Origin of the sequence: Pseudomonas sp. VE 267-6A, from assembly GCF_024126555.1 — a bacterium.
Classification (GTDB): Bacteria; Pseudomonadota; Gammaproteobacteria; order Pseudomonadales; family Pseudomonadaceae; genus Aquipseudomonas; species Aquipseudomonas palmensis.
In genome coordinates this window covers 115,344-329,351 of the sequence record NZ_JAMYBY010000004.1, presented here as the reverse complement: position 1 = coordinate 329,351, position 214,008 = coordinate 115,344, and the positions used below count along the sequence as shown (strand labels likewise).

The 214,008-nt window shown below is 65.0% G+C and carries 196 protein-coding genes, 3 tRNA genes, 1 rRNA gene and 1 pseudogene (1 of these 201 cut by a window edge); 101 read left to right on the top strand and 100 right to left on the bottom strand.

Going from position 1 to position 214,008, the window contains the following annotated elements; translation table 11 throughout:
- The first annotated feature begins 36 nt into the window (after positions 1 to 36).
- Positions 37 to 152: ribosomal RNA gene (gene rrf, locus NJH59_RS06585) — 5S ribosomal RNA — on the top strand.
- 140 nt (positions 153 to 292) lie between these two features.
- Here rrf and NJH59_RS06580 read toward each other — a convergent pair.
- The 5 genes from NJH59_RS06580 to NJH59_RS06560 all read right to left on the bottom strand — a co-directional run bounded on the left by NJH59_RS06580 (position 293) and on the right by NJH59_RS06560 (position 6,395).
- On the bottom strand, positions 293 to 1,471 hold the full coding sequence (locus tag NJH59_RS06580) for a PepSY domain-containing protein (protein ID WP_253086551.1): 1,179 nt from the start codon (positions 1,469 to 1,471) through the stop codon (positions 293 to 295).
- A gap of 86 nt (positions 1,472 to 1,557) precedes the next feature.
- Positions 1,558 to 4,062 carry a TonB-dependent siderophore receptor gene (locus NJH59_RS06575; protein ID WP_253086550.1) on the bottom strand — a complete coding sequence of 835 codons (2,505 nt, stop codon included), beginning with the start codon at positions 4,060 to 4,062 and terminating at the stop codon, positions 1,558 to 1,560.
- 92 nt (positions 4,063 to 4,154) lie between these two features.
- Positions 4,155 to 5,123: a FecR domain-containing protein gene (locus NJH59_RS06570; protein WP_043861333.1), complete on the bottom strand. Its 969-nt coding sequence runs from the start codon at positions 5,121 to 5,123 to the stop codon at positions 4,155 to 4,157.
- The gene (locus NJH59_RS06565; protein ID WP_054915945.1) at positions 5,113 to 5,610 is read right to left on the bottom strand and encodes a sigma-70 family RNA polymerase sigma factor; all 498 of its coding nucleotides are present in this window, start codon (positions 5,608 to 5,610) and stop codon (positions 5,113 to 5,115) included. The genes NJH59_RS06570 and NJH59_RS06565 overlap by 11 nt, the downstream gene beginning before the upstream one ends.
- Before the next feature lie 95 nt (positions 5,611 to 5,705).
- Complete coding sequence (locus NJH59_RS06560) at positions 5,706 to 6,395, bottom strand: GntR family transcriptional regulator (protein WP_043861332.1); 690 nt, start codon at positions 6,393 to 6,395, stop codon at positions 5,706 to 5,708.
- Between the two features lie 211 nt (positions 6,396 to 6,606).
- Between NJH59_RS06560 and lapG the strand changes: the two genes are divergently transcribed.
- Together lapG and lapD are read left to right on the top strand one after the other, a co-directional pair.
- A complete protein-coding gene (gene lapG / locus NJH59_RS06555) occupies positions 6,607 to 7,299 on the top strand; it encodes a cysteine protease LapG (RefSeq protein WP_043861331.1) in 693 nt (230 codons plus the stop codon).
- A gap of 9 nt (positions 7,300 to 7,308) precedes the next feature.
- Positions 7,309 to 9,246 (top strand): cyclic di-GMP receptor LapD, encoded by a 1,938-nt coding sequence (lapD, locus tag NJH59_RS06550; protein ID WP_253086549.1) that lies wholly within the window; start codon positions 7,309 to 7,311, stop codon positions 9,244 to 9,246.
- Between the two features lie 32 nt (positions 9,247 to 9,278).
- Here lapD and NJH59_RS06545 read toward each other — a convergent pair whose 3' ends face one another.
- Positions 9,279 to 9,590, bottom strand: a complete 312-nt coding sequence (locus tag NJH59_RS06545) for a hypothetical protein (RefSeq protein WP_043861329.1) — start codon at positions 9,588 to 9,590, stop codon at positions 9,279 to 9,281.
- Between the two features lie 168 nt (positions 9,591 to 9,758).
- Here NJH59_RS06545 and NJH59_RS06540 point away from each other — a divergent pair, with 168 nt between their 5' ends.
- From NJH59_RS06540 to NJH59_RS06485, 12 genes are all read left to right on the top strand, one after another.
- The gene (locus tag NJH59_RS06540; protein ID WP_253086548.1) at positions 9,759 to 10,658 is read left to right on the top strand and encodes a TauD/TfdA family dioxygenase; all 900 of its coding nucleotides are present in this window, start codon (positions 9,759 to 9,761) and stop codon (positions 10,656 to 10,658) included.
- Between the two features lie 20 nt (positions 10,659 to 10,678).
- Positions 10,679 to 11,698: an ABC transporter substrate-binding protein gene (locus tag NJH59_RS06535; protein WP_253086547.1), complete on the top strand. Its 1,020-nt coding sequence runs from the start codon at positions 10,679 to 10,681 to the stop codon at positions 11,696 to 11,698.
- A 4-nt stretch (positions 11,699 to 11,702) separates the two neighbouring features.
- Positions 11,703 to 12,566: an ABC transporter ATP-binding protein gene (locus tag NJH59_RS06530; RefSeq protein ID WP_043861326.1), complete on the top strand. Its 864-nt coding sequence runs from the start codon at positions 11,703 to 11,705 to the stop codon at positions 12,564 to 12,566.
- 15 nt (positions 12,567 to 12,581) lie between these two features.
- A complete protein-coding gene (locus NJH59_RS06525) occupies positions 12,582 to 13,451 on the top strand; it encodes an ABC transporter permease (protein WP_054915880.1) in 870 nt (289 codons plus the stop codon).
- Between the two features lie 90 nt (positions 13,452 to 13,541).
- Complete coding sequence (locus NJH59_RS06520; RefSeq protein WP_043861324.1) at positions 13,542 to 14,354, top strand: tetratricopeptide repeat protein; 813 nt, start codon at positions 13,542 to 13,544, stop codon at positions 14,352 to 14,354.
- Between the two features lie 97 nt (positions 14,355 to 14,451).
- On the top strand, positions 14,452 to 14,904 hold the full coding sequence (locus NJH59_RS06515; RefSeq protein WP_043861339.1) for a MarR family transcriptional regulator: 453 nt from the start codon (positions 14,452 to 14,454) through the stop codon (positions 14,902 to 14,904).
- The gene (locus NJH59_RS06510; RefSeq protein ID WP_088513901.1) at positions 14,901 to 16,991 is read left to right on the top strand and encodes an FUSC family protein; all 2,091 of its coding nucleotides are present in this window, start codon (positions 14,901 to 14,903) and stop codon (positions 16,989 to 16,991) included. The genes NJH59_RS06515 and NJH59_RS06510 overlap by 4 nt, the downstream gene beginning before the upstream one ends.
- Positions 16,988 to 17,200 carry a DUF1656 domain-containing protein gene (locus NJH59_RS06505; RefSeq protein WP_043861322.1) on the top strand — a complete coding sequence of 71 codons (213 nt, stop codon included), beginning with the start codon at positions 16,988 to 16,990 and terminating at the stop codon, positions 17,198 to 17,200. The genes NJH59_RS06510 and NJH59_RS06505 overlap by 4 nt, the downstream gene beginning before the upstream one ends.
- Entirely contained in the window at positions 17,197 to 18,072 is an 876-nt protein-coding gene (locus tag NJH59_RS06500) for an HlyD family secretion protein (protein ID WP_253086546.1), read from the top strand. Before NJH59_RS06505 ends, NJH59_RS06500 begins: the two co-directional genes overlap by 4 nt.
- Entirely contained in the window at positions 18,069 to 19,469 is a 1,401-nt protein-coding gene (locus NJH59_RS06495; RefSeq protein ID WP_043861320.1) for an efflux transporter outer membrane subunit, read from the top strand. The genes NJH59_RS06500 and NJH59_RS06495 overlap by 4 nt, the downstream gene beginning before the upstream one ends.
- A 278-nt stretch (positions 19,470 to 19,747) precedes the next feature.
- Complete coding sequence (locus tag NJH59_RS06490; protein ID WP_043861319.1) at positions 19,748 to 19,990, top strand: DUF2789 domain-containing protein; 243 nt, start codon at positions 19,748 to 19,750, stop codon at positions 19,988 to 19,990.
- Positions 19,991 to 20,059: 69 nt separating this feature from the next.
- The gene (locus NJH59_RS06485) at positions 20,060 to 20,698 is read left to right on the top strand and encodes a hypothetical protein (RefSeq protein WP_054915884.1); all 639 of its coding nucleotides are present in this window, start codon (positions 20,060 to 20,062) and stop codon (positions 20,696 to 20,698) included.
- 3 nt (positions 20,699 to 20,701) lie between these two features.
- On the opposite strand, the gene NJH59_RS06480 is transcribed toward NJH59_RS06485, so the two are convergent.
- Positions 20,702 to 21,142 carry a CBS domain-containing protein gene (locus NJH59_RS06480; RefSeq protein ID WP_043861317.1) on the bottom strand — a complete coding sequence of 147 codons (441 nt, stop codon included), beginning with the start codon at positions 21,140 to 21,142 and terminating at the stop codon, positions 20,702 to 20,704.
- A gap of 104 nt (positions 21,143 to 21,246) precedes the next feature.
- Positions 21,247 to 21,873, bottom strand: a complete 627-nt coding sequence (locus NJH59_RS06475) for a LysE family translocator (RefSeq protein ID WP_213606680.1) — start codon at positions 21,871 to 21,873, stop codon at positions 21,247 to 21,249.
- A 124-nt stretch (positions 21,874 to 21,997) separates the two neighbouring features.
- On the opposite strand from NJH59_RS06475, the gene NJH59_RS06470 reads away from it, so the two are divergent.
- The 8 genes from NJH59_RS06470 (at position 21,998) to NJH59_RS06435 (ending at position 39,534) form a co-directional block, all read left to right on the top strand.
- Positions 21,998 to 23,416 (top strand): PLP-dependent aminotransferase family protein, encoded by a 1,419-nt coding sequence (locus NJH59_RS06470; RefSeq protein WP_253086545.1) that lies wholly within the window; start codon positions 21,998 to 22,000, stop codon positions 23,414 to 23,416.
- Positions 23,417 to 23,474: 58 nt separating this feature from the next.
- Positions 23,475 to 25,472, top strand: coding sequence for a TonB-dependent receptor (locus NJH59_RS06465; protein ID WP_054915886.1), 1,998 nt, complete (start codon positions 23,475 to 23,477; stop codon positions 25,470 to 25,472).
- Positions 25,473 to 25,840: 368 nt separating this feature from the next.
- Positions 25,841 to 27,613: a ShlB/FhaC/HecB family hemolysin secretion/activation protein gene (locus tag NJH59_RS06460; protein ID WP_054915887.1), complete on the top strand. Its 1,773-nt coding sequence runs from the start codon at positions 25,841 to 25,843 to the stop codon at positions 27,611 to 27,613.
- Positions 27,614 to 27,621: 8 nt separating this feature from the next.
- Positions 27,622 to 28,140 carry a toxin-activating lysine-acyltransferase gene (locus NJH59_RS06455; RefSeq protein WP_054915888.1) on the top strand — a complete coding sequence of 173 codons (519 nt, stop codon included), beginning with the start codon at positions 27,622 to 27,624 and terminating at the stop codon, positions 28,138 to 28,140.
- A 40-nt stretch (positions 28,141 to 28,180) separates the two neighbouring features.
- Positions 28,181 to 37,261 carry a hemagglutinin repeat-containing protein gene (locus tag NJH59_RS06450; RefSeq protein WP_253086544.1) on the top strand — a complete coding sequence of 3,027 codons (9,081 nt, stop codon included), beginning with the start codon at positions 28,181 to 28,183 and terminating at the stop codon, positions 37,259 to 37,261.
- On the top strand, positions 37,261 to 37,875 hold the full coding sequence (locus NJH59_RS06445; RefSeq protein ID WP_253086543.1) for a GAD-like domain-containing protein: 615 nt from the start codon (positions 37,261 to 37,263) through the stop codon (positions 37,873 to 37,875). The genes NJH59_RS06450 and NJH59_RS06445 overlap by 1 nt, the downstream gene beginning before the upstream one ends.
- 4 nt (positions 37,876 to 37,879) lie before the next feature.
- Entirely contained in the window at positions 37,880 to 38,497 is a 618-nt protein-coding gene (locus NJH59_RS06440) for a hypothetical protein (RefSeq protein ID WP_043861309.1), read from the top strand.
- 131 nt (positions 38,498 to 38,628) lie between these two features.
- Positions 38,629 to 39,534 carry a hypothetical protein gene (locus NJH59_RS06435; protein ID WP_043861308.1) on the top strand — a complete coding sequence of 302 codons (906 nt, stop codon included), beginning with the start codon at positions 38,629 to 38,631 and terminating at the stop codon, positions 39,532 to 39,534.
- 69 nt (positions 39,535 to 39,603) lie between these two features.
- Here the strand turns inward: NJH59_RS06435 and NJH59_RS06430 are convergent.
- A tRNA-Arg gene (locus NJH59_RS06430) sits at positions 39,604 to 39,680 on the bottom strand.
- Between the two features lie 262 nt (positions 39,681 to 39,942).
- Here NJH59_RS06430 and gabD point away from each other — a divergent pair.
- From gabD to NJH59_RS06415, 3 genes are all read left to right on the top strand, one after another.
- Complete coding sequence (gene gabD, locus NJH59_RS06425) at positions 39,943 to 41,385, top strand: NADP-dependent succinate-semialdehyde dehydrogenase (RefSeq protein WP_043861307.1); 1,443 nt, start codon at positions 39,943 to 39,945, stop codon at positions 41,383 to 41,385.
- A 182-nt stretch (positions 41,386 to 41,567) separates the two neighbouring features.
- Positions 41,568 to 42,848, top strand: coding sequence for a 4-aminobutyrate--2-oxoglutarate transaminase (gabT, locus tag NJH59_RS06420; protein WP_043861306.1), 1,281 nt, complete (start codon positions 41,568 to 41,570; stop codon positions 42,846 to 42,848).
- Between the two features lie 136 nt (positions 42,849 to 42,984).
- Positions 42,985 to 44,187 (top strand): response regulator, encoded by a 1,203-nt coding sequence (locus NJH59_RS06415; RefSeq protein ID WP_253086542.1) that lies wholly within the window; start codon positions 42,985 to 42,987, stop codon positions 44,185 to 44,187.
- A gap of 97 nt (positions 44,188 to 44,284) precedes the next feature.
- On the opposite strand, the gene NJH59_RS06410 is transcribed toward NJH59_RS06415, so the two are convergent.
- Positions 44,285 to 45,274: a sensor domain-containing diguanylate cyclase gene (locus tag NJH59_RS06410; RefSeq protein ID WP_058541701.1), complete on the bottom strand. Its 990-nt coding sequence runs from the start codon at positions 45,272 to 45,274 to the stop codon at positions 44,285 to 44,287.
- 150 nt (positions 45,275 to 45,424) lie between these two features.
- Positions 45,425 to 46,609, bottom strand: a complete 1,185-nt coding sequence (desA, locus tag NJH59_RS06405; protein ID WP_253086541.1) for a delta-9 fatty acid desaturase DesA — start codon at positions 46,607 to 46,609, stop codon at positions 45,425 to 45,427.
- A gap of 150 nt (positions 46,610 to 46,759) precedes the next feature.
- Between desA and dibA the strand changes: the two genes are divergently transcribed.
- The 6 genes from dibA (at position 46,760) to NJH59_RS06375 (ending at position 52,914) form a co-directional block, all read left to right on the top strand.
- Positions 46,760 to 48,655: a phosphodiesterase DibA gene (gene dibA / locus NJH59_RS06400; RefSeq protein WP_043861302.1), complete on the top strand. Its 1,896-nt coding sequence runs from the start codon at positions 46,760 to 46,762 to the stop codon at positions 48,653 to 48,655.
- Positions 48,656 to 48,891: 236 nt separating this feature from the next.
- A complete protein-coding gene (oscA, locus tag NJH59_RS06395; protein WP_007941032.1) occupies positions 48,892 to 49,074 on the top strand; it encodes a sulfur starvation response protein OscA in 183 nt (60 codons plus the stop codon).
- Positions 49,075 to 49,120: 46 nt separating this feature from the next.
- Entirely contained in the window at positions 49,121 to 50,128 is a 1,008-nt protein-coding gene (locus NJH59_RS06390; RefSeq protein ID WP_043861301.1) for a sulfate ABC transporter substrate-binding protein, read from the top strand.
- Between the two features lie 87 nt (positions 50,129 to 50,215).
- Positions 50,216 to 51,034, top strand: coding sequence for a sulfate ABC transporter permease subunit CysT (cysT, locus tag NJH59_RS06385; protein ID WP_043859898.1), 819 nt, complete (start codon positions 50,216 to 50,218; stop codon positions 51,032 to 51,034).
- 14 nt (positions 51,035 to 51,048) lie between these two features.
- Positions 51,049 to 51,921, top strand: coding sequence for a sulfate ABC transporter permease subunit CysW (gene cysW, locus NJH59_RS06380; RefSeq protein WP_043859899.1), 873 nt, complete (start codon positions 51,049 to 51,051; stop codon positions 51,919 to 51,921).
- Between the two features lie 3 nt (positions 51,922 to 51,924).
- Positions 51,925 to 52,914 (top strand): sulfate/molybdate ABC transporter ATP-binding protein, encoded by a 990-nt coding sequence (locus tag NJH59_RS06375; protein ID WP_043859900.1) that lies wholly within the window; start codon positions 51,925 to 51,927, stop codon positions 52,912 to 52,914.
- A gap of 119 nt (positions 52,915 to 53,033) precedes the next feature.
- On the opposite strand, the gene NJH59_RS06370 is transcribed toward NJH59_RS06375, so the two are convergent.
- Positions 53,034 to 54,632, bottom strand: a complete 1,599-nt coding sequence (locus NJH59_RS06370) for an alkaline phosphatase family protein (protein WP_253086540.1) — start codon at positions 54,630 to 54,632, stop codon at positions 53,034 to 53,036.
- 100 nt (positions 54,633 to 54,732) lie between these two features.
- The gene (locus NJH59_RS06365; protein ID WP_253086539.1) at positions 54,733 to 55,677 is read right to left on the bottom strand and encodes a LysR family transcriptional regulator; all 945 of its coding nucleotides are present in this window, start codon (positions 55,675 to 55,677) and stop codon (positions 54,733 to 54,735) included.
- Positions 55,678 to 55,821: 144 nt separating this feature from the next.
- Here NJH59_RS06365 and NJH59_RS06360 point away from each other — a divergent pair, with 144 nt between their 5' ends.
- The 12 genes from NJH59_RS06360 (at position 55,822) to NJH59_RS06305 (ending at position 67,391) form a co-directional block, all read left to right on the top strand.
- The gene (locus NJH59_RS06360; RefSeq protein ID WP_253086538.1) at positions 55,822 to 58,161 is read left to right on the top strand and encodes a TonB-dependent receptor; all 2,340 of its coding nucleotides are present in this window, start codon (positions 55,822 to 55,824) and stop codon (positions 58,159 to 58,161) included.
- A 252-nt stretch (positions 58,162 to 58,413) separates the two neighbouring features.
- Complete coding sequence (locus tag NJH59_RS06355; protein ID WP_253086537.1) at positions 58,414 to 59,220, top strand: energy transducer TonB; 807 nt, start codon at positions 58,414 to 58,416, stop codon at positions 59,218 to 59,220.
- 29 nt (positions 59,221 to 59,249) lie between these two features.
- Positions 59,250 to 59,972, top strand: coding sequence for a MotA/TolQ/ExbB proton channel family protein (locus NJH59_RS06350; protein ID WP_043859905.1), 723 nt, complete (start codon positions 59,250 to 59,252; stop codon positions 59,970 to 59,972).
- Position 59,973: 1 nt separating this feature from the next.
- A complete protein-coding gene (locus tag NJH59_RS06345) occupies positions 59,974 to 60,375 on the top strand; it encodes a biopolymer transporter ExbD (RefSeq protein ID WP_043859906.1) in 402 nt (133 codons plus the stop codon).
- 226 nt (positions 60,376 to 60,601) lie between these two features.
- Positions 60,602 to 61,183, top strand: coding sequence for an alpha/beta hydrolase (locus NJH59_RS06340; protein WP_043859907.1), 582 nt, complete (start codon positions 60,602 to 60,604; stop codon positions 61,181 to 61,183).
- A gap of 66 nt (positions 61,184 to 61,249) precedes the next feature.
- Positions 61,250 to 62,191, top strand: coding sequence for a sigma 54-interacting transcriptional regulator (locus NJH59_RS06335; RefSeq protein ID WP_043859908.1), 942 nt, complete (start codon positions 61,250 to 61,252; stop codon positions 62,189 to 62,191).
- A gap of 163 nt (positions 62,192 to 62,354) precedes the next feature.
- The gene (locus NJH59_RS06330; protein WP_054915895.1) at positions 62,355 to 62,993 is read left to right on the top strand and encodes a hypothetical protein; all 639 of its coding nucleotides are present in this window, start codon (positions 62,355 to 62,357) and stop codon (positions 62,991 to 62,993) included.
- Between the two features lie 211 nt (positions 62,994 to 63,204).
- On the top strand, positions 63,205 to 63,990 hold the full coding sequence (locus tag NJH59_RS06325; RefSeq protein ID WP_043859910.1) for a MetQ/NlpA family ABC transporter substrate-binding protein: 786 nt from the start codon (positions 63,205 to 63,207) through the stop codon (positions 63,988 to 63,990).
- A 450-nt stretch (positions 63,991 to 64,440) separates the two neighbouring features.
- Positions 64,441 to 65,106, top strand: a complete 666-nt coding sequence (locus NJH59_RS06320; RefSeq protein WP_043859911.1) for an amino acid ABC transporter permease — start codon at positions 64,441 to 64,443, stop codon at positions 65,104 to 65,106.
- Positions 65,087 to 65,746, top strand: coding sequence for an amino acid ABC transporter permease (locus tag NJH59_RS06315; protein WP_043859912.1), 660 nt, complete (start codon positions 65,087 to 65,089; stop codon positions 65,744 to 65,746). The genes NJH59_RS06320 and NJH59_RS06315 overlap by 20 nt, the downstream gene beginning before the upstream one ends.
- Entirely contained in the window at positions 65,743 to 66,516 is a 774-nt protein-coding gene (locus tag NJH59_RS06310; protein WP_088514090.1) for an amino acid ABC transporter ATP-binding protein, read from the top strand. Before NJH59_RS06315 ends, NJH59_RS06310 begins: the two co-directional genes overlap by 4 nt.
- A complete protein-coding gene (locus NJH59_RS06305; protein WP_054915897.1) occupies positions 66,513 to 67,391 on the top strand; it encodes a transporter substrate-binding domain-containing protein in 879 nt (292 codons plus the stop codon). Before NJH59_RS06310 ends, NJH59_RS06305 begins: the two co-directional genes overlap by 4 nt.
- A gap of 127 nt (positions 67,392 to 67,518) precedes the next feature.
- Here NJH59_RS06305 and NJH59_RS06300 read toward each other — a convergent pair.
- Positions 67,519 to 67,641 (bottom strand): annotated as a pseudogene (locus NJH59_RS06300) (AAA family ATPase); the annotation flags it as partial.
- Positions 67,642 to 67,745: 104 nt separating this feature from the next.
- On the opposite strand from NJH59_RS06300, the gene NJH59_RS06295 reads away from it, so the two are divergent.
- The 3 genes from NJH59_RS06295 to NJH59_RS06285 are packed head-to-tail and all read left to right on the top strand — an operon-like array spanning position 67,746 to position 72,942.
- Complete coding sequence (locus tag NJH59_RS06295) at positions 67,746 to 68,834, top strand: efflux RND transporter periplasmic adaptor subunit (RefSeq protein ID WP_043861586.1); 1,089 nt, start codon at positions 67,746 to 67,748, stop codon at positions 68,832 to 68,834.
- The gene (locus tag NJH59_RS06290) at positions 68,831 to 69,898 is read left to right on the top strand and encodes an efflux RND transporter periplasmic adaptor subunit (RefSeq protein WP_043861587.1); all 1,068 of its coding nucleotides are present in this window, start codon (positions 68,831 to 68,833) and stop codon (positions 69,896 to 69,898) included. Before NJH59_RS06295 ends, NJH59_RS06290 begins: the two co-directional genes overlap by 4 nt.
- On the top strand, positions 69,895 to 72,942 hold the full coding sequence (locus tag NJH59_RS06285) for an efflux RND transporter permease subunit (protein WP_043861588.1): 3,048 nt from the start codon (positions 69,895 to 69,897) through the stop codon (positions 72,940 to 72,942). Before NJH59_RS06290 ends, NJH59_RS06285 begins: the two co-directional genes overlap by 4 nt.
- 66 nt (positions 72,943 to 73,008) lie before the next feature.
- Here the strand turns inward: NJH59_RS06285 and NJH59_RS06280 are convergent, their stop codons facing one another.
- The 8 genes from NJH59_RS06280 to NJH59_RS06245 form a co-directional block, all read right to left on the bottom strand.
- A complete protein-coding gene (locus tag NJH59_RS06280) occupies positions 73,009 to 73,464 on the bottom strand; it encodes a transposase (RefSeq protein WP_058541694.1) in 456 nt (151 codons plus the stop codon).
- A 651-nt stretch (positions 73,465 to 74,115) separates the two neighbouring features.
- On the bottom strand, positions 74,116 to 74,760 hold the full coding sequence (locus NJH59_RS06275) for a methionine ABC transporter permease (protein ID WP_054915900.1): 645 nt from the start codon (positions 74,758 to 74,760) through the stop codon (positions 74,116 to 74,118).
- Positions 74,750 to 75,871, bottom strand: a complete 1,122-nt coding sequence (locus tag NJH59_RS06270) for a methionine ABC transporter ATP-binding protein (protein ID WP_253086536.1) — start codon at positions 75,869 to 75,871, stop codon at positions 74,750 to 74,752. The genes NJH59_RS06275 and NJH59_RS06270 overlap by 11 nt, the downstream gene beginning before the upstream one ends.
- Position 75,872: 1 nt before the next feature.
- Positions 75,873 to 76,679, bottom strand: coding sequence for a MetQ/NlpA family ABC transporter substrate-binding protein (locus NJH59_RS06265; RefSeq protein WP_054915901.1), 807 nt, complete (start codon positions 76,677 to 76,679; stop codon positions 75,873 to 75,875).
- Positions 76,672 to 78,054, bottom strand: coding sequence for an LLM class flavin-dependent oxidoreductase (locus tag NJH59_RS06260; RefSeq protein ID WP_253086535.1), 1,383 nt, complete (start codon positions 78,052 to 78,054; stop codon positions 76,672 to 76,674). Before NJH59_RS06260 ends, NJH59_RS06265 begins: the two co-directional genes overlap by 8 nt.
- On the bottom strand, positions 78,054 to 79,259 hold the full coding sequence (locus NJH59_RS06255; protein ID WP_253086534.1) for an SfnB family sulfur acquisition oxidoreductase: 1,206 nt from the start codon (positions 79,257 to 79,259) through the stop codon (positions 78,054 to 78,056). Before NJH59_RS06255 ends, NJH59_RS06260 begins: the two co-directional genes overlap by 1 nt.
- Positions 79,260 to 79,280: 21 nt before the next feature.
- A complete protein-coding gene (locus NJH59_RS06250) occupies positions 79,281 to 80,522 on the bottom strand; it encodes an SfnB family sulfur acquisition oxidoreductase (RefSeq protein ID WP_054915904.1) in 1,242 nt (413 codons plus the stop codon).
- Between the two features lie 183 nt (positions 80,523 to 80,705).
- Positions 80,706 to 81,431 carry a hypothetical protein gene (locus tag NJH59_RS06245; RefSeq protein ID WP_210014764.1) on the bottom strand — a complete coding sequence of 242 codons (726 nt, stop codon included), beginning with the start codon at positions 81,429 to 81,431 and terminating at the stop codon, positions 80,706 to 80,708.
- A 283-nt stretch (positions 81,432 to 81,714) separates the two neighbouring features.
- On the opposite strand from NJH59_RS06245, the gene NJH59_RS06240 reads away from it, so the two are divergent.
- From NJH59_RS06240 to NJH59_RS06230, 3 genes are read left to right on the top strand one after another with little or no spacing between them, the layout of a single operon-like run.
- On the top strand, positions 81,715 to 82,440 hold the full coding sequence (locus tag NJH59_RS06240; protein ID WP_253086533.1) for a transcriptional regulator: 726 nt from the start codon (positions 81,715 to 81,717) through the stop codon (positions 82,438 to 82,440).
- Positions 82,437 to 83,141 (top strand): hypothetical protein, encoded by a 705-nt coding sequence (locus tag NJH59_RS06235; protein WP_213606698.1) that lies wholly within the window; start codon positions 82,437 to 82,439, stop codon positions 83,139 to 83,141. The genes NJH59_RS06240 and NJH59_RS06235 overlap by 4 nt, the downstream gene beginning before the upstream one ends.
- On the top strand, positions 83,138 to 83,818 hold the full coding sequence (locus tag NJH59_RS06230; protein WP_213606701.1) for a protein phosphatase 2C domain-containing protein: 681 nt from the start codon (positions 83,138 to 83,140) through the stop codon (positions 83,816 to 83,818). The genes NJH59_RS06235 and NJH59_RS06230 overlap by 4 nt, the downstream gene beginning before the upstream one ends.
- A 23-nt stretch (positions 83,819 to 83,841) precedes the next feature.
- Here NJH59_RS06230 and tcyN read toward each other — a convergent pair whose 3' ends face one another.
- Genes tcyN through NJH59_RS06210 form a run of 4 tightly spaced genes read right to left on the bottom strand, consistent with a single transcriptional unit; the run spans position 83,842 to position 87,098 of the window.
- Positions 83,842 to 84,600 (bottom strand): L-cystine ABC transporter ATP-binding protein TcyN, encoded by a 759-nt coding sequence (tcyN, locus tag NJH59_RS06225; RefSeq protein WP_253086532.1) that lies wholly within the window; start codon positions 84,598 to 84,600, stop codon positions 83,842 to 83,844.
- A 3-nt stretch (positions 84,601 to 84,603) separates the two neighbouring features.
- Positions 84,604 to 85,272, bottom strand: coding sequence for a cystine ABC transporter permease (gene tcyL, locus NJH59_RS06220; RefSeq protein WP_088514101.1), 669 nt, complete (start codon positions 85,270 to 85,272; stop codon positions 84,604 to 84,606).
- On the bottom strand, positions 85,269 to 86,063 hold the full coding sequence (gene tcyJ, locus NJH59_RS06215) for a cystine ABC transporter substrate-binding protein (RefSeq protein WP_058541690.1): 795 nt from the start codon (positions 86,061 to 86,063) through the stop codon (positions 85,269 to 85,271). The genes tcyL and tcyJ overlap by 4 nt, the downstream gene beginning before the upstream one ends.
- A gap of 21 nt (positions 86,064 to 86,084) precedes the next feature.
- On the bottom strand, positions 86,085 to 87,098 hold the full coding sequence (locus NJH59_RS06210; protein ID WP_088514102.1) for a D-cysteine desulfhydrase: 1,014 nt from the start codon (positions 87,096 to 87,098) through the stop codon (positions 86,085 to 86,087).
- Between the two features lie 193 nt (positions 87,099 to 87,291).
- Here NJH59_RS06210 and epsC point away from each other — a divergent pair, with 193 nt between their 5' ends.
- Together epsC and betT are read left to right on the top strand one after the other, a co-directional pair.
- Entirely contained in the window at positions 87,292 to 88,224 is a 933-nt protein-coding gene (epsC, locus tag NJH59_RS06205; protein ID WP_043861603.1) for a serine O-acetyltransferase EpsC, read from the top strand.
- 274 nt (positions 88,225 to 88,498) lie between these two features.
- Positions 88,499 to 90,496, top strand: a complete 1,998-nt coding sequence (gene betT / locus NJH59_RS06200) for a choline transporter BetT (protein WP_263010538.1) — start codon at positions 88,499 to 88,501, stop codon at positions 90,494 to 90,496.
- A 150-nt stretch (positions 90,497 to 90,646) separates the two neighbouring features.
- Here the strand turns inward: betT and tauD are convergent, their stop codons facing one another.
- From tauD to tauA, 4 genes are read right to left on the bottom strand one after another with little or no spacing between them, the layout of a single operon-like run.
- Complete coding sequence (gene tauD / locus NJH59_RS06195; RefSeq protein ID WP_253086531.1) at positions 90,647 to 91,480, bottom strand: taurine dioxygenase; 834 nt, start codon at positions 91,478 to 91,480, stop codon at positions 90,647 to 90,649.
- 21 nt (positions 91,481 to 91,501) lie between these two features.
- Positions 91,502 to 92,341, bottom strand: coding sequence for a taurine ABC transporter permease TauC (gene tauC, locus NJH59_RS06190; RefSeq protein ID WP_043861606.1), 840 nt, complete (start codon positions 92,339 to 92,341; stop codon positions 91,502 to 91,504).
- Positions 92,338 to 93,132: a taurine ABC transporter ATP-binding subunit gene (gene tauB / locus NJH59_RS06185; RefSeq protein WP_043861607.1), complete on the bottom strand. Its 795-nt coding sequence runs from the start codon at positions 93,130 to 93,132 to the stop codon at positions 92,338 to 92,340. The genes tauC and tauB overlap by 4 nt, the downstream gene beginning before the upstream one ends.
- 15 nt (positions 93,133 to 93,147) lie before the next feature.
- Positions 93,148 to 94,125, bottom strand: coding sequence for a taurine ABC transporter substrate-binding protein (gene tauA, locus NJH59_RS06180; RefSeq protein ID WP_043861608.1), 978 nt, complete (start codon positions 94,123 to 94,125; stop codon positions 93,148 to 93,150).
- Between the two features lie 490 nt (positions 94,126 to 94,615).
- Between tauA and NJH59_RS06175 the strand changes: the two genes are divergently transcribed.
- The 8 genes from NJH59_RS06175 (at position 94,616) to NJH59_RS06140 (ending at position 101,733) form a co-directional block, all read left to right on the top strand.
- On the top strand, positions 94,616 to 95,938 hold the full coding sequence (locus NJH59_RS06175) for an OprD family porin (RefSeq protein WP_043861609.1): 1,323 nt from the start codon (positions 94,616 to 94,618) through the stop codon (positions 95,936 to 95,938).
- Between the two features lie 158 nt (positions 95,939 to 96,096).
- Positions 96,097 to 96,735, top strand: coding sequence for a peroxiredoxin (locus NJH59_RS06170; protein ID WP_054915909.1), 639 nt, complete (start codon positions 96,097 to 96,099; stop codon positions 96,733 to 96,735).
- Between the two features lie 277 nt (positions 96,736 to 97,012).
- Positions 97,013 to 97,606, top strand: a complete 594-nt coding sequence (gene ssuE / locus NJH59_RS06165) for an NADPH-dependent FMN reductase (RefSeq protein ID WP_043861611.1) — start codon at positions 97,013 to 97,015, stop codon at positions 97,604 to 97,606.
- 96 nt (positions 97,607 to 97,702) lie between these two features.
- Positions 97,703 to 98,668, top strand: a complete 966-nt coding sequence (locus tag NJH59_RS06160) for a sulfonate ABC transporter substrate-binding protein (RefSeq protein ID WP_054915910.1) — start codon at positions 97,703 to 97,705, stop codon at positions 98,666 to 98,668.
- A gap of 58 nt (positions 98,669 to 98,726) precedes the next feature.
- Positions 98,727 to 99,875, top strand: coding sequence for an FMNH2-dependent alkanesulfonate monooxygenase (gene ssuD, locus NJH59_RS06155; protein ID WP_253086530.1), 1,149 nt, complete (start codon positions 98,727 to 98,729; stop codon positions 99,873 to 99,875).
- A gap of 10 nt (positions 99,876 to 99,885) precedes the next feature.
- Positions 99,886 to 100,680, top strand: coding sequence for an aliphatic sulfonate ABC transporter permease SsuC (gene ssuC, locus NJH59_RS06150; protein WP_043861614.1), 795 nt, complete (start codon positions 99,886 to 99,888; stop codon positions 100,678 to 100,680).
- Complete coding sequence (gene ssuB, locus NJH59_RS06145) at positions 100,677 to 101,489, top strand: aliphatic sulfonates ABC transporter ATP-binding protein (protein ID WP_043861615.1); 813 nt, start codon at positions 100,677 to 100,679, stop codon at positions 101,487 to 101,489. Before ssuC ends, ssuB begins: the two co-directional genes overlap by 4 nt.
- 28 nt (positions 101,490 to 101,517) lie before the next feature.
- Positions 101,518 to 101,733, top strand: coding sequence for a molybdopterin-binding protein (locus NJH59_RS06140; RefSeq protein ID WP_043861616.1), 216 nt, complete (start codon positions 101,518 to 101,520; stop codon positions 101,731 to 101,733).
- Between the two features lie 78 nt (positions 101,734 to 101,811).
- Here the strand turns inward: NJH59_RS06140 and NJH59_RS06135 are convergent, their stop codons facing one another.
- The 4 genes from NJH59_RS06135 to NJH59_RS06120 all read right to left on the bottom strand — a co-directional run bounded on the left by NJH59_RS06135 (position 101,812) and on the right by NJH59_RS06120 (position 106,878).
- Positions 101,812 to 102,438, bottom strand: coding sequence for a TetR/AcrR family transcriptional regulator (locus tag NJH59_RS06135; protein ID WP_043861617.1), 627 nt, complete (start codon positions 102,436 to 102,438; stop codon positions 101,812 to 101,814).
- 1 nt (position 102,439) lies between these two features.
- On the bottom strand, positions 102,440 to 104,026 hold the full coding sequence (gene gshA / locus NJH59_RS06130) for a glutamate--cysteine ligase (RefSeq protein WP_043861618.1): 1,587 nt from the start codon (positions 104,024 to 104,026) through the stop codon (positions 102,440 to 102,442).
- 153 nt (positions 104,027 to 104,179) lie between these two features.
- Entirely contained in the window at positions 104,180 to 104,566 is a 387-nt protein-coding gene (locus tag NJH59_RS06125; protein ID WP_253086529.1) for a PaaI family thioesterase, read from the bottom strand.
- Complete coding sequence (locus NJH59_RS06120; RefSeq protein WP_253086528.1) at positions 104,563 to 106,878, bottom strand: Tex family protein; 2,316 nt, start codon at positions 106,876 to 106,878, stop codon at positions 104,563 to 104,565. The genes NJH59_RS06125 and NJH59_RS06120 overlap by 4 nt, the downstream gene beginning before the upstream one ends.
- A gap of 242 nt (positions 106,879 to 107,120) precedes the next feature.
- Between NJH59_RS06120 and ompR the strand changes: the two genes are divergently transcribed.
- Positions 107,121 to 107,861: a two-component system response regulator OmpR gene (ompR, locus tag NJH59_RS06115; RefSeq protein ID WP_043861620.1), complete on the top strand. Its 741-nt coding sequence runs from the start codon at positions 107,121 to 107,123 to the stop codon at positions 107,859 to 107,861.
- A 124-nt stretch (positions 107,862 to 107,985) separates the two neighbouring features.
- On the top strand, positions 107,986 to 109,299 hold the full coding sequence (locus tag NJH59_RS06110) for an ATP-binding protein (RefSeq protein WP_043861621.1): 1,314 nt from the start codon (positions 107,986 to 107,988) through the stop codon (positions 109,297 to 109,299).
- 12 nt (positions 109,300 to 109,311) lie between these two features.
- Here the strand turns inward: NJH59_RS06110 and rimK are convergent, their stop codons facing one another.
- Positions 109,312 to 110,217: a 30S ribosomal protein S6--L-glutamate ligase gene (rimK, locus tag NJH59_RS06105; protein ID WP_043861622.1), complete on the bottom strand. Its 906-nt coding sequence runs from the start codon at positions 110,215 to 110,217 to the stop codon at positions 109,312 to 109,314.
- Complete coding sequence (locus NJH59_RS06100) at positions 110,214 to 110,696, bottom strand: ATP-dependent zinc protease (RefSeq protein ID WP_054915912.1); 483 nt, start codon at positions 110,694 to 110,696, stop codon at positions 110,214 to 110,216. The genes rimK and NJH59_RS06100 overlap by 4 nt, the downstream gene beginning before the upstream one ends.
- 109 nt (positions 110,697 to 110,805) lie before the next feature.
- Here NJH59_RS06100 and NJH59_RS06095 point away from each other — a divergent pair, with 109 nt between their 5' ends.
- Positions 110,806 to 111,207, top strand: a complete 402-nt coding sequence (locus NJH59_RS06095) for a S4 domain-containing protein (protein ID WP_043861624.1) — start codon at positions 110,806 to 110,808, stop codon at positions 111,205 to 111,207.
- Here NJH59_RS06095 and NJH59_RS06090 read toward each other — a convergent pair.
- Positions 111,204 to 112,007: a phosphatase PAP2 family protein gene (locus tag NJH59_RS06090; protein ID WP_253086527.1), complete on the bottom strand. Its 804-nt coding sequence runs from the start codon at positions 112,005 to 112,007 to the stop codon at positions 111,204 to 111,206. The two genes, NJH59_RS06095 and NJH59_RS06090, sit on opposite strands and share 4 nt — an antisense overlap.
- 105 nt (positions 112,008 to 112,112) lie before the next feature.
- On the opposite strand from NJH59_RS06090, the gene hslO reads away from it, so the two are divergent.
- Both hslO and NJH59_RS06080 read left to right on the top strand, forming a co-directional pair.
- Positions 112,113 to 113,015, top strand: coding sequence for an Hsp33 family molecular chaperone HslO (gene hslO / locus NJH59_RS06085; protein ID WP_043861626.1), 903 nt, complete (start codon positions 112,113 to 112,115; stop codon positions 113,013 to 113,015).
- Positions 113,016 to 113,194: 179 nt separating this feature from the next.
- A complete protein-coding gene (locus NJH59_RS06080; protein ID WP_043861627.1) occupies positions 113,195 to 114,736 on the top strand; it encodes a phosphoenolpyruvate carboxykinase in 1,542 nt (513 codons plus the stop codon).
- Positions 114,737 to 114,799: 63 nt separating this feature from the next.
- Here the strand turns inward: NJH59_RS06080 and NJH59_RS06075 are convergent, their stop codons facing one another.
- Together NJH59_RS06075 and NJH59_RS06070 are read right to left on the bottom strand one after the other, a co-directional pair.
- Positions 114,800 to 115,087, bottom strand: coding sequence for a helix-turn-helix domain-containing protein (locus NJH59_RS06075; protein WP_058541716.1), 288 nt, complete (start codon positions 115,085 to 115,087; stop codon positions 114,800 to 114,802).
- Entirely contained in the window at positions 115,087 to 115,407 is a 321-nt protein-coding gene (locus tag NJH59_RS06070) for a hypothetical protein (RefSeq protein ID WP_253086526.1), read from the bottom strand. Before NJH59_RS06070 ends, NJH59_RS06075 begins: the two co-directional genes overlap by 1 nt.
- A gap of 179 nt (positions 115,408 to 115,586) precedes the next feature.
- Here NJH59_RS06070 and NJH59_RS06065 point away from each other — a divergent pair, with 179 nt between their 5' ends.
- Complete coding sequence (locus NJH59_RS06065; RefSeq protein ID WP_043861629.1) at positions 115,587 to 116,015, top strand: thioesterase family protein; 429 nt, start codon at positions 115,587 to 115,589, stop codon at positions 116,013 to 116,015.
- 12 nt (positions 116,016 to 116,027) lie between these two features.
- Here the strand turns inward: NJH59_RS06065 and NJH59_RS06060 are convergent, their stop codons facing one another.
- The 13 genes from NJH59_RS06060 to NJH59_RS06000 form a co-directional block, all read right to left on the bottom strand.
- Positions 116,028 to 116,684, bottom strand: coding sequence for a response regulator transcription factor (locus NJH59_RS06060; RefSeq protein ID WP_043861630.1), 657 nt, complete (start codon positions 116,682 to 116,684; stop codon positions 116,028 to 116,030).
- A 39-nt stretch (positions 116,685 to 116,723) separates the two neighbouring features.
- Entirely contained in the window at positions 116,724 to 117,791 is a 1,068-nt protein-coding gene (locus NJH59_RS06055; RefSeq protein WP_253086525.1) for a chemotaxis response regulator protein-glutamate methylesterase, read from the bottom strand.
- Positions 117,788 to 118,600, bottom strand: coding sequence for a protein-glutamate O-methyltransferase CheR (locus NJH59_RS06050; RefSeq protein ID WP_043861632.1), 813 nt, complete (start codon positions 118,598 to 118,600; stop codon positions 117,788 to 117,790). The genes NJH59_RS06055 and NJH59_RS06050 overlap by 4 nt, the downstream gene beginning before the upstream one ends.
- The gene (locus NJH59_RS06045) at positions 118,601 to 119,113 is read right to left on the bottom strand and encodes a chemotaxis protein CheW (protein WP_253086524.1); all 513 of its coding nucleotides are present in this window, start codon (positions 119,111 to 119,113) and stop codon (positions 118,601 to 118,603) included.
- A gap of 13 nt (positions 119,114 to 119,126) precedes the next feature.
- A complete protein-coding gene (locus NJH59_RS06040) occupies positions 119,127 to 120,749 on the bottom strand; it encodes a methyl-accepting chemotaxis protein (protein ID WP_043861634.1) in 1,623 nt (540 codons plus the stop codon).
- A gap of 2 nt (positions 120,750 to 120,751) precedes the next feature.
- The gene (locus NJH59_RS06035) at positions 120,752 to 122,770 is read right to left on the bottom strand and encodes a chemotaxis protein CheA (protein WP_043861635.1); all 2,019 of its coding nucleotides are present in this window, start codon (positions 122,768 to 122,770) and stop codon (positions 120,752 to 120,754) included.
- A 2-nt stretch (positions 122,771 to 122,772) separates the two neighbouring features.
- On the bottom strand, positions 122,773 to 123,099 hold the full coding sequence (locus NJH59_RS06030; protein ID WP_253086523.1) for a lipid asymmetry maintenance protein MlaB: 327 nt from the start codon (positions 123,097 to 123,099) through the stop codon (positions 122,773 to 122,775).
- Between the two features lie 5 nt (positions 123,100 to 123,104).
- Positions 123,105 to 123,470, bottom strand: coding sequence for a response regulator (locus tag NJH59_RS06025; protein WP_043861637.1), 366 nt, complete (start codon positions 123,468 to 123,470; stop codon positions 123,105 to 123,107).
- A 17-nt stretch (positions 123,471 to 123,487) separates the two neighbouring features.
- Positions 123,488 to 124,558 (bottom strand): methyl-accepting chemotaxis protein, encoded by a 1,071-nt coding sequence (locus NJH59_RS06020; protein ID WP_238596463.1) that lies wholly within the window; start codon positions 124,556 to 124,558, stop codon positions 123,488 to 123,490.
- Positions 124,559 to 124,889: 331 nt separating this feature from the next.
- Positions 124,890 to 125,369 carry a glycine zipper domain-containing protein gene (locus NJH59_RS06015; RefSeq protein WP_043861639.1) on the bottom strand — a complete coding sequence of 160 codons (480 nt, stop codon included), beginning with the start codon at positions 125,367 to 125,369 and terminating at the stop codon, positions 124,890 to 124,892.
- Between the two features lie 304 nt (positions 125,370 to 125,673).
- Complete coding sequence (locus NJH59_RS06010; RefSeq protein WP_253086522.1) at positions 125,674 to 128,010, bottom strand: FdhF/YdeP family oxidoreductase; 2,337 nt, start codon at positions 128,008 to 128,010, stop codon at positions 125,674 to 125,676.
- Positions 128,007 to 128,843 carry a formate dehydrogenase accessory sulfurtransferase FdhD gene (gene fdhD, locus NJH59_RS06005; RefSeq protein WP_043861641.1) on the bottom strand — a complete coding sequence of 279 codons (837 nt, stop codon included), beginning with the start codon at positions 128,841 to 128,843 and terminating at the stop codon, positions 128,007 to 128,009. The genes NJH59_RS06010 and fdhD overlap by 4 nt, the downstream gene beginning before the upstream one ends.
- 94 nt (positions 128,844 to 128,937) lie before the next feature.
- The gene (locus tag NJH59_RS06000) at positions 128,938 to 129,825 is read right to left on the bottom strand and encodes a LysR family transcriptional regulator (RefSeq protein WP_054915921.1); all 888 of its coding nucleotides are present in this window, start codon (positions 129,823 to 129,825) and stop codon (positions 128,938 to 128,940) included.
- Positions 129,826 to 129,909: 84 nt separating this feature from the next.
- Here NJH59_RS06000 and lysM point away from each other — a divergent pair, with 84 nt between their 5' ends.
- Positions 129,910 to 130,350, top strand: a complete 441-nt coding sequence (gene lysM / locus NJH59_RS05995; RefSeq protein ID WP_058541679.1) for a peptidoglycan-binding protein LysM — start codon at positions 129,910 to 129,912, stop codon at positions 130,348 to 130,350.
- A 74-nt stretch (positions 130,351 to 130,424) separates the two neighbouring features.
- On the opposite strand, the gene yrfG is transcribed toward lysM, so the two are convergent.
- The gene (gene yrfG / locus NJH59_RS05990) at positions 130,425 to 131,087 is read right to left on the bottom strand and encodes a GMP/IMP nucleotidase (protein ID WP_043861644.1); all 663 of its coding nucleotides are present in this window, start codon (positions 131,085 to 131,087) and stop codon (positions 130,425 to 130,427) included.
- A gap of 73 nt (positions 131,088 to 131,160) precedes the next feature.
- On the opposite strand from yrfG, the gene nudE reads away from it, so the two are divergent.
- Complete coding sequence (nudE, locus tag NJH59_RS05985) at positions 131,161 to 131,727, top strand: ADP compounds hydrolase NudE (RefSeq protein WP_043861645.1); 567 nt, start codon at positions 131,161 to 131,163, stop codon at positions 131,725 to 131,727.
- Positions 131,724 to 132,551 (top strand): 3'(2'),5'-bisphosphate nucleotidase CysQ, encoded by an 828-nt coding sequence (gene cysQ, locus NJH59_RS05980; RefSeq protein ID WP_253086521.1) that lies wholly within the window; start codon positions 131,724 to 131,726, stop codon positions 132,549 to 132,551. The genes nudE and cysQ overlap by 4 nt, the downstream gene beginning before the upstream one ends.
- Here the strand turns inward: cysQ and NJH59_RS05975 are convergent.
- The 11 genes from NJH59_RS05975 to NJH59_RS05925 form a co-directional block, all read right to left on the bottom strand.
- Positions 132,540 to 132,992, bottom strand: coding sequence for a YiiD C-terminal domain-containing protein (locus NJH59_RS05975; RefSeq protein WP_043861647.1), 453 nt, complete (start codon positions 132,990 to 132,992; stop codon positions 132,540 to 132,542). The two genes, cysQ and NJH59_RS05975, sit on opposite strands and share 12 nt — an antisense overlap.
- Complete coding sequence (locus tag NJH59_RS05970) at positions 132,992 to 134,404, bottom strand: sigma-54 dependent transcriptional regulator (RefSeq protein WP_043861648.1); 1,413 nt, start codon at positions 134,402 to 134,404, stop codon at positions 132,992 to 132,994. The genes NJH59_RS05975 and NJH59_RS05970 overlap by 1 nt, the downstream gene beginning before the upstream one ends.
- Positions 134,401 to 136,215, bottom strand: coding sequence for an ATP-binding protein (locus tag NJH59_RS05965; RefSeq protein WP_081315192.1), 1,815 nt, complete (start codon positions 136,213 to 136,215; stop codon positions 134,401 to 134,403). Before NJH59_RS05965 ends, NJH59_RS05970 begins: the two co-directional genes overlap by 4 nt.
- A 144-nt stretch (positions 136,216 to 136,359) precedes the next feature.
- Positions 136,360 to 137,220 carry a dTDP-4-dehydrorhamnose reductase gene (gene rfbD / locus NJH59_RS05960; protein ID WP_054915923.1) on the bottom strand — a complete coding sequence of 287 codons (861 nt, stop codon included), beginning with the start codon at positions 137,218 to 137,220 and terminating at the stop codon, positions 136,360 to 136,362.
- A complete protein-coding gene (gene rfbC, locus NJH59_RS05955; RefSeq protein WP_253086520.1) occupies positions 137,217 to 137,762 on the bottom strand; it encodes a dTDP-4-dehydrorhamnose 3,5-epimerase in 546 nt (181 codons plus the stop codon). Before rfbC ends, rfbD begins: the two co-directional genes overlap by 4 nt.
- Entirely contained in the window at positions 137,753 to 138,634 is an 882-nt protein-coding gene (rfbA, locus tag NJH59_RS05950) for a glucose-1-phosphate thymidylyltransferase RfbA (protein WP_054915924.1), read from the bottom strand. Before rfbA ends, rfbC begins: the two co-directional genes overlap by 10 nt.
- Positions 138,631 to 139,713 (bottom strand): dTDP-glucose 4,6-dehydratase, encoded by a 1,083-nt coding sequence (rfbB, locus tag NJH59_RS05945; protein ID WP_253086519.1) that lies wholly within the window; start codon positions 139,711 to 139,713, stop codon positions 138,631 to 138,633. Before rfbB ends, rfbA begins: the two co-directional genes overlap by 4 nt.
- A 124-nt stretch (positions 139,714 to 139,837) precedes the next feature.
- Positions 139,838 to 140,515, bottom strand: coding sequence for a metallophosphoesterase family protein (locus NJH59_RS05940; protein WP_043861653.1), 678 nt, complete (start codon positions 140,513 to 140,515; stop codon positions 139,838 to 139,840).
- A complete protein-coding gene (locus NJH59_RS05935; protein WP_054915926.1) occupies positions 140,496 to 141,473 on the bottom strand; it encodes an ATP-grasp domain-containing protein in 978 nt (325 codons plus the stop codon). Before NJH59_RS05935 ends, NJH59_RS05940 begins: the two co-directional genes overlap by 20 nt.
- A complete protein-coding gene (locus tag NJH59_RS05930; protein WP_253086518.1) occupies positions 141,470 to 142,354 on the bottom strand; it encodes an NAD(P)-dependent oxidoreductase in 885 nt (294 codons plus the stop codon). The genes NJH59_RS05935 and NJH59_RS05930 overlap by 4 nt, the downstream gene beginning before the upstream one ends.
- A complete protein-coding gene (locus NJH59_RS05925; protein WP_253086517.1) occupies positions 142,351 to 143,040 on the bottom strand; it encodes a WbqC family protein in 690 nt (229 codons plus the stop codon). The genes NJH59_RS05930 and NJH59_RS05925 overlap by 4 nt, the downstream gene beginning before the upstream one ends.
- 134 nt (positions 143,041 to 143,174) lie before the next feature.
- On the opposite strand from NJH59_RS05925, the gene NJH59_RS05920 reads away from it, so the two are divergent.
- From NJH59_RS05920 to NJH59_RS05905, 4 genes are all read left to right on the top strand, one after another.
- The gene (locus tag NJH59_RS05920; protein WP_253086516.1) at positions 143,175 to 146,060 is read left to right on the top strand and encodes an aminotransferase; all 2,886 of its coding nucleotides are present in this window, start codon (positions 143,175 to 143,177) and stop codon (positions 146,058 to 146,060) included.
- Between the two features lie 198 nt (positions 146,061 to 146,258).
- Positions 146,259 to 147,137 carry an N-carbamoylputrescine amidase gene (aguB, locus tag NJH59_RS05915; protein ID WP_043861659.1) on the top strand — a complete coding sequence of 293 codons (879 nt, stop codon included), beginning with the start codon at positions 146,259 to 146,261 and terminating at the stop codon, positions 147,135 to 147,137.
- A gap of 2 nt (positions 147,138 to 147,139) precedes the next feature.
- Positions 147,140 to 148,246: an agmatine deiminase gene (gene aguA / locus NJH59_RS05910; protein WP_054915931.1), complete on the top strand. Its 1,107-nt coding sequence runs from the start codon at positions 147,140 to 147,142 to the stop codon at positions 148,244 to 148,246.
- A 184-nt stretch (positions 148,247 to 148,430) separates the two neighbouring features.
- Positions 148,431 to 148,631, top strand: a complete 201-nt coding sequence (locus NJH59_RS05905; RefSeq protein ID WP_253086515.1) for a hypothetical protein — start codon at positions 148,431 to 148,433, stop codon at positions 148,629 to 148,631.
- Positions 148,632 to 148,773: 142 nt separating this feature from the next.
- On the opposite strand, the gene NJH59_RS05900 is transcribed toward NJH59_RS05905, so the two are convergent.
- On the bottom strand, positions 148,774 to 150,864 hold the full coding sequence (locus NJH59_RS05900) for a TonB-dependent siderophore receptor (RefSeq protein ID WP_253086514.1): 2,091 nt from the start codon (positions 150,862 to 150,864) through the stop codon (positions 148,774 to 148,776).
- Between the two features lie 395 nt (positions 150,865 to 151,259).
- Between NJH59_RS05900 and NJH59_RS05895 the strand changes: the two genes are divergently transcribed.
- The gene (locus NJH59_RS05895; protein WP_043861662.1) at positions 151,260 to 152,549 is read left to right on the top strand and encodes an OprD family porin; all 1,290 of its coding nucleotides are present in this window, start codon (positions 151,260 to 151,262) and stop codon (positions 152,547 to 152,549) included.
- A gap of 27 nt (positions 152,550 to 152,576) precedes the next feature.
- On the opposite strand, the gene NJH59_RS05890 is transcribed toward NJH59_RS05895, so the two are convergent.
- On the bottom strand, positions 152,577 to 154,244 hold the full coding sequence (locus NJH59_RS05890) for an FMN-binding glutamate synthase family protein (protein WP_043861663.1): 1,668 nt from the start codon (positions 154,242 to 154,244) through the stop codon (positions 152,577 to 152,579).
- A 114-nt stretch (positions 154,245 to 154,358) separates the two neighbouring features.
- Entirely contained in the window at positions 154,359 to 155,249 is an 891-nt protein-coding gene (locus NJH59_RS05885; protein ID WP_088514127.1) for a LysR family transcriptional regulator, read from the bottom strand.
- A 97-nt stretch (positions 155,250 to 155,346) separates the two neighbouring features.
- On the opposite strand from NJH59_RS05885, the gene NJH59_RS05880 reads away from it, so the two are divergent.
- Both NJH59_RS05880 and NJH59_RS05875 read left to right on the top strand, forming a co-directional pair.
- Positions 155,347 to 156,519 carry an MFS transporter gene (locus NJH59_RS05880; RefSeq protein WP_253086513.1) on the top strand — a complete coding sequence of 391 codons (1,173 nt, stop codon included), beginning with the start codon at positions 155,347 to 155,349 and terminating at the stop codon, positions 156,517 to 156,519.
- A 127-nt stretch (positions 156,520 to 156,646) separates the two neighbouring features.
- Positions 156,647 to 157,825: an MFS transporter gene (locus NJH59_RS05875; protein WP_043861666.1), complete on the top strand. Its 1,179-nt coding sequence runs from the start codon at positions 156,647 to 156,649 to the stop codon at positions 157,823 to 157,825.
- Here the strand turns inward: NJH59_RS05875 and NJH59_RS05870 are convergent.
- Positions 157,819 to 158,973: a lysozyme inhibitor LprI family protein gene (locus tag NJH59_RS05870; RefSeq protein WP_253086512.1), complete on the bottom strand. Its 1,155-nt coding sequence runs from the start codon at positions 158,971 to 158,973 to the stop codon at positions 157,819 to 157,821. The genes NJH59_RS05875 and NJH59_RS05870 overlap by 7 nt on opposite strands.
- Positions 158,974 to 158,983: 10 nt before the next feature.
- Positions 158,984 to 160,147, bottom strand: a complete 1,164-nt coding sequence (locus NJH59_RS05865; RefSeq protein ID WP_043861668.1) for a lysozyme inhibitor LprI family protein — start codon at positions 160,145 to 160,147, stop codon at positions 158,984 to 158,986.
- A gap of 148 nt (positions 160,148 to 160,295) precedes the next feature.
- On the opposite strand from NJH59_RS05865, the gene NJH59_RS05860 reads away from it, so the two are divergent.
- Complete coding sequence (locus tag NJH59_RS05860) at positions 160,296 to 160,703, top strand: hypothetical protein (protein ID WP_253086511.1); 408 nt, start codon at positions 160,296 to 160,298, stop codon at positions 160,701 to 160,703.
- A gap of 57 nt (positions 160,704 to 160,760) precedes the next feature.
- On the opposite strand, the gene NJH59_RS05855 is transcribed toward NJH59_RS05860, so the two are convergent.
- The 3 genes from NJH59_RS05855 to NJH59_RS05845 all read right to left on the bottom strand — a co-directional run bounded on the left by NJH59_RS05855 (position 160,761) and on the right by NJH59_RS05845 (position 164,001).
- Entirely contained in the window at positions 160,761 to 162,140 is a 1,380-nt protein-coding gene (locus NJH59_RS05855; RefSeq protein ID WP_100632945.1) for an NAD(P)-binding domain-containing protein, read from the bottom strand.
- 378 nt (positions 162,141 to 162,518) lie between these two features.
- Positions 162,519 to 163,337, bottom strand: a complete 819-nt coding sequence (locus NJH59_RS05850; RefSeq protein ID WP_054915940.1) for an AraC family transcriptional regulator — start codon at positions 163,335 to 163,337, stop codon at positions 162,519 to 162,521.
- 46 nt (positions 163,338 to 163,383) lie between these two features.
- Positions 163,384 to 164,001 (bottom strand): LysE family transporter, encoded by a 618-nt coding sequence (locus NJH59_RS05845; protein WP_043859804.1) that lies wholly within the window; start codon positions 163,999 to 164,001, stop codon positions 163,384 to 163,386.
- A gap of 450 nt (positions 164,002 to 164,451) precedes the next feature.
- On the opposite strand from NJH59_RS05845, the gene NJH59_RS05840 reads away from it, so the two are divergent.
- Both NJH59_RS05840 and NJH59_RS05835 read left to right on the top strand, forming a co-directional pair.
- Positions 164,452 to 164,748, top strand: coding sequence for a DUF3077 domain-containing protein (locus NJH59_RS05840; RefSeq protein ID WP_253086510.1), 297 nt, complete (start codon positions 164,452 to 164,454; stop codon positions 164,746 to 164,748).
- A 74-nt stretch (positions 164,749 to 164,822) separates the two neighbouring features.
- On the top strand, positions 164,823 to 165,170 hold the full coding sequence (locus NJH59_RS05835) for a hypothetical protein (protein ID WP_253086509.1): 348 nt from the start codon (positions 164,823 to 164,825) through the stop codon (positions 165,168 to 165,170).
- Between the two features lie 143 nt (positions 165,171 to 165,313).
- On the opposite strand, the gene NJH59_RS05830 is transcribed toward NJH59_RS05835, so the two are convergent.
- Positions 165,314 to 165,811: an SMI1/KNR4 family protein gene (locus NJH59_RS05830; RefSeq protein ID WP_043859806.1), complete on the bottom strand. Its 498-nt coding sequence runs from the start codon at positions 165,809 to 165,811 to the stop codon at positions 165,314 to 165,316.
- 181 nt (positions 165,812 to 165,992) lie between these two features.
- Between NJH59_RS05830 and NJH59_RS05825 the strand changes: the two genes are divergently transcribed.
- Positions 165,993 to 166,820, top strand: coding sequence for a DUF2314 domain-containing protein (locus NJH59_RS05825; protein ID WP_196932873.1), 828 nt, complete (start codon positions 165,993 to 165,995; stop codon positions 166,818 to 166,820).
- A 201-nt stretch (positions 166,821 to 167,021) separates the two neighbouring features.
- Here the strand turns inward: NJH59_RS05825 and NJH59_RS05820 are convergent, their stop codons facing one another.
- Positions 167,022 to 167,300, bottom strand: a complete 279-nt coding sequence (locus tag NJH59_RS05820; RefSeq protein ID WP_253086508.1) for a DUF3077 domain-containing protein — start codon at positions 167,298 to 167,300, stop codon at positions 167,022 to 167,024.
- A 415-nt stretch (positions 167,301 to 167,715) separates the two neighbouring features.
- On the opposite strand from NJH59_RS05820, the gene NJH59_RS05815 reads away from it, so the two are divergent.
- Complete coding sequence (locus NJH59_RS05815; protein WP_253086507.1) at positions 167,716 to 169,080, top strand: Fic family protein; 1,365 nt, start codon at positions 167,716 to 167,718, stop codon at positions 169,078 to 169,080.
- Between the two features lie 89 nt (positions 169,081 to 169,169).
- On the opposite strand, the gene NJH59_RS05810 is transcribed toward NJH59_RS05815, so the two are convergent.
- Positions 169,170 to 169,916: a hypothetical protein gene (locus tag NJH59_RS05810; protein WP_253086506.1), complete on the bottom strand. Its 747-nt coding sequence runs from the start codon at positions 169,914 to 169,916 to the stop codon at positions 169,170 to 169,172.
- Between NJH59_RS05810 and NJH59_RS05805 the strand changes: the two genes are divergently transcribed.
- Positions 169,878 to 170,060, top strand: a complete 183-nt coding sequence (locus NJH59_RS05805) for a type II toxin-antitoxin system HicA family toxin (protein ID WP_213606734.1) — start codon at positions 169,878 to 169,880, stop codon at positions 170,058 to 170,060. The two genes, NJH59_RS05810 and NJH59_RS05805, sit on opposite strands and share 39 nt — an antisense overlap.
- Positions 170,061 to 170,089: 29 nt before the next feature.
- Entirely contained in the window at positions 170,090 to 170,515 is a 426-nt protein-coding gene (locus tag NJH59_RS05800; RefSeq protein WP_253086505.1) for a type II toxin-antitoxin system HicB family antitoxin, read from the top strand.
- 105 nt (positions 170,516 to 170,620) lie between these two features.
- Here NJH59_RS05800 and NJH59_RS05795 read toward each other — a convergent pair.
- From NJH59_RS05795 to NJH59_RS05775, 5 genes are all read right to left on the bottom strand, one after another.
- A tRNA-Thr gene (locus NJH59_RS05795) sits at positions 170,621 to 170,696 on the bottom strand.
- 95 nt (positions 170,697 to 170,791) lie between these two features.
- On the bottom strand, positions 170,792 to 171,055 hold the full coding sequence (locus tag NJH59_RS05790) for a hypothetical protein (protein ID WP_054915796.1): 264 nt from the start codon (positions 171,053 to 171,055) through the stop codon (positions 170,792 to 170,794).
- Positions 171,056 to 171,093: 38 nt separating this feature from the next.
- Positions 171,094 to 171,474: a hypothetical protein gene (locus tag NJH59_RS05785; protein WP_058541659.1), complete on the bottom strand. Its 381-nt coding sequence runs from the start codon at positions 171,472 to 171,474 to the stop codon at positions 171,094 to 171,096.
- 17 nt (positions 171,475 to 171,491) lie between these two features.
- Positions 171,492 to 171,698: a helix-turn-helix transcriptional regulator gene (locus tag NJH59_RS05780; protein WP_043862225.1), complete on the bottom strand. Its 207-nt coding sequence runs from the start codon at positions 171,696 to 171,698 to the stop codon at positions 171,492 to 171,494.
- A gap of 9 nt (positions 171,699 to 171,707) precedes the next feature.
- Positions 171,708 to 172,286: a hypothetical protein gene (locus NJH59_RS05775; RefSeq protein ID WP_043862224.1), complete on the bottom strand. Its 579-nt coding sequence runs from the start codon at positions 172,284 to 172,286 to the stop codon at positions 171,708 to 171,710.
- Between the two features lie 514 nt (positions 172,287 to 172,800).
- Here NJH59_RS05775 and NJH59_RS05770 point away from each other — a divergent pair.
- Together NJH59_RS05770 and mdtI are read left to right on the top strand one after the other, a co-directional pair.
- Positions 172,801 to 173,160: an SMR family transporter gene (locus tag NJH59_RS05770; protein WP_253086504.1), complete on the top strand. Its 360-nt coding sequence runs from the start codon at positions 172,801 to 172,803 to the stop codon at positions 173,158 to 173,160.
- The gene (gene mdtI, locus NJH59_RS05765) at positions 173,154 to 173,483 is read left to right on the top strand and encodes a multidrug/spermidine efflux SMR transporter subunit MdtI (RefSeq protein WP_253086503.1); all 330 of its coding nucleotides are present in this window, start codon (positions 173,154 to 173,156) and stop codon (positions 173,481 to 173,483) included. The genes NJH59_RS05770 and mdtI overlap by 7 nt, the downstream gene beginning before the upstream one ends.
- A 227-nt stretch (positions 173,484 to 173,710) precedes the next feature.
- On the opposite strand, the gene NJH59_RS05760 is transcribed toward mdtI, so the two are convergent.
- The 11 genes from NJH59_RS05760 to NJH59_RS05710 form a co-directional block, all read right to left on the bottom strand.
- Entirely contained in the window at positions 173,711 to 174,919 is a 1,209-nt protein-coding gene (locus NJH59_RS05760) for a methyltransferase (protein WP_253086502.1), read from the bottom strand.
- Positions 174,900 to 175,589, bottom strand: coding sequence for an ABC transporter permease (locus tag NJH59_RS05755; protein ID WP_253086501.1), 690 nt, complete (start codon positions 175,587 to 175,589; stop codon positions 174,900 to 174,902). The genes NJH59_RS05760 and NJH59_RS05755 overlap by 20 nt, the downstream gene beginning before the upstream one ends.
- Entirely contained in the window at positions 175,586 to 176,281 is a 696-nt protein-coding gene (locus NJH59_RS05750) for an ABC transporter permease (protein ID WP_054915792.1), read from the bottom strand. The genes NJH59_RS05755 and NJH59_RS05750 overlap by 4 nt, the downstream gene beginning before the upstream one ends.
- Positions 176,282 to 176,336: 55 nt before the next feature.
- Positions 176,337 to 177,098: an ABC transporter substrate-binding protein gene (locus tag NJH59_RS05745; protein ID WP_253086500.1), complete on the bottom strand. Its 762-nt coding sequence runs from the start codon at positions 177,096 to 177,098 to the stop codon at positions 176,337 to 176,339.
- Between the two features lie 13 nt (positions 177,099 to 177,111).
- Entirely contained in the window at positions 177,112 to 177,885 is a 774-nt protein-coding gene (locus NJH59_RS05740; RefSeq protein ID WP_088514664.1) for an ABC transporter ATP-binding protein, read from the bottom strand.
- A gap of 313 nt (positions 177,886 to 178,198) precedes the next feature.
- Positions 178,199 to 178,633 (bottom strand): hypothetical protein, encoded by a 435-nt coding sequence (locus NJH59_RS05735; protein ID WP_043862216.1) that lies wholly within the window; start codon positions 178,631 to 178,633, stop codon positions 178,199 to 178,201.
- A 99-nt stretch (positions 178,634 to 178,732) separates the two neighbouring features.
- Positions 178,733 to 179,143, bottom strand: coding sequence for a hypothetical protein (locus NJH59_RS05730; protein ID WP_054915790.1), 411 nt, complete (start codon positions 179,141 to 179,143; stop codon positions 178,733 to 178,735).
- A gap of 116 nt (positions 179,144 to 179,259) precedes the next feature.
- Positions 179,260 to 179,335, bottom strand: a tRNA-Phe gene (locus NJH59_RS05725).
- A gap of 91 nt (positions 179,336 to 179,426) precedes the next feature.
- Complete coding sequence (locus NJH59_RS05720) at positions 179,427 to 179,699, bottom strand: oxidative damage protection protein (RefSeq protein ID WP_043862214.1); 273 nt, start codon at positions 179,697 to 179,699, stop codon at positions 179,427 to 179,429.
- Complete coding sequence (mutY, locus tag NJH59_RS05715; RefSeq protein WP_236177261.1) at positions 179,696 to 180,763, bottom strand: A/G-specific adenine glycosylase; 1,068 nt, start codon at positions 180,761 to 180,763, stop codon at positions 179,696 to 179,698. Before mutY ends, NJH59_RS05720 begins: the two co-directional genes overlap by 4 nt.
- Positions 180,760 to 182,994: an AsmA family protein gene (locus NJH59_RS05710; protein ID WP_253086499.1), complete on the bottom strand. Its 2,235-nt coding sequence runs from the start codon at positions 182,992 to 182,994 to the stop codon at positions 180,760 to 180,762. The genes mutY and NJH59_RS05710 overlap by 4 nt, the downstream gene beginning before the upstream one ends.
- A gap of 326 nt (positions 182,995 to 183,320) precedes the next feature.
- Here NJH59_RS05710 and NJH59_RS05705 point away from each other — a divergent pair, with 326 nt between their 5' ends.
- The 8 genes from NJH59_RS05705 (at position 183,321) to NJH59_RS05670 (ending at position 193,817) form a co-directional block, all read left to right on the top strand.
- Positions 183,321 to 184,979, top strand: coding sequence for an OFA family MFS transporter (locus tag NJH59_RS05705; protein ID WP_253086498.1), 1,659 nt, complete (start codon positions 183,321 to 183,323; stop codon positions 184,977 to 184,979).
- A gap of 185 nt (positions 184,980 to 185,164) precedes the next feature.
- A complete protein-coding gene (gene hisB / locus NJH59_RS05700) occupies positions 185,165 to 185,758 on the top strand; it encodes an imidazoleglycerol-phosphate dehydratase HisB (protein ID WP_043862210.1) in 594 nt (197 codons plus the stop codon).
- Positions 185,758 to 186,396, top strand: a complete 639-nt coding sequence (hisH, locus tag NJH59_RS05695) for an imidazole glycerol phosphate synthase subunit HisH (protein WP_043862209.1) — start codon at positions 185,758 to 185,760, stop codon at positions 186,394 to 186,396. The genes hisB and hisH overlap by 1 nt, the downstream gene beginning before the upstream one ends.
- Entirely contained in the window at positions 186,396 to 186,656 is a 261-nt protein-coding gene (locus NJH59_RS05690) for a DUF2164 domain-containing protein (protein ID WP_043862208.1), read from the top strand. Before hisH ends, NJH59_RS05690 begins: the two co-directional genes overlap by 1 nt.
- 41 nt (positions 186,657 to 186,697) lie before the next feature.
- A complete protein-coding gene (gene hisA, locus NJH59_RS05685; protein WP_043862207.1) occupies positions 186,698 to 187,435 on the top strand; it encodes a 1-(5-phosphoribosyl)-5-[(5-phosphoribosylamino)methylideneamino]imidazole-4-carboxamide isomerase in 738 nt (245 codons plus the stop codon).
- A gap of 10 nt (positions 187,436 to 187,445) precedes the next feature.
- Positions 187,446 to 188,216 carry an imidazole glycerol phosphate synthase subunit HisF gene (gene hisF, locus NJH59_RS05680; RefSeq protein ID WP_043862206.1) on the top strand — a complete coding sequence of 257 codons (771 nt, stop codon included), beginning with the start codon at positions 187,446 to 187,448 and terminating at the stop codon, positions 188,214 to 188,216.
- Positions 188,217 to 188,340: 124 nt separating this feature from the next.
- Positions 188,341 to 189,081 (top strand): ABC transporter substrate-binding protein, encoded by a 741-nt coding sequence (locus tag NJH59_RS05675; protein WP_253086497.1) that lies wholly within the window; start codon positions 188,341 to 188,343, stop codon positions 189,079 to 189,081.
- 95 nt (positions 189,082 to 189,176) lie between these two features.
- A complete protein-coding gene (locus NJH59_RS05670; protein WP_253086496.1) occupies positions 189,177 to 193,817 on the top strand; it encodes a hypothetical protein in 4,641 nt (1,546 codons plus the stop codon).
- A gap of 5 nt (positions 193,818 to 193,822) precedes the next feature.
- Here NJH59_RS05670 and NJH59_RS05665 read toward each other — a convergent pair whose 3' ends face one another.
- The 4 genes from NJH59_RS05665 to gpmI form a co-directional block, all read right to left on the bottom strand.
- On the bottom strand, positions 193,823 to 194,596 hold the full coding sequence (locus NJH59_RS05665) for a divergent polysaccharide deacetylase family protein (RefSeq protein ID WP_123753324.1): 774 nt from the start codon (positions 194,594 to 194,596) through the stop codon (positions 193,823 to 193,825).
- Positions 194,596 to 195,915, bottom strand: coding sequence for a S41 family peptidase (locus NJH59_RS05660; protein WP_043862202.1), 1,320 nt, complete (start codon positions 195,913 to 195,915; stop codon positions 194,596 to 194,598). The genes NJH59_RS05665 and NJH59_RS05660 overlap by 1 nt, the downstream gene beginning before the upstream one ends.
- Before the next feature lie 89 nt (positions 195,916 to 196,004).
- Positions 196,005 to 197,291, bottom strand: a complete 1,287-nt coding sequence (locus NJH59_RS05655; protein ID WP_043862201.1) for a murein hydrolase activator EnvC — start codon at positions 197,289 to 197,291, stop codon at positions 196,005 to 196,007.
- 177 nt (positions 197,292 to 197,468) lie between these two features.
- Positions 197,469 to 199,004, bottom strand: coding sequence for a 2,3-bisphosphoglycerate-independent phosphoglycerate mutase (gene gpmI / locus NJH59_RS05650; protein WP_043862200.1), 1,536 nt, complete (start codon positions 199,002 to 199,004; stop codon positions 197,469 to 197,471).
- Between the two features lie 214 nt (positions 199,005 to 199,218).
- Between gpmI and NJH59_RS05645 the strand changes: the two genes are divergently transcribed.
- The 3 genes from NJH59_RS05645 to secB are packed head-to-tail and all read left to right on the top strand — an operon-like array spanning position 199,219 to position 200,414.
- Positions 199,219 to 199,635, top strand: coding sequence for a rhodanese-like domain-containing protein (locus NJH59_RS05645; protein ID WP_043862199.1), 417 nt, complete (start codon positions 199,219 to 199,221; stop codon positions 199,633 to 199,635).
- Between the two features lies 1 nt (position 199,636).
- Positions 199,637 to 199,891 carry a glutaredoxin 3 gene (gene grxC, locus NJH59_RS05640; RefSeq protein ID WP_043862198.1) on the top strand — a complete coding sequence of 85 codons (255 nt, stop codon included), beginning with the start codon at positions 199,637 to 199,639 and terminating at the stop codon, positions 199,889 to 199,891.
- Between the two features lie 34 nt (positions 199,892 to 199,925).
- Positions 199,926 to 200,414 (top strand): protein-export chaperone SecB, encoded by a 489-nt coding sequence (gene secB / locus NJH59_RS05635; RefSeq protein ID WP_043862197.1) that lies wholly within the window; start codon positions 199,926 to 199,928, stop codon positions 200,412 to 200,414.
- Positions 200,415 to 200,463: 49 nt separating this feature from the next.
- Here the strand turns inward: secB and NJH59_RS05630 are convergent, their stop codons facing one another.
- Positions 200,464 to 200,919 (bottom strand): tRNA (cytidine(34)-2'-O)-methyltransferase, encoded by a 456-nt coding sequence (locus NJH59_RS05630; RefSeq protein WP_043862196.1) that lies wholly within the window; start codon positions 200,917 to 200,919, stop codon positions 200,464 to 200,466.
- On the opposite strand from NJH59_RS05630, the gene NJH59_RS05625 reads away from it, so the two are divergent.
- Positions 200,918 to 201,355, top strand: coding sequence for a hypothetical protein (locus tag NJH59_RS05625; RefSeq protein WP_058541653.1), 438 nt, complete (start codon positions 200,918 to 200,920; stop codon positions 201,353 to 201,355). The genes NJH59_RS05630 and NJH59_RS05625 overlap by 2 nt on opposite strands.
- Positions 201,356 to 201,626: 271 nt before the next feature.
- Here NJH59_RS05625 and ntrC read toward each other — a convergent pair whose 3' ends face one another.
- The 3 genes from ntrC to glnA form a co-directional block, all read right to left on the bottom strand.
- The gene (ntrC, locus tag NJH59_RS05620) at positions 201,627 to 203,063 is read right to left on the bottom strand and encodes a nitrogen regulation protein NR(I) (RefSeq protein ID WP_043862194.1); all 1,437 of its coding nucleotides are present in this window, start codon (positions 203,061 to 203,063) and stop codon (positions 201,627 to 201,629) included.
- A complete protein-coding gene (glnL, locus tag NJH59_RS05615; protein WP_043862193.1) occupies positions 203,060 to 204,145 on the bottom strand; it encodes a nitrogen regulation protein NR(II) in 1,086 nt (361 codons plus the stop codon). The genes ntrC and glnL overlap by 4 nt, the downstream gene beginning before the upstream one ends.
- A 384-nt stretch (positions 204,146 to 204,529) precedes the next feature.
- Positions 204,530 to 205,936 carry a glutamate--ammonia ligase gene (gene glnA, locus NJH59_RS05610; protein ID WP_043862192.1) on the bottom strand — a complete coding sequence of 469 codons (1,407 nt, stop codon included), beginning with the start codon at positions 205,934 to 205,936 and terminating at the stop codon, positions 204,530 to 204,532.
- Positions 205,937 to 206,267: 331 nt separating this feature from the next.
- On the opposite strand from glnA, the gene thiI reads away from it, so the two are divergent.
- Both thiI and typA read left to right on the top strand, forming a co-directional pair.
- Positions 206,268 to 207,722, top strand: a complete 1,455-nt coding sequence (gene thiI, locus NJH59_RS05605; RefSeq protein ID WP_043862191.1) for a tRNA uracil 4-sulfurtransferase ThiI — start codon at positions 206,268 to 206,270, stop codon at positions 207,720 to 207,722.
- Between the two features lie 128 nt (positions 207,723 to 207,850).
- A complete protein-coding gene (typA, locus tag NJH59_RS05600; protein WP_043862190.1) occupies positions 207,851 to 209,671 on the top strand; it encodes a translational GTPase TypA in 1,821 nt (606 codons plus the stop codon).
- A 157-nt stretch (positions 209,672 to 209,828) separates the two neighbouring features.
- On the opposite strand, the gene NJH59_RS05595 is transcribed toward typA, so the two are convergent.
- Complete coding sequence (locus NJH59_RS05595; RefSeq protein WP_043862189.1) at positions 209,829 to 210,233, bottom strand: YkgJ family cysteine cluster protein; 405 nt, start codon at positions 210,231 to 210,233, stop codon at positions 209,829 to 209,831.
- A gap of 200 nt (positions 210,234 to 210,433) precedes the next feature.
- On the opposite strand from NJH59_RS05595, the gene NJH59_RS05590 reads away from it, so the two are divergent.
- Together NJH59_RS05590 and NJH59_RS05585 are read left to right on the top strand one after the other, a co-directional pair.
- On the top strand, positions 210,434 to 212,884 hold the full coding sequence (locus NJH59_RS05590; protein WP_058541651.1) for a glycogen/starch/alpha-glucan phosphorylase: 2,451 nt from the start codon (positions 210,434 to 210,436) through the stop codon (positions 212,882 to 212,884).
- Positions 212,885 to 213,025: 141 nt separating this feature from the next.
- On the top strand, positions 213,026 to 214,008 hold the 5' portion of the coding sequence (locus NJH59_RS05585; RefSeq protein ID WP_043862187.1) for a class 1 fructose-bisphosphatase. The gene runs 28 nt beyond the window's last position; 983 of the gene's 1,011 nt are visible here — the first part of the coding sequence; the start codon lies at positions 213,026 to 213,028; its stop codon lies beyond the right edge, outside the window.

Sequence of the window (214,008 nt, the reverse complement as noted above, 5' to 3'; positions counted from 1 at the left end):
GGAGTGTCTGAACAAGACCTTCTGGCAACAGAATTTCTTGACGACCATAGAGCATTGGAACCACCTGATCCCATCCCGAACTCAGCAGTGAAACGATGCATCGCCGATGGTAGTGTGGGGTTTCCCCATGTGAGAGTAGGTCATCGTCAAGATTCAATTCCAGAACCCCTGTCTGCGCTGCAGACAGGGGTTTTGTCTTTTCAGGGGCTAGGGTAGCGGGTTGTTCCTGCCACCCTCTACACCGGCCAGGCCGGCCCCTGCACACAATGGGCTGCAGGAGCCGACCTTCAGTCTATGCACTGCGCCGAGCCCGGCCACTGCGCCGCGCCAGCAACTTGCACCACCAGATATACACCCCTGTCACCGACAGCACCGCAATCACTACCCCCAGCACCGCGATCATCACCTGGCCTGTAGTGCCGAGGATCCTGCCGCCATGTATGGGTAGTTGCAGCCGGTAGAAGCGTTCCCCGAGGGTGCCCTGGCCAGCGATCTCCTGCCCCAGCAGGCGCCCGTCGGTGCCATGGAAGAACAACCACGACTTGCCCTGGGCATCGGTGTCGTGCTGTCCGAAACCGGCGCCATAGAAGTTGTATTCGAAGCTGTAGTACAACTCGCCGATCGGCGCCGTCAGCCCCAGCCGCTGGCCCTCCTGCTGCGCCAGCTGATGGGCTTGATGCCATGTCAGCTGGGTCTGCCCCAGTTCTTCTCTGGGCAGCCTGCCACGGGCCTCATAGACGCTTGGTTCCACCGGCGAGAACAGCGACACCGCCGGCTTGAACACCTGGCTGGGCAGGTTCATCGCCACACTGCTGACGGCCACCGGCAACAGCAGCAGCCACAGCCACAAGCCCCCAGCCCTGTGGATATCCATGTTCAGTCGATACGCATGCCCGCCCTTGATCTTCCAGGCCGTGCTCCATTTGCGCCAGAACGGACGACCACGGGGCAGGGTCAGCAGCAGGGCGATGAAGCAGTCGAGCACCCACAGGATCGCCACCACGCCCATCAGCCACAGCCCCCAGTTGCCCGGCAGGGTCAGGTTGTAGTGCAGCTCGAGGACGAACGGCATGAAGTTCTCCCGCGAGAAACAGCACTCGCCCCAGTAGCGCTGACCCAGCGTCTGGCCGCTGACCGGGTCGAGGTAGAACACCGTGTTTTTCTGGGCATACGGCTTGTCGGTGGCCGGGTCGTTGCGCGGCACCATCGCCAGCAACGCCGAATGGCCGGGCTCGTCGGGGTATTCCATGTACCACACCTGCAGGTGCGGGTGTTCGGCCTGCACCTTGTCCACCAGGTTGCCGGGGTCCTGGCGGGGGCCTTGTGCCGGGGCTTCATAGAACGAAGGGTTCAGCCATTCGTCGATCTCGTGGTTGAACGCCAGCACGCTCCCGGTGAGCCCTGCCAGGGCAAGGAACAGCGCGGTGGCCAGGCCGATATAGCGGTGCAGCAATACGTAGAGGTGGCGCATATAAAAGGATTCCAGATCAGGTCGCCAGATGCGACAAAGCCAGCGCCTGGAATCAGGCACTGGCTTTGCGGCTCACGGGGGTGTGGTCAGAACTGATAGCTGACCGTGGCGCTGACATTGCGCTCTTCACCCATGTAGCAGTAGTTCAGGCTCGCGCACGAGGCGATGTAGCTCTCGTTGGTGAGGTTGTTGGCATTGAGCCGCACATCCACGCCCTTGAGCCCGACCTTGCCCAGGTCGTAGCCCACCGACGCATCAAACAGGGTGTACGACGGTACCTTCATGGTGTTTTCCGCATCCACCCAGCTGTAGCCCACGTAACGCACGCCACCGCCTACGCGCACACCGTCCAGCACCCCCTGGCGGAAGTTGTAGTCCGCCCACAGCGAGGCCATGTGCTTTGGCGCCTGGGTTGGCGAGTTGCCCTTGTTGTCGAGTGTGCTGCCAGCCAGGGTGCTCGGCATCGTCTTGCTGTACTCGATGTCGGTGAAGGTGTAGCTGCCCAGCACCTTGAGGTTCTCGCTCAACTGCATGTGCGCTTCCAGCTCCAGACCCTGGGAGCGTACCTGCCCGACCGGGTAGTAGAAGTCGTCCTGCGGCTGTTTGGTGGCCAGGTTCTCCTGCTCGATGCGGAACACCGAGGCGGTGAACAGGTTGTCGGTGCCCGGCGGCTGGTACTTGATACCGGCCTCCCACTGGGTGCCTTCGGTCGGTGCCAGCGGGTTGCCGGCGGCATCGGCGTAGGAGTTGGGGTTGAACGACTCCGAATAGCTCAGGTAAAGCGCAATACCGTTGTCGAACAGGTACAGCACGCCCGCGCGGCCGGTGAGCTTGGTGCGGTCATCGCTGATCTTGGTGCCCAGTGGGCGGGTAGGCTCGGCGATACGATTCTCATCGGAGGTCTTCACCCAGTCCTGCCGCAGCCCCAGCGAGAAGCGCCACTTGTCCAGCTCGATCAGGTCCTGGGCGTAGATGCCGGTCTGCTGCAGGCGCCGGGTGTAGCTGGTCGGTGCGTAATAGGTGATCTGCGAATTGCCGTACTGCGGGTTGAACGCATCGATCGACGCCAGGCCGCCGCTGCTCCAGTCCACCACGGTCTTGCGTCGCTGGTAGTCCAGGCCCACCAGCGTGGTGTGCTTGGCCGCGCCGGTGAAGTACTCGGCCTGCAGCATGTTGTCGATGATGTAGGAGTGCAGTTTCTCGTCGGCACCGGTGTAGTAGCGGTTCAGCTTGTTGCTGGTGGGCGACTCGTAGCCCCAGGCGTACACCTGGTCCATCTTCACCGTCGAGTCCAGGTAGCGGAAGTTCTGGCGTGCGGTGAACACGTCGTTGAAGCGATGCTCGAACTGGTAGCCGAACGACTGCTGATTGCGCTCGTAGCTGTCGATGCCCGGCTCGCCCTCGAAGAAGTGCTCCGAGATACGCTGGCCGTTGCGTTTGTGCAGCGCGCCATCGGCGGGCACGCCGGCGTGGTAGCCGCCTTCCGGATCGTTCTGCAGGTAGGCCTGCAAGGTCAGCGAGGTGTCCTCGGTGAAGTCGATGCTCAGGGTCGGCGCCAGCGCATAGCGCTTTTCTTCGTTGTGATCGAACTGGGTGTCGGACTGATGCGTCAGGCCGGTCAGGCGATAGGCGATACGCTTGTCGTCGTCCAGCGGGCCGCTGAAGTCGAAGCCCACCCCACGCTGGCCCTGGGTGCCGACGGTAGCCTGCACCTGGCGGAAGGTCTCGTACAGTGGCTTTTTGGTGGTCAGTGCCACCAGGCCACCTGGCGAACTGCGGCCATACAGCACCGACGACGGACCTTTGAGAATATCCACGCGCTCGAGGAAGTACGGGTCGATCTGCATGGTGCTGAAGGTGCCGCTGTCACCCATCGACTTCAGGCCGTCGATGTAGATGTTGTCCACCGAGCCATCGTTGAAGCCGCGCATGGCCACATAGTCATAGCGGTGGGTCGCGCCATACGGGTTGGTCAGCACGCCCGGGGTGTAGCGCATGGTCTGCGAGACCGTCTGCGCGCCCTGGTCGTCCATCTGCTGGCGGGTTACCACAGACACCGACTGCGAGGTCTCCAGCAGCGCGGTACTGGTCTTGGTCGCGATCTGGCTGTGGGTGGCGTTGTAGCCCTCCATGCTGCCCAGCGCGTTGCCCAGGGCAAAGCCACGCACGTCGGTGGTAGGCAATGCCAGTGCGGTGTCCTGCGGGGCCGCATGCAGCACATAACTGGTGCCATCCTGGCTCACCGCCTCCAGCCCCGTGCCATTGAGCAACTGGCGCAGCGCCTGGTCGGTGGCGTAGCTGCCCTGCAGGCCGGGCGATTGCGCGCCCTGGGTCATCTGCGGGGTGCTCGACAGCGTGATGCCGGCCTGGCGTGCGAACTGGTTCAGCACCTCGTCCAGCGAGCCGGCGGGGATGTTGTACTGCTGGCTGGCGCTGCCCGCAGGTTCGGCCATCGCTACCATCGGCACGCTGGCCAGGCCCAGCGCGGTACCGAACAGTGCGGCGCGCACCGCCTTGCCCAGGCGTGAATCTAAGAGAGGTTGAAACTCATTACTGTCAGTGAGCCGCGGCTGGGCCAGGGTATCGCGCATGAAGAGCATCCGTAGGGTCGGTAAGGGCAGAAGGGAGTCGCTTACTGTCCTAGCCGGACGTGCCGATAAAACCCGCCAAAAAAATCAGCGCATCACGCCTGGCGTTCCAGGCGTACCCACCAGCGCGTGCGATAGCTGACATGCACCGGCAGGGTCTGCGGCAGCAGGTGCAGCAGCTTGTCGGTGTCTTCCAGGCGGAACACCCCGGACAGGCGCAGGTTGGCGATATCGTCGGAGCAGCTCAGGTAGCCGTGGCGGTAGCGCGCCACCTCGTCGATGAAGTCCCCCAGGCGCATGTTGCGCGTGACGATCAGGCCATCGGCCCAGGCACCGGGGTCCATGTTCTGCTGCGCCACGGGTGTGGCGCCCTGGGCATTCACCAGAAAGGCTTCGCCAGCAGCCACCCATTGCAGCCCGGCGGGGCCGGGGTGATGGATCGCCACCTTGCCCTGGCTGACCGTGACGCGGGTGCAGTCGCGCTCCTGGCGCACCACGAAGCGCCCATCGAAGCCTTCGAGCAGCGCATCGCGGCTCTGCACCAGCAACGGCCGCCCAGCCGGTCCGAGCGGGTGTTCGGCGCAGGTCAGCATCAACTCCCCGTGCTTGAGGCGCACCAGGCGCTGGCGGCTGTCAAAGGCCAGGTCTGCCGCGGTATGGGTATTGAGATTGAGCAGGCTGCCATCGGGCAGGCGGACGCTGCGCCGCTCGCCGGTGGCCGTGGCGAAATCCGAGGTCCACGGGTCGAGCAGGCCAACGTCCTTGCTGACCCAGGCCGCTGAGCCAAGCATCACCACGCCGCCCAGCAGCTTCAGGGCCTGGCGCCGGTGCAGCCGCTGCTGGCTGTTCTCCAGGGTCTGCAGGGCGACGACACCGGCGCCCGGCACCGCACGCAGGTTCATTTCCTGCTGCAGGCTGTGCACCCGTTGCCAGGCCAGTTCGTGCTCGTGGCTGGCGCTGCGCCACTGCTCGCACTGGGCCTGCAACTGCGGGCTGGCGCCGTTCTCGCGCACCCGCAGCATCCAGTGAATGGCCTGCTTGACCACGCGTGGGCTAGGGTTCATAGCGCAGCAGGTAGCAGTGATAGAGGGCGTCGGCCACATACCGCTCCACCGAGCGCAGCGAGATACCCATCTGCTCGGCGATCTGCTTGTGGCTCAACCCTTCGCACTGGGCCAGCAGGAACGCGGTGCGCACCTTGGGCCTGAGGCCGTCGAGCAGGCACGCAATGCGTTCCAGTAGCTCCAGCAGCAGCTCGCGGGTTTCCGCTGATGGCACCTCGGCCTCGGGCAGCTGCGCCAGGGCTTCGAGGTAGGCACGCTGCAGCTCTTCGCGGCGCCAGTGATCGATCACCAGCCCCCGTGCGATGGTACGCAGGAATGCGCGTGGTGCATTCAGCTCCAGTTGTTCGCGCCGCTGCAGCAGGCGCACGAAGGTGTCCTGGGCCAGGTCCGCGGCATCGGCCGCATTGCCCAGGCGGCAGCGCAGCCAGGTGTTCAGCCAGCTGTGGTGTTGCTGATAGAGCCTGTGCACAGAGTCGTGGGAGGACATGAAGGCGCGCTGCAACCAAGGTCATAAATGATAATTAGTCTCATTGTTATGGGGCCTTGCGCAATTTGCAACCACTGACCGACCCGGCGGCGCGTTCAGCCCTGCGGCTGGCTGGCCAGGTACTGCCTGATGGCCTGCATGCCCTTGTCCAGGTGCTGGGTCAGAAGCTGTACAGCTTCGTCCACCTGGCCGGCCTGGGCTGCGTCCACCAGCGCGATGTGATCGTCCTGGGTCAGCTTGCCCAGCCCCATCGACGACAGATGAAACCGCAGGAAGCGCGCCTCTTCGCTCAACTCGTTGTCGATCAGGCGCAGCAACTTCTGATTGGGCGCCTTGCGGTACAGGGCCATGTGCAACAGGCGGTTGAGCTGGCCCATTTCGGCGTGCCGGGTCTCGTTCTGCAGTTGCTCGATGTAGCCCCGGGCCAGGGCGATGTCCTCGGCGTCCAGCAGCGGGATCGACTGGCGCAGCGCCTCGCTCTCCAGGATCACCCGTAGCCCGTAGGAGTCCATCGCATCTTCGCTGATCAGCGGGGCCACCACCGCGCCCTTGTGCGCAACCACCTGCAGCAGCGACTGCGCCTCCAGCTGACGCAGGGCCTCGCGCACCGGCATGCGGCTGACCCCGAACAGCGTCGCCAGCTCCTGTTGGCGCAACGCCATGCCGGGTGCCAGGCGTCCGTCGAGGATGGCGCTGCGCAGGCGCTCTTCGATCACGCTGCGCGCCAGGTGAGCAGGCACCTGCTCGTCACCCAGAATGCTCAGGAGTTTGATTTTTTCGGCCACGCTGACTGCCCTGCTAGCAAAGATTGGATCCAATGACCCTAGTGATGACGGTTGCGCCTGTCAAATTCAGGCCGGCGCGGGCCTGCGGGCGTTCGCGGCGGCTATCCTGAATGAAGTCGCAGCGCTTTGGAAGCTTGCCGCCGTGCGCCATTGTCTTTTGCCCGCCCAGCCTGCACCATCGCGATTCCACGATCTGCATGGACCGCCGGCCTTGGCGATACGTTGGGCTTTGCCTCTGACCCCGCGCCGGGCTGGCCTGGCGCTGTTGCTCGGCTGCGTATTGCTGGGCAACCTGCGCGCGGACTGGGACTTTTCCCAGATCAGCCGCAAGGCCCAGGCCCTGTACGGCCCCCTTGGTGCCGGCCAGCAGCGTATCGATGCCTGGCAGCAGTTGCTTGCCACCCAGCGCCAGGGCAGCGAAGCCGAGCGCCTGCAGGTGGTCAACCAGTTCTTCAATCGCCAGTTGCGCTACGTCGAAGACCCCGAACTGTGGCAGCAGGCCGACTACTGGTCCACCCCGATCCAGTCACTGATCAAGGGCGCCGGCGACTGCGAAGACTACGCCATCGCCAAGTATTTCAGCCTGCGCCGCCTGGGTATCCCCAGCGAGAAACTGCGCATTACCTACGTCAAGGCGCTGCGCCAGAATCGCGCGCACATGGTCCTGACCTACTATTCCACTCCAGAGGCGATGCCGCTGGTGCTCGACAGCCTGATCGACACCATCGAGCCGGCCAGCCAGCGCACCGACCTGCTGCCGGTGTATGCCTTCAATGGCGAGGGCCTGTGGCTGACCGGGGCGGGTGGCAATCGCAAGGTCGGCGACAGCAAGCGCCTGTCGCGCTGGCAGGATCTGTTGAAGAAGATGCAGGCCGAGGGGTTTCCCACCGAGCCGGCTTACTGAGGATTGCGGATGTCACTGTTCAAGCAATTGTTGCTCGCCATCTGCCTGTTTCTGGTGGTCGCCTTCAGCGGCAGCTTCATGGTCGGCCTGGAAAGCTCGCGCAGCCAGTACGTCAATCAGCTGCGCGCGCATGCGCAGGACGCCGCCACCGCGCTGGCGCTGTCGCTCACGCCGAACATCGACGACCCGGCAATGGTCGAGCTGATGGTCAGCTCCATCTTCGACAGCGGCTACTACGCCAGCATCCGCGTGATCGACCTGGGCCCCAATGCCCTGCTGGTGGAGCGTCACGCCGAGCCGGACAGCAGCGGTGTGCCGGCCTGGTTCATCCGCCTGATCAACCTGGAGCCGGCCGGCGGCGATGCCATCGTCAGCCGCGGCTGGCAGCAGGCGGCGCGGGTCGAGGTGGTCAGCCACCCGATGTTCGCCCTGGCCAAGCTGTGGCGCAGCGCGCTCGGCAGCCTGGCCTGGCTGCTGGCCTGCGGGGTGGTCAGTGCACTGCTGGGGGCGCTGCTGCTGCGCCGTCAGCTGCGACCGCTGGACTACCTGGTGGCGCAGTCCCAGGCCATTGCGCGTCGCGAGTTCCTCAGTGCGCCGCGCCTGCCGCGCACCCCGGAGCTGCGCCGGGTGGTGCAGGCCATGAACCAGATGGTCGAGAAACTCAAGGCGCTGTTTCTCGAGGAGGCCCAGCGCAGTGAAGCCCTGCGCGCCGAGGCCTGGCAGGACAGCCTGACCGGCCTGGGCAACCGGCGCTTCTTCGAGATGCAGCTGTCTGCCCGGCTCAGCGCCCAGGACGAAAGCCCTGGCTACCTGATGCTGGTGCACGTGCAGGACCTGGCCGGGCTCAACCTGCGCCTGGGCGGCCAGCGCACCGATGCCCTGCTGCAGGCTCTTGCGCAGCAGGTGCAGCGGGTGTGCGCGCACTATCCCAAAACCCTCGACCTGATCGCCCGTAGCCGTGGCGGCGAGTTCGCCGTGCTGGCACCGGGGCTGGTGCATGACGAGGCCGTGCACCTGGCCCAGGAACTGGAGCAGACCCTGCACAGCCTGTACGACACCGGTGCTTCCGACCGTAACCCGGTGGCCTGGATCGGCCTGGCCCCCTACAGCCCGGGCGACGCCCCGCAGGCCCTGCTCGAGCGCTGCGACGAAGCCCTGGCCCAGGCGCAGAGCCAGCAGCTGCCGACATGGGTCTGCCTGCCCGCGCACGCCCCGGCGCTGCTGGACCACGACTGGCATGCCCTGCTGCAACACGCCCTCGACCAGCGCCGCTTCGAGCTGTTCTTCCAGCCGGTGGTGGCGACGCACGAGCTGGGCCGCGTATTGCAGTACAAGGTGCTGTCGCGCCTGCCCGACGGGCATGGGCAAACCCTCCCCGCCGGGCGCTTCCTGCCCTGGCTCGAGCGTTTCGGCTGGTCGATCCGGCATGACCTGCTGATGCTCGAACAGGTGCTGGCCCACCTGCAGCGCCATGACCAGGCGCTGGCGCTGAACCTGTCGGCGGCCACCCTGGCCGACCCCCAGGCGTTGCAGGCGGTGTACGGGCTGCTGGGGCGTCATGCGGCGCTGGGCCCGCGCCTGACCCTGGAGATCGGCGAAGAGCAGTTGCCCGACCAGGCCGCGCTCGAGCAGCTGGCACGGCAACTGGGCGCGCTGGGCTTCAAGCTGAGCCTGCAGCACTTTGGCGGGCGCTTCAGCATGATCGGCAACCTGGCGCACCTGGGCCTGGCGTACCTCAAGGTCGACGGCAGCTTCATCCGCGCCATCGATCAGGAGCCGCACAAGCGCCTGTTCATCGAGGCGATCCAGCGCGCAGCGCACAGCATCGACCTGCCATTGATTGCCGAGCGGGTGGAAACCGAAGGCGAACTGGAGGTGCTGCGCGACATGGGGATTTTCGGGGTGCAGGGGCGCTTGATCGGCGAGCCCCGGCCCTGGGCGCCGTAGTGGCTTCTTCGCCGGCCAGGCCGGCGAAGCTGCTAGATCAACGGCCGCTCCTCATCGATCAGCTTGTTCAACCCCCCCATGGTCTGGCGCGCGCTCGAACGGCTGAGCAGCTTGGCCTGTGCGCTCGCCGGCAGGTCGGTGATGCTGATCACGCCCTTGCTGGTCAGTACCTCGATCAAGTCCTCCAGCACCCGGATCATGTCCAGGTCGCTCTGCTGCAGTTTCTTGGCAAACCAGGCCTGAGCCTCCGGCGAATCGTTGGGCAGCGCTTCGTTCTCCTCGGCAAAGGGCGTCGACTCCAACCGCACGATCTGCCCACGGGTGTCGCGTTGCACATAGAACATGGCTTTTCCCCCTGATGACATCTGCTTGATGGCCTCAGCAGCATAGGCCACGCGAGGCGGACAACCCTCTCTATGCTTATTCTCTAAAGGTATTTAAATTATTTTTCTTATGCATTTATATTTATTTCCACGCGCAGTTACCGACCCGACACGTGGGAGTGAAAAGATATGTCAGCGGCCCCTGGCGCCTTGTCGTACACCGACAGCGCCCAACCCCAAGCCTTCGAGATTCGTCCGTTTGCCGGTGCCGTGGGCGCCGAGATCATCGGCCTGGACCTGAGCCGTCCGGTCAACGCTGGCGATTTTGCGCGCATCCACCGCGCGCACCTGGACCACCATGTGGTGGTGTTCCGCGACCAGCGCATCACCCCCCAGCAGCAGATCGACTTCAGCCGCCGTTTCGGCGTGTTGCAGATCCACGTGCTCAAGCAGTTCCTGCTCGGCGGCCACCCCGAGATCCTGATCGTCTCCAACATCATCGAGAACGGCCAGAACATCGGCCTGGGCGATGCCGGCAAGTTCTGGCACTCGGACCTCTCCTACAAGGAACTGCCCAGCCTGGGGTCGATGCTGCATGCCCAGGAGCTGCCCAGCGAGGGCGGCGATACCCTGTTCGCCGACATGCACAAGGCCTGGGACCAGTTGCCCGCCCACCTGCGCGCCGCCGTCGAAGGCCGCAGCGCCGCGCACTCCTACACCGCGCGCTACAGCGAAACCAAATTCGAAGGCAACTGGCGCCCCACGCTCACCGCCGAGCAACTGGCCCAGGTGCAGGAAGTGATCCACCCGGTGGTGCGTACCCACCCGGAAAACCGGCGCAAGGCGCTGTTCGTCAGCGAGGGCTTCACCACCCGCATCGTCGGCCTGCCCGAGGACGAAAGCCGCCAGATCCTGGCCGAGCTGTACGCCCACAGCGTGCTCGAACACAACATCTACCGCCACCAGTGGCAACCCCACGACCTGGTGTTCTGGGACAACCGCTCGCTGATCCACCTGGCCGCCGGCTGCCCCGCGCACCTGCGTCGCAAGCTGTACCGCACCACCATCCAGGGCGACGCCCCGTTCTGACCCGTCTTCAGGAGTACCGCATGCGCAACTCAATCAGCCGCCTGGCGGCCAGCATCGGCCTGGGCGTCAGCCTGCTCGCCGGCAGCCTCGTCGCCCCCGCCACGGCCCAGGCCGAAGGTGAAATCCGCATCGCCGAACAGTTCGGCATCGTCTACCTGCTGCTCAACGTGGTGCGCGACCAGCACCTGATCGAGAAGCACGGCAAGGCCCAGGGCATCGACATCAAGGTCGACTGGACCCAGCTCTCGGGCGGCGCCGCGATCAACGACGCGCTGCTGTCCGGCTCGGTGGACATCGCCGGTGCCGGCGTCGGCCCGTTGCTGACCATCTGGGATCGCACCTACGGCCGCCAGAACGTCAAGGCCGTGGCCTCGCTGGGCAACTTCCCGTACTACCTGGTCAGCAGCAACCCCAACGTCAAGACCATCGCCGACTTCACCGAAAAGGACCGCATCGCCCTGCCGGCGGTTGGCGTCTCGGTGCAGTCGCGCTTCCTGCAGTACGCCGCCGCCCAGCAGTGGGGCGACAAGGACTACGCGCGCCTGGACAAGTACACCCTGGCGGTCCCGCACCCCGACGCCACCGCCGCGCTGCTGGCCGGCGGCACCGAGCTCAATGCGCACTTCTCCAACCCGCCGTTCCAGGACCAGGCGCTGGTCAACAAGAGCGTGCACGTGGTGCTCGACACCTACGACCTGCTCGGTCCCAACTCGCCCACCGTGCTGTTCGCCACCGAAAAATTCCGCAACGACAACCCCAAAACCTACCAGGCCTTCGTCGACGCCCTGGCCGAGGCGGCCGACTTCGCCCAGCACGACAAGGGCGCGGCGGCCGATACCTACATTCGCGTGACCAAGGCCAAGATCGACCGCGAGGCGCTGCTCAAGATCATTGACAACCCGCAATACGAATTCAGCGTCACGCCGAAGAACACCTACAAGCTGGCCGACTTCATGTACCGCATCGGCGCGATCAAGCACAAACCCGAATCGTGGAAGGACTACTTCTTCCAGGACGCCAAGCCACTGCAGGGGAGCTGAGCGCATGACCGCCCGCTTGCCAGGCCACACGGCCAGCAACCTGAGCCCCGTGAGCGCACCGGCGCTGCTGCAGGTGGACAACCTCAGCCTCGAATACCGCACCGCCCAGCGCGTGGTGCGGGCCACCCACCAGGTCAGCTTCGAAGTGGACAAGGCCGACCGTTTCGTCCTGCTCGGCCCCTCAGGTTGCGGCAAGTCGACCTTGCTCAAGGCCGTTGCCGGCTTCATCGAGCCCCGTGAGGGCGCGATCCGCCTGCAGGGCCAGCCGGTGCACGGGCCGGGCCCGGACCGCATCGTGGTGTTCCAGGAGTTCGACCAGCTGCCGCCGTGGAAAACCGTCAGGCAGAACGTGATGTTCCCGCTGCTGGCCTCCGGCACGCTCAAGCGCGCCGAGGCCGAACAGCGCGCCCTGCACTACCTGGACAAGGTCGGCCTGGCGGCATTTGCCGATGCATACCCGCACACCCTCTCCGGCGGCATGAAGGCGCGCGTGGCCATCGCCCGGGCGCTGGCCATGCAGCCCAAGATCCTGCTCATGGACGAACCCTTTGCCGCCCTCGACGCGTTGACCCGGCGCAAGATGCAGGAAGAACTGCTGCTGTTGTGGGAGGAGGTGCGCTTCACCCTGCTGTTCGTCACCCACTCCATCGAGGAGGCGCTGGTGGTGGGCAACCGCATCCTGCTGCTGTCGCCGCACCCGGGGCGCGTGCGCGCCGAGATCCACAGCCACCAGTACGACCTGCACAGCCTGGGCGCTGCTGACTTCCAGGCCAGCGCGCGGCGCATCCATCGTCTGCTGTTCGACGATGATGCCGCCGCCGAGCAGGACGCCGCCCTGGATTTCACCGACATCCGCATCGCCTACTGACCGGGAGCCCCACCGATGACCACCTCTGCACCGGCTCCGCGTCAGGAGTACGAAGTCACCCTTGAACCCCTGCTCAGCGTACCGCTGGAACGCGAGCTGCCCCTGGGCCAGCGCCTGTGGCAACAGGGCTGGCTGCGCAAGAGCCTGATCCTGATCCTGCTGGCGCTGGCCTGGGAAGCCGTGGCGCGCTATCAGGGCAACGACCTGTTGCTGCCCAGCTTCCTGCAAACCGCCGCGGCGCTGTACGACGGCCTGCTCAGCGGCGAACTGCCGGCCAAGGTGGGGGTGTCGCTGGTGGTGCTGCTCAAGGGCTACCTGCTGGGCATCGTGCTGGCCTTCGGGCTCACCAGCCTGGCCGTGTCGACCCAGATCGGCCGCGACCTGCTCAGCAGCCTGACCTCGATGTTCAACCCGCTGCCGGCCATTGCCCTGCTGCCGCTGGCGCTGCTGTGGTTCGGCCTGGGCGACAACAGCCTGATCTTCGTGCTGGTGCACTCGGTGCTGTGGGCGCTGGCGCTCAACACCTATGCCGGCTTCATGGGTGTGTCCGAAACCTTGCGCATGGCCGGGCGCAACTACGGGCTGCGCGGCTTGCGTCTGGTGGTGCACATCCTGATTCCGGCGGCGCTGCCGTCGATCCTGTCGGGGCTCAAGATCGGCTGGGCGTTCGCCTGGCGCACCCTGATTGCCGCCGAACTGGTGTTCGGTGCCACCAGCGGCAAGGGCGGGCTGGGCTGGTACATCTTCCAGAACCGCAACGAGCTGTACACCGACAAGGTGTTCGCCGGCCTGGCCGTGGTGATCCTCATCGGCCTGCTGGTCGAGAGCCTGGTGTTCAATACCCTCGAGCGCGTCACAGTACGGCGCTGGGGCATGCAGCGCTGAGCGCATCGGGGCGACAAAAGTGCGTGTCCTTGTCTAGGCTTGCCTCACAGGGTGGCATGGGCCACCCACCGGTCAGTCAGGGATGAACCGTTGTCTGCTGCCAGCACCATCTACCCACTGCTCGCGCGGCTGTTGCCCAGGGCGATCGCCCCCGATCCGGGCGGGCAGACCCAGCGCCACACGGCCGGCATCGGCATGCCGGCCCAGCGTGCGGTGCTCGGCAGGGGCTTCTGCCTGGTCAACCGCCTGGACGAAGCCGTCGACCTGCAGGCGGTGTATGCCGACCTGCGCCAGCAGGCGCTGGATGGCAGCGTGGTGGCGCTCAACGACCTCGGCTGGGTATGGCTCAACGGCAAGTACTGGCGTGCCGAACCGGCCCTGGCCGGGCGCCTGCTGCGCATGGCGGCGCTGCAGGGCAGTGCGGTGGCCTGGTACAACCTGGGCCAGCAGCACTATTTCGGCAAGGGCGTGACCATCGCCTACGCCAGCGCCGCCGAGTGCTACCGGCAGGCCTTCGAGCGCGGCCTGGACGAAGCCGCCGCGGCGCTGGGCGACCTCTACGAAGAAGAGATCTGCGATACCCACCTGCAAACCTGGCAGGTCGATCCGCAGCGCGCCTACGACTGGTTCATGCAGGGCGCCCAGCGCGGCGATGGGCGCTGCCGGTTCGAGATCGGCTACCGCCTCCTGCATGGCCAGCAGGTGCGGGCCGATGCCAGGCTCGCCGTGTACTGGCTGGAGCTGGCGGCCGCAGCGGGGGTGATGCCGGCGGCCGAGGAACTGGCCATGCATTTCAGCGTGGCCGGCAACCCCATGCGCTACCTGTTCTGGCGCGACCGGGCGATCAGCCTGGGCAGCCCGCGGGCGCTGACCCTGAAACACGAAGACCAGTACCGGCGCTGACCTCGGCCGACGGATGCCGCATTGCCGCTATTGACGCCCGGGGCGTTGATCGAAGAACATTGATAGTTAGCAAACTATGAATCTCGACACCTTGCCCATGAATCTTGATGCACTGCAACTGAACATCAGCAGCGGCATGGTCGCGGCCAGCCGTCACTGGCGGCGCATCTGCCAGGCCACGCTGGTCGGCTACGGCATCTCCGAAGCCTGCGCGGTACCACTGCTGATGATCGTGCGCCTGGGCGATGGCGTGCACCAGGTGGCGGTAGCCCAGGCCGCAGGGCTTGAAAGCCCGTCGCTGGTGCGCCTGCTCGACCAGCTGTGCAGCGCCGGTTTCGTATGCCGCAGCGAAGCCCCCGGTGACCGCCGCGCCAAGGCCCTGAGCCTGACCCCGCGCGGGCGCGAGCTGGCCGAGGCGATCGAGGCCGAGCTGGTGCGCCTGCGCCGCCAGGTGCTGCACGACATCCCGCCCGCCGACCTCGAAGCGGCGCTGCGTGTGGTGCGCGCCTTCGAAGACGCCGCGCAGCGCTCGCCGGGCGTGCCTTCATGAAGGACTTCTTCAGCTCCATGCCGCCGGCGCGGGACTGGTTCTACGGCGTGCGCACCTTCGCCGCGTCGATGATCGCCCTGTACATCGCCCTGCTCATGCAACTGCCGCGCCCCTACTGGGCGATGGCCACGGTCTACATCGTCTCCAGCCCGTTCGTCGGGCCCACCAGCTCCAAGGCCCTGTACCGAGCCCTGGGTACACTGCTGGGCGCGGCGGGGGCGGTGTTCCTGGTGCCGCTGCTGGTACAGACCCCGGTGCTGCTCACCTGCGCCATCGCCCTGTGGACCGGCACCCTGCTGTTTCTCTCGCTGCACCTGCGCACCGCCAACAGCTACGCGCTGATGCTGGCCGGCTACACCCTGCCGATGATCGCTCTGCCGGTGGTGGACAACCCGCTGGCGGTATTCGACATCGCCTCCTCGCGGGCCCAGGAAATCTGCCTGGGCATCGTCTGCGCGGCGGTGGTCGGGGCGATCTTCTGGCCGCGCCGGCTCACCCCGGTGGTGGTCGGCGCCACCGGCAACTGGTTCGCCGAGGCGATCCGCTACTGCGACACCTTTCTTGCCCGCCAGGCCACGCCCGAAACCGTGGGCGGGCTGCGCGCCTCGATGGTCACCACCTTCAACTCGCTGGAGATGATGATCGGCCAGCTGTCCCACGAGGGCGCGCGGCCGCAGACGGTCAAGAATGCCCGCGAGCTGCGCGGGCGCATGATCCACCTGTTCCCGGTGATCGACGCCCTCGACGACGCGCTGCTGGCCCTCGAAGGCCGCGCCCCGGCACAGGCGGCGCAACTGCAAGGCTTGCTGGAGCAGGCCCGCAGCTGGTTGCAGGCCAGCGCCGAAGACGCCTCGGTGGCGCGCTGGACGGCCCTGCGCGAGCAGCTCGAACGCCTGCAACCGAGTGTCGCCGCCCTCGACGAGCGCCCCGGCCTGCTGCTGTCCAATGCCCTCTACCGGCTGGGCGAATGGATCGACCTGTGGCAGGACTGCTGCAGCCTGCAGCACGCCATCCGCGACGAAGACCTGTCGCCCTGGCGCGCGGTGTACCGGCACTGGCGCCTGGGCCGCCTGACGCCGTTCTTCGACCGTGGGCTGATGCTCTACTCGGTGTTCTCCACCTTCACCGCGATCCTCGCCGCCACCGCGCTGTGGATACTGCTCGGCTGGCCCGACGGCGCCAGCGCCGTGATCCTCGCGGCGGTGGCGTGCAGTTTCTTCGCGGCCATGGACGATCCCGCGCCGCAGATCTACCGGTTCTTCTTCTGGACCACCCTGTCGGTGGTGTTTGCCAGCCTCTACCTGTTCCTGGTGCTGCCCAACCTGCATGACTTCCCGATGCTGGTACTGGCGTTCGCCGTGCCGTTCATCTGCGTCGGCACCCTCACCGTGCAGCCGCGCTTCTACCTGGGCACCTTGCTCACCATCGTCAACACCGCCTCGTTCATCAGCATCCAGGGCGCCTACGACGCGGACTTCCTGACCTTTGCCAACGCCAACCTGGCCGGCCCGGTGGGGCTGCTGTTCGCCTTCATCTGGACCCTGGTGGTGCGCCCGTTCGGCGTGGAGCTGGCGGCCAAGCGCCTGACCCGCTTCAGCTGGCACGACATCGTCGGCATGACCCGCCCGGCCAGCCTGGCCGAACACCGGCGCCTCGGCGTGCAGATGCTCGACCGCCTGATGCAGCACCTGCCGCGCCTGACCCAGACCGGCCAGGACACCAACAGCGCGCTGCGCGACCTGCGCGTGGGGCTCAACCTGCTCGACCTGCTGGCCTACATGCCACGGGCCACGCCGCCGGCACAGGCGGCGCTGGCGCAGGTGATCGCTGAGGTGGGTGCGCACTTTCAGGCGTGCCTCAAGGCCCGCCGCCGCCTGCATGCGCCGGCCGACCTGCTGCGCAGCATGGAGCGTGCGCGGCATGCCCTGAACCTTGAGGCCATGGCCGACTGCGGGGAAACCCGCGTGCACCTGCTGCATGCCCTGAGCGGCCTGCGCCTGGCGCTGCTGCCGGGGGTGGAGGTGGTGCTGGAACCGTCCGACGATCAACCGCAACTGCCCTACGGCATCGATGGAGCCCCCCTGTGATCGGTGAACTGGATATCAGCGGGGTATTTCTGCCCACGCTGCTGGTGATGATGGTGTTCACCTATGTGCTGTTCCTGGGGGTGCACGCGGTACTCACGCGCCTGCACTTCTACCGCCTGGTCTGGCACCGGGCGCTGTTCAACGTTGCTCTCTACGCCGTGCTGCTGGGCACGGTCGACCACTTTTGCCGAAGCCTGATGCTGCCATGAAAAAACCCTTACTGACCCTGGGCCGCGTGGTCCTGACCCTGCTGGTGGTAACGCTGGCAACCGTGCTGGTGTGGCAGATGGTGCTGTACTACATGTTCGCCCCCTGGACCCGCGACGGCCACATCCGCGCCGACGTGATCCAGATCGCCCCCGATGTGTCCGGGCTGATCCAGCAGGTGTCGGTACGCGACAACCAGGTGGTCAAGCGCGGCGACGTGCTGTTCAGCATCGACCAGGACCGCTTCCACCTGGCCCTGCGCCAGGCCCAGGCGACCCTGGCCGAACGCCGTGAAACCCTGGCCCAGGCGCAGCGCGAGGCGCGCCGCAACCGTGGCCTGGGCAACTTGGTGGCGCAGGAGCAGCTCGAAGAAAGCCAGTCGCGCCAGGCCCGCGCGCAATCGGCCCTGGCCGAGGCGCAGGTGGCGGTGGACGCGGCGCAGCTGAACCTCGACCGTTCGGTGGTACGCAGCCCGGTCGACGGCTACCTCAACGACCGCGCCCCGCGCGCCCACGAGTTCGTCAGCGCCGGGCGCCCGGTGCTGTCGGTGGTCGACAGCAATTCCTACCACGTCGATGGCTACTTCGAAGAGACCAAGCTGGGCGGCATCCATATCGGCCAGGCCGTGGATATCCGCGTGATGGGCGACGACGCGCGCCTGCGCGGTCGCGTGCAGAGCATCGCCGCAGGCATTGAGGACCGTGACCGCAGCAGTGGCGCCAACCTGCTGCCCAACGTCAACCCGGCCTTCAGCTGGGTGCGCCTGGCGCAGCGCATTCCGGTGCGCATCGCATTCGACGAGGTGCCGGAAAACTTTCGCATGATCGCCGGGCGCACTGCCACGGTGTCGATCATCGAGGATGCCGCCCGATGAAACGCTTTGCGCTGCTGGGCGCAGGGTTGCTGCTGTCGGCCTGCCAGATGGTCGGGCCCGACTACAGCGTGCCCAAGGAGGCGGCGGTCAATCGCGGCGACCTGCAGGGCGCGCTGCGCAGCGACGCCGACAGCGTGGTCTCGGCACCGGTGCCCGCCAACTGGTGGCACCTCTACCAGGACCCGCGTCTCGACGCGCTGGTCAACCAGGCGCTGGCCGCCAACACCGAACTGCGCGTGGCCGCGGCGAACATCGCGCGGGCGCGGGCACAGGTCGAGGAGGCCGAGGCCCAGGGCGGGTTCAATGGCGGGGTCAAGCTGGGTGCGCAGCGCCTGCAGGAGTCCGGCGAAGCCTTTCTGCAACCCGACAAGGTGCCGGTGGCCAACATCGGCGAGGCGATCCTCAGCGCCTCGTACCAGTTCGACCTGTGGGGCACGCTCAAGCGCGGCGTCGAGGCCGCCCAGGCCCACGCCGACGCCACCCAGGCTGCCGCCGACACCGCCCGCATCACCCTGGTGGCGGATGTGGTGCGGGCCTACACCCAGGTGTGCGCGGCCAACGAGGAATACCACATCGCACGGGCCTCGCTGGACCTGCAGGAGCAGAGCGTGACCCTCACCCAGCGCCTGCGCGATGCCGGGCGCGGTGACGAAACCCAGGTGACGCGCACCGAGACCCAGTTCAAGTCGCTGCGCGCCGAACTGCCGCGTTACCAGGCCATGCGCGAGGCGGGCCTGTACACCTTGTCGATGCTGCTGGCCAAGCCGGTCGAGCAACTGCCGGCGGGTACCGCGCACTGCGCCGAACTGCCGCACATCGCGCAACGTGTGCCGGTGGGCGATGGCGCCGCGCTGCTCAAGCGCCGCCCCGACATCCGCCAGGCCGAACGCAGCCTGGCGGCGGCCACCGCCGGCATCGGCGTGGCCACCGGGCAGCTGTACCCGGACATCAGCATCGGCGCGCAGGTGGGCACCATCGGCATCCTCGAGAACCTGGGCAAGCCGGCGACCAACCGCTGGGGCTTTGGTCCGCTGCTGACCTGGACCGTGCCCACCAATGGTTCGCGGGCACGCATTCGCCAGGCCGAGGCCTCGACCCAGGCGGCGCTGGCGCATTTCGACGGGGTGGTGCTCAACGCCATCCGCGAGACCCAGACCAGCCTGGCGCAGTACAGCGCGCTGCTTGACCGGCGCGACGCGCTGGCCGAGGCCGAGCGCTCGGCGCAACTGGCGGCCGACCAGACCCACCGGTTCTTCAAGGCCGGGCGTGAATCGTTCCTGGCCGACCTGCAGGCCACGCGCACCTACACCGACATGCGTGCGCAGCTGGCGGCGGCCAATACCCAGGTCGCGATGGGGCAGATCGGCTTGTTCCTGGCGCTGGGCGGCGGCTGGTAGCAACCGCTATCTTGCAAGGCCATTCTGGCCCGCTCCCACATGGGCAGCGGTGATCCTTGTGGGAGCGGGCCTGCCCCGCGAATGGGCCGCAAAGCGGCCCCCACCCACCCTCGAGCGACGCCATCGGCATCGGAACGTCTGCCTGTACCGCAACTGCAGCGACTAAACTCCAGCGGTCGGGACCGGCGGTGAAATTAAACGCCAACCCGACTGACCTCGAACGACCTGTGCGCTGTCTACCCCATTCAACCCGGCCTGACGCCCAGAAGGAGTGACCCATGGAAGCACCTACCCACAGCTTTAGCGCCCTGTTCAAGCAGCTTGGCCTGCCCGATGATCCCAAAGGCATCGACCAGTTCATCACCAGCCACTCGCCGCTCAAGGGCGACATCAAGCTGGTGGATGCGCCGTTCTGGACGCCGGCACAGCGCGAATTCCTCAAGGAGGCGATTCTGGAGGATGCCGACTGGGCCGTTCAGTTCGACCAGCTCAACGAGGCGCTGCGCAATCCCCGCAAATAAGCGCTGAGCGGCACCTGTACCTGCAGTTGGCGTTGCTATGCTCAGAAAAACAATAAGGGGATGGCGCCAATGAAAGATCCCTACGCACCCGGCTTCTGGGCGGCCGTGACCGCCCTGGGCCTGCTGAGCACCGGCTACTTCTACGGCGTTCGCCAGCTCTACCAGCTGGTGGAGGCCATGCACTTCATGTACGCGGCCGCCGCCGTGATTGCGGCGCTGGCCCTCACGGCCCTGGCCTGGAGCAGCTGGCAGCAGCTCAAGGTGCGCAAGCGCCAGCTAGAGCAGGGCCGCACCCTGGTGGCCATCTGGAACACCAAGGTTGCCCTGCGCCGGGTCGAAACCGTATTCGACCGCTACTTCTGGGGCAGCTACTGGCAGCCGGGGCGCACTTTTCAGGAAGTGATGGGCGAGCTTGAAGGCACCCCGCTCGAACAGAGCCTCGAAGCCCTCAAGCGCCAGTGCCAGCAGCTCGACCAGCAGACCCGCGGGCGCCACCGCTACTGGCTGAACAACGCCCGCGAACTTTCCAGCGTGGCCACGGCCATGGCCCGCGAACGCTACCAGCTCGACCTGTGCGACTCGCAGCAGAGTGCCGGGCGCGGCAGCGCCGTGCTCAACCGCGACCTCGAAGTGCTGGTGTACACCTGGTCGGCGCGCCTGCGCAGCTTCGACCACCAGCTCGACGAGCTGGAGGGCGAATACCGCTGAGGTTCATTCGCCGCGGATGTACTGCTCCAGTTGCAGGATCAGGTTGGCCTGTTCGGCAATCGCCGCCTTGACCAGGTCGCCAATCGACAGCAGACCGATCAGCTGGCCGTTCTCCACCACCGGCAGATGGCGCAGATGGCTGTTGGTCATCAGGTTCATGCACACCTCCACGCTCTGGTGCGGGTCTACCGTGACCACCGGTGCGCTCATGATGTCGCGTACCGGCGTGCCCACCGACGAACGTCCCTTGAGCACCATCTTGCGGGCGTAGTCACGCTCGCTGATGATCCCGACCACCTGGCCGTCATCGACCACCGGCAAGGCGCCGACGTTCTTCTCGCCCATCACCATCAGCGCCTCGAGCACCGTCTGGTGCGACCTGATGGTGTGTACCGCATGGTGTTTTTCTTCTTTGGTATTGAGCAGCTCTTTCACGGTTTTCATGTGCAGCCTCGGCGGTGGATAAGCGGCGATGCCTATCCCCTAAGAATCGTGCACGGATGCCCACTCGGCAAGGTTGAAAACGCCATGGGGCCGATTGAAAAACGTCATGCTCCGTCGAAACCGCGCATCAGCATCAACGCCACGCCTGTCAGCAGCACCGCCGTGGCCCGTTGCAGCAGGCGCCGACGCGCCGGTTGCTGCAGCACATGACGGATGCGCTGGCCGAAGTAGCAGTACAGGCAGCCGCTGGCAAACTGCAGCAGCAGGAAGGTCAGGCCGAGCACGGCGATGTCGCGGGTGTGGCTGGCAAACTGCGGGAACACCGCGCTGAACATCAGGATGCTCTTGGGGTTGGACAGCCCGGTCAGCAGGCCCCTGGCGAACAGCGCCCGGAAACCCTCCAGCGCCGGCCCGCCGCTATCGCCCAGCGCCAGCCCGGTACTGGTCCACTGCCGCCAGGCCAGGTACAGCACATACGCGACCCCCAGGGCCTGGATCAGCTGGCGCACCAGCGGGTAGCCCTGGATCAGCGCCGAAAAGCCCAGTGCAAACACCAGAATCGACAGCAGGTAGGCCACGCTGGCGCCCAGTTGCGCCGGCAGCGACTGGCGCAGGCCGGCCTTGAGGCCCAGGCTCAGCAACAGCAGGGTCATCGGCCCTGGGCTGAAGGTCATGCTGGCGCAGAACACCACGAAGTAACCGAAAGAGGAGGGCGTCAGGCCGAGGTTCATGGGGCAGTGCTCACAGTGCAAAGGCCGCAGTCTAGAGTGCAGGCCACGCTGCGGGCAGGCCAAGCAGCGGGCAATCGCGCCCTACTTTACTGGTAGGATTACCGGTAAACCTGTGGAGACCTGCATGCTGCCCGTCATCGAATTCTGCCCTGGAACACCCAAGGTCCAGCAGATCGCCGAAGCCTGGGCGCGTGCCATCGAGGCCGGCGAGCTGCCGGCGGGCAGTCGCCTGCCGCCGGTGCGCGAACTGACCGCGCAACTGGGCGTGAGCAAGTTCACCGTGATCGAAGCGCTGGACCGCCTGCGTGCCCGCAACCTGATCACCTCCAGCCAGGGCCGCGGGCACTTTGTCGCCAGCCGTCACGCGCCGAGGGTGCCGGGGGGCGACACCGACTGGCTGCCGCAGGACCTGGCCAGCGTGCTGCGCCGCTCGCTGCTGGCCGATGACAACAGCCTGCGCCCCGGCAGCGGGCACCTGCCGCCCGACTGGCTGGAGCCCGGCAACCTGCGCCAGGCATTGCGCACCGTGGCCCGCTCCACGCGCCTGCGCATTGGCGGCTACGGCACGCCGGCCGGTTACCTGGCGCTGCGCCAGACCCTGCAGACGCGCCTGCTCAGCCAGGGCATCGCCGCGCCGCTGGAGCAGATCGTCACCACCAGCAACACCGTGCAGGCGCTGGACATGCTGCTGCGGGTGATGCTGCGCCCGGGCGATTGCGTGGTGCTCGACAGCCCGTGCTATTTCAACTTCCACGCCAACCTGGCCCTGCACGGCGCGCGCATCGTCACCGTGCAGCGCACCGCCGAGGGTCTCGACCTGGCGCGTTTCGAACAGCTGCTGGCGCAGCACCGGCCCAGGCTGTACCTGACCACAAGCGTGCTGCACAACCCCACCGGGCACTCGTTCACTGCGGGCCAGGCGTTCGCGCTGTTGCAGCTGGCGCGCCAGTACGACTGCCATGTCATCGAGGATGACCTCTACGCCGACCTGCACCCGCAGGCGCCGGCCCGCCTGGCGGCGCTGGCGGGCCTGGAGCAGGTGACGTACCTGTCCGGGTTCTCCAAGACCCTCAGCGCCAACGCCCGGGTCAGCTATGTGGTGGCCGCGCCGCAACTGGCCGCCAGCCTCACCCACATGAAGCTGATGAGCGGCGGCATCACCTCCGAACTGCTGGAGCAGGTGGTCGACCAGCTGCTCACCGATGGCAGTTACGACAAGCACCGCAAGCGCCTGCAACTGCGCCTGCAGGAGGCGGCCGGGCGCGTCGAGCAGCGCCTGCGGGCGCTGGGCTGCGAGCCGCTGCAGGGGTATGCCGGCGGCCTGTTCATCTGGGTGCGGCTGCCCCCCGGTTGCGACGCCCAGGCCCTGGCCCGTGCAGGCCTGGCGCGGGATGTGCTGCTGGGGCCGGGCAGCCTGTTCGGCCCCGAGCCCGGCCTGTTGCAGTGCATGCGCTTCAACGTCGCCTGCAGCGACGACCCGCAGCTATGGTCGGAGCTGGCGGTACTATTGGACAGTTTTGCCGACCCGGCATCTGCGTTATAACGAACCCCCAAAAACGTCGGCACAGTGTGTAGCCGGCGGCCACCTTCAAGGAGTCACCATGTTGCCAAGGCGGCCCACCGTCCTCACCTTCCTGTTGCTTGGCGCGGGCTCCGCGAGCGCCGACAGTGTCGACCTGGCGCCGCTGGAAGTCACCTCCACCCGCGTGACCTCCGAATGGTTGCAGACCCCGGCCGCCGTCAGCTCGGTGAGCGTCGCCGACAAGCCCGGCGAACAGATGCTGACCCTCGACAGCCTGCTGATGGCGGTGCCCGGTGCGGTGCCGCAAAGCCGCTACAACATGGCCCAGGGCATGCGCCTGTCGATTCGCGGCTTTGGTGCCCGCTCCAGCTTCGGCATGCGCGGCATCCGCGTACTGGTCGACGGCGTGCCGTTGACCATGCCCGATGGCCAGACCGAGATGGACGGTGTCGACTTGAGCCTGGTGGAAAACATCGAAGTGATCCGCGGCTCGGCTTCCACCCTGTACGGCAACGGTGCCGGCGGCGTACTGGCGATCACCACCCGCGAGCCCTCGCTGGAGCCGCGCACCCTCGTGGACGTGGGTGGTGGTGCCGACGGCTATCGCCGCGTGCGTGCCGAAACCAGTGGCACCTCCGGCAACCTTGGCGGGTTGCTGGCGCTCAACGTCACCAACATGGACGGCTACCGCGATCACGCCGCCTCCGAAGCGCGCAACCTCACCGGCAAGCTGCGCTGGCAGGCCGATGCCGGCGTGCTGGGGGTAACCTTCCAGGCCCTCGACAACCGCTCCGAAGACCCTGGCGCCCTGACCCTCGCGCAGGTGCGCGACAAGCGCAGCCAGGCGCGCCCGCAGAGCCTGCTGTTCGACTCCGACGAACAGATGAACCAGCAACGCCTGGCGGTCAACTGGACCAGCCAGCTGAGCGACACCGACAGCTACCAGCTGCGTACCTGGCTGGGCCGGCGTGACTTCGGCAACCGCCTGCCGCTGCGCGCGGGCGGGCAGACCACCTACGAACGCCTGTTTGCCGGTGTCGGCGGGCAGTACACGCACCTGGCCAACTGGTTCGGCCTGGGTCATCAGCTCACCACCGGCATCGACATCGAGCAGCAGCGCGACGACCGCGAGCGGCACAACAACGAAGTCGGTGGTCACACCGGCAACCTCACCCTGCGCCAACGCGAAAAGGCCGGTGGCTATGGGCTGTACGTGCAGGACAGCATCGACCTCACCGAGCGTCTGCAACTGACCCTGGGCGGACGCTATGACGCCACGCGCCAGTCGGTCGACGACCGCTTCCCGAGCGACGGCGACGCCTCCGATGCGCAGCGTTTCGAAGACTTCAACTACAGTGCCGGCCTGAGCTACCGCCTTACCGAGCACACCATGGCGTATGCACGGGTGGCCACCTCGTTCGAGACCCCCACCCTCAACGAACTGAGCAACCCGACCGCAGGCGGCTTCAACACCGGGCTGCAACCGGCGCGGGCGCTGACCCGCGAGCTGGGTGTGAAGGGCGAGTGGGACGACCTGCGCCTGGAGGCGGTGGTGTACAGCATCCTGCTCAAGGACGAACTGGTGGCGCAGAGCACCGACCGCGGCAACACCTACAGCAACGCCGGCAAATCGCGGCGTGACGGCTTCGAGTTGAGTGGCGAATACCGGCCTGTGGATAACTGGCGCCTGTCGATGGCCTACAGCTACAACGACTACCACTACACCCGTTTCGAGGGCTATGACGACAACCGTCTGCCGGGCATTCCCCGGCAGACCTTGTTCACCGAGGTGGGCTACGAGTCGGATGCGTTCTATGCACGGGTCAACATGAACGCCTATGGCCCGCAGTATGCGGACAACGCCAATGAGGCGCGGGTGGCGGGCAATGCCTTGTTCAACCTGCGCGTGGGCACGGTACTCAAGCTTCATGGCCAGGAGCTGGAACCGTACGTGGGTGTGGATAACCTGACTGACCGGCGTTACTACGACAACCTGCGCATCAACGACACAGGCGCCCGTTACTACGAGCCGGGCCCAGGTCGGACCTTGTACGCGGGCATCCGCGCGAGCTTCTGAAGGCCTGACGCCGAGCGAACAAGGTTGGCAACGCCGATCCTGCAGGCCATGGCGCGTTGCAATCGATGCAGGAGCCGGCCTTGCCGGCGAAGCGCCGCGCGGGCGGCGCTCGATCTGATCGATCGCCACAGAAGCAGCGGCTGGCACCTTGTGAGGTCGCATCTGTTGCCATCCCCTGCAAAACCTTGAACCCCATCACGTTTCCCACACCCCGTTGCAACTTTCTCGCGATATCCCCGTCGCCGCGGTGCGGAAGAGGTTGTAGGACAAATCACCGTCCCTCCCAGCAGGCTTGAACATTCAGCCGCGCACAACGCTCCGCCCCCCGATAACACTCCCCCTAGAATTCCGGCCCACAAGGATGTGCCATGCTGCCGATCGCCCATTGCCGGGCGTTGACGACACGTGTTGCCCACTGCTTCGTCAGCACCTCGCGCCCCACTCCCGCTGCCGCACTGCTGCTGGCCCTCGCTGCCTGGGCCGCCGGTGCCGGCACCGCCGCACACGCCGCCGACCCGAATGCCGAGCTGCTGCGCCAGCGCGACCGCGAGCGGGTGCAGCGCGAGCAGCTCGAAGCACGCCCCGACGTGCGCCTCGAAGCACCGCTGGCCGATGAAGGCGACGGCCGCCTGCCCGCCAACGAAACCCCGTGCTTCCCTATCCGCCAACTGCGCCTGGTGGGCGATGCGGCCGAGCGCTTCCAGTGGGCGCTGCGCGCCGCCAACCCCAAGGATGACCCGGCCACCGGGCGCTGCCTGGGCAGCGCGGGCATCAACCTGACCATGAAGCGCATCCAGAACGCGATCATCGAAAAAGGCTACGTCACCACCCGCGTGCTGGCCCAGGCCCAGGACCTCAACAGCGGCGAACTGACCCTGACCCTGATTCCCGGGCGTATCCGCGACATCCGCTTCGCCGAAGGCACCAGCTCGCGCGCCAATGCCTGGAACGCGCTGCCGGCGCACTCGGGCGACCTGCTCAACCTGCGCGACATCGAACAGGCCCTGGAGAACTTCAAGCGCGTACCCACCGCCGAAGCCGACATCCAGATCGCCCCGGCCCAGGCCCGCGACGCCGGCCCCGGCGAGAGCGACATCGTGATCGCCTGGCGCCAGGCCTTCCCGGCGCGGCTCAGCCTGTCTGTGGATAACTCCGGCAGCAAGACCACCGGCAAGTACCAGGGCAACCTGGCGCTGTCGCTGGACAACATCCTCTCGCTCAACGACCTGTTCTACGCCAGCGCCACCCACGACCTGGGCGGCGGCGAGTCGGGCAATCGCGGCTCCAAGGGCAACACGCTGCACTACTCGCTGCCGTTCGGCTACTGGCTGCTGGGCTTCACCACCAGCGAGTACGACTACCACCAGCAGGTGGCCGGCGAGAACGAGACCTACCAGTACCGCGGCGAAACCCGCAACAACGAGCTGCGCCTGTCGCGCCTGCTGTACCGCGATGCGGTACGCAAGACCACGGCCTGGGGCAGCCTGTGGACGCGTACCTCGGAAAACTTCATCGACGACACTGAAATCCAGCTGCAGCGCCGGCGCATGGCCGGCTGGGAAGCCGGCCTGAGCCACCGCGAATTCATCGGCGCCTCCACCCTCGACCTGAGCGCGGGCTACCGCCGCGGCACCGGTGCCCACGGCGCATTGCAGGCGCCAGAAGAACTCACCGGCGAAGGCACCTCGCGCTCCAAGATCATCAGTGCCGATGCCCAGCTGCAGGTGCCCTTCATCGCCTACAACCAGCGTATGCGCTACATCGGTGGCTGGCGCGCGCAGTGGAACCGCTCGGCGCTGGTGCCGCAGGACCGCTTCTCCATCGGCGGGCGCTACACCGTGCGCGGCTTCGACGGCGAGAACATCCTCTCGGCCGAACGCGGCTGGACCCTGCGTAACGAGATCGGCCTGGCCCTGGGCGATACCGGCCAGGAGCTGTACACCGGCGTCGACTACGGCGAAGTCAGCGGCCACTCCAGCGAGTACCTGGTGGGCAAGCGCCTGGCCGGTGCCGTGGTAGGGGTGCGCGGCGGCTACAAGGCGCTGTCGTATGACTGGTCCTGGGGTACGCCGCTGAAGAAGCCCGACGGTTTCGAAACGGCCAACATCACCAGTGCCTTCACTGTCTCTTTGTCGTTCTGAGGCCCGCCATGCGTATCGATCGCTTCGACATCATCGCCCCCGGGCTCTTCGACGAGCCCTGGAACGAGGCCACCGTGCTGGGCTCGGCCACCTGGCTGTGGATGCACTCCACAGCTCACCGCGACGCACCGCTGCACAGCCTGGCCACCCTGTTGCTGCCGGCGCTCAAGCACCGCCAGTTCGTGCTCGGCAGCGAGGCCGGCAAGCCGGTGTTCTACCTGTCCTGGCTCAACCTCGACGGCGCCGCCGAGCAGCGCTACATCCAGCGCTCGCCTGTCGAGATGGCCGATGCCGACTGGAACAGCGGCGAACGCCTGTGGATAAACGACTTCGTCGCCCCGTTCGGGCATGCGGCAACGCTGGCGCGCCTGGTGCAGCGCCAGCTGTTCCCCAACCGCTGCATGCGCGCCCTCGACCACCAGGGCGAAGTGCGCGGCCTGCGGGTCAAGACGCACCTGGGGATCGGCGTGATTCCCGAACAGGCCAAGGCCTGGTTTGCCGCTCACCCGCTGGAACTCACAGCGTAACCCTGACTTCTGGCGGTCTGGCACCGCAAATGGAATTGCAATGAACAAGCATCTCTACCGTATCGTTTTCAACAAGGCTCGCGGGCTGCTGATGGTGGTTGCCGAGAACGTCGCCAGCCAGGGCAAGGCGCCGGGCACCACCACCGGGCCCGTGGCCGGCTCGGCCGGCACACTGGCCGAACTGGGCCGCCTGCGTTTCGCAATGATGCTCGCCCTCGGCCTGGTGGCGCTGGACGCTGCACCTTCCTGGGCCGCCGGGGTGGTTGCCGATGGACGTGCGCCAGCAGCCCAGCGCCCGAACGTGGGCCAGAGTGCCAACGGCACGCCGCAGGTGAACATCACCGCCCCCAGCGCCGCTGGCGTGTCGCGCAATACCTACAGCCAGTTCGACGTGGACAAGCGCGGGGTCATCCTCAACAACGGCGTCAAGGCCAGCCAGACCCAGCTGGGTGGCTGGATCCAGGGCAACGGCAACCTGAGCAAGGGCAGTGCGCGGGTGATCCTCAACGAGGTCAACGCCAGCAACCCCAGCCAGTTGCGCGGCTATGTGGAAGTGGCCGGTCAACGCGCCCAGGTGGTGATCGCCAACCCGGCCGGCGTCACCTGCGACGGCTGCGGCTTCATCAACGCCAACCGCGCCACCCTGACCACCGGCCAGGCGCAGCTTGAGAACGGCCGCATCACCGGCTACCAGGTCAAGGGCGGTACCCTCAGCATCCAGGGCAAGGGCCTGGACAGCGCCGACGCCGACTACACCGACCTGATCGCGCAGAGCGTGCAGGTCAACGCCGGCATCTGGGCCAAGGACCTGAAAGTCACCGCCGGGCGCAACCAGGTCAACGCCGACAACACCCGCGCAACCCGGCTGGCAGGCAGCGACGAGGAGGCCCCCGCAGTCGCCATCGACGTGGCCAAGCTCGGCGGCATGTACGCCGGCAAGATCATGCTGGTGGGCACCGAGGGCGGTGTGGGCGTGCGCAACGCCGGCACGATCGGTGCCGGCGCCGGCGAGGTGGTGATCAGCGCCGACGGCAAGCTGCTCAACAGCGGCACCCTCAGCAGTGCCGGCGCCACCCGCGTCGCCGCCAAGGGCGGAGTCGACAACAGCGGCACGGTCTATGCCAAGGGCGACCTGCAACTGAGCAGCGCCGGCGACCTGAGCAACAGCGGCACCCTGGCCAGCCAGGCCAATGTCGAACTCAAGGCGACCGGCGCGCAGTCGACCATCACCAGCAGCAAGGGCTCGGCACTGGCTGCCGGGCTGGACGAGAGCGGCAAGCTGGGCAAGGCCGGCAACCTGACCCTCACCGCGCAGCGCGTGCAGGCCCACGGCGAACACCTGGCCGGCGGCGATCTGCAGGTCAGTGCAGGCGACGTCGACCTGAGCGCCAGCCGTAACGTGGCCGGCAACATCACCCTCACCGGCGGCGACATCAACCTCGCCAACGCCAGCGTCGATGCCAGCAAGACCCTCAGTGCCACCGCCCGCCAGACCCTGCGCAGCGACGCCGCCAAGGTGGTGGCGGGCAACCTGCAAGTACGCGCCGGCGAGCTGTCGAACGTGGGCGGCGAGCTGACCCAGAGCGGCAAGGGCAGCACCTCGATCAAGGTCGACGGCACCCTCGACAACCGCAGTGGCCGCATCGCCAGCAACGCGACCCATGCCACGCTCAGCGCCGCCACCGTGGTCAACACCCACGGCCGCGTCGAGCATGCCGGCGCCGGCACCCTGCAGTTGTCTGCCACGACGCTCGACAGCGCGCAGGGCACGCTGGTCAGCACCGGCACCCTGCAGGTCAAGGCCGGCCAGGTACAGCTCGACGCCGGCGTGGCTCAGGGCAAGGACGTATCGATCGAGGCCGACACCCTGTCCAACCGCGGCGGCAAGGTCCTGGCCACCCAGGGCGGCAGCCTTGCGGTCACCACCCAGGGCCTGCTCGACAACACCGGCGGCACCCTTGCGGCCAGCGGAAACGGCGTGTTCAACGCCGGCACGCTGGACAACCGCAGCGGCACCGTGAGCGCCGGCGGCACACTGTTTGCGGGCGCTGGCGAGCTGTTCAACACCGCCGGCACCTTCGCCGCGATCCGCCAGATGACGCTGAATGCGGCGCACCTGAACAACAGTGGCGGTACGGTCGGCTCGGTACAGGGCGCCCTGCTGCTGACTGCCCGCGACAGCCAGCTGGGCAACGTGGGCGGGCGCCTGGAAGCGGCGGGCGACATCGTGGTGAACGCTCAGGGTATCGACAACAGTGGCGGCGTGATCAGCGGCCTGGCACTCAACCTGAACAGCAATGGCCAACTGCTGCAGAACGCCCAGGGCACCCTGGATGCGCGCAGCACCCTGGATCTGCGCAGCGGGCGCCTGGAAAACGCCGGCGGGCTGATCCAGTCCCAGGGCAGGCTGTACATCGATACCGGCGAACAGGCACTGGTCAACCTCGACGATGGCAGCGGCAAGGGCATCATCAGCCAGGGTGCGCTGGAGATTCACAGCGCGCATCTGAGCAACGCCGGCGGTTACATTTCGGCCAAGGGCGCGATGCAACTGCTGGCCACCGACGTGACCAACGCCGGCGGGCGCATCGTCGGCGCCGACAGTGTGCAGGTGCAGGGCCTGCGGCTGAACAACCAGGCCGGGCAGATCCAGGCGCTGGGCGCCATCGACGTGGCCTCGGCCGAACGTGTGGACAACCAGGGCGGCCTGATCCGCTCCGCCGGTTTGCTGCATGTGTCGACCAGCACCCTCGCCAACAACGCCACCCAGGCCGACAACCAGGGCCTGCAAGGGCACGCCCTGCGCCTTGAGTCCGACGTGCTGGGCAACCAGGCCGGTGTGATTCGCGCCGACACCACGCTGGACATCGGCGTCAGCCAACTGCTGGACAACGCGGGCGGGCTGATCAGCTCCAGCCAGCACCTGAACATTACCGACCGTGACCCCGCTGCGCGCCGCCAGAGCATCAGCAACCTCGACGGGCGCCTGCTGGCCGGCCAGTCGCTGAGCCTGAACGCCGCCTACTACAGTGGCAACGGTCAGGCCGTGAGCCTGGGCGACCTGACCCTGCGCCTGCTCGCAGGCCTTGAACTCAGTGGCCTGCTGCAGGCCAACGGCACCCTCGACGTGCAGACCGGCGGTGCGCTGAACAACAGCGGCAAGCTGCTGGCCGGCCGCTCCATGCTGCTCGACGCCAGTACCCTGGACAACCGCGCCGAGGGTGAAATCAGTGCCGACCAGGTGCGCATCACTGCCCACCAGAGCCTGACCAACCGTGGCCTGATCGACGGCCAGAAGGTACGCCTGCAAACCGGCGTGCTGTACAACCTGGGCACCGGTCGCATCTACGGCGACCAGCTGGGCATCGCTGCCGGCACCCTGGTCAACGCCAACGAGGGCGACCGCTCCGGTGCCATCGCCGCCCGTGCGCGCCTGGACATCGGCGCCACGCAGATCGACAACAGCGAAGCGGCGCTGATCTTCAGTGCCGGCGACATGGCCATCGGCGCCACGCTGGATGACGCCGACCACGCCAGCGGCCGCGCCGCGCTGCTGACCAACGCCAGTGCCACCATCGAGTCGCTGGGGCACATGGCGCTGGACGTGCAGACCCTGCGCAACCTCAACAACCACTTCAGCACCCGCGACGTGGAAATCAGCCGCCAGAGCTTCCAGGAATTCCAGCTGGCCGGCTCGCCCAACCGCTACCAGGCCGACCAGGTCACGTTCCGCCACAACGAAGTGCAGTACCTGATCACCCCCGAGGGCCAGAAGGACAACTGGAACCGCTACGACGTGACCCGCGTGGTGCGCGAAACCCAGATCGCCACCTCGGCGCCGGGGCAGATCCTGGCCGGCGGCAACCTGGTCATCAACGCCGGCGAAGTGCTCAACGACAAGAGCCGCATCATCGCCGGCGGCCTGCTGCAGGGCGCCATCGGCAGCCTGGTGAACACCGAGTTCAAGGGCCAGCAGGTCACCACCGACAGCGGCACGGTGACCAACTTCTACCGTATCCAGCGCAAGGGCCGCGACCGCCAGGGCGCCCGCGTGGCCGGTTATGTGCCCGCGCCGCTGATCCAGGAAATCTCGCTGCAGCCCACCGTATGGCAGGAGCTGGCCGCCGTCACCGGCAGCGGCACCCAGCTCGGCGGCCATGCCAGCCAGCTGAGCGACCAGCAGGCCGCCGGCGCCGGCGCGGTGGACAGTGCCGCCGCCAATGCCTACCAGGTGGCGCCGATCATCGAGGTGGCGGCGCAGGCCGGGCTCGATGCCGAAGGCGTCGGCGAGCAGATCCGCACCGGCGGCCCGGTGCTGACCCTGCCGAGCAACAGCCTGTTCGACAGCAACCCGCAGGCGGTGCGCAATTATCTGGTGGAGACCGACCCGCGCTTTGCCGGCTACCGCAACTGGCTGTCGTCCGACTACATGCTGCAACAGTTGCACCTGGACCCGGGGCAGACCCTGCAACGCCTGGGCGACGGCTTCTACGAACAGAAGCTGATTCGCGAACAGGTCGCCCAGCTCACTGGCCGGCGCTTCATCGACGGCTATGCCAACGACGAGGAACAGTACCGCGCGCTGCTCGACAACGCGGTTACCGTGGCCAACACCTGGCAACTGGTGCCGGGTGTGGCGCTGAGCGCCGAGCAGATGGCCCAGCTGACCAGCGACATCGTGTGGCTGGTGGAAAAACAGGTGACCGTGGCCGGCGGCGAAACCCGCAGGGTGCTGGTGCCGCAGGTGTACGTGCGGGTGCAGCAGGGCGACCTCAACGGCGCGGGTGCGTTGATGGCCGGCCAGCAGCTCAAGCTCGACGTGAACGATACCCTGAGCAACAGCGGCAGCCTCGGCGGGCGCAGCATCCTGGCGCTGACCGCGCAGAATGTGGAGAACCTCGGCGGGCGTATCCAGGCCGACAAGGTGTCGGTGCAGGCACGCGAGAACCTCGACAACCTCGGTGGCCTGATCGGCGCCGTGGACAGCCTGGCGATCAGCGCCGGCAACGACCTCAACGTCATCTCCAGCACCCATGACAGCAGCAGCGAGCAGGGCACGCGCAGCAACCTGTCGCGGGTGGCCGGGCTGTTCGTCAGCGGCGCCGGCGGCACGCTCACGGCCTCGGCCGGCAACGACATCAACCTGGCCGGCGCCCAGGTGGTCAACGCCGGTGCCAACGGCAGCACGCAACTGGTGGCCGGCAACAACCTGAACCTGACCACCGTCACCGAGTCGCACCAGCAGTCGATCACCTGGAACAGCAGCAACTGGCGCAAGGACGCCAGCCGCACCGAGGTGGGCAGCAATGTGCAGGGCACCGGCGACGTCAGCCTCAAGGCCGGTCAGGACATCAACCTGCGCGCCAGCCAGGCCAGCAGCGAGCAGGGCATGGTGATGGCCGACGCCGGCCGCGACGTGAACCTGATGGCCGGGCAGAACTATCAGTTCGCCGACGAGGCGCACAAGGTCACCGGCGGCAACGGCATGTTCTCCAAGACCACCAGAACCACCCGTGACACGCTCAGCGAAACCACCGCCCAGGGCTCGACCCTCAGCGGCGAGCACACCTACGTGCAGGGCGGGCGCGACGTCAACCTGCAGGGCGCCAACGTGGTGTCCAGCCAGCAGACCATCCTGGTGGCAGGCAACGACGTCAACATCGCGGCGGCCAGCGACAGCCGCAGCGAGCGCCACGACAAGACCGAGAAGACCAGCGGCCTGTTCAACGGTGGTGGCATCGCCGTGACCGTCGGCACCCAGGAGCAGCGGGTCAAGGACATGACCACCAGCACCACCGCGGTGGCCAGCACCGTCGGCTCCACCGAAGGCGACGTGCTGATCGAGGCCGGCAAAAGCTATCGCCAGGTCGGCAGCCAGGTCATGGCGCCCAAGGGCGACGTGGATATCCGTGCCGAGAAGATCGCCATCGTCGAGGCGCGCAACACCAGCGAGCGTGAGCGTCAGACCCTGTTCAAGCAGACCGGCGTGTCGCTGACCCTGACCAACCCGGTGATCAGCGCCATCCAGACCACCCAGCAGATGAAGCAGGCCTCGGACAAGACCGAAGACGGGCGCATGAAGGCGCTGGCCGCGGCCACTGCGGCACTGGCAGCCAACAACGCGGCCACCGCGGTGGCCACCGATCCGGGTTCGGCGGGCGGGATCAACCTGAGCCTGTCGCTGGGCACCAAGAAGAACCAGAGCACCACCGAGCAGCACAGCGATACCGCTGCCGGCTCGACCATCGTCGCCGGCAACGACGTGCGCCTGATCGCCACCGGCGCCGACGAGGACAGCACCCTCACCGTGCGCGGCAGCCAGATCAAGGCAGGCAACAATGCCAGCCTGCTGGCCGACGGCGACATCAACCTGCTGGCCGCCACCAACACCAGCACCCAGCAGACCGACAGCACCGGCAGCAGTGCCAGCGTCGGTATCGGCCTGTCGCTGGGCGGCACACGCAACGGCTTCACCCTCGACCTCGGGGTGTCGGGCAATCGCGGCGAAGCCGATGGCGAGGACCTCACCCATACCAACACCCATATCGATGCCGGCAACCAGCTGGTCATGGTTTCGGGCGGCGACACCAACCTCAAGGGCGCGGTGGTCAGCGGCAAGCAGGTGGTGATGGACGTGGGCGGCAACCTCAACATCGAGAGCCTGCAGGACACCAGCACCTACACCGTGGACGAGAAGAGCCTGGGCGTGGGTATCAGCCTGTGCATTCCGCCGTTCTGCTATGGCATGAGCTCGGTCAGTGGTGCCAGCGGCAGCTTCGGCGCCACCGACATCGACTCCAGGTACGCCAGCGTCACCGAGCAGTCGGGGATCAAGGCCGGCGACGGCGGCTTCGATATCTACGTGGCCGGCAACACCGACCTGGTGGGCGCAGTGATCGCCAGCAGCGACAAGGCCGTGCAGGACGGCAGCAACCGCCTGGTCACCGCCAGCCTGACCAGCCGCGACATCAAGAACGAGGCCGAGTACAAGGGCAGCAGCCTGAGCCTAGGCGGCGGTTACCGCGAGGTCGGCAAGGACCAGCAGGGCAACGCCACCAGCGGCGCCACGCAAACCCCTGGCACCGACCTTGCCAAAAACGAGAACGACATCGGTGTGAGCATGCCGATCGCCATCAGTGCCAGCGATAGCGCCAGCAGCGTGACCCGCAGCGGTATCAGTGGTGGCAGTATCGTCATCACCGATGCGGCCGAGCAGCACAAACGCACCGGCAAGAGCGTGGACGAGGCCATAGCCAGCCTCAACCGCGACGTGTCCAGCGACCGCGATGGCAGCAATGCGCTGAAGCCGATCTTCAACGAGGAGCAGATTCGCGCCGGGTTCGAGATCGTCGGCGCGTTCGCCAACGAGGCGGGCACCCTGCTCAACAACAAGGCCAAGGAAGTCGACGCCAAGCGTAACCAGGCCAAGGAGGCCGAAGCCAAGGCCGCCAACCCGGAACTGGGCGACGGCGAGCGTACTGCCTTGCTGCTGGCGGCCAGCGACCTGCGCCATCAGGCCGACGGCATTGCCGAAAACTGGGGCGCCGGCGGCACCTACCGGCAGATCACCACCGCGCTGGTGGGCGCGGCCAGCGGCAACATCAGCGCCGGCAACACGGCGTTCATGCAGGGCCTGGTGGTCAACTACGTGCAGCAGCAGGGCGCGGGCTATATCGGCGAGCTGGTGGCCAACGGCAGCCTTATCGAGGGCTCGCCGGTACACGCGGCGCTGCACGGCATCCTCGCCTGCGCGGGCGCGGCGGCCAGCAGCCAGAGTTGTGGCAGCGGTGCGGCCGGGGCGGCGGCATCGAGCGTGCTCACCGGGTTGTTCTCCGAAGCCAGCCCCAACGAGTCCGAGGCGCAGCGTGAAGCCAAGCGCAACCTGATCACCAGCCTGGTCACCGGGCTGGCCGCCAGCACCGGCCTGGATGCCGCCACCGCCAACACCGCCGCTGGCGCCGCCACCGACAACAACTGGCTGGCCACCCAGCAACTGGTGCAGGCCAAGAAGGAGCTCAAGGAAGCCGAGGGCCTGGCGGACGAGCTCAAGGTCATTGCCAAGTGGGGCTTCATCAGCAAGAAGCAGGACCTGCTGACCCAGGTTGGCGTGGGGCGTGGCCTGGTCGAGGCCGGCATCAACGATATCGAGGGGCTGGCGCAGTTCATCGCGCACCCTATCGATGGCCTCAAGGGCATCAAGGAACTGATTTCCAACCAGGAGGCGCGCGACAAGCTGGGCGCCGATGTGGTGGATGAACTCAACGCCAAGATCGACCGCGTGACCCTGGCGCTGGAGGTGGGCGGTGACGAGCACGCCATGCAACTGGGGCGTGACCTGGGCGAGATCGTGTGGCAGGCCGGCAGCATTGCCACCGGCGTGGGCGGCGCGGCCAAGGCCGGCGTGACGCTGGCCAAGACCGGCATCAAGATGGGCCGGGCGGGGCTGGAAAAAATGGCCGCCAAGGCCGAAGTGCTGGTCAAGGAAGCGCCGGTGGCCAAGGTCGAGCTGCCCCCTGCCGGCAAGCCGGCGGCGGGTGCGGGCACCGTGGCCACCGTCGAGCGCCTGGACGAACTGCCCGTGAAGCAGTTCAACCCCTATGACAACCCGCGCTACAAGGAGATGACGCCCACCGAGCAGCAGGCGTACCTCAAGGAATACAACAAGCAGTTGCAGGCCCAGCAGGACGCCATCAACAACATGACCGCCGACGAGTTCAAGTTCGCCCGCGAGGCGTTCGACAGCACCGGGCGCAACCCCGACGCGGTGGCGCTGCAACGCAAGTTCGGCCGCGAATTCGAGCGCAGCGTGGCCGAGAACATCCAGAAGGGCCTGGTCAACAACGGTGTCGACCCCAAGGTCGCGGCGCAGATGGCCAAGGCACGGGCCAAGGAAATCAAGTCGAACCTGGCCGCACTGCACGAGCCCGACATGGTGGCTGGCGGGTGGGTAAAACCCGACCCTGTTAGAATGGGCAATTCGAACGTCAACTCGTCGATCGGCGCCAGCTGGTCGAGCCGGCTGCCGCTGCTGGACGAGACCGTGCGCAAGGCGGTGGAGGCGGGCAACGGCAGTGCCAAATTGAACATCAGGTTAGAGCTAGCCAGGGGAGCCAGTCAGTGATGAAGGACGCATTTCTCGAGATGTTTATCGAGGCCATGGGCGAACCTGCCCATCAGCGGCCCGTGCCGGCCGAAAGCATCGCGCAGTACCGTGGCCGCCTGCCGGACAAACTGCTGGAGTACTGGCAGGAGCAGGGGTGGGGCAGCTATGCCGACGGCCTGTTCTGGCTGGTCAACCCGCACGACTACCAGCACCTGCTGGACATGTGGCTGCAAGGCACCGAGTTCGAGAAGCTGGACACCTACCATGTGATCGGCCGCACGGCCTTTGGCGACCTCTATGCATGGGGCCAGACCTATGGCCGCAAGCTGATCGTGCTGTGTGCGTACAACCGCGTGTACGCCATGAGCAGCGAAAAGAACGTGCCCTGCAGCAACCCGGACCTGGAGCTGCAGTCGTTCCTGTCGATGGTCGAGCGCGAGGACTTCGACATGGAGGACGCCGATGGCGAGTTCCTGTTCGAGCGTGCGCTGCAGGCCCTGGGCCCGCTGGGCGAGCAGGAGCTGTACGGCTTCGAGCCCGCGCTGGTGATGGGCGGCAAGGCGGTGCTGGGCAACCTGCGCAAGCTGCAGCTGGATGTGCACCTGACTATTCTTCGCCAGTTCGGTCGCTGAGCGCATGACCCTGCTCGATGACTGGATAGCGTGCCGCGAAGGTCGCGTCGTGCTCGACAGCTCGCACTTTCTCGGCTTGTTCAAGGAGCATGGCAGCGACGCGGAGCTGGCGCAGATCTTTGCCGGCTTTGCCCAGGCCGATGCCTTGCAGGCGCGGGCGCAGCAGGTGTTGGCGGCAGGTTCGCTGGACAGCAGCCTGTACCTGTTGCCGCAGCGCGGCTGCGATGAAGGCCGGCTCAAGGCCGCGGCGCTGGCCTGGTGGAACGAACAGGCACGGTACTGCCTGTCCACCCAGGGGCCGTGGCCGGAGCAGGCCCACTGGCAGCCTGTGGTCGAGGTGGTAAGCCGCGAGGTGGCGTTGAAGGCGTTGCAGAGCGATGCGCCGAATGCCTGGGTGTTCGAGCATTTCGCCGACACGGTCATCGAGGACGTGCGTGACAGCCAACTGCCGATGTACGCGCTGCTCGAAGCGTTGTACGGGATTGCCGCTGACTATTACCTGGCGTGGTACATCGCGGCGCCGCTGCTGGCGCTGGAGGTGGATTTTGCGCGTTATTTCGAGCTGTGGCGGCTGGGGGGCATGAGCGTGGTGCTGCAGGACCGGCTGCTGGTGGCCGGTTGACAGGTATCAGCAGAGCCGGCATCGACGGCGAACAGGCCCGCACCGCCTGCCAAAACCTCCGGCACTGCCTGTAGACTCTCCAGCGCCCCGCACCTGTGCGGTTGATCGATCAAGCGTTGAGAGGATAGAGAATGAGTCTCTGGGATGACCTGAAAAAGAAAGCCGTCGACGCCAACCCCGAACTTGCCGCCAAGGCGGCCCAGGCGCTGACCAAGGCCAGGGAACTGGCCGTGGAGGCCGGCCAGAAGGCCGCGCCGGTGCTCAAGGAGGCCAGCGAAAAGGCCGCTGCCTACGCCCAGGAGAAAACCCCGATCCTCAAGGCCCAGGCGCTCAAGGCCATCGACGACGCCAAGGTGCGCCGCGCCGAGCTCAAGGAGCGCGCCAGGCACGACAAGGCCGCGCGCGAGGAAATGGTGCGCACCATGTATGACATCAGCCTGTCGCCCGACGACCCCAACTTCATCGACGAGCCGTTCAACCACTACGATCGCCAGTTGCATTTCTTCGTGGTCACCGGCGAGATTCTCGACACCCAGAAGCGCAACCAGACCCACCTCAGCGCCAGCCACTCGCACCATTCCGGCGGCGGCTACATGATCGACGGCTACGGCTCCATCGGCGGCAGTTCGTCGTCGATGCACGTGAGCAGCCACAACATCCAGGAGCATGAGTTCTGGGTGAAGCTGCGCGATGGCAGGGAAGCGTGTTTCCAGTTCGCCGACAGCGCCGTGCGCATCCGCACCGGGCAGACAGTGAGCATGCTGTTCGCGCGCCCTGCCGACACCCAGACCGGGCAGATGGTGGCGCTGTACAACCACAGCTCGCAGGAAAACCATGTGATCGCCGGGCCGGCCGCGATCAACCAGATATTCAACCTGTATACCGTCGAGCCCGGGCTGTTCAACGGCAATGAAGTGACCACCCGGCGCAACCGCCTGCTGCAGGAGCTGGATCGGCGGCTGGGGCAGTTGGCCAGGTATTCGGCATTGCATGGCAACAGCCAGGGGCAGCTGATAGAGGGCGAGCGCACGGTCTGAGCCCGGCCTGCCCCTTTTGCGCGCCCATGAAAAAAGGCCCGGGTTTTCACCTGGGCCTTTTGTCGTAGATGGCGCACTCGGCGGGATTCGAACCCACGACCCCTGCCTTCGGAGGGCAGTACTCTATCCAGCTGAGCTACGAGTGCAACGCGGGCGCCATGATACCCATCTGCACCCTTGCCGTCCATCGCCAGTAATGTTGTGTTCGATTCCGAACACTCGCTGGTGCAAAAGTGACGTTGATCTGAAATTTCAGGGTCTGCTAGGCTTTTTGTTCTTTTTTTCGAACACCCTATTGTCCTTTGTTCCCGTTGATCCTAGGATTCGTTTGAGATTTCAAACGCTCTCCTTTTTCTACAAATCAATAATTCGCCCTGTGTTCGCACGGTGCAGTTAAGGAAGCCCGACATGCAGCTCAAAGACGCCCAGTTGTTCCGCCAGCAAGCCTTCGTCAACGGAGAGTGGCTGGACGCGGACAACGGTCAGACGATCCAGGTGACCAACCCGGCCACCGGTGAAGTGCTCGGCACCGTGCCTAAAATGGGCGCCGCCGAAACCCGTCGCGCCATCGAGGCCGCCGACAAGGCCCTGCCGGCCTGGCGCGCACTGACCGCCAAGGAGCGTGCTGGCAAGCTGCGCCGCTGGTTCGAACTGATGATCGAGCACCAGGACGACCTGGCCCGCCTGATGACCTCCGAGCAGGGCAAGCCATTGGCCGAAGCCAAGGGCGAAATCGCCTATGCCGCCTCGTTCATCGAGTGGTTCGCCGAAGAAGCCAAGCGTGTCTATGGCGACACCATCCCGGGCCACCAGCCCGACAAGCGCCTGATCGTGATCAAGCAGCCGATCGGCGTTACCGCGGCCATCACCCCGTGGAACTTCCCGGCTGCGATGATCACCCGCAAGGCCGGCCCGGCCCTGGCCGCTGGCTGCACCATGGTGCTCAAGCCCGCTTCGCAGACCCCGTACTCGGCCCTGGCCCTGGTCGAGCTGGCCACCCGTGCCGGCATCCCGGCTGGCGTGCTGAGCGTGGTCACCGGCAGCGCCGGCGACATCGGCAGCGAACTGACCGGCAACCCGATCGTGCGCAAGCTGTCCTTCACCGGCTCGACCGAAATCGGTCGCCAGCTGATGGCCGAATGCGCCAAGGACATCAAGAAGGTTTCCCTGGAGCTGGGCGGCAACGCTCCGTTCATCGTGTTCGACGACGCCGACCTGGACAAGGCCGTCGAGGGCGCGATCATCTCCAAGTACCGCAACAACGGCCAGACCTGCGTCTGCGCCAACCGTATCTACGTGCAGGACGGCGTCTACGACGTGTTCGCCGAGAAGCTCAAGGCGGCAGTCGCCAAGCTCAAGATCGGCAACGGCCTGGAAGACGGCACCACCACCGGCCCGCTGATCGACGGCAAGGCCGTGGCCAAGGTGCAGGAGCACATCGCTGACGCGGTGAGCAAGGGCGCCAAGGTACTGAGCGGCGGCAAGCTGATCGAAGGCAACTTCTTCGAGCCGACCATCCTCGTCGACGTGCCGAAAAGCGCTGCCGTGGCCAAGGAAGAAACCTTCGGCCCACTGGCTCCGCTGTTCCGCTTCAAGGACGAGGCCGAAGTCATCGCCATGTCCAACGACACCGAATTCGGCCTGGCCTCGTACTTCTATGCCCGTGACATGAGCCGTGTGTTCCGTGTCGCCGAAGCCCTGGAATACGGCATGGTCGGCATCAACACCGGCCTGATCTCCAACGAGGTCGCGCCGTTCGGTGGTATCAAGGCCTCGGGCCTGGGCCGCGAAGGCTCCAAGTACGGCATCGAGGACTACCTCGAAATCAAATACCTGTGCATCAGCGTCTGATCGCAGCGTAAGGCTTTACCTCTGCCAGCGGGGCGCGAGAGCGCCGTCCCGCTGGCCTTTTTTACACCGTGACATCCGGCCGCCTGGGCCCCTGCAGCAGTCGATCAACGCATGCTGCTGCAGTCGAATACCGGCCGCCCCGATCGAATCGCGCCACCTGCGTGTGGCGAAATGAGGACATTATGAGCAAGACCAACGAATCCCTGATGCAACGCCGTGTAGCCGCCGTCCCACGTGGCGTCGGCCAGATCCACCCGATCTTCGCCGAGTCGGCCAGGAACGCCACCGTGACTGACGTCGAAGGCCGCGAGTTCATCGACTTCGCCGGCGGTATCGCGGTACTCAACACCGGTCACGTGCATCCGAAAATCATCGCTGCCGTTGAAGCTCAACTGCACAAGCTGACCCACACCTGCTTCCAGGTACTGGCCTACGAGCCGTATGTCGAAGTGTGCGAAAAGATCAACGCGCTGATCCCGGGTGATTTCGCCAAGAAAACCCTGCTGGTCACCACCGGTTCCGAAGCCGTTGAAAACGCCATCAAGATCGCCCGTGCCGCCACCGGCCGTGCCGGCGTGATCGCCTTCACCGGCGCCTACCACGGTCGCACCATGATGACCCTGGGCCTGACCGGCAAGGTCGTACCGTACTCGGCCGGCATGGGCCTGATGCCAGGCGGCATCTTCCGCGCCATCTACCCGAACGAACTGCACGGTGTGAGCATCGACGACTCGATCGCTTCGATCGAACGCATCTTCAAGAACGACGCCGAAGCCAAGGATATCGCTGCGATCATCCTGGAGCCGGTCCAGGGCGAAGGCGGTTTCTACGTCGCGCCTAAAGAGTTCATGAAGCGTCTGCGCGCCCTGTGCGACCAGCACGGCATCCTGCTGATCGCCGACGAAGTACAGACCGGCGCTGGCCGTACCGGTACCTTCTTCGCCATGGAACAGATGGGCGTCGCGCCTGACCTGACCACCTTCGCCAAATCCATCGCTGGCGGCTTCCCGCTGGCCGGTGTGTGCGGCAAGGCCGAGTACATGGACGCCATCGCTCCAGGCGGCCTGGGCGGCACCTACGCCGGTAGCCCGATCGCCTGCGCCGCGGCCCTGGCCGTGATGGAAGTGTTCGAAGAAGAAAAACTGCTGGACCGCAGCAAGGCAGTCGGCGAGCGTCTGGTCACTGGCCTGCGCAAGATCCAGGACAAGCACCCGATCATCGGTGACGTGCGTGCCCTGGGCTCGATGATCGCGGTCGAGGTGTTCGACAAGGCCGGTTCCCACACCCCTAACCCGACTGCCGTTGCAGCCGTCGTGGCCAAGGCGCGTGACAAGGGCCTGATCCTGCTGTCGTGCGGTACCTACGGCAACGTGCTGCGCATCCTGGTTCCGCTGACCTCGCCTGACGAGCAGCTGGACAAGGGCCTGGCCATCATCGAAGAGTGCTTCGCCGAACTGGCGTAAGTGTGACGCGATAGGAAAAAACCCGCCTCGGCGGGTTTTTTTTCGCCCAAAGCCCGACAAGGGCGCTAAGGTTTGCACAGGAGCTACCTTGGAAGACGCCCTGGATGGCGTGCATCGAGATGTCAGGAGAAGCCCGATGACCGTTTCAAACCCACCCACCGCACCCTGTGTGCTGATTGCCGAAGGCGACCCGTGGGTGCGTGACATGCTCAAGGACATGCTGCTCAGCGTGCGCTGCGATGCCCGCCTGCACGTCTGTGCCAATGGCCACGAGGCGCTGTCCGCGCTGGCCAGCCAACCCGATCTGATCATCGCCGCCCGCGAGCTGCCCGGCATCGACGGCCTGGACCTGCTGCGCAGCGTGCGCGCCAAGCGCCGCAGCTTGCCGTTCATCCTGATCAGCAGCCGCAGCGATGTGGCCAGCGTGCGCGAGGCGCTGCCGCTGGCGCCCACGGCGTACCTGAGCAAGCCGCTCAATGCCGACCTGCTGCGCCAGCGCCTGGAGGAGCAACTGCTTGGTGCCGGCGAGGCGGTGGCCTGCCCGGTGCCGGCATTGCGCCCGGGCATCACCTTGTCGCGGTTTCTCGAAGACCACCGCAGCACCGCCGATGGCGGGCCGTTGCTGGCTGATGTGAAGCAGGCGATCAAGCACGCGCTCAACCCCGAGGGGCTCAACCTCAAGGCACTGGAAGAAGAGATCCGCAACGACCCGCAGATCACCGCGGTGCTGATCGCTGCGGCCAACAGCGCGGCGCTGCATCGTGACGGTGCGGTGCAGACCCTGCTGCAGGCGTTGAACAAGCTGGGCACCACACAGAGCATGAACCTGATCATGGGCCTGGCACTCAAGCGCAGCGCCAGGCTCAGCGACCCGTTGCTGTCACGCCATGCCGAGCATTTCTGGAGCCTGTCGCTGCACACGGCCGAGTATGCCGCCAGCCTGGCGCGGTCGATGGAGCTGGACCAGGAGCGTTGCTACTGTGCCGGCTTGCTGCATTGCCTGGGCGACCTGGCGTTGCTGCGCTGCCTGCAGGAGTGGAGCCTGGCCGGGGGCGAGCTGGACGAGGACGCGGTGCAGTTGTCGTTGAACGAGTATGGCGCTGCGTACGGCTCGGCGCTGCGTACCCGCTGGCGCTTGCCGCTGGAGCTGCGCGAACTGATTGCCTCGGTGTATCAGTTGGGGGGCGGGGTGTACTCGCGGGAGAACCTGATCTTGAACCTGGCCGGGCAGCTGGCGCGGCTGCCGGCCGAGCAGGGCCTGGAGCAGTTGGCCGAGAGCAAGACGGCGCGCCTGCTCAAGGTGGGGTTGGCGCAGCTGGAGCTGCTGCGCAAGGCCTGAGACCGCAATCGCGGGCCAAGCCCGCTCCCACAGGGCCCTGGTAAACCTGTGGGAGCGGGCTTGGCCCGCGATGGGGCCGGCTCAGGCGCCGGACGTTTCAGCCCCTGACAATCTGGTTCTTGCCCTGCCGCTTGGCCTGATACATCGCCGCATCCGCCCGTGCGAACAGGCTGTCGAGCACTTCATCCTCCTCATCGATGCCGGTCAGCCCCTGGCTCACCGTCACCCCGAACACCTGTTCGTCCTGGCTGAAGCTAAGGCGCTGGATCTCGCGCTGCAGACGCTGCGCCACCTGCAGCGCCAGCTCCGGCGTGCACCCGGGAAACACCGCCGCGAACTCTTCGCCGCCAATGCGCCCGAACAGGTCGCCACGGCGCAGCACCGCCTTGCCGCTGTCGGCGATGCGTTGCAGCACCTGATCACCCGTCTGGTGCCCGTAGGTGTCGTTGACCTGCTTGAAGTCATCGATGTCCAGCAGCAGGAACGCCATCGGCGCCTGCTCCTGGCGTGCCTTTTCGAAGGTGTGGTGCGCGCATTCGAAAAAGTGCCGGCGGTTGCTGCTCTGGGTCAGCACGTCGGTGGTAGCCAGGCGCTGCAACTCGCCTTCGAGCTGCTTCTTTTCGGTGATGTCCTCGGCCATGCCGACCACGATCACGCCCTGTGCGCTGTCGGCCTGCTGGTTGATGAAGCACTTGTCGCTGAGCCAGCGCACCTGCCCGTCGGCGGCGATGATGCGGTACTCGCGGTCTTCCACCGCGCCCTTGACCAGCACCTCGGCCAGGCTGCGTTCGGCGTACTCCAGGTCGTCGGGGTAGATGCTGTCGCGCCACTCGTTGTGATCGGCCAGCAGCAGACCGGCCGAGCGCCCGAAAATCCGCTCGTAGGCCGGGCTCACGTACAGCACGCGCCGGGTTTCCCAATCCATGGCCCAGAGCACCGCGTTGACACTGTCCAGCAGCGAGCTGAACAGCTGCTCGCGCTCGCTCAGGCGCGCGACTTCACCCTGGGCATGCAGCAGGGCCAGCAAGGTGTGCGCGGGATGCGACGGTGGGCTGAACGACGGGGACGGCGGGTTCTTGTTGACCATGTGCACGAAGCGTCTCGAAAAGCGGAATCGAAAGGCGAAGGGCGTGCGGCCTGACACGGCCCGCCACGCGGGCGATATGCCAGTCAGAGTGAAATTCGAAGGGAGAGTTCCTCAGGCACGCCCCAGGACGGGGCGCGCCGATCAACGGCGTCAGGCCAGGGCAGGGCGCAGCGAATAGGTCTTGAGCTGTGCGGCGAAGTCGCGCAGCGACTGGATACCGCTGGCCTCGGCCTCGTGTACCCAGTCCTTCATCGCGGCCAGCATGTCGTGGCCGTTGGCACTGGTGCGTGCCCAGATCTGCTGCAGGGCCAGGCGCTTCTCGTAGATGGTCTTGAGTGCCTGGCTGTGCGCCAGCATCGACTCGATGCGCTGGTGGTGGCGGTCTTCGAGCAGGCTCGGCTCACGCGAAAGCAGGCGCTTGGCGCGGCGGAACTGGTGGCGCACCGAGTCGTCCACGCGCATCAGCTCCTGTTTGACCAGCGGCGCGATCACCAGCTTGCGGTACTGCGCCATGATCTGGAAGCGGTTGTTGAGGATCGCCATGGCGGTGTCCATGTCGAGCTGGCCCTTGCCCTCGACGCGGTGCGCGATGGGTGCCACGCGCTGCACCTTGGCCAGGCGCAGCCAGGTGAACAGCTTGATCCACGCCCAGCCCATGTCGAACTCCCAGCGCCTGACCGAAAGCTTGGCCGAGTTGGGGTAGGTGTGGTGGTTGTTGTGCAGCTCTTCGCCGCCGATGATGATGCCCCACGGCACCAGGTTGGTGGCGGCATCGCGGCATTCGAAGTTGCGGTAGCCCACCGCGTGGCCCAGGCCGTTGACCACGCCGGCGGCCCAGAACGGAATCCACATCATCTGCACTGCCCAGATGGTGATGCCGATGGTGCCGAACAGCAGCACGTCGATCAGCGCCATCAGCGCGATGCCGCCCAGCTTGTAGCGCGAGTACAGGTTGCGTTCGATCCAGTCCTCGGGGCAGTTCTTGCCGTAGATGCGCAGGGTCTCGGGGTTCCGCGCCTCTTCGCGGTACAGCTCGGCACCCTTGCGCAGCACCGTGGACAGGCCCTTGATGACCGGGCTGTGCGGGTCGTCGACGGTTTCGCACTTGGCGTGGTGCTTGCGGTGGATGGCGGTCCATTCGCGGGTATTCTGCGCCGTGGTCAGCCACAGCCAGAAGCGGAAGAAGTGCTTGAGCCCGGCATTGAGCTCCAGGGAGCGGTGCGCGGAATAGCGGTGCAGATAAACCGTGACCGCGACGATCGTCACGTGGGTCATCAGCAGGGTGACGGCCAGCAGTTGCCAGGCTGACAGGTCGAGAAAACCGTTGTACCACATAGGCGGGTGGGCCCTCGTAAAGCGAAAGAAACAGCGCAAAGTATTATCCCTACCCTACTAAATAAAACCAGTCGGCGTTTTAGATAGGAGGTCACGGGATATTTCTACCCCTATAATGGCCATCATTTTGCCCTGGGTTCCAGCGACTCTATGTCTGTATCCGTTCGAGACGCCCTGCGTATGTCCGCGCTGTATCTGGTGCTGTCGGTCATGTGGTTGGTGCTGTCTGATCAAATACTGAGCAATCTTTTCGATGATCCCGCCCAGCTGGCACGCTGGGAGCTGATCAACGCCTACGCGTGGATGGGCTGCAGCGCTGCGCTGATCTTCGTGTCGCGCTGGCGCCTGCTCAATTTCATCGGCGTGGGCGCGCGCCTGCGCCGCGAGGACCGCGAGCGCCTGCGCATGGCCGCAGCGGTGTTCGACAGCACCCTCGAAGGGGTGCTGGTGAGCGACCGCGACGGCCTGATCGTGCACGTCAACCGGGCGTTCATGCAGATCACCGGCTACCAGAAGGACGAGGTGCTGGGCCAGCGCCCGAGCAAGTTCAAGTCGGGCCGCCACGACACCGCGTTCTACCAGCAGATATTCGCCACCCTGGCCGAGAAGGGCGAATGGAGCGGCGAAATCTGGAACCGGCGCAAGAATGGCGAGATCTACCCGCAGTGGCAGACCATCTGCGCCATTCACGACGACAGCGGCCAGCTGACCCACTACGTGGCGGTGTTCAGCGACATCAGCGCGATCAAGCACACCGAGCGCGAGCTGGCGCACCTGGTGCACCACGACCCGCTCACCGACCTGCCCAACCGCCTGCTGTTCAACGACCGGGTCAAGCAGACCCTGGCTGCGGCCCAGGCCAACAAGCGCGGCTGTGCCTTGTTGCTGCTGGACCTGGACCACTTCCAGAGCATCAACGACAGCCTCGGCCACAACACCGGCGACCAGTTGCTCAAGGCCGTGAGCGAACGCCTGCTGGCCCAACTGGGCACCGGCATGACCCTGGCGCGGCTGGGCGGCGACGAGTTTGCCGTGCTGTCCGAGAACTGCGCCCAGGTCGGCCAGGCCGCTGCCCTGGCGCAAGGCATCATCGATTGCCTCAAGGAGCCGTTCGAGCTCGACCACCATCGCCTGTTCACCAGCGTCAGCATCGGCATCAGCCTGTTCCCCAGCGATGCGCTGAGCGCCGAGCAATTGCTGCGCAACGCCGACTCGGCGCTGTTCAAGGCCAAGGGCAATGGCCGCTCGGGGTACGCCCTGTACACCGAGGAGCTGACCGCCCATGCCCAGCAGCGGGTCGAGACGGCCGGCGAGCTGCGCCGGGCCTTGGAGCAGCAGGAACTGCGGGTGTACTACCAGCCGGTGCACGACCTGCTGACCGGCGCCATGATCGGCGTCGAGGCACTGGTGCGCTGGCAGCACCCCGAGCGCGGGCTGGTGCCGCCGGGCGAGTTCATTCCGATTGCCGAACGCACCGGGCTGATTGCCGAGATCGACACCTGGGTGATGCGCCAGGCCTGCCAGCAGATGGTGCAGTGGCAGGCCGAGGGCAAGGCCCTGAGGTTTGTCGCGGTCAACGTGTCCAGCCGCCTGTTCGGCAAGCGCAGCCTGTACCAGCTGGTGGCCCAGGTGCTGCACGACACCGGGCTGGACCCGGCGCGGCTGGAGGTCGAGGTGACCGAAAGCGCGGTGATGGAAGACCCCGAGGTGGCGCTGGAGCAGTTGCACCGCCTGCGCGAGCTGGGCCTGCAACTGGCCATCGACGATTTCGGTACCGGTTACTCCTCGCTGCTGCGGCTCAAGCGCCTGCCGGTGCAGAAGCTCAAGATCGACCAGGGCTTCGTGGCGGGCCTGCCCCATGACGATGATGACGTCGCCATCGTGCGGGTGATCATCGCCCTGGCGCGCAGCATGGGCATGCAGATCCAGGCCGAGGGCATCGAAGAGGCCGAGCAGGCGCGCTTCCTGCTGGAGCAGCAGTGCGACATGGGCCAGGGATACTGGTACGGTCGACCGGTGCCTGCGCAGCAACTGCGCTGGTCCTGAGGGCCCTTTCGCGGGGCAAGCCCGCTCCCACAGGGGCCGGTGGAGAACCTTGTGGGAGCGGGCTTGACCCGCGATGGGCTGCAAAGCAGCCCGCCTCTACACTTTTTAGTTATATAAAAATTCTTAAATAGTATTTTTAAGAATATTCCACCCTCTCTAAGATTGCCCTCAAGCCAGGCGCAGTCGTCCCCTTCAGATGCAGCTGCACGGCACCCCTTATTTCCAGGAGCACGAGCATGAGCGCATCTCTGCGTAGCGTTGACGGACAGGACGAAGCCACCATTCTGCGCGAGATCCAGAGCGCATTGCGCGACCTGCGTTTCGGCGCGGTGGAAATCACCGTGCACAACGCCCAGGTCGTGCAGATCGAACGCAAGGAAAAATTCCGCCTGCAGAATCCAGGCAACAAGCCCAGCTGATTCAGCCCTCTAATTAGAAAAAAATACGCCAATCGGGAGCTTCACCATGTCCATCCGCCGTTATGCCCTGGCCGCACTGGCCAGTGCCGTGTTTGCCGGTTCCGCCATCGCCAAGGACTACGAGCTGTTGAACGTGTCCTATGACCCCACCCGCGAGCTGTATCAGCAGTACAACGCCGAATTCATCAAGCACTGGCAGCAGGCGCACCCGGACGACAAGGTCAAGATCCAGCAGTCCCACGGTGGCTCGGGCAAGCAGGGCCGTGCGGTGATCGACGGCCTGCGCGCCGACGTGGTGACCCTGGCCCTGGCCGGCGACATCGACGAAATCGCCAAGCTCGGCAAGACCCTGCCGGAGAACTGGCAGACCCGCCTGCCCGACGCCAGCACCCCGTACACCTCGACCATCGTGTTCCTGGTGCGCAAGGGCAACCCCAAGGGCATCAAGGACTGGGGCGACCTGATTAAGAAGGACGTGTCGGTGATCACGCCCAACCCGAAAACCTCCGGTGGCGCGCGCTGGAACTTCCTCGCCGCCTGGGCCTACGGCCTGAAGGCCGGCGGCAGCGAAGCCAAGGCCCAGGAATACGTGCAGGAGCTGTTCAAGCACGTGCCGGTACTGGACACCGGCGCCCGCGGCTCGACCATCACCTTCGTCAACAACGGTCAGGGCGACGTGCTGCTGGCCTGGGAAAACGAAGCCTTCCTGGCCCTGAAGGAAGACGGTGGCGCCGACAAGTTCGACATCGTCGTGCCGTCGCTGTCGATCCTGGCCGAGCCGCCGGTGGCGGTGGTGGACAAGAACGCCGAGAAAAAGGGCAATACCGCGATCGCCACCGAATACCTCAAGTACCTGTACAGCCCGGCTGGCCAGAAGATCGCCGCCGAGAACTTCTACCGCCCGCGTGACGAGAAGGTCGCTGCCGAATACGCCAAGCAGTTCCCTAAACTCGAACTGGTGACTATCGACAAAGACTTCGGTGGCTGGAAAACTGCGCAGCCCAAGTTCTTCAACGATGGTGGTGTGTTCGACCAGATCTACACGGCGCAGTGATGCGTGGCCGTTAGGATAATCGCCATTCAGTAGCCAGCATGGGCCCGGGATTCGTCTCGGGCTTCGTGCGTTAAACCAGGGACTTCTATGTCGCGTCGTATCTCCCCCGTCATACCCGGCTTCGGGCTGACGCTGGGCTACACCTTGGTGTACCTCAGCCTGATAGTGCTCATACCGCTGGCGGCCATGTTCATCCATGCCGCCCAGCTCACCTGGGACCAGTTCTGGACCATCGTCACCGCACCCCGGGTGCTGGCCGCGCTCAAGCTCAGCTTCAGCACCGCGTTCTATGCGGCGCTGATCAACGGCGTGATCGGCACGCTGCTGGCCTGGGTGCTGGTGCGCTACACCTTCCCAGGGCGCAAGGTCATCGATGCGATGATCGACCTGCCGTTCGCCCTGCCCACCGCGGTGGCTGGCATCGCCCTGACCGCGCTGTATGCGCCGTCCGGTCTGGTGGGCCAGTTCGCCACCGACCTGGGCTTCAAGATCGCCTACACGCCGCTGGGCATCACCCTGGCGCTGACCTTCGTGACCCTGCCGTTCGTGGTGCGCACGGTGCAGCCGGTGCTGGCCGACATCCCGCGCGAGGTCGAAGAGGCCGCCGCGTGCCTGGGGGCCAAGCCGCTGCAGGTGTTCCGCTACGTGCTGGCGCCGGCGCTGCTGCCGGCCTGGCTGACCGGCTTCGCGCTGGCCTTCGCACGGGGTGTGGGCGAGTACGGTTCGGTGATCTTCATCGCCGGCAACATGCCGATGAAGACCGAGATCCTGCCGTTGCTGATCATGGTCAAGCTCGACCAGTACGACTACACCGGCGCCACTGCCATCGGCGTGATGATGCTGGTGGTTTCCTTCATCCTGCTGCTGCTGATCAACCTGTTGCAGCGGCGCATCGAAACCCCGTGAAGGAGGCCTGACCCATGTCTGCATCATCTGTTGGTGTGGCCGCTTCGGCCAACGCTGCCCGCCGTGGCAGCGCGATTTCACGGCGCGTGCTGATCGGCCTCGGCTGGCTGATCTTCGCGCTGTTTCTGCTGCTGCCGCTGTTCATCGTGGTGTCCCAGGGCCTGAAGATGGGCCTGGGCACCTTCTTCGAGGCGATCTTCGAGCCCGACGCGCTGTCGGCGCTCAAGCTCACCCTGATCGCGGTGGCCATCTCGGTGCCGCTGAACCTGGTGTTCGGGGTCAGCGCGGCGTGGTGCGTGAGCAAGTACAGCTTCCCCGGCAAGAGCATCCTGGTGACCCTGATCGACCTGCCGTTCTCGGTGTCGCCGGTGATCGCCGGTCTTGTCTACGTGCTGATGTTCGGTGCCCAGGGCTTCTTCGGCCCGTGGCTGCAGGACCATGACATCCAGATCGTGTTCGCCCTGCCCGGCATCGTGCTGGCGACCATCTTCGTCACCGTGCCGTTCGTGGCGCGCGAGCTGATCCCGCTGATGCAGGAGCAGGGCACCCAGGAAGAGGAGGCTGCACGCCTGCTCGGGGCCAACGGCTGGCAGATGTTCTGGCATGTCACCGTACCCAACATCAAATGGGGCCTGATCTATGGCGTGGTGCTGTGCACGGCGCGCGCGATGGGCGAGTTCGGTGCGGTGTCGGTGGTGTCCGGGCATATTCGCGGGGTGACCAACACCTTGCCGCTGCATGTCGAGATCCTCTACAACGAATACAACCATGTCGCGGCCTTCAGCGTGGCCAGCCTGCTGCTGATCCTGGCGCTCTTCATCCTGCTGCTCAAGCAGTGGAGCGAGTCCCGCATTAACCGCCTGCGCCACAGCGCCGCGGAGGAATAATTCATGTCGATCGAAGTTCGTAACGTCAGCAAGCGCTTCAACGCTTTCCAGGCCCTGGACAGCATCAACCTGGATATCCACAGCGGCGAGCTGGTAGCGCTGCTGGGCCCGTCCGGCTGCGGCAAGACCACCCTGCTGCGCATCATCGCCGGGCTCGAGACGCCGGACCAGGGCAGCATCGTGTTCCATGGCGAGGACGTGTCGGGGCACGACGTGCGTGATCGCAACGTCGGCTTCGTGTTCCAGCACTACGCGCTGTTTCGCCACATGAGCGTGTTCGACAACGTCGCCTTCGGCCTGCGCATGAAGCCCAAGGGCGAGCGCCCGAACGAGACGCGTATTGCCGAGAAGGTCCACGAGCTGCTGAACATGGTGCAGCTGGACTGGCTCAGCGACCGCTACCCCGAGCAACTGTCCGGTGGCCAGCGCCAGCGTATCGCCCTGGCGCGGGCGCTGGCGGTAGAGCCCAAGGTGCTGCTGCTGGACGAGCCGTTCGGTGCGCTGGACGCCAAGGTGCGCAAGGAGCTGCGTCGCTGGCTGGCGCGGTTGCACGAAGACATCAACCTGACCTCGGTGTTCGTGACCCACGACCAGGAAGAAGCCATGGAAGTGGCCGACCGTATCGTGGTGATGAACAAGGGCGTGATCGAGCAGATCGGCTCGCCGGGCGAGGTATACGAGAACCCGGCCAGCGACTTCGTCTACCACTTTCTGGGCGACTCCAACCGCCTGCACCTGAGCGAGGACCACCACGTGCTGTTCCGTCCGCACGAAGTGTCGCTGTCGCGACAGGAGGTGGAAGGCCACCACGCAGCTGAAGTGCGTGACATACGCCCGTTGGGCGCGACCACGCGGGTGACGCTTAAGGTGGAAGGGCAGAGCGAGCTGATCGAGGCCGAGGTGGTCAAGGACCACGACAGCCTGACCGGGTTGGCCCGTGGCGAGACGTTGTTCTTCAAGCCGAAGGTGTGGCAGAAGGTCGGCAATATCTGAGGCCTTACGGGCCTCATCGCGGGTCAAGCCCGCTCCCACAGGGATATCACTGATCCAAGGGGCAGTGGAGTACCTGTGGGAGCGGGCTTGACCCGCGATGGGCCGCGAAGCGGCCCGCCTCACCACACCCCGATCTTCACCACGCTGTCCGCCTGCGGCTCCCCGTAGCGGAACCGCTCCCCCCGCCGCTCGATCTCCGCATGGCTGATCGTGGTGCGGCGCTTGAGCCCGCGCAGCCACTGCAACAGGTACCCCTGATGCACCTCGCGCACGCCGGCATGCGCCGGATCATCGCCCAGGTCTTGCCGCTCCTGCGGGTCTTCCTGCAGGTCGAACAGCTGCGCCCTGAAGCCGTCATACGCGATGTACTTGAAGCGCTCGCTGCGCACCATGGTCATGCGGCAACGGTCGATCGGCTGCCCCAGCCGCTCCCGCGCCGGGGTCTGGAACGCATAGTCGTACTCGGCAATCGCGTATTCGCGCCATCCCTGCGCTGTACCGTGCAGCAACGGTACCAATGACCGCCCCTCCAGCCGATGCTCGGCCCCCGGCAATCCCAGTGCGTCCAGAAACGTCGGCAGCGCATCGATGGTCTCCACCAGCCGCGCATCCACCGTGCCACGGGTGGCATCTGCCGCCCCACGCGGGTCGCGCACGATCAACGGCACACCCACCGCCTGCTCCAGCAGAAACTCCTTTTCCCCCAGCCCGTGGTCGCCCAGAAAATCACCGTGGTCGCTTGTGAACACGATCAGCGTGTCGTCCCAGCGCCCGGTGCGTCGAAGCACTTCGAACAGCCGTCCGAGCTGGTCGTCCACCTGCCTGATAAGCCCCATGTAGGTGGGGATCACCTTCAGGCGCACCTCCTCGCGGGAGAAGTTCACGCTCTCCTGATGCTGGCGGAACGCGCCATACACCGGGTGATCGCTGCGCCCGCCCGGCACCGCCGGCAGCACCTGCGCCGCGCCATACAGCGCGTGGTACGGCGCCGGCGCGATGTACGGCCAGTGCGGCTTGATGTACGACAGGTGCAGGCACCACGGCTGCTCGCCCTGTTCGGTGATGAAGTCGATGGCGCGGTCGGTGGTGTACACCGTCTCCGAATGCTGCTCGGGCAGGCGCGTGGGGCGGTCGGCGTGGCGCATGTGCCAGCCGCTGAGCACCTCGCAATCTTCGCCCTGCGCTGCATTGGCCCAGTCGTGCCAGGGGTTGTCGCCGCCATAGCCGTGTTCGCGCAGGTAACGGGTGTATGGGGCGCTCTCGCGCTTGTCGGCGAACTGCGGGTCGTCGGGGTAGATACCGTCATGGCGCACATAGGCTTCGAAACCCACTTCATCGAGCTGCCTGGCCATGTCGGCGTCGATGCCCAGTTGCTGTTGCGCCTGAAGGTTCGGCGTGGCGTGGGTCTTGCCCACCAGCGCGGTGCGGATGCCGGCCGGGCGCAGGTAGTCGCCCAGGGTCAGCTCCTCCAGCGGCAGCGGCACGCTGTTCCAGGCCACCTGGTGGCTGCTCACATAGCGCCCGGTGTACGCCGACATGCGCGACGGCCCGCAGATGGTGCCTTGAGTATAGGCGCGGCTGAAGCGCACCCCGGCGGCGGCCAGGCGGTCGATGTTGGGCGTGTGCAGGTGCGGGTGGCCGTAGCACGACAGGTAATCGCGACGCAGCTGGTCGCACATGATGTACAGCACGTTGCGCACGGGGGCAGGTTGGGTCATGGCGCTCACCGGTTGAAAGTCTGGTGGGTGATTTCGCCCTGCACGCCACGCGACCACAAGCGCATTTGCCGAATACCTTCGATGCGCCCGGCGCAACACCTCAGATGGCCAGGCGCTCCAGGTTGCACAGGTCCTGGTCGGCCTGATCGGTGGCGACGATCTGCGCGATCATTGCCTCGGCCAGCGGCGACAGGCGCTGGCGCGCACGGCTGACGATGCCGTAGCGGGTGTACAGCTCCTCGCAGTCGTCGTGCAGACCGTCGATGTTCAGGCGCACCAGTTGCTGGGCGGCGCTGTGCAGCGCATCGCTGTTGGCGCTGCAGATGCCGATCGCGTCGGAGTTCAGCACCACCCCCAGCAGGCTGTAGCCGTTCTCGCACTCGACGCTGGCGGTGAAGTCCGGGCGCCCGCTCAGGTCGCTGATCACTTTGCGCAGGTTGGGCGGGCGCAGGGTCACCGCCAGGGGGTAGGCCAGCAGTTGCTCGGCGCTGACGCTCGGCAGTTGCGCCAGCGGGTGCGCGGCGCGGCAGCAGAAGTGCCAGCGGCGCGGGCGCAGGCGCACGGTGTGGTAGGCCGGGTCGGCCTCGAAGCGGCGGGTGTCGGCCACGAAGAACTCGAACTCCTCGGCCAGCAGGCGCTTGTCCAGGTTCTGCCAGTCATCCACCTGAAAGCGCACCCGTGCCTTGGGGTAGCGCCCGATGAACGTGCCGATGGCACGCGGCACCAGCCCGGCGGCCGGCGCCGGGCCGCAGCCAAAGCGCAGCTCGCCGGCCTCCAGGCCGTTGAACTGGCTGATCTCGTTGCTCAACTGATGCGCGCCGCTGACCAGCCGGCGTGCATGTTCGAGCACCACCAGGCCCTGCTTGGTCGGCGCCAGCTCCTTGCTCGACCGGTCCACCAGCAGGCACCCGGCGCTGTGTTCCAGGGCCTGGATGCTACGGCTGAAGGCCGATTGCGAAAGGCTCACCGCGTTCGCCGCTGCCACGAAGCTGCGGTGCTCGGCAAGCGCGATCAGGTGGCGAAGCTGGCGTAGGTCGATATGCATTTTTCACATGAAAAGTATCGGGCAAATGCATTTGCTCTGCCTCGGCTGCACTCCTTATAAATGCAATCTCTTATGCAGTAAACATATGTGAAATCATAAATAAATAACTTTAAGGAATATAAATTCCTTGCCCAGGAGCCGCCCATGCGCCCGTCTTCCCCCGCCGCACCCTTGTCTTCCCGACGGCTCAAGCGCCTGCCGCTGGCCTTGCTGCTGGCCGGCAGCGCGCATTGGCTGCCGGCCCAGGCGGCCACCGACGCGGCGCCCGAGGTCAAGCCCGACAGTCAGCTCAAGGCCGTCACCGTGACTGCGCGCCGACGTGAAGAGAGCGCCCAGGACGTGCCCACGCCGATGAGCGTGCTCGACGGCCAGGCCCTGGAAAGCCAGCGCGTGTACCGCATCCAGGACCTTCAGCAGTTGGTGCCCAGCGTCAACGTGGCCTACATGCATGCGCGCCAGTCCAGCGTGTCGATCCGCGGCCTGGGCAACAACCCCGCCAGCGACGGCCTGGAAGGCAGCGTGGGGCTGTACCTGGACAACGTCTACCTCGGCCGCCCCGGCATGGCGGTGTTCGACCTCATGGACATCGAGCAGCTCGAAGTGCTGCGCGGCCCCCAGGGCACCCTGTTCGGCAAGAACACCACTGCGGGGGTCATCAACATCAGCACCCGTGCGCCCAGCTTCACCCCCGAGCGCAGCATCGAGGCCTCGGTGGGCGAGGACGGCTACTTCCAGACCAAGGGCACGCTTTCCGGCCCGCTCACCGAGACCCTGGCCGGTCGCTTCTCGGCCTACCGCACGCGCAGCGACGGCGACATCAGCAACGAGCACGACGGCCACCCCCTCAACGGTGGCGCGCGCCAGGGCTTTCGCGGGCAACTGCTGTACAAGCCCAGCGAGCAGTTCAACCTGCGCTGGATCGGCGACTACAACGAGGAAGACTCCAGCGCCGGCACCCGCGTGCTGTACAGCACCGGGCCGACCATCAACGGCGTCAACCGCTATGAAAGCCGTGCGGCGGCGGCCGGCGCCACGCTGGTCGACGGCCGCCACCGCAAGGTCAACCTGGACGACGACCAGAAGGTCACGGTGTTCCAGGGCGGCACCTCGCTGGAGGCCAACTGGACCCTGGACAACGACTTCACCCTGACCTCCATCAGCAGCTACCGCTGGTGGGACTTCACCCCGCGCAACGACGACGGCCTGGATGTGCCGGCGACCTACAACGCCGGGGTGTCGGTGCAAGACAAGCAGTACTCCCAGGAATTTCGCCTGGCCTCGCCCACGGGCGGCTTCTTCGACTACGTACTGGGCGCGTACTACTTCGGCTCCAACCTGGACAACAAGTCCTTCGCCTTCTACGGCCCCCAGGCCGACGTGTGGAACGGCACGCCGACCGGTGCGCTGGCCAACGTCAGCTCGGTGGGCAAGGGGCACATCAAGACCGACAGCTTCGCCCTGTTCGGCCAGGGCACCTGGCACCTCACCCCGCGCCTGGACTTCACCGCCGGGATACGCGGCACCTACGAAGAGAAAAGCGCCTGGGTCAACCGCAGCGCCCCGGTGGGCGGCGCTGCGGTCAGCGGGGCGGCGGCAGCGGTACGCCAGGGACGGGCCGGTGCGTATGACTCGGGCGACCTCAACCAGTACAGCACCAGCCCCTCGGGCCTGCTCAACCTCAGTTACCGCTTCACCGACGACCTGCTGGGCTACGCCACGCTGTCCCACGGCGAGAAGTCCGGCGGGGTCAACCTGGCGGTGGGCACCGCACCGGTGGCTGGCGCCGACTCGTTGCTGATCGGCACCGAGCGCGCCAACAACGCCGAACTGGGCTTCAAGAGCACCCTGTGGGACCGCCGCCTGCAACTGAACGCCAACCTGTTCTGGACCCAGGTCAACGGCTACCAGACCAACGCCTACGACGACGCCAACCGCGTGCAGTACCTGACCAACGCAGGCTCGGTGCGCTCACGCGGGGTCGAGTTCGACAGCACCCTGGTGCCGCTGCGCGGCCTTACGCTGAACCTCAACGGCTCGTTCAACGACGTGCGCTACCTCGCCTACAAGGACGCCCCGTGCGCGCCGGAGGTGGCTCTGCAACCGGGTGCCCCGGCCGCCTGCGACCTCAGCGGGCATCAGGTGGTCGGCGCCTCCAAATGGATCGCCAACGCCAACGGGCAGTACCAGTGGGACCTGGACAACGGCCTGCAGCCCTATGTCACCGCCAGCTATGCGTTCCGCTCCAGGGCGGTGGGCACGGTCGAGGACTCGGACTTCGCGCAGATCCCCAGCTACGCCGTGGTCAACCTCAGTACCGGCCTGCGCGGCGATGCCGGGGGCGGGCAGTGGGACGTGTCGCTATGGCTGAAGAACGCCTTCGACAAGACCTACTACACCACCCTGTGGAGCGCCGCCAACGGCGGCTACGAAGGGCTGCTCGGCACCCCGCGGACCCTGGGCGTGACCGGTCGCTATGACTTCTGAGGGGTTTTTCGATGCCTTTGGCGAATATTTTCGATGCCGCAAAGGCATTGCCAGATCAGCAATGCCCTCCAGCCCTTGATTGGCGCGGGCTAGAGCGGTTCAGCGGTTTTGTATATGCGATCAGGTTCTATCCATAACTTTAAAGATTACTTTAAGAGATAAGCAGCACGCGTCGATCATCCACCTCAGCGAAGGCCGGCCAGACCGGGCGGCCTTCGATGCACATGCACCGAACCTCCCAGGAGTTGATCAATGGGTAATGTCCAGACCGCCGCCAGTGCTCTCGATGTGCTTTGGCGCCAGGCGCCGGGCGGCGAGCTGGTCGACCTCGGTCGGCCGCACCGGTTGCCGCTGGCGCAACAGCGCTTGCAGCGCACCCCGCGTAGTGCCTTGAAGGGCCGCGAGAAGGTGCTGCTCGGGGTTTTCGCGCTGGTGCTGCATGGTGCCGTGGCCTACTGGGTCAGCCAGGCACCGGCCCCGGTGTTGCCGGTGGTTCCACCGGAAATCCCGCCGATGACCATCGAGTTTTCCCAGCCGGCGCCACCGGTTGTCGAGCCGCCGCCCCCGGCGCCGGCCGAGCCTGTGGTGGAGCCGCCACCGCCGGTGGTCGACGAGTTGGCCGTCAAGCCGCCGCCACCGCCCAAGCCGATACCCAAGCCCAAGCCCAAGCCAAAGCCGGTGCCCAAGCCCGAGCCCAAGCCTGCGCCCAAACCGGTCGAGCCGCCGCCGGCACCGCCACAACCTGCCGCCCCGCCTGCGCCACCTGCCCCGGCGCCGGTGACCCCGGCTTCGGCCAGCGCGGCGTACCTGAAGAACCCGGCGCCGGAATACCCGTCGCTGGCCCAGCGTCGCGGCTGGGAAGGCACCGTGCTGCTGCGGGTGCATGTGTTGCCCAGCGGCAAGCCTGGCGAGATCCAGTTGCAGAAGAGCAGTGGTCGCCAGCAGCTCGACGACGCCGCGCTGGCGGCGGTAAAGCGCTGGAGCTTCGTGCCGGCCAAGCAGGGCGACGTGGCCCAGGCGGGCTGGGTCAGCGTGCCGATCGATTTCAAGATTCGCTAAAAATTTCGCGCTAACAGAGAGAAACCATCATGAGTGTATTGGCATCCCCCCTTGAATCCATCGAAAGCGCGGTGATCTGGCTGCTGGTGGTGTTTTCCGTCGCGACCTGGGGCCTGGCCCTGGTCAAGGGCTTGCAGTTCGCCCGCCTGAAGAACCAGGACAAGCGCTTCCACAAGCAGTTCTGGGCGGCCTCAAGCCTTGATTCGGCCGCCGAACTCACCCAGACCCAGCCCGGCGCCGCCGCCCGCGTGGCCCAGGCCGGCTACGCCGCCATCGCGGTGGGCGAGCCCGGCCAGGCCAATGACCTGAGCCAGGCGATCAACCACCAGGACCGCCTCGAACGCGCCCTGCGCCAGCAGATCGTGCGTGAGCGCCGCTCGCTGGAAACCGGCCTGGCGGTGGTGGCCAGTATCGGCAGCACGTCGCCGTTCATCGGCCTGTTCGGTACCGTGTGGGGCATCATGGAAGCGCTCAAGGGCATCAGTGCGGCGGGCTCGGCGAGCCTGGAAACCGTGGCCGGGCCGATTGGTGCGGCGCTGGTGGCCACGGGTGTGGGGATCGCGGTCGCGGTGCCGGCGGTGCTGGTTTACAACTACTTCCTGCGTCGCCTGAAACTCACGGCGGCCGACCTCGACGACTTTGCCCACGACTTCTACAGCCTGGCGCAGAAGAGTGCCTTCCGCGTGCTGGTGCACCCTGCGCTTCACAAAGCTGCAACAGTGAGCGGCCAACCTGTGAAAGAGGCGTCCTGACATGGCCTTTTCTACCCAGGACAGTGACGAGGTACTCAGCGAGATCAACGTGACGCCGCTGGTGGACGTGATGCTGGTGCTGCTGGTGGTGTTCATCGTGACCGCGCCGTTGTTGACCAACGCGATCCCGATCAGCCTGCCCAAGACCGAGGCCGTGGCCCCGGTGGAGCAGAAGGACCCGCTGGTGGTGAGCATCGATGGGGGCGGCAAGTTGTTCATCAACAAGGACGAGATCCAGCCGGACTTGCTGGAGACCAGCTTGCAGGCGGCCAAGGCCAAGGACCCGGAGGTACGCGTGCAACTGCAGGCGGACGACGGTGTGAATTATGGGGAAGTGGCGCGCGCCATGGCCTCGATCGAGCGGGCGGGTATCACCAAGCTTTCGGTGATCACCGCGCGTTGAACACGATGCAACGGTAAGGGCAACGCATTCGGGGGCCGTATCCTGGCAGGGGACGGCCCCTTTTTTTATGCCCGTTCCGAGGGCGCCGATACCAGCGCCCACAGGGTTGCACACAACATTCGGAAAGCAGTTTTGGTTATTAATAAATAGCTTCTTATTCCTTTACGAATATAACCCCCGCCCTATACTTGCCCTCATGCAATGCAAACCCAGCAGGAGGCATCTCATGCGCAATGAGTCGATTCGTTACCTGATTGTGCCGGGCTGGCAAGGATCGCCAGACGATCACTGGCAAACCCACTGGCAGAACAGCCTGCCCAACAGTGCCCGCGTCGAACAGGCCGACTGGATCACCCCGCGTCGTGAAGACTGGGTTGCCGCGCTCGAACATGCCATCGCCGCCGACACCTCGCCGGTGATCCTGATCGCCCACAGCCTGGGCTGCATCACCGTCGCGCATTGGGCCGCCCACGCCAGCGAAACCCTGCTGCAGCAGGTACGTGGCGCACTGCTGGTGGCCCCGGCCGACGTCGAACGCCCGGCCTGTGCACCGGCCCTGCGCAACTTCGCGCCGATTCCGCAGAACCTGCTGCCGTTTCCCAGCCAGGTGGTCACCTCCGACAACGATCCGGCAGTCAGCGCGCCACGGGCGATGCAACTGGCTCGCGCCTGGGGCGCAGAAGCCGGTGTGCTCGGCGGCGCCGGGCATATCAACGTCAAGTCTGGACACCGGCGCTGGGAGCAGGGCTTTGCCTACCTCTATCGCCTGCAGAGCCGCCTGGAACAGCACGCACTGCGTCGCGCCTGACCCCGGGCGCTACCCTCTTTTTCATCAAGACGTCCGCGCCGTGAGTCGCTCGGGCGGGAGTTTGCCATGAGCCTTCACGACACCTACGGCCAGCCACTGCTGACCTTCCCCGAGAGCGACAAGAGCCCGTTGAGCATCCGCGCCAAGGCGCTGGTGTTCGTCGACCCGCGCTCGCGCCAGCTGCGCGAAGAGCTGGAGCTGCTGGCGCCGCTGGCCTTGCCCGTGCTGATCCGCGGCGAAAGCGGCACCGGCAAGGAGCTGCTGGCCCGGCAGATCCACCGCGCCAGCGACCGCGGCGGGCTGTTCGTCTCGGTCAACTGCGGCGCCATCAGCCCCACCTACGCCGACGCCGAACTGTTCGGCTACAGCGCCGGCGCCCACAGTGGTACCGCCAGCAGCCGCGCCGGCTGGTTCGGCTCGGCCAACGGCGGCACGCTGTACCTGGATGAAATCGCCGACCTGCCGCTGCCGATCCAGGTCAAGCTGCTGGCTGCCCTGGAAAACCGCGAAGTCACCCGCGTTGGCGCCCAGCAACCCAACCCGGTGGACGTGCGCCTGGTGGCCGCCTCCAGCATCGACCTGGCCCAGGCGGTGGCCGCCGGCAAGTTCCACGACCGTCTCTACCACTACCTGCACGAAGGCCGCCTCGAGCTGCCCGCGTTGCGCGAGCGGGTGGGCGATATCCTGCCGCTGGCCGAGTACTTCGTGGGCATCTACAGCCCGCGCCTGAACCTGGCCGTGCCGCCGCTGCTCAGCGAGGCCGCGCAGCGGGTGCTGGAACTGCACAGCTGGCCGGGCAACACCCGCGAACTGGAAAACGTCATTCACTTCGCCCTGCTGGTCAGCAGCGGGGAGGAAATACTGCCCGAGCATCTGAACCTGCCGGAAACCTTGACGCCGCTGGCCGCATTGGAGCGGCAGATCGAGGTGTTGCTGCGCGCAGGTGCAAGTGAGCGCAGTGGCCTGAAGGCCTTGCTGGAGAAGGTGGCGCTGCGGTTGGGTGTGTAGGCGTAACGCACAGGCGGTTGTCTGCGGAGCAACCGTTGCAGATGCGAATGAGGTGGATTACCTTCTTGCTTCGCAAGCCTTGGATCGCTTGAAGCATTGAAAGGATATTCATGAAAAACCTACCTTGCGCGGTACGTGTCTTCCTTGCCCAGGCCAGCCGCTGATGCGCCTGTCGATGCTGTGCATGAGCACGCTGCTCGCTTCCTTTTCGGCAAGCGCCGAGCTGGAGATTCTACCGCTCAGTGGCAATACCCATATCCAGAAGGTCATTGAGAAAAGGGCGGTCTCGCCCACGGCCGAGCCAGAGAAGAACTCGACCTTTCCTGGTTTCGAGCAATTCAGTTCGATGATCACACTCGCCCAGGCGAGCGACAGAAGGCTGGCTCAAGCCGTCCGATTCAAATCGCAATCCCGAGCAGCGATCGAGAAGTTGCAATGTCGGCTGTCCAAAGAACTCCCCTCCGGGGTCGAGATGAAGGAGGGCGGCTTGAACGGCGTCATGTCGCTTTATTCGTGCGGCGATGATTATGTGGTGACCTACGAGACCCACTATGAGCGCGAGCTGACACAGCGCGTGGTGGTTTACGACGATGATTACGCCAAGCCTCAGGACCCCGGCAAGCCCCTGGTGAAAACGTCGGAAAAAGTAATGGGTGGGGTCAGGAGGACAGGATTGCGCTGGATGAATTCCACGCATGAGATCAGGTATGACATCTACGCCAATGTGCAGGGTGATGGTGCACTCGAGAAGGAACTGGCCACTGTCATCACCGAGGTTGCCATCGAGACCGCTAATCGATAGACCGCGAGCATTGTCTGTTGCGGCGCCGGATGCACCTGGCAGGCCAGCCGGTGCTCTCTTCTTTATCAGTCAAAAAGATATAAGCGTCTGCATAAAAGATATTGTTAAGGAATAAAAAATCTCGGTATTGTCGCCTCCACGCCAGCTAGCACAATACTGGCACCCTCTCTTTCGCCGTCGACGATGGCTGTGATTCGAATAAGGACTGCGCATGAAAAAGGCTTTGTTGTTGACTGCATTGGCAGCCGCTCTGTCGGTTGCAGGTTTCGCCCACGCCGGCCAGAAGCTGGTGGTTGCCGCCACCCCGGTGCCCCACGCCGAGATCCTCGAGCTGATCAAGCCAACCCTGGCCAAGGAAGGCGTGGACCTGGAAATCAAGGTGTTCACCGACTACGTGCAGCCCAACGTGCAGGTCGATCAGAAGCGTCTGGACGCCAACTACTTCCAGACCCTGCCCTACCTCAAGAGCTTCAACGAAGGTAAAGGCACCCACCTGGAAACCGTGATCGGCGTACACGTTGAACCGTTCGGTGGCTACTCGAAGAAGGTCAAGAGCCTGGCCGAGCTCAAGGACGGCGCCACCATCGCCATCCCCAACGAAGGCTCCAACAGTGGCCGTGCGCTGATCCTGCTGCAGAAGGCCGGGCTGATCGAACTCAAAGATCCGAAAAACGCCCTGGCCACGCCCAAGGACATCGCCAAGAACCCGCACAACTTCAAGTTCAAGGAGCTTGAGTCGGCCCTGCTGCCACGCGTGCTGGACCAGGTCGACCTGGACATGATCAACACCAACTATGCACTCGAAGCCGGCCTGAACCCGGCCAAGGATGCCCTGGTGATCGAGGGTTCCGACTCGCCTTACGTGAACTTCCTGGTGGCGCGCCCCGACAACAAGGACAGCGACGCCATCCAGAAGCTGGCCAAGGCCCTGACCAGCCCTGAAGTGAAAGCCTTCATCGAGCAGAAATACAAAGGCGCGGTACTGCCGGCGTTCTGATTCGCCCGCTGTAGACCGCACGATGCAAAACGCCGACTCCGGTTACCGGGTCGGCGTTTTTTTTGAATGGGGTTTCAGCGTGGTGTGTTGACCGCGCGGCGCAGGGCCGTCAGCCATTTGATCAGTTCGCTGGGGTCGAGGGTCGGCTGGTCGCTGTTCATGGTGTTGTTTTCCTTGTGGGTTGAACGGCCCACGGGGCCGCGCACGACAGCTGTTTGATGGCGCGCGCGCGGGAAAGATCCCGCCTGCCACGAGGAAATTTGCGGTTAGTTTTTTGCGTGATATCAATATGCAATAAAGATATTTAAATAAATATTTTTATAGCTTTAGAGTATTACCAAAGTGCTTACCGGCACGCCCAACCCTAGCCGCCACCGCCCGTCTACCCTCGGGCCGGTTCGAGACCACCCCCATGCAGCGCACCCTGTTTCGGACGCCGAGGCCACGCCGATGAGCTTCGACGTCGCATTCATCCTCAGCACATTGCCCGCGTTTCTCAAGGCCGTCGGGGTCACCCTGCAGGTCGGCCTGATCGCCATCGCCACCTCGCTGGTGGTGGCCGTGATCAACACCGCGATCCTGGTCTACCGCACGCCCTACCTGCAGCGTGCCGTGGGCCTGTACGTGGAGCTGGCACGCAACACGCCGCTGCTGATCCAGCTGTTTTTCGTGTACTTCGCGCTACCCAGCCTGGGCCTGAAGATTTCCGGCTTCGCCGCCGCGATCATCACCATGACGTTTCTCGGCGGTGCCTACCTGACCGAGGTGCTGCGCGCCGGTGTCGAGGCGGTGCCCGCCGCACAGCTGGAGTCCGGGCGCTCCATCGGGTTGTCCGAAGGCCAGCTGCTGCGCCACGTGATCCTGCCCCAGGCCGGCATCCTCAGCCTGCCGGCGCTGTTCGCCAACTTCATCTTCCTGCTCAAGGAAACCACCGTGGTGTCGGCGGTGGCGGTGCCCGAGATTCTCTACACCACCAAGAGCTACATCGCCCTGTACTACAAGACCTACGAAATGCTCGCGGTGCTGACGCTGATCTGCGTGCTGCTGTTCTTGCCGTTGTCGCTGCTGCTGAGCCGCCTGGAAAGGAGGTTGCAACATGGCCAGTTCGGGTCTTGAACTGCTGCTGGTGTCGCTGCCGCAACTGGCCCAGGGCGCCGCGCAAACCCTGTCGATCTCGGCCCTGGGCATCGCCTTCAGCACCCTGGGCGGGGTGCTCTACGGCGTGCTCGCCACCCTCGGCAAGCGCAGCGTGAACCTGGTGCTGCGGGTGTACCTGGAGCTGTTTCGGGCGATACCGGTACTGGTGTGGCTGTACCTGCTGTTCTTCGGCCTGCCGATCTTCTTTGCCGTGAGCATTCCCAGCTTCTGGTGCGCGGTGCTGGTGCTGTCGCTGTGGGGTGCCAGCGAGGTGGGCGAGGTGGTGCGCGGTGCACTGCATTCGCTGCCGCGCGGGCAACGCGAGGCGGGGCTGTCGATCGGCCTGGATGGCTGGCAGCTGTATGGCTACGTGCTGCTGCCCCAGGCACTCAAGCGCATGACCCCGCCGACCATCAACATCTACACGCGCATCATCAAGACCAGTTCGCTGGCAGTGCTGATCGGCGTGGTGGACGTGATCAAGGTGGGCCAGCAGATCATCGAGCGCACCTATGAGTCGGTGCTGATCTACGGTGCGCTGTTCCTGTTCTTCTTTTTCATCTGCTACCCGCTGTCGGCCGCCTCGCGGGCGCTGGAGCGGCGCTGGACACACGCATGAGCGCATTGATCGAGTTCAAGGGTTTCAACAAGTTCTTCGGTGAGCACCAGGTGCTCAAGGACATCGACCTGCAGGTGCGCAGCGGCGAAGTGGTGGTGATCCTGGGCCCCAGCGGCTGCGGCAAGAGCACCCTGCTGCGCTGCCTCAATGGCCTGGAAGTGGCCCACGGCGGCAGCCTGACACTGGCCGGTAAAGAGCTGCTGAGCAAGGCCACCGACTGGCGCCAGGTGCGCCAGCAGGTGGGCATGGTGTTCCAGAGCTACCACCTGTTCGGCCACATGAGCGTGATGGAAAACCTGCTGCTCGGGCCGCTCAAGGTGCAGAAGCGCGAACGCCTCGAGGCCCAGGCCCAGGCCGAAGCACTGCTGGCGCGGGTGGGCCTGCTGGACAAGCGCGACGCCTATCCGCGCCAGCTTTCCGGTGGCCAGCAACAGCGTATCGCCATTGTGCGTTCGCTGTGCATGAACCCGCAGGTGATGCTGTTCGACGAGGTGACCGCCGCCCTCGACCCGGAGATGGTCAAGGAAGTGCTGCAGGTGATCCAGGGCCTGGCCCGCGACGGCATGACCCTGTTGATCGTGACCCATGAAATGGCCTTCGCTCGCGCGGTGGCCGACCGCATCGTGTTCATGGAGGCCGGCAGGATCCTTGAACAGAGCCCCCCCGAGAGCTTCTTTACGAACCCGCAGACCGCACGCGCGCAGCAGTTCCTGGAGAAATTCTCCTTTGTCGAAAGCCTGCCCAAGACACCACACAAGGAACTGTCATGAAGACTGCCCACGCTTCAAAACTGCTGCTGTCGCTGTTCACCCTGGCCGTACTGGCCGGTTGCAACAAATCCGAAGCGCCGAGCAAGCCTGCCGCCAATGCTGCAGCGCCGGCCACCAGCTATCTGGAAACCATCAAGGCCCGCGACAAACTGATCGTCGGCGTGTTCACCGACAAGCCGCCATTCGGCTATGTGGATGAAAGCGGGCGCTATGTGGGCTTTGACACCGACATCGGTCGCGAGCTGGCCAAGTCGCTGCTGGGCGACGAGAACAAGGTCGAGTTCGTGGCCGTGGAGCCGGCCAGCCGCATTCCCTTCCTGCAGAGCGACAAGGTCGACCTGATTCTGGCCAACATGACCGTGACCCCGGAGCGCAAGGAAGCGGTGGAGTTCACCAACCCCAACCTGCGCGTGGCGGTACAGGCGCTGGTGCCCGAGGGCAGCGAGGTGAAGAAGCTCGACGACCTGGCGGCCAAGACCACCATCGTCACCACCGGCACCACGGCGGACATCTGGCTGACCAAGAACCACCCGGACTGGAAACTGCTCAAGTTCGAGAAGAACTCCGAGTCGTTGCAGGCGTTGGCCAATGGCCGTGGCGATGCGTATGCGCAGGACAACCTGATCCTGTTCAGCTGGTCCAAGCAGAACCCGGGCTACCGTGTGCTGGACGAGAAGCTGGGCGAGGAAGCGCCGATTGCGCCGGCGGTGAAGAAGGGCAACATCGAGCTGCGTGACTGGGTCAACAGCGAGCTGGCGCGCCTGGGCGAGCAGAAGTACCTGCTCAAGCTGTATGACCAGTACGTGCGCAAGGAGCTTAGCGACGACACCAAGCCGGAGAGCGTGATCGTCGAGGGCGGCAAATGGCAGGGCTGAGGCCCTGACACCGCGTCGCTCTTATCGCGGGTCAAGCCCGCTCCCACAAGGACCGTCGCTGTCTGTGTGGGAGCGGGCTTGACCCGCGATGGGCCGCCCCGCGGCCCCGCCTTCTCTCCGGCCACCGCCCTTGCCCCACCCCCCGCGTCTGCCCCAACGCCTTCTCCAGCACGATGCAGTTGCTCTGCGCATCCTGCTCCAGCGCCGCGATCAAACGTGATGCAGGCGACACCACCCACCCCTCGCAACGTCGGCGCTGTGCTCAATTGCCCCCAGGGCAAGCGGCACGCGGAACCCTGATCTACGCTAACAGTCGCATCTAGCAACTGCCCAGAACCCACGCAAGGAGCCCGCATGACGGTGTCGCCCCCCAACCTGATCGTCTGCCTGGGGCTTGCGCTGCTGCTTGGCTGCGGCGAGAAGAAAGCCGCCGCACCCGACCTGCCCAGGGTGGCGGTGCAACAGGTCAAGGCCGGCGACTTTGCAGCCTCCGTGACCCTCACCGGCGATGTTCAGGCACGGGTGCAGGCCGACCTGTCGTTTCGCGTGGGCGGCAAGATCATCGAGCGCAACGTCGACGTGGGCGATCACGTCAGCGCCAATCAGGTGCTGGCGCGCCTTGACCCCAAGGACCTGCAAACCAATGTCGACTCGGCCAAGGCCGAGGTCTTCGCCGAACAGGCTCGCGTGACCCAGACTTCTGCCGCCTTCGTGCGCCAGCAGAAGCTGCTGCCCAAGGGCTACACCAGCCAGAGCGAATACGACGCGGCCCAGGCCGCCCTGCGCAGCAGCCAGAGCGCGCTCAAGGCCGCCCAGGCGCAACTGGCCAACGCCCGCGAACAACTGAGCTACACCGCGCTGATCGCCGAGGCGCCCGGGGTGATCACCGCGCGCCAGGCCGAGGTGGGGCAGGTGGTGCAGGCCACCGTGCCGATCTTCACCCTGGCCCGCGACGGCGAGCGCGACGCGGTGTTCAACGTCTACGAATCGCTGCTGATGGCGCCACCCACCCAGCAGGCGATCATCGTCAGCCTGCTCGACGACCCCAAGGTGCAAGCCAAGGGGCACGTGCGTGAAATCACCCCGACGGTCTCGGCGCAAAGCGGCACGGTGCAGGTCAAGGTCGGCCTGAGCGAGGTGCCGCCAGCCATGCAGCTGGGCTCGGTGGTGAGTGCCACCGCCAGGGCCGAGGGCACCCCGAGCATCGAGCTGCCGTGGTCGGCGCTGACCAAGGATGTGCATGACCCGGCGGTGTGGCTGGTGGGCCAGGACAACAAGGTCAACCTGCGCAAGGTCAAGGTGCTGCGCTACCTCACCGGCAAGGTGGTGGTGGGCGACGGCCTCAAGGGCGGCGAAACCGTGGTGATTGCGGGTGGGCAGCTGCTGCACCCGGACATGCAGGTGGAAGTGGCAGACCCAGCCGATATCGGGGTGACGCAATGAGAACCCTGTGGCTGATGTTCGCTTGTGTGTTGCTGGCCGCCTGCGCCGATGACGAGCCGCCGCCCGAGCCGGTGCGCCCGGTGCTGTCCCAGGTGGTGCAGGCGCAGGACCAGGCGCGCCTGGGGCGCTTTGCCGGCTCCATCCAGGCGCGCTACGAAAGCACCCTGGGCTTTCGCGTGGGCGGGCGCATCGCCCGGCGCTGGGTGGATGTGGGCGCCACGGTGAAGGCCGGCGACACCCTGGCCACCCTCGACCCCACCGACCAGCAGAACCAGTTGCGTGCCGCCGAAGGCGACCTGGCCAAGGTGCAGGCGCAGTGGATCAACGCCCAGGCCAACGCCCGTCGTCAGCAGCAGCTGTTCGACCGGGGCGTGGGTGCCCAGGCCCAGCTGGACATCGCCCAGACCGACCTGAAGACTACCGGCGCCTCGCTCGAACAGGCCAAGGCGGCGGTCAACCAGGCCCGCGACCAGCTCGGCTACAGCACCTTGCAGGCCGACCACCCCGCCGTGGTCACTGCCTGGCAGGCCGAGGCCGGGCAGGTGGTCACCGCCGGCCAGGGCGTGGTCACGCTGGCGCGCCCGGACGTCAAGGAGGCGGTGATCGACCTGCCCGCAGGCCTGGCCGACGAACTGTCGGGCGAGGTGAAGTTCCTGGTGGCCGCGCAGCTCGACCCCAGTGTGAACACCAGTGCCGTGCTGCGCGAGATCGAGCCCCAGGCCGACGCGGCCACGCGTACCCGGCGCGCGCGCCTGACCCTGGCCGACACCCCCGAGGCCTTTCGCCTGGGCACGGCCATCAGCGTCACCCTGAGCTCGGCGATCCAACCGCGCAGCGAGCTGCCGTTGAGCGCCCTGCAGGAGGTCGACGGGCACACCCGGGTATGGGTCGTCGACCCGCAGCAGCATACGGTTTCATTGCGTGACGTGAAGGTCAGCGAGCGGCTGGACAACAGCGTGGTGCTCAGTGCCGGCCTGCAGCCGGGCGAGCGTGTGGTCACGGCGGGGGTCAACAGCCTCAAGCCTGGCCAGAAGGTAAAAATCGATGAGGAAGGCCCGCGATGAAAGGAAGCTTCAACCTGTCGGAATGGGCACTCAAGCACCAATCCTTTGTCTGGTACCTGATGTTCGTCGCGTTGCTGATGGGGGTGTTTTCCTATTTCAACCTGGGCCGTGAAGAGGACCCCTCGTTCACCATCAAGACCATGGTCATCCAGACCCGCTGGCCCGGCGCCACCCAGGACGAGACCCTGCTGCAGGTCACCGACCGCATCGAGAAGAAACTCGAGGAACTGGACTCGCTCGACTACGTGAAAAGCTACACCCGGCCCGGCGAGTCGACGGTGTTCGTCAACCTGCTCGACACCACCAAGGCTGGCGACATCCCGCAGATCTGGTACCAGGTGCGCAAGAAGATCCAGGACATCCGCGGCGAGTTCCCCCAGGGCATCCAGGGCCCCGGCTTCAACGACGAGTTCGGCGATGTGTTCGGCTCGGTATATGCGTTCACCGCCGATGGCATCTCGATGCGCCAGCTGCGCGATTACGTCGAGCAGGTACGTGCAGAAATCCGCGAGGTGCCGGGGCTGGGCAAGGTCGAGATGATCGGCCAGCAGGACGAAGTGCTGTACCTGAACTTCTCCACCCGCAAGCTGGCGGCCCTGGGCATCGACCAGCGCCAGGTGGTGCAGGCGTTGCAGGCGCAGAACGCGGTGACCCCGGCCGGGGTGATGGAGGCCGGCCCCGAGCGTATCTCGGTGCGCACCACTGGCCAGTTCGCCTCGGAGAAAGACCTGGAGCAGGTCAACCTGCGCCTGGACGACCGCTTCTATCGCCTGGCCGATATTGCCGAGATCAGCCGCGGCTACGCCGACCCGCCCACGCCGATGTTCCGCTACGACGGCAAGCCTGCCATCGGCCTGGCCATCGGCATGAAGAAGGGCGGCAACATCCAGGCCTTCGGCAAGCAGCTGCACGAGCGCATGGAGGCCGCCACCGCCGACCTGCCGGTGGGCGTGGGCGTGCACACCGTGTCGGACCAGGCGGTGGTGGTCGAGGAGGCCGTGGGCGGCTTTACCAGTGCGCTGTTCGAGGCGGTGGTGATCGTGCTGGTGGTCAGTTTCATCAGCCTCGGGGTGCGTGCCGGGCTGGTGGTGGCCTGCTCGATTCCGCTGGTGCTGGCCATGGTGTTCGTGTTCATGGAGTACAGCGGCATTACCATGCAGCGGATCTCCCTCGGCGCGCTGATCATCGCGCTGGGCCTGCTGGTGGATGATGCGATGATCACCGTGGAGGTGATGGTCACGCGGCTGGAGAAGGGCGAGAGCAAGGAGCAGGCGGCCACGTTCGCCTACACCTCCACCGCCTTCCCGATGCTCACCGGCACCCTGGTGACGGTGGCGGGTTTCGTGCCCATCGGCCTGAACGCCAGCTCCGCGGGCGAGTACACCTTCACCCTGTTTGCGGTGATCGCCGTGGCGCTGCTGGTGTCGTGGGTGGTGGCGGTGCTGTTCGCGCCGGTGCTGGGGGTGCACCTGCTCAGCGCCAAGGTCAAGGCCCACGACGCCGAGCCCGGGCGTATCGGTCGCGGTTTCAACCATGGCCTGCTGTGGTGCATGCGCCACCGCTGGATCACCATCATCGGCACCGTGGTGCTGTTCGCCCTGGCGGTGTTCAGCATGCGCTTCGTGCAGAACCAGTTCTTCCCGTCCTCGGACCGTCCGGAGATCCTGGTGGACCTCAACCTGCCGCAGAACGCCTCCATCGACGAGACGCGCAAGGCGGTGGACAAGCTGGAGGCGACCCTCAAGGACGACCCGGACATCGTGCGCTGGAGTACCTACATCGGTCAGGGCGCGATCCGTTTCTACCTGCCGCTGGACCAGCAGCTGGAGAACCCGTACTACGCCCAGCTGGTGATCGTGAGCAAGGGTCTGGAGTCGCGCGAGGCGCTCACGGCGCGCCTGAAGGAGCGCCTGCGCAAGGACTTTGTCGGCATCGGCAGCTACGTGCAGTCGCTGGAGATGGGCCCGCCGGTGGGTCGGCCGATCCAGTACCGGGTCAGCGGCAAGGACATCGACCAGGTGCGCAAGCATGCGATCGAACTGGCGGCGCTGCTCGATGGCAACTCCCATGTGGGCGAGATCATTTACGACTGGAACGAGCCGGGCAAGGTGCTGCGCATCGACATTGCCCAGGACAAGGCGCGCCAGCTTGGGCTGTCGTCCGAGGACGTGGCCAACCTGATGAACGGCATCGTCAGCGGCTCGCCGGTGACCCAGGTGAACGATGACATCTACCTGATCGACGTGATCGGGCGCGCGGTGGACAGCGAGCGTGACTCGCCGCAGACCCTGCAGAACCTGCAGATCGTCACGCCCAGCGGCACCTCGATTCCATTGCTGGCGTTTGCCACGGTGCGCTACGAGCTGGAGCAGCCGCTGGTGTGGCGGCGTGACCGCAAGCCGACCATCACGGTCAAGGCGGCGGTGCGTGACGAGATCCAGCCGACTGACCTGGTGGCGCAGCTCAAGCCGCAGATCGACGAGTTTGCGCGTAAGTTGCCGGCCGGTTATCAGGTGGCGACGGGGGGCACGGTGGAGGAGAGCGGCAAGGCCCAGGGGCCGATTGCCAAGGTGGTGCCGTTGATGCTGTTTCTGATGGCGACGTTCCTGATGATTCAGCTGCACAGTGTGCAGAAGCTGTTCCTGGTGGCGAGCGTGGCGCCGCTGGGGTTGATTGGCGTGGTGCTGGCGCTGATCCCCACGGGTACGCCGATGGGGTTCGTGGCGATACTGGGCATTCTGGCGCTGGCGGGGATCATCATCCGCAACTCGGTGATCCTGGTGACGCAGATCGATGCGTACGAGGCCGATGGGTATGCGCCGTGGGATGCGGTGGTGGAGGCCACGGACCATCGTCGCCGGCCGATTCTGCTGACGGCGGCGGCGGCGAGCCTGGGCATGATTCCGATTGCGCGGGAAGTGTTCTGGGGGCCGATGGCCTACGCGATGATTGGCGGCATCATTGTCGCCACGTTGCTGACCTTGCTGTTTTTGCCGGCGCTGTATGTGGCCTGGTACAAGATCAAGGAGCCGCAGCGCGAGTGATGGCCCGTTCGCTGGCCGGCCTGCCCCTGTAGGAGCCGGCCTTGCCGGCGAAAGCCGTTGCACGGTTCAAAGCCAGATGGCATCCCAGTGCGGATAGTCCCCGATGTTTTGCACGAGCCCGGCCCGTAGAGGATTGGCCACGATGTAACGTGCCACTGCCTGGACATCCTCATCCTTGCGCAGCGCGCGATCGTGAAAGCCGTGTTGCCAAAGACGACCTTTTCGATGGAATGTCTTGTTCACCAGGCAGGTACTGCGGGATTTGATCCTGCGCATCAGCGACGCCAAAGTGCCGTGTTGCAGTTCGATCAGCCAATGCAGGTGATCTGGCATTAGCACCCAGGCCAGTGACTTGGCCAGGCGCTGGTGCTGGGCGTACTGCAGTTGCTCGACCATCAGGCGGGCGATTTGGAAGTCGCTGAAAACCGGGTGCCGGTTCTCGACCACACTGGTGAGCAGGTACAGCCTGCCGGGTTCGGAGAACCGGCCGCGCCGCAGGAGGTGAGCGTTTGAACGATCCATGTCAGTTTCCTTGAAAGGTAGAGATTTCAAGGTAGCTGTGGCGTTGTTGGTGAGACGTATGGCTTTGGTTCTTAATGTGTTCGGCCTGGCCTCTTCGCCGGCAAGGCCGGCTCCTACAGGTAGGGCGTCGTCTGTAGGAGCCGGCGTTGCCGGCGAAGCAGTCGACGCTGCTCAACGCCTGGCCGTTTCATCCTGGCTGTGTGGGCAGTTATCGAAGGTGCAGAGTAGTTGGCTATTGATGTGTTCTGGCTGGCCTCTTCGCCGGCAAGGCCGGCTCCTACGGGTAGAGCGTTGTCTGTAGGAGCCGGCGTTGCCGGCGAAGCAGCCGACGCTGCTCAACGCCTGGCCGTTTCATCCTGGCTGTGCGGGCAGCTGTCGAAGGTGTAGGTAGTTGGTTATTGATGTGTTCTGGCTGGCCTCTTCGCCGGCAAGGCCGGCTCCTACAGGTAGGGCGTCGTTTGTAGGAGCCGGCGTTGCCGGCGAAGCAGCCGACGCTGTCCAACGCCTGGCCGTTTCATCCTGGCTGTGCGGGCAGCTGTCGAAGGTGCAGGTAGTTGGTTATTGATGTGTTCTGGCTGGCCTCTTCGCCGGCAAGGCCGGCTCCTACGGGTAGGGCGTCGTCTGTAGGAGCCGGCCTTGCCGGCGAAGCGATCATCGCTTGTTCAACCCCCGCGCCAACCGGTCCCCGCCCAGCTGGATCAACGCCACCAGCACCACCAGCATCACGATCACCGTCAGCATGATCTGGCTGTCGAAGCGCTGGTACCCGTACCGGTACGCGATGTCCCCCAACCCTCCGGCACCAATCGCACCGGCCATCGCCGACGAATTGATCATGGTCACCAGGGTGATGGTGAAGCCGCCCACGATGCCCGGCAGCGCCTCGGGCAACAGCACATGCCAGACGATGTGCCAGCGCCGGCACCCCATCGCCTGCGCCGCCTCGATCAGCCCGTGATCCACCTCGCGCAGGCTCACCTCGGCAATGCGCGCAAAAAACGGTGTGGCCGCAATCGTCAGCGGCACCACCGCCGCCCACACGCCATACGTGGTGCCCACGATCAGCCGCGTGAACGGGATCAACGCCACCATCAGGATCAGGAACGGTATCGAGCGGAACAGGTTGACGAACGCCCCCAGCACGCGGTTCACCAGCGGCGCCTCGTAGATGCCGCCCTTGCCGCTGGTCACCAGGATCACCGCCAGCGGAATGCCCGCCAGCAACGCGATCAGCGACGACACGCCCACCATCAGCAGGGTGTCGAGCACTCCCTGCAACAATCGATCAAACCACATAGCCCAGCACCTCCACCTGCGCCGCCCACTGGCGCGCCCGTTCGATCACCTGCGCATGCCCGTGCGCCGAGTTGGCCACCGACACCACCAACTGCCCCAGCGCACGTTCCTGGATCGGTTCGATACCGCCCTGCAGCAGGCTCACCTGGCCGCCCAGCAACGCGAACAGCGTCGACAGTTCCGGTGCCTCGCGGTCGCGCCCGCTGACGCGCAGGCGCAGTACCAGCGCGGCCTGCGCATTCGGCGCCTCGGGCAGCAGGCGGGCCTGCAGGTGCTGCGGCAAGGCTGGCTGCAGCGGCGCCAGCAAGGTCTTGCTGACCGCGTGCTGCGGGTCGCCGAACACCTGCCACACCGCCCCCTGCTCGACGATGCGCCCGCGCTCGAGCACCACCACGCGATGGCAGATATCGCGGATCACCGCCATCTCGTGGGTAATCAGGATGATGGTCAGGCCCAGGCGCTGGTTGATGTCGCGCAGCAGCGCCAGAATCGAGCCGGTGGTCTCCGGGTCCAGCGCCGAAGTGGCCTCGTCGCACAGCAGTATCTGCGGGTCGTGCACCAGCGCGCGGGCAATCCCCACGCGCTGCTTCTGCCCGCCCGACAACTGCGCCGGGTACACCCCGTGCTTGTCCTGCAGGCCCACCAGCTCCAGCAGTTCGGCCACCTTGCGCTGGCGCTGGGCCTTGGGCACGCCGGCCACCTTCAGCGGCAGCTCGATGTTCTGCCACACGGTCTTGGCCGACATCAGGTTGAAGTGCTGGAAGATCATGCCGATGCGTCGGCGCAACGCCACCAGGTGGTCCTCGTTATGCTCGCCGATATCGACCTGGTCGATCAGCACCCGGCCGCTGCTGGGTTGCTCCAGGCGGTTGAGGGTGCGGATCAGCGACGATTTGCCGGCGCCGCTGCGGCCGATGATGCCGAAGATCTCGCCGCGCTGGATGTTCAGGTCGATGTCCGCCAGCGCCGCCGTGGCCTGCCCGGGGTAGGTCTTGTTGACGCCGATCAGGCGCACTTGCGCGCTGCTCAACTCAGGGTGCAGCGCGTGCCGTGGCGCGGGCTGCGCAGGTGGGCTGGGGTGCGCCGTCTGGCGGGCGGTGGCAGCACTCATCTCAGCTCTCCCAGCCCGGCTGGTAGAGCTTGCCGTAGGCTTTGTCGAGGGCTGCGCGTACCACCGGCGAGTGCTGGTAGATATCCACGAACCTGGCCAGGCGCGGGTCGTCCTTGCTCTGCGGGCGGATCACGAACTGGATCACGTATTCCTTGTGCTCCACGCCGTCGAACATCAGTGCCGAACCTGCATCGAAGGTGTTGGCCAGGCGGATGTAGTGCGGGTAGCCCTGCACCAGGTCGGCGTCGTCATAGGCACGTACCAGTTGCACGGCCTCGACCTGCAGGATTCTGAGCTTTTTCGGGTTGGCGACGATGTCGTCCTCGGTGGCCTTGTAGCCCACCCCTGGCTTGAGCGTGATCAGGCCGGCCTTGGCCAGCAGTTGCAGGCCGCGTCCGCCGTTGATCGGGTCGTTGGCGATGGCGGCGGTGGCGCCCTGGGGCAGCTCGTCGAAGCTTTTGTACTTTTTCGAGTACAGCCCGACATTGTTGATGATGCCCGGTGCATACGGCACCAGCGTCGAGCCCGCCGCGGCGTTGGCGTTTTCCAGGAACGGGATGTGCTGGAAGTAGTTCACGTCGAGGTCGCCGGCGGCGAGGCTGACGTTGGGCGCGATCCAGTCGCTGAACTCCACCAGTTCCACCTTGAGGCCCTGCTTCTTGGCCTCGTCCACGGCCGCTTCCAGGGCCGGGGCGAAGGCTGCGGTGGTGCCGACCTTGAGCGGTGCATCGTTGGCATGGGCGCCACCGATCAGGCCGAGGGCCAGGGCCAGGGCCGCGACAGGGCGGGCCAGAAATGTCTTAAGCATGCGGTTGCGCTCCAGTCGGGTTGAGGGTGCGATAGCCCGCGCCGGTATGGTCGGCGGGCAGGTGCGGGCCGGCGGCGAAGAGTTTTTCGCGCAGGCTGCCGTCGGTGTAGGCGGTCTTGTACGAACCGCGACGTTGCAGCTCGGGGATCACCAGATCGATGAAGTCCTCATAGCTTTCCGGGGTGACGGTGCGGGCCAGGTTGAAGCCGTCCAGGCCGGTCTCCTCGACCCAGCGCTCCAGTTCGTCGGCAACCTGGGTCGGCGAGCCGACCAAGGTGATGTAGCGCCCGCCCAGGGCGTGCTGGTCGAGCAGCTTGCGCCGGGTCCAGTCGTTGTTCTGCAGGTGCTTGGTGGCGGACTGGATGGCGTTGCTCTTGACGTACTGGATCGGCTCGTCCAGTTCGTATTCGGCAAAGTCGATGCCGGTGGAGCTGGCAAAGTGCGCCACGCCGGCCTCGGGGCTGGCATGGCGCAGGTACTCGGCGTGCTTGGCGCGGGCCTGCTCCTCGGTGCGGGCCACGATCACGGTGAGGCCCATGAACACCTTCACCGCGTCGCCATCACGCCCGGCCGCCGTGGCCGCGGCGCGCACCTTGTCGACCTGGGCGCGGGTCGCGGCCTTGTTCTGGCCACTGATGAACACGCATTCGGCATGCTGCCCGGCAAACGCCAGGCCACGCTCGGAGGCGCCGGCCTGGAACAGCACCGGGGTGCGCTGTGGCGACGGTTCGCACAGGTGATAACCCTCCACCCGGTAGAATTCGCCGTGGTGCTGCACCTTGTGCACCTTGGCCGGGTCGGCGTACACGCGCTGTTCGCGGTCATTGCGCACGGCGTCGTTTTCCCAGCTGCCTTCGAGCAGCTTGTACAGCACCTGCAGGTACTCGTCGGCCTGGTCGTAGCGCCGGTCATGCTCGGGCTGCGCGTCCAGGCCCATGGCCTTGGCCGCGCTGTCGAGGTAGCCAGTGACGATGTTCCAGCCCACCCGACCATTGCTCAGGTGGTCGAGGGTCGAGAGCCTGCGGGCGAACAGGTACGGCGGCTCGTAGGTGAGATTGGCGGTGAGGCCGAAACCCAGGTGGCGGGTGACCGCGGCCATCGCCGAAACCAGCAGCAGCGGGTCGTTGACCGGCAGCTGGATGGACTCCTTGAGGGGCACATCGACCGACTGCTGGTACACGTCGTACACCCCGACGATGTCGGCGATGAACAGGCCGTCGAACAGCCCGCGCTCGAGCAACCGCGCCAGGTCGGTCCAGTACTCGAGGGTCTTGTACCGGGTCGAGGTGTCGCGCGGGTGCGTCCACAGGCCGTGGTTGATATGCCCCACGCAGTTCATGTTGAAGGCGTTGAGCAGGATCTTCTTTTTCGCCATCAGATAGTGCCCCGCAACGGTGGGTTTTCATCGTTGAGGTAGAAGTTGCCGATGGCGTGGTACTTCCAGCGCACCGGGTCGTGCAGGGTGTGCACGCGGGCGTTGCGCCAGTGGCGGTCCAGGCCGTGTTCGGCCAGGGTGGCCTGGCTGCCGGCCAGTTCGAACAGCGTGCTGCCGGCGGCCAGGGAGATCTCGGTACTGATGGCGCGCGCCTCGGCCACGGCGATGGAGGCCGCCGCGACGGTGTCGGCATTGGTCTCGGCCTGGGCTCGGTCGAGGTATTCGCCAGCGCGTTCGAGCAAGGCTTCGGTGGCATGCAGGCGGATCGCCAGGTGACCGAAGGACTTGAGCGTCAACGGGTCGTCGACTGCCTTGTCGATGCCCGAGTCGATCCATGGCCGGGTGCGCGTGCGCACAAAATGCAGGGCATCTTCATAGGCGGCGCGGGCGATGCCGGTGTCGATGGCGGCGTGCAGAATCTGCGCCAGCGGGCCGACCGGGGTCGGGCGCTCGAAGGCGCTCTGGAACGGCACCACATCGTCGGCCTCGACACGCACGTTGTCGAACACCACCGAGCCACTGCCGGTGGTGCGCTGGCCGAAGCCGCTCCAGTCGTCGATCACGTCGAGCCCGGCGCTGTCGGCGGGCACGAAGGCCAGCTGTTGCACGCCCTGTTCGTCGATCACCGAGGTGGGGATGCGCTGCGCGTACAGCGCGCCAGTGGCGTAGAACTTGCGGCCGTTGATGCGGTAGCCGTCACCGTCACGGGTGAGGGCGGTGGTGCGGTCGTGGGCGGTCTTGGTGCCCAGTTCGGCCAGGGCGTTGCCGAAGCGCCTGCCGGCCAGCACCTCGGCGTACAGGCGTGCCTGCTGCTGCGGGCTGCCGTTCACGCGCAGCACTTCAAGGGCGTAGAAGTGGTTCTGCGGTATCTGCCCCAGCGAGGCGTCGGCCTGGGCGATACGGGCGATGACCTTGGCCAGGGTGACGTTGGACACGCCCGCGCCACCGAAGGCTTTCGGCACGCTGATGCCCCACAGGCCCGAGCGCGAGAACAGCGCCAGTTCCGGGTGCGGCAGGCGGCGTTCGCGGTCGCGCTCGATGCTGTCGCGGCGCAGTTGTTCGGCAATCTGTTCGGCAGTTTCCAACGCCTGGGCATCAGAAGAGATGACCGCCACGAGATTGTGCGGTTGCGGCAATAGGCTCATGAGAGGGCTCCAGTGGTCTGGTCAGATCCAGGAATGCCGGGCAGGCAGGGTCGCGTTGAGGTGGTAGGCGCCCACGGCGTGGTACTTCCAGCGCACCGGGTCGTGAAGGGTGTGCACGCGGGCGTTGCGCCAGTGCCGGTCGAGGTTGAACTCGGCCAGGGTGGCGCGGCTGCCCGACAGCTCGAACAGCTTCTCGCTGGCCTGCAGGGCAATCTCGGTGGTCAGCACCTTGGCTTCGGCCACGGCAATCGAGGCACGTGCGGCAGCGGCGGCATCGATGGGCGCGGCGTTGACCTCGTCGAGCACGCGCGCGGCGCGGCCGAGCAGCGCCTGGGCGGCATGCAGTTCGAGGGTCAGGCGGCCGATGTCGGCAATCACATAGGGGTCGTCACTGGCGCGATCGACCTTGGCGTCGACCCACGGCCGCGCGCGTTCGCGCACGAAGCTGATCGCATCGGCCACTGCGGCCTCGGCGATGCCGGCGTCGATGGCGGCCTGCACCAGCTGCGAGGCGGCGCCCTGGATGTTGGGGCTGTCGGCCTGGCGCCAGTTGTCGAGCACCAGCTCCGCGTCCACCGGCACTTCGTTGAGCAGCACCGTGCCGCTGGCGGTGGTGCGCTGACCGAAGCCGGACCAGTCGTCGACGATACGCAGGCCCGGGCTGCCACGGCGCACGAAGGCCATGACCTGGCGCCCGTCGTCGTTCAGGGCCTTGACTGCCACCCAGTGGGCGAACAGCGCGCCGGTGGAATAGAACTTCTGCCCGGTGAGCAGAAAGTGATCGCCCTGGCGCACGGCGCGGGCCTTGAGTTCGAGGGTGTTCTTGCTGCCGCGCTCGGGGCCGGCATTGCCGATGCGCCAGCCGTCGAGCACCGACTTGAACAGCAGGTGCTTCTGGCGTTCGTTGCCGGTGTTCTTGACCTGCTGGAGGATGCCGAACTGGTTCTGCGGGATCTGCCCCAGGGCCGGGTCGGCCGCACTGATGATGCGGAACACCTCGGCGATGGTGGCGAAGGAAACGTCCGGCCCGCCGTGCTCGCGCGGGATGCTGATGCTGCCCAGGCCGCTGCGGGTGAACTGCTCGATCTCGGCCCACGGCAGCTTGCGCTGCTGGTCGCGGCGGGCGGCCTGCAGGCGCGCGGCGGCGGCCAGTTCATGGGCGGCCTCCAGGGCCTCTGCGTCATTGCGCAGGACCTTGGCCGGCAGCAGTAATGGGGCGTTGTCCAGATCGCTGTGGACTGCGTCGTGTACCAAGCTGGACATCAGTACCGCTCCTTGGCTGCACTCAATGCCCTGGCGTTGCGCACTGGGGTGATTGTGTTCCTGACCATACCTACCTCACGTATTGGAAACGTCGCCGTGATCGATATGGGCGACAGAAATGCGCTGGTCCGGTGGTCCGGTCTATATACCCTAAGCGTGTATAAAAATTAAATAAACTAACCTTTAGGAATATGCATAGAAGTGCCTCCGCGGCCCTTGGCCGAACACCCGCAGGCGCACGGCCGGGGCCCACTGCGAGCAGTTGCCGACCTTGTCCAGAATGCAGTAGCTGGCGTCCAGGTGCTCGTCGTTGCCGGCTTCCAGCAGCACTTGGGGCGGGATCAGGCCCTGTATCGGGCAGCCGATACCGTCGCTGGGCAGTGGCGCCAGGTCGATGCGCAGGTCGGCCCAGCGCAGGGTGATCGCATCGCCTTCGGCCATGTGCCGGTACGGCGCGATGTTGAACGGTACACCCTGCCCGCAGCGGCTCAGATCCAGCCCTTGGCGCAGCAGCCGGCCAGGCAGGTGCAAGGGCGTCAGGTGCGGGTTCTCCGGGGTGGTCACGTAGCCGCCGGGGCAGTTCAGCTTGACCGCTACCTGCAATGGCGCGGAGCGTCGCGGGTGCTGGCCGGGCTGGAGCAGGCGGTAGTGCAGGGTGTTGAGCCCCGGGTAGAGCATCTGCCTGGGCACGGCGAGGGCGATCGAGGTGCCGGGCTCGCCGGCGCGCAGTAGATGCGCGGCCACGTAGCGGTTGCCCCAGAACAGCTCCAGCAGGTCGCCGGCCTGCAGGGTCGGTGCGGTCTGGATGCTGGCTTGCAGGTGGCTGGCGGTGTGCACGCCAATGCCATGGGGCGCGATATGGAGCAGGGCGGGGGGCGGCAGTTCAGATCCTTTGGCTGCGCGGTGCATGGTCCGTTTCCTTGTGCGGGTGGTGGCACGAGGCTTTGGTTATTGGCTGGATCGGCAGGTGAGTCAAGGTGCCCGATGGCCGTGACCGGGCAGTCGGCAGCGCTTCAGAGCGGTCCTACCCGAAGCGGCATGGGGGCTGTGGATAAACTCGGATTTGTCTGTGCTCGGGCGGCAGATAAAAATATAGGGTTGACATTAGGTTATTCTTGAATGAGTGTGTGTCCACGATTCATGGACTGTGGACAAAAATCTGGCCATGCTTAAAAGTCAGGATTTACTGTTGATGTTCAAGATCGCCAGCCTTCATGCGCAGGATGCTCTGTCGGGCTCCTCGAGTATTGCCTGGGGGGGGTTGTCTTCCATTGATCTTCTCGACGAAGACTGTGTGCAGGAGCCACAGGCCATTTCGACTCCGCCGCGTGATGAATTGTGGAGCGACATATCGGTCACGATCAAACGCATCATCGATGCAGAGTCATTCGGCTGGGTCGGGTGGCAGGCTGTTGACGATACTGTCTCAGTGAAATCAGAGGTGAGTTGGGCGGACCGCTATACCGTCAGGGCACTCTCTGGTGCGCTGGGGCTCAGCAAGAGCGAAATCTCGAATTCGTTGGCTCGGTGCCGAGAGGCCGGGCTGGTAAAAAACGATTATGAAACGTCGTTGCCCAAGGTTAACCGACTTGCTTTGCTGCGCATCACCGAGCATGCCCTCAAGTACTTCTTTCCAGCCAGAATCGGGACGCTGGTGCGGGGTATTCCCACAGGTTTTTCCGCTCCGGTGCTTTCCAGGCATCTCAAAAGCGCTGGCAGTGTCATCTATGTATGGCCCGACCCGCAGGGGACCGAACGGGGGCAGGCTGTCGAGCCGCTGTACAAGAGCGTGCCTGCAGCGGTGAAAGCTGACCGAACGCTTTACCACTATATGGCGCTGGTGGACTCCATCAGGATGGGTGGGCCACGCGAAGTCGAAGTTGCCGTTCAGCTTCTCAAAAAAGGTATGAGTCTTTGAATTCCGCCTCTGAACATAACTACGCGATGTTGAGTGCTGTTGCTGAAGGCTTGGGCGATGAGCTCTTGAAGGAGGTCGCTTTCGTGGGCGGCTCTACCACCTGGCTGCTGTGCACAGATGACATCGTGTTGGACGATATCCGCAGTACAGATGACGTTGACCTGGTCATTGAACTTGGCGGAATTGCCGATTGGGAAAGGCTGACCGAGCGCTTGGCGATTCAGGGTTTCAAGATCACAGCAGAGCGGAGCGATGTGACTTGCCGGTTCGTGTTCAATGACGTGACAGTCGACGTTATGCCGTCTGTCGAGGCGGTTCTGGGTTATGAAAACCGTTGGTTTGTAGACGGCCTGGCGAACGCCGATATCGTCACTCTTCCCAGCGGAATCGCAATAAAAATATTCAAGCCGGCATATTTTGTCGCCACAAAACTTGAAGCCTTCAAAGGCCGTGGCAACGGTGATGCTTTCCACAAGGACGTCGAAGATATCGTTCTTGTGGTGGATGGTCGCGAGCGGTTGCTGGAGGAGGTGGCCCAGGCAGATCACGTGTTGCGCGCGTATATTGCGTCCGGCATTGCCGCGTTGCTGGGCATTGCTTCATTTGAGTATGTCATCGAAAGCCTGCACTCAGTTCGTGCGAACCCAGGCCGCGGAAAGCTGATTCATGACCGCCTGAAGCAGCTGAGCAACGTCGCGTGATCTTCTTTTCTCGGACTGTGAAAGGACAGGCCAGAGAGGATAACCGTGATGCGCTGGGCGCTTTGTTTGATGGGGTTCGTGGTGTTTTCGTCATAGCCGATGGTACGTCCAGGCCCGGAAGTGGCGACTTGGCGCGCACACTGACCAATCATCTGATCAATGATTACCAGAACAGGCTGGCGCAGGGTTTTTCTGATTCGAGCCGTGAGTCCGTTGCATTGCTGCTCCGGGGGCTGATGCAAGACGCACACGCTTCACTTTATTCCAATGGGTTTGAAGGATCGGCCAGTTACCTGGTCGCTGTCGTTGTTGCAGGTTTTCTTGCCGTTGCCTATGAGGGTGACTGCTGCGCTGGCGTAGTGATGTCTGGCGGCACTGTCAGTTGGCTCACTGCGCCTCACTGCCTTGCTAACTGGCGGCGAGATCGCAGCCACCGGCAACTGGCAACGGACTCGGGCCGACATCACATAAGCCGCTGTTTCAAAGCGAGAAAACAGCCTGACCCGGAAATCGTCACCAGGGCGATGGGAAAAGGTGAAAAGCTGGTGTTGGCAACGGATGGATTCTGGGCTGATCTGAGTGACATGGTTCAGGCTCGATTGCTTGAGGCCGATTGGACCGCCGCTCCCGAGGTTGATGACGATGCAAGCTGGATCGTCGTGCAAATGCCTGCCTGAAGCTTCGAGCAGAATTCGGCGATTTAGACGTGGCCCTGCGCGCCGAGAAACTTGCCCAGAAACTGGCGTGTGCGTTCTTCCTTCGGCGCGGCGAACAGGGCCTTGGCCTCGCCCTGTTCGACGATCACGCCCTTGTCGAAAAAGATCACCCGGTTGGCCACGTCGCGGGCGAAGTTCATTTCGTGGGTGACGATGATCATGGTGCGGTTTTCCTGGGCCAGGCCGCGAATGGTCGCCAGCACCTCGCCCACCAGCTCGGGGTCCAGCGCCGAGGTGGGTTCGTCGAACAGGATCACCTGCGGCTCCATGGCCAATGCCCTGGCAATGGCCACGCGCTGTTGCTGGCCACCGGACAGGCGCCGCGGGTAGGCATCCTCCTTGCCCGCCAGGCCGACCTTGGCCAGCAGCGCACGGCCCAGGGCCAGGGCCTTTTCGCGTGGGGCCTTCTTGACCACCAGCGGCCCCTCGATGACGTTCTCCAGGGCGGTGCGGTGCGGGAACAGGTTGAAGTTCTGGAACACGAAACCGACCTGCTGGCGCAAGTGGCGAATCAACGTGGCCTGCTTGGCCAGCGGGCGGTCGCCGTCGATCTCGATGTCGGCCACTCGAATGCGTCCGCTGCTGGGGGTCTCCAGCAGGTTCAGGCAGCGCAGGAAGGTGGTCTTGCCCGAGCCGCTGGGGCCGATGATGGCGATCACTTCACCGGCCTCGACCTTCAGGCTGATGTCGTCGAGCACGGTCAGGCCGTTGAACTGCTTGCTCAGGCGGGTGACTTCGATCATGCCTCAGGGCTCCAGGTCATGGCGGTTGACCCGCGCTTCCAGACGGTTCTGCAGGTGGGCCAGCGCGCTGGCCAGCACCCAGTAGATCAGGGCGGCGGCCAGGTACATGGTGAAGATCTCGAAGGTGCGTGCGGTGATCAGCTGGGCCTGGCGGAACAGCTCCGGCACCTGGATGGTGGCGGCCAGCGCGGTATCCTTGACCAGCGAGATGAAACTGTTGCCCAGCGGCGGCAGGGCGGTGCGCGCTGCCTGCGGCAGGATCGCGCGGCGCATCGCCTGGCCGCGGGTCATGCCGATGCTGGCGGCGGCCTCCCACTGGCCGCGGTCGATGGAGCTGATCGCGGCGCGCAGGATTTCACAGGCATAGGCGGCCATGTTCAGGGAAAACCCGATCAGCGCCGCAGGCAGCGGGTCCAGCTCGATGCCCAGCTGCGGCAGGCCGTAATAGATCATGAACAGCTGCACCAGCAGCGGCGTGCCGCGAAAGAACGACACATAGACCCGCGCCGTCCAGCTCAGCAGCTTGATCGCAGACAGGCGCATCAGCGCCAGGCCGAAGCCAATCAACAGGCCGAAGAACATCCCACCCAGGCTCAGGAACACCGTGAAGTAGGCGCCCTTGAGCAGAAAGGGCGCGCTGTCCAGGGCCAGCTGCAGGCTCTCTTCGATCATTGCGTCACGTCAGCACTGAAATACTTCTCGGAAAGCTTTTTCAGCGTGCCGTCGGCGCGCAGTTTGTCGAGGGCCTTGTTGATCGCGTCGAGCAGTTCCGGCTCGCCCTTGCGCATGGCCACGCCGGCTTCCTGGCGCGAGAAGGCGTCGCCGGCGGCGATGGTGTCCTTGGCTTTTCTGGCGTATTCCAGTGCCGCCAGGCGGTCGATCAGTATGGCGTCGATGCGGCCCACGCGCAGGTCCTGGAACTTGCTCGGGTCATCGTCGTAGGTCTTGATGATGGCCTTGGGCACGTTGTCCTTGAGCCATTGCTCGTAGTTGGTGCCCAGGCCCACGCCCACCTTCTTGCCGGCCAGGTCCTGTGCGGTCTTGATGGTGTCCTTGTTCTTGGTCAGCACCAGGGCCTGGATGCCGGAAACGGTGTAGGGCTCGGAGAAGTCGTATTTCTTCTTACGCTCGTCGGAGATGGTCACCTGGTTGACCACGATGTCCAGACGCTTGGATTCAAGGGCGGCGAGGATGCCGTCCCACTTGGTCGGCTGCAGCCTGGCCTTGACCCCCAGCTCCTTGGCCAGGGCCTCGGACAGCTCGACCTCGAAGCCGGTCAGCTTGCCGTCGGTGTCGACGAAGCTGAATGGCGGGTAGGTGCCCTCCAGGCCGACACTGATGCTGCCGCTGTCCTTGATCTTCTGCAATTGCTCGCCGGCGACCGCCTGGCCAAGCAGGCCCAGGCCAAGTACCAGGGCAGCCCCTGTGCCCAGCAACTGTTTACCGAATACGGAAATCGTCATGACTGGCCCCGCTGATATCAATTAAGCCGTTATTGGTTGACTGCTCCAGACCTCAGGGTAGGCGAATAATGCAGGTGCCCCACCGGTATGCAGAAAAATCAGCGGGCCGTCGTCGAAACGCTGGCGCGCGATGCCGTCGAGCAGCCCGGCCATGGCCTTGCCGGTGTACACCGGGTCCAGCAGCAGGCCCTCGTGGCTGGCCAGCAGGCGGATGGCGGCCAGGGTGCCGGCATTCGGTTCGCCGTAGCGCGGCGCGAAGTACTCGTCCCACAGCTCGACCTTGAAGGCGTCAGGGAGGTCGATGCCCAGCAGCTCGGCGGTGCGTTCGGCCAGGCCCTGCACCTTGGGGCGCTGGGCCTCGTCGCTGCGCGACACGGTCACGCCGATCAGCGGCAGTTGCGGCAGCGCTTGGGCCAGCGCCAGGCCCAGGCCGCTGTGGGTGCCCGCACTGCCGGAGGCCAGCACCACCCCGGCGAAGGTCTGCCCGCTGCGGGTGATCTGCTCGGCCAGCTCCAGCCCGGCGCGCACATAGCCCAGGGCGCCCCGCGCATTGGAACCGCCAATCGGCACGATGTAGGGCTTGCGTCCGCTGGCATGCAGGCGCACGGCCAGCGCCTGCAACTGGTCATCGGCATCGTCGAGGTTATCCACAAGCTCGACCCTGGCGTCGAACAGCTCCAGCAGCAGGCGGTTGCCGTTGTGCTGGTAGGCGGGGGAGTCGGTGCCGATGGGGTTTTCCAGCAGGGCCACGCAGCCCAGGCCCAGTTGCGCGGCCAGTGCTGCGGTCTGGCGCACGTGGTTGGACTGGATGGCGCCGGCGGTGATCAGCGTGTCGGCACCGCTGGCCAGCGCGTCGGCGGCCAGGTACTCGAGCTTGCGCAGCTTGTTGCCGCCCAGGGCCAGCGGGGTGAGGTCGTCGCGCTTGATGTAGATGTCGCGCCCGGCCCAGGCCGACAGGCGTTCGAGCCGGTGCAGCGGGGTGGGTGCATCGAGCAAGGGCAGGCGTTTGAAGCGTTCGAGCTGGTGTTCGATCATGGCATCGGGCTGACTGGGGAAACTTCGACTATAGGCAGCCGTGGGCGTCTCTTCCACTGGGCCGGCTTATGCCGGATTTATAGCCAAAGTGCATAAAGGGATATTTTTTCCGCCGTGGCCATTTGCCGTAAAGTGATCCGCAACAAGGCGGCCACCCCCTCCACAAGCCGCCGCCGCGTCAGGAGAGACAACCGTGAGCGACAACGCGCAAACAGGCCATTGGCAGTTGCAAACCCTCGTCAGCCAGCTGCGTTCAGCCCGTGACCAATGGCGCAGCCGCAATGGCCGCAGCAGTGGCGAGCAGGGCGGGCGCGAGCTGCCCTCGCGCGAGGCGATGCGCCAGATTCTCGAGCAGCTGTGCGGCGCGCTGTTCCCCATGCGCCTGGGCCCGGTGGACCTGCGCGAAGAGAGCGAAGACTTCTATGTGGGCAACACCCTGGACGCGGCGCTGACCGCATTGCTGGCCCAGGCGCGCCTTGAGCTGCGCTACGCCGCGCGCCAGGGCAAGGCCGAGTCGCTGGAGATTGACGCCCAGGCGCTGCGCCTGATCCAGGATTTCGCCGCCGCCCTGCCGGGCCTGCGCACGTTGCTCGATACCGATGTACTGGCGGCCTATCACGGCGACCCGGCGGCGCGCAGCGTGGACGAGGTGCTGCTGTGCTACCCCGGCGTGCTGGCAGTGATCCACCACCGCCTGGCGCATCACCTGTACCGCGCCGGGCTGCCGCTGCTGGCGCGCATCAGTTCGGAGCTCGCGCATTCGGCCACCGGCATCGACATTCACCCCGGCGCGCAGATCGGCCCGAGCTTCTTCATCGACCATGGCACCGGTGTGGTGATCGGCGAGACGGCGATCATTGGCGAGCGGGTGCGTATCTACCAGGCGGTGACCCTGGGCGCCAAGCGGTTCCCGGCGGACGAGTCGGGGCAGTTGCAGAAGGGCCAGCCGCGCCACCCGATCGTCGAGGACGACGTGGTGATTTACGCCGGCGCGACTATTCTGGGGCGTATCACCATCGGCAAGGGCTCGACCATCGGCGGCAATGTGTGGCTGACCCGCAGTGTGGCGGCAGGCAGCAACCTGACCCAGGCCAATCTGCAGCATGATGATGGGACGCAGAAGTAAGGAACTTTCCTGGGAGCGCCAGCCTCTGTAGGAGCCGGCCTTGCCGGCGATCGAGCGCGTAGCGATCGCCGGTTGCCCATGCGCTGATGCGGGCCTGATCCATTTTTCGCCGGCAATGCCGGCTCCTACAGGGTCGCGCACCGACCCCATCCATGTTTAACTTGAACGCTCGTTCAACTTAAACGGTGGTCCGCTGCCGGTGTTCAACAGGAGGAAACCCTTTGCTGAACCCGTACAACTCAACCCTCACACACCCCCGCGAGGTGCACACGCAATGAGTGCACCGTCTTCGAATACCCCCAGCACTATCCGCATGAACCCCCCGGTGTTCTATTTTGCCGCCAGCTTCATCCTGCTGTTCGGCCTGGCCGTGATCAGCAACCCGCAGGTGGCCGGTGAATGGCTGCTGGCGGCGCAGAACTGGGCCGCCAACACCGTGGGCTGGTACTACATGCTGGCGATGACCCTGTACCTGGTCTTCGTGGTGGTCACCGCCTTGTCCGGCTACGGCAAGATCAAGCTCGGTGCCGACCACGACGAACCCGAGTTCAGCTACCTGTCGTGGGCCGGCATGCTGTTCGCCGCCGGCATCAGCATCACGCTGTTCTTCTTCTGCGTCTCCGAACCCCTGACCCACCTGCTGCAGCCGCCCCAGGGCGAAGCCGGCACCGCCGAGGCCGGGCGCCAGGCGATGCAGCTGCTGTTTCTGCACTGGGGCCTGCATGGCTGGGGCGTGTTCGCCTTCGTGGGCATGGCGCTGGCCTACTTCGCCTACCGCCACAACCTGCCGCTGGCGCTGCGTTCGGCGCTGTACCCGCTGATCGGCAAGCGCATCAACGGCCCCATCGGCTACGCGGTGGACGGCTTCGGCATCATCGCCACGGTGTTCGGCCTGGGCGCCGACATGGGCTTTGGCGTGCTGCACCTGAACTCGGGCCTGGACTACCTGTTCGGCATCCCGCACACCCAGTGGGTGCAGGTGATCCTGATCAGCCTGATGATGGGGGCCGCGGTGGTGGTGGCCATCGCCGGGGTCGACAAGGGCGTGCGGGTGATGTCCGACATCAACATGGTGCTGGCCTGCGCACTGCTGCTGTTCGTACTGTTCGCCGGGCCTACCCAGCACCTGTTCAACACCCTGATCCAGAACCTGGGCGACTACCTGGGCGCGCTGCCGCGCAAGAGTTTCGACGTGTACGCCTACAACGAACCGAGCGACTGGCTGGGCGGCTGGACGGTGTTCTACTGGGCCTGGTGGATTGCCTGGGCGCCGTTCGTCGGGTTGTTCATCGCACGGATTTCCCGCGGGCGCACCATCCGCGAGTTCGTGTTCGGCGTGCTGCTGATTCCGCTGGGCTTCACCCTGGCGTGGATGTCCATCTTCGGTAACAGCGCGATCCTGCAGGTGCTCAATGGCGCCACGGCGCTGGGGCAGTCGGCGCTGGAAAACCCCTCGATGAGCCTGTACCTGCTGCTGGAAACCTACCCGTGGAGCAAGGTGGTGATCGCGGTCACGGTGTTCATCAGCTTCGTGTTCTTCGTCACTTCGGCCGACTCGGGCACGGTGGTGCTCTCGACCCTGTCGGCCCGTGACGGCAGCCCGGACGAGGACGGCCCCAACTGGCTGCGGGTGTTCTGGGGTGCGATGACGGCGCTGGTGACCAGCGGGCTGCTGTTTGCCGGCAGCATCGACTCGCTCAAGTCGGCGGTGGTGCTGACCTCGCTGCCGTTCTCGGTGATCCTGCTGGCGATGATGTGGGGCCTGCACAAGGCGTTCTACCTGGAGTCGCAGCGTCAGATCGCGCAGATGCACTCGCTGGCACCGTTCGCCAACTCGCGGCGCGGGCGTGGCGGCTGGCGGCATCGCCTGAGCCAGGCGGTGCACTTCCCCTCGCGGGACGAGGTGTACCGGTTCATGGATGACGTGGTGCGCCCGGCGATTGCCGAGGTGACCGACGTGTTTGCCGAGAAGGGCCTGAATGTCATCACCCAGGAAGACCCGAGCAACGACAACGTGAGCCTGAAGATCGGCCATGGCGAAGAGCAGCCGTTCATCTACCAGGTGCAGATGCGCGGCTACTTCACGCCATCGTTCGCACTGGCCGGGCTGGGCACGCAGGAGTTGAAGAACCGGCGCTACTACCGCGCCGAGGTGCACCTGAGCGAAGGCAGCCAGGATTACGACCTGGTGGGCTACAGCAAGGAGCAGATCATCAACGACATCCTCGACCAGTACGAGCGTCACCTGCAGTTTTTGCACATGGTGCGTTAGGGCTGCCGGCCCCTTCGCCGGCAAGGCCGGCTCCTACAGGGGCCGGATTTGCCGGCGAATGCCTCCCTCTTGCCAGCTACGCCCAACGGGGTGTTTTCATACCTTGATTCGTACCACGTAGTACGTAATTGATGGCCGCGGCGCACCGCTTCAAAACGGCTTGTCGCCCAGAATAGTCGCCCGATGCATTACCCGCCGCTGCGGTCGGTAATCGTCCACCGCGTAATGCTGCGTTACGCGGTTGTCCCAGAACGCCACGTCGTTTTCCTGCCAACGCCAGCGGATGGTGAACTCCGGGCGCGTGGCGTGGGCGAACAGCAGTTTCAGGATCGCCTCGCTCTCGGCCTCGCCCAGTTCGTTGATGCGGGTAGTGAAGCCTTCGCTCACGAACAGCGATTTGCGCCCGCTCACCGGGTGCGTGCGGATCACCGGGTGCGACAGCGGCGGGTTGTTGCGTCGCGCCGCTTCCCAGCGCGCCAGGTCTTCGGAGGTGTTGCCAAAGCGCTCCAGCGGAAACGACTTGGTGAAGTCGTGGGTGGCGGTCAGCCCGTCGAGCAGCTGGCGCAGCGGCGCCGACAGTGCCTCATAGGCGGCAATGCCGCTGGCCCACAGGGTGTCGCCACCATAGGCCGGCAACTGCTTGGCGCTGAGCACCGCACCCAGCGCTGGGGTGGGCAGAAAGGTCACGTCGGTATGCCAGATGGCGTTGTCGCGTACATCGGTGACGGCCGTGTCGAGCACCAGCACCTGTGGCGTTTCGGGCACGTTGGGGTAGATGGGGTGAATGTGCAGATCGCCGAAACGCGCGGCAAAACTGGCCTGCTGCTGCGGGGTCAGCGGCTGCTCGCGAAAGAACAGCACCTGGTGCTGGAGCAGCGCCTGCTCCACGGAGTCACGGTGTTCACGGCTGATCTCGCGGGTCAGGTCGATGCCGCTGATCTGGGCGCCGAGCGCGGCGCTCAGCGGGGTAATGGTCAGGCTCATGTCGGTCTCTTTGTGCAAGTCTCAATGGCTCTGGCCATGCCAGGGCACCAGCTTGCGCTGCAGGGCGCGCAAGCTCATTTCCAATGCGAAGGCGATCAGGGCAATCACCAGAATGCCCAGCACCACCACGTCGGTCACCAGGAACTGCGCGGCTGACTGCACCATGAAGCCCAGCCCGCTGGTGGCGGCAATCAGTTCGGCGGCCACCAGGGTCGACCAGCCCACGCCCAGGCCGATGCGCACGCCGGTAAGAATGTCGGGCAGCGCGCTGGGCAGGATCACGTGGCGAATCAGTTGTGCCCGGGTGGCCCCCAGCGACTGTGCGGCGCGCAGCCTGGCCGGGTCGACGGTGCGTACGCCGGTGGCAGTGGCGATGGCGATCGGGGCGAAGATCGCCAGGTAGATCAGCAGCACCTTGGACAACTCGCCGATGCCGCACCAGATCACGATCAACGGCAGGTAGGCCAGCGGCGGGATCGGCCGGTAGAACTCGATCAGCGGGTCGAAGATGCCGCGGGCAATACGGTTGTGGCCGATGGCGATGCCGATCGGGATCGCGGTCAGGATCGCCGCGCCCAGGGCCAGGCCGATACGCTGCAGGCTCGCGCCCAGGTGCTGCCACAGGGTCGATTCCATGTAGCCCTGGGTCATCAGTAGCCAGGCCTTGCCCAGCACCGCCTCGGGCGAGGGCAGAAACAGCGGCTCGATCCATTCGGCGGCGGTCACCGCCCACCAGGCCAGCAGCAGCGTGGCCAGGGTCAGTACGCTGATCCAGCGTGTGCTCAGGCTGCGCCGCACCTTCACGGGCACCGCTGCAGCAGCGGCAGGTTTGGCCGTTACCGGCAGGTCGAGGCTGCTCATGCGAGCTCCTTGCGCGGGGTGGCGCTGCGTTGGGAGAACACCCGCGACAGTACGTGCTCGCGGGTTTCGATGAAGCGTGGGTCGGACTTGATCGCGCGTGCCGATTCGCCTGCGGCGTAGCGCTGGCCGAAGTCCAGTTGCAGGCGCTCGACGATCTGCCCCGGGTTGGGCGCCAGCAGCACCAGTTCGGTGGCCAGGAACACCGCCTCCTCGATGTCGTGAGTAATCAGGAACACCGGCTTGGCGGTGCGTTGCCACACCTGCAGCAGCAGTTCCTGCATCTGTTCGCGGGTGAATGCATCCAGGGCGCCGAACGGCTCGTCCATCAGCAGGATGCGCGGGTCGGCAGCCAGTGCACGGGCCAGGCCCACACGCTGCTTCTGCCCGCCCGACAACTGCCAGATACGCCGGCTGCCGAAGTCGGCCAGGTCCACCAGGGCGAGCATTTCGCGGGCCCTGGCTTCACGTTGTGCACGGGGTACGCCGGCCAGTTCCAGGCCGAAGCCGACGTTGGCCAGTACGTCCTGCCAGGGCAGCAGGGCGTCGTCCTGGAACACCACGCCACGGTCGGCGCCGGGGCCCTGCACCGCTTGGCCATCGAGGGTGATGCGCCCGGCGCTGGGGGTGACGAAGCCGGCGATCAGGTTGAGCAGCGAAGTCTTGCCGCTGCCGGAAGGGCCCAGGGCCACCAGCAGCTGCTGCGGGCCCAGGCTCAGTGAGATGTCGGCCAGTACGGGTTCGGCAGCGCCGGGGTACTGTGCGCTGATGCGCTCCAGTTGTAGCAGGGCCATGAAGGGGCTCCGGTGTCAGTTGGTGATGAACTGGGCGCTGACATAGGGCGCGTAGTCCGGCAGTACCGCGTCGACCTTGCCTTGTTCCTTGAGGAAGGTGGCGGTGTCGGTGATGGCCTTGGTGGTCGGTGCGCCCAGGGCCGCGACCTGGTCGGCGGCCAGCGGGAACACGTTGCCCTGCAGCAGGCCTGGAATGTCCGCTGCCTTGGCGCCGGAAAGCTTGACCAGCTTGTCGACGTTGGCCTTGTCGGCCAGCCAGGCTTGCGGGTTTTTGCGGTAGTCGGCGTAGGCGTCGAGGGTGACCTTGGCGAAGGCCTTGACGATCTCGGGGTGCTTGGCGGCGAAGTCCTTGCGCACGATCCAGGCGTCGAAGGTCGGCGCGCCTTTTTCGGCCAGCTCGCCGGAGGTGATCAGCACCTTGCCGTTTTCCTTGGCCACGCCCAGGGCTGGGTCCCATACGTAGGTGGCGTCGATGTCGCCGCGCTTCCAGGCGGCGATGATCGCCGGTGGCGCGAGGTTGAGGATCTGCACCTTGGACGGGTCGATGTTCCACTGTTTGAGTGCGGCCAGCAGGCTGTAGTGGCCGGTGGACACGAACGGTACGGCGATCTTCTTGCCGATCAGGTCCTGCGGCGAGTTGATGCCGCTGCCCTCGCGAGCCACCAGTGCCTCGGCGGCGCCGATCTGGGTGGCGATCAGGAAGGTTTCCACCGGCAGCTTGCGGGTGGCGGCGGCGGCCAGGGGGCTGGAGCCCAGGTAGCCGATCTGTACGTCACCGGAGGCGACGGCGGTGATCACGTCGGCGCCGCTGTCGAACTTGCGCCAGTCGATGCTGGCCTTGCTGGTCTTTTCATAGGTGCCATCGACCTGGGCCACCTTGGCCGGATCGACGGTGGTCTGGTAGGCCACGGTCAGGTCGGCGGCCTGGACGAAGAAGGCGGCACCGGCCAGGGCCAGGGCGGTGAACAGGCGCAGCGGGGCAGGCAGGGTCATGGAAAACTCCTCGTCAGGCGGGTAGGCGGTGTGGATGACGAGAAGACTAGTTGATCTAAGAATGCCGAAATAAATAACTTTTTGGCATTATCTTAGGAGTCATTGGCTGGATGACCCGGGTCAAGGTGGTCGCTGCCAGGGTGGTGAACAATCGCGGGCTGCCGGGGCAATGAGGAAGATGATCGATATAAAAAATATCTTTTTAAGAAGATATGGGAATTAGCTTATGGGCTATCCTGCAAAACGCTGAAATAATCGGACTATATTCCGTAATAATCTGAAAAATTCACAAAATTGTCTTTTTTGATTTATAGGATTGTCATTATCCTTCGCACCCAAGGCCGGCGCCTTAGACCAAAGTAGTGAAACGACTGGTTACGATTGACTTATCAGTCACGCTTTGGTGCTAATCGCCAATCGTCTTTGGAGCGGAACGACAGAGTCTGCCCATCAAGCGACACACAAAAATTAGAATCGAAAGGAGTGATGCATGAACAAGTCCAGCCTGGCACTTGCCGTGGCCGTAGGGGTACTGGCCCAGCAAGCGGGTGCAGCCGGTTTTGTGGAAGACAGCAAGGCGAGCATCACTGCGCGCAACTTCTACATCAACCAAGACAACCGTGATGGCACCGCCAAACCTTCCAAGCAGGAAGAATGGGGCCAAGGTTTCATCTTCAACTTCAGCTCGGGCTTCACCGAAGGCACAGTCGGCTTTGGTGTCGACGCCATCGGCCTGGCCGGTTTCCGTCTGGACTCGGGTAAAGGCACCCACTACAACCCAACCAGCTCTGCCAAGGGCGGCCTGGTGTTCCCAACCGACGGCGACGGCCGTGCGGTCAACGAATTCAGCAGCGTGGGCCTGACCGGCAAGGTCAAGATCTCGAAAACCGTCGCTCAGCTGGGCACCCTGCAGCCAAAACTGCCAGTCGTGACCTACAACGACGGTCGTCTGCTGCCGCAGACTTTCGAAGGTGGCCAGATCACCTCGAACGAAATCGACAACCTGACCCTGATCGGCGGCAAGCTGGAACATGCCAAGGGCCGTAACTCGACCAACAACGAGTCGTTGAGCATCGCCGGCTCCAACGCCGCCAGCGGAGGCAAGCGCAGCAACGGCTTCTACTACGCCGGTGCCGACTACAAGGTCACCAAGGACCTGTTGGCGCAGTACTACTACGGCAACCTGGACGACTTCTACAAGCAGCACTTCCTGGGCCTGACCCACACCCTGGCACTGCCAGTGGGTAGCCTGAAGTCCGACCTGCGCTACTTCTACAGTGATTCGGACGGCAAGAACGGCAGCACCGAAGGCCGCCTGGCCGGCTACCGTGCCTCCGGCTACCAGAACAACGGTGAAGTCGACAACCGTACCTGGAGCGCCAAGTTCACCTACAGCCTGCAAGGCCATGCCTTGAGTGCCGGCTACCAGCGCGTCAACGGTACCAGCGACTTCCCGTTCCTGAACCAGGGCGACGGTGCGACCAGCTACCTGATCACCGACGTGCAGATCGGCAAGTTCCAGCGTGCCGGCGAGCGCACCTGGCTGGCGCAGTACGCCTATGACTTCGCTGCCATCGGCGTGCCTGGCCTGACCACCTCCGTAATCTACCTCAAGGGCGACAACGTCAACGCGCCGGGCAGTGACCGTTCCGAGTGGGAACGTGACTTCACCCTGGGCTATGTCGTACCGGAAGGTACCCTCAAGGGTCTGGGCCTGGCCTGGCGTAACGCCTCGCTGCGTTCCGACGCGGTCAACCAGCGCGACCAGGACGAAAACCGTCTGATCCTCAGCTACACCTACAGCTTCCTGTAAGGCCTGGCTGAACGAAAAGCCCCGCCGTGTGCGGGGTTTTTTTTGCCCGTGAATTGATAGGCTTTTCAGTTATAAATAAATCGATATTTATTCTTTTTAACCTTATGCACAGGCAGGCTACAGTGAGGTCATAAACAACCCAGCCAAGGAGCCGCACCATGAGCCTCAGACTCGGCGATATCGCCCCCGATTTCGAACAGGATTCCAGCGCGGGCAAGATCCGCTTCCACGAGTGGCTGGGCGACAGCTGGGGCGTGCTGTTCTCGCACCCCGCCGACTTCACCCCGGTGTGCACCACGGAACTGGGCTTTACCGCCAAGCTCAAGGACCAGTTCGCCGAGCGCGGGGTCAAGGCCATCGCGCTGTCGGTCGACCCGGTGGACTCGCACCACCGCTGGATCGAAGACATCAATGAAACCCAGAACACCCTCGTCAACTTCCCGATCCTGGCCGACGCCGACCGCAAGGTGTCGGACCTGTACGACCTGATCCACCCCAACGCCAGCGACACCCTGACGGTACGCTCCCTGTTCGTGATCGACCCGAACAAGAAGATCCGCCTGACCATCACCTACCCGGCCAGCACCGGCCGCAACTTCAACGAGATTTTGCGGGTGATCGATTCGTTGCAGCTCACCGACAACCACAAGGTCGCCACCCCGGCCAACTGGCAGGACGGTGACGAGGTGGTGATCGTGCCGTCGCTCAAGGACGAAGAGGAAATCAAGCGGCGCTTTCCGAAGGGCTACCGGGCGGTCAAGCCGTACCTGCGCCTGACCCCGCAGCCTAACCGTTGAATGTTTTGATGTAGCCACAGCAGGGCATTTCGGGGCCGTTTCGACGGCCCTTTTTTTATGTCCGCGCGGGCCTCTTTCGCCGGCAGGGCCGGCTCCTGCAAGGTTGCACTGCCCCCTGTAGGAGCCGGCCTTGCCGGCGAAGCTCTTATAGTTCCATATAGAATAAACAAATGAAAAAATATGATTTATTGGTATATATGCCGAGCTGTTATGGTCACTCCACTCCAGCGAGATCCAATCTCGCGGCCCTCTAGAACACGATCAAGGAAGTGCTCCAATGCTGGTTGTTTCTCTCGGCGGTAGTCCCAGTCTGCGTTCGCGCTCCGGCGTCCTGCTCGACCGCGCGCGGCAATGGCTGAACAGCCAGGGCGTGGAAGTGGTGAGCTTCCAGGTGCGCGATTTCCCCGCCGAAGACCTGCTGCACGCACGTTTCGACAGCCCCACGGTGCAGCACTTCCTGCAACTGGTAGCCCAGGCCGACGGCCTGGTGGTTGCCACCCCGGTATACAAGGCGTCCTTCGCCGGTGCGCTGAAGACCCTGCTCGACCTGCTGCCCGAGCGTGCGCTGGAACACAAGGTGGTTCTGCCCATCGCCACCGGTGGCAGCATCGCCCACATGCTGGCGGTGGACTACGCGCTCAAGCCGGTGCTCTCGGCGCTCAAGGCCCAGGAGACCCTGCAGGGGATCTTCGCCGACGACAGCCAGATCGCCTACGGCGAAGGCAGCGCCGCCGCCCAATTGGCGCCGGTGCTTGAGCAGCGTCTCAACGAATCGCTGGAACTGTTTCACAGCGCCCTGGCGCGCCGCCCCAAGCCGGTGGCCCCGGGCCTGCTCAACGAACGTCTGCTCAGTGCTCGCTGGAGCATCTGAAGCGCTACACCGGCTTTACCGTCTTACCCCACCTTACTCGCCCGCCAACGGGCAAGCAGGTGCAGCCTGAACCCCCACAGCAAAAAGGAGAGCGCTATGCGCACTGTCGTTTTGCGTCGCGGTCTGGTCGCTCTGTTTGCTGCGGCTGTGTCCTTCGGCGCCATCACTCAAGCCCAGGCCGAGAGCCTGCGCATCGGTTACCAGAAGTACGGCACCCTGGTGCTGCTCAAGGCCAAGGGCTCCCTTGAAAAGCGCCTGGCTGCCCAGGGCGTGCAGGTGCAGTGGACTGAATTCCCCGGCGGCCCGCAGCTGCTCGAGGGCCTCAACGTGGGCTCCATCGACTTCGGCGTGACCGGCGAAACCCCGCCCGTGTTTGCCCAGGCCGCCGGTGCCGACCTGCTCTACGTGGCCTACGAGCCACCGGCCCCCACCAGCGAGGCGATCCTGGTGCCCAAGGGTTCGCCGATCCAGTCGGTGAAGGAACTCAAGGGCAAGAAGGTCGCCCTGAACAAGGGCTCCAACGTGCATTACCTGCTGGTGCGCGCCCTGGAAGACGCCGGCCTCAAGTACACCGACATCACGCCGGTATTCCTGCCGCCAGCCGATGCCCGCGCCGCGTTCGAGCGTGGCAGCGTCGACGCCTGGGTCATCTGGGACCCGTACCAGGCCGCCGCCGAGCAGCAGTTGCAGGCACGCACCCTGCGCGATGGCAGTGGCATCGTCGACAACCACCAGTTCTATCTGGCCACCCGGCCCTATGCGCAGCAGCACCCTGAAGTGATTGCCGCGCTGGTGGACGAGGTGCGCGCGGTGGGCGAGTGGTCCAAGGCCAACCCGCAGGAGGTCACCGACCAGGTGGCGCCGCTGCTGGGCCTGCCGGCCGACATCACCCTGACCTCGGTCAAGCGCCAGGGCTACGGTGCGCATTTCCTGACCCCGGACGTGGTCACCGCCCAGCAGAAGATCGCCGACACCTTCCATACCCTGAAGCTGATTCCCAAGCCGCTGAGCATCAAGGATGTGATCTGGACGCCACCGGCCAAGGTCGCCACCGCGCCTTGACGTTCGACCGCACCGGGGCGCCGCCCCGGCTTGCGCCACCCCTTAGGAGACAACTCCAATGAGCCTCAATGTTTTCTGGTTTCTGCCAACCCACGGCGACGGTCATTACCTTGGCACCGCCGAAGGTGCTCGCGCTGTCGATCATGGTTACCTGCAACAGATCGCCCAGGCCGCCGACCGTCTGGGCTTCGGTGGCGTGCTGATCCCTACCGGCCGCTCGTGCGAAGACTCGTGGCTGGTGGCCGCGTCGCTGATTCCGGTGACCCAGCGCCTGAAGTTCCTGGTGGCCTTGCGCCCGGGAATCATCTCGCCGACCGTGGCGGCACGCCAGGCCGCGACCCTCGACCGCCTGTCCAATGGCCGTGCGCTGTTCAACCTGGTGACCGGTGGCGACCCGGAAGAGCTGTCCGGCGACGGCCTGTTCCTCAGTCACGAAGAGCGCTACCAGGCCTCGGTGGAATTCACCCGCATCTGGCGCCGCGTGCTGGAAGGCGAAACCGTCGACTACGATGGCCAGCACATCAAGGTAAAAGGCGCCAAGCTGCTCTACCCGCCGGTGCAACAGCCACGCCCGCCGCTGTACTTCGGTGGCTCGTCGGAAGCGGCGCAGGACCTCGCCGCCGAACAGGTCGAGCTGTACCTGACCTGGGGCGAGCCACCGGCCGCCGTGGCCGAGAAAATCGAACAGGTGCGCGCCAAGGCCGCCCAGCAGGGCCGTAGCGTTCGTTTCGGTATCCGCCTGCACGTGATCGTGCGCGAGACCAACGCCGAGGCCTGGCAAGCGGCCGAGCGCCTGATCTCGCACCTGGACGACGACACCATTGCCCGTGCCCAGGCCTCGCTGGCGCGCTTCGACTCGGTGGGCCAGCAACGCATGGCTGCGCTGCATGGCGGCAACCGCGACAACCTGGAGGTCAGCCCCAACCTGTGGGCCGGGGTCGGCCTGGTGCGTGGCGGTGCCGGCACCGCGCTGGTCGGCGATGGCCCGACCGTGGCCGCACTGGTCAAGGAATACGCCGACCTGGGTATCGACACCTTCATCTTCTCCGGTTACCCGCACCTGGAAGAGTCTTACCGCGTTGCCGAACTGCTGTTCCCGCACCTGGACATCCAGCGCCCCGAGGCCCCGGCCGGTGCCAACTACGTAAGCCCGTTCGGTGAGATGGTCGCCAACGACATTCTGCCCAAAGCCGCGGCCAAGGCGTGAGGATCGAAGCATGAAACGATCCTCCATTCCCTTGTCGCATCGCCTGGCGCCGTGGGCCCTGCCCGTGCTGCTGCTGGCGGTGTGGCAGCTGGCGGTCAGTGCCGGTTGGCTGTCGACGCGCATCCTGCCGGCGCCGAGCGCGGTGCTCAGTGCCGGCGTAGAGTTGGTGCGCAGCGGCGAAATCTGGACCCACCTGGCCATCAGCGGCTGGCGCGCCGCGGTCGGCTTCGTGATCGGCGGCAGCATCGGCCTGGCGCTGGGCTTCATCACCGGCCTGTCGAAGTGGGGCGAACGCCTGCTCGACAGCTCGGTGCAGATGATCCGCAACGTGCCGCACCTGGCGCTGATCCCGCTGGTGATCCTGTGGTTCGGCATCGACGAGTCGGCAAAGATCTTCCTGGTGGCCCTGGGCACCCTTTTCCCGATCTACCTGAACACCTACCACGGCATCCGCAATGTCGACCCGGCGCTGGTGGAAATGGCCCGCAGCTATGGCCTGAGCGGTTTTGCGCTGTTTCGCCAGGTGATCCTGCCCGGTGCGCTGCCCTCGATCCTGGTGGGCGTGCGCTTCGCGCTGGGCTTCATGTGGCTGACCCTGATCGTGGCCGAAACCATCTCGGCCAACGCCGGCATCGGCTACCTGGCGATGAACGCCCGCGAATTTCTGCAAACCGACGTGGTGGTGCTGGCGATCGTGCTGTACGCCGTGCTCGGCAAGCTCGCCGACCTGGCCGCCCGTGGCCTGGAGCGTGTATGGCTGCGCTGGCACCCGGCCTATCAAGTCAGCAAGGGAGACGGCGCATGACCGTGCTCAAGGAACAACCGCCACGGCTGCTGCGCGGAATACCGCTGGCCGTGCACAAGCTGCAAAAGACCTTTGGCCAACGTCAGGTGCTGCGCGACATCGACTTGCACATCCCGGCGGGCCAGTTCGTTGCCATCGTCGGCCGTAGCGGCTGCGGCAAGAGCACCCTGCTGCGTCTGCTGGCCGGGCTCGACCAGCCCAGTGCCGGCGAGCTGCTGGCCGGTTCTGCGGCGCTCAGCGATGCCCGCGAGGACACCCGGCTGATGTTCCAGGAGGCGCGCCTGCTGCCCTGGAAGAAAGTCATCGACAACGTCGGCCTGGGGCTTACCGGCAACTGGCGTGAGCGTGCGTTGCAGGCGCTGGAGGCGGTGGGCCTGGCAGACCGGGCCAACGAGTGGCCGGCGGCGTTGTCCGGTGGGCAGAAGCAGCGCGTGGCCCTGGCCCGTGCGCTGATTCACCAGCCGCGCCTGCTGCTGCTGGACGAGCCGCTGGGCGCACTGGATGCGCTGACCCGGATCGAGATGCAGCAACTGATCGAGAACCTGTGGCGCAAGCACGGCTTCACCGTGTTGCTGGTGACCCATGACGTCAGCGAAGCGGTGGCGGTGGCCGATCGGGTGATCCTGATCGAGGACGGCGAGATCGGCCTGGACCTGCTGGTCGACCTGCCGCGTCCGCGGGCACGCGGCTCGCATCGCCTGGCGGCGCTGGAAACCGAAGTGCTGAACCGTGTCCTGTCGGTGCCGGGCACCCCGCCCGAGCCTGAACCTGTAGCACCTTTGCCCACGCAACTGCGTTGGGCCCATTGATCTTTCGTCTTTAAAAGGAAACCTGCACATGACCATCAAAGCGATCAACGTACGTAACCAGTTCAAAGGCACTGTGAAAGAAATCCTGGAAGGCCCAGTACTGTCGGAAATCGACGTGCAGACGGCATCGGGCATCGTCACCTCGGTGATCACCACCCGTTCGGTCAAGGAGCTGGAACTGGTGGTGGGCAGTGAGGTGATTGCGTTCGTGAAGTCGACTGAAGTGTCGATCGCCAAGCTCTGAAAAAGCTTCGCCGGCAAGGCCGGCTCCTACAGGTTTACAGCGGACCTGTAGGAGCCGGCCTTGCCGGCGAAAGGGCCGTCAGCGTTTGGGCAGAAAGGGCGGCAGATACAACCCCAGGTACGCATCGAACACCCGCATTCCTTCCTCCGCCATGCGCGGGGTGATCTGCCCGTGCAGCTGCACCGAACGGGCATACACCCGGTCTCCCAGCTCCATCGCCAGGGCAAACACATCCACATCGTCCGGCAACGCCGGCAGCCGGAAGTGCTCGGCAAACAGCTTGTGCATCAGGTCGCCCAGCTCGATATCGTGCTGGCGGTCGGCCTGGGTCACTTCGCTCAGCCCATGCTGCGCCAGAATCAGCTGGCGCGCCGCCGCATCCTGGTTGTAGATGCTCAGCATGCGCTGCTCCACCAGGCGCGACAGGTCGCCCCAGTGCTGCAGGCTGCCAGGCTCGATCGGCGCCTGCAGGCAGGCGCGAAAGGCGCTGTGCACATCCGCCGTCAAGGCTTCGAGCAGCGCCGGCACACTGGCGAAGAAGTGGTACACCGACGAGGGTGGGATCTGTGCGCGTTCGGCCACTGCATAGATCGACAGGCTGGCCACGCCTTCGCTGGCCAGCAGGTCGCGTGCGGCGGCCAGGATCGAGTCGATCCGGGCCTGGCTGGCAGCGCGCGGTTTGCGGGGCGTGGCTGCACGGCTCATGTCAGTTGCTGATCGCCAGGATGCTGGCCTGGTAGGCGCCCACGAACAGGTCGAAATCGACCACGTCCTCTTCGCGCTCCAGGGTGGCCTGGGCCTCCAGCGATTCACGCGCCAGGGCCTCGAAACGCTGCTGCGCCTCGCTGCTCAGCGGCGTGCCGCGCAAGTAGTCGGCATGCGCCTGGCTCTGGCGCAGGGAGAAGCGGCTAAAGCTCTCCTTGTGCTCGGTCATGCTCGCCAGCACCTGGGCCGACGGCGTCAGCGACGGGTCGCTGACCTTGGCCGCCTGCGCGGCCAGGGCCTTGGCGTGCTCGTCGCTGGCGTGGCTGCGGTCGAGCAGTTCGGCCAGCGGGGCGATACGTTGCAGTAGCTCGTCGGCCCACTGCTTGAGCGCGACCGGCTGGCCGTCACGTTGCAGCTCCAGGCCAGGCTTGCGGCCCTGCTTGACCACGCTGAGGAAGTTGCTGGTGCACTGGCCGCACTCGCCATTGTCCAGCAGCGGGCTCTGCTCCAGTGCGCAGAACAGCAGGAAGGCGTCGAGGAAGCGCGCTTCGGTGAGGTCGATGCCGGTGGGCAGGAACGGATTGATGTCCAGGCAGCGTACTTCGATGTACTGGATGCCGCGGGCCATCAGCGCCTGGATCGGCCGCTCGCCGCTGTAGGTCACGCGCTTGGGGCGGATGTTGGAGTAGTACTCGTTTTCGATCTGCAGGATGTTGGTGTTCAGCTGCACCCACTCGCCATCCTTGTGCGTGCCGATCTCGACATACGGCGCATAGGGCGTGGCGACGGCCTTGCGCAGGCTGTCGGTGTAGCTGGCCAGGTTGTTGTAGCACGGCGTCAGGCCGGCCTGGGCGTTGCTCTGGTAACCCAGGTCGCTCATGCGCAGGCTGGTGGCGTAGGGCAGGTACAGGGTGTCGGCATCGAATTGTTCGAGCTGGTGCGCGCGGCCGCGCAGGAAGCCTGCGTCCAGCGCCGGGGAGGCGCCGAACAGGTACATCAGCAGCCAGCTGTAGCGACGGAAGTTGCGGATCAGTGCGATGTACGCCGACGACTGGTAGTCGCGGTCGTCGCCCGCCTGGCCTTCGGCCTGGCGCAGCAGCGGCCAGATCTGTTCTGGCAGCGAAAAATTGTAGTGGATGCCGGCAATGCATTGCATGGTGCGCCCGTAGCGCAGGGCCAGGCCCTTGCGGTACACGTACTTGAGCTGACCGATGTTCGAGGTGCCGTACCAGGCGATCGGGATGTCTTCCTCGGCCGGCAGCGGGCAGGGCATCGACGGGCTCCACAGGTATTCGTTACCGAGCTTGCTGTAGGCGAAGCGATGGATGTTCTCGAGGCTTTCGAGGGTCTGGGCAGGGTCGGCCAGGGCAGGGGTGATGAACTCCAGCAGCGACTCGGAATAGTCGGTGGTGATCTGCTCGTGGGTCAGGGCCGCGCCCAGGGCTTCGGGGTGCGGGGTCTGGGCCAGACGACCGTCCTCGGTCACGCGCAGGCATTCACGCTCGATGCCGTGCAGGCACTGCTTGAGCAGGGAGAGGTTGTCGCCCTGGCCGAGCAGGCTCAGGCGGCGGTTGAGAAGTTCGCTCAAGATGGATTCCTTCACGCGTCAGTCGCCCCAATATGGGGGTGGAAACGACGGTCTACAAGGGTGGACAGAGGAACTGGCGTGGTCGCCTGGTTTTCGCAGGGTTCCGGCAGTGCCCGCGCACTGCCGAAAGTACCGCACATTGGGCGTTTGCGGCTAGAGCACGGTGAAGGTGCCCTGGGCCCTGGCCATCAGTTTTTCGCCTTGCAGCACGTCGGCATCGACCACCAGGATGCGCCGCCCGGCCTGCAGCACGCGGGCCACGCACAGCACCTCGCCCTCGCTGACCGGACGCAGGTAGTTGATCTTGCATTCCACGGTGACGCTCTGCTTGTCGAAGCCATGGGCGCTGGAGCAGGCCAGGCCCATGGCGATGTCGACCAGGCTGAAGATCGCCCCGCCATGCAGCTTGCCGCCGCGGTTGCGCAGGTGCGGCTCAAGGGCCAGGGCCACCTCGGCAACGCCCTGGTCGAGGCGTTGCAGGCGACAGCCGAGCAGTTGGCTGAATGCGCTGCGCACCTGCTCTTCGGGCAGGTCGTTCACTTCTTCTTCAACTGCTTGGCGTTGGCGAACAGCGAGGCCATGGCGTTGTTGGCCGGGGCCGGGGTCTCCTTGGCGCGTGCCGGCTGCTGCTGGCGCGGTGCCGAGCCCGGGCGGCTGCCGCGGGCGCCGTCGATTTTCTCGCCCGGGGTGTCGCCCATGCGCATCGACAAGCCCACGCGCTTGCGCGGAATGTCCACTTCCATGACCTTGACCTTGACCACGTCGCCGGCCTTGACCGCTTCACGCGGGTCCTTGATGAACTTCTCCGACAGCGCCGAGATGTGTACCAGGCCGTCCTGGTGCACGCCGATGTCGACGAAGGCACCGAAGTTGGTCACGTTGGTGACCACGCCTTCGAGGATCATGCCCAGTTGCAGGTCCTTGAGGTCTTCGACGCCTTCCTGGAACTCGGCGGTCTTGAACTCGGGGCGCGGGTCGCGGCCGGGCTTGTCCAGCTCTTGCAGGATGTCGGTGACGGTCGGCAGGCCGAAGGTTTCGTCGGTGAATTTTTTCGGGTCCAGGCGCTTGAGAAAGCCGCTGTCGCCGATCAGCGAGCGGATGTCGCGGTCGGTGTCGGCGGCGATGCGCTGTACCAGCGGGTAGGCTTCAGGGTGCACCGCCGAGGCGTCCAGCGGGTTGTCGCCGTTCATCACGCGCAAGAAGCCTGCGGCCTGCTCGAAGGTCTTCTCGCCCAGGCGGCTGACCTTTTTCAGCGCGGCGCGGGTCTTGAAGGCACCGTTGGCATCGCGGTGTGCCACGATGTTCTGCGCCAGGGTGCTGTTGAGGCCCGAGATGCGTGCCAGCAGCGCCACCGAGGCGGTGTTGACGTCCACGCCCACGGCGTTCACGCAGTCCTCGACCACCGCATCCAGGCCACGGGCCAGCTTGAGTTGCGACACGTCGTGCTGGTACTGGCCCACACCGATGGATTTGGGGTCGATCTTGACCAGTTCGGCCAGCGGGTCCTGCAGGCGACGGGCAATCGACACCGCGCCGCGGATCGACACGTCCAGGTCGGGGAATTCCTTGGCCGCCAGCTCGGAGGCCGAGTACACCGAGGCGCCGGCTTCGGAGACCATGATCTTGGTCATCTTCAAGGCTGGGTATTTCTTGATCAGCTCGGCGGCCAGCTTGTCGGTTTCACGGCTGGCGGTGCCGTTGCCGATGGCGATCAGCTCGACCTTGTGCCTGGCGCACAGGGCGGCGAGCACGGCGATGGTCTGGTCCCACTGGTTCTTGGGTACGTGCGGGTACACCGTGGCGGTGTCGAGCAGTTTGCCGGTAGCATCCACCACCGCCACCTTGCAGCCGGTGCGCAGGCCCGGGTCCAGGCCCAGGGTGGTGCGCGGGCCGGCCGGGGCGGCCAGCAGCAGGTCATGCAGGTTGTGGGCGAACACGTTGATCGCCTCGCTCTCGGCGTTGTCGCGCAGCTCGCCGAACAGGTCGGTTTCCAGGTGCGTGTAGAGCTTGACCTTCCAGGTCCAGCGCACCACTTCGCCCAGCCACTTGTCGGCTGGGCGGTTCTGGTTTTTCACGCCGAAGTGCTCGCCGATCATCATTTCGCAGGGGTGCAGGGTGCCGGGCAGCTCTTCGCCGACCTTGAGGCTGGCCGACAGCACGCCTTCGTTGCGCCCGCGGAAGATCGCCAGGGCGCGGTGCGAGGGCGCGCTCTTGAGCGGCTCGTCGTGTTCGAAGTAGTCGCGAAACTTTGCCCCTTCCTCTTCCTTGCCGGCCACCAGGCGAGCGCTGAGCACCGATTCCTGCTTGAGGAAGTTGCGCAGCTTGGCCAGCAGGCTGGCGTCTTCGGCGAAGCGCTCCATGAGGATGTACTTGGCGCCTTCGAGGGCCGCCTTGACGTCGACCACGCCTTTTTCGGCGTCGACGAAGCGCGCCGCTTCGGTTTCCGGGTTCAGCTGCGGGTCGTTGAACAGGCCGTCGGCCAGCTCGCCCAGGCCGGCTTCCAGGGCGATCTGGCCCTTGGTACGGCGCTTCTGCTTGTACGGCAGGTAAAGGTCTTCGAGGCGGGTCTTGGTGTCGGCCAGCTTGATCTCGCGGGCCAGCTCCGGGGTCAGCTTGCCCTGCTCCTCGATGCTGGCCAGGATGCTGGCGCGGCGGTCGTCGAGTTCGCGCAGGTAGCGCAGGCGCTCTTCCAGGTTGCGCAGTTGGGTGTCGTCCAGGCTGCCGGTCACTTCTTTACGGTAACGGGCGATAAAGGGCACCGTGGAGCCTTCATCAAGTAGAGCCACGGCCGCTTCGACCTGTTGCGGGCGGACACCGAGTTCCTCGGCGATGCGGCTGTTGATGCTGTCCATAAAACCACCTGACAATTCGTGAATGCAAAGGCCGCAGGCCGGCGCCACGGGGCGCGCTCGAGCAGGGCGACGCTGGATCAAAGCGGCGCATTATACCCAGCGATCCGGGCTTGCGGGGATCGCGGCGCGCCAGCCTGTCGGGGCATGCCGCTGGCGACTTGGGAAAAATCTGCTAACAATGCACACGGCACGCTCAAATGGCGCCTAAGCCATAATGCCCGCCGAGATTAAAGGAGCTACCCATGAGCAGCACTGCACAACCCGCCGAAGGCGAGAAAATCCTCATCGTCGATGACGACCCGGGCCTGAGCAGCCTGCTGGAGCGTTTCTTCACCAGCAAGGGCTACCGTGCCCGCGCCGTACCCAACACCGAACAGATGGACCGCCTGCTGGCGCGTGAAGTGTTCAACCTGATCGTGCTCGACCTGATGCTTCCCGGCGAAGACGGCCTGACCGCCTGCAAGCGCCTGCGCGGGGCAAACAACCAGGTGCCGATCATCATGCTCACCGCCAAGGGTGACGAGCTCAGCCGCATCAAGGGCCTGGAACTGGGTGCCGACGACTACCTGGCCAAGCCGTTCAACCCCGACGAGCTGATGGCGCGGGTCAAGGCCGTGCTGCGTCGCCAGGCCCCGGTGGTACCGGGCGCACCAGGCAGCGAGGACGAAACCGTCACCTTCGGCGACTACGCGCTGTCGCTGGCCACCCGCGAACTCAAGCGCGGCGACGAAGTGCACATGCTCACCACCGGCGAATTCGCGGTGCTCAAGGCGCTGGTGATGCATGCCCGCGAGCCGCTGACCCGCGACAAGCTGATGAACCTGGCGCGCGGTCGTGAGTGGGACGCCCTGGAGCGCTCCATCGATGTGCAGATCTCGCGTTTGCGCCGCATGATCGAACCCGACCCTTCCAAGCCACGCTATATCCAGACCGTCTGGGGTGTGGGCTATGTCTTCGTGCCGGATGGCAATGCCGGCAAGTGAAGCCTTGTACAGGAGCAGGTCAGCATAGGCAGGGCGCCCCTCGGGTTGCCCTGTTTTTGCCTGTGCCGAAATCCGCAACGCCTGCGAGCCGCGCTCGCTCCTGCCAACCGTGTAGCCGTCGCCCATGAAAACGCCATTGTGGTTCCCCCAAAGCTTCTTCGCCCGCACGCTGTGGCTGGTGCTGGCCGTGGTGCTGTTCTCCAAGGCACTGACGCTGGTGTACCTGCTGATGAACGAGGACGTGCTGGTGGACCGCCAGTACAGCCACGGCGTCGCACTGACGCTGCGCGCCTACTGGGCGGCCGATGAGGAAAACCGCGAGAAGATTGCCGAAGCCGCCGGCTTGAAGCGGGTGGTCGGTACCGGTGTGCCCGAGGGTGAGCAGCACTGGCCCTACAGCGAGATCTACCAGCGCCAGATGCAGGCCGAACTGGGCGAGGACACCGAGGTGCGCCTGCGCATCCATGCGCCGCCGGCGCTGTGGGTACAGGCCCCGAGCCTGGGCGATGGCTGGCTGAAGGTGCCGCTGTACCCGCACCCGTTGCGCGGCCAGAAGATCTGGAACGTGCTGGGCTGGTTCCTGGCCATCGGCCTGTTGTCCACGGCTTCGGCCTGGATCTTCGTGCGCCAGCTCAACCAGCCGCTCAAGCGCCTGGTGTTCGCCGCCCGGCAACTGGGCCAGGGGCGCAGCGTGCGCCTGCCGATCAGCGACACGCCCAGCGAGATGACCGAGGTCTACCGGGCCTTCAACCAGATGGCGGAGGATGTCGAGCAGGCGGGGCGCGAGCGTGAGCTGATGCTGGCCGGGGTGTCCCATGACCTGCGCACGCCGCTGACGCGCCTGCGCCTGTCGCTGTCGCTGCTGGCCAACGAAAGCGACCTGACCGATGACATGGTGCGCGACATCGAGGACATGGACGCGATTCTCGACCAGTTCCTGGCGTTCATCCGCGATGGCCGCGACGAGCCGGTCGAGGAGGTGGACCTCAGCGACCTGGTACGCGAGGTGGTCGCGCCGTTCAACCAGCCCGAAGAGCAGGTGCGGCTGTGCCTGGAGCCGATCCCGCCGTTTCCGCTGCGCCGGGTATCGATCAAGCGCCTGCTCAACAACCTGATCGGCAATGCGCTGCATCACGCCGGGCAGGGCGTGGAAGTGGCGGCCTATGTCTCGGGTGACACTAGCGCGCCCTACGTGGTGCTGAGCGTGCTCGACCGCGGCGCCGGCATCGATCCGGGTGAGCTGGAGGCGATCTTCAATCCGTTCATTCGCGGTGATCGCGCCCGCAGCGGCAAGGGCACCGGCCTGGGCCTGGCTATCGTCAAGCGCATTGCCGCCCAGCACGGCGGCAATGTGGAGCTGCGCAACCGTTCCGGTGGCGGCATCGAGGCGCGGGTACGCTTGCCCCTGGGCCTGCTGCTGCCACGCGACGCGGTCTAGGGACGCAAGGGCTCAGCCCTTGCCCTTGGTGCGGGTCAGGTTCGGCCCGCCGTTCTTCTCCAGGTGTTCGATGATCATCCCGGCCACGTCCTTGCCGGTGGTGACCTCGATGCCTTCCAGGCCCGGCGAGGAGTTGACCTCCATCACCAGCGGGCCGTGATTGGAGCGCAGGATATCCACGCCGGCCACGCTCAGGCCCATGACCTTGGCAGCGCGGATGGCGGTCATGCGTTCTTCCGGGGTGACCTTGATCAGGCTGGCGGTGCCGCCCCGGTGCAGGTTGGAACGGAACTCGCCGGGCTTGGCCTGGCGCTTCATCGAGGCGATCACCTTGTCGCCCACCACAAAGCAGCGAATGTCGGCGCCACCGGCCTCCTTGATGTACTCCTGCACCATGATGTTCTGCTTCAGGCCCATGAAGGCCTCGATCACCGACTCGGCCGCCTTGGTGGTTTCGCACAGCACCACGCCGATGCCCTGGGTGCCCTCGAGCACCTTAATCACCAGGGGGGCGCCGTTGACCATCTGGATCAGGTCGGGGATGTCGTCGGGCGAATGGGCAAAGCCGGTGACTGGCAGGCCGATGCCACGGCGCGACAGCAGTTGCAGCGAGCGCAGCTTGTCCCGCGAGCGGGCGATGGCCACCGATTCGTTGAGCGGGAACACGCCCATCATCTCGAACTGGCGCAGCACCGCGCAGCCATAGAAGGTCACCGACGCGCCGATGCGCGGGATGACGGCGTCGAACCCTTCCAGCGGCTTGCCGCGATAGTGGATCTGCGGCTTGTGGCTGGCGATGTTCATGTAGGCGCGCAGGGTATCGATCACAACCATTTCATGGCCTCGTTGCGTACCGGCTTCGACCAGACGACGAGTGGAATACAGACGCGGGTTCCGCGACAGCACAGCGATCTTCATGCAACACCTGTGGAGGGGGTAATGGTGGCCGGAGAGGCCGGCTTGTCCTGTACGTATTTGAGGCCCGGGTTGACCACCAGCTGGCCGTGTACCAGGGCCTTGGAGCCGAGCAGCAGGCGATAGCGCATGGCCTTGCGGCAGGCCAGGGTGAACTCCACTTCCCACACCCGGTCGCCGAGCGCCAGGGGCGTGCGGATCACGTAGCGGGTCTGGGCATGGCCATTGGAGCTCTTGATGGTCTTCATCGTCACCAGCGGCGCTTCGCAGCGCCGGTGACGCAGTTGTACCACCGAACCCAGGTGCGCGTTGAAGCGGACCCAGGTTTCACCATCGCGTTCGAAGGTTTCCACTTCGGTGGCGTGCAGGCTGGAGGTGCTGGCGCCGGTATCGATCTTGGCGCGCAGGCCTGCCACGCCGAGGTCGGGCAAGGCCACCCACTCGCGCAGGCCGATCACGCTCAAATGGTCAAATGTCTTCAAGATGCACAACCTGGGTAAAAGTCGGTGAACTGTAAGCACGCCGCGTATTTTTTGCATCCGCCAGTTACGGTAGTACAGTTCCATGAAACAAATGAATCGGGGAAATGCCATGGCACAAAAGCCGGAAGAGGACGACAAGGTTCGCCTGGACAAATGGTTGTGGGCGGCGCGCTTCTACAAGACCCGCGCCCTGGCCAAGGCGGCGATCGAGAGCGGCAAGGTGCATTGTCGGGGCGAGCGTTGCAAGCCGGGCAAGGAGCCGCGGGTGGGTGACGAGTTCGTGCTGCGTACCGGTTTCGACGAACGTACCGTGGTAGTCACGGCGCTGTCGGTGGTGCGCCGCGGCGCACCCGAGGCACAGGCGCTGTACGAGGAGACCGCACAGAGCCTGGCACGCCGCGAGCAGGCCGCGGCACTGCGCAAGGCCGGCGCCCTTGGGGTAAGCACCGACGGGCGGCCCACCAAGAAGCAGCGCCGCCAGCTACATCAGTTGCACGACAGCGCCGGTTAGCCCCGCGCGCCGATCACGCTCAGGCGGCCGAGCAGCGGCAGCCGTGCCAGCCAACCGAACAAGGGCGCGGTGGCACGCACCAGGCTGGCGCTGGTCCGGGCAGCAAACGGCGTATAGTAACTCCAGCCCAGCGCCAGGATGGCCATGCCCAGGCCGCCGATGTAGTCGTCCTGGCCCCAGTGGGCACCCGCCACCAGGCGTGGCAGCATGAACAGCACCGCCAGTGCCCAGATCAGCACATGCTGCATCAGGCGGCGGCTGAACAGGCTCATGAACAGTGCCCACAGCAGCAGCACCGAGGCGTGGTCGCCGGGGAAGCTCTGGCTGGAACGGTCCTTGAGCTCCCAGCGCGCTTCGAGCGCCGGGTAGTAGTCGCTGAGCATGATGGCGTCACTGAACACCATCGACGGGCTATGGTGCTGCCAGCCCATCAGGCGTACCAGCTTGGAGAACAGGGCGCGGATCACCACCAGCACCAGCAGGGTCACCAGGAAGCCGAAAAACGCCCGGCGCACCTCGACGGCCTTGAATACCCAGTCGCCGCGAATCAGCAGCATCAGCATGATGAGCCCGACCACGATGTCGAACGGGCGCAGGCTGCCCAGGGTCCAGATGCTGCGCCACAGGGTGTTGTCGGCCAGTGGGCGATTGAGGGCGTGGAACAGCCATTCGTCGAGCGCCATGCAAAGGGCCTGGCCAACGGGCCATAACCAGAAACACAGTAGTGCAACGGGAATCAACGTAGCCAGACACAGGGGGCCCCAAGCCCACCTGGCTTGGAACAGGGGTGGATTGTCCATAAACTACCTCTTTTACAGCGCTATCGTTCGCACCATTCTGGTGCTCTAAACGGGGCTTTATAGGCCCTTGAAATTATTTTGTCATCTTTCAGAAAGCCAGAAACCATGTCCGATTTGCCAGATACCGACTTCACCCAACGCTTCATCTTCGACGAGCGCGACGTACGCGGCGAACTGGTTTCGCTCGAGCGCAGCTACGCCGAAGTCCTGGCCAAGCACCCCTACCCGCAGCCGGTGGCGCAACTGCTCGGTGAGCTGATGGCCGCGGCGGCGCTGCTGGTGGGCGCGCTCAAGTTCGACGGCCTGCTGATCCTGCAGGCACGCTCCGAAGGGCCGATCCCGCTGCTGATGATCGAGTGCTCCAGCGAGCGCGACATCCGTGGCCTGGCGCGCTATCACGCCGAGCAGATCGCCCCCGATGCCACCCTGGGCGACCTGATGCCCGATGGCCAGCTGGCGCTGACCATCGACCCGGCGCAGGGCCAGCGCTACCAGGGCATTGTCGACCTGGATGGCGAGAACCTCTCGGAGTGCTTCACCAACTACTTCGTGATGTCCCAGCAGGTGGGCACGCGCTTCTGGCTCAACGCCGATGGCCAGCGCGCCCGCGGCCTGCTGCTGCAGCAGTTGCCGGCCGACCGCCAGAAGGACGAGGACGACCGCGAAGACAGCTGGAAGCACGTCACCGCCCTGGCCAACACGTTGAAGGCCGAAGAGCAACTGGGCCTGGACAACGAGACCGTGCTGCACCGTCTGTACCACGAGGATGCCGTGCGCCTGTTCGATATCCAGCCGCTGCAGTTCCGCTGCAGCTGCTCGCGTGAGCGCTCGGGCAACGCTCTGGTCAGCCTCGGCCAGGACGATGCCCTGGCCCTGGCGGCCGAGCATGGCGGGGCGATCGAAATCGACTGCCAGTTCTGCAACCAGCGCTACCTGTTCGATGAAACCGAAATCGCACAATTGTTCGCCGGCGGGGGTGTTGACGCACCGTCAGATACTCGTCACTAAAACGTTTAAGCTCAGGTAAATCTCCTGTCGAACGCCGGAAACACGCCGTTCTGACAGGAGGGCCCTACTTTTTTTGGGCGTTTCTGGCATAATCCCGCCACTTTTTTCGCTGTAGTAGTTTTAAAAGCTCTACTACAAAACGTTCGGAGCACTCGGCCGCAGGCCGGATGGGGAATCTCATGACGCAAGCCAACAACACCGTGTACACCGACCTGAGCGTCGATGAACTGGTAAAAGAAGCGCTGAACCGCGGTGAAGGCGAGCTGGCCGATACGGGCGCGCTGGTCGTGAAAACTGGTCACCGCACCGGTCGTTCGCCGGTCGACCGTTTCATCGTCGACGAGCCGTCCACCTCGTCTGCCATCGCCTGGGGCCCGATCAACCGCAAGTTCCCGGCCGACAAGTTCGATGCCCTGTGGGACCGCGTCGAGGCGTTCAACAACGCCCAGGATCATTTCGTTTCCCACGTGCACGTAGGTGCGGCTGCCGAGCACTACCTGCCGGTACGCATGACCACCCAGACTGCCTGGCAGAACCTGTTCGGCCGTTGCCTGTTCATCAACCCGGCGCAGTACAACCCGGCCGGTCGTGATGAGTGGCAAGTGCTCAATGTCGCCAACTTCGAATGCGTGCCCGAGCGTGACGGCACCAACTCCGACGGTTGCGTGATCCTCAACTTCGCCCAGAAGAAGGTACTGATCGCTGGCATGCGTTACGCCGGCGAGATGAAGAAAGCCATGTTCTCGGTGCAGAACTTCCTGCTGCCGGCTGCCGACGTGCTGCCGATGCACTGCGCCGCCAACATCGGCGAAGCAGGCGACGTGACCCTGTTCTTCGGCCTGTCGGGCACCGGCAAGACCACCCTGTCGGCTGACGAAAGCCGTTACCTGATCGGTGACGACGAGCACGGCTGGGGCGAGGGCGTGGTGTTCAACATCGAAGGCGGTTGCTATGCCAAGTGCATCGACCTGTCGGAGAAGAACGAGCCGGTCATCTGGAAAGCCATCAAGCATGGTGCCGTGCTGGAAAACGTCGTCATCGACGACGCCAAGCACGCTGACTACTCCGATGTCAGCCTGACCCAGAACAGCCGTGCGGCCTACCCGCTCGAGCACGTTGCCAAGCGTTCCGAGAAGAACCTGGGTGGCGAGCCCAACGCAGTGATCTTCCTGACCTGCGACCTGACCGGCGTACTGCCACCAGTATCGATCCTCAGCGAAGAGCAGGCGGCCTACCACTTCCTGTCCGGTTACACCGCGCTGGTGGGTTCCACCGAAATGGGTTCGGGCAGCGGCATCAAGTCGACCTTCTCCACCTGCTTCGGCGCGCCGTTCTTCCCGCGTCCGGCTGGCGAATACGCTGAACTGCTGATCAAGCGTATCCGTGGTTTCGGTTCCAAGGTGTACCTGGTCAACACCGGCTGGACCGGTGGTGGCTACGGCGTGGGCAAGCGCTTCAACATCCCGACCACCCGTGCGGTGATCGCGGCCATCCAGAGCGGCGCACTGGTCGGTGCTGAAACCGAGCATCTGGACATCATCAACCTGGACGTGCCGAAACTGGTACCGGGTGTTGAAACCGTACTGCTCAACCCGCGCAACACCTGGGCTGACAGCGCTGCCTACGACGAAGCGGCCAAGGGCCTGGCTTCGCTGTTCATCGAGAACTTCAAGAAGTTCGACGTTTCCGACGCCATCAAGGCAGCGGGTCCGCAACTGTAAGTTGCTGCTCGCCAGCTGAGAAAAAGCCGCCCGAATGGGCGGCTTTTTCGTTTGGGCTGTGATTCAGGCCAATGCGGCCAGAACATGTTCCGGGTCATTGTGAATCGCACGCAGCAGTGCCCGTGCTGGCCCTTCTGGAGCACGGCGTCCTTGCTCCCAATTGCGCAACGTACCCAGCGGTACATCGATACACTGCGCAAATCTTTCCTGGGTAAGCCCGGTTGCCTCGCGTATGGCCCTGACCCGCATGGCGTCTACCTGGAACTCGCGTGAAGGTTTGCGCTCCCCACGATCGATTTCAGCCATCTCGGTCATGCTGTCAACGAGACGACCGAAAAGATTCCTGTCCATCATTTCCACCCTTGGTTGAGGCTTCGAAGTACGGCTTTCTGTTTTTTAGTCAATGTGTCGTGGATGCCTTTGCGGTAGATAAGCAGCAAACGGATCTGGCTGGCTGACACGGCGTAGTAGTAGTAATAGATCACTCGAACCCCGCCGCTTTTTCCTTTGCCTTTTGCTGCCCATCGAATTTTTCGCAGCCCGCCGGTATCTTCGATCAGGTCACCTGCTTCAGGGTGCTCGGCAAGATACACCTGAAGCGACAGGTACTCGTGATCATCGAGATGGCTTGAAACGTCGCTGGTAAATACGCTTGTTTCGATGAAGAGCATGCCAACCTTTGTACGCCATTGGCGTAGTTAGAGTCTATGCCTTGCGCAGTAGCGGCGCAACCGCATGGATGTTTCGAGTAGGCGCCCATGCTATTCAGCCCTGCTACGGTTTACTGTCACCGTGCTTCTGAATTCGTTGTGGGATGCTTCCCGCCCCCTTCACTGCATACAGGTCATTCATGTCTGCCACACCCGAACGCCACCACTACCCCCACGTCCACCCCCTGCCGACCCGCTGGCAGGACAACGACGTCAACGGCCACATCGCCAGCGCCACGGTCTACGCCTTCTTCGACAGCGCCGTGCAGGCCTACCTGATCGAGCATGCCGGGCTCGACCCGCAGGACGGCGAGGTGGTGGGGTTCGTGGTCAGTTCGGGGTGCGACTTCTTCGCCTCGGCCGCCTTCCCCGAATGCCTGGAAGTCGGCCTGCGCGCGGTGCGGGTGGCCGGCAGTTCGGTGGAGTACCAACTGGCCCTGTTCAAGGTCGGTGAAGCTCAGCCCTGCGCCGCCGGGCGCATGGTGCAGGTGTTCGTCGAGCGTGCCACCGGCCAGCCCGCCAGCTTGCCGACGGCCCTGCAAGGCGCCCTGGTAGCCCTGCAAGGCTGAAACCCGGCGCGGTCAGTCGTTGATGCGGATGATGCCTTCGCGCACCGCAAACAGCACCAGGCCCGGTATGTCGTGTATCTGCAGGCGGTGCATGATCTGCGAGCGATGCGCCTCCACCGTCTTCACGCTCAGGCCCAGGCCATCGGCAATCGAGCGGGTCGACTCGCCTCGTGCAATCAGGCGCAGGATCTCCAGCTGGCGGGTGGTCAGTTGCATGGTGCTGCTGCCGGCATGGCGCTTGCGGCTGTGCTTGACCGCCTGCCCGATCACCAGCGGCAACACCGCCGACGACAGGTACTGGCCGCCGTTCTTCAACGCCTGCAACGCCAGCTCCAGTTCCAGCACGGTGGCAGTCTTGAGCAGAAAACCGTGGGCACCCTGCTGCAGGCACTTCATCACGAACTCCAGCTCCGAGCGCGCCGACAGCATCAGCACCATGCTTGCCGGCACGCGCAGGCACAGCTCGCGCAGGATCTCTTCGCTCTCCAGCGCATCCAGCGCCATGTCCAGCATGATGATGTCCGGCTTGAGCTGTTCGGCGAGCTCGACGGCGCTCACGCCGTCACCGGTTTCACCCACCACTGCGTAATCTTGTTTTTGTTCGAGCAGCGCGCGCAGCCCCGCTCTGAACAGGGGCGACTCGTCTGCAAGGAGTATTCGGCAAAGCATAGGTAGGCCTGTGTCGCAAGGTAAGGGGCGGTGTATGGCTCAGCTGGCACGGGGGTTGTCGCTGAACTGGGCGATCAGCGCCGGCAACCGTGTCAGCGGTTCCACCGCCTGGGCCGCACCCAGCCGTATGGCTTCCTTGGGCATGCCGAACACGATGCAACTGGCCTCGTCCTGTGCCACGGTGGCGGCGCCTTGCTCACGCATGCTCAGCAGGCCTCGGGCACCGTCATCGCCCATCCCGGTCATGATGATGCCAAGGGCATTGCCCCCGGCATGCCGGGCGGCGGAGCGAAACAGGACATCGACCGAGGGTTTGTGCCGATTGACGGCGGGACCGTCGAGTACCTCCACCAGGTAGTGCGCACCACTGCGTTTGAGCTGCATGTGCAGGCCCCCCGGGGCCAGCAGTGCCAGGCCGCTGTGGACACGGTCCAGATGCCTGGCCTCGCGCACCTCGATCTGACAGAGGCTGTTCAGGCGCCTGGCGAAGTCGGCAGTGAACCTGGCCGGCATGTGCTGCACGATCACGATGCCCGGGCAATCGCGCGGCAGCTGACGCAGGATGAACTCCAGCGCCTGGGTGCCGCCGGTCGAGCAGCCAAGTGTAACGATTCGCTCGGTGGTTTTGCTTGGGGTTGCAGGCAGTGCACTGGTTTTTTCTTTCGCCTGCGACAGAGGTAACAATACCGGGCGGGTGCGGGCTGCTTCCTCGATGCTGCGGATCAGCCCGCTGGCGAGGTTCTCCAGGCTCTGGCGCAAGCCCAGCCGGGCCTTGGTGAACACGCCGACCGCTCCGGCGGCCAGGGCCTGGAGATTGAGGTCGGTGCCGGCTTCGGTGAGGGTCGAGCAGATGATGGTCGGCGTGGGGCGCTCGGCCATGATCTGGCGCAGAAAGGTCAGGCCGTCCATGCGCGGCATCTCGATGTCCAGCACCACCACATCGGGCCAGTCACGGCGCATCTTCTCGATGGCATACAGCGGGTCGGCGGCCATGCCGATCACGCGGATGCGCGGGTGGTCGTTCAGGCACTGGTTGAGCACCTGGCGCACCAGCGCCGAGTCGTCGACGATGAACACCCGCACCGGCGCCGCCGCACGCTCGGTCATACGCGCTCGAACACCGAGGGGTGCACCAGCCTGAGCGGCAGCTCGAAGCCGTGGATGCTTTCGGCGTGCCCGATGAACAACAGCCCGCCGGGGCGCAGCTGGTTGACCAGGCGCTGCACGATCAGCTGTTTCTGCGGGGTGTCGAAGTAGATCAGGATGTTGCGCAGGAATATCACGTCGAACGGCCCCAGGCCTTCGGGCAGCGGCTGCACCAGGTTGATCTCGCGCAGGCTCACCCGCGCTCGCAGGTGCGCCTGCACGCGCAGGCGCCCGTGCATGTCGCCGACCCCGCACAGGCAGTGGCGCTGCATCCAGCCATCGGGAAAGTAGCGCGCCTGGGCGATGTCGTAGATGCCTTGCTCGGCCAGCGTCAGCATGCTCTGGCTGAGGTCGCTGGCCAGGATCGACCAGTCGCTGCCGGTAGCGTGCTCGGCCACGGTCATGGCCAGGCTGTAGGGCTCCTCGCCCGACGAGCAGGCCGCGCTCCACAGCCGCAGCGGCCCCTTGCGCCGGCCCAGCCACTGGCCAAGGAATTCGAAGTGCGGGAACTCGCGAAAGAAGTAGGTCTCGTTGGTGGTCAGCAGGTCGATCACCAGGCGCCGCTCGCGGCTGTGGGTCGGGCGCTCGATCAGGTGCAGGTAGTCGCGGTAGTTGTCCAGGTGGTAGTGACGCAGGCGTTTCATCAGGCGCCCGGCCACCAGCGAGCGCTTGTTGCTGGCCAGGTGGATGCCCGAGGCGCTGCTCATCAGCGTCTGCAGGCGGCTGAACTCCTGTTCGCCCAGCACCGGCAGTTTGAAGGTCGAGGGCATTCAGGAGCCCTTCGCCGCCTGGCTGAGGTAGCGGATATCTTCCAGCGACAGCACCTGGGGCATGTTCAGGATGATCAAAAAGCCCTGCTCCTGCTGGGCCATGCCGGCAATGAAGTCGGCACGGATGCCGGTGCCGAACGGCGGCGCCGGCACCACCCCGTGCGGGTCGATGTCGAGTACCGCGTCCACCGCATCCACCACCAGGCCGATGCGCTGCACGCCGTCCTCGAGGGGCAGGGCGATGATCACGATGCAGGTGCGCTTGCCGGCCTCGGTCAGTTCCATGCCGAAGCGCGCTGCCAGGTCCAGTACCGGCACCACGTTGCCGCGCAGGTTGAGCACGCCGTGAATGTAGGCGGGCATCATCGGCACGCGGGTGATCTCGGCGTACTCGATGATCTCGCGCACCAGTTCGATGGGCAGTGCATAGCCGGCCTCGCGCACGCGAAAGGTCAGGTGCTGGACACTGGTGGGCAGGTGCGACGCGGGCGCCGCAGACTCTAGGGTGTGCATGGGTACGCCTCGGTCAAGTGAAGCTGACGAACTGGCCTTCATCGATCAGCGCCTTGTGGGTGGGCTTGTAGGCGCCGACTTGCGGTTCGCCCACCCGGGGCAGGGCACGCGCAGTGCTGCCGGCCTCGAAGCGGAAGAAGCCGATCAGCTCCTGCAACTGGCCGGCCTGGGCGTTCATCTCTTCGGCGGTGGCGGCCAGCTCTTCGGAAGCCGAGGCGTTCTGCTGGGTGATCTGGTTCATCTGGCCCATGGCGATGTTGATCTGCCCGGCGGCGCTGCTCTGCTCCTGCGAGGCGGCGGTGATTTCCTGCACCAGGTCCGAGGTCTTCTGGATGTTGGGCACGATCTCGCTGAGCAGGCTGCCGGCCTGTTCGGCCAGTTGCACGCTGCTGGAGGCCACCTGGCCGATTTCCTGCGCTGCCACCTGGCTGCGTTCGGCCAGCTTGCGCACCTCGGCGGCCACCACGGCAAAGCCCTTGCCGTGATCGCCGGCACGGGCGGCCTCGATGGCGGCGTTGAGCGCCAGCAGGTTGGTCTGGTAGGCAATGTCGTCGATGATGCCGATCTTCTCGGCGATCTGCTTCATCGCCAGCACCGTGTCGCCCACTGCGCCGCCGCCCTGCACCGCGTCGTTGGCCGCCTTGCCGGCGATGCCGTCGGTGACCTTGGCGCTTTCGGTGTTCTGCGCGATCGAGGCCGACATCTGCTCGACCGAAGCGCTGGTCTGCTCGACGCTGGCGGCTTGCTCGTTGGCCGCCTGGCTCAGCGATTGCGAGGTCGAACTGACCTGTTCGGAGGCCGACGACAGCGCATCGGCGGCGCTGCGCACATCGCCCAGGATGCTGCGCAGGCGCAGGGTCATGTTCTGCATCGAGCCCAGCAACTGCCCGGTCTCGTCCTTGTGGGTCACTACCAGGTCCTGGCTCAGATCGCCGGCGGCCATGCGGTCGGCGGCCTGCACTGCGCCTGCCAGCGGCCGGGTGATGCTGCGGGTGACCAGCACGCCGATCAGCATGCCGATCAGGGTTGCGGCGGCGACCAGGGCGATCATCTGCACCCGCGAGCGTTCGTAGATGACGCTGATCTCGGCATTCGCCTCGCCGGCGCGCGCCTGCTTGGCAGCGCTGGCCTCACCCAGCAACTGGTCGACCACGTTGGCCGCCGCGACGTTCTGCGGCATCAGCGCCAGCGCTTCGGAAGCAATCTGCAGGTCGCCCGACTGCTGGTGCACCCCCAGCAACTGGTTGGCCACGCTGATGTAGGCCTGCAGCGGCGCGTCGATTCTTTCCACCTGGGCGCGGCCTTCCTTGGTGATGAAGTGCTCGCGCGCCTTGATCAGCAGTTCGCGGGTCTTTTCCATCGCCGCGCGGGCGGTGGCGGCCGACTGGTCGCGCTCCTGGGCGGTGGTGGAGAGCAGGCTCTGGCGCACGGCGCGGTTGGCCATCAGCAGCTGGATGTTGGCTTGCTGCAAGGTGCTCAGGCCGGCCACGTCCAACTCGTACATGCGGTCCGACAGGCCGTTGACCTGCTCCAGGTTGCGCAGGCCGATGACGCCGATGAGCGCGGTCAGCGCCACCACCAGCAGAAAGCCCAGGGTCAGGCGCACGCCTATCTTCATATTGCTGATCAACTGCATGTCTATTCTCCGGAAGGGCTTGGCAACAGGTGCGGCGTCTCGCCTTCGGCGCGTTGCTGCGACTGGCGGAACAGGCTGGGGATATCGAGTATCAGCGCCACCTGGCCAGAGCCGAGGATGGTCGAGCCGCTGATGCCACTGAGGTGTTGGAACAGTTGCCCCAAGGGCTTGATCACGGTCTGCAGTTCGCCGTGCAACTGGTCGACGATCAGCCCGGCATGCTGCCGGCCCTGGCTGACCACCACGATGTTGCGGCGCACGCAGGCGCTGCGCGGCAGGCCGAAATGCGGTTGCAGGTCGATGCACGGCAGCGGCCGCCCGCGCAGGTTCAGGTGGCCCTGCTCGGCCTGGTTGGCGGGGGCCTCCATGCATTCGGTGACCATGTCCAGCGGGATCACGAAGTGCTCCTCGCCCACGCTCACCAGAAACCCGTCGATGATCGCCAGGGTCAGCGGCAGGCGGATGCGGAAGGTGCAGCCATGGCCGGCCCTGGAGTCGATCTCGATGACCCCGCGCAACTGGTCGATGGCGCTGCGCACCACGTCCATGCCCACCCCGCGTCCGGACAGGTTGGACACCTGCTCGGCGGTGGAAAAACCCGCTTCGAAGATCAGCAGGTGGATGTCCTGTTCGCTCATCGGCGAATCGCTGTCGAGCATGCCGCGGGCGATGGCCTTCTCGCGGATCTTCGCGGTGTTCAGGCCGCGCCCGTCATCCTGGATCTCGAGCACGATCATGCCCGAGTCGTGGTAGGCGTTCAGGCGCAGCTGACCCTGCTCGGGCTTGCCGGCGGCGCGGCGCTCGGCAGGGGCCTCGATGCCGTGGTCGATGGCGTTGCGCACCAGGTGCACCAGCGGGTCGGCGATGCGGTCGATTAGGGTCTTGTCCAGCTCGGTGTCGCCGCCGCTGATGGTCAGCGCGATCTGCTTGTCCAGCGCCTGACTCACATCGCGCACCACGCGGTGGAAGCGGTTGAAGGTCTCGCCCACTTCGACCATGCGCAGTTTCAGCGCCCGCTCGCGGATCTGCTCCACATGTTGCTGCACCGCCTGCACGCTTTCGATGCAGGCGGCGTGGGCACTGCGCAGGGCCTGCATCTGGGCGCCGGCGGTGGCGATGACCAGCTCGCCGACCAGGTTGATCAGCTCGTCGAGCTTTTGCGCAGCCACCTTGACCTGGCTGCTGGAGGCAGTGCGCGGCTCGCCGGCGGGCATCGATGGCAAGGGTGTGGCGGTTGCAGGCGCCAACGTTTGCGCCGGTGCGCGGGGTTCGGCCGGCAAGGCGGTATCGGTCGGCTCCTGGGCCTGCAGGCGCAGGGTGCAGAAGTCCTGCACCAGGGCGAACACGTCTTCGAGCTGCTCGCGGCTGGCGTCGCTGTGCAGGCTCACTTCGAAGCCCAGGTAGCAGGCCTCCGGGTCGAGGCTGTCGAGCTCCGGCACGGCCCAGGTGAGGGTCTGCAGGCTGAGGATGTCGCCCAGCCGCGCCAGGTAGCGGATGAACGCCGCCGGGTCGAAGCCGTTGCTCAGCAGCTCGCTGGCAAAGCGGATCGACAGGTGCCAGGTACGCAAGCGGGGCGCACCGTGCGGGGCTGCCAGCGGGTTGTCCACGGACGCGGGCAGCTCGCCCTGATGCGCCTGCAATGCCGCCAGCAGGGCGGCCTGGCGTGGCGTGTGCGCTGGCATGCTGACCTGCTGCGGGTCGATGCTGTCGAGCATCACCCCCAGTTCGTCCATGCACTGCAGCATCAACGAGGTGAGCGGGGCGTCCAGCACCCGCGCACCGTCGCGTACCCCCATCAGCAGGTTTTCCAGCTGGTGCGCCAGCGCCACCAGTGGGTCGAGGGAGAAGATTCCCGCCGAGCCCTTGAGCGTGTGCACGGCGCGAAACAGCGCGTTGATCGCCGCGTCGTCATCGGGGCGGGTTTCCAGGCGCAGCAGGCTGTCTTCGGCTTCCTTGAGCAGGTCGCGGGCCTCTTCGAGAAAGCCCTGCAGCAGCTGGCTCCATTGCTCGGCGTCGAACATGCTCACTCCTCGCACGGCACGGGACTACCGGCCGGGCACAATGCGGGCAGGCGCAGCAGCTCCAGCAACGCCCGGGCGTTGCCCGGCAGGGCGATCACCTCGGCGTCGTGGCCATTTGCGCAGAGGGTCTTGTGCAGGCTCAGCAGCAGTTGCACGCCGGCACTGTCGAGCTCGTCCAGGCCGCCCAGGTCCAGTTGCCAGGGCACTGGCTGAGCGGGCAACAGGGCCAGCAGCTGCTCGCGTGCGGCGCGCACCTCATAGATGGTCAGGTCGCCGTCCAGGCGTAGCCGTGCGGGGATGTCGGCGGTGGCTGCGGCGAGTGTGAACATGCGCGTCAGCCAATCAGCTTTTCGACAGCCGCCAGCAACTGCTGGGGCTGGAACGGCTTGACGATCCAGGCCCGCGCTCCGGCGGCCTGGCCCTCGGCCTTCTTGGCCTGCTCGCTTTCGGTGGTGAGCATCATGATCGGGGTGAAGCGGTATTCGTTGCGCGCCTTGAGCGCCTTGACCAGGCCGATACCGTCCAGGTTGGGCATGTTCACGTCGCTGATCACCAGGTTGATCTTCTGCCCGGTGAGCTTGTTCAGCGCGTCGCGCCCGTCACAGGCTTCGATGACCTGGTGGCCGGCACTGGCCAGGCTGATTTTCACGAGTTGGCGCATCGAGGCGGAGTCGTCCACGATCAGGATGGTCTTGGCCATGTTCAGGGCTTCCGGAGTTAGAAAAAGGTCACGTCGCTGCTGGATGCCGACTGGCTGTGGCCAGCCCGTTCCTCGCTGGTGGTGAAGCGCTGGCGCAATTGCTGCAGCCAGCCTTGCGGGTCGTGCAGGCGCGGGTCGTCGTGGGCCAGGGCATCGAGCAGTTGCAGCAGGTCGGCCTGCAGGTGGTCGAGCATCTGGTCGGCGCGATCCTGGAACTGCAGGCTGACCATGATCGCGTGGATATCTGCCTGGGTGGCGCGGGCATCCTGTTGCAGCGCCCGCGAGGCGCCGTCGAGGGCGTCGAGGTTGCCGCCCAGGTCGCTGATCACCTCGTCGAGCACCTGCTCCAGCTCGCGCAGGTTGGCCTGTTCTTCGCTGCCCAGCACGGTGGCGGCATCGATGCTGGACTGGATCGACTGGTTGATCTCGCCCACCTTGGCGTCCATCGACTGGCCAGTCTCGGCCGACAGGCTGGAGAGCTTGCGCACCTCGTCGGCGACCACCGAGAAGCCGCGGCCGAACTCGCCGGCGCGGGCAGCCTCGATGGCGGCATTGAGCGCCAGCAGGTTGGTCTGGCTGGCAACTTCCTGCACGCGCTTGGCCATCTGCTGGAGCTGGCCGGCGTAGCTGCCCAGATGATTGATGGTGGTCAGAAATTCATGCTGGCGCTGGCTGCTGGCGGCGAAGCTTTCGGTGACCCGGCGCAGACGCTGGTTGGCCTCGCGCAGGTTCTCGCCCACGCCGCCATTGGCCAGGACGTTGTCGGCGTCGTTGAGGCTGTGTTCCAGTCGCTGGTTGATGGCGCCGAAGCGTTCGAGCAACTGGCTGATGTTGTCGCCCAGCAGGGTTCGGCTCTGCTGGAGGCTGTCGATCCAGCTGGGCGCCACCACCGGCAGCAGGGTGTGCAGTGGCGGCTGTTCGAGCACGATGGGCGCGTCGCTGACCGCAGCCACCTGTGCCACGGGGCGCGGGCGCAGCAAGGTGCTGGCAAGCAGCACCAGCGACAGCCCGGCCAGGCCCAGGGGCAGCAGGTCGAGCAGCAGGCCGCAGGCGCCGAGGGCCGTGCCGATCCATATTCCCAGGTACATCCGCATTCCGTGCGCCCACTGCGTCGCTTAAGGTGGGGCGGATCATAGCGATTGCTATTTGACGTCAAAATCGGGACGCCCCTTAAGCCGACCCGTCAGTCACAAAACAGCCGACGCAAACAGGCCCCTGCCGATGTTGATCGGACAGTCAATATAAAAGGCTGGAAAGCTGGCCGAACAACAGGCTCGAAGGTTTTCGCGCAGGGGGCGGGGCGGGGAAAGGCTTAGGTGAATGGCTTAAGCCAATGGCGTGATGGCACATGGCTTGATTGCTACGTTTGCGGGTGCAACTGCGGCGCTGCCGGCGCGGGGCCGGCAGCGTCGATGGAATTCAGCGGTGACGCCAGCGTTTGTCGTGCTTGCGATGGCCGTAGTGGTGGCCGCGATCGCGGTAGTGGCGGCGGTCATCGTAGCCGCGGCCGCGGTTGTTGTAGCGGCGGTCTTCGTCGTCGCTCTTGTTGCCCATGTAGTTGCCCAGTGCACCGCCCGCACCGCCGCCGGCTGCGGCGCCGATCAGGCTGCCGGTGTTGCCGCCCACGCTGCGGCCCACCACGTTGCCGCCGGCCGCACCCAGTGCGCCACCGATGGCCGCCTCGCCGCGGCTGCGCTTGTCGGCACCTACCGCGCTACCGGCTGCACCGCCCAGGCCGGCGCCGATGGCCGAACCGGTGCTGCCACCGATCGACTGGCCAACCACCGAACCCAATACCCCGCCCAATGCGCCGCCGATACCGGCTTCGGTGGAGCCACCTGCCGAGGCAACGCCACTGAGCAGGCCGAGAGACAACAGCAGAATCGAGGAGTACTTCATAAGGGAGCCTCAAAGGGATGACGAGGCGATCCTGAGGCTCTGCAACACGCGCTGGCAACGCAAATCCGACGATTGGCACGACGTGTATACAATTTTATAAGTTACTGTTTTTACAGTGAAACTTAATGCGTTTTTGCGGGTCTGAGCTTACTTGGGACGAAGGCCCTGGCAGTGATGCCAGGGCCTTTTTCTTGCCTGCAGTTATGCGCTGAACGAACTGGCCTCTTCGCTGGCAAGCCAGCTCCCACAGCGTTCTGCATGCGCCGCAAGACCCTGTGGGAGCCGGCGTTGCCGGCGAAGGGGCCTAGATGATCCTGGCCGTGGCGCTGGCCGCCTCGATCCTGATCGCCACGAACTTCGACGTCGGCGTATGGCTGCCATCGCCCACGCTTTCCAGCGGCACCAGCGGGTTCACCTCGGGGTAGTAGGCTGCCGCCTGCCCCGCCGGAATGTCGAATGCCAGCAAGGTGAAGCCCTTGACCCGGCGCTCGCGGCCATCGCCCCACAACGACACGATATCGGCCTTGTCACCGGGGTTGAAACCCAGCCGGATGATATCCGCCTCGTTGGCGAACAGCACGTCGCGCTGCCCCTTGACCCCACGGTAACGGTCATCCAACCCGTAGATGGTGGTGTTGTACTGATCGTGGGAACGCATCGACTGCATGATCAGGTCCGGCACCTGGCCGCTGGCGCGTACGCTCTCGTGCAGCAGGTCGTCGGGCAACGCATTGGCCTTGAAGTTGGCCCGCCCGCTGGGTGTCTTCCACTGGCGCTGGCCGGCGCTGTTGCCCAGGTAGAAGCCACCGGGGTGCTGCAGGCGCTGGTTGAACCCCTCGAACCCTGGAATGGTGTCGGCGATCAGTTCGCGAATGCGCCCATAGTCGGCCACCAGCCAGTGCCAGTCCACCGGTTTGCTGCCCAGGGTGGCGGCAGCGATTCCGGCGATCACCGCCGGCTCCGAGCGCATCTGGCGCGACAGCGGTTTGAGCTGGCCGTTGGAGGCATGCACCATGCTGAACGAGTCCTCCACCGTCACTGCCTGCGGGCCTTCGCCCTGCAGGTCGATATCGGTGCGTCCCAGGCACGGCAGAATCAGCGCCTGCTGCCCGTGGATCAGGTGGCTGCGGTTGAGCTTGGTGCTGATCTGCACCGTCAGCTCGCAGTTGCGCAGCGCCTGTGCAGTGCGTTCGGTGTCGGGGGTGGCCTGGGCGAAGTTGCCGCCCAGCCCGATGAACACCCGCGCCTTGCCATCGAGCATGGCGCGAATCGCCTCCACCGTGTTGTGGCCGTTGTGGCGCGGCACGGCAAAGCCGAAGCGGCGCTCCAGTGCATCCAGCAGCGCCACCGGCGGGCGTTCGTTGATGCCCATGGTACGGTCGCCCTGCACGTTGCTGTGGCCGCGCACGGGGCATAGCCCGGCCCCTGGCACCCCAAGGTTGCCGCGCAGCAGCATCAGGTTGGCGATTTCCTGGATGGTCGGCACCGAGTGACGGTGCTGGGTGATGCCCATGGCCCAGCACATGATGACTTTTTCGGCCCGCGCATACATGCGTGCGGCCTGCTCGATATCGGCCAGGCCCAGGCCCGACTGTTGCACGATCTGCTCCCAGCTGCTGGCCTCGACCACTTCAAGGTAGGCCTCCACGGCCGCGGTGTGTTCGGCGATGAAGGCATGGTCGAACACCGCTGGCGCACCTGTTGCCTGCGCCTCGTGCTCCCACTGCAGGAGGAACTTGGCCATGCCGCGCAGCAGCGCCATGTCGCCGCCCAGGGCGGGGCGAAAATAGGCGGTATTGGTCGGACGATCACCGTTGGTGAGCATCTCCAGCGGGTGCTGCGGGTGCTGGAAGCGCTCCAGGCCGCGCTCCTTGAGCGGGTTCACGCACACCACCTGGGCACCGCGCTTGACCGCCTCGCGCAGCGGTTCAAGCATGCGCGGGTGGTTGGTGCCAGGGTTCTGGCCCCACACGAAGATCGCGTCGGCGTGCTCGAAATCGTCGAAGGTCACCGTACCCTTGCCGACCCCGACGCTCTGGCCCAGGGCCACGCCGCTGGCCTCGTGGCACATGTTCGAACAGTCCGGGAAGTTGTTGGTGCCGTAGGCGCGCACGAACAGCTGGTACAGGTAGGCCGCCTCGTTGCTGGCCCGGCCCGAGGTATAGAACTCCGCCTGGTCGGGGCTGGTCAGGCCGTTGAGGTGGCGCGCGATCAGGGCGAAGGCGTTGTCCCAGCTGATCGGCTGGTAACGGTCGTTGGAGGGGTTGTACACCATCGGCTCGGTGAGCCGGCCCTGGTACTCCAGCCAGTAGTCGCTCTGGCCCAGCAGCGAGGTGACGCTGTGGCGGGCGAAGAAGGCCGCATCGACCCGGCGCTTGGTGGCCTCCCAGTTCACCGCCTTGGCGCCATTCTCGCAGAACTTGACCATGCCGCTTTCCGGCGAGTCGCCCCAGGCGCAGCCCGGGCAGTCGAAGCCGCCGTTCTGGTTGGTCTTGAGCAGGGTGCGGATGTTCTTCAGCGCGTTGTCGCTGCCGATCCAGGCTTGCGCCACACTGCGCAGCGCGCCCCAGCCGCCGGCGGCGCCGTGGTAGGGCTTGTAGCGGGGGACCGGCTTCTGGTCGGCTTGATGATGCAGGCTCACGGGCGACTCTCCTGCGCCGGGCTGTAGACCCTTGGCGCACTGTGGTGCGGCAGGTGGATAAGGTTGAGCTGGTGGCGGCGCGCCCATTGCAGCGCCAGGCCGGTGGGCGCAGACAGGCTCACCAGGGTCTGGATGCCGGCGCGCAGCACCTTCTGGATCAGCTCCAGGCTGCAGCGGCTGGTGACTACCGCCAGGCCGCCGTCGAGGGCGATGTGCTGACGCACCAGGGCGCCGATCAGCTTGTCCAGGGCGTTGTGCCGGCCGATGTCTTCGCGGCCCAGCAGCAGTTCGCCCTGATCGTTCATGAACAGTGCCGCGTGCACCGCGCCGCAGTGCTGGCCCAGTGGCTGGAAGGCGCTGATGCGCTGGCGCAGGCCGTCCAGCCAGTGCGGCGGCGGCAGGGGCGCGCCGGGCAGCACCTGCAGATCGGGCAGCGCCTGCTCCACCGCCTCGACGCCACACAGGCCGCAGCCGCTGGTGCCGGCCAGTTGGCGGCGCTGATTCTTGAGGTTCCAGAAGGCGCGGCTGGCTATCTGCACCTCGGCATGGATGGCCGAGCCGCTGGCCGTGAAGCTCACGTCATAGATGTCGTCGGGGGAGGCGATGATGCCGCTGCCGATGCTGAAACCGACGATGAAGTCGTGCAGATCGGTAGGGCTCACCAGCATCACCGCCTGGCTGATGCCGTTGTAGGCGATCGCCAGGGCCACCTCTTCGGCGAGGTCGGCGCCACCCTGGCTGTTGTCGTCAAGCTGGCGGTAGTCGTAGCGGTTGCTGGCAGCGGGCGCGGCCAGGGGCGTGGACGCCACGCAGGCCGGGGGTTTGATGGTCATCGGCAGGTACCGGCAGGCAGGTCAGCCTTAAGCCTAGGCCTGCACTCGGGTATCGTCTAATCGCTACTGCTGATGCATTGATAGAGCGCGTCGATCACGCCGGGTCGAGCGACAGGCGGTACTCGGCGATGCAGGCCTCGGCCAGGGCCGAGCGCGGCGCGCTGCGGCGCATGATCAGCCCCAGGGGCGCCAGCGTGGTGGCCTGGTCTATCGGTTGCAGGCGCAGGTGCCCGGTGAGTGCTTCGAGCCCGGCGTTCAGCGGCATCACCGCGCAGCACAGGCCACCCTCCACCGCTTGCACCAGCTGATGAACGGCGTCGGTCTGCAACAGCAACTGCGGGGCCAGGCCGCGGGTATGGAAGGCGTGGTCGATGGACTGGCGAAAGTGCATGCCGGCGGTCAGCAGGCCCAGCGGCAGCTCGGCCACGGCCTCCCAGCTCAACGGCTGTTCGGCGAATGCGAAGTGACGTGGGTCGAACAGCAGGCCCATGCGTGTGTCGCCCAGGGGCAGGGCCTCGAAGCGCTCGCTGTCGAGACGCTCCAGGTACGACACGCCCAGGTCCAGGCGGTTGCTCGCCAGCTGGTCGAGAATCTGTTCGGAGCTCAACGCGCTCAGCTCGAAACGCAGCTCGGGGTGCTGGCGGTGCAGGCGCTGCAGCAGTGGCAGCGGGTCGAAGCTCGACAGCGGCACCACCCCCAGGCGCAGCGTGCCGGCCAGGTGCCCGCGACAGGCGGCGGCCTCGGCGTACAGGCCGTCGTAGGCCGAGAGTACCGAGCGCGCCCAGGCCAGCACGCGCTCGCCCTGGGCGGTGAAGCCCTCGAAACGCTGGCCGCGGTTGACCAGCGGCAGGCCCAGTTCGCGCTCCAGGTTGCGCAGGCGCATCGACAGCGTGGGCTGGGTCACGTGGCAGCGCGCGGCGGCCTGGCCGAAGTGGCGGGTTTCATCCAGGGCGATGAGGAATTTGAGTTGTTTGATATCCATCGTCGTTCCGGGGCATTGGCAGGCGAAGCATTCTATCTTGTCCTAGACTGCCTGCTCCGGTCATTGATACCTAAGGAGCACAGGATGAGCATTTTTAGTTTCGTGAAAGAAGCGGGTGAAAAACTGATCGACCTGCTCACCCCCGGCAACGCCAAGGCTGACGACCAGTTGAAGGAGCACGTGCAGAAGGTCGGCCTGGGCAACCCGAACATCCAGACCACCGTCGACGGCGACAAGGTCACGGTCAAGGGCGAGGTAGGCAGCCAGGAAGAGAAGGAGAAGATCCTGCTGGCGCTGGGCAACATTGCCGGCGTCGCGTCGGTGGACGACCAGCTCACCGTGACCGGCCCGGTCGTGGCGGCGGCGCGTTTCGTGGTGGTGAAGAAGGGCGACACGCTGAGTGCGATTTCGTTGGCGGTGTATGGCAATGCCAACCAGTACAACAAGATCTTCGAGGCCAACAAGCCGTTGCTGAGCCATCCCGACAAGATCTACCCGGGGCAGACGCTGCGTATTCCGGAGTAAGGCTCCAGCTTGGTGGTGTGATCTTCGCCGGCTCCTACAGGTAAGGTGCCTTGTGTAGGAGCCGGCGAAGCGGCCTACAGCCCCTGCAACAAGTCCCGATAATCTTCCTGCGCCGCAAACTCCGCCGTGTCCCGCGGCCCCTTGCGGCTGTCCGGCTGGCGCACTGCCAGCAGGTGCGCCACGCCAAAGTCGCGCGCGCTGCGCAGTATCGCCAGGGTGTCGTCGATGAACAGGCTGCGTGCCGGGTCGAACCCGGTATCCGCGTGCAATGCGCTCCAGAACTGCTGGTCTTCCTTGGGGAAGCCATAGTCATGGGAGCTGATCAGCCGCTCGAAATAGGGCGCCAGCGCCACCCGCTCCAGCTTCAACGACAACGAATCGCGATGGGCATTGGTGATCAGGATCACCCGCTTGCCGGCCTGGCGGATCGCCTGCAGAAAGGTGTCGGCGTCCGGGCGCAGCGCGATCAGGTCGGCCGTTTCCAGTTTCAGCTCGCGCACCGGCAGCTTCAGCTCGGCACTCCAGAAATCCAGGCAGTACCAGTTCAGCGAGCCGGCGTGGCGTTCGAACAGCGGCTGCATTTCCAGCTCGGCCATCGCACGGCTGATGCCATGCAGCTCGGCGTAGCGTTGGGGCAGGTGCTCCAACCAGAAGTGGTTGTCGTAGTGCAGGTCCAGCAGGGTGCCGTCCATATCCAGCAATACGGTATCGATGTCGTGCCAGGCCAGGGAGGGCATGTGAAATATTCTCGTTCGATCCAGACTCGGTGGACGGTATAGTACCCCGTTACCGCCAAGGAGCCGCCCCCTCATGCGCCAGAAACCCACTGTCCTCAGCCGCGAAATTGTTGCAAGCAGCCGCCTGTTCCGTGTCGAAGCGGTCGAGCTGCGCTTCAGCAACGGCACCGAACGTACCTATGAACGCCTGGTCGGGCGCGGTAACGGCTATGGCGCGGTGATGATCGTGGCGATGCTCGATGCCGAGCACGCGGTGCTGGTGGAGGAATACTGCGGCGGCACCGACGAATACGAGCTGTCGCTGCCCAAGGGCCTGATCGAGCCCGGTGAAGACGTGCTGGCGGCGGCCAACCGTGAACTCAAGGAAGAAGCCGGCTTCGGCGCCCGGCAGCTGGAACACCTGACCGAGCTGTCGCTGTCGCCCGGCTACATGAGCCAGAAGATCCAGGTGGTGCTGGCCACCGACCTGTTCGAAGAGCGCCTGGAGGGCGACGAGCCCGAGCCGATGCGTGTCGACAAGGTCAACCTGCGCGAGCTCTCGGCCCTGGCCCAGCATCCGCAGTTCTCCGAAGGGCGGGCGCTGGCGGCGCTGTACCTGGTGCGTGACCTGCTGACCCAGCGCGGCGTGTTCGGCGCATGAACGACCGCGAAATGATGCAGCAGGTGGTGCAGCTGACCCGACAGGCGGGCGCTGCCATCCTGCCCTTCTGGCGTGCGGACGTGGCCGTGCAGACCAAGCTCGATGCCTCGCCGGTGACCGCAGCCGATATCGCCGCCCACGACGTGATCGCCGCCGGCCTGCAGCGGCTGGCGCCCCATATACCGGTGCTGTCCGAGGAAGACTGCGACATCGGCCTGGCCGAGCGCCAACAGTGGCAGCGCTGGTGGCTGGTGGACCCGCTGGACGGCACCAAGGAGTTCATCGCCGGCAGCGAAGAGTTCACCGTCAACATCGCCCTGATCGAACAGGGTCGGGTGGTATTCGGCGTGGTCGGGGTGCCCACCACGGGGCGTTGCTACTACGGTGGCCAGGGCCTGGGCGCCTGGCACGAAGACCCGCACGCGCCGGCAGCGCCGATCAGCGTGCGTGCGGCGCCGCCTGCCGGCACCCCGTTCACCGTGGTCGCCAGCCGCCGCCACAGCAGCCCCGAGCAGGAGCGCCTGCTGGCCGGCCTGAGTGCGGCGGTGGGTGAGCTGGAGCTGACCTCCGTGGGCAGCTCGCTCAAGTTCTGTCTGCTCGCCGAAGGCGCCGCCGACTGCTACCCGCGCCTGGCGCCGACCTCGCAGTGGGACACCGCCGCCGCCCAGGGCGTGCTCGAAGGCGCCGGCGGCGAAGTGCTGGGCCTGGACGGCCAGCCGTTCGCCTACCCATCCCGCGAAAGCCTGCTCAATCCTTTCTTCCTTGCCCTGCCAGCCGCAGCGCCGTGGCGCGCCAGCCTGCTCGCGCTCGCCTCAGCGGTGTAGCACGTACTGCCCGCCGAACTGCACGGCGGGCGTTTCACTGCCTTCGTTGAACACCTGGGTGTGCAGGGTCAGGCGCGCGCGGCCGTAGCGCTGGTAGGTGGCCACGAAGCGCTCCCAGACCTTGGCCTCGGGCGCCGCGCACACCGCCACGCCGGCGCCGGTGACCGGCAGCGGGTAGCTGATCTGGCCCTCCTGGATGACGATATGCCCGTCGCCGATGCCCGCCTCGCGCAGGCGCAGGTGCAGCCAGCCCCAGCCTGCCAGCACGGCCGCGCAATACAGGCTGCCGCCGAACATGGTGCTCTTGTGGTTGACGTTGGCCGCCAGCGGCAATTGCAGGCGCAGCCGCTGGTGCTGCCAGTCGAGCACCTGCAGGCCCATCTCGCGGGTCAGCGGGATGTCGGCGTGCAGCACGTCCTGCAGGTAATGGCTCGGGTTCATCAGCGGTTGTCCTCGGTGTCGTCGGTGCCACTGGCATTGCTGTCGGCAAAGCTCAGGCCGTGTTTGCGCAGCTTGTCGTGCAGGGTCTTGCGCGGCACGCCGAGGGCTTCGGCCAGGCTGCGCATCGAGCTGTGCGGGCGGGTCAGTTCGGCGGCGATCAGCGAGCGTTCGAACTGCTCGACCTGGTCGCTGAGGTTGCCGCTGCCCGGCGCTGCCTGCGCCTGATCGACCGGGCCAGGGCTGTCGCCGTCCAGGGCCAGCTCCAGGCCCAGGGCGAAGCGCTCGGCGGCGTTCTGCAGCTCGCGCACGTTGCCCGGCCACGCATGGCGCAGCAGCGTCGCACGTTGCGCCGGTTGCAGCACGTGGGGGGGCAGGCCGTGGCGTTCGCTGGCGGCGTCGGCAAAGTGCTGGAACAGCATCAGCACATCGTCGCCGCGCTCGCGCAGGGGGGGGATGCGCAGCGGCGCGACGTTGAGGCGGTAATACAGGTCGGCGCGAAAACGCCCCTGGTCGGCAGCCTGGCGCAGGTCCTCCTTGGTGGCGGCGATGATGCGGATATCCAGCGGGATCAGCTGGTTGCCGCCCAGGCGCTCGACCACCCGCTCCTGCAGCAGGCGCAGCAGCTTGACCTGTACATCCAGGCTCATGCTCTCGATTTCATCGAGAAACAGCGTGCCGCCATTGGCGAATTCGAACTTGCCGATGCGCCGCTTCTGCGCCCCGGTAAAGGCCCCGGGCTCGTGGCCGAACAGCTCGCTCTCGACCACCGATTCGGCCAGGGCACCGGCGTTGATCGCCACGAACGGGCCGTCGCGCCGGCTCGACAGGTCGTGCAGCGCGCGCGCCACCACCTCTTTGCCGGCGCCGGTCTCGCCCAGTATCAGCACATCGGCGCGGGTGCCGGCCAGCGCGCCGATCTGCTCGCGCAGCCGGGCCATCGGGGTCGACTGGCCCACCAGGCGCGTGCTCAGTTGCTGGCGATCGCTCAGGGCCAGGCGCAGGCTGCGGTTGTCCAGCACCAGGCGGCGCAGCGCCAGGCCGCGGCGCACGCTGTCGAGCAGGGCGTCGCTGGCGAAGGGCTTTTCGAGAAAGTCGTAGGCCCCGGCGCGCATCGCCTGCACCGCCAGCGGCACGTCGCCGTGGCCGGTGATCAGCAGCACCGGCAGGTCCGGGTCCTGGGCATGCAGTTGTTCGAGCAGTTGCAGGCCGTCGATGCCGGGCATGCGGATATCGCTCACCACCACCCCGGGCCAGTCGCTTTCCAGGCGCGCGGCCAGGCCCTGGGCGTCGCTCAGGGGCAGCACGCGCAGGCCGGCGAGGTCCAGGGTCTGGCTCAGGGCCTGACGCAGGTGCGGGTCGTCATCGACCAGGACGACCTGGGTGCGGCTGTCGATCAGTGTGTCGGTCGTCATGCCGAGGAGTCCTCCGAGGTTTGAAGCGCGGCGCCGGGGGTGGCCACGCGCAGTTGCAGGGTCAGCAGCGCACCGCCTTCCGGGTGGTTGGCCAGCACCAGCTCACCGCCCAGCGCGTTGATCAGCGTATCGCAGATCGCCAGGCCCAGGCCCAGGCCCTGGGTGCGCGTCTTGGTGGTGAAGAACGGCTCGCGTGCGCGCAGCAGGGCCTGGCTGCTGAAGCCCGGGCCGTTGTCGCGAATGGTCAGGTAGACGCTGCCTTCGCGGCGTTCGGCACTTAGCCAGAGCTTGCGCGGGTTGGCCTTTTCGGTCAGCGCGTCGAGGGCGTTGGCCAGCAGGTTGCCCAGTACCTGGCGCAGGCGGGTTTCGCCGGCCTGCACCCACAGGGTGGCCTCGGGCAGGTCGCGCACCAGCTCCACCGCCATCGCCCGGCGCCGCTTGGCCAGCAGGGCCAGGGCGTCGTCCAGTGCCGGCTGCAGCGCCACGCTTTCCGGCGCATGCCGGTCACGCCGGGCGAAGGCGCGCAGGTGGGCGATGATCGAGGCCATGCGCCCGGTCAGTTCGCTGATCAGCTTGAGGTTGCTGCGCGCATCGTCGGTGCGCTGGTGGTCGAGCAGGATCTCGGCGTTCTCGGCGTAGCTGCGGATCGCCGCCAGCGGCTGGTTGAGCTCATGGCTGATGCTTGCCGACATGGTGCCCAGCACCGACAGCTTGCCGGCCTGCACCAGCTCGTCCTGGGCGCGCACCAGTTCCTGCTGGGCCTGCTCGCGCTCAAGCACTTCGGTCTTGAGGCGGCTGTTGAGGCCTTCGAGGGCGGCGGTGCGTTCGGCCACGCGCAGCTCCAGCTCCTGGCGAGCGCGGGCCTCGAAGTCGAGGCGGTCCATGTAGTTGCGCCGGCGCTGCATCACCAGCCCGAGCAGCAGCATCACCACCAGCAGGGTGGCGGCGCCGATGAACAGCACCGTGCTCACCGAGCGGTCGACCAGGGTGCGCGGGGCCAGGATGCTGACCTGCCAGCCGGTCTCGGGGATGGCCTGGGTCTGGGTCAGCCAGGCATCGGGGTTGAGCCTGAGGGGCTTGGGCGTGGTGGTGGGGTAGGGCTGGATCGCCACGATCGCATCGCGCTCGGCCTCGCTGAGCGGGCGCGTGGCGCGAAAGCGCCAGTCGGGGCGCGAGGTGAGGATCACCACGCCGTTGTGGTCGGTCACCAGCAGTTGCTCGGGGGTCTTGCCCCACAGGGTTTCGGTGTGGTCCAGGTCGATCTTGGCCACCAGTACGCCGATCACCTGGTCGCCGTCACGCACTGCTGCGGCGAAGAAGTAGCCGCGCTTGGCCGAGGTGGTGCCCTGGCCGAAGAAACGCCCCAGCCGGCCCTGCATGGCTTCGCTGAAGTAGGGGCGGAACGAGAAGTTGCGCCCGGCAAAGTTGTCGTGCTTGTTCCAGTTGGAGGCCGCCAGGGTGTTGCCGTTGACGTCCATCAGGTACATCACCTCGGCGCCGGTCTGCGCGCAGATGTCGTCGAGCAGGCGGTTGGCGTTGGTCAGGGTCTCGAGGCGTATCGGGTCGGCCAGCACCGCGCGCAATGCCGGCAGGTCACCGAGGATCTGCGGCAGGGTCTCGTAGCGGTGCAGGGTGCCCAGCAGGTTGGCCACGTACAGGTCCAGGGTCTGGCGGTTCTGGCTGGCCAGTTCCTCCTGGTAGTAGTGCTCAGCCAGGCGTTGCAGCGGCCACAGCAGCGGCGCCAGGCACAGCGCCAGGAGGGCCAGGCTGCGCCAGCGCGGACGGCGGGGGAGGGTCGGGGTCATGGTCATCGCAAACCGGGCTTTGGTGGGGGGCCGCGTTGCAGCCCATCGCGGGTCAAGCCCGCTCCCACAAGGTCATTGATTATCCCGTGGGAGCGGGCTTGACCCGCGATGGCGTCGCAAAGGGCGCAGAAACGTTGGGCGCATTATGCGCTACTTCAGGCACTCGATCAGCGCTTGACGCCAGTCTGGCTGCTCCACCTGCCACTGCTGGCGCAGGCGGCTGCAGTCCAGGCGCGAGTTCAGTGGGCGCTGCGCCGGGGTCGGGTATTCGCTGGACGGGATCGGCAGCAGCTGCGCGCAGGGCCTGCCCTGAGCCTTCAGATGCTCGCCGATGGCCTGGGCGAAACCGAACCAGGAGGTCTGGCCCTGCGCGGTCATGTGGTAGGTGCCCCACGCACCCGCCTGCCCGGCCTGCCAGCGCTGGATCAACGCCAGGGTGCTGGCGGCCAGGCTACCGGCCCAGGTCGGTGCACCGATCTGGTCGGCGACCACGCGCAGCTGCGGTTTTTCCTGCAGCAGACGCTGCATGGTCAGCAGAAAATTGCGCCCGTGCAACGAGTACACCCAACTGGTGCGCAGTGTCAGGTGCGCGCCGCCCACGGCATGGATGGCCTGCTCGCCAGCCAGCTTGCTGCGTCCGTACACGCTCAGGGGGTTGGGCGCGTCGTCTTCGGTGTAGGGCGTGGCCTTGCTGCCGTCGAACACGTAGTCGGTGGAGTAGTGCAGCAGCGGTACGCCCAGCCGTGCGGCCTCCTCGGCAAGTACGCCGGGTGCAGTGGCGTTGATGGCGAAGGCCAGCGCAGGTTCGTTTTCGGCCTGGTCGACTGCGGTATAGGCGGCGGCGTTCACCAGCAGGTCGGGGCTCAGCTCGCGTACTACCTGGCGGATGCGTTCGGGCTCGGCCAGGTCAAGCTGTTCGCGGCCCAGTACATGCACCTGGCCCAACCCGGCCAGGCGCTGCTGCAGGGCCTGGGCTAGCTGGCCATTGCGCCCGGTGATGAGGATTTTCATGGGAACAGGTCGGCGTCCTTGAGCAACTGGCCGACCTGATCCTTGGCCGACAGCTGCGGCGGTGCGTCCAGTTGCCAGTCGATGGCCAGCTGCGGGTCGTCCCAGCGAATGCAGCGCTCGGCGCTCGGGTTGTAGTAGTCGGTGGTCTTGTACAGGAACTCGGCGCTGTCGCTGAGCACCCGGAAACCGTGGGCAAACCCCTGGGGGATCCACACCTGCCGGTGGTTGGCGGCCGACAGGTGTACCGCCACCCATTGCCCGAAGGTCGGCGAGCTGCGGCGGATATCCACCGCCACGTCCAGCACCTCGCCCTGGGTCACGCGCACCAGCTTGCCCTGGGGGTTGTGCACCTGATAGTGCAGGCCGCGCAGCACGCCGCGCAGCGAGCGCGAATGATTGTCCTGCACGAACTGTGCATCGATGCCGGTTCCGGTCCTGAAGGCCTGGGCGTTGAAGCTCTCGTAGAAGAACCCGCGGTCATCGCCGAACACCCTGGGCTCGAGGATCAGCACGTCCGGTAGCGCGGTGGCGATCACTTCCATTGCTGGTCTCCGGTCAGGCCGTACAGGTACTGGCCGTAGCCGGTCTTGCCGAAGGCCTTGGCCCGTTCCAGCAGACGCTCCTGGCAGATCCAGCCCTGCTGGAAGGCGATCTCTTCAAGGCAGGCGACCTTCAGGCCCTGGCGATGCTCGATGGTCTGCACGTACTGCGAGGCCTCCAGCAGGCTGTCGTGGGTGCCGGTGTCGAGCCAGGCGAAGCCACGCCCGAAGCGCTCCACGCGCAGGTCGCCACGGCGCAGGTAGGCATTGTTGACATCGGTGATCTCAAGCTCCCCACGCGGCGAAGGCTTGATGTCGCGGGCGATGCGCACCACGTCGTTGTCGTAGAAGTACAGGCCGGTGACCGCGTAGCTGGACCTGGGCTGCGCGGGCTTTTCTTCGATCGACAAGGCGTTGCCTGCCGCGTCGAACTCGATCACGCCGAAACGCTCCGGGTCCTTGACCCAATAGCCGAACACCGTTGCGCCGCTGGAGTGGGCGGCGGCGCGCAGCAGTTGCTCGGTGAAACGCTGGCCGTGGAACACGTTGTCGCCCAGGATCAGGCACACCGAGTCGTCACCGATGAACGATTCGCCGATCAGGAACGCCTGGGCCAGGCCGTCGGGCGAGGGCTGCTCGGCATACTCGAAGTGCACCCCGAACTGGCTGCCGTCGCCCAACAGCTGACGAAAGTGTGGCAGGTCGTGAGGGGTGGAGATGATCAGGATCTCGCGGATGCCGGCCAGCATCAGCACCGAGATCGGGTAGTAGATCATCGGCTTGTCGTATACCGGCAGCAGCTGTTTGGAAATGCCCAGGGTGATGGGGTGCAGGCGCGTGCCGGAGCCGCCTGCCAGTACGATGCCTTTGGTCATGCAATCAGGTCCTTGAAATCGCTGTTGCCCAGGCGCTGGCCCTGGTAGCTGCCGTCCTGCACATGGCGGCACCACTCCAGGTTATCCAGGTACCACTGCACGGTCTTGCGCAGGCCGGTGGCGAAGGTTTCTTCAGGGCGCCAGCCCAGCTCGCGCTCGATCTTGCCGGCGTCGATGGCGTAGCGCAGGTCGTGGCCGGGGCGGTCCTGTACGAAGGTGATCAGGTCGGCATAGCGCGCCACGCCCGCCGGGTGTGCGGGGGCCAGCTCTTCGAGCAGTGCGCAGATGGCGTGCACCACCCCGAGGTTGGTCTGCTCGTTGTGCCCGCCGATGTTGTAGGTCTGGCCTACCTCACCTGCGGTGACCACCTTGAGCAGGGCGCGGGCATGGTCCTCGACGAACAGCCAGTCGCGCACCTGCTGGCCGTTGCCGTACACCGGCAGCGGCTTGCCCGCCAGGGCGTTGAGGATCACCAGCGGGATGAGTTTTTCCGGGAAGTGGTACGGCCCGTAGTTGTTCGAGCAGTTGGTCAGCAGCACCGGCAGCCCGTAGGTGCGCTGCCAGGCGCGCACCAGGTGGTCGGACGCGGCCTTGCTCGCCGAGTAGGGCGAACTGGGTGCGTAGGGGGTGGTTTCGGTGAACAGGTCTTCGACCCCATGCAGGTCGCCATATACCTCGTCGGTGGACACGTGATGGAAGCGAAACGCCTCGCGCTCGGCGGCCGGCAGCGTGCCCCAGTAGGCGCGGGTGGCTTCGAGCAGGCTGTAGGTGCCGACGATGTTGGTCTGGATGAACGCCGCCGGCCCGTCGATGGAGCGGTCGACATGCGACTCGGCTGCCAGGTGCATGATCGCCTGGGGCCGGAAGCGCTCCAGCACCGCGCTCACCGTGGCCTGGTCGACGATATCGGCCTGCACGAACTCGTAGCGGGTGTTGCTGGCGATGCTGTGCAGCGACTCCAGGTTGCCGGCGTAGGTCAGCTTGTCCAGGTTGAGCACGTGGTGGTCGGTGTGCTCGATCAGGTGGCGGACCAGCGCCGAACCGATGAAGCCGGCACCGCCGGTGATGAGTATGCGCATGTCGAATGGCCTTTGGTGCAGCGGGTGGTGTTCAGGTGGCTCGTAGCTTGTCGCCAGGCGCCGGCCGGTGCAAGGGCAACGCAGCGCTGGCCGACGTCAGGCTATCGGCCGGATGCCCGCGTAGTTAATAGTGGCTGATCCTGCCGCCGATCTGCGCGCCGAGGGGCAGGTTGTCGGAAAAGTACGCGGTGAACCCGGCGTCGCTCATCGCCTGCTGCATGCGCGGGATGTCGTAGGCCACACGGTGCAGGGTGAACTGGCCGGCGTGCCAGGTGGCGAAGGCTGCACGCGGGTCGCCGTCGCGTGGCTGGCCGACCGATCCGGGGTTGCAGTAGACCTTGCCGCGACCCTGCCAGAGCATCTGCACATGGGTGTGGCCCGAGGCGAAGTGCGTGCCGGGCAGCGCCTCGAAATACGCCTGCGAGGGGCGCAGGTACTCTTCGATGGGGTCGTTCCAGCCGCCGTGCACCAGCTCGATGCCGTGTTGCCGGCCGCGTGCGGGCAATGCCGCGAGCCATGCCGCGTTGGCGGCCGTGAGGATGCCCTTCTGGTAATCCAGGCAGGCGTTGGCACTGTTGGAGCGTGGGCAGGGCGTGTTGCTCGACAGGTACCAGTCGTGGTTGCCCATCAGGCTGAAGATGCCGCGTTCGCGCAGCGCGTCGCAGCACTCGTTGATCTGGCAGTAGTACCCGGCCGTGTCGCCCAGGCAGATGATCTGCGACACGCCCAGGCGCTCCAGCTCGTCGAGCACCGCCGAGAGTGCGACGAAGTTGCCGTGGATATCAGAAATGATCCCGATCATGGACCACGAGCTCCTCGATGTAGCGCACCGCGAACCCCGGTCGGATCTCGGGGGTAGGGGGCGCCTTGCGGTTCAGGAAGAAGTCCAGGCACATGGCCGCCTCGTTGTAGCCGAAGGCCCGGCGCATGGAGCTGGTGGAGGAGATACGCGGGTTGATCTCCAGCAGTTTCCAGCTGCCGTCGGCGTCGCGGCGAAACTGCAGGTTGGTCGGGCCCACGGGCCTGAAGTGTGCACACAGGCGCGCCACCACTTCATCCAGCGAAGCCTCCTGGCGCACCCAGGCCTTGGCGGTTGAACCGTCGGCGGCCAGCTTGCGCTGCAGGGTGATCGACCCGAAGCTGCCGCCTTCGCCATCGCCGAACACCGCCACGGTGAACTCCTGCTCGGCGCTGCCGATGATCGGTTGGGCCATCAGCACCTCGCCCAGCAGGTGCGCATGGGGTTCGAAGTCGCTGGCGCTTTGTACCCACACCAGGCCCTTGGAGGCATAACTGCGACGAGGCTTGAGCAGGAAGGGCAGGCCCAGGGTCCGGACCAGCTCGGCGAAACTGCCCGACAGGTAGCTGGGGATTCGCGCCGGCTCGTCGGCGGCGGCCAGCGCCTGGTCCATTGCCCACTTGTCGCGGGACAGATCGATCAGCGCTCGGCTGTTGAGCACCACGCCACAGCCCAGTTGCGCCACCTGTTCACGGTGGTCCGAAAACCAGTGCAGGTCCTGCTCGATGCCAGGTATCACCAGGTCGACCGCGTGCTGCCTGACCACCCGTTCGAGCCACGCCGGGTAGTCGGCGCTGGCGGTCAGGGGCGCCTGCGCGAAGGCGTCGCACCAGGCCCTGCCGGCGGCATCGTCGTAGATATCGGTGCCTACCAGCACCACGGCCGGGTCGCTGGCACGCAACGACTTGAGCAGGCCGTAGCCCATGATGGCGCCCACGCCGGTAACCATGACCGTGCTCATGCCGTGCACTCCCGATGCTGTCGGATCATTTCGAAACCCTGGTGGATATTCACCTGCGGCATGAAGTCGATGGCGGCGTGCAACGCCGGGTCGAGCAGCTGCGCTGGCAGGTCGGGCACATCCGGCTTGTCGCGCAGAAAGCGCACCTGGCCCTGCTGGCCGAAGGCGGACAACGCGGCCTGGGCGATTTCGCTCAGTGCAGGGCTGTCGGGGTGGACGCAGTTGAACAGCCCGGTGGTCGTGGTGGCGGCCACACGGGTGCAGATCTGCACCAGGTCGTCCAGGTGCAGGTAGTTGCGCCGCGCGTCGTTGTTGCCGAACAGGCTGATGTCGTTGCCGGCCTGGGCCTGGTCGGCGAAGGCATACAGCAGCGGCTGATGGGTGCGGCAGGCACCGGCGGCGTCATACACCTGGCTGGGGCGCAGGATGGTCAGGGCGATGCCGTGCGCGCTGCAGAACAGGCTGGCGAGCTCCTCGGAGTGGCGTTTGGATAGCGAGTAGATGCTGTAGTAGATGTTATGGGGCATGTAGCTGGCTGAAACAGACGAAATCAGTATCAGGTGCCTGGCCCCGCTGCGTTGTGCCAGTTGGCAGGCGGCCAGCGTGCCGACCGCGTTGACCTGCTCGGCGCGGATCAGGTCGTCGATGCCGGGGCCGCCAAAGTCGGCGGCGGCCAGTACCACCACGTCGAACGGCGGCACGCTGGCGGGTACGCGGTCGGGCTGGCTCAGGTCGAAGAACACGTCGGCATCACGCCGCCCTGCGGTCTGCACCGGGCCCAGTTGCGCCAGGCCGTGGGCGATGGCCTGGCCGATCACGGAGGTGCTGCCGATGACCAGGCTGCCGAGAGGTGGACGTGGGGTGGAAATGTCGCGGGTCATCGTGGGGCATACCTCATGTAGTGCGCGGCGCGGGGCCCGCAGTTGAACAGCAGGTCGAGAATGCTGACCGCGTGACTGAAATCGCCCCATTGCTGTGGATAGGTGGGATAGCCGTCATAGTCGAACCAGCTGAGCTCGATGGCGCTGTCGGCGAACTGGCGCTCATCAAGGTAGTCCCTGGCTGCCGGCCCGGACACATAGTGCGTGGCTCCGGCCTGCTGGCACAGATTGACCAGACGTTCGGTCTTGCCTTCGCCCAGGGTGTAGTCCCACGAGCGGGTGATGCGCGTGGTGATGCCCAGGTAGTCGCACACGGCCTGTATCAGCAGCACGTTGAGCTCGCTCAGGTTGCGGTGCTGGCGGTCCAGGTACAGCGGTTGCAGCCATGCGGCCACTTCGTGCCAGCAAGGCGCCTTGGCGTAGTTGGCCACCAGGCTCTTCCAGTGCTTGGCCTGCCAGTTGCCCGGGGCCAGCTCGACGTCGCGGATGCGCCGGTTGATGTTCTGCCCTGTCGGGATGGTCAGCCACTCCAGGCCGTTGGGGGTCTTGATGCGGTTGCGGTTGCGCCAGTCGTTCTTGGTGTACTGCATGTCGTCGTAGACGATGAACTCGTCCACGGCCGCAATCAGGTCGAAGTACCCCTTCCAGGGAATGTAGTTGGATTGGAGGATGGCAACCTGCTTCAAGCGTCTGTCCCGGGGTTGGAGGGCGAAATCGACGGCGGGTCAGAATACGTTCAATTCTTTCCCTTCGTCACTCCCCTTGCTTATCGGCAGCAGCGGTGGCGATATAAGCGACAAAAAAAATCGAGGCCTTCTCCATGTCGCTGAACACCCTCATTCACCGCGCCAGCCTGCCATGCCCCGATCTCGACCCGGCCCAGGCGGCGCAGCTGCTGCAGGCGCATTACGGGCTGCAAGGCACGCTGCAGCCACTGGGCAGCCAGCAGGACCTGAACTTTCGCGTCGATACGCCCCACGGGCGCTTCGTGCTCAAGGTCTGCCATGGCGACTATGCGCAGCAGGAGCTTGAAGCCCAGCATGCGGCGCTGGAGCACCTGCACCGTCAGGGTGTGCCGGTACCGGCCGTTCGTCGTGCCAACGGTGGCGAGCCGTTGCTGGCACTGACGATCGACGGCCAGCCGGTGCGCGCCCGGGTGCTCACCTACATCGAGGGCCAGACCCTGACCCGCCTGCCGTACATGGCGCCGCGCCTGATGCACGAGCTGGGGGCGCTGTGTGCACGGGTCGACCTGGCGCTGGCGGACTTCACCCACCCCGGGCTGGAGCGCACCCTGCAATGGGACCCGCGCCATGCCCAGGCGGTGATCGCCCACCTGCTCCCGGTGCTGGCCGACGGACCGCGCAAGGTGCGGGTGCAGGCCGTTGCCGAGCAGGCCCGCGTGGCGCTCGAGCCGTTGCTGGCGCAGCTGCCGATGCAGGCGGTGCACCTGGACATTACCGATGACAACGCCGTGTGGCAGCGCGATGGCGCACGCGAGTGGCAGTTGCAGGGGGTGATCGATTTCGGCGACCTGCTGCACACCTGGCGCATCGCCGACCTGTCGGTGACCTGCGCGGCGCTGCTGCATCATGTCGACGGCGACCCGCTGCGCATCCTGCCGGCCATCGCTGCCTATCATGCGCTCAACCCGCTGCACGAGGCCGAGCTGCGAGCGCTATGGCCGATGATCGTGGCGCGCGCGGCGGTGCTGGTGCTCAGTGGCGAGCAGCAGGTGGGCGTCGACCCCGGCAACACCTACAGCCGCGACAACCTGGCGCATGAGTGGCAGATCTTCGAGGTGGCAGCCGGTGTGCCGTTTGCATTGATGGAGGCGGCGATCATGCAACTGGCCGGCCTTGCGCCCGCGCCGCTGCCGGCCACGGGCATGCTGCTGCCGGGGTTGCGCGACCAGGCTGTGGCGCGGGTCGATCTTGGCGTGCTGAGCGAGCACTTCAGCGCCGGCAACTGGCAGCAGCCCGGCATCGACCAGCACCTGCTGCGTACCCATGCGGCGCCGGCCAGCACGTTGTATGCCCAGTACCGCCTGTCGCAGACCCATATCGACAACCCGCTGGAACCGCACACCTGTGCGCTGCACGTGGAGCTGCACCTGCCCGTGGACAGTGCGCTGGTGGCGCCGTTTGCCGGCACCTGGCGCCACGGCGAGCAGGGCTGGGCGTGCCTTGAAGGTGACGCCTCCAGCCTGTGGCTGCGCGGGGTGGTGCAAAGCCCCGCATCGGGCGCGGTCATCGCCCAGGGCGAGCCGCTGGGGCACGCCACCGAGCTCGAGGTGCAGCTGTGCCGCGTGGCCGGCCTGCAACCGCCGAACTTCGTCGCGCCTTCGCGCGCGCTGGCATGGCAGGCGCTGTGCCCTTCGCCGGCTGCGCTGCTGGGCTTTGACTGCGACGCCGCGCCACTGCCCGACCCGCATGCCCTGCTGGCGCGTCGCGATGCCAGCTTCGCGCGCTCGCAGAAGCACTACTACCAGCAGCCGCCACATATCGAGCGCGGCTGGCGCAACTACCTGATCGACATGCAGGGGCGCTCGTACCTGGACATGCTCAACAACGTCGCGGTGCTGGGCCATGGGCACCCGCGCATGGTGAGCGAGTCGGCGCGCCAGTGGTCGCTGCTCAACACCAACTCGCGCTTTCACTATGCGGCCATCGCCGAGTTTTCCGAGCGCCTGCTGGCGCTGGCGCCGCCGGGGATGGACCGGGTGTTCCTGGTCAACAGCGGCACCGAGGCCAACGACCTGGCGATCCGCCTGGCGTGGGCGGCCAGCGGTGGGCGCGACATGCTCAGCGTGCTGGAGGCGTACCACGGCTGGTCGGTGGCCACCGATGCCATCTCGACCTCCATCGCCGACAACCCGCAGGCATTGAGCACTCGGCCCGACTGGGTGCACCCGGTGACCGCACCGAACACCTACCGCGGCAAGTACCGTGGGCAGGACACCACCGCCGACTATGTGCGCGATGTCGACGAACGCCTGGCCGAGATCGGCGAGCGTCAGCTGGCGGGGTTCATCTGCGAGCCGGTGTACGGCAATGCCGGTGGCATCCCGTTGCCGGCGGGGTATCTGCAGCAGGTGTATGCCAGGGTGCGCGCGCGGGGCGGGGTATGCATCGCCGACGAGGTGCAGGTGGGGTACGGGCGGCTGGGCGAGTACTTCTGGGGCTTCGAGCAGCAGGGTGTGGTGCCGGATATCATCACCATGGCCAAGGGCATGGGCAACGGCCAGCCGCTGGGCGCAGTGATCACCCGGCGCGAGATCGCCGAGGCGCTGGAGGCCGAGGGTTACTTCTTCTCGTCGGCCGGTGGCAGCCCGGTGAGCTGCCGTATCGGCATGGCGGTGCTGGACGTGATGGAGGAGGAGGGCCTGTGGGACAACGCGCGCGAGGTGGGTGGGTACTTCAAGGCGCGTCTGCAGGCGCTTGTCGATAAGTATCCGCTGGCGGGTGCGGTGCATGGGTCGGGGTTCTACCTGGGCCTGGAGCTGGTGCGCAATGCCGTCAGCCTGGAACCGGCCACCGAAGAGACGGCGGCGCTGTGCGAGCGTCTGCGCGAGCTGGGCATCTTCATGCAGCCGACCGGTGACTACCTGAACATCCTCAAGATCAAGCCGCCCATGTGCACTACGCGGGCGAGCGTGGATTTCTTTGTGGACAGTGTGGAGCGGGTGTTGACGCAGGGGGTGTAGCGGCGGAGTCGGGAGGGCGCTGTCCTGCATTCGCTGGCTTGCCAGCGAAGCAGTCAACGAACCCTCCCTTGCGTCGATTAATATCGATTAATAATCGGGCGAACCTGAGAGGTTTAATTATTTTTGGCTTTTAAAGCCGATATTTATCGGCTATAAAGTGCTCATCGTCTTCCCTTGTACCTTCCCAAGGAGGTTCCCATGAGCCGTACCGTCACCGTCGCCGCCACCCAGATGGCTTGTTCCTGGGACCGCCAGGCAAATCTCGCCACCGCCGAAAAGCTGGTGCGCGAAGCCGCCGCCAAGGGCGCGCAGATCATCCTGATCCAGGAACTGTTCGAAACCCCGTACTTCTGCCAGAAGCCCAACGCCGACTACCTGCAACTGGCTACGCCCACCGAAACCAACGCAGCCATCGCGCACTTCCAGACGCTCGCCAGGGAGCTGCAGGTGGTGCTGCCCATCAGCTACTACGAGCTGGCCGGCCGCGCCCGCTTCAACAGCATCGCGATCATCGACGCCGACGGCAGCAACCTGGGCGTGTACCGCAAGAGCCACATCCCCGACGGCCCCGGCTACCACGAGAAGTACTACTTCAACCCCGGCGACACCGGCTTCAAGGTGTGGCAGACCCGCTACGCCAAGATCGGCGTGGGCATCTGCTGGGACCAGTGGTTCCCCGAGTGCGCCCGCAGCATGGCGCTGCTGGGCGCGGAGATTTTGTTCTACCCCACCGCCATCGGCAGCGAACCGCACGATGCCAATATCCTCTCCCGCGAGCACTGGCAGCGTGTGCAGCAGGGGCACGCCGGCGCCAACCTGATGCCGCTGGTGGCCAGCAACCGCATCGGCCGCGAAGAACAGGACGGCTACGCCATCACCTTCTACGGCTCGTCGTTCATCGCCAACCAGTTCGGCGAAAAGGTCGAGGAACTGGACCAGACCGAAGAGGGCGTGCTGGTGCACAGCTTCGACCTGGACAAACTGGAACACGTGCGCAGCGCCTGGGGCACCTTCCGTGACCGCCGTCCGAACCTGTATGGTGCGATCAAAACCCTCGACGGTTCACTGGAATCCTGACCATGAAGACCCTGAACACTACCCCGCGCGCCGACGGCTTCCACATGCCTGCCGAGTGGGCACCGCAAACCCAGGTATGGATGCTGTGGCCCGAGCGCCCGGACAACTGGCGCCTGGGCGGCAAGCCGGCCCAGGCCGCCCACGTGGCGGTGGCCAAGGCCATCGCGCGTTTCGAGCCGGTCACCGTGGGTGTGTCGGCCGGCCAGTACGAAAACGCCAGTGCGCAACTGGACATGCCCAACATCCGTGTGGTGGAAATCAGCAACGACGACGCCTGGGTGCGTGACACCGGCCCGACCTTCGTGATCAACGACAGCGGCGAAGTGCGCGGCGTGCACTGGGGCTTCAACAGCTGGGGCGGCTTCGAGGGCGGCCTGTACGCGCCGTGGAACCGCGACGAACAGGTGGCGGCCAAGGTGCTGGAAATGGAGCGCTGCCAGCGTTACCGCACCGAGGGCTTCGTGCTCGAAGGCGGCTCGATTCACGTGGATGGCGAAGGCACCCTGATCACCACCGAGGAGTGTCTGCTCAACCACAACCGCAACCCGCACCTGAATCGCGAGCAGATCGAGGCGATCCTGCGCGATCAACTGGCGGTGGACACCATCGTGTGGCTGCCCGAGGGCCTGTACAACGACGAAACCGACGGGCATGTGGACAACTTCTGTTGTTACGTTCGCCCGGGCGAAGTGTTACTGGCCTGGACTGATGATTCGCAAGACCCCAACTACGCACGCTGCCGCGCCGCCCTGGCGGTGCTGCAAAGCCAGCGCGATGCCAAGGGCCGTGAATTCGTGGTGCACAAGATGCCGATCCCGGGCCCGTTGTACGCTACCGAAGAGGAGTGCGCCGGGGTCGATCTGGTGGCCGGCAGCCAGGAGCGCAACCCGTCGGTACGCCTGGCCGGTTCCTACGTGAACTTCCTGATCGTCAACGGCGGGATCATCGCGCCGAGCTTCGACGACCCCGCCGATGCCGAGGCCAGAGCGGTCCTGGCACGTCTGTTCCCCGATCACGAAGTGGTCATGGTGCCGGGCCGCGAGCTGTTGCTGGGCGGTGGCAACATCCATTGCCTGACCCAGCAGCAACCCGCCCCTGCCAAGCGCTGAGAGCGGCCTGGCAAATCAAGCCCGTCATCGACGGGCTTTTTTTTGCCTGCGCGATGGCCGGCGACGCAACTGGCACACCTCTTGTATTCGTTTTGCCTTGTATTTCAAGCAAGTACGACGGCGCAGTTCTGTCACAAAGTTTGATTAAGGTAGCCGCTCACACTTCTGGGGAGTACGTGTGGAAATGAATGCGACAAGTGAACCGGTTTCGCACCCGTCGGTGGTGAACCTCGAGGCGCTTGAGGCAGTGGCGCAGTGGTTGAGACACCATGGAACCCTCCGGGTCAGGAAGACCGATCCACGACGTGCACTGGTGGAACGTTATCCACAGGGGTTGATCACCGAGGCAGAGCTCGATGCGCTGCTGGGAGTGTGCTACCGCTGAACTGGAAAGGGCGCCACCGATTGCGGTGGTGCCCTTTTTTGTGGAGGCTGTACTGGCCTCATCGCGGGTCAAGCCCGCTCCCACAGGGGGTGGCGCGGTCTTTGTGGGAGCGGGCTTGACCCGCGATGGCAGCACCGCAGTTCTAGAAGTTGTAGGTACCCGTCACCACCAGGCTGCGCGGATCACCGAACTGGATCTGCCCGGCACTGGTCGCCGAACTGTAGTAGGTCTTGTCGGCAATGTTGCTCAGCGCCGCGCGCACATCCCAATCCTGCGTGCGCCAGCCGACCAGCGCGTCCCAGCTGCCATACCCCGGCAGCACGATGGTGTTCTTGGTATCGGCATAACGCTGCCCCACCAGTGTCACACCCGTTTCGGCGTACCAGCCCATTTCCGGTTTCCAGGTGACGAACAGGCTGGCGTTGCGCCGCGCCACGTCGTTGATGCGGTTGCCGGCATTGCCTTCGGTGTCTTCGACGATGGTGGCGTCCTGCAGGCCGATGCCCCCGCGCACATACCAGTTGCCTCCCAGCTTGCCGGTGGCGGTCAGTTCGACCCCGCGCGAACGCTGCAAGCCGGTGAGGATGTAGCGGTCGGCGTTGTCCGGGTCGCGGCTGCGGCGGTCGTACAGCTCCAGCTCGTACACCGCCAGGGTGGTGCTCAGGCGCTCGTCCAGCCACTCGCTCTTGACCCCGATCTCCTTCTGCCGGGTATGTTCAGGCCCGGTTTCGTTGGCGTTGCCCGCCGCCCCCGGGGTGATGCCGATCAGGCCGCCGCCCACCGGCGAAAAGGTCTTGCTCCACGAGGCATAGAAAGCGTGGTCCCTGAGCGGCGTCCACACCACGCCCAGGCGCGGGCTGGTGCTGTTGCTCTGCTGCTTTTCGCTCAGGCCGCTGACCTTGCTGGTGGTGTCCACCTCGAACCGGTCATGGCGCAGGCCCACGAGCAGTTGCCACTGATCGTTCAGGCGGACCTGGTCCTGCACATACAGGCCACGGCTGTGCACGTCTGTATGGTTGTTGCTGGACACCGCCAGCACGCCGTTGTGTTGCTGGCCGCGGTCCGGGTTGAACAGGTCGACGCCCGGCACGCCCTTGCCGCTGCGCAGCAGCGAGTGACGGCGCTGCTCGCCCAGTTCGAGCCCCGTGAGCAGGGTGTGCTCCAGGCCGAAGGTCGACACGTTGCCTTCGATTTCCACGGTGTTGAACAGGTTGCGCGTGTTCAGGTCCTGCTGCCAGCGCTGGCGCCCGACCAGGCCGGTGCTGGCGTTGTAGCCGGTGAGGTAGGTGTTGTCGAAGTCGCTGTCGAGCTGGAACAGGCCCAGGGTATGGCGCAGTTGCCAGGCATCGTTGAGCTGGTAGTTCAGGCGCGAGCGCAGCGACTGCGCGGTGTCGTCGATGTAGTCGCGCTGCGGGTCGCCATAGGTGGTGCTGCGCCTGACATCCACCGGGCGACCGGTGCGCGGATCGCCGGGGATACCGCGGTCGGGCGTGCGGTTGTAGCGGCTGTATTCGTACTGCACCAGCCAGTTCAGGTCCGGGCTGAGCTGCCAGCTCATCGAAGGCGCGAACAGCTGGCGGCTGCCGTCGATGCCGTGGCGGAAGCTGTTGTTGTCTCGGTTGCCCATGTTCAGGCGCAGGCTGAGGGTGTCGCTGGGGTCGGCACTGAGGTCGGCATACAGGCTGCGCAGGTCGTCGCTGCCGCCCTGGGCCTCGATGCTGGAGTGTCGGCCGGCTTCGGGCGCCTTGCTCACGCGGTTGATGATACCGCCCTGGCTGCCGCGGCCGTACAGCACCGCCGCCGGCCCCTTGAGCACCTCGATCCGTTCGATGTTGTACAGGTCGCGCACGTACTGGCTGTCGTCGCGGATGCCGTCCAGGTAGAAGTCATTGCTGGCGTCGAAGCCTCGGATGCGCAGGCTGTCGAAGCGGGTGTCGGCGCTGTTGCTGACGTTGGGGATGCCGCTCAGGGCCTTGCCCAGGTCATGGGTGCCGTAGTCGTGCACGCTGGCGGTCTTGATCGAATCGATGGCCTGGGGCACGTAGCGCGCCGGGGTGGAGGTGCGGGTGGCGGTGGTCACTTCCTTGACCCGAGGGTCATCCCGGTCGCTGTCGGCGGTTACCGACAGCTCGGGCAACGTGGTGCTGGCAGCACACGCCAGGCTGGAGCTGAACAGGGCGCAAAGCCCCAGAGACACAGGGGAAAGACGGCAAGGGACGGGCGTGGCACGCATCGGCAAAGGTACTTGGTGATGAAAAGGGTGCGAATGGTAATGCTTTGCATTCCCAAATGTTAGCGCTATTTACGCACCGTTGTGGTGCGGTCGTATCCAGGTATTTCCACCGGGGCGCAACCGATTGCGGGTTGCCTTGTCTGCGCCGCTGAAGACGGCGTAATGGCCATATGACTTGTCGTTTTCACGAATTTTTGACATGGCCTTGTACGCACGGCTAGGATCGGACCCAACGCCTGTAGGCCCATCGGCCAAGAGTCCCAAGAAAAGGCCCGCTGCACCCTTGTTGCAGGCGGGCTTTTTGTTTGCAGACCCGTGAGCGTCAACCCACGCAGGGGGCGTGGTTCCTGGCGTTGGTCGCAGAGCGTAAAACACTCCGAAATAAGGAAAATAACATGTTGAAAACACGGATCAGTCTGATCGCGCTGGGGCTTATGGCGGCGACTCAGGCAATGGCCAACGACCAGGCCGCGTCGAACGGTTTCCAGGAAGACAGCAAGGCCAGCGTTCTGCTGCGCAACGCGTTCATCAATCGTGACAAGAAGCATGGCAGCAGTGACCAGTCCGAGTGGGGCCAGGCCTTCATCGGCAAGTTCTCGTCGGGCTTCACCCAGGGCACCGTGGGCGTGGGCGTCGACGCCTTCGGCCTGTACGCCATCCGCCTGGACGGCGGCAAGGGTCGTAACGGCGGCGCCGGTATCGACTTCTTCAAGCCAAGCGATACCGAACCGAGCAACTCCCCGCACAACCTGGCGCGTGCCGGTGCTGCGATCAAGTTCCGCGTCTCCAATACCGTACTGGCATACGGCGACCAGATGCCGACCCTGCCAGTGCTGAACTATGACGACGGCCGCCTGCTGCCAGAGAGCTTCACTGGCACATCGATCACCTCCAAGGAGATCAAGGGCCTGGAACTGAACGCCGGTCGCTACACCCAGGAAGCGCGCAAGAGCGCCGAAGGTCGCGATAGCGGTGGTCTGAAGTCGATCAACGTGTTCGGCGGCAAGTACCAGTTCACCGAGAATTTCACCGGTGCGCTGTACACCTCCGACGTCGAAGACGTACTGAAGAAGCACTACCTGGGCCTGAACTACGTCCACGCCATCTCCGACGACCAGTCGCTGACCCTGGATTTCAACGGCTACAAGTCGGACATCGACAAGAAGTACGTCAACCGTGCAGGCCTGACCGGTGACCGCAACACCATCTGGAGCCTGGCGGCCACCTACGCCTTCGGCCCGCACTCGATCACCCTGGCGCACCAGCGCAACACCGGCGACACCGGCTACCAGTACGGCTGGTACCAGAACCGCCGCGGCGTGGGTGACGGTGGTTCGACCATCTTCCTGGCCAACTCCTACTGGTCCGACTTCAACGCCGAAGACGAGCGTTCGTGGCAGATCGGCTACGGCCTGGACTTCAGCGCCTTCGGCGTACCGGGTCTGACCTACAACTTTGCATACGTAGCGGGTGACAACATCAACACCCACGGCTTCGGCGAAGGCAAAGAGCGCGAAATCTTCAACCAGTTCAAGTACGTGGTTCAGGAAGGCCCTGCCAAGGACCTGTCCGTCAAACTGCGTAGCTCGTTCCTGCGTGGCACCAACAACCTCAACGCTATCGACTACACCGCAGACGGCAACGAAGTCCGCGTATTCGTCGAGTACCCGATCAGCATCCTCTGATCGATTCGACCTTCAAACAACCCCGGCCTAGGCCGGGGTTGTTTGTTTTCGGCGTACCGCATTCGCCGGCGCCACGGGCGCATCCTGCAATTGCGGCGCGAAGCTGTCGCTGCGGGCCATCCGCCACATCCGTGCATAGAATTCGCTGTCGATCGAGCCGCTGAGCAATTCGCCGGGCTTGAGGAACACGTGCAACTGCGAAAACAGCCGGATCTCGCTGGCACTGACGCGGCGCACCAGGTGCTTGGGCTTGAGTTCGCTGGGGTGCTCGAGGCCGGCGGCCGCGAGCATCTCGGCCAGCGCATGCAGGGTATTGCGATGAAAGCTGAACACCCGTTCGGCCTTGTCGGGCACCACCAGTGCACGCTGGCGCAACGGGTCCTGGGTGGCCACGCCGGTGGGGCACTGGTTGGTGTGGCAGCTTTGCGACTGGATGCAGCCGATGGCGAACATGAAGCCGCGCGCCGAGTTCACCCAGTCGGCGCCCAGGGCCAGCACGCCGGCGATGTCGAACGCGCTGACGATCTTGCCGGCGGCGCCGATGCGCACCTTGTGGCGCAGGTTCAGGCCCACCAGGGTGTTGTGCACGAACATCAGGCCCTCGCGCATGGGCACGCCGATGTTGTCGCTGAATTCGCGTGGCGCAGCGCCGGTGCCCCCTTCCTTGCCGTCGACCACGATGAAGTCGGGCACGATCTGGGTGGCCAGCATGGCCTTGGCGATGCCCATGAACTCCCAGGGGTGGCCCAGGCAGAACTTGAAGCCCACCGGTTTGCCGCCGGACAGCTCGCGCAACTGCGCCACGAACTCGAGCAACCCCACCGGCGTGCTGAAGGCGCTGTGGGCGGCGGGCGAGATGCAGTCTTCGCCGGGCGCCACACCGCGCGTGGCGGCGATCTCGGCGCTCACCTTGTGCCCCGGCAGGATGCCGCCGTGGCCGGGCTTGGCGCCCTGGCTGAGCTTGATCTCGATCATCTTCACCTGCGGGTCGCGGGCCTGTTCGGCGAAGCGCTGCGGGTTGAAGCGGCCGTGGGCGTCGCGGCAGCCGAAATAGCCGCTGCCGATTTCCCAGATCAGGTCGCCGCCATGTTCGCGGTGGTAGGGGCTGATGCTGCCCTCGCCGGTGTCGTGGGCAAAACGGCCGAGGCTGGCGCCCTTGTTCAGCGCGCCGATGGCGTTGGCGCTGAGGGCGCCGAAGCTCATGGCCGAAATGTTGAAGATCGATGCCGAGTAAGGCTGGCGGCATTGCGGGCCGCCGATGGCGATGCGAAACGAGGCCGGGTCGGGGGTGTTGACCGGCAGCATCGAATGGCTGATGAACTCGAAGCCCGGGCGGTACACGTCATTGAGCGTGCCGAAGGCTTTCTCGGCGCTTTCGTTCTTGGCCCGTGCGTACACCAGCGAGCGCTGCGCGCGGGAGAAGGGCAGCTTGTCGTCGTCGCCTTCGAGCAGGTACTGGCGGATCTCGGGTCGGATGGTCTCGATCAGGTAGCGCAGGTTGCCCAGGATCGGGTAGTTGCGCCGCACTGCGTGCTGGCGCTGGCGCAGGTCGTTCAGGCCCACCAGCGAGAGCAGCGTGCCGATCAGGGTCAATGGCCAGAGCCAGGCGTGAGTGGCAAGAAACGGCAGGCTGGCCAGGCTGAACGTGAGGCACGCCGCCAGGCAGGCATAACGGCTGGGAAACGAGAGGCGCATGAATCTTCCGCTGATGGTGTTTGTCGCGCCTAGGATAGGCAAAGCACCGCGGCGGAAAACCCGTGGTTTCGGTAAAACAGTTTTATCCGCGCCGTGCTTGCCAGGCGCCGGGGCTCATGGGCCCGGCTGATTGATGATCGCCAGGAACGCCTCGGCCGCCCGCGAACGGCCGTGCCGGCGGCTGATTGCATGCAGCGCGATGTGTGCATCGGCATCGCTGAGCGGGCGGTAGCACACGCCCTTGCGTTCCAGCGCGCTGGTGCAGGCCGGCACCACCGCCACGCCCTGGCCGGCGGCGACCAGGGCGATGATGGTGGTGGTCTGCTGGCCGCTGGGGCCGCGGTGCAACGGCAGGCCGGCGTTGGCGAACAGGGTCTCGATGGCCAGGTTGAGCCCGGTGCCGTGCTGCTCGGGGTAGAGGATCACCGGGCGCTGCTGCAACTGCGCCAGGCTGACCTGTGCCTGTTCACTGAGCGGGTCGCTGACCGGCAGCGCCAGCAGCAGGGGTTCGTGCTCCAGGGTGTCGGTGTGCAGGTTGTGCTCGGCGGGGGGCGGCAGGCGGCTCAGGCCGATGTCCAGGGTGCCGTCGCGCAGCTGCGCCCACTGGTTCATCGACGCCTGTTCGATCAGGTTCAACTGCACCTCGGGGAAGGCCTGGGCGAAGCGCTGGATGGCCTGGGTAAAGCGGTCGCTCAGGGCTACGGAGCTGGCATAGCCCAGGCTCAGGTGGCCGGCCATGCCGCTGGCGAGCCTGGCGGCCATGGTTTCGGCCAGCGCCAGTTGCTCGATCACGTTGCGTGCATAGGGTACGAAGGCCTGGCCCTGCACGGTGAGGCTGACGTTGCGGCTGCTGCGCTCGAACAGGCTGAACCCCAGCTGGGCTTCCAGCGCCGAGATCTGCCGGGTCAGCGCGGGTTGGGCCAGGTGCAGGGCCTGGGCGGCGCGGCCGAAATGCAGGGCCTGGGCCACGGCCAGGAAATAGCGCAGTTTGCGGAGGTCGAGCATGGTGCACCTTGAGGTATCGATCGGTCCGAAATCGGTATTGGCCCGGGGCGAGTGGGGCGCCGTATAAAGGGCGCCACACACTTTAACGAGTTTTGCCATGCAGGCGCCTTCTTCGGCTGCGCGGGTCGCGATGTTGTTGTGCGGCTGCGCGGCGTTCCTCCCCTTGTACGCCACCCAGGGCATCCTCGCGCAACTGGCCCGGCAGTTTGCCGTGGACATTGGCCAGGTGAGCTGGAGCCTGACCATCACCACCCTGATGGTGGCGTTGACTGCGCCCTGGGTCGGCTGGCTGGCGCGGCGCTGGTCGCCGGTGACGCTGATCGTGATGGCGGCGTTGCTGCTGGCCACCCCGGTGCTGCTGATGGCCACGGTGGGCAGCTTTGCCGAGCTGCTGCTGTGGCGGGCGGTGCAGGGCTTGCTGATACCGGTGATCTTCGCCTGCAGCGTGGCGCTGATTGGTGAGCGATGGCAGGGCGCGAGCGTGACCGAGGTCACCAGCCTGTACGTGACCGGCACCATCCTGGGCGGCTTTGCCGGGCGCTTCGTGGTGGCGTGGGTGACCGAGTACTGGGGCTGGCGCGAAGCGTTCGAAGTGCTGGCGCTGGTGGTGCTGCTGATGGGGCTGGGGATTCGCTGGTTGCTGGTGCTCGAACCGGTGCCGGCGAGCAGGCGCAGGGCCAGTGCGCCACCACGGTTTGGCTGGCCATTGTGGTCGGCGTGCGCGGTGGGGTTCTGCGTGCTGTTTTCGCAGGTGGCGTCGTTCACCTATGCGGGGCTGCACCTGAGCCGGGCGCCGTTCGGGCTGGGGGCGGCGGCGCTGGGGTCGATCTATGCGGTGTTTCTGCTGGCGCTGGTGGTCACGCCGATTGCCGGCCGCCTGGCCAGGGCTCGCCCGCCGTTGCACCTGCTGATGGTGGCGGGCGTTGTCGGCGCGGTGGGCATCGGCCTGACGCTTGTGCCCACGCTGTGGGTTATCGTGCTGGGGCTGGCGTTGAGCTCGACCGGGGTGTTCCTGGCGCAGGCGGCGGCCAACACCTTCATTGCGACCACGGCCGGCGCGAACAAGGCCGGGGCGATCGGGCGCTACCTGACCTGCTATTACCTGGGCGGGAGTGCCGGCGCGCTGTTGCCGGCGGTGCTGTGGCAGCAGTGGGGTTGGACCGGGTGCGTGGTGCTGATTCTGGGGTTTCAGGCGGTGTTCATGTTGATCGGGCGGGTGGGCTGGCGGGCCTCTTCGCCGGCAACGCCGGCTCCTACAGGGCCGCGCTGACCCTGTAGGAGCCGGCGTTGCCGGCGAAGGCGTTTGTCCAGCCGCTGCAGATCCCAACTCCGGTACATCCACAACTGCCACCGCCAATCCCCATGCTAAAACAGCCATACCCATCGGCGGACCCACCATGACAAAAACAACCACCCCGCATTTCGGCCTGCTGTGCCTGGCCAGCTACCTGCTGTCGCTGTCCTACGGCTCGACCTTTCTGCTCTCGCTGCTGGTCACTTCCCGAGGTGGCAACGAACAGGACGCCGGCAGCATCATCGCCATCGCCATGCTCAGCACCGTGATCGCCGTGCTCGGCAGCGGCCATCTCGCCGACTGGCTCGGCACCGCCCGCGCCATCGCGCAGTCGGCGCTGTGCCTGATCGGCGCCTGCCTGGGCTTTGCCCTGGTACCTGGCGTCGACTTCAGCCTGTGGCTGTGCGGCCTGCTGCTGGGCCTGGGCTGGGGCGCGTTCTACACCCTGGGCCCGATCCTGGTTGCCGCGCTGGTCGAGCCGGCCCGGCGCACCCACTGCTTCGCGCTGCTGTCAGGCAGCATGATGAGCGGCATCGGCTCCGGCCCGCTGGCCGGCAAGCTCGCCTCGCTGCTGCACCTGCCACTGGAAACCGCGTTCTACACCGCCGCCCTGGCCGCCGCTGTGGGTATGCTGGTCTTCGCCTGGCTGGCCCGCCAGCACCCGGCACAGGCGGCCAGCGCCCGCATCAGCCGCCACGCCGGCATCCAGGTGCTGCGCTCATCGGCGCGCTGGCCGATCCTGATGGTGGGCCTGGGCGGCGCGGTGTTCGGCGGGCTGGGCAGCTTTCAGACCACCTACGCGGCCAGTCGCGGGCTGGACTATTCGCTGTTCTTCGTCGGCTTCATGCTTGCCGCCATCGGCTGCCGGCTGCTGATCGCCGGCTGGGTGGTGCGGCATGACGCCTACCGCACCTCGTGCCTGCTGACCGGGCTGATGGTGCTGGCCGTCATCGCACTGGGCTGGTGGGTGCAGGACGCCCTCAGCTACCTGCTGGCGGCGGCGTTGCTGGGGGTGGGTTACGGGCTCAACTATTCGGTGATCAACGGCCTGGCGGCCAACGAAGCGCCCACCGGCTACACGCCGCAGGCACTGCTGCTGTTCAGCCTGGGGTACTTCATCGGCGTGTTCGGCTTCCCGCTGCTGGCCGGCACCCTGATCGTGCAGGGCGGCCCGCATGCACTGCTGCTCAGCGTGCTGTGCGTGGCGCTGCTCAACTGGCTGGTGAGCGTGGGCCGGCTGCTCGGGCGCTGGCGGGCCCGAGCGTTGCCACAGGGTTACTGATCCGGGGCGATGGCGAACATCAGCTGGTTCTCCTGCACATACACCAGCGCTTCGCGGCCATTGATGTCCACCGGGCGGGCCGACACCGCCTCGTGCTCGGGCACGACCTTGGACAGCACCTTGTTCACCAGGTCGACCCGCCAGACGCAGGCCATGCCGCCACTGTTGTCGAAGTACAGCACCGGGCGGTGTTCGCTCCAGGTCGGGTTGACCAGGCTCCAGCCACTGGAGTCGGGCGCCATCACGCTCTCGTAGCCGCGCGAGTTGCCGTCGCTTTCGTAGGCCAGGCGCAACTGGTCGTTGGCCACGTTGAGGTCTTCGAGCACACGCGCCTTGGCAAAGCGCACGGTGTTGGAGCCGGCGTGATAGCCCTGGGTGGTCGGTTGCGGCTGCTGCTGGCTGCCCACGGCATACACCATCGACTGCTCCAGCTCGCCGTTGCTGCGCTGGCGGTAGTAGAACGCGCCGTCCTGCACCCCGGCGTAGCGCTCGCGCTGGTCGTTGAAGCCGCTGTGGGACCAGCCGGCAAAGCGCACGTTGCGCGCGATCACATGCCAGCCGGGGTGATTGTCGGCGTATTCGAGCAGGGTACCGGAGGTGGCCAGCGTCACGTGTTTGTCCTGCACGTAGGTGGGCCCGTCAGGGTCGCCGGAGACGTACACGAACGCGTGCAGCACGCCGTCCTTGACGGTCACATCGATCAGTTGCGCCACCGATTCCTCGTTCATGCCGATGAACGGGGCCAAGGCAAAGCGCTGCCACGGCGCGTCCTCGACCTTTGCGTACACCTCGCCCTTTGGCAGCGGTGCGAGGCTGTCGGAGGCAACCGGCGCCGGTGCCGGCACGGCGGTCAGCCGGCGGATCTGGCGGTCGTAGGCGCTCTCCAGGCACTCGGGGGTCTTGCACTGGTTGCGCACGTTTTTCAGCCAGTCGGTTTCCAGCTCGCGGAATATCTTCTGCGCCTTGAGCGGGGTGTACAGCGCATTCAGCTGGTCGTCCTTGGCCGACAGCGAGGGCGTGTTGCAAATCGCGGTTTCCAGAATCGTGTTGGCCCTGCTGCAATCGAAACCGGCGGCCGAGGCCACCGGTGCGTGCAGGGCCAGGGCCAGCAAGGCGGGCAGGGTGAGCAGGCGGGTCACGGTATGCATGGGGGTGTCCTTACAGGTCGGGCGACAGGGCGAACATCAACTGGTCGTGTTCGACGTACACGATCGCTTCACGGCCGTCGAGCTCCACCGCCAGCGGTTGCCCGGCCGTGTGTTCGGGCACGATCTTGGACAGCACCTTGCCGCTCAGGTCGACCCGCCAGATGCAGGCCATGGCGCCGCTGTTCTCGAAGTACAGCACCTGGCGGCGCTCGCTCCAGGCCAGGTTGGACAGGCTCCAGCCGCCGCTCTCGGGGTCGAGCACGGTTTCGCTGGCGGGGCGCGGCAGGGCGTGTTCGTAGTTCAGGCGCAGGTCGCTGTTCTCGTCGTTCATGTTGCCCAGCACCCTTGCCTTGGCAAAGCGCAGCGTGCGCGACTGGGCGTGGAACACCGTGGTGGTGGCCTGCGGCGGCTGGCGGCTGCCCAGGGTGTAGACCATGGCCTGCTGCAGCTCGCCCTCGGTGCGCTGGCGGTAGTAGAACGCGCCGTCCTGGATGCCGGCATAGCGTTCACCCTGGTCCATCAGCTCGCTGATGCGCCAGCCGGCAAAGCGCACGTCGCGGTCGATCACATGCAGGCCGGGGCGGTTGTCGGCGTATTCGAGCAGCACGCCCGAAGACGGCTGCACCGACCAGTTGTCCTGGTTGTAGCCGGGGCCGTCGGACGAATTTGCCACGTAGAGCAGCGCGTACAGCACGCCGTCCTTGATGCCCACATCGATCAGCTGGGCCAGCGAATCGGGGTACATGTCCGGGATAGCCGCCAGCGCAAAGCGCGGCCACGGCTCGTCTTGCAGGGTACGGTAGGCGCTGCCCTGGGGCAGCGGCACCGCGTCGCGCAGGCCGGGCACGGGCGGTGGCGGCAGCGCGGTCAGGTTGCGGATCTGCAGGTCGTAGGCGCGCTCAAGGCAGGTGGCGGTCTGGCAGCGGTCGCGCACCTCGTTTACCCAACGGGTTTCCAGTTCGCGATAGATGCGCCGGGTCATCAGTGGCTTGTACAGCGCGTTGAGCTGGTCGTCCTTGGCCGACAGCGTTGGCGTGTCGCACACCGACTTTTCAATGAGGGTGCGTGCCTTGCTGCAATCGAAGCCGGCGGCGACGGCGGCCGGAGTGTGCAGGGCAAGGGCAAGCAGGGTGCTGGAAGCCAGCAGGGTGAACAGGCGGGCGGCGGGGGTCATCGGACGTCCATGTGGGCCGGGGCAGGGGGCGGATGATACGTGAGCGCCACGGGCGACGGAAAGGCACCTGCGTGTCGATCTCGACGCTTCTGCACAAATCCGGTCGCGCAAGTAGACTGCCGTGTTTCAGGCCTTGCAGGAGCTTGCCATGACAGTCCGATTCCGCTGGTGGAGGTACACCGCTTTGCCCGCGCTGTTGCTGCTGCAAGGCTGCATGCCGCGCTCGGTGATCGTGCACGACGGGCTCGACGCCACGGTCGTCGATCAGCACACCCGGCAGCCACTGGCCGGGGTGAGCATTCTTGATGCAGGGGTGGTGGTGGCCCGCAGCGACGCGCAGGGGAGGGTACAACTGGCGCCCAGGCGCACCCTCAAGCTGGAGCCGCTGATGGGCGAGGCGAACGTGATGCTCAACCTGCTGGCCTGCAAGGACGGCTATGCGCCGCAGCCGGTGGCCGAACGCCGTGGCTGGAATGCCGACTACGGGCCCAGCCAGGTGCATCGCGAGGTCATCGGCCTGCAGCGGGGGCAAACCGGTTACCAGTGCCCGCAGTAGAGGCCGCGCCGGCAAGGGCCGGTCTTGTGGGGGCACCGGTTTCGGGCGTGGGCGGGGCTACCCGCGCAGTGCCTTCACTTCGCCCTTCTTGCCGTCCGTTTCGCGCAGGTACTCCTCCAGCGAATCGTCCATCGCCTTCAGCCACCGCGTATGGTGCGGCACCGCTGCCGTGCCGGTGATCACCGAACGGTACGACTTGTCGCGATAGCCCATGATGTCGCTCTTCTTGTCGCTCTTCCACTTGAGGAAGATGCGGTTCACGGCATCGATATCGAAGCTGGGGTAGTCGGTCTGCGCGATCAGGTGCTTGATGTAGCGGCCCTGGAATTCGTACATCGAGGCGGTGGTGTCCAGGGCCTCTTCATCGGCGCGCCAGCTGGCACTGTCGGCCTGCATGTCGGCCTTGGCCGGCAACTTGATGCGCCCCAGCATGTAGTCGCGGGCGAACCAGGCCTGGGCGTCGAACAGGTTGAAGCTGTACCACAGGTCCTGCATGCCCAGGTAGATCAGTTGCGGGTTCTGCTCCCACACCACGCCCTGGTACAGGCCGGTTGGCCACAGGCGGTTGTTGGTCTTGAGGGTCAGTTCGTCGGGCAGGAACGGGAAGTGATGCTGGTAGCCGGTGCACAGGATGATCGCATCCACGCGCTTGTTCGAGCCGTCGGCGAAGAACGCCAGGTTGCCCTCGACACGCACCAGCTGCGGGCGCTCCTCCCAGCCCTTGGGCCATTTGTAGCCCATCGGCTGGGTGCGGTAGGCCGTGGTGATCGAGCGCGCGCCGTACTTGTAGCACTGCGAGCCGATGTCTTCGGCCGAGTAGCTGCTGCCGACGATGAGCAGGTCCTGGCCCTTGAACTCCATCGCCTCGCGAAAGTCGTGGGCGTGCAGGATGCGCCCGGCGAAGCGCTCGAACCCTTCGAATTCCGGCACGTGCGGCGTAGAGAAGTGCCCGCTGGCGACCACCACGTAATCGAACACCTGCTCGATGCCCTGCCCGGCGCTGTAGTCGTAGGCGCTGACGGTGAACTCGCGGGTGGTTTCATCGAAGCTGACGTTCTTGACCGCGGTGTTGAAGCGGATGTAGTCGCGCACCCCGGCCTTTTTCACGCGGCCCTGGATGTAGTCCCACAGCACTTCGCGCGGCGGGTACGAGGAGATCGGCCGGCCGAAGTGTTCGTCGAAGCTGTAGTCGGCGAATTCAAGGCATTCCTTGGGGCCGTTGGACCACAGGTAGCGGTACATGCTGCCGTGCACCGGTTCGCCGTGCTGGTCGAGGCCGGTGCGCCAGGTGTAGTTCCACATGCCGCCCCAGTCGGCCTGCTTTTCGAAGCAGACGATTTCGGGCATGGGGGCGCCCTGGGCATGGGCGGATTGGAAGGCACGCAGTTGCGCAAGGCCGGACGGGCCGGCACCGATGATGGCTACACGAAGAGTCATAGAGATTCCTGAACAGTTGAACGCTGAAAAAATGCAAAGGCTCCCCAACCCCGAGCGGCAAAAGCCGAGGGTGGTGGAATTCAGGCGCTACGGTGCAGGTGGAGGGACGGGACGCTTGCGCATCTGGGCCAGCAGGATGTTGCCTGGCGGAATCGACAGTGCGTGGAACAGGGTCGAGAGCGGGGAAGGGGTGACGGTGTTCGGCCCGTAGCCATCAGCGCAGGGCGCAAAATGGGGGCCTGAAGGGCGAAAGATGCGTGTGATCTCGTTCATGGGGGGCTGGAATGGCCTCTTTTCGTTATGGTTTCCTTTTTATCTATAACGGATGGGGGTGGGGATATCAAGGTCGGCGACCCCACCGCCCGCCAGTGCGCAAACTCAATCAAGGCGCCCGAGCAGGGGTTTGCACCAGCGCGAGGGGGTGATGCCGTAGGCGTTCTTGAAGTGCCTGGACATATGGCTCTGGTCGAAGAAACCGGCCTCTACGGCTGCGTCCGCCAGGCACTGACCGGCGAACACCGAGGCCTTGAAGCGGTCGAGGCGGCGCAGGGTCAGGTAGCGGTGGGGGCTGGTGCCGAAGTAGGCGCGAAAGTCCTTGGACAGGCTCCAGCGGTCGCGGTTGGCGCAGGCGGCCAGGTCATCCAGGGTGATGGGCTGCTCCAGGCTGTCATCCATGTACTCGCGGGCACGACGGGCGGCGGCGTAGTCGTGGGCCTGCCTTGATGCCGGGCGCCCGCACACGGCCTGCAGCGCGCTTACCAGGCCCAGCAGCGCGTCGTCCTCTTCGAGCGGGTCTAGCCTGTCGTCCATGCTCGCGAGCATCGCGTGGGTGGCGGCCGCCAGGCGCGGGTCGCGGGAGATGCCGCCCTTGAGAAACGGCAACGGCTGGCCCCCGAGCACCTCCTGCACCAGCGCCGGGGTGAGGTAGAGCATGCGATAGCGAAACCCCGACGCCGAGCCCGCATGCCCGTCGTGCACCTCGTCCGGGTGCAGCACCAGGATCTCCCCAGGCAGGCTGTGCCGGCTGGCGCCGCGGTAGCTGAAGCTCTGCACCCCGGCCAGGGTGCGGCCGATGGCATAGGTATCGTGGCGGTGCGGGTCGAAACCGTGGGCGCTGAAGAAGGCCTCCAGGCGTTCGACCCTGGGGGACGGCGGGGCGTGTTTCACCCAGTCTTGCGGTGACGGTAGATCGAGCATTCTGCTCACCTTTCGAGCGATAGAGTCAGGCCGGCGACAACACAGGTTACAGCGTGCCGGCGTTTGCCTGAATGTGAATGTAGAAATCATGGAACATGAAGGCGGCGCACACGGCCAGGGCGATGCCCATCAGGCGGTTGAACAGGTTGAAGTACACCTCTTTGCTGATGCGCTTGCCCAGCACGGCGCCCAGCAAGGCGTAGAGGCCCGGCGCGCCGGCAGCGCCCAGGGCTATCAGCGCCGACACGGCGGCGATGCTGGCGCCGCTGAGGTGCGCGGCGGGGAACATCACGCTGGTGATCGGCAGCACCACCATCATGCCCTTGGGGTTGAGGGCCTGGATCAGAAAGCCGTTCCAGAAGGTCAGCGCCTTGGCGGGGGCATCGGACGATTGGGTGAGCTGGACCCTGGCGGTGTAGACCTTGAAGGCCAGGTAGCTGGTGTAGAGCCCGCCGGCCAGGGCGAGGTAGGGCAGCGCGGCCTTGGAGATGATGGCTTCGCCGGTGTAGCCGAACAGGATGAACAGCACGAACATTGCGCCGCCCACGCCGACGAAGAAGCCTGCGGTACGGCGGAACTGGCCTGTAAGGCCGGCGTTCAGGCCCATCACGTTCACCGGGCCGGGGCTGTACATCACGCTGAAGGCGTAGAGAAAGATTTCCATTGTGTCCCCTGCGAGTGTGGGTAGGTGGTGTGCAGGTGACGTTAAACGGCTGGCCTGCGGCTGGCTTGTACGTTTGTGGGTGCCACCCTGCAGGAGCCGGCATTGCCGGCGAAGAGGCCGTCCACTGCGGCGCAGGGCTGCGTTTACACACGCTTGGCCAGACACGTCTGAAGGACTGTAATATGCGGACAGATTTTGCGTGGGCGGTGCGCCTTGCTGGGGTTCAGGCAGGCCGTTAGGCTCCTGCGGTCGCTGAGCATCAGCGACCGGGTTTGGTCGCCCGTTGACAAAAAATCACGCTTCGGCGCCGCCTATGGCGGTTGTACGCGGGAGGCCTCGTGCCTGCCGGGTTTTGATCTTTTTGTCCCGGTCGACCAACTCGCGTACAGCTGCCACCCAACTTGCTTGGTCGCGAGCAGTGGCAGCTTCACTCTACAAAAAGTGATCGCCATGAAAAAAATCGTTCCTGATCCGCCGGCTGCTCTGCTGGGTGAGCCCAGCGTTGATCCTTGTATCGGCCACTCGCCATTCTTCCTGGTACGCGCAGACATACCCGAAGAAGACGCCCTGATGCATGCCTCGCTGTTGCTCAGAGGCATCTTCGACACCCTCCAGAAAGCCTGTTTGCACCCCGAGGACTCCACCAGCAAAGTTCTGCTGTGGGTCTCGTTGCATTCGACGGAATTAGCCAAGGTGCTGGTGGATGCGGTGCTCGACGGCATGGGCAATCGCAAGGCCACTGCGTAGAGGAAGCGACAGGGGCCGACCTGTTCAGCCCCTGTTGTGACAGACTTTCCGATCATGCACGGAGCACGATGCCGATGACCCAATTTGAAACCCAATCCACCTCACCCGACGGCCGCTATCGTATCGAGGCGGCGCCGTGGGAAGCCGGCAACTCGCACTGGGTGTATCCGCCGCGGATTGTCGATGCCGTGTCGGGTGCCTGCCTGTTCGAGTTCCAGGACCAGCGCTGGTCCCTGGACCGCGCGGCATGGTTGAGTGATACGCAGGTCGAGCTGATGTTGCGCAAGTATCCAGGGCAACTTACAGGGCAAGGGATAAGGGTGTGGTTTGATTGCGCGGGACGTGTCGCGAGGTGCGGTGAGGGGGCGGGCGTTGAATTGGCTGACCTTGAGCGTGCGCTCGAGCGCCATGCTTGTGGGTAACTGAAAAACCATCGGCTACCCGCGATTCGAAGTGCAGGGCCCGGTCAAGCCATGGCCGGATGTTGGATCTTTCTGGATGACGACCGGGATTTCATTGTTCGGGCGAATACCCGGCGTAGGTGCGCCTGGGTATTCGTTTCATGTCAGGGCTGTACACGGCTGTCGAACGGTTCGAAGTCGCGCTCGGTGAACGCTTCGGTCAGCACATTCGAACTGCACAGCCATTCGATCGCTTCCACCAGCCCGTTACCCGCAACGAGGGCGGCTTCACTGTGACGCGGCAGCACATAGATGCGCTCCGGGTCGCTGGGGTGAATGATGAGTTCGTCGCCGTCGTAGGTGTCGCCAATGATGATGCACTGCAAGGCCTTTTCCTTGGGCATCAGCTCCTTGTCGTCGTCCCAGAACCAGTACTGGTTGATGCGCTCAACCCACTGGGCCTGGCTGTTTTCGCCGTGCAGCAGTTGATGGGGCGGGTAGATGCGCACGTACACGCCGCCAAGAATGCCTTCGCCGAACTGCGTGACGTACTCGCGGTAGCCAGTGGGGAAGCGGGTACCCAACACAGCTTGTGCCTGGTCCACTTCGGCGTCTGTGGACAGCACCAGCGGGCTGCCGGTAACAGTGATGTTTTCAAACATTGGGCCTGTCCTTTTGCGTGGTATCCAAGGGTGCAGGTTTTTAGCGTAACGGGGGCTTGGGGGCAAGGCTGCCACGTTCGCTGGATCGGGTTATCCTGCTCCCGTTTTTCAAGTGGCGGCACAGGCCGCAAGTGCTCTGGCTTGAGCATTCCAGTGAACCAGGCGATGGAACGATTTACCTATGACCGAACAGATCATCTACGGTGTTGAAGGCGAAAGCGACGAGTTCAAGGCCGCCGTGGCCAGTGCTCAGGCGACGTTCAAGTATTTCTGGCGAGAGCTGTCGTGGGAGGCGCGCAGGATCGTGAAGGGCCTGGACATGGCGGCTGTAAAAATGTCCTTCCCCATCGAGAGCGACGACCCCGAGGTACCCAGCGTCGAGAACATGTGGGTGAGCGAGATCGAGTTCGATGGGCAGTCCATCACCGGCGTGCTGATGAATGAGCCAAGCTGGGCCACCTCGTTCAAGGCGTGGGAGCCTGTGACGCTGCCGTTGGCCTTGCTGAACGACTGGATGTACGTGCGCCAGGGCCATGTGTACGGCGGCTTCACCGTCGACGCGATACGCGCGGCCATGCACGAAGACGAGCGCCTGGAGCACGATGAGGCCTGGGGTATGGATTTCGGTGAGCCGGGTTTGGTCGAAGTCGTCCCGGCTGCAGAAGGTCAGCAGCCTTGGCTGCTCTCCCGTACGTTGAACCGTGCTCAAGACCAGCAGACGCTGGCGGTGCTGGAATGCACCGAGCACCCGATGGCCTTGAACATGCGCGACAAGATCGAGGAGGGCGTGAGCGCACAGCCGCAGGTGGCCCGAGACCCGGATGACGAGGGATGGCTGATGCTGCACCGCGAGGTGCTGGCGGGCAATTACACGGTGGTGGATGCGCTGTTGCGTCATGGCGCTGACCCGTTGCTGCCCAACGGCAACGGCCAGACTTCGCTGGCGTTGGCAGGCATTGCCGGTTGGCCGCGGATTCTGGCGTTGCTTGAAGGGCAGAGCGCCCACTAGCGTGGGGTGCCATTCGCCAGCAAGGCTGGCTCCTACCGACGGCGTGGTCCTTTGTAGGAGCCGGCCTCGCCGGCGAAGAGGCCCTTCTGTGCATCGCAAACAGTGGGCCATTGCTCGGGCCGCATCCAAACGGGCGGATTTGTATCCCTGTTTGGAAGAACTACCTGGACAAGCGGATCACTCATGCATGAAGGCGGGTGCCTACTCGGGGCGCCCATCCCAGGCATTCAATGCAACCAGCACATCATCGACCACAGCCTTACTCATCTCCTGCAAATAATGCGAAGCCCAGGCATGTCGGCCTGTATTGCGCTCTTGCGTGGCATCCTCGGCCAGTCGCTTGGCCAGGTGCAACAGGTCGGAAACGTGGGCCAATGCCTCGCTGATCGGTACACCGGCATTAACCCGAAACAACGCCTGCTCGCCCTGACCGGCAAAGGTCGTAAGGCCGGGAGTAGTGAGGGTATGAAGGTCAGGCATGGGCACCTCCGGGGAGGTGTGGGGTGCGAGTCTGCATTGGCTAGCTCCTTGACTACACAAAAGAAGCGCCTGCACTGGTTGGTAGGCGCTGTCGCACCTTGACTGATTCGGGTTCCTACGCCCGGCCGATGATTTGGCAGCGGCGCTGGAAGGTTAGCCGGGAGGGTAAGTGGGGGCAACCGCTGGTGGGTTAAAGCTCTAAAGAGATGTGATTGGAGATGGCAAGCGGGGCGGGAGATAGGCGCTGGTTCCCTTGAATTTTTAAGCGAGGAGGTGTTTTCGGTATCAGCACCTTGGTGGTTCTGTCCCTGGAGCAGCGTTTCAGAGGAAATTTCCGCCACGATTTCAGTTTTCAAGAAAATTGAAATGCATGCAGCAGTGGGATAATCTCATTTCAGTTCAAGGAGATTTTGAAATGAGTCTGATATCCAAGCCGCCGGCATACGACCCTCAGATGTGGAATAAAATCATCGAGCAGCACAAAGAACAGCTCTCTGTGTACGTGGGCCTTGGTCACCCCATCGACTCGAAAGGTAGATACCTCCATTACGACCAGCTAAAGTTCAGGCTACCAAAAGGTGTTGATCATACATTGGCGTGGTCGGCAATAAAGTTTGCAAGGAAACAACAGTCTTCCTCATGCATTCGGTTAGGGGAACCCTCACAAGAGTGTCGTTTCCTCTACACGCCAGCTATGCATTTAGCCATATCAGCCTGCGACCAGAATACGACCACTGCTGCATTAGAGTGGATGTGCGCGAAAATTGGCGAAGGGAAACATCTTCAGTACTTGCTAAAGGATTTAGTGGAAGATGAAGCAATCAGTAGTAGTCAGTTAGAAGGGGCTGCAACTACAACCAAGGCAGCAAAGGAACTTCTAAAGAGAAAGAAAGGACCTCGGTCTATTGACGAAAAAATGATCCTTGGTAACTTCAAAATGATGAAGTATGCCTGGGATAAGCGGGACGACGACCTGTCTTTAGATTTGATCAAGAGTTTGCACAGAGTTGGTGTGGAAGGTATTGACGATAATAGATACTTCCCAGGGCAATTTAAAGATAGTGATGATGTTGTAGTTGAGGACGGCGAAGGTGAAGTTGTTCATCAGCCACCACCAGTTGAACACCTGGAAGACAGGTTGAAAAAAATATGCGATTGGGTGAATCAGAATCATACGGATGTATTGGGTAAGGACTACATGCATCCGCTAGTAAAGGCCATAATTCTGCACTTCACCATTGGCTATGAGCACCCTTTTCACGACGGAAATGGCCGGGTGGCTAGGTCTCTATTCTATTGGTTTATGTTCAAAAAAGGTTTCGGTGCGTTCAGGTATATCGCCATTAGTACGCTGTTGAAGGCTGCACCAATGAAGTACGGCAGAAGTTATCTGTATGTCGAAACTGACGGTATGGACTTGACATATTTTCTTGACGCTCAGTGCAGGATTATTGCTAGATCAATCGCGAAGTTTAAAGCGACATACGATGCCACTGTGAAATCTATCGATGAATTTAACGCTTTTCTATATAGCTCTGGTCTTTATCCGAAACTGTCTGAGAAGCAAAAAATTGTATTCAATGTTGCAAAGAGCGGAGTGGCTGAAGAATTCACGATAACTAATGTTAAAGAGAATCTCGGATGTGCTTACAATACTGCTGCTTCGGTTCTTAATGGTTTGGTTGATTTGAATCTTTTCGAGAAAAAAAGAAAAAATGGGAATGAGTGGATATATTCCATGCGCGAAAATAGCAAGATCATGAAGGATTGGGTGAAGTAATAATTGCTCGATTTTTTACTGTCTTGTGTATGCAGAAAATCATGTTAAAAAGGGGGCGTATGGCCCCCTATTTTTGTCTGGACTTCTGATTATAGAGTGATTGGTTTCAGCTTGGCCGAGAGCCACTTCGTAATCGCGCCGGCGCCGGTGAATTCCCCTGCATTACTCGGTATCGGACTTGGTCCATAGGTATGTTCGGCCATGTTGGTGTTCATTTGTTCGACGATATCCAGTAGGTCGCAAAATAACTGCAGCACATTTACCCCGTCCGACCCCAGCCAAGTCTTTGGCGCCTGCAGGCGCTGACTGGCTCCGGCCACGCTCTTGCGCAGGCCTTGGATCTGCTCCTGCTGGTCGCCACCCACCGTGGCATTGAGCTTCTGCCCCACCACCAGGTTGAGGTCGCGACCAGTGGCCTGGTGCAGATCATCCACGGCCGCCAGGCTCGCGGATCCGCCTGAGAGCAGCTTGAGCGCGCCCAGGGCCTCGATCTTCTTGATTCCACCCACTGACTCGGTCGAATGGTCGTCGACGGTCCTAGTGCGGCTCTGGAAGGCCTCGGTGTTGTCCTGGGCCTCTACCTCGCGCTCGATAGCCTTGTCCTGGATCTTGCTGTCAGCTTGGCGGAGCCCGTTGCCGCCGTTCGCACCGCCATATCTGGTCACCCTTAAGCAGGTTGGACAGGCCAGCGCCTGAGCTACCATCGCCATTTTTCGGCCGTGCGAAGAAGCAACATTTTTGTTGCTTACGCAACATAACTGTTGCAGTGTGGCGGTGTCGAGATGGTGGGACTGCACATGAAGTACAGCGAGTTTCGACGATGGTTGCGAGCACATGGCGTTACGTTCGTTCCTGCGAAGGGAAGCCATTTCAAGGTTTACCTCGGCAACCGACAAACCATATTCCCAGACCATGGCGCTAAGGAAATCAGCGAAGGTCTGAGAAGAAAAATCATCAAAGACCTGGGCCTCGGTGATTGAAGTCGAGCCCTATGGGAGGCCCAAAGGCCATGTATGACTATCCAGTAACCGTGCACGAGGAAGAAGGCGGCCCATGGGTGAGCTGCGCCGACGTCCCTGAAATGTCCAGCGCCGGTGATACGGTTGAGGAAGCACTTTTCGACGCGGTAGATGCCCTGGAGTCGGCGCTTTCCTTTTACGTGGATCAGCGCATTGCCATACCGCTGCCGTCTCCAGCTGCACCTGGCCAGCCTGTGGTTCGGCTACCTGCTTTGACTGCGGCCAAGGCTGCACTGTGGAATACCATGATCAAGCAGAAGGTGACCAAGACCGAGTTAGCGCGCCGGCTGGGGGTGAATCGCCCCCAAGTAGATCGGTTGGTAGATTTGCTGCACCGCTCCAAGATCGAACAGGTCGAGCATGCACTGCAAGTGCTTGGCCAGCGTATCGAGCTGTCGGTGGTTGCAGCTTCGTAGGAAGGGCCGCTGCACACTCAGTACGCCAAAAACGAAAAAACCCGCCAAAAGGCGGGTTTTTCGGGGGTTTCAGAAACACTGAAAACTGTCTCTGCAACCTTGTGATGGTGCCGGCACCAGGAGTCGAACCCGGGACCTACTGATTACAAGTCAGTTGCTCTACCAACTGAGCTATACCGGCATAGGGGCGCTATTATAGCGATCGGTTTGGTTCTGTAAACTACTTCCGCTCAATCTTGCGCAAGGCCACGGTTCACGTGGCCTGCAGCCCTTCTACTACCACCCGCGATGCAGGCTTTCGGCCGTCGGTTCGGCCTTGGCCGGGTCGAACAGCATCGGCTTCTGTTCATGGCAGCCACGCTTGCCGCATTTCACGTAGCGATGCGGCTGCGCCGGCAGGCCGTTGTCGCCCAGCACCTGCATCTGCGGCATGTCCCAGCCCGCAAGGCTGTCGCCGCGGCTGGCGTGCCCGCCGGCACAGCCACCCAACAGCAGGGCAAAGGCCACCAGGGCGATGGTGTTGAAGGTGTTCATGGTCATATGTGTTTTCCCGATTGCATCATGCGGCCCGCAAGCCGTCAGTCCTTGTTCAATATCCGGTGAATCGTGCCGCCACAACCCTGGTAGCACTGGTCGTACTCGCGCCCGCAATCACTCGACAGCCCCGCGCTGTAGGGGTAGCTCGGGTAGTAGCAACTGCGCCGCGCATCCTTCTTGCTCTTGCCCTGCTGGCAGTACTGGTAACTGCGCATCTCGGACTGGTACAGGGCCTGGTTGGCGTTGTCCTGCATGCGTGCCAGTTGCCCGCAGTAGTTGCGCTGCTGCGAGCACGCGCTGATGCACTGCATGCCGTGCTGGCTCGGCGGTGGCGAATAGCGATAGGTGTAGCTCGGCCCGCAGCCGCCCAGCAGGCCGGCGGCCAGCAGCAGCGCTGCGCGCCAGTGAATGATGATGCTCACGAGAGGGTGTTCCTTGTTCAGTCCTCGCTGAATTCCAGCAGGTCTCCCGGCTGGCACTTCAGCGCGCGACACAGCTTCTCCAGGGTCTCGATCTTGAAACCCTTGATCTTGCCGTTCTTCAGCAACGATAAGTTAGCTTCGGTAATGCCAATAATCTCGGCCAGGTCCTTGGAACGGATCTTGTTCCGGGCCATCACGACGTCGAGCCTGATGATTATCGGCATGGGGCTAGGCTAGACATAACAGTTGTGTTCATCGCTGATGGTCTTGGCGTCACGCATGAGGAGGGAGAAGGCACACAGCAATATGCCCTTCATGATCTCGTAAACCGCCGCGGATGATACACCGATCCCCACGCTGAAGCTCCTTTCGCCTGGCGGCAGGTCGATGCAGAAGGCCAGGCCCTGCAAGGTGGCGATCACCGGCCACAGCAACGGCAGGCCGATGCACAGCAGGCCCACCCACCACAGCAGCTTGATGTTGGAGGCCGTCCACGTCTGCCCGCGTGACAGGCGGATGAAGAACAGGCCGGTGAGGTACAGGGCCAGTACCGACAGGCTGGCCGGGATCATGTCCAGGGTGATGACCAGTGCCTGGGCCAGGACGCTGGGCTGGAAGCCCGGCGCCACCAGCAGGGGCATCTGGTCGGCGAAGCTTTGCAGGTAGGCGGCCAGCACGTCGTGCCGGTCGAAAAGCCAGAACCAGGCATTGCAGCCAAATTCGGCCAGCGCCGTACCCCACGCCAGCAACGCCGCAAAGGCACCGATTGCACGCAGACGCGAGCGTGCGTAGGCCACTGTTTTGCTGTTCATGGTTTTTCCTTGGTCTGGTTTGAACGGGGCGGATTATTGAGCAAAAATTATCGCAGTACAATAATTAATTGGTGTGAGATGAGGTGGTGTGGCGATTTGACTCGCAGGGGGTCAGCGTTGCGGCCTTCGCGGGTCAGGCCCGCTCCCACAGGGGTCGCCGCCAACCTTGTGGGAGCGGGCTTGACCCGCGATTGGGCCTTACAGGCTACGCCGGATTTGGGAATTATAATTTACGGGCCTTGCAGCCACCTTTCAGGGGCTTTCACCAAATAACGAACAATCCGCAGCAAAATTCATTAGTCATTCTCTATCGATTTGACTTACACAATGCTCCCAGCTAATTTGTTGTGCATTATGTTGAACACTCAAGCGTTGCCGCTCCTCACCTCCCGCCTGGTTTCCCGTGAACGTCACTGGACCGGCGACCTCTAGCGCCACCCTCCCAAACCCCGGCTTTTTTGCTGACGCCCCCGTCAGCCCCTCGCGTTTTTTGTAATGCCCATGGGAGGGCACCATGCGTGCCTGGATCTATCTGTTCATCGCTATCGTGGCCGAAGTGATCGGCACCACGTCGATGAAATTCGCCGCCGATCATTCGCCGATTCTCGGTCACGCCCTCATGTACGCCATGATCGGCCTGTCCTACGGCTTTCTCGCGCTCGCCGTGAAGCGCGTGCCGCTGGGTGTGGCCTACGCCCTGTGGGAAGGCATCGGCATCGTGCTGATCACCGTGGTCAGCGTCACCTGGCTGGGTGAAAGCATCGGCCTGCTCAAGGCCCTAGGCCTGGGCGTGATGATCGCGGGTATCCTGCTGATCAAGTCCGGTACCCGCAGCGCCCGCCGTGAAACCACCGGGGAGGCCCTGCCATGCTGAGCCTGCAAGTGATCCCCTTTGCCTGGCTGGCACTGGCCATCGTGCTCGAAGTGCTCGCCAACCTGCTGCTCAAGTACTCCGACGGCCTGCGCAAGCGCTGGGTCGCGGCGGCGTCGATCGTCTGCGTGCTGGCTGCCTTCACGGCGCTGGCCCAGGCGGTCAAGGACATCCCCCTGTCGATGGCCTACGCCATCTGGGGCGGCTTCGGCATTCTTGCCACCGTGGCCATGGGCTGGGCCCTGTTCGGTCAGCGCCTGGCCGGCCGCGGCTGGCTTGGCCTGCTGCTTCTGCTGGGCGGCATGGGCCTGCTGAAACTGGACTGATCGCAGCCCTTAGAGCCATTCGCGAAAATGCTTATGCACAAGCTGCATGCCAACTCGGCGCGTAGTGCATCGCCAGTGGCCAGCCCGTTCGTCTTTGCGCAAATGGCTGTTTTTGCTCAGGTTTAGAAGGTGAACAAAAAATGACCAGCTGTCGCCAGCCCTTGTCGGGCGGCTTTTTCAGCGATTCATCAAAATGTTGCGCACAGACTTATCCACAGGTTTGCACGTCAACCGCGCTCTGCCAAAAGCATCAGATTCCGAGGCGTGAGAGGGTAGGGGCAGAAGCTGCCAAGGCGCACCTTGAAGCCCTGTTCGCCCAGGTACAGTGCGCGATCCAACACCAGCCATAGCTCCAGCGGGCGGCGGAACAGGTTGCGCACCTGTTCAAGGTTGCGTACCCGGGCCAGTCGCGCCCAGCCAGCCTGTTCCAGTGCCGCCCAATCGGGCGCACCCGTCACCTGCAGCCCCTTGAGTTCGGCCAGTTCCTGGCAGTACTGCGCGAAGGGCTTGTGCAGCCAGTGGCTGGGCAGCGAAGGGGTGGGCAGGTAGCTGTCGCAGCCGCGAACCTCGCGTTGCAGCAGGTCGAAGCCCAGGCGCCGCGCCATCGACGCGTCACGCTGGCGGCGCACGCGGTTGCCGGCGGTGACGGTTTCGCTCAGCGGCAGGCCCAGGTCGTCGACCGACAGGCTCAACGTCGAAGCCTGCGCGGCGGTGGATAACGCTTGGTAGTGCGCTGCGCTGATACGGTTGTAGCAGCACGGCGCAATCGCCAGCTGACGGCAGCCGCCAGCGCTGGCCAGTTGCATCAGGCGCACGTGCAGGTCGCCGCAGGCATGCAGCGCAACGGCGGTGTGCTGGCTGCCCAGCTGGGTGGCAGCATCGGCGGCCATCACGTCCTGCAGGCGATGCTCCGCAGGCAGGTGATGGTGCTGGCTGAGCTGTTCGCCGGCCAACACCAGCGCGGGGTCGTATTCCAGGCAGGTCAGTTGCTGCGCCGGGCCCAGCAGGCGCCGGCCCAGGTGCCCCTTGCCCGCACACCAGTCCAGCCAGTGCGTGGGCTGGCGGGCAAAATCAAGGCGCCCGGCAAAGGCCTCGATCTGCTGCCATTTGCGCCCTGGCACGTCCACGTTCAGGCGCGGGTTGGCAGTGGCCAGCTCGATTGTGGATAACTCGCCCACCGCCGACAGCGCCTGGCACTGGGCGGCCAGCTGTGGATAAGGTGCGGGGGCATGTTCAGGCGGGGTGTCGGCCTCGCTCAGCGGCCGCTGGCGCAGCCAGTGGCTCAGGGCGGGGTGCTCGCGCTCCCACGGCAGGTGCAGCTGGGTAAACGGCCGCGGCCGCCACAGGCCCTGGTGCTTCAGCAAAAAGCTGTTCAGGGCCTGGAAGCGGCTATGCAGTGGCTCGCCCTGCAGTACCTCAGCGGCCCTGGCAGGCATCGACCCGCAACCAGCGCTCGAGCACCTTGAAGCCCTGCACCAGCAGGAACGAGATCAGCAGGTAGAACAGGCCGGCGGCAAAGAAGATCTCCACCGGCAGGTAGGTGCGCGCGATGATCGTGCGTGCCATGCCGGTCAGTTCCAGCAGGGTCACGGTGCTGGCCAGGGCGCTGGCCTTGAGCATCAGGATCACTTCGTTGCTGTAGGCCGGCAGGCCGATGCGCGCCGCGCGCGGCAGCATGATGTAGAACAGCGCCTTGGCCCGGGACATGCCCAGCGCCCGCGCCGCCTCGATCTCCCCGCGCGGGATGGCCTGCAGCGCGCCCCGCAGGATCTCGGCGATGTAGGCGGCGGTGTGCAGGGTCATGGTCAGCACGGTGCACCAGAACGGATCGCGCAGGTACGGCCACAGGGCGCTGTTGCGCACGATCTCGAACTGCGCCATGCCGTAGTACACCAGAAACAGCTGCACCAGCAGCGGCGTGCCACGGAAGAAGAAGATGTAGCCATACGGCAGCGCGCGCACATACCAGTGGCGCGAGGAGCGGGCGATGCCCAGCGGGATGGCCAGGATCAGCCCGGCGATGACCGCGATGGCCACCAGCTCCATGGTCAGGGTCGCGCCCTGGGCCAGGCGTGGCAGCCACTTGATGATCACTTCCCAGTTCATTGGTTGGCCCTCGCGAAGCCGCGTGCGGCGCGTTTTTCCAGGAAGTGCATGCCGATCATCGCAAGGATGGTCAGGCCCAGGTAGATGATTGCCGCCACCATGTAGAAGGTGAACGGCTGCTTGGTGACGGTCACGGCCACCTGCGAGTGGCGCATGATCTCTTCAAGGCCGATCACCGACACCAGCGCGGTGTCCTTCATCAGGATCATGAACAGGTTGCCCAGGCCGGGCAGGGCGATGCGCCACATCTGCGGCAGGATCAGCCGCGAGAAGATCCGCGCCTTGGACAGGCCCAGGGCCAGGCCCGCTTCGCGGTGGCCCTTGGGGATGGCCAGGATCGCGCCACGGAACACTTCAGTGGCATAGGCACCGAAGCACAGGCCCAGAGCGATCACGCCGGCAGAAAAGGCGCTCAGCTCAAGGCCGGGAATATTCAGGAGGTCGCCCAGCTTGCTCATCAGGCTGACGGTGCCGAAGTAGATCAGCAACACCCACAGCAGCTCGGGCACGCCGCGCACCAGGGTCGAGTAGAAACCGCCAAGCCACTGCAGCGGCTTGTACGGCGAGGTCTTGGCCAGGGCGCCGAGCAACCCCAGCACCAGCCCCAGGCACAGGGCCGACAGCGCCAGTTGCACGGTCATCAGGGTGCCAGCCGCCAGGGCCGGACCGAATCCGTAGAGATCAATATTCATGGGCAGGCTTGTTCAGGGACGGGCACCGCCGCAGGGGCGGTGCCGGTCGGGCGAATCAATAGATGCTGAAAGGGAAGTACTTGTCGTTGATCTTCTTGTAGGTGCCGTCGGCAACGATTTCCTTGAGGGCGGCGTTCAGCCTGTCGCGCAGCTGGGTGTCACCCTTGCGCACGGCAATGCCGACCTTGTCGCTCTCGTTGACCGGGTCGCCCTTGAACTCGTAGTTCTTGCCGGCATCGGACTTGAGCCAGTCGTAGTTGGCGTACTTGTCGGCCAGGATGGCGTCCAGGCGGCCGGAGGTCAGGTCCAGGTAGGCGTTTTCCTGGCCGTCGTACAGGTTGACCTTGAAGTCGCCGTCCATGCCGCCGTTGTCGTCCAGCCAGGTTGCGGCCTGGGTGGCGCGCTGGGTGCCGATGGTCTTGCCCTTGAGCGAGGCGCGGTCGGTCTTGAATTCGACGTTTTTCGGGGCGATGAACTGCTGCTTGTTGGAGTAGTACGGGTCGGTGAAGTCAACGGCCTGCTTGCGCTCGTCGGTGATCGACAGCGACGAGATCAGGAAGTCGAATTTCTTGGCGTTCAGGGCCGGGATGATGCCGTCCCAGTCGGAGGTGACCACTTCGCATTCGACCTTCATCTTGGCGCACAGGGCGTCGCCGATGTCCTTGTCGAAGCCTACGACCTGGCCGCTGGCATCCTTGTTGTTGAAGGGCGGGTAGGCCGCTTCGATGCCCATTTTCAGCTTTTCGGCGGCCATGGCGTTGGCCGAGAACACCAGGGTGGCGGCAGCGGCCAGGAGGAATTTCTTGTAGTTCTGCATGCGTGTTGCTCCGTTAGCGGTTGCTGGACATGAATTGTTTACAACGCGCCGAGTTCGGGTTTTCGAAAACCTGCTGCGGCGATCCTTGCTCTTCCACCAGGCCCTGGTGCAGGAAGATGACTTCACTGGACACCTGCCGGGCGAAGCTCATTTCATGGGTAACCAGTAGCATGGTACGGCCTTCTTCGGCCAGCGCGCGGATCACGTTGAGCACTTCCTGGACCATTTCCGGGTCCAGCGCCGAGGTGGGCTCGTCGAACAGAATGACCTTGGGCTTCATCGCCAGGGTGCGCGCAATGGCGGCACGCTGCTGCTGGCCGCCGGAGAGTTCGGCCGGGTAGCTGTGGCGCTTGTTGTGGATGCCGACCTTGTCCAGCAGCGCCTCGGCGTGCTCGATGGCCTCGGCCTTGCTCTGGCCGAGCACGCGGCGCGGCGCCTCGATGATGTTGTCGAGCACGCTCATGTGCGGCCACAGGTTGAAGTTCTGGAACACGAAGCCGATCTCGCTGCGCAGGCGGTTGATCTGCCTGTTGTCGGCGGCGATCAGTTCGCCGTTCTTGCCGGCCTTGAGCCTGAGCTCTTCACCGGCGACCAGGATCTGGCCTTCGTGGGGGTTTTCCAGCAGGTTGATGCAGCGCAGCAAGGTGGACTTGCCGGAACCGGACGACCCCAGGATCGAAATCACGTCGCCGTCGCGGGCGGTCAGCGAAATGCCCTTGAGAATCTCCTGCGCGCCGTAGCGCTTGTGCAGGTTGCGGATTTCCAGCGCGGGCGTGGCCTGGGCCATGTGCGGTCCTCTTGAGTTCTGGTGCGTGCCTGCTGTTGTCGGCCTTCCTGGCGAGGCGCAACGCTAGCATAGCGCTCGAACGACAGCCAACAACGGCGGGCGGGGCGAAGGGCCTGTGGGCAGGTGGGTGTCGCATCGATGCAGCGGACTGTCGCGCGGATGACCGCGCGCCCCATTTCCACGGGCCGTAGCCGTGATGAAAAAAGGCGCGATGGTGCCAGTTTTGGCCGATGCTGGAAAGCCGTTTTTGACCGGTTGCACAGCATCCGGGGGTTTTGCCGGCCCTGGGCTGCGGCGCAGCCCGGGTCGTTGCTCAACCGAATTTCTTCTGCTTGGAGACGATCTCCGACGCCTGCACATAGGCGTCCTGGAACTCGTCGCTCTCCAGCCACTGCATCGCTTGGGCCTCTTCGGTGCCGTCCAGCCAGTGGCGGTAGGCGCAGAACACCTTGCAGATGTAGTCGGTGGAGTGTTCTTCCTTGTGCCCCTTGAGCACCAGGGCCAGCAGCGGGTCGACCAGGAACACGGCAATCATCGAGGCCAGGCCGGTGTCCTGTGCCTGTTTCATCTTTTCGAACAGCGCGGTGTAGCTGCCCGATTCCATGGCCTTGGTGAACACCTGCTCGACGCTGGCGCTGGCGCTCTCGCCGCTGCTCTTGACCGCCTGGCCGCTGCGTACCATGCGGTTCTCGCGGGCCTTGCTGGCGGCGCGCTTGGCGCGTTTTTGCTGTTTGCTGCTGGAAGCCATTGCGGGTAATCCTTGAAAGAAGGTGATGCGTGGCGCTATTGAACCTCACTCCCTCGGCAAACCCAAGCCTGTGTCGCCGCGTGCAGCAGGGGCGTGCCGCTAGGGCAGCCGCCCGCACAGCGCATTGCCTTCATAGCCGTGCATGATCGGCGCCAGGAACATGAACGGGCCGCAGGCATTGAGGTAGGGGTTCTTGTCGACGCTGTGGGTGGTGTACATCAGCACGCGCTCGTCGCCGAACCTGTCGTGGCCGAACGCGGCTTCGGTGTAGGTCGAGCACACCGGCAGCTTCAGCGGCACGGGCAGCACCACCAGCCACAGGCTGATGCCGCACCATTCCCGGGTGGCTTCGGAACGTTCGGTGCGGGTGATGTGCGGGGTGATATCACGGCCGAGCAACTGGCGGTAGGTGTCGGTCTTTTCGACGCGGGTCTGGGGCGAGGCGGACTTGAAGCCGACGCAACCGTTCAGGCACACCAGCGCAAGCGCCGTCATCACAAGCCTTTTCATCCATGAACCCTGGTAGGCGCCGGCCTGGCCGGCGAAGGTGACGACCTGGCGAGCACCAAATCGCAGGCAATAAAAAACCCCAAGGAATCACTTCGCTTGGGGCTTTTCGGTATTAGTGGTGCCCAGAGACGGAATCGAACCGCCGACACGGGGATTTTCAATCCCCTGCTCTACCGACTGAGCTATCTGGGCAACGGGGCGCATTAAAAGCGTTTTTCGGATTTGCGTCAACGACTTTTTGAAAATTTATTAAATTAATTCCGTCGCTTACGAATTTCCGGGGTTATTCGGCAGGCGGCACGTAGCCTTCGGCCTTCTCGTATTCTTCGCCGGAGAAGAACTTGTCCATCTCGCCCTGGAGGTACTTGCGGTCCTCGGCGTTCATCATGTTCAGGCGCTTCTCGTTGATCAGCATGGTCTGTTCCTTCTGCCAGTCGGCCCAGGCCTTCTGCGAGATATGCTCGAAAATGTCCTGGCCCTTCGCGCCGGGATACGGCGGGCGCTCCAGGCCAGGCAGCTCTTCTTTGTACTTGCGGCACATTACGGTGCGGGTCATGACGACTCTCCTGCATTCAATACGTGGGCCGCGCGTTTGAGCAGTTTCTTGACCGGGGCAGCAAGGCCCAGGCGCGGCGGGGTGGCGAGGTTATACCAGAGCCAGTCGGCCTCGGCCACGTGGTCACCCTGGGGGGCCACCGGCACCAGCCAGGGTTGGATCGCCAGCTGGAAGTGGCTGAAGGTGTGGGTCAGGCTGTCCAGCGCCACGGGCTCGCCCAGGTTCACCCCGTGCTGCTCGGCCAGGTGTTGCAGGTCTTCGAGGCTGTCCAGCTCCGGCAGGCTCCACAAACCGCCCCACAGGCCGCTGGACGGGCGCCGGTACAGCAGGATGGCGCCCTCGTTGTTGGCCAGCAGCGGCATCAGTGTGCTGCGCTGGGGCAGGGTCTTGCGCGGCTTGGGGATCGGGTAGCGGATCTCCTGGCCGAGCATGTGCGCCTCGCAGCCGCGCTCCAGCGGGCACAGCAGGCAACTGGGCTTGCTGCGCGTGCACAGGGTGGCGCCCAGGTCCATCATCGCCTGGGTGTAGTGGTTGACCCGGCTGTGGGGGGTAAAGCGCTCGGCGTTGGCCCACAGCGCCTTGGCCACCTTGGGCTCGCCCGGGTAGCCTTCCTGCGCGGTGTAGCGGGCCAGCACGCGCTTGACGTTGCCGTCCAGGATCGGCGCACGCAGGCCCATGCTGATGCTGGCGATTGCCCCGGCAGTGGACAGGCCGATGCCGGGCAGCTCGGTGAGCTTCTCGACATCGCGCGGGAATTGGCCGGCGTACTGTTCCACCACGATCTTCGCGGTCTTCTGCAGGTTGCGCGCGCGGGTGTAGTAGCCCAGCCCGGTCCACAGGTGCAGCACCTCGTCCTCCGGCGCCGCGGCCAGGGCCTCGACGCTGGGCAGGGCTTGCATGAAGCGCCCGAAGTAGTTGAGTACGGTGCTCACCTGGGTCTGTTGCAGCATGATCTCCGACACCCACACCCGGTACGGGGTGATGCCCTGTTGCCAGGGCAGGTCGTGGCGGCCGTTACGGTCGTACCATTCCAGCACGGCGCTGGAAAACTGCTCGGGATTCATCGTTTGAACAGGCCCTTGAGTGCGTCTTTGAGTTCGGGACTGACCTTGTCACCCAGCTTTTCGTTGAGCTTTTCCTGCAGCTTGTTGCCCAGCGCCTTGCCGGCCAGCTTGCCCAGGCCGTCCTTGTCCACGCGGCAGGCCTTGGCGCCCAGCTCCAGCGGGCCACGGCAGCGCAGCGGGAACTCCAGCCCCACGTAGCGCTCGTTGACCTGGCAGGCCGGGTCGGGCATGTCGCGCTTGTCGCCCTCGACGATCACGCCCACGCGGTAGTCCATGCCCAGCACGCGCAGGTCGAGGTCGCCGTGGCCGTTGACGGTCAGGCCCGGGATGCGCACCTTCAGGTCCGGGTTGCTGGCCACGCCGTTGCGCAGCACCAGGCTGCCCTTGAGTTCCTGGAACGGGGTGTCCTTGCCGCGTGGTTCGCCGCTCAGGGCCTTGCGGTTGAGGGTGGCGATGCCCTGGCACAGCTGCTGCTCGAGGTTGGCATTGACCAGCACACCGTTGTTGATGACGAAGCTGGCGTTGCCATTGAGGGTGTCGATCAGCGCCTTCTGGCTGTTGCCGCTGCCGGTCAGGTTGCTGCTCAGGGTCAGCAGGCCCTTGACCGGCGGGGTGTCGGTCTGGCTCTTGATGAAGTGCTCCACCGGTACGCGGTTGACCTGGGTACTCAAGCCGATCTGCGGTACCGCAGGGCGCACGTCGAGGGTGCCCTTGGTAGCGAAGTCGCCGTTGTAGAGGCCGCCCTGCAGGGTGTCCAGGGTGATCAGGCCGCCCTGGCCACGGGCCTTGAGCACGGCGTTCTGGATAGGCAGCTGTTCAAGGGTGAGCACGCCGAAGCTCAGGTCTGCCTGCAGGTCGAGTACGCGCAGGCGGTCCACCGGCAGCAGTTTGTCGGTGCTCCAGGCGGTCTTGGTGGGTGCGTCCGGCAGCGGTGTGGTGCCGGCTCCGGCCAGCGCGCCGGCTTCGTTCTGCTGCACCTCGGCCTGGCGCGCGGCCTTGGCGCCGGTGGCGGCCTCGCTCTTGGCCGGCAGGTAGCGGTCGGCATTGAACGTGTCGGCTTTTAGCTGCACGCGCAGGGCCTGCTTGGCGAAGTCATCCACCGCCAGGCGGCCGGTGAAGGTGCTGTCGTCGAGCTTCACTGCCAGGTCTTCCAGGGCCAGGCGGGTGGGGCTGCCTTCCAGGCGGCTGGCCAGCTCGAACTTGCCCAGGGTGGCGGCATCGGCCATCGGTGGCACTGCCACGCCGACGCTGTCGAGGAACGTGCGCAGGTCGAGCTGGGCGATGGACAGGCCGCCGGTGAGCTTGGGCGTGCTGTTCAGGTCACGCACGTTCAGCTCGCCCAGGGCGCGCAGCTGGTTGGCCGACAGCTTCAGGCCGTTCCATTCGGCGACGTTCGCGGCCATGTCCACCAGCAACTGGCCCTGGGCGGCGAAGGTCATGGTCTTGCCCTGCAGCGGCTCGCCGGAGGCTTCGCCGCTGAGCTTCATGTCTTCGAACTGGTAGCGCTTGAGCGCACGGTCGAAGCGCAGTTCGCCCTTGAGCTCGGTGCGGGCGCGCAGGGCCGGCTGGCCAGCGCTGAAGAAGGCGGTCATGGTCAGCGGAATGTTGACCCCTTCGTGAACCGCGCCGGTGCTCAGCTGGATGCTCTCGGCGCTGAAGCTCTGGCCGCTTTGCGCATCGCTGTACTGCACCTTGGCGTTGTTCACGGTGAGGCTGTCGATGTCCAGCTTGACCGGGCGCTCGGCGGCGGCCGGCTTGGCCGGGGCCTCGCCTGGGGCCGGTGCGCCGGCGCTGCCTTCGGCCGGTGCAGCCGGGGTGGCGGCCGGCAGCGGCTTGCCGATGTCTTCCCAGTTGCCGTGGCCGTGTTCGTCGCGGGCCAGGGTCAGGTTAAGGCCCTCGACGCGCACGTCGCTCATCTGCACTTCACGGCGCAGCAGCGGCAGTACGCGCACCGACAGGCCGAGCATCTGCAGGTCGGCGAATGGCACCTTGGGATTGTTGAGCGTGGCGATGCTCGCCTCGTGCAGTTCCAGCCCCAGCCACGGGAACAGGCTCCAGCCGATGTCGCCGTTGAGCGTCAGCTCGACGTGGGCCTTGTCGCGTGCCAGCTGGCGGATCTCGTCTTTGTAGTCGTTGGGATCGAAGAGGTGGGTCAGGGCAAAGCCCAGCGCCACAATGATCAGCAACAACCCGAGTATCACCAGCCCCAGGATTTTGCCGAACGCTTTCATGGGCGAGTCCTTGTAGTCCGATTGTAAAATTCAGCCGCAGAGTATAGCCCCGTGCAGGGCGCGCGGGCGCGGCGCGACCCGGGTTTGGACAGCAACCGGCGGGGCAGTTCCTGACACGGGGGTATCAGTTTTCGCAAAAACCACAGTATCAGCCTAATTTCAGCGAGTGCGGCGAATGGTACTCTCTCGCGCCTCCACGGTCCCGTTGCGGCCGATTGTCGCGTCAAAGGGCCGGTTGCCAGATAAACGACGTGCTGCCCCTGGCAGCCAAAGTCGCAGGCAGCAGACCTGGTCGGTGGAGCATCCATATCACGAGGGGAACAACAATGAGCAGCACTACGGTGGGCGGCATCGCCAGTACGCCCGGCTTCCTGTCCAAGGAACGCATTGTCGCCAGGGCCGGTTTCAACCGCTGGCTGGTGCCACCGGCGGCCCTGGCCATTCACCTGTGCATCGGCATGGCCTATGGCTTTTCGGTGTTCTGGCTGCCGCTGTCGCAGGCCATCGGTATCAGTGCGCCGGTGGCGTGTGCGCCGGAGATGAGCTTCGTGGCGCGCCTGTTCACCGCCGAGTGCGACTGGCCGATCTCGATGCTGAGCTGGATCTACACGCTGTTCTTCGTGTTCCTCGGCTGTTCGGCGGCCATCTGGGGCGGCTGGCTGGAGCATGCCGGGCCGCGCAAGGCCGGGGTGGTCTCGGCCCTGTGCTGGTGCGGTGGCCTGCTGATGTCGGCGCTGGGGGTGTACACCCACCAGCTGTGGCTGATGTGGCTGGGCAGTGGCGTGATCGGCGGTATCGGCCTGGGGCTGGGCTACATTTCGCCGGTATCGACGCTGATCAAGTGGTTCCCGGACAAGCGCGGCATGGCCACCGGCATGGCGATCATGGGCTTTGGCGGTGGCGCCATGGTGGGTGCGCCACTGGCGGCGGCGCTGATGAGCCACTTCGCCGGCCCTGACGGGGTGGGCGTGTGGCAGAGCTTCGTGGTGATGGCGCTGATCTACTTCGTGTTCATGCTCGGCGGTGCCCTGGCCTACCGTGTGCCGCCCACCGGCTGGAAGCCCGAAGGCTGGAGCGCGCCGCAGAAAAAGGCCGGTAACGCGATGATCACGCACCGGCACGTGCACGTCAGCGTGGCGTGGAAGACGCCGCAGTTCGCGCTGATCTGGCTGGTGCTGTGCCTTAACGTGTCGGCCGGCATCGGCATTCTGGGCATGGCCTCGCCGCTGCTGCAGGAAGTGTTCGCCGGCAAGCTACTGGGCAACGACCTGAGCTTCAGCCAGCTGGATGCCACGCAACTGGCGCAGATTGCCGCCATTGCCGCCGGCTTCACCGGATTGCTGAGCCTGTTCAACATCGGCGGGCGTTTCTTCTGGGCCTCGTTCTCCGACTACATCGGGCGCAAGAACACCTATTTCGCCTTCTTCGCCCTGGGCGTGGCGCTGTATGCGCTGATCCCGAACATGGGCCACCTGGGCAACATCGCGCTGTTCGTGGCGGCGTTCTGCATCATCCTGTCGATGTACGGTGGCGGCTTCGCCACGGTGCCGGCGTACCTGGCCGATCTGTTCGGCACGCAGATGGTGGGCGCCATTCACGGTCGCCTGCTGACCGCCTGGGCGGCAGCCGGGGTGCTGGGCCCGGTGCTGATCACCTACCTGCGCGAATATCAGCTGGAGATGGGCGTGGAGCGGGCGGCGGCGTATGACATGACCCTGTACATCCTGGCCGGGCTGCTGGCGCTGGGCTTTTTGTGCAACGCGCTGGTGCGGCCGGTGGCCGACAAGTACTTCATGACCGATGCGCAACTGGCGGCCGAACAGGCGCTGGGGCACGACAAGGGCGCCAATGGCAGCACCGTGCTGGAGTGGAAGGCCGCGCCGGGCAGCCGGCCGCTGGTGATTGCCGCGTGGCTGGTGGTGGGCATTCCGCTGGCGTGGGGGGTGTGGGTGACCCTGCAGAAGACTGCGGTGCTGTTCCATTAAAGGCATCGCGGGTCAAGCCCGCTCCTACAAGGATCTCTGCTGACCGTGTGGGAGCGGGCTTGACCCGCGATGAGGCCGGTACTGCTGACGCAAATTCCCCGCCAACTGTCTTCTTCGTTCCAAGCCACGCGTATCTAGGCCTATAATGGACACCTTTTTCGCCCAATGATTTTGCGGAGCTGGTGATGGTCGAACGTACGGCTAGCGTCGAGCGCAATACTCTGGAAACCCAGATCAAGGCCTCGATTAACCTGGATGGCAGCGGCAAGGCCCGATTCGATATCGGTGTGCCTTTCCTCGAACACATGCTCGACCAGATCGCCCGACATGGGCTGATCGATCTGGACATCGAGTGCAAGGGCGACCTGCACATCGACGATCACCATACCGTCGAAGACGTCGGTATCACCCTGGGCCAGGCATTCAACCAGGCCATCGGCGACAAGAAGGGCATCCGCCGCTACGGCCATGCCTACGTGCCGCTGGACGAGGCGCTGTCGCGCGTGGTCATCGACTTCTCCGGCCGCCCGGGCCTGGAGATGCACGTGCCCTTCACCCGCGCCACCGTGGGCGGTTTCGACGTCGACCTGTTCCAGGAATTCTTCCAGGGCTTCGTCAACCACGCCAACGTCTCGCTGCACATCGACAACCTGCGCGGGCACAACACCCACCACCAGATCGAGACCGTGTTCAAGGCCTTCGGCCGCGCACTGCGCATGGCCATCGAGCTGGACGAACGCATGGCCGGCCAGATGCCGTCGACCAAGGGCTGCCTGTAATGCAGACGGTAGCCGTTATCGACTACGGCATGGGCAACCTGCACTCGGTGGCCAAGGCCCTGGAGCATGTGGGCGCCGGCAAGGTGCTGATCACCAGCGATGCTGCGGTGATCCGCGAGGCTGACCGCGTGGTGTTCCCGGGTGTGGGCGCGATCCGCGACTGCATGGCCGAGATTCGCCGCCTGGGCTTCGACAGCCTGGTGCGTGAAGTCAGCCAGGACCGCCCCTTCCTCGGCATCTGCGTGGGTATGCAGGCCCTGCTCGACCACAGCGAAGAGAACGACGGCGTCGATTGCATCGGCCTGTTCCCGGGCAATGTGCGCTTCTTCGGCAAGGGCCTGCACGAGGACGGCGAGCACCTTAAGGTGCCGCACATGGGCTGGAACGAAGTGTCCCAGGCCATCGACCACCCGCTGTGGCACGACATCCCCGACCGTGCGCGCTTCTACTTCGTGCACAGCTACTACATCACCGCCGCCAACGCGGCGCAGGTGGCGGGCAGTGGTCACTATGGCGTCGACTTTGCCGCCGCGCTGGCCGACGGCTCGCGCTTTGCCGTGCAGTTCCACCCGGAGAAGAGCCATACCCATGGCCTGCAGCTGCTGCAGAACTTCGCCGGCTGGGATGGTCGCCGGTAATGGGCAAGTCCCGCGCCAAGCGGCCGATCCTCACCCTCGCGCCTGAAGAAGAGCGCGAGGCGCTGGCCAAGCTCAAGCGTTTTCTCGAAGACCGCTTCGAGCTTGAGCTGGGTTCGTTCGAGGTGGCTGAAGTGCTGGAGCTGTTCAGCCAGGAGATTGCACCGCATTACTACAACAGGGCGATTTTCGATGTGCAGGCGCACCTCAAAGAGAGGTTCGAAAGCATTGAAAGCGACTTGTGGTCGCTCGAGAAGAACTGACTTCCCGAGCTCACTGTTTACCGAATAGACAGGTTCCCCAGATGCTGATTATTCCCGCTATCGATCTCAAGGACGGTGCTTGCGTACGTTTGCGCCAAGGCCGCATGGAAGATTCCACGGTATTTTCCGATGACCCGGTGAGCATGGCCGCCAAATGGGTCGACGGTGGCTGCCGCCGCCTGCACCTGGTCGACCTGAACGGTGCCTTCGAAGGCCAGCCGGTCAACGGCGAGGTGGTGACTGCCATTGCCAAGCGCTACCCGAACCTGCCGATCCAGATCGGCGGCGGCATCCGCTCGCTGGAAACCATCGAGCACTACGTCAAGGCCGGCGTCAGCTACGTGATCATCGGCACCAAGGCGGTCAAGCAACCCGAGTTCGTGGCCGAAGCCTGCCGTGCGTTCCCCGGCAAGGTGATCGTGGGCCTGGACGCCAAGGACGGCTTCGTGGCCACCGACGGCTGGGCCGAGGTCAGCTCGGTGCAGGTCATCGACCTGGCCAAGCGTTTCGAGGCCGATGGCGTCTCGGCGATCGTCTACACCGACATCGCCAAGGACGGCATGATGCAAGGCTGCAACGTGCCGTTCACCGCCGCTTTGGCTGCCGCCACCAAGATCCCGGTGATCGCCTCCGGTGGCATCCACAACCTGGGTGACATCAAGGCCCTGCTCGACGCCAGGGCACCGGGGATCATCGGCGCCATCACCGGCCGTGCGATCTACGAAGGCACGCTGGATGTGGCCGAGGCGCAAGCCTTCTGCGACAGCTACAAAGGCTGAGGAGAACGGCATGGCGCTGGCCAAACGCATCATCCCTTGCCTGGACGTCGACAACGGTCGAGTGGTCAAGGGCGTCAAGTTCGAGAACATCCGTGATGCCGGCGACCCGGTGGAAATCGCCCGTCGCTACGATGAGCAGGGTGCCGACGAGATCACCTTCCTCGACATCACTGCCAGCGTCGATGGCCGCGACACCACGTTGCATACCGTCGAGCGCATGGCCAGCCAGGTGTTCATTCCGCTGACCGTAGGCGGTGGCGTGCGCACCGTGCAGGACATCCGCAACCTGCTCAACGCCGGTGCCGACAAGGTCTCGATCAACACCGCAGCGGTGTTCAACCCCGAGTTCGTGGGCGAGGCCGCGCAGCATTTCGGCTCGCAGTGCATCGTGGTTGCCATCGATGCCAAGAAGGTCTCCGGCCCGGGCGAAACCCCGCGCTGGGAGATCTTCACCCACGGCGGGCGCAAGCCTACCGGGCTGGATGCGGTGGAGTGGGCGAAGAAGATGGAAGGCCTGGGCGCGGGCGAGATCCTGCTCACCAGCATGGACCAGGACGGCATGAAGAGCGGCTTCGACCTGGGCGTGACCCGCGCCATCAGCGACGCGCTGGGCATTCCGGTGATCGCCTCCGGTGGTGTGGGCAACCTGCAGCACCTGGCCGACGGCATCCTGGAAGGGCATGCCAGCGCAGTGCTGGCGGCCAGCATCTTCCACTTCGGCGAGTACACGGTGCCTGAAGCCAAGGCCTACATGGCGCAGCGCGGCATCTGCGTGCGCTGAGCGGCCGCATTCGCCGGCAAGGCCGGCTCCTACACTGCAGCGAACCTGTAGGAGCCGGCCTTGCCGGCGAAGCATTTGCTGTTAAGGTAATGCAGGCACATCGCCAGGGAATCGGGTCCATCCTATGTTCACACGCTTGCTCGTCGTGCTCGTCAGCCTCTTCTCCCTCGCTGCCACCGTCCGCGCCGCTGACCCGATGGTGCTGCTCACCGAAAACTTCCCGCCCTACAACATGGCCAGCGACGGCAAGAACTTCGCCCGCCAAGACAAGATCCAGGGCATCGCCGCCGACCTGGTTCGCGAGATGTTCAAGCGCGCCGCCATCCCCTACAGCATGACCCTGCGCTTCCCGTGGGAACGCGTGTACCAGCAGGCCCTGAACAGCCCCAATCACGGTGTGTTCGTGATGGCCCGCCAACCCGACCGCGAAAAGCTCTTCAAGTGGGTCGGGCCGCTGGGCCCCGACGACTGGATTCTGCTGGCCCGCCCCGACAGCCCCATCACCCTCGAACACCTCGGCGACGCGCGCGGCTACCGGATCGGTGCCTATAAAGGCGATGCCATCGCCCAGCACCTGAGCAGCAAGGGGCTCAAGCCGATCACCGTGCTGCGCGACCAGGACAACGCGCGCAAGTTGCTCGAAGGCCAGATCGACCTGTGGGCCACCGGCGACCCCGCCGGGCGCTACCTGGCCCGCCAGATCGGCATCACCCAGCTCAAGACCGTGCTGCGCTTCAACGGCGCCCAGCTGTACCTGGCACTCAACCGCCAGGTACCCGATGCGGTGGTGGAAAAGCTCCAGCGCAGCCTGGACCAGTTGCGCGACGAAGGCTTCGTCGACGCCACCTTCGCCCGCTACCTGTAAGCGCCTAACTATGTAGTGCCGCGGCCATGCACCGGGCTGCTGTGATGGATCGTCGCTGTGAATTGCACAGCCCGATCACTCATGGAAGGTGTTAGATGCCACTGCATATCCTGCAAGACCTGCCCACGCCCGAACCCGACAATGCCCTCGCCGCCATGGTGGCCGAGCAGTTCGCCAGCCGCCCGACCCTGCGCAGCGCCAGCGCCACGCTGCTGGAGCGTTTGCTGCGCGAGTACTTCCCCGGGCTGTCCGCCGATGTGGAGGCGCTGCGTTTGTACGTGCCCGACAGCAGCGCGCAGTTCTATCAGGTACGCCCGCTGGTGGACGCTGCACTGGACAACCTGTGCACCTGGGAACCGTTGCAGATGCATGCGGGGGGCTTGTCCGGTTTTCTGGGCCAGGCCGACGCGGTGAAACTCAAGCTGCAGGGCCATGCACTTGATGCGGACACCCTGCGCGAAATGATCAAGGTGTTTGCCGACGGCATCGTGGCCGAGTTCCAGCGGGCCCTGATGAACTACTGGCAGGCCAGGGGCAGTGAAGGCGTTCCGCGCCTGAGCTGGCTGGCCAGAACCCTGGCCCAGGCCCTGGTGCCACACGCCGGCGGCAAACAGGCCTGGGCCGGGATGCTGGGCCAGGTGCTGCAATGGCCACGCTGGTCGCTGCGTCAGGCCCAGGGCGAGCAGGCCGTACGGGTGTACCTGGTGCAACTGCAGCTCGACGCCAGCCTGACCAGCACGCAGATGCTGCTCAGCGATCTGGTGTTGGTCCGCGGCGAGCAGGTGCTGCGCTGTACGCCCGCAGGTCAGGTCAGCGCCCACGCCTCGCTGAAGGCGTTCGGCGAGGCGTTGACCGACGAACTCGAAGGCGCCTATCGGCTGGTCGGGCTGCAGTGGCAGTTGCTGGAGGTCGAAGGCAATCCGTTCAGGGTCCAGGCCGAGGCGTTGCTCGATCAGCAACTGCGCGACGTGCAGGCGCTGCGCCTGGGCGGGCAGTCGGTGACCGAGCTCGAGGGGTTGTTTGCCACGGTGTCCGATGTGGCTGCGCGCCTGGCCGGCAACCGGGCATTCGTGCCGACGCCTGCCGACACCCAGGTGCTTGGCCAACTGCCGGCATGGCTCAAGCAGGCTTCGGGGGCCGATTACCTGGACTACCGCATGCAATGGCTGAGCATGGCGCTGGCGCACCAGCACAATGCCGGCAAGGCCTATGACCACGGTATCCCGACCCTGCGCGACTATGCCGCCAAGGCGCTGGGCGAGCGCATGGCGGCAGATCAACCGGGCGGGCCGACCTACGACCCCTACAAGCTGGTGCTGACCTTCCAGGTGCCCTATGGCCAGGGTGGCTTCGGCTTCGTCGAGACGGTCAGGCTGCTGCTGGTGGATGCCGCGCTGGAAAACCTGTCCGGCCTGCCCAAGGGCCCGATGAGCATTGCCCATGCCGATGGCGACGAGATCGCCGCATGGCTGAGCGCCGAGTATGTGATGACACTCATCACCGCCGTGGATGTCGGGGCCAACTACCTGGCAGTGATCGAACAGGCCATGCGCACCGATGCACGCCAGGCCGACGAGCGTCGGCAGCTGTTCGCCGACACGCTGCGCGCACAACTGCCATTGCTGGCGCTGGAGTACCGGATCAGGGGCGAGCAGGGCTTCACCCGCCAGGGCCTGCGCTGCGTGGACTACGCCATGAGCACCGACCAGACCGACCGGGTCGAGGTGCGCCCGCTGACCTTCCTCAGTGGCGAAGGGGCCAGCCCCGACGAGGTCGACAACATGTTCGTGTTCGCCCTGCCCGGCAGGCCCGAGCGGGTGCTGTACCGACCGCTGTTCGAGCCCCTGCTGCGCGAATTTGCCAGCGAGGCTGCATTGTTCAAGGCCCTCGAGGAACCCGAGCTGCAAGCCAGCGTGCTGAGCTGGATGGGACGGGACGCCCGGCGCATCTATGCCAATGGCGGCTTCGCCAACCCTCACCTGGGTATCACGGTGGATGAACCGGTGGCTGTGCCGGGGGCGAACGTGCCGCGTCTTGGCGGCGCTGCGCTGACCGGTGACCTGCTGGCGCATTTCTACACCAGTACGGTGGATGCGCTGATCACCCTGGGTGACCGGCAATCGGTATCCAACGCCGAAGATCGCTGGCTGCGCTTCAAGGAGGCGGGCTGGCTGCTGTTCAATATCGCGCTGCCCTACCTGCGTGGGCCGACAGCTGTCGCCGGATGGCTGGTGCAACTGGTCAGCAGCCTGGACAGCGACTTCAAGGCGCTGCGCGAGGGGGATGACACCACGCGCGCCCAGGCCGTGGTCGACCTGCTGTTCAACCTGAGCACGGTGTTCATGCACGGGGCCGGGGAGGTCGGCATGGCGCGCGCGACGCCGATCAAGGTGCAGCCCTCGATGCTGCAGCAAACGTTGCCGGTGCGCGGCGAGCTGCCGGTGACCGGCGTGCTGGTACCGGTGCAGCAACCCCTGGGCCCGCAACTGCGCAGTGCCGATGCGTTGCCGACAGCCATGGACTTCTCCTGGAGCGGCATGCGCAACGAAGCGACGCCCGAGCTGCGTGCGTTCCTGCGCCCGATGCAGGTCACGCCCGGCCAGGAGCCGACCGGCCTGATCGAGACGGGGGAGCGCCGCGGCCTGGCGCTGATCGACGGGTACGCGCATGTAAAACTCGATGACCGCTGGTACCGCGTGCTGGAGGTGGAGGGGCGCTTCTGCATCGTCGACCCCCTCGACAGCCGCCGCCGTGGCCCGTGGCTGCGGCGTAGCAGCGAAGGCAGCTGGCAACTGGACCTGCGCCTGGGGCTGCGCGGGGGCGGGCCGAAAAAGCGCATGAGCCTGCAGGAGAAGAAGGCGCAGAACAGGCTGCAGCTTCAGCAGCTCAACGCCACGCTGGAGTCGGCGCAGCAGGATTGCCTCAGGCGCATTGTGGCCATGACCCCCAAGGTCAACGAGCTCAACGCCTTGCTCGACCCGATGTTCAAGGCCCAGCGCGAGTACCAGCTCGATCGCACGGCGACCCGGCTGGTAGCGATGAAGCAGGCACGCACGCGTGCGCAAGTGGCCGAGCAGGCACTCAAGGTCGAGCAGGACGCCTTCATCGAGGTGGCCAAGGACCTGCTGCGCACCACCCTCGAAGCCCGCGAAACCCTGAAACTGGCGGATTTCTACGGCCATATCACTGCGGCCGACTACAGCAAGGCGCTGAACCTGAACTTCAGGATGAACTTCCAGGCGCGCCTGCAGTTGCAGGCCCAGTACCACAGCAAGCAGTTCAAGATCTCGTTGCACGATGCCTGGATCGAGAATGCGTTCCAGGTCACCCTGGGTGATACCGCACAGCCGTTTTCCGCGTTGCTGGAGGCCAACACGCAGAACGAGACGTTCCACCTGCTGGCCCTGGAGCAGGCCGAGGCCTGCAGCGCCCTGGTCGAGGAGGTTCGCCGCGAGCCGGCGGTCAAGGCCACGGCCGACGAGATCATCCGCTATGGCGAGGCCAAGCGTGAAGAGCTCAAGGTGTTCAGCGCCCAGCGCATCCGCACGGCCTACCTGGAAATCCTCGGCTACATGAGCCTGGACACGCGTATCGCGGACGCCACCCAGCGCCCGTTCTACAAGGACTTGCTGCTGGACCCGGACATCGTCGCCGGGGTGCTTTCGCATGAGCAGCTGGGCATCGATGCCCAGGAGTTCACGCCCCAGGAGCGCATCCAGGTGCTGCGCGAGGCCTCGCACTGCTACTCGCGGGCCAAGGCGGTTGCCCAGTATGTGGGCGACCTGTTCGCGCCGGTGCCCGGCAAGGACTATCTGGCGGCGTTCGTGCAGACCCTCGACGAGCTCGATGCCAGCGCCAGGGCAGAACTGGACAGCCTGGTCACGGTGCCGGCCACCAGCACGACGCCCCGGCCGACGCGCAAGCGCAAGGTGATCGTCACGCGTACCCGCCGGGTGGTGGTGGGGCGGGTACGGGCGCCATCGCCCGGCGAGCCGGTGCCGATCGTGGATATCGAGGATGCCAACCACCGCATCGTGGCGTCCTACCGCGAGCACGGCGGCGATGACTGGAACCCGATCAAGACCGTACTGCCCGCCACGCCGGTCGGCCTCAAGCCGCGCAAGGCCCTGCGCAGCGAGGCGCGCCAGGTGCTCGATCAGGTCGCCCCGCTCAAGGCCAAGCAGCAGGGGTTGTCCGGCAGCGGGCATCAACCGGGGGATATCGTGTTCCCGCTGACCATCCTGGCCGATCGGCTGATCCGCGTGGCGGATGACTTCGAGCGCCACAGCGGCCTGCCCGATACCGAGCAGGCCACCGTTGCCCAGCTGCGCCAGGAGGCCCAGGGGCTCAGGGACGCAGCCGATGCCCTGCGCCTGAGCATGTGCAAGGCGCAGAAGCCCACCGCGCGCAACCTGCTGTATCTGTGGGAGCGCAAGCAACTGCACATCGAATTCAAGGCGCCGCGCAAGGCCCTGGCGGCCGGCGACTTCATCGACGAGTACGAAGTGCGTGTGGCGGGCGGCGACAAATGGTACGTGCACCTGCACTATCCTGCCCTGGACACGCCCACGGCAGCGTTCAGCAAGGGCCACATCAAACTGGAGGCGCAACGCACCAAAGGCTATGCCGACCTGCTCGAAGAGGCGAAAACCACCGGCAAGATGGGCGTGATCTGGCGCGCCGACCTCACCCCGGCCTTCATCAAGGGCTGGTTTCCGCTACGCCCCCTGGCGTAGGCGCCTCACTGGCCGCCGGCGCTGGCGCGATAGCGCCCGCCGGCACCGTGGGCCGCCATTGCCTGGTTGCTGCGCAGGGCAATCATCTGGTGGATCTCGACCCACTCGATGCCCTGCGCCTTCAGGCGAGGCAGCTCGCGTTCGAGCACCTCCAGGGTTTGCGGGTAGGGGTGGCCGATCAGGACGGCCGAGCCCTGCCGGCGCGCCAGCTCCACGGCGATGCGCAGTTGCCCGGCAATCGCCTCGGGGGTGCGCACGTCATCCAGGAACACATCCCGCGACAGGCTTGCCAGCCCCTGTTCCTGCGCCTTGGCCGCAGCGACCGTGGCGGCGCTGGTGCGGCTGTCGACAAAGAACAGATGGCGGCGCTGCAACTCGCCCATCAGCCAGGCCATGGGCACCGGCTGTGCAGTCATGCGGCTGCCCATGTGGTTGTTGATGCCGCTGGCATAGGGCACCTTGGCCAGGGCCGCGCCCAGGCGTTGTTCCAGCTCCGGCAGCGGGGTGTCCGGGTGCCAGGCGTAGGGGCCGGTGGCCGGGTCCATGGGCATGTGCAGGATCACCGTCTTGCCGGCCTTGTGCGCCTGGCGGGCGAACGCGGTGGCGTGCGGGGTATCGGGCATGATCGCGAGGGTGACCGGGCCGGGCAGGGCCAGGGTGCGCGCATCTCGCGCAGGGCTCTGCCCCAGGTCGTCGATGATCAGCGTGAGGTAGGCCTTGGCCGGTGCCGCGTGTGCGGTACCGGCCAGGCAGAGCAGGGCGAACAGCAGATAGCGCATCACTTGCCGCTGGTGATGCTCAGGCCCTTGAGCAGGTTCAGCGCCTGGCTGAGCTGGAAGTCGTCGTCCTGCGGACGGTCCTTCTTGCTCGCGGCCTTGCCCGAAGGCCGGTCGGCGCCGCCGTTGCCGTTGCCCAGGTGACCTTGCAGGTCGGCTTCCTTGAAGTTGTCGTTGTCCTGCTCGCTGGTGATCTTGGCGCGGCGTACCTCGATGTCCGGCACGATGCCCTGGGCCTGGATCGAGCGGCCGTTGGGGGTGTAGTACAGCGCGGTGGTGATCTTCAGGGCGCGGTCGTTGTTCAGCGGCAGCACGGTCTGCACCGAGCCCTTGCCGAAACTGTCGGTGCCCATCAGTACGCCGCGCTTCTGGTCCTGCAGGGCGCCGGCGACAATCTCGGAGGCCGAGGCGCTGCCGCCGTTGATCAGCACCACCAGCGGCACGCCTTCGCTGGCATCGGCCGGGTCGGCCGAGAAGCGCAGTTCGGAGTTGGCGATGCGGCCCTTGGTGTACACGATCAGGCCCTTGGTCAGGAAGTGGTCGGCCACTTCGACGGCGGCCTGCAGCACGCCACCGGGGTTGTTGCGCAGGTCCAGCACCAGGCCGCGCAGTTTCTTGCCGTTGTCCTTGCGCAGCTTGGCCAGGGCCTTGCCGACCTCTTCGCCGGTCTTGACCTGGAACTGGGTGATGCGGATATAGCCGTAGCCGTCCTCGAGCAGCTGCGACTTGACGCTCTTGACCTGGATGACCGCGCGGGCCAGGGTCACGTCGAACGGCGTGCCGCCGTCGCGCACCAGGGTCAGGGTGATCTTCTGGCCGATCTTGCCGCGCATCTTGTCGACCGCCTCGGTCATGGTCTGGCCGCGGGTCGGCTGGCCGTCGATCTTGACGATCAGGTCGCCCGCTTCGATGCCGGCACGCGAGGCCGGGGTGTCGTCGATGGGCGATACCACCTTGACGAAGCCGTCCTCCATGCCCACTTCAATGCCCAGGCCGCCGAACTCGCCGCTGGTGCTCTCCTGCAGCTCCTGGAAGTCTTCAGGGCCCAGGTAGGCGGAGTGCGGGTCGAGGTTGCTGAGCATGCCCTTGATGGCGTTTTCGAGCAGGGTCTTGTCGTCCACCGGCTCGACATAGGCGGCCTTGATGCGGTCCATCACCTCGGCGAAGGTGCGCAGCTCTTCCAGCGGCAGCGGCGCCTGGGCAGTGACCGTGGTCGGTGCCACCGTGGCTGGCTTGGCAGGCTCGGCCGCGTGGGCCAGTGGCGCGCCGATGACCAGGGCAATGGTCAGGGCCAGCGAGGTAAGGCGAGGCGTATGCAGCATGTCGAACGAACTCCTGATCCTGGTTTTGCCCCCGGGGGAGCGTCGCTGGCACCGGTTGGCGGGGCTAGCGTGAAATGAACGATGTGCCCCTATCCCTGGGCACGGCACCATTGTGTCGGGTCGCTCGGGCGGCCTTGCTGGCGAATCGCGAAGTACAGGGCGGCGGTGTCCTGGCCGCCGCTGTTGCCGACGGTGGAGATCGCCTCGCCCGACTTGACCACGTCGCCGGCATTCTTGAGCAGGCTCTGGTTGTGCCCGTACAGGCTCAGGTAGCCGTTGCCATGGTCGAGAATGACCAGAAGTCCGGCGCCGCGCAACCAGTCGGCGAACACCACGCGCCCGCCATGCACCGCATGTACCTGGCTGCCGGCGGAGGCGCTGATCATCACCCCGTCCCACTTGGCTCGCGAGTCGTCGCCGCGGGTTTCACCAAACCGTGCCAGCAATCGACCATTGACCGGCCATGGAAGTTTGCCCCGTGCTGCAGAAAAAGCGCCGCCGAAGGTGGCGCCGTCGCTGGAAACCAGCGGCCCGGGCACTGCCCTGGGCTTTTTCGGGGTGGCGTCCTGGTTGGCGGCCAGGGCTTCGCGCTGGCGCTGCTTCTCGGCTTCCTGGGCGGCCAGCAGGGCGCGCTGACGCGCCTCTTCGGCTTCGCGTGCCTGGCGTGCCAGGGTCTGCTCGATGGTCTTGAGCACCTGGGCGAGGTCGGCCTGGTCCTGTTCGCGCGCGGCCAGCTTCTGGTCGCGTGCCTTGACGTCGCTGTTGAGCTTGGCCAGCACCTGCTGGCGCTCGGCGCGGACCTTTTCCAGGTCCTGGCGCTGGGTTTCGAGGGTGCCTTGCTGGGCCAGCAACTGGGCCTGCTGCAGGGCGATGTCCTTTTCCACATTGGCCAGCTGGCGCAGGGTCTCGTTGAAGCTGCGCAGCTGCTCCAGGCGGGCCTGGCTCAGGTAGTCGTAATAGGTGAGGGTGCGCGCGAACTTCTCGGGGTTCTGCTGGTTGAGCAGCAACTTGAGGTATTCCTCGCGACCGTTCTGGTAGGCCGAACGGGCCTGGATGGCGATCAGGCGTTGCTGTTCAACGCGGGCGCTCTGGAGTTTTTTTTTCTCTTTGTCGAGGCGCTCCAGCTCGCCTTCAGTCTTTTTTAGTTCCTGCTGCAGGGCCTCCACCTGCTTTTGCAGCTTGCCGATTTCGGTTTCGGTGCCGCGCAGGTCTTTCTGCACGCCGGACTTTTCCTGCTGCAACTGGCCAAGCAGCTTTTTCAGCTCGGCAATGTCCTGGCGCGTGGCGTCCAGTTGCTGCTGGGTTTGCGCGCGCTCGTCGGCGAATGCCGGGCCGAACAGGCAGGTCAGGGCTATGAGGATAAGTGCGCGAAGCATGGAGTAGGCGGAACCCAGGATGGAGACTGGCCTAGTATGCCCGCCATGGCGATCAAAAAAAACGACCTTCAAGCGGGATGCGATTCAGCTGCCTGTTTCAAGCTGCACGCCGCAAGAGGCGCAGCGCACGTGGCGCTGGCTCCTGCAGCTTGAACCGTGCAGCGTAGGGCGTGCCGTTCAGACGTCTACGAGAATCGAAGTACCGGTCATTTCGGCCGGTTTTTCCAGGCCCAGCAGCTTGAGCATGGTCGGCGCCACGTCCGCCAGCACGCCGCCTTCACGCACCTTGAGGTTGCGCTTGCCGACATAGATGAACGGCACCGGCTCGGTGGTGTGGGCGGTGTGGGCCTGGCCGGTGCACGCGTCTTCCATCTGCTCGACGTTGCCGTGGTCGGCGGTGATCAGCGCTTCGCCACCCACCTTGTCGAGGGCCTCGACGATGCGGCCCACGCACAGGTCCAGGGCCTCCACGGCCTTGACCGCAGCGTCGAACACGCCGCTGTGGCCGACCATGTCGCCGTTGGCGTAGTTGACCACGATCACGTCATAGCGCTGCTGTTCGATGGCCTCGACGATGCGGTCGGTGACCTCCGGCGCGCTCATTTCCGGCTGCAGGTCGTAGGTGGCGACCTTCGGCGACGGGATCAGGATGCGCTCTTCGCCTTCGAACGGTTCTTCGCGCCCGCCGGAGAAGAAGAAGGTGACGTGGGCGTACTTTTCGGTTTCGGCGATGCGCAGCTGGGTCTTGCCCTTCTTGGCCAGGTACTCGCCCAGTACGTTGTTCAGGCTGCCTGGGGCGAACGCCGCCGGGGCGGCGATCTTGGCCGAGTACTGGGTCAGGCCGATATAGGCGGCCAGTTTGGGCAGGCGTGCGCGCGGGAACTCGTTGAAGTCCGGCTCGACGAATACCCGCGACAGCTCGCGGGCGCGGTCGGCGCGAAAGTTCATGAAGATCACCGCGTCGCCGTCCTCGACCCTGACCGCCTCGCCCACGCGGGTGGCCTTGACGAACTCGTCGCTCTCGCCGCGTGCATAGGCGGCTTCAAGGCCGGCGGTGGCGGTGCTGGCGCTGAACTCGGCGGTGCTGTCGACGATCAGGTTGTAGGCGGCGCTGACGCGGTCCCAGCGGTTGTCGCGGTCCATCGCGAAATAACGGCCGATGAGGCTGGCGATGCGGCCCTTGCCCAGGCGGGCGAAGGTGGCGTCGAGCAGTTCGATGGAAGACTGTGCGCTCTTGGGCGGGGTGTCGCGGCCGTCGAGGAAGGCGTGCAGGTAGATCTTCTCGGCGCCACGTTGCGCGGCCAGTTCGGCCATGGCCACCAGGTGGTCCTGGTGGCTGTGCACGCCACCGTCGGACAGCAGGCCGAGGATGTGCACGGCCTTGCCGGCACCGGCAGCCTTGTCCACGGCGTCGCACAGCACCGGGTTCTGGAAGAACTCGCCATCCTTGATGGCCTTGGTCACGCGGGTGAAATCCTGGTACACCACGCGCCCGGCACCCAGGTTCATGTGGCCGACTTCGGAGTTGCCCATCTGCCCGTCGGGCAGGCCCACGTCCATGCCCGAGCCCGAGATCAGGCCGTGCGGCTGGGTGGCGCGCAGGCGGTCGTAAACCGGCGTGGTGGCCGAATAGATGGCGTTGTATTCGTGGCTTTCGCTGTGACCGAAACCATCCAGGATGATCAGGACCAAGGGTTTTGGCGTGCTAGTCATCTATCCCACTCGCGCTTTTGTCAGGTGATAAAGACACGCATTTTAGGGCAAATTGGTCAGCAGTGACGAATTAACCTTGCGCGCCCGCCATTGCCGCCCGACGGGTAGCAGCCCGGCAATGAGAATTACTGTCGACAACCAGTGCCGGTGGGCTTTGGCCGGCCTTGGGTGCTGTGTATACTGCCCATCATTTTTAACGGCCCGGAACCCTCTGATGGTTGCTCACCTGATCGAATTCGCGACATCTCACTATCTGCTGGTTGGTATCTTCGTCGTTCTGCTGGTCCTGCTGATCGTCACCGAAGCGCGCAAGGGCGGCCGCAGCCTGAGCAACGGCGAACTGACCGCGCTGGTCAACGCCGACAAGGGCCTGGTCATCGATATCCGTGCCAGCAAGGAGTTCTCCGCCGGGCACATCGTCGGTGCGCTGAACATCCCGCAGGACAAGTTCGCCGCGCGTATCGGCGAGCTGGAAAAGCACAAGGCGACCAAGACCCTGATCGTGGTCGACAACCTGGGCCAGCATGCCGGCGCCGTGTGCCGCGACCTGCTCAAGGCCGGCTTCAACGCCGCCAAGCTGTCGGGCGGCGTGTCGAGCTGGAAGGCCGACAACCTGCCGCTGGTGAAGTGACATGAGCAACGTCATCGTCTACTCCAGCGACTACTGCCCTTACTGCTCGCGTGCCAAGCAGCTGCTGTCCAGCAAAGGTGTGGCCTTCGAAGAGATCAAGGTCGATGGCAAGCCCCAGCTGCGCGCAGAGATGAGCCAGAAGGCCGGCCGCACCTCGGTGCCGCAGATCTGGATTGGCAGCACCCACGTCGGCGGTTGCGACGACCTGTTTGCCCTTGAGCGCGCCGGCAAGCTCGACGCGCTGCTCAAGGCCTGAATTCCCTACAAGACCCTGCAAAGAAGGATCTGTCATGACTGAAGAACAGAACAACGGCGCTGCGGCAGCCGACGAAAGCTCCCCGCAATTCTCCCTGCAGCGCATCTATGTGCGTGACCTGTCGTTCGAAGCGCCGAAAAGCCCGGCGATCTTCCGCCAGCAGTGGGAACCGAGCGTCGCGCTGGACCTGAACACCAAGCAGAAAGGCCTGGAAGGCGACTTCCACGAGGTCGTGCTGACCCTGTCGGTCACGGTCAAGAACGGTGAGGAGGTTGCCTTCATCGCCGAAGTTCAGCAGGCGGGTATCTTCCTGATCAAGAACCTCGACCCGGCTTCGATGAGCCACACCCTGGGCGCGTTCTGCCCGAACATCCTGTTCCCGTATGCGCGTGAAGCGCTGGACAACCTGGTGACCCGTGGTTCGTTCCCGGCCCTGATGCTGTCGCCGGTGAACTTCGATGCCCTGTACGCGCAAGAGATGCAGCGCATGCAGGAAGCAGGCGAAGCACCTTCGCTGCAGTAAGCTGACTGCGGTACGTTGAAAGCGCCCTTCGGGGCGCTTTTTTCATGCCTCAGGCAAAACCTTGCTGGCGCCAGGCTTCGTACACCGCCACGGCCACGGTGTTGGACAGGTTCAGGCTGCGGCAGCCTTCACGCATGGGTAGGCGCAGGCGCTGGTCGCTGCCCAGCGGGTCGAGCACCTCGGGCGGCAGGCCACGGCTTTCGGGGCCGAACAGAAAGGCGTCGCCGGGGGCGAAGGCCACGTCGTGAAACGGCCGCGAGCCCTTGGTGGTGAAGGCGAACAGGCGCGGGTTGCCCAGGCTCTCGAGGCAGCTGGGCAGGTCGCTGTGGCGCTTGAGGGTGGCGTACTCGTGGTAATCCAGGCCCGCACGGCGCAGGCGCTTGTCGTCCAGTTCGAAGCCGATCGGGTCGATCAGGTGCAGCTGGCAGCCGCTGTTGGCGCACAGCCGTATAATGTTGCCGGTATTCGGTGGAATTTCCGGTTGAAAAAGGATGACGTGAAACATGCACGGCTCCGAGCATAAAGATGACGAGCATTCTACCCCCGAACCGGACCCGCGTTCGAAACTGTGGCCGCGGGTGCTGTTCTCCATGGCCCTGTTCGGCATGCTGGTTGGCCTGATGATCGGCCGCCTCACCGCGCCTGAACCACGGGTACTGGAGCGGGTGGAGGTGGTGGCCGATGGCCTGAACCTGTGGTTCAACGAAGAGCCGCAACTGCATGGCGAGGAGGTCGAGGGCACGCTGGCGTTGGTGTTCCAGGCCAGTGGGCGGAGCCAGAAGGGTCAGTTGCAGTTGGCGGGCAAGCCCGTGAGCTGGCGCCTGCAGAACAGCGACCAGGGCCTGTTGCTGAGCCTGGTGGCGGCCCGGCCGCTGCGCGGCGACTGGGCCGGCGAGCCGGTGCAGGGCCGCTGGAGGGTGCAGGTGAAACTGCACGAATAAAAGAGGGGATTCCCCGGCCTGCCTGTACCAAGGTCCCCAAAACTGGGTTGTGCTTAGGTATATGCAGGGGGTGTGCCAAGTTGGCCTGGGGCAATGGAACCTGGGGTTTTGCTGGGTTTGATGCGGTTGTGAGGGGTGTTTTTGCCTTCAGGCGGTGCAGCGGGGGCAGGCATGGTGCAGCAATGGGGCAAGCCGTTCGCCGGCAAGGCCGGCTCCTACAGGTACGGCGGCGTTTGTAGGAGCCGGCCTTGCCGGCGAAGAGGCCCCTGAGTCAGGCCTCGTCGTCGCCCTCGTCGTCCCCGCCGTCGACCTTCATGCCCAGTTCCTTGATCTTGCGCGTCAGGGTGTTGCGCCCCCAGCCCAGCAGCACCGCCGCATCGCGCCGCCGCCCGGCGGTGTGCTTGAGCGCCGTCTCGATCATGATCCGCTCGAAACTCGGCACTGCGCTGTCCAGCAGGTTCGACTGGCCACGGCTCAGTGCCTGGTCGGCCCACTGGCGCAGCGCCTGCTCCCAATTGGTCACCGGCGCCGCGTCCTGCGGCAGGTTCAGCAGCTCCGGCGGCAAGTCGCCGATATGCACCTCGCGCCCCGAGGCCATCACCGTGATCCAGCGGCAGGTGTTCTCCAGCTGGCGCACGTTGCCCGGCCACGGCAGGTTGCGCATGAACTCCTCGGTCTCCGGCTTGAGCAGCTTGGGCTCCACCGACAGCTCCTGCGCCGCACGCCCCAGAAAGTGCCGGGCCAGGGTCGGGATGTCTTCGCGGCGGTCGGCCAGGCGCGGGATGTGGATGCGGATCACGTTCAGGCGGTGGAACAGGTCTTCACGGAACTTGCCGGCCTGCACCAGGGTTTCCAGGTTCTGGTGGGTGGCGGCAATGATGCGCACGTCCACCTTCACCGGCACATGCCCGCCCACCCGGTAGAACTCGCCATCGGCCAGCACGCGCAGCAGGCGGGTCTGGGTGTCGGCCGGCATGTCGCCGATCTCGTCGAGAAACAGCGTGCCGCCGTCGGCCTGCTCGAAACGCCCGCGGCGCAGGTTGGCTGCGCCGGTGAACGCGCCCTTTTCATGGCCGAACAGCTCGGACTCCATCAGGTCCTTGGGAATCGCCGCCATGTTCAGCGCGATGAACGGCGAGGCGGCGCGTGGGCTGTGACGGTGCAGGGCGTGGGCCACCAACTCCTTGCCGGTGCCCGATTCGCCGTTGATCAGCACGGTGATGTTGGAATGGCTGAGCCGGCCGATGGCGCGAAACACCTCCTGCATGGCCGGCGCTTCGCCGATGATTTCCGGGGTGCGGGTCAGCGCCTGGGGCTCGGCCATGCCCTGCTGTTCCTGGGCGTGCTGGTTGGCGCGCTTGACCAGCGACACCGCCTCGTCCACGTCGAATGGCTTGGGCAGGTACTCGAACGCGCCGCCCTGGTACGAGGCCACGGCGCTGTCCAGGTCCGAGTGCGCGGTCATGATGATCACCGGCAGACGCGGATGCTGCTCGCGGATCTGCGCCAGCAGGTCCAGGCCGCTGGCACCGGGCATGCGAATGTCGGAGATGATCACGTCCGGCTGCTGGCGGGCCAGGCGGCTCATGACCCCATCGGCACTGTCGAAGCTCTGGGTGGTCATGCCTTCCTGTTGCAGGGCTTTTTCCAGGACCCAACGGATGGAGCGGTCGTCGTCGACGATCCAGACGGTTTCGCTTCGGCTCATGAAGAAGTGGCTCCTTGTTCCAGCGGCAGGAAGATCGAGAAGGTGGTGTGGCCAGGGTGGCTGTCACATTCGATCAGGCCCTGGTGCTGGCTGATGATGTTCTGGGTGATGGCCAGGCCCAGCCCGGTACCGTCCGGGCGACCGCTGACCATGGGATAGAAGAGGGTGTCCTGCAGTTCCGCGGGGATACCCGGGCCGTTGTCGATGATTTCGATGCGCGCCACCAGGCGGTGGCGGGTGTGGCCGATGGTGAACTGGCGCATGGCGCGGCTGCGCAGGGTGATGCGGCCCAGGCGCAGTTCGTTCTGCCCGCTGATGGCCTGCATGGCGTTGCGCACGATGTTGAGCACGGCCTGGATCATCTGCTCGCGGTCCACCAGCACGTCGGGCAGGCTCGGGTCGTAGTCGCGCACCAGGGTGATGCCGCCCTGGCTTTCGGCCTCCACCAGGCTGCACACGCGCTCGAGCACTTCGTGGATGTTGGTCATGGCCAGCGACGGCAGTTTGTTGGAGCCGAGCATGCGGTCGACCAGGTTACGCAGGCGGTCGGCCTCTTCGATGATGACGTTGGTGTAGTCCTTGAGGCCGTTGTCGGGCAGTTCGCGGGCCAGCAGCTGTGCGGCGCCACGGATGCCGCCCAGCGGGTTCTTGATTTCGTGGGCCATGCCGCGCACCAGCATCTTGGTGGTTTCCTGCTTGGACAGCTGCGCCTCTTCCTTGGTGATGCGCAGCAGGCGGTCGCGCGGGTGCACTTCGAGCAGCAGCAGGGTGCGGCCGTGGTTGAGGATCGGGGTGACGGCGTAGTCGACGGTCAGGGTCTGGCCGGTGAGGGCGGTGAGCATAGCTTCGCGCTTGGTGAACGGGTGCGCGTGCTCCACGGCCTGGCGCAGCGAGTTGAGCGCTTCGGTCGATTCGGTGAACAGCTCGCTGATGAACTGCCCGTGGCTGCGCTGGCCGCTGATGGCCAGGAGCATTTCCGCTGCCGGGTTCATGTACTCCAGGCGCAATTCGGCATTGAGCAGAATGGTGGCAGTGGTCAGGTTGTCCAGTAGCAGTCGGTGCAGTGCATCGCTGATGGTCATGGGGCGTCGTTGACCTCTTTTGGCACAGTACCGCCCTGATCGGGGCCAGGGTGGCGCGCGCTGGTAATCGGCTGATGCCAGGAAAATGCAAGAACCAAACCAAGGCTCCGAAAAGAAGCGCAATTCCCTGAAACCGGGCCTTGGCTGCGCAAAAAATGACTGCGTTAACAGGTTGCAGGCTGTTTTTGAACCAAAATGGGCTGTTGGTGCAGGGGTAGCGCTGCCTTGTGCACCATTGTAGAGCACTGCTGACTTCATCGCGGGTCAAGCCCGTTCCCACTGGTTTGTAGCAGCGGCTTGACCCGCGATGAAGTCAGCGCAAAAAAAAAGGCCTCCCGAATGGGAGGCCTCTCTCGTTACGCCGCGTGAGCGAGCGTCACTGGCTTAGCAGCTGTAGTACAGCTCGTATTCCAGTGGGTGTACGAAGGTGCGCACCTTGATTTCTTCTTCGCTTTTCAGGGCGATGTAGGCATCGATGAACTCGTCGGAGAACACGCCGCCCTTGGTCAGGAACGCACGGCCCTTGTCCAGCTCTTCCAGGGCTTCCTTCAGGCTGCCACAGACCTGCGGGATCTCTTTGGCCTCTTCAGGCGGCAGATCGTACAGGTTCTTGTCGGCGGCATCGCCTGGGTGGATCTTGTTCTGGATGCCGTCCAGGCCGGCCATCAGCAGCGCAGCGAAGGCCAGGTACGGGTTGGCCGCCGGGTCCGGGAAGCGCGCTTCGATACGGCGGGCCTTGGGGCTCGACACGTAAGGAATGCGGATCGAGGCAGAACGGTTGCGTGCCGAGTAGGCCAGCATGACCGGGGCTTCGAAGCCCGGGACCAGACGCTTGTAGGAGTTGGTCGACGGGTTGGTGAAGCCGTTCAGGGCTTTGCCGTGCTTGATGATGCCGCCGATGAAGTACAGGGCGGTATCGGACAGGCCGGCATAGCCTTCGCCGGCGAAGGTGTTCTTGCCGTCTTTCCAGATCGACATGTGCACGTGCATGCCCGAGCCGTTGTCGCCGTACAGCGGTTTTGGCATGAAGGTAGCGGTGCGGCCATAGGCGTCGGCAACGTTGTGCACGACGTATTTCAGGGTCTGAACTTCGTCAGCTTTTTTCACCAGGGTGTTGAACTTGACGCCGATTTCGTTCTGACCGGCAGTCGCCACTTCGTGGTGGTGCACTTCGACGACCTGGCCCATTTCTTCCAGTGCGTTGCACATGGCAGTACGGATCTCGTGGTCGTGGTCGAACGGCGGAACCGGGAAGTAGCCGCCCTTGACGCCTGGACGGTGGCCCTTGTTGCCACCTTCCACGTCCTGGTCGGACATCCACGAGCCCTGCTCGGAGTAGATCTTGAACATCGAGCCCGAAATGTCGGACTTGAACTTCACTTCGTCGAAGATGAAGAACTCAGGCTCAGGGCCTGCGAATACGGTGTCGCCGATGCCGGTGGAGCGCAGGAACTCTTCAGCCTGCTTGGCGATGGCGCGCGGGTCGCGGTCGTAGCCTTGCATGGTCGACGGTTCGATGATGTCGCAGACCAGGATCAGGGTCGGCTCTTCGGTGAACGGGTCGAGCACGGCGGTGGAGTCGTCCGGCATCAGGATCATGTCGGAGGCTTCGATGCCTTTCCAGCCAGCGATGGAGGAACCGTCGAACATCTTGCCGGCTTCGAAGAAGTCGTCTTCCAGCGCGTCACGGGCTGGCATGGTGACGTGGTGCTGGGTGCCCTTGGTGTCAGTGAAGCGCAGATCAATCCATTTAACGTCATGATCTTTGATGAGTTGAACCGACTTCGACATGGTGTCCTCCGGGTGGGGTAGAGCGTGCCTGTGCAGCCCTTGTAATTTGGGTGATGCCGGGCGCGAATAGTCGGCCAAGGCAACCTGCCTCACAAGGGAGCAAATTGCATGCCAGTGCCCCGAGTTGGGTTTTTCGCCCCATTCTCACGCGTTTACGGGTGCCAACGACGCTTCAGGGGTTTTTCCTGCACTCTTAGGAGGCGTTTTTTCGTTTGAGTGACCCAAAATGGTGCGCGTGAAACCTTCTGTACAAAAGTTGCTCAAAGCTTGAGCGAATTCCGCTATAATCCGCGCCCCTTCTTTTTCGGCTGGCCACGCGCGCGCTGTTTTCATGAAACTAATCGTCAAAGTCTTTCCAGAGATCACCATCAAGAGCCGCCCGGTTCGAAAGCGCTTCATCCGTCAACTGGGCCGCAACATCCGCACCGTGCTCAAGGACCTGGATCCTGCGCTCGCGGTCGATGGTGTCTGGGACAATCTGGAGGTGGTCACCCGCCTGGACGACGAGAAGGTGCTGCGCGAAATGACCGAGCGCCTGAGCTGCATGCCGGGCATCGCGCATTTCCTCCAGGTCGATGAGTACCCGCTGGGCGACTTCGACGATATCGTCGCCAAGTGCAAGACGCATTTCGGCCACCTGCTGGCCGGCAAGCACTTTGCCGTGCGCTGCAAGCGCGGCGGCCACCATGATTTCAGCTCGATGGACGTCGACCGCTATGTCGGCAGCCAGCTGCGCCAGCAGTGCGGCGCCGCCGGCATCGACTTGCGCAACCCCGAAGTGGAAGTGCGCATCGAGATCCGCGACAAGCGCCTGTACGTGATCCACAACCAGCACAAGGGCATCGGCGGCTACCCGCTGGGCGCGCTGGAGCAGACCCTGGTGCTGATGTCCGGCGGCTTCGACTCCACCGTGGCGGCCTACCAGATGATGCGCCGCGGCCTGATGACCCACTTCTGCTTCTTCAACCTGGGCGGCCGTGCCCACGAGCTGGGCGTGATGGAAGTCGCGCACTACCTGTGGAAGAAGTACGGCAGCAGCCAGCGCGTGCTGTTCGTCAGCGTGCCGTTCGAAGAGGTGGTGGGCGAGATCCTCGGCAAGGTCGACAACAGCTACATGGGCGTGACCCTCAAGCGCATGATGCTGCGCGCCGCCACCAACATCGCCGACCGCCTGCAGATCGACGCGCTGGTCACCGGCGAGGCGATTTCCCAGGTGTCCAGCCAGACATTGCCCAACCTGGCGGTGATCGACTCGGCCACCGAGAAGCTGGTGCTGCGCCCGCTGCTGGCCAGCCACAAGCAGGACATCATCGACCAGGCCAATGAAATCGGCACCGCCGAGTTCGCCAAGCACATGCCCGAGTACTGCGGCGTGATCTCGGTGAACCCGACCACCTGTGCCAAGCGTCACCGTGTCGACCATGAAGAGAAGCAGTTCGACATGGCCGTGCTCGAGCGCGCCCTGGAACGCGCCCGCCTGGTGTCCATCGACCACGTGATCGATGAACTGGGCCAGGATATCCAGATCGAAGAAGTCAGCCAGGCGCTGGCCGGGCAGGTGGTGATCGACATTCGTCACCCCGACGCCCAGGAAGACCAGCCTCTGGAACTGGACGGCATCGAGGTCAAGGCCTTGCCGTTCTACGCCCTCAACAGTCGCTTCAAGGAGCTGGACCCCACGCGCCAGTACTTGCTGTATTGCGACAAGGGAGTGATGAGTCGCCTGCATGCCCACCATCTACTGAGTGAGGGGCATGCCAATGTGCGCGTTTATCGTCCGACATAAGATGCCGGGGTTGTATGGCGGCAGTATCCGCCATCGCCCTCCCGACCGACGAGCCCGTTGAGCGCCGTTCATTCACATTCGCCGCCTAGACTGGGCGGCAACCCGAATCCTCTGATCGAGATACACAAGTGATCGAAAATCTACGCAACATCGCCATCATCGCCCACGTTGACCATGGCAAGACCACCCTGGTAGACAAACTGCTGCGTCAGTCCGGCACCCTGGAGCGCAACGAGCTCAACGACGAGCGCGTGATGGACTCCAACGACCAGGAAAAAGAGCGCGGCATTACCATTCTGGCGAAAAACACCGCCATCAACTGGAACGGCTACCACATCAACATCGTGGACACCCCGGGCCACGCCGACTTCGGTGGTGAAGTAGAGCGTGTGATGTCGATGGTCGACTCCGTGCTGCTGCTGGTTGACGCCCAGGACGGCCCTATGCCGCAAACCCGTTTCGTGACCAAGAAGGCTTTCGAAGCCGGCCTGCGTCCGATCGTGGTGATCAACAAGGTCGACCGTCCGGGCGCGCGTCCTGACTGGGTTCTGGACCAGATCTTCGACCTGTTCGACAACCTGGGTGCCACCGACGAACAGCTGGACTTCAAGGTCGTCTACGCCTCGGCCCTGAACGGCATTGCCGGTCTGGACCACACCGAAATGGCCGAAGACATGACCCCGCTGTACCAGTCGATCGTCGACAACGTGCCAGCGCCAAGCGTCGACCGCGACGGTCCGTTCCAGATGCAGATCTCGGCACTGGACTACAACAGCTTCCTGGGCGTGATCGGTGTTGGCCGCATCGCCCGTGGTCGCGTCAAGCCGAACACCCCGGTTGTGGCCATCGACGTTGACGGCAAGCGCCGCAACGGTCGTATCCTCAAGCTGATGGGTCACCACGGCCTGCACCGCGTCGACGTCGAAGAAGCCCAGGCTGGCGACATCGTCTGCATCAGCGGTTTCGACGAGCTGTTCATCTCCGACACCCTGTGCTCCCCGGACGCAGTCGAGGCGATGAAGCCGCTGACCGTCGACGAGCCGACCGTTTCGATGACCTTCCAGGTCAACGACTCGCCGTTCTGCGGTAAGGAAGGCAAGTTCGTCACCAGCCGCAACATCAAGGAGCGTCTGGACAAGGAGCTGCTGTACAACGTTGCACTGCGCGTTGAAGAGGGCGACTCGGCCGACAAGTTCAAGGTATCGGGCCGTGGTGAGCTGCACCTGTCGGTACTGATCGAAACCATGCGTCGCGAAGGCTTCGAAATGGGTGTTGGTCGTCCGGAAGTGATCATCCGCGAAATCGACGGTGCCAAGCACGAGCCGTTCGAGAACGTCACCATCGACATCCCTGAAGATTCGCAGGGCAAGGTCATGGAAGAAATGGGCCTGCGTAAAGGCGACCTGACCAACATGGTGCCGGATGGCAAGGGCCGTGTACGTCTGGAATACAACATTCCAGCCCGTGGTCTGATCGGTTTCCGCAACCAGTTCCTGACCCTGACCAACGGTGCAGGCATCCTGACCTCGATCTTCGATCGCTACGCGCCAATGAAGTCCGGCCACATGTCCGGCCGTCAGAACGGCGTACTGGTATCGGTAGAGACCGGCAAGGCGCTGACCTACTCGCTGGAAACCCTGCAGGCGCGCGGCAAGCTGTTCGTCGAGCACGGCCAGGAGATCTACAACGGTCAGATCGTCGGTCTGAACAGCCGTGACAACGACCTGGGCGTCAACCCTACCAAGGGCAAGAAGCTCGACAACATGCGTGCTTCGGGCAAAGACGAAACCATCGCTCTGGTGCCACCTGTTCGCTTCACCCTGGAACAGGCCCTGGAATTCATCCAGGACGACGAGCTGTGCGAAGTCACGCCCAAGTCGATCCGTCTGCGCAAGAAGATCCTGGACGAAGGCGAGCGTACCCGCGCTGCCAAGAAAGCCAAGAACTGAGTTAGCTCAGGCTGAATGAAAACGCCCTCGGTCGAAAGGCCGGGGGCGTTTTTGTTTGTGCAAGGCCTGAAACTTGCGCTGGCCGAATCGCGGGTCAAGCCCGCTCCCACAGGTAAATGCACAACCTTGTGGGAGCGGGCTTGACCCGCGATGCTTTTCAGCGGGCCACGGGCTTTGGCTTGTACGCGCAGTACCCCGGCCGCGGGCCAATCCTTGGGTGGTTGCGGCAGGTGTCGGGGCGCTTGTCGTAAATGGTGCAGAACCGCGTCTTGCGGTCCAGGTACAGGCAATCGTCGTTGCTCATGCGCTGCAAGGTGAAGATCCCGGACTTCTGGTTGAAGCGCTCGACGATCCCATCCTTCTGCAGGCGCTTGGCGATGTTCTTGGGCGGCTCGCCCCGTTCGAATTCGTCCACCACGCCAATGCGGATCAGATCCGTGAGCTTGACCTCCACCGGCAGGGTGCAGCAACTGGACATGCAGCCCCCGCACATGTGGCTGGAATACCTCTGCCAGGTATCCAGGCGGTCGAGTTCGGCGGCGGCAATCAGGGTCGGTTTCATCAGGTTCGGTTTTTCAGATGGTCGGGTGGGCGCGCGATCATACCGGAGTTGGTCAAAATGTGAACAACCATTTGCCGGGTTCGTGCCAACCCGGTACCGCTTTTGCACAGAAACAAACGAACCCGCGCTACCGCGCCCGGTCGAACCGTCTAGGCTGAGAAATCCCCATCCGCATTCGTCAACTTGCCCGAGGACGTCGTATGTCTCAGGAACCACTCGCACGTGACGCACAGGTGGCTGCCTTTCGCACCGCTGTACTGGAAAAACTGACCTATGCCGTCGGCAAGGACCCCGAGCACGCCTTCGACCACGACTGGTTCGAGGCCATTGCCCTGGCCGCCCGCGACCACATGGTCGACCACTGGATGGACCACACGCGGCAGATCTACCGCAAGAGCCAGAAGCGCGTCTATTACCTCTCCCTCGAATTTCTCATCGGCCGCCTGCTGTACGACAGCCTGAGCAACCTCGGCCTGCTGGACATCGCCCGTGAAGCAATGACCGGGCTGGACGTGGACCTGGAGCGCATCCGCCTGCTCGAACCCGACGCGGCGCTGGGCAACGGCGGCCTCGGGCGCCTGGCGGCGTGCTTCATGGAGAGCATGTCGACCCTGGGCATTGCCGCCCACGGCTACGGTATCCGCTATGAGCACGGGCTGTTTCGCCAGGCCGTGGTCGACGGCTGGCAGCAGGAGCAGACCGAAAACTGGCTGGATTTCGGCAACCCCTGGGAGTTCGAGCGTGCCGAGGTGATCTACCCGATCAGTTTCGGCGGCAGCGTCGAGACCCGGCACGACGAATCCGGCCAGCCGCGCCAGGTGTGGTGGCCGGCCGAAACGGTGCGTGCGGTGGCCTACGACACGCCCGTGGTGGGCTGGCGTGGTGCCAGCGTCAATACCCTGCGCCTGTGGCGCGCACGGGCCCTGGAAGAGCTGCACCTGGAGCGTTTCAATGCCGGCGACCACCTGGGCGCGGTAGCCGAAGTGGCCCGTGCCGAGAGCATCTCGCGGGTACTGTACCCGGCCGACAGCACCGAGGCCGGCCAGGAGCTGCGCCTGCGCCAGGAGTACTTCTTCGTCTCGGCCTCGCTGCAGGACCTGCTGCGCCGCCACCTGAACATGAACCCCACGCTGCTCAACCTGCACGAAAAGGCCGCCATCCAGCTCAACGACACCCACCCCTCGATTGCCGTGGCCGAGCTGATGCGCCTGCTGGTGGACCAGCACGAACTGCCGTGGGACACCGCCTGGCAGCTCACCGTCGACACCCTGGCCTACACCAACCACACCCTGCTGCCCGAGGCGCTGGAAACCTGGTCGGTGGGGCTGATGGAGCGCATGCTGCCGCGCCACATGCAGATCATCTACCTGATCAACGCCTTTCATATCGACGCGCTGCGGGCCAAGGGCATCCATGACTTCGACGTGCTGCGCGCGGTGTCGCTGATCGAGGAGGACAACGGCCGGCGGGTGCGCATGGGCAACCTGGCGTTCCTCGGGTCGCACAGCGTCAACGGCGTGTCGGGGCTGCACACCAAGCTGATGCGCAGCACCGTGTTCGCCGAACTGCACAAGCTCTACCCCGAGCGGATCAACAACAAGACCAACGGCATCACCTTCCGCCGCTGGCTGTACCAGGCCAACCCGCCGCTCACCCGCATGCTGGTGGAGGCGCTGGGCCCCGAGGTGCTGGACGACCCCGAGAAGCACCTGCGGCGCCTCGAACCGTTCGCCGACAAGCCGGCGTTTCGCAAGGCCTTCGCCCAGCAGCGCCTGCACAGCAAGAAGGCCCTGGCCAACCTGATCCAGGAGCGCCTGGGCATCACGGTCGACCCCGAGGCGATGTTCGATGTGCAGGTCAAGCGCATCCACGAATACAAGCGCCAGTTGCTCAACCTGCTGCATACCGTGGCGCTGTACCAGGCGATCCGCGCCGAGCCGGGCACGCACTGGGCGCCGCGGGTGAAGATCTTTGCCGGCAAGGCCGCCGCCAGCTATCACCAGGCCAAACTGATCATCAAGCTGGCCAACGACATCGCCAGGGTGGTCAACAACGACCCGACCGTGCGCGGGCTGCTCAAGGTGGTGTTCCTGCCCAACTACAACGTGAGCCTGGCCGAGAGCATCATCCCGGCGGCGGACCTGTCCGAGCAGATCTCTACCGCCGGCTACGAGGCCTCGGGCACCAGCAACATGAAGTTCGGCCTCAATGGCGCGCTGACCATCGGCACCCTGGACGGCGCCAACGTCGAGATGTGCGAGCAGGTGGGGGCCGAGCACATGTTCATCTTCGGCCTGACCTCCCAGCAGGTGGAGGCGCGCAAGCGCAGCGGCGATTTCGGTGCCAGCTCCGCCATCGGCGCCTCGTACCGGCTCAACGACGTGCTCCAGGCGATCCGCGGCGGGGTGTTCTCGCCGGACGACCCGGCGCGCTACGTGGGGCTGATCGATTCACTGGTGCCGTATGACCGCTTCCTGGTGTGCGCCGACTTCGATGCCTACTGGGAGGCCCAGCGCCGCGTCGAGGAGCTGTGGCACGACCCCCAGCAGTGGTGGCGCTCGGCCGTGCTCAATACCGCGCGCATGGGCTGGTTCTCGTCGGACCGCACCATTCGCGAATACGCCGGGGAGATCTGGAACGCGCTGGAGTAGGCGCCTGGCATCGGGCCCGGGGGCGTGAACCTTCGGGCCGATGTGTCGTCTGATCGGGCGAGCATGTCCTATTGCTCGCTAGCGCTTCACTCTCCCTGTAAACTGCGTGGGTTTTTTCTACCCCATCCTCCGGAGCCTTACATGTCCCGCGTTACCCTGAGTCGCTATCTGATTGAGCAGACCCGCAGCAACAGCACCCCTGCCGATCTGCGCTTCCTTATCGAAGTGGTGGCGCGTGCGTGCAAGGAAATCAGCCACAACGTGTCCAAGGGCGCCCTTGGCGGTGTGCTGGGCAGCATGGGCACTGAAAACGTGCAGGGCGAAGTCCAGAAGAAACTGGACGTGATTTCCAACGACATCCTGCTCGAAGCCAACGAGTGGGGCGGCCACCTGGCCGGCATGGCGTCCGAAGAGATGGACAATGCCTACCAGATCCCGGGCAAGTACCCCAAGGGTGCCTACCTGCTGGTATTCGACCCGCTGGACGGTTCGTCGAACATCGACGTCAACGTCTCGGTCGGCACCATCTTCTCGGTACTGCGCTGCCCCAACGAGTACCTGAGCCAGAACGAAAGCCTCAACGAACAGGCCTTCCTGCAGCCGGGCACCAAGCAGGTGGCCGCCGGTTACGCGATCTACGGCCCGCAGACCATGCTGATCCTGACCCTGGGCAACGGCGTCAAGGGCTTCACCCTGGACCGCGAGCTGGGCAGTTTCGTGCTGACCCACGAGAACATCCAGGTGCCGGAAACCACCGCCGAGTTCGCCATCAACATGTCCAACCAGCGCCATTGGGAAGCCCCGGTGACCCGCTATGTGGGCGAACTGCTGGCTGGCGAGACCGGCCCGCTGAAAAAGAACTACAACATGCGCTGGATCGCCTCGATGGTTGCTGACGTGCACCGCATCCTGACCCGTGGCGGCCTGTTCATGTACCCGCGCGATGCGCGCGAGCCATCCAAGCCGGGCAAGCTGCGCCTGATGTACGAAGCCAACCCGATGTCGTTCATCATCGAACAGGCCGGCGGTGCTTCCACCGACGGTCGCCAGCGCATCCTCGACATCCAGCCCGAGAGCCTGCACCAGCGTGTGGCGGTGTTCCTGGGTTCGAAGCAGGAAGTCGA

Excerpts from the sequence above, each read along its gene's own strand:
- NJH59_RS06580 (WP_253086551.1), bottom strand. The coding sequence starts at position 1,471 with ATGCGCCACCTCTACGTATTGCTGCACCGCTATATCGGCCTGGCCACC.
- NJH59_RS06575 (WP_253086550.1), bottom strand. The coding sequence starts at position 4,062 with ATGCGCGATACCCTGGCCCAGCCGCGGCTCACTGACAGTAATGAGTTT.
- NJH59_RS06570 (WP_043861333.1), bottom strand. The coding sequence starts at position 5,123 with ATGAACCCTAGCCCACGCGTGGTCAAGCAGGCCATTCACTGGATGCTG.
- NJH59_RS06565 (WP_054915945.1), bottom strand. The coding sequence starts at position 5,610 with ATGTCCTCCCACGACTCTGTGCACAGGCTCTATCAGCAACACCACAGC.
- lapD (WP_253086549.1), top strand. The coding sequence starts at position 7,309 with ATGTCACTGTTCAAGCAATTGTTGCTCGCCATCTGCCTGTTTCTGGTG.
- NJH59_RS06545 (WP_043861329.1), bottom strand. The coding sequence starts at position 9,590 with ATGTTCTATGTGCAACGCGACACCCGTGGGCAGATCGTGCGGTTGGAG.
- NJH59_RS06540 (WP_253086548.1), top strand. The coding sequence starts at position 9,759 with ATGTCAGCGGCCCCTGGCGCCTTGTCGTACACCGACAGCGCCCAACCC.
- NJH59_RS06535 (WP_253086547.1), top strand. The coding sequence starts at position 10,679 with ATGCGCAACTCAATCAGCCGCCTGGCGGCCAGCATCGGCCTGGGCGTC.
- NJH59_RS06530 (WP_043861326.1), top strand. The coding sequence starts at position 11,703 with ATGACCGCCCGCTTGCCAGGCCACACGGCCAGCAACCTGAGCCCCGTG.
- NJH59_RS06525 (WP_054915880.1), top strand. The coding sequence starts at position 12,582 with ATGACCACCTCTGCACCGGCTCCGCGTCAGGAGTACGAAGTCACCCTT.
- NJH59_RS06515 (WP_043861339.1), top strand. The coding sequence starts at position 14,452 with ATGAATCTTGATGCACTGCAACTGAACATCAGCAGCGGCATGGTCGCG.
- NJH59_RS06510 (WP_088513901.1), top strand. The coding sequence starts at position 14,901 with ATGAAGGACTTCTTCAGCTCCATGCCGCCGGCGCGGGACTGGTTCTAC.
- NJH59_RS06500 (WP_253086546.1), top strand. The coding sequence starts at position 17,197 with ATGAAAAAACCCTTACTGACCCTGGGCCGCGTGGTCCTGACCCTGCTG.
- NJH59_RS06495 (WP_043861320.1), top strand. The coding sequence starts at position 18,069 with ATGAAACGCTTTGCGCTGCTGGGCGCAGGGTTGCTGCTGTCGGCCTGC.
- NJH59_RS06490 (WP_043861319.1), top strand. The coding sequence starts at position 19,748 with ATGGAAGCACCTACCCACAGCTTTAGCGCCCTGTTCAAGCAGCTTGGC.
- NJH59_RS06485 (WP_054915884.1), top strand. The coding sequence starts at position 20,060 with ATGAAAGATCCCTACGCACCCGGCTTCTGGGCGGCCGTGACCGCCCTG.
- NJH59_RS06480 (WP_043861317.1), bottom strand. The coding sequence starts at position 21,142 with ATGAAAACCGTGAAAGAGCTGCTCAATACCAAAGAAGAAAAACACCAT.
- NJH59_RS06475 (WP_213606680.1), bottom strand. The coding sequence starts at position 21,873 with ATGAACCTCGGCCTGACGCCCTCCTCTTTCGGTTACTTCGTGGTGTTC.
- NJH59_RS06470 (WP_253086545.1), top strand. The coding sequence starts at position 21,998 with ATGCTGCCCGTCATCGAATTCTGCCCTGGAACACCCAAGGTCCAGCAG.
- NJH59_RS06465 (WP_054915886.1), top strand. The coding sequence starts at position 23,475 with ATGTTGCCAAGGCGGCCCACCGTCCTCACCTTCCTGTTGCTTGGCGCG.
- NJH59_RS06460 (WP_054915887.1), top strand. The coding sequence starts at position 25,841 with ATGCTGCCGATCGCCCATTGCCGGGCGTTGACGACACGTGTTGCCCAC.
- NJH59_RS06455 (WP_054915888.1), top strand. The coding sequence starts at position 27,622 with ATGCGTATCGATCGCTTCGACATCATCGCCCCCGGGCTCTTCGACGAG.
- NJH59_RS06450 (WP_253086544.1), top strand. The coding sequence starts at position 28,181 with ATGAACAAGCATCTCTACCGTATCGTTTTCAACAAGGCTCGCGGGCTG.
- NJH59_RS06445 (WP_253086543.1), top strand. The coding sequence starts at position 37,261 with ATGAAGGACGCATTTCTCGAGATGTTTATCGAGGCCATGGGCGAACCT.
- NJH59_RS06440 (WP_043861309.1), top strand. The coding sequence starts at position 37,880 with ATGACCCTGCTCGATGACTGGATAGCGTGCCGCGAAGGTCGCGTCGTG.
- NJH59_RS06435 (WP_043861308.1), top strand. The coding sequence starts at position 38,629 with ATGAGTCTCTGGGATGACCTGAAAAAGAAAGCCGTCGACGCCAACCCC.
- gabD (WP_043861307.1), top strand. The coding sequence starts at position 39,943 with ATGCAGCTCAAAGACGCCCAGTTGTTCCGCCAGCAAGCCTTCGTCAAC.
- gabT (WP_043861306.1), top strand. The coding sequence starts at position 41,568 with ATGAGCAAGACCAACGAATCCCTGATGCAACGCCGTGTAGCCGCCGTC.
- NJH59_RS06415 (WP_253086542.1), top strand. The coding sequence starts at position 42,985 with ATGACCGTTTCAAACCCACCCACCGCACCCTGTGTGCTGATTGCCGAA.
- NJH59_RS06410 (WP_058541701.1), bottom strand. The coding sequence starts at position 45,274 with ATGGTCAACAAGAACCCGCCGTCCCCGTCGTTCAGCCCACCGTCGCAT.
- desA (WP_253086541.1), bottom strand. The coding sequence starts at position 46,609 with ATGTGGTACAACGGTTTTCTCGACCTGTCAGCCTGGCAACTGCTGGCC.
- dibA (WP_043861302.1), top strand. The coding sequence starts at position 46,760 with ATGTCTGTATCCGTTCGAGACGCCCTGCGTATGTCCGCGCTGTATCTG.
- oscA (WP_007941032.1), top strand. The coding sequence starts at position 48,892 with ATGAGCGCATCTCTGCGTAGCGTTGACGGACAGGACGAAGCCACCATT.
- NJH59_RS06390 (WP_043861301.1), top strand. The coding sequence starts at position 49,121 with ATGTCCATCCGCCGTTATGCCCTGGCCGCACTGGCCAGTGCCGTGTTT.
- cysT (WP_043859898.1), top strand. The coding sequence starts at position 50,216 with ATGTCGCGTCGTATCTCCCCCGTCATACCCGGCTTCGGGCTGACGCTG.
- cysW (WP_043859899.1), top strand. The coding sequence starts at position 51,049 with ATGTCTGCATCATCTGTTGGTGTGGCCGCTTCGGCCAACGCTGCCCGC.
- NJH59_RS06375 (WP_043859900.1), top strand. The coding sequence starts at position 51,925 with ATGTCGATCGAAGTTCGTAACGTCAGCAAGCGCTTCAACGCTTTCCAG.
- NJH59_RS06370 (WP_253086540.1), bottom strand. The coding sequence starts at position 54,632 with ATGACCCAACCTGCCCCCGTGCGCAACGTGCTGTACATCATGTGCGAC.
- NJH59_RS06365 (WP_253086539.1), bottom strand. The coding sequence starts at position 55,677 with ATGCATATCGACCTACGCCAGCTTCGCCACCTGATCGCGCTTGCCGAG.
- NJH59_RS06360 (WP_253086538.1), top strand. The coding sequence starts at position 55,822 with ATGCGCCCGTCTTCCCCCGCCGCACCCTTGTCTTCCCGACGGCTCAAG.
- NJH59_RS06355 (WP_253086537.1), top strand. The coding sequence starts at position 58,414 with ATGGGTAATGTCCAGACCGCCGCCAGTGCTCTCGATGTGCTTTGGCGC.
- NJH59_RS06350 (WP_043859905.1), top strand. The coding sequence starts at position 59,250 with ATGAGTGTATTGGCATCCCCCCTTGAATCCATCGAAAGCGCGGTGATC.
- NJH59_RS06345 (WP_043859906.1), top strand. The coding sequence starts at position 59,974 with ATGGCCTTTTCTACCCAGGACAGTGACGAGGTACTCAGCGAGATCAAC.
- NJH59_RS06340 (WP_043859907.1), top strand. The coding sequence starts at position 60,602 with ATGCGCAATGAGTCGATTCGTTACCTGATTGTGCCGGGCTGGCAAGGA.
- NJH59_RS06335 (WP_043859908.1), top strand. The coding sequence starts at position 61,250 with ATGAGCCTTCACGACACCTACGGCCAGCCACTGCTGACCTTCCCCGAG.
- NJH59_RS06330 (WP_054915895.1), top strand. The coding sequence starts at position 62,355 with ATGCGCCTGTCGATGCTGTGCATGAGCACGCTGCTCGCTTCCTTTTCG.
- NJH59_RS06325 (WP_043859910.1), top strand. The coding sequence starts at position 63,205 with ATGAAAAAGGCTTTGTTGTTGACTGCATTGGCAGCCGCTCTGTCGGTT.
- NJH59_RS06320 (WP_043859911.1), top strand. The coding sequence starts at position 64,441 with ATGAGCTTCGACGTCGCATTCATCCTCAGCACATTGCCCGCGTTTCTC.
- NJH59_RS06315 (WP_043859912.1), top strand. The coding sequence starts at position 65,087 with ATGGCCAGTTCGGGTCTTGAACTGCTGCTGGTGTCGCTGCCGCAACTG.
- NJH59_RS06310 (WP_088514090.1), top strand. The coding sequence starts at position 65,743 with ATGAGCGCATTGATCGAGTTCAAGGGTTTCAACAAGTTCTTCGGTGAG.
- NJH59_RS06305 (WP_054915897.1), top strand. The coding sequence starts at position 66,513 with ATGAAGACTGCCCACGCTTCAAAACTGCTGCTGTCGCTGTTCACCCTG.
- NJH59_RS06295 (WP_043861586.1), top strand. The coding sequence starts at position 67,746 with ATGACGGTGTCGCCCCCCAACCTGATCGTCTGCCTGGGGCTTGCGCTG.
- NJH59_RS06290 (WP_043861587.1), top strand. The coding sequence starts at position 68,831 with ATGAGAACCCTGTGGCTGATGTTCGCTTGTGTGTTGCTGGCCGCCTGC.
- NJH59_RS06285 (WP_043861588.1), top strand. The coding sequence starts at position 69,895 with ATGAAAGGAAGCTTCAACCTGTCGGAATGGGCACTCAAGCACCAATCC.
- NJH59_RS06280 (WP_058541694.1), bottom strand. The coding sequence starts at position 73,464 with ATGGATCGTTCAAACGCTCACCTCCTGCGGCGCGGCCGGTTCTCCGAA.
- NJH59_RS06275 (WP_054915900.1), bottom strand. The coding sequence starts at position 74,760 with ATGTGGTTTGATCGATTGTTGCAGGGAGTGCTCGACACCCTGCTGATG.
- NJH59_RS06270 (WP_253086536.1), bottom strand. The coding sequence starts at position 75,871 with ATGAGTGCTGCCACCGCCCGCCAGACGGCGCACCCCAGCCCACCTGCG.
- NJH59_RS06265 (WP_054915901.1), bottom strand. The coding sequence starts at position 76,679 with ATGCTTAAGACATTTCTGGCCCGCCCTGTCGCGGCCCTGGCCCTGGCC.
- NJH59_RS06260 (WP_253086535.1), bottom strand. The coding sequence starts at position 78,054 with ATGGCGAAAAAGAAGATCCTGCTCAACGCCTTCAACATGAACTGCGTG.
- NJH59_RS06255 (WP_253086534.1), bottom strand. The coding sequence starts at position 79,259 with ATGAGCCTATTGCCGCAACCGCACAATCTCGTGGCGGTCATCTCTTCT.
- NJH59_RS06250 (WP_054915904.1), bottom strand. The coding sequence starts at position 80,522 with ATGTCCAGCTTGGTACACGACGCAGTCCACAGCGATCTGGACAACGCC.
- NJH59_RS06245 (WP_210014764.1), bottom strand. The coding sequence starts at position 81,431 with ATGCACCGCGCAGCCAAAGGATCTGAACTGCCGCCCCCCGCCCTGCTC.
- NJH59_RS06240 (WP_253086533.1), top strand. The coding sequence starts at position 81,715 with ATGTTCAAGATCGCCAGCCTTCATGCGCAGGATGCTCTGTCGGGCTCC.
- tcyN (WP_253086532.1), bottom strand. The coding sequence starts at position 84,600 with ATGATCGAAGTCACCCGCCTGAGCAAGCAGTTCAACGGCCTGACCGTG.
- tcyL (WP_088514101.1), bottom strand. The coding sequence starts at position 85,272 with ATGATCGAAGAGAGCCTGCAGCTGGCCCTGGACAGCGCGCCCTTTCTG.
- tcyJ (WP_058541690.1), bottom strand. The coding sequence starts at position 86,063 with ATGACGATTTCCGTATTCGGTAAACAGTTGCTGGGCACAGGGGCTGCC.
- NJH59_RS06210 (WP_088514102.1), bottom strand. The coding sequence starts at position 87,098 with ATGATCGAACACCAGCTCGAACGCTTCAAACGCCTGCCCTTGCTCGAT.
- betT (WP_263010538.1), top strand. The coding sequence starts at position 88,499 with ATGAGTGCACCGTCTTCGAATACCCCCAGCACTATCCGCATGAACCCC.
- tauD (WP_253086531.1), bottom strand. The coding sequence starts at position 91,480 with ATGAGCCTGACCATTACCCCGCTGAGCGCCGCGCTCGGCGCCCAGATC.
- tauC (WP_043861606.1), bottom strand. The coding sequence starts at position 92,341 with ATGAGCAGCCTCGACCTGCCGGTAACGGCCAAACCTGCCGCTGCTGCA.
- tauB (WP_043861607.1), bottom strand. The coding sequence starts at position 93,132 with ATGGCCCTGCTACAACTGGAGCGCATCAGCGCACAGTACCCCGGCGCT.
- tauA (WP_043861608.1), bottom strand. The coding sequence starts at position 94,125 with ATGACCCTGCCTGCCCCGCTGCGCCTGTTCACCGCCCTGGCCCTGGCC.
- NJH59_RS06175 (WP_043861609.1), top strand. The coding sequence starts at position 94,616 with ATGAACAAGTCCAGCCTGGCACTTGCCGTGGCCGTAGGGGTACTGGCC.
- NJH59_RS06170 (WP_054915909.1), top strand. The coding sequence starts at position 96,097 with ATGAGCCTCAGACTCGGCGATATCGCCCCCGATTTCGAACAGGATTCC.
- ssuE (WP_043861611.1), top strand. The coding sequence starts at position 97,013 with ATGCTGGTTGTTTCTCTCGGCGGTAGTCCCAGTCTGCGTTCGCGCTCC.
- NJH59_RS06160 (WP_054915910.1), top strand. The coding sequence starts at position 97,703 with ATGCGCACTGTCGTTTTGCGTCGCGGTCTGGTCGCTCTGTTTGCTGCG.
- ssuD (WP_253086530.1), top strand. The coding sequence starts at position 98,727 with ATGAGCCTCAATGTTTTCTGGTTTCTGCCAACCCACGGCGACGGTCAT.
- ssuC (WP_043861614.1), top strand. The coding sequence starts at position 99,886 with ATGAAACGATCCTCCATTCCCTTGTCGCATCGCCTGGCGCCGTGGGCC.
- ssuB (WP_043861615.1), top strand. The coding sequence starts at position 100,677 with ATGACCGTGCTCAAGGAACAACCGCCACGGCTGCTGCGCGGAATACCG.
- NJH59_RS06140 (WP_043861616.1), top strand. The coding sequence starts at position 101,518 with ATGACCATCAAAGCGATCAACGTACGTAACCAGTTCAAAGGCACTGTG.
- NJH59_RS06135 (WP_043861617.1), bottom strand. The coding sequence starts at position 102,438 with ATGAGCCGTGCAGCCACGCCCCGCAAACCGCGCGCTGCCAGCCAGGCC.
- NJH59_RS06120 (WP_253086528.1), bottom strand. The coding sequence starts at position 106,878 with ATGGACAGCATCAACAGCCGCATCGCCGAGGAACTCGGTGTCCGCCCG.
- ompR (WP_043861620.1), top strand. The coding sequence starts at position 107,121 with ATGAGCAGCACTGCACAACCCGCCGAAGGCGAGAAAATCCTCATCGTC.
- NJH59_RS06110 (WP_043861621.1), top strand. The coding sequence starts at position 107,986 with ATGAAAACGCCATTGTGGTTCCCCCAAAGCTTCTTCGCCCGCACGCTG.
- rimK (WP_043861622.1), bottom strand. The coding sequence starts at position 110,217 with ATGAAGATCGCTGTGCTGTCGCGGAACCCGCGTCTGTATTCCACTCGT.
- NJH59_RS06095 (WP_043861624.1), top strand. The coding sequence starts at position 110,806 with ATGGCACAAAAGCCGGAAGAGGACGACAAGGTTCGCCTGGACAAATGG.
- NJH59_RS06090 (WP_253086527.1), bottom strand. The coding sequence starts at position 112,007 with ATGGACAATCCACCCCTGTTCCAAGCCAGGTGGGCTTGGGGCCCCCTG.
- hslO (WP_043861626.1), top strand. The coding sequence starts at position 112,113 with ATGTCCGATTTGCCAGATACCGACTTCACCCAACGCTTCATCTTCGAC.
- NJH59_RS06080 (WP_043861627.1), top strand. The coding sequence starts at position 113,195 with ATGACGCAAGCCAACAACACCGTGTACACCGACCTGAGCGTCGATGAA.
- NJH59_RS06075 (WP_058541716.1), bottom strand. The coding sequence starts at position 115,087 with ATGGACAGGAATCTTTTCGGTCGTCTCGTTGACAGCATGACCGAGATG.
- NJH59_RS06070 (WP_253086526.1), bottom strand. The coding sequence starts at position 115,407 with ATGCTCTTCATCGAAACAAGCGTATTTACCAGCGACGTTTCAAGCCAT.
- NJH59_RS06065 (WP_043861629.1), top strand. The coding sequence starts at position 115,587 with ATGTCTGCCACACCCGAACGCCACCACTACCCCCACGTCCACCCCCTG.
- NJH59_RS06060 (WP_043861630.1), bottom strand. The coding sequence starts at position 116,684 with ATGCTTTGCCGAATACTCCTTGCAGACGAGTCGCCCCTGTTCAGAGCG.
- NJH59_RS06055 (WP_253086525.1), bottom strand. The coding sequence starts at position 117,791 with ATGACCGAGCGTGCGGCGGCGCCGGTGCGGGTGTTCATCGTCGACGAC.
- NJH59_RS06050 (WP_043861632.1), bottom strand. The coding sequence starts at position 118,600 with ATGCCCTCGACCTTCAAACTGCCGGTGCTGGGCGAACAGGAGTTCAGC.
- NJH59_RS06045 (WP_253086524.1), bottom strand. The coding sequence starts at position 119,113 with ATGCACACCCTAGAGTCTGCGGCGCCCGCGTCGCACCTGCCCACCAGT.
- NJH59_RS06040 (WP_043861634.1), bottom strand. The coding sequence starts at position 120,749 with ATGCAGTTGATCAGCAATATGAAGATAGGCGTGCGCCTGACCCTGGGC.
- NJH59_RS06035 (WP_043861635.1), bottom strand. The coding sequence starts at position 122,770 with ATGTTCGACGCCGAGCAATGGAGCCAGCTGCTGCAGGGCTTTCTCGAA.
- NJH59_RS06030 (WP_253086523.1), bottom strand. The coding sequence starts at position 123,099 with ATGTTCACACTCGCCGCAGCCACCGCCGACATCCCCGCACGGCTACGC.
- NJH59_RS06025 (WP_043861637.1), bottom strand. The coding sequence starts at position 123,470 with ATGGCCAAGACCATCCTGATCGTGGACGACTCCGCCTCGATGCGCCAA.
- NJH59_RS06020 (WP_238596463.1), bottom strand. The coding sequence starts at position 124,558 with ATGTACCTGGGAATATGGATCGGCACGGCCCTCGGCGCCTGCGGCCTG.
- NJH59_RS06015 (WP_043861639.1), bottom strand. The coding sequence starts at position 125,369 with ATGAAGTACTCCTCGATTCTGCTGTTGTCTCTCGGCCTGCTCAGTGGC.
- fdhD (WP_043861641.1), bottom strand. The coding sequence starts at position 128,843 with ATGACCATCAAACCCCCGGCCTGCGTGGCGTCCACGCCCCTGGCCGCG.
- NJH59_RS06000 (WP_054915921.1), bottom strand. The coding sequence starts at position 129,825 with ATGGATATCAAACAACTCAAATTCCTCATCGCCCTGGATGAAACCCGC.
- lysM (WP_058541679.1), top strand. The coding sequence starts at position 129,910 with ATGAGCATTTTTAGTTTCGTGAAAGAAGCGGGTGAAAAACTGATCGAC.
- yrfG (WP_043861644.1), bottom strand. The coding sequence starts at position 131,087 with ATGCCCTCCCTGGCCTGGCACGACATCGATACCGTATTGCTGGATATG.
- nudE (WP_043861645.1), top strand. The coding sequence starts at position 131,161 with ATGCGCCAGAAACCCACTGTCCTCAGCCGCGAAATTGTTGCAAGCAGC.
- cysQ (WP_253086521.1), top strand. The coding sequence starts at position 131,724 with ATGAACGACCGCGAAATGATGCAGCAGGTGGTGCAGCTGACCCGACAG.
- NJH59_RS05975 (WP_043861647.1), bottom strand. The coding sequence starts at position 132,992 with ATGAACCCGAGCCATTACCTGCAGGACGTGCTGCACGCCGACATCCCG.
- NJH59_RS05970 (WP_043861648.1), bottom strand. The coding sequence starts at position 134,404 with ATGACGACCGACACACTGATCGACAGCCGCACCCAGGTCGTCCTGGTC.
- NJH59_RS05965 (WP_081315192.1), bottom strand. The coding sequence starts at position 136,215 with ATGACCATGACCCCGACCCTCCCCCGCCGTCCGCGCTGGCGCAGCCTG.
- rfbD (WP_054915923.1), bottom strand. The coding sequence starts at position 137,220 with ATGAAAATCCTCATCACCGGGCGCAATGGCCAGCTAGCCCAGGCCCTG.
- rfbC (WP_253086520.1), bottom strand. The coding sequence starts at position 137,762 with ATGGAAGTGATCGCCACCGCGCTACCGGACGTGCTGATCCTCGAGCCC.
- rfbA (WP_054915924.1), bottom strand. The coding sequence starts at position 138,634 with ATGACCAAAGGCATCGTACTGGCAGGCGGCTCCGGCACGCGCCTGCAC.
- rfbB (WP_253086519.1), bottom strand. The coding sequence starts at position 139,713 with ATGCGCATACTCATCACCGGCGGTGCCGGCTTCATCGGTTCGGCGCTG.
- NJH59_RS05940 (WP_043861653.1), bottom strand. The coding sequence starts at position 140,515 with ATGATCGGGATCATTTCTGATATCCACGGCAACTTCGTCGCACTCTCG.
- NJH59_RS05935 (WP_054915926.1), bottom strand. The coding sequence starts at position 141,473 with ATGAGCACGGTCATGGTTACCGGCGTGGGCGCCATCATGGGCTACGGC.
- NJH59_RS05930 (WP_253086518.1), bottom strand. The coding sequence starts at position 142,354 with ATGACCCGCGACATTTCCACCCCACGTCCACCTCTCGGCAGCCTGGTC.
- NJH59_RS05920 (WP_253086516.1), top strand. The coding sequence starts at position 143,175 with ATGTCGCTGAACACCCTCATTCACCGCGCCAGCCTGCCATGCCCCGAT.
- aguB (WP_043861659.1), top strand. The coding sequence starts at position 146,259 with ATGAGCCGTACCGTCACCGTCGCCGCCACCCAGATGGCTTGTTCCTGG.
- aguA (WP_054915931.1), top strand. The coding sequence starts at position 147,140 with ATGAAGACCCTGAACACTACCCCGCGCGCCGACGGCTTCCACATGCCT.
- NJH59_RS05905 (WP_253086515.1), top strand. The coding sequence starts at position 148,431 with ATGAATGCGACAAGTGAACCGGTTTCGCACCCGTCGGTGGTGAACCTC.
- NJH59_RS05900 (WP_253086514.1), bottom strand. The coding sequence starts at position 150,864 with ATGCGTGCCACGCCCGTCCCTTGCCGTCTTTCCCCTGTGTCTCTGGGG.
- NJH59_RS05895 (WP_043861662.1), top strand. The coding sequence starts at position 151,260 with ATGTTGAAAACACGGATCAGTCTGATCGCGCTGGGGCTTATGGCGGCG.
- NJH59_RS05890 (WP_043861663.1), bottom strand. The coding sequence starts at position 154,244 with ATGCGCCTCTCGTTTCCCAGCCGTTATGCCTGCCTGGCGGCGTGCCTC.
- NJH59_RS05885 (WP_088514127.1), bottom strand. The coding sequence starts at position 155,249 with ATGCTCGACCTCCGCAAACTGCGCTATTTCCTGGCCGTGGCCCAGGCC.
- NJH59_RS05880 (WP_253086513.1), top strand. The coding sequence starts at position 155,347 with ATGCAGGCGCCTTCTTCGGCTGCGCGGGTCGCGATGTTGTTGTGCGGC.
- NJH59_RS05875 (WP_043861666.1), top strand. The coding sequence starts at position 156,647 with ATGACAAAAACAACCACCCCGCATTTCGGCCTGCTGTGCCTGGCCAGC.
- NJH59_RS05870 (WP_253086512.1), bottom strand. The coding sequence starts at position 158,973 with ATGCATACCGTGACCCGCCTGCTCACCCTGCCCGCCTTGCTGGCCCTG.
- NJH59_RS05865 (WP_043861668.1), bottom strand. The coding sequence starts at position 160,147 with ATGACCCCCGCCGCCCGCCTGTTCACCCTGCTGGCTTCCAGCACCCTG.
- NJH59_RS05860 (WP_253086511.1), top strand. The coding sequence starts at position 160,296 with ATGACAGTCCGATTCCGCTGGTGGAGGTACACCGCTTTGCCCGCGCTG.
- NJH59_RS05855 (WP_100632945.1), bottom strand. The coding sequence starts at position 162,140 with ATGACTCTTCGTGTAGCCATCATCGGTGCCGGCCCGTCCGGCCTTGCG.
- NJH59_RS05850 (WP_054915940.1), bottom strand. The coding sequence starts at position 163,337 with ATGCTCGATCTACCGTCACCGCAAGACTGGGTGAAACACGCCCCGCCG.
- NJH59_RS05845 (WP_043859804.1), bottom strand. The coding sequence starts at position 164,001 with ATGGAAATCTTTCTCTACGCCTTCAGCGTGATGTACAGCCCCGGCCCG.
- NJH59_RS05840 (WP_253086510.1), top strand. The coding sequence starts at position 164,452 with ATGAAAAAAATCGTTCCTGATCCGCCGGCTGCTCTGCTGGGTGAGCCC.
- NJH59_RS05835 (WP_253086509.1), top strand. The coding sequence starts at position 164,823 with ATGACCCAATTTGAAACCCAATCCACCTCACCCGACGGCCGCTATCGT.
- NJH59_RS05830 (WP_043859806.1), bottom strand. The coding sequence starts at position 165,811 with ATGTTTGAAAACATCACTGTTACCGGCAGCCCGCTGGTGCTGTCCACA.
- NJH59_RS05825 (WP_196932873.1), top strand. The coding sequence starts at position 165,993 with ATGACCGAACAGATCATCTACGGTGTTGAAGGCGAAAGCGACGAGTTC.
- NJH59_RS05820 (WP_253086508.1), bottom strand. The coding sequence starts at position 167,300 with ATGCCTGACCTTCATACCCTCACTACTCCCGGCCTTACGACCTTTGCC.
- NJH59_RS05815 (WP_253086507.1), top strand. The coding sequence starts at position 167,716 with ATGAGTCTGATATCCAAGCCGCCGGCATACGACCCTCAGATGTGGAAT.
- NJH59_RS05805 (WP_213606734.1), top strand. The coding sequence starts at position 169,878 with ATGAAGTACAGCGAGTTTCGACGATGGTTGCGAGCACATGGCGTTACG.
- NJH59_RS05810 (WP_253086506.1), bottom strand. The coding sequence starts at position 169,916 with ATGTGCTCGCAACCATCGTCGAAACTCGCTGTACTTCATGTGCAGTCC.
- NJH59_RS05800 (WP_253086505.1), top strand. The coding sequence starts at position 170,090 with ATGTATGACTATCCAGTAACCGTGCACGAGGAAGAAGGCGGCCCATGG.
- NJH59_RS05790 (WP_054915796.1), bottom strand. The coding sequence starts at position 171,055 with ATGACCATGAACACCTTCAACACCATCGCCCTGGTGGCCTTTGCCCTG.
- NJH59_RS05780 (WP_043862225.1), bottom strand. The coding sequence starts at position 171,698 with ATGCCGATAATCATCAGGCTCGACGTCGTGATGGCCCGGAACAAGATC.
- NJH59_RS05775 (WP_043862224.1), bottom strand. The coding sequence starts at position 172,286 with ATGAACAGCAAAACAGTGGCCTACGCACGCTCGCGTCTGCGTGCAATC.
- NJH59_RS05770 (WP_253086504.1), top strand. The coding sequence starts at position 172,801 with ATGCGTGCCTGGATCTATCTGTTCATCGCTATCGTGGCCGAAGTGATC.
- mdtI (WP_253086503.1), top strand. The coding sequence starts at position 173,154 with ATGCTGAGCCTGCAAGTGATCCCCTTTGCCTGGCTGGCACTGGCCATC.
- NJH59_RS05760 (WP_253086502.1), bottom strand. The coding sequence starts at position 174,919 with ATGCCTGCCAGGGCCGCTGAGGTACTGCAGGGCGAGCCACTGCATAGC.
- NJH59_RS05755 (WP_253086501.1), bottom strand. The coding sequence starts at position 175,589 with ATGAACTGGGAAGTGATCATCAAGTGGCTGCCACGCCTGGCCCAGGGC.
- NJH59_RS05750 (WP_054915792.1), bottom strand. The coding sequence starts at position 176,281 with ATGAATATTGATCTCTACGGATTCGGTCCGGCCCTGGCGGCTGGCACC.
- NJH59_RS05745 (WP_253086500.1), bottom strand. The coding sequence starts at position 177,098 with ATGCAGAACTACAAGAAATTCCTCCTGGCCGCTGCCGCCACCCTGGTG.
- NJH59_RS05740 (WP_088514664.1), bottom strand. The coding sequence starts at position 177,885 with ATGGCCCAGGCCACGCCCGCGCTGGAAATCCGCAACCTGCACAAGCGC.
- NJH59_RS05735 (WP_043862216.1), bottom strand. The coding sequence starts at position 178,633 with ATGGCTTCCAGCAGCAAACAGCAAAAACGCGCCAAGCGCGCCGCCAGC.
- NJH59_RS05730 (WP_054915790.1), bottom strand. The coding sequence starts at position 179,143 with ATGAAAAGGCTTGTGATGACGGCGCTTGCGCTGGTGTGCCTGAACGGT.
- NJH59_RS05720 (WP_043862214.1), bottom strand. The coding sequence starts at position 179,699 with ATGACCCGCACCGTAATGTGCCGCAAGTACAAAGAAGAGCTGCCTGGC.
- mutY (WP_236177261.1), bottom strand. The coding sequence starts at position 180,763 with ATGAATCCCGAGCAGTTTTCCAGCGCCGTGCTGGAATGGTACGACCGT.
- NJH59_RS05710 (WP_253086499.1), bottom strand. The coding sequence starts at position 182,994 with ATGAAAGCGTTCGGCAAAATCCTGGGGCTGGTGATACTCGGGTTGTTG.
- NJH59_RS05705 (WP_253086498.1), top strand. The coding sequence starts at position 183,321 with ATGAGCAGCACTACGGTGGGCGGCATCGCCAGTACGCCCGGCTTCCTG.
- hisB (WP_043862210.1), top strand. The coding sequence starts at position 185,165 with ATGGTCGAACGTACGGCTAGCGTCGAGCGCAATACTCTGGAAACCCAG.
- hisH (WP_043862209.1), top strand. The coding sequence starts at position 185,758 with ATGCAGACGGTAGCCGTTATCGACTACGGCATGGGCAACCTGCACTCG.
- NJH59_RS05690 (WP_043862208.1), top strand. The coding sequence starts at position 186,396 with ATGGGCAAGTCCCGCGCCAAGCGGCCGATCCTCACCCTCGCGCCTGAA.
- hisA (WP_043862207.1), top strand. The coding sequence starts at position 186,698 with ATGCTGATTATTCCCGCTATCGATCTCAAGGACGGTGCTTGCGTACGT.
- hisF (WP_043862206.1), top strand. The coding sequence starts at position 187,446 with ATGGCGCTGGCCAAACGCATCATCCCTTGCCTGGACGTCGACAACGGT.
- NJH59_RS05675 (WP_253086497.1), top strand. The coding sequence starts at position 188,341 with ATGTTCACACGCTTGCTCGTCGTGCTCGTCAGCCTCTTCTCCCTCGCT.
- NJH59_RS05670 (WP_253086496.1), top strand. The coding sequence starts at position 189,177 with ATGCCACTGCATATCCTGCAAGACCTGCCCACGCCCGAACCCGACAAT.
- NJH59_RS05665 (WP_123753324.1), bottom strand. The coding sequence starts at position 194,596 with ATGCGCTATCTGCTGTTCGCCCTGCTCTGCCTGGCCGGTACCGCACAC.
- NJH59_RS05660 (WP_043862202.1), bottom strand. The coding sequence starts at position 195,915 with ATGCTGCATACGCCTCGCCTTACCTCGCTGGCCCTGACCATTGCCCTG.
- NJH59_RS05655 (WP_043862201.1), bottom strand. The coding sequence starts at position 197,291 with ATGCTTCGCGCACTTATCCTCATAGCCCTGACCTGCCTGTTCGGCCCG.
- gpmI (WP_043862200.1), bottom strand. The coding sequence starts at position 199,004 with ATGACTAGCACGCCAAAACCCTTGGTCCTGATCATCCTGGATGGTTTC.
- NJH59_RS05645 (WP_043862199.1), top strand. The coding sequence starts at position 199,219 with ATGGTTGCTCACCTGATCGAATTCGCGACATCTCACTATCTGCTGGTT.
- grxC (WP_043862198.1), top strand. The coding sequence starts at position 199,637 with ATGAGCAACGTCATCGTCTACTCCAGCGACTACTGCCCTTACTGCTCG.
- secB (WP_043862197.1), top strand. The coding sequence starts at position 199,926 with ATGACTGAAGAACAGAACAACGGCGCTGCGGCAGCCGACGAAAGCTCC.
- NJH59_RS05625 (WP_058541653.1), top strand. The coding sequence starts at position 200,918 with ATGCACGGCTCCGAGCATAAAGATGACGAGCATTCTACCCCCGAACCG.
- NJH59_RS05630 (WP_043862196.1), bottom strand. The coding sequence starts at position 200,919 with ATGTTTCACGTCATCCTTTTTCAACCGGAAATTCCACCGAATACCGGC.
- ntrC (WP_043862194.1), bottom strand. The coding sequence starts at position 203,063 with ATGAGCCGAAGCGAAACCGTCTGGATCGTCGACGACGACCGCTCCATC.
- glnL (WP_043862193.1), bottom strand. The coding sequence starts at position 204,145 with ATGACCATCAGCGATGCACTGCACCGACTGCTACTGGACAACCTGACC.
- glnA (WP_043862192.1), bottom strand. The coding sequence starts at position 205,936 with ATGTCGAAGTCGGTTCAACTCATCAAAGATCATGACGTTAAATGGATT.
- thiI (WP_043862191.1), top strand. The coding sequence starts at position 206,268 with ATGAAACTAATCGTCAAAGTCTTTCCAGAGATCACCATCAAGAGCCGC.
- NJH59_RS05595 (WP_043862189.1), bottom strand. The coding sequence starts at position 210,233 with ATGAAACCGACCCTGATTGCCGCCGCCGAACTCGACCGCCTGGATACC.
- NJH59_RS05590 (WP_058541651.1), top strand. The coding sequence starts at position 210,434 with ATGTCTCAGGAACCACTCGCACGTGACGCACAGGTGGCTGCCTTTCGC.